Raw genomic sequence first — 227300 nt, forward strand, 5'->3', positions numbered from 1 at the left:
CACGGTCGGGTCCCGGGACGGGACTTCGCCCTGGAGCTGTCCCGCGACGACGGCCGGGGCGTGGTTCGGGTCGAGGTGTCCGACACCCACCCCGCCCTGCCCGTGCGCGGGGTCCCCGGGGCGGACGAGGAAGGGGGCCGCGGTCTGGTCCTCCTCGACGCACTCACCGCCGCCTGGGGCGTCCGCGACCGTCTCGGCCCCGGGAAGACGGTCTGGGCCGAGTGCGCGGCAGCGCCCCCGGCCTGACGGCTCCGGCCGCAGGCGTTCCAGCCCCGGCCGGAGGCGCTCCGGGGTCGGCTCGACGGGGCCGTACGGCGGTGGAGTCCGCCGCTCCGTACGGCCGGCACCGGCTCGTCCGCGCGGCCGCCGCCCCAGAGGCGCCGGTCGGAGCGGAGCGGGTTCGTCCGGACCTCCCGGCACCGGGCCGAGCACCCGGGCCGGATGTCCGGGGCGGGGTCCGTACACCGCTTCGCGGGACGCGGCCGGCTCGGACGCCCCTCGTCCGTGATCACTCCCGGTTACTATGCTCACTTCGCGCCGGGGCCGCGTCCGGCGGCGGGGCGCGCCGCCGCCGACGAACCGCCCGGGGGCCGGGGCGCCGGCGCCACCCGGACCCCCAGGCCCCGCCGACGGGTGACCGCCGCTGCCGCGCCCCCGCGAAGCCGACCGTTGACTGCGAGGTTCAAGAGATGGGCGACCTGCGAGAATGCTGAGAGAGGTCACGGCGACCCGCTACGTCACGCCCCTGCGTGAGGGCGGATCGCTCCCCGGGATCGTCGAGGCCGACGATCTCGGCACGTACGTCATGAAGTCCTCGCCCTCAGGGCGCTGACCTGCGTCGATTGCCCCAGAAGGCCGTCTGAGCTGCGACTTTGCATCTTTTCGGGGGTTTCACCGCGCGGCAGATTTGCGCGGTCGATTCTTCCCAGACGTTCCCCAGCAATGGTTATCCTCCCCAGATTCTGCCCGGAGATGGACTGCGCCACAGGGCAGCGGCATGGGGAGTCGCCCCTCTGGAGCGGTGTCACAGATACGCTGCGTGACCACTACAGAGCGAGGTTCTGCGAGCAGGTTCTTCGTCCGCTCTCGGATGGGAAGCGGTCGGTAAACGGTTCGCAGCCACGGTCCCCGTCCTAGCCGTCTCCTGTGGCTGCGAAGCACCCTTGTCTACGACGGGACCACCCCCGCGTGCGCGGGGACCACATCGTGAACTTCGCGCAGGGCGTGCTCGCCCTGGGACCACCCCCGCGTGCGCGGGGACCACCATTCCGTTTCCGCTCACGCCGACCGCTCCCGGGGACCACCCCCGCGTGCGCGGGGACCACGTCGGCCGGCTGGAGCAGGTGCGTACCGGTCTGGGACCACCCCCGCGTGCGCGGGGACCACTCACCTTTGCCCGTTCCAAGTCCCGCCGGGCGGGGACCACCCCCGCGTGCGCGGGGACCACCGCGTACTCAAGCCCGGCGGGCACCTCCTGGCGGGACCACCCCCCGCGTGCGCGGGGACCACGTGCGGCCTGGGCCGTGGCGCACCGCCGCGATGGGACCACCCCCGCGTGCGCGGGGACCACTCCCGCGACCCGGTCATCCCGACGATCAGCCCGGGACCATCCCCGCGTGCGCGGGGACCACCGGCCCGGAGCTGCGAACTCTGGGCCGTCGCTGGGACCACCCCCGCGTGCGCGGGGACCACGTGATGGAGGTGCCGTATCGGCGGATCACGGAGGGACCACCCCCGCGTGCGCGGGGACCACAAACCCTTCCGCGCGATGGCACCAGCACCCGCGGGACCACCCCCGCGTGCGCGGGGACCACGATTGATCATCTCGACGGCAAATCGACCACCCGGGACCACCCCCGCGTGCGCGGGGACCACGGCACGAAGCTCACCGAGGCCCAGCAGAAGGCGGGACCACCCCCGCGTGCGCGGGGACCACCGCGCCGCGCGGCCCGGTGGTCCGCCATGACCGGGACCACCCCCGCGTGCGCGGGGACCACCCGGCACCGGTCGGAGCAGTAGACGCGGGGCCGGGACCACCCCCGCGTGCGCGGGGACCACACATACGCCAGACCCGGCCGGGTGATCAGGTGGGGACCACCCCCGCGTGCGCGGGGGACCACTGGCTGGCCCGGTTCGACCCGGTCAAGCGGGAGGGACCACCCCCGCGTGCGCGGGGACCACGTGCAGGCCGGGCGGCACACGGTGCGCTGGACGGGACCACCCCCGCGTGCGCGGGGACCACGAAGGACGGCCCTGTCTTGAGCTGGGGGAGCGGGGACCACCCCCGCGTGCGCGGGGACCACGCAGGCGCCGCTGGACTGGTAACCCCCCGTACGGGACCACCCCCGCGTGCGCGGGGACCACAGGAACGTGAAGAAGTCGGCAAGCTCGTCGTCGGGACCACCCCCGCGTGCGCGGGGACCACAGGAACGTGAAGAAGTCGGCAAGCTCGTCGTCGGGACCACCCCCGCGTGCGCGGGGACCACCTGGCTCTTGCCGCGTCCGGTCGCCACCTGAAGGGACCACCCCCGCGTGCGCGGGGACCACAGCGCGACGGCGTCGCCGGGATCCGCGCCCTCGGGACCACCCCCGCGTGCGCGGGGACCACCGCGCCGCGCGGCCCGGTGGTCCGCCATGACCGGGACCACCCCCGCGTGCGCGGGGACCACCTTTTCAGGAGACCGGCGGCGCGCAGTGCGTCGGGACCACCCCCGCGTGCGCGGGGACCACATGGCACGGCCCCGGTGGATGAGACCGGGGCCGGGACCACCCCGCGTGCGCGGGGACCACGGACGGCTCCCCCGTTTGGACGGCAAGGGGACGGGACCACCCCCGCGTGCGCGGGGACCACTCGTCGGCCACCCACATCGAGACCCGGCCGGCGGGACCACCCCCGCGTGCGCGGGGACCACGGTCGGCAGCTCCCGCAGCAGCGCGAACCGGCGGGACCACCCCCGCGTGCGCGGGGACCACAGATCCAGTGCTCGCCCCGAGTCGTCTTCACGGGGACCACCCCCGCGTGCGCGGGGACCACGGGCCGGGGGCCTCTTGGGTGGTGCGCGTCGGGGGACCACCCCCGCGTGCGCGGGGACCACTCCGGCGGCAACGTGTCCTTCAACCGCGCGGCGGGACCACCCCCGCGTGCGCGGGGACCACAGTCCGACGAGGTGGACGACTTCCTCCGGGAGGGGACCACCCCCGCGTGCGCGGGGACCACAGATCCAGTGCTCGCCCCGAGTCGTCTTCACGGGGACCACCCCCGCGTGCGCGGGGACCACCCCTGATCGGAGCGGAGAAACACCTCAACCTCGGGACCACCCCCGCGTGCGCGGGGACCACGCCCCCGTCTCGCCAAAGCCGGGGCCGCCCTCGGGACCACCCCCGCGTGCGCGGGGACCACGTGGGGGGCGGGTCTTTGAAGAGGTGGACGACGGGACCACCCCCGCGTGCGCGGGGACCACTCCACCGCCCGCGATCGACCCTGCCGGGCGATGGGACCACCCCCGCGTGCGCGGGGACCACACCCGCCCCGACGCCGCCGACGACGAGCCGCTGGGACCACCCCCGCGTGCGCGGGGACCACGAAGGACGGCCCTGTCTTGAGCTGGGGAAGCAGGGACCACCCCCGCGTGCGCGGGGACCACGGCGACCTGAAGGGCGCCGGCGACTGGTCGATGGGACCACCCCCGCGTGCGCGGGGACCACAGGAGATGACCTGCATGTTTACCGGGGGCGCAGCCGGTTTTGACTCACTTCCTGAAAGATTCGCAAAAGGGCTATAAGGGATATCTCCTTTCTTGGTCTCATTTTCCAAACCTTCGCCGTTTTGCTGCCTTGCTCCATCCTTGGCACGGCGGCTCAGCCGTCGCGCGGGTCGGAGTCGGGGCAGCGGGGCGATGGAGGAGAGTGAGCCCTTCATGATCGGTGGGGTGCCAAGCATGCTCGTGAGTGCGGAAGGTGAAGCCCTGTTCGTTGTTGGTGTGGTACGCGAGCAGGGCGCGTCCCTGGCCGGAGTACTTGCGGACCTCGTCCCAGAGGACATCGCGAACGCGGGCGGATGGCGAGCCCAGGAAGACGCCGGGGGAGATCTCCAGGAGCCACCGAGTGAGGAACCCGCGCAAGCCCGCAGGGCAGTTCGTGAGGACGATGACGGTCACCAGATCGGCTCGTCCCCGTAGTTGCGTCCGCTGTCCAGCAGGCGTCCACCGTCGGACTGGAGCCCCATACGGTCCGCGTCGGTGGCCGTCTCGGCTTCCTCGTAACGGAGCAGCTTCTTGATGTCGTTCGCACAGCGCTCCAGGAGCCGTGTCTTGTTGATGCGGTCGCGCAGGGCCCGTCGCGTGCGCGTCGGGACGTCGTCCTCTCCCTCTGCCGCGGCGTCGAAGGCGGCGGGGATGGCGATCTCCGTCTTGTACAGGTCGGCGATGTCCAGGACGAAGGACCGTTCGTGACCGGAATGGACGAAGCCGAGCCCGGGGGAGCAGCCCAGCGCGGCCACTACGGAGTGGGCAACGCCGTACATGCACTGGGCCGCCGCGGTGACTCCCTGGTTGGGGGCATCGGCTGCCGAAAAGTCGTCCCGGTGGTATTCGCGGCGTTTCCAGGGCACGCCCGTACGGGTTGCTTCCCTGCGGTAGCACTCCTTCAGCCGGCGCCCTTCCATGCGCAGCAGGTCGTCGCGGGTGCGGCCTGAGGGGTCCTCGTCGGGGAAGCGCAGGCGGTACATGGCCCGTGCCACTTCGAGACGCGTGCGGCGGTTCGCCCACGCTGTGGCTTGTGCCTCGATCAGCCCTGAGGAGCGGGTCAGGGCGCGCCCGCCGGCGTAGTAGCGCACGCCGTGCTCGCCCACCCACACCACTGCGGCTCCGCTCTCACCGAGAAGGGCCATGGCTTGGTGGGTCACGCGGGTGCCGGGGCCGAGCAGCAGGGTGCCGATCGTGGCCGAGGGGATGTGGGTGACGCCGTCGGCGTCCGTGGCGGTGATGGCGTTGTCGTCGCGGTGGACAGTGCAGCGTTCCAGGTAGAGGAAGGAGACGCGGTCGCTGACGCGACTGAGTTCCCGGGGCGAGGAGAGGCTGCGCTTGCTGACGGTGCTCATGGCTTCACCGCACCGGGGCCAGTGTCATCAGACCGCAGCCGTACGCCTTCGCCTTGCCCAGCCCGTGGGTCAGCGTACGGCGGAAGGCCGCGAGGTCGGTGATCTGCAGCCTGCCGTCGAACGTCGCACGCGTGAAACGCACGTCCGGAGCGGCCGGAGTGTGCCTGCCCTGGCCTTGTTCCCCACGGGCCGTGACGGCCCCCGCCCCCGAGGGCTTGCCGAACCGCATCGGTGTCCGGTCGTGCACGATCACCTCGTAGTTCATGTCGGCCGTGGCGGAGTCACCCTCGGTCGGCTTCCTGACCACGGCGAACCCCCCATGCGCTTGGCGCTTCAGCAACCAGCCGATCTGATGGCCGGGTGTGACGTGGGCGGCGCGCTTGGTCGGTGCGCCCGGGGCGTCCACGTCCCTGCGGATGTGGTGTACCGGGTTGGCGGTGAGGCGGAACGCCCAGATGTCGCCCTGGCGGAGAGCGTCCAGGAACTCTCCGTAGGAGAAGGTGCTCCACCCTTTCTCCCCCAGGCTCGGCCAGCCGGCCTGTTCTGCGAGGTGGGTGAGGTCGGGTTGGCAGGGACTGGAGATGAAGAGGTCGACGCGGCCGGCCGGCGCGTGGTCGAGTCGCCACAGCACTCGGGGGCCGCCGCCCTCGCGTGCCGGAGGGTCGGGGAACGCCATGTTCACGGCGCCGTGCAGGCGGTGCGGGGAGCCGAGGAGCCGTCGTGTCTCGGGCCGGGCGGTGTTGAAACGGAAACGGGTCAGGTACATCGGGGGTCCTAGGAGACGTCCGTGGAGAGGGTCGGGCGGCCGGGTGGCGCAGCCCGGCGCAGGTGTGCGGTCGGATCGTGCGGGGGTGCGTCGACGTGTGAGGTCCGCACGCCTCGCACCGCGTACTGCCGGTGGCGCGGGTCGAAGGTGACGGGCGTGTCGCGCAGCGAGAAGTCGGGGGGCTCACCGGGAGGGCAGTCCACGAGGACGTCCAGTTCCTCCGGGGCGGCCCGCGTCCGGCCAGGGGGCCCGCTCCGGGCGAGTTGCCTGACGTACCACCGCGACGCCTGCCAGGGCGCGCCGCGCAGCGCGTTTTCCAGGGGCTGGTCGGTCAGGGAGCCTTCGAACAGCAGCGGGCGGCCCGGTGGACAGGAACGACGCCCCAGGTAGGGGAGGAACCGGGGTGCGTCCACGGCCGCGTGCAGTTGCAGCACCACCTCTTCCTCACCCTCCACTCCGACGACGAAGACCGCGTCGGCCAGGTAGTACCGCTCCGAGAGCGGCATCGCCCGGCCCGAGTCGGCGTGGTGCGCGGTGTGGAAGTCCCGCACCCGCGTTCCCGGCTGGTCGATGCGAACGCCGAAGCGCAGCGCGGCCAGGTCGGAGAGGTCCGCGCCCCGCGGACGCCCTTGGGCGGCGGCCAGCAGACCGAGCACGCCGCTCTTGGTCGGGGCGTTCTCCGTGGTGCGGCGCACGAACCGGGCCGCCGACCCCCAAGCCTGCAACGGTCCGGCCAGCCGCAGCAGCAGCACTGTCATGCTCCGGACTCCAGGCGTTCGGCCACCGCGCTTTTGACCTGGTCCAGCAGGGCGGGCAAGGTCACGTTGGTGCCCAGTCCCGCCAGCGCCCGCGTTTCCTCGCCGACGCGGAACACCCAGGTGGGCCGGCCCGCGATGCCGTACTGCCGCTCCAGGTCGGGTACGTACGCGGCGAGCCGGCGGCAGCTCTCCCGGAGGAACCCCCCTTCCGGGGACTTGGGGACCGGCTCCTCGAAGGCGCCGACGAAGCTGATCGGCCACCGGTCGCGGATCGTGACGATGACGGCGGAGGGCAGGGTGTGGTTGCCGAAGGAGTTGATCTTGCCGGTCGGCAGGGAGGTGACGAACGCCTCCAGGAAGGCGGCGACGGCCTTCGACGCGGGCGTGCCCGGGGGCTCGTCCTCCTTGAGGCCGACACCCAGGTTGCGCTGGAGCTCGTCGACGTCGACCGCCGCGTACCGGTACAGCGTCGCGGAGTGGAAGTCGACCGTGCCGATCATGCCCGCGCCCGACTCGGACTCCCCGCTGCGATCGTCCACCGCCGTGTAGTAGTCCGACTCGATGTCGGATCGGTGCACGCTCAGCGCGTGCGCGACCTGCGTCGCGGCCTCCACGTTGAGGTCGGCGGAGTCCGCCACCATCCGCCCGAAGAGCGCGATGTCCACCGAGTGGCGGGTGTCGACCGCGTTGCGTGCCCTCGACTTCTGCTCCTTGTCCTTCAAGGACTTCTTGAGCTGCTCCACGTCCCCGCCGCCGCTGGCGTCCACAGCCACTTCGGCGAGCGCGTCCAGTTGCCGCCTGCTGAGGAACATCAGGTACTTCGATTCCGAGACCGCTGCCTCGTCGCCGTCCTTGCTCTTCCGCTTCGGTACCTCGAACGACGAACCGGTGGCCGTCCGCAGGGTCTCCTCGGCGAGCTTCACGGCGGCTTCGGCCAGCGCCGGGTCGTGCGCGGTGATGCGTTCCGCCAGCGCTTCGACCACTTTCTTCGTCCGCACACCGAGGTCCTCCGGCGGCAGCAGCTCGTTGAACCGGCTCCGGGTGGCGCGCTTCCACGCCTGGCTCGACACCCGCGCCCGGCGTACACCGCCGTAGTAGGCGGACTTGGGTGTCCCGGTGTCGTCCCGGTTCATGTTGTTCGGCGGCACGTTCTGGAGGATGTGGATGTCGAGGATGGTGCGGGTCACGAGCGTTCCGTTCTCTTGTCTGACGACCGGAAAAGGGAAGGGGGAAAGGGGCGGGGCCGGTGGTTGAGGACGGCCGGGCAGCCGGGGTCAGGAGTCGAGGTCGGCCACATCGAGGTCCTCCGCCGATACGGCATCCGTGTCGGCCTCGTCGCTCCCGCCACCCGTACGGGCAGGGCCGGGGTGTTCGTGGCGCCGGTGGAAGTCGCGTCCCCAGGTCCGGCGCACGTCGTCCCGGCGGTTCTCGTCCTGCCACCGCAGGAGCCGGTCGGCGAGGAGCGCGTAGTCGAGGGGGATGCGCGCGGAGCGCAGCAGCAGCACCATCTCGCGCAGCCGGGTCGCCAGGACGTCCGTGTCCGATGCGGTCCCGATGCGGACGAACCGCCGACGTACGGTCTCGCTGGCATCTTCGACCTGCTTCGCCACCGGGTCCGCGCCGGCGCTGTCGACGGCCGCGCCGCTGTCACGGACGCCGGTCCTCCCGTGGGCCAGACGGCGCACGGCACGACCGAGCGACCACCCGGCCAGGTGCATGGGCTCGTCCCGCAGGGACTGCTGGTGCAGCGCCCACAGCGTCACGGCGATGTGGACGGCCGTGTCCTCACGCCGTTCTCGCTCCTCCTGCCCGACGCGAGCCGCGGAGGAGAAGTAGGCGGGCGCGACGCTCCCGCCATCGTGTCCCTCCCGCTCCGACATCCGCCGCTCTTCGCGGAGTTCGCTCAGGGTCTCCAGGTGGTCGAGACCCCAGGCGGTGGGGGAGGCGTGTGCGTCCCGTCCGGCTTCTCGGCGCAGCCGGGCGACGGCCGCGACCGCCCAGGGAACGTCCTGCCGGTAGCCGGTCTGCAGTCGGCCCAGGGTGCGCGAAACGGCCTCGTGAGGGAGCGAGGGGGATGGGGCGGTGGGGCCGCTTCCGTCCGCGCCCACCCTGTCCCGGAAGGCCGGAGGAGTCGGTGCCATGGGGTTTCTCCTGACGACGATGGTTCGAGGGAGGTGCTGCGGGTCAGGGCGTGGCCGGTGGTCCCAGGACCTGGTGCAGCCGTGCGCGGAACCAGAGTTCGGCACGCCCGGCGTCCATCAGGCGCTCGCCCCGGCCGGGAAGGTCGACCACTCTGCCGTCGCAGGCTGCCGGTCCGGCGGACCTGATCTCCTGCCGGGCCAGGCGGTGTACGTGGCGCCGGACCGTTTCCCGCCACTCCTGCCGGGCGGCTTGAAGGTCGGGTTGCCGGGCCAGATTCCGCAGCCATGCGCGGTAGGGGCCGTCCAGGGCCGCGTATCCGAGGTGTCGGGCGGCAGCATCCGCCGTGTCCGGGCGCCCGGTGCCGGCAGCGCGGGCGAGGTTGCCGGCGAGGTGCCCCAGTGCCTCGACAGCCGTTTCGGCGTCGCTGACGGCGTCCACGGCGGCGGGACCGTACACCGGGTTGGTCTCGTGCAGGGTGACGACCGGGAGCACGACGGAGTCGTCGACGATCTCGTCGATCACCGACTGCTGCGTGCCGTAGACCACGCCGACCAGGCGGAGCCGCACCAGTTTCCCGGGGTCGATCTCGCTTTCGGTGATGATCTGCGTGTACCAGCGGGTGATGCCCGCGCGAAGCCGTACGGGCGGCTCACCACGGCCGCCTGTCTCCCCCGCCTGAGCGCGGGAGGGGAGCAGGGCACCGAGGCCCCGCCACGCCGACTTCTCCGGGTCGTGCCGGGACGGGGTGTAGACGATCGCCCGCCCCTGCTTCTTCTCCTGCGCGGGGCTGCGGCGCCATCCGCTCATCGGCTCCAGCAGCCAGGGAGAGGACTGGACGAGAGGATCGCCGTAGCCCAGGACAACCCCCGTCACCACGCCTTGATCGGCGCACAGACGGATCCGGCGGGTCTGCCAGGTGTACAGGTCCCGGAGGCCGAGAGGCTCGGGGCCACCCGCGCGCTCACTGCGGGGGCCGGGCCCGTACGGCTCGTTCCGGCGCCAGGCCGGCCGGTCCTCGTCGATCCGCTCGGCCAGCTCGCTTCCCGCGTACGCTTCCTCGAACGCGATGAGGTTGAGCAGCAGCGTCTCGCGCAGAGTGGCCCCCCTCGGCGAAGACACCTCCCAGGTGCCCCAGCGCCCCGACACCCAAGGGGTACACCTTGCCCGCCTTGCTCCGCTCCTCGTCGCCCTTCATCGCGGGCTTGATGCCCGAGGTGTCGAAGGCATGGGCGTGGAGCAGCCACCGAGCGGCTTCCGCGAAGGACAGTTGATCTACATGCGGCCGCCGCATGGAGAACAGAGCGGAACCGGTCGGTACGTCGGCGACGATCCGACTGAGGGGGGCCACTTCGTCCTTCGCGGTCCGCAGACCGGCCACTTGGAAGAACGGACGGTCTTCATCGAAGAGTTCGAAGCACCGGACGTGGTGATCCAGGTAGTCGAGGGCCGCCGCGAACGGCGCGGGGCTCTCCCACAGCTCTTCCCAGTCCTCCAGGTCCGCCGGTCCTTCCAGAGCGTCGTGGAGGACTGCCAACAACAGCCGTAGCAGGGCCGGCTCCTGGGTGGGGACGTCACCGACGATCCCGCGCAAGGCGTCGGCGTCCGCGAAGACCTCCCGCAGGGACAGCTCCGCGACCGTGCCGTCGAGGCGCTGCACCGGCACCCACGGCTCATTCGCGAGATTGAACGCCGCCGGGATGTCGTCGGCGGTACCGACCTGGCCGGCCAGAGCGGCGGTGGACCGGCTCACCGGGCCGCGGTTCCGGCTCGTGCCGCTCGCAGGGGCACCTGACTGTGCCGCGGCGTCCACGTCGGCGCCGGACGCCTCCTGCGCCCCCTGCTCCTGTGCATCCTGTCCGTCCCCTTCGTCCCGTGCGCCGCCGTGTCCGTCCGGGCTGCTCTCGGGCATGCCGGGGGCAGCCACCCGCAGCCCCTCGGCGCGGCCGTAGCTCAACGTGAAGCCTGCCAGTCGGGTCTGACAACGCTCGTCCAGAACGAGCACCAACTCCCCTGCCAGCCACGGGCACTCCTTCACCTGCCAGGCCGGGACCAGGAACTTCTCCAGCTCCGCGATGGTGCGGTCGACCAACCACTGTCTGCTGAACCGCCCGGGAAGAGTGAGTGCGCTGGCGGCCACCGCCTCGGCCGCCCGCCGACTCGGGGGGAAGTCGGTGGGCAGTTCCAGGCCGCCTCGCCCGCCCTCCTCGCCTCCGTCCAGCCAGGGCACGGTGGTCAACCGGCCGTCGGCCCGTCGCTGGACGACCAGGACCTCCAGGGTCTCCTCGCTGTCCCGTACCTGCGCCCGCCCGGACCGGCTGTCGTCCGCGTCCCCCGCATGGGCCTCCAACCACCCGTACACGGGCCGCCCGGGACGCCGTACCGGCCCCAGGAGAAAGCTGTCCGCCCTGCGCCGCTTCTCCGCGAGCAACGCCCGGTGGCGCGCAGCGGCCTCAGCGATGGCCTCGCTCCACGCGGCCGGCCCGAACGGTTCGTCACCGTAGGCGCTCTGCACCAGCGGGCTGATGTCGTACGGCAGACGTAAGGGAACGCCGTCGAGATGGGGCGCGAGGACGGCGAGCGAGCGCAACAGGGTCCAGTCACCCGGGTACACGGCCCGGGAACCCGTGTCGGGAAGGGGCGGCGAGACCGTCCAGTCGACTCCGGTGACCAGGCACCGGGGGTGGACAGCCGGGCCGGCCGGAACGAAGGGTGCCGGTGCAACCGCCCCATCCGCTGCAGTACGAGGTCGACCGGGGCCAGGTCGGTCACCAGCAGGTCGAAACTGACGTCGAGGGACTGCTCCACCACCTGGCTGGCCACCACCACGTGCCGCGCGGGCCGGTCGCCGTCCGGACCGAACATCCGGAGCAGCGCGGCGTCGTTGGCGGCACGGTCGGCGGCCAGGAACCGCGAGTGAGTGACCGTCACGTGGCGGTCGTCGAACCGTTCCCGCAGCACCTCGGCCGCTTCCAGCACCCGCCCCACGGTGTTGCGTACGACCAGGGCGCAGCCGCCGTCGGCCAGCTCCGCCTCCAGCCGGTCGGCCAGCGTGGTGAGGTCGTCGTCCATGCGCTCGAGCACGACGGCCGTGCCGCGCCCGGAGGCCGCCGCGGGCTGTGCGGTCAGGGCGGTCCGGCCCGGCGACACAGCGGTCAGCAGGGGGTAGGCGTCGACGGCGGTCTCCACTGCCGCAGCGCCTTCGGCTCCCGCGTACGCGGCGGCGAGGGCCTTCCTGCGGGCGGCCGGGAGGGTGGCGGAGAGCAGCACCACCGGGACCCGGTAGGCGGCCAGCCACTCCAGCGTCCGGTCCAGATAGCGGTTCATGTAGGCGTCGTAGGCGTGCACTTCGTCGATCACCACCACCTTGCCCGCGACCGCCAGGTGCCGAAGGGCCAGGTGCCGGCTCTTGAGGGCGGCGAACAACACCTGGTCCACGGTTCCGACGGCGAACGACGCGAGGAGCTGCTTCTTCCGCCCGCGCAGCCACTGGTGGGCGTGGAGCCCGGCGGGATGCCGCGGTACGCTCCGTCCTCTCCCACCCGGCGCGGGCTCCTGCTCGTCCCCGTCCGGCTCGACGGCGGCGATGGCCCGGCTTCCCGCACGCAGCAGACCGGACCAGGTCTCGTTGAGCGCCGCCTTCGCGTGCGCCAGTACCACGGACCGCGACGGCGCCCCGTCGGCGGGCAGTGCGTCGAGCCACGACAGGAGCCGGCTGAACATGGCGTCCCCGGTCGCCCGGGTCGGAAGCGCCAGCAGCACCCCGCCGGCCCCCGAACGCGCCGCGAGGACCTCCGCCGCCGCCAGCGCGGCCTCCGTCTTTCCCTCTCCCATCGGCGCTTCGATGATGAGCAGTCCGGCCGGGTCCATGGCGCCCGCCATCCGGACCGCTTCCTGCTGGACCGGGCGCGGCGCGGCCCCCTGAAGCTCGGGGAAACGCTGTGAGAACAGCACCTGCGGCGATGCGGTGGGCAACTCCGGTTTCCAGGGCCCCGGGAGGTCCAGGCCCTCCCAGGCGGCCCGCAACCTGCGCCGTTCACCGGACGCACCCAGCGGATGCCACGACTCGGGCGCGTACGGGAACAGTTCGGGAGCGCTGGCGAGCCAGTCGGCGAGGATCACCACGGCCGTCAGCAGCACCTGAGCCGGCTGGGGCAACCGGACCCCGCGCCAGGACGGCCACAGGTCCGTCACACCGGTCAGTTCGACACACCAGTCCAACAGCTCGTACTGGGTCCGGCGCCACAGGGCCTCACTCGGTCCAGGGTGCCGCACGAGGTGCGGGCGCAGCTGCAGGTCATGGATCTCCTGGCTTCCCGGCGGCACTCCGTGGTGCCCTCCCGCCACCACCGCGAACTGCCCTGCCACGCGGGCTCCCAGGCCGAATCGCTCCCCCAGCCATTCCTGGAGCACCACCTGACCCGCCAGTCCGTGGGGCGCCAGCTTCCTGTCCTGGCCGTATTCCTTGGCGGTGGGCATGTCCAGACCGTGATCCCGCATGCGCCCGGCCAACTGCTCGACCTGGCAGGCGAAGGCGGGGGTGCACTTGCCGATGTCGTGAGAGGACGCCAGGAAGCGCACGAGCCGCGAGGCTTCCTCCTCCCCTCCGGGGAAGGGCTCCGACACGAGGCGCTTGACGGACGCGGGCAGCCATTCGTCCCACAGCTTCTCCGCCACAGCACCGCTGTCGGCCATGTGCCGCCAGAGCGGCAGCCAGCCATCGGTCTTGCGGTCGTGTTTGGCCCAGGCGGAACGGGCGGCGTCCGAGAGGCGTTGGGGAGAGAGCTGTGTCTTCTGAGGGGTCGGATCCTCGGAGGCGGGGAACACGCCAGAGTCCTCCCATACGGCGTTTGCGCTGTGTGACTCGCGGTCGGATGATCTCGCGGCAATGAGCCGCAGACCGGTGGCCGGGCGGGCGCCCAAGTGTTCGAAGCGCCCGCCGGGCTTCCTTCGTGATCAGTGCCGACGACTCAGCAACGCTCCCGCCACCACCAGCGCCACCCATACCCAGGGGCGGTAACCCGAGGCGGCGATCATGGCGATGACCAGGCCCCAGACGGGAGGCGCAAGCGACTGACCAGGGTCAATGGAGGCGCGCATTGCTAGAATCACCTTGTTCCTGTGGCTGATACGGGCTGACAGGGACGGGCCGGGCTCGACCTGCTCCGTTGCCGCGGAGCAGGCGTCGACGAGTCCGGCCCTCAGCATTCGAGGGCCGGACTGCGGCCTTGGCAAGAGCGTAGGGCGCGATGAGCGTGCCCGGGCGGTTTTCGTTGAATCACCTGTTGCCGAGTCAACTAGACAGATAGATGTACCCGGTTGGCTCTGCTTGGCGCGGAGGCCAGCATGCCTCAACCCGACAGGACACCGCCGGAGACTTCCTCAGCCCCGCGTACGCGGGGAGCGACGATCCCTGAACACTTACGGACACATGTACCCGGGGATCACCCCCGCGTGCGCGGGGACCAACACGAGCGGTACGCCTCACTACTCACCAGGGAGTGGGGACTACCACCGGCTGTACTGTGACAACAGTACGACCCGGTCGAGCAGGGTACGCGACACCGCGGACCGTCCCCCTGGGCGCAGGAGGGCGACGGAGGCACCACCGCCATCATGAAGGACCGAGTCGTCCTCGCGTCCGTAGGGAGAACGACTGCGGTGACAGGGCGAGCGACCAGGTGGGTTTCGGGGTTGCGGCTTCGAGGAGGTGGCTCTACTCACTCATCGCGCACTGCTCGTACGCGTGGCGGGACAGGCGCGCAGAGTTCTTTCGCTCGTCGCGTGATTGGCGCGTAGAGCGCGTGCTTGGAAGGCGCATGCTCTACCCGCTGAGCTGCAAGGGCTGTTCTAGGAAAACGTAGCCTTTCGGATGCCCGTCCCGCGAACCCGTGGGACGTGTGTGGGACCTGTCGATCCCTGGGAAGCGAGGGACGCTGGCGCAGCCCAGAGGTCCGGCCTGTAGCTTCTCCTATCGCTTCGCTTTCACAAGGTCGAAGCCCCTCGCGGAAACAATCTTGGCCCCGTTCGATGCTGATGATCTTCGAGTCGATGAGGGGAAGGCGTCAGGGCTGAGGCTGTTCCGCGAGAAGAATGGTGGGGTGACGGAGGCCGCGTCACGGATCGCTGATGTCGAGGCGGATCTGCAGGGCCTCGTCGAGGTCAACATGGAGGCGCTGCTCGAGGTCCGCTTCCTGGCGAGCGAGTACAGCACCGGTCCCGTCCACGGCGGGCGGATCGACTCGCTGGGACTGGACGAGAACGGTGCCCCGGTGATCGTCGAGTACAAGCGCGCGACCGACCCCGGTGTGATCAACCAGGGTCTGTTCTACCTGTCGTGGCCCATGGACCACGAGGCGGAGTTCCGGCACCTGGTCCGCGACCGTCTCGGGGGCGCGGTCGCGGACCAGGTGCTGTGGAGTGCCCCAGGATGATCTGCGTCGCCGGCGACTTCACCCGCTACGACGTCCACGCCGTGCGCGAGCACCGCCACAGCATCGACCTGGTCCGCTACCGCTTCTTCGGCCCGAGCCTGATCGGCCTTGAGACCGTCGCTTCCGGCATGGGACAGGACCCGGGGGCGAAGCGGGTGCAACGGAGTGCGGCCGGGGCGCCGGCTGTCCGCGGGCGGGGTGAGGCGCTGGTGGAGTTGGCGGCGGCGGTCGACGAGACGCTGCTGGGCCTGGGGGAGGGCGTCACCCGGGTGCAGCGCAAGGCGTACACGGTCTACCAGCGGCTGCGGAACTTCCCCTGCGTCTGCCCACCGCAGAAGACCAAGCTCCTCGTCTAAAGGCCGGCCCGAAGAAGGCCGACCTTGTCCCCGGCTTCACCCGGGACGTGACGGGGCTCGGCCACCACGGCACAGGAGACCTGGAGGTACGGCTGCGCACCGAGCGGGACCTGGAACGCGCCCAGCACCTCTTCCGCGCGAGCCGCGCGGCAGCGTGATCGCTCGACGGCGTGGCGGCCGTGGGCGCTTCGTGCTGGGCGGTGGTCCTCGGGAGGTTCCTTTCGATGTGCGGGCCGGTTGGGGCAGTGCTGCCGCAGGGGAGCCGGCTGCCGGTGGCCTGCTCCATCTCGCTCGGGCCCGGGCGTCGCGGTGGTCCGGGTGACGCCCCTGGGGCTTGCCGGTACGCCGTACGAGCCGTCCTGGGCGGCGTGCTGGCGTACGACCGTGTTCTGGACGTCCTCCAGCCGGTTGAGCAGGCCCGCGGCGACCGTGATGGTCGCCGTCAGGTCATCGGTGTTCGTCCCGCCGGCGTGCAGCTGCGCGAGGCCGCGCGTGACGGTGCCGAGCAGCACGGCGCGCTACCCGGCATCGTCGCCGAGCGCAGGCATCGCAGGGCGGTCAGGTGAGGATGGCGGCGAGGACGCCGGCCACGGCGACGGTGAGGGTGGGGACGGCGGCGAAGGCGGCGGCGCCACCTGCGGAAGGACCGTCTTCGCCTGGCCGACCCGCTACAACACCCGCCGTCGGCACTCCGCCAACGGCCACCTCAGCCCCAACGAATACGAACGACGACACCGCACCGCCAAACTCACGCTCGCTGCGTGATCAATGACCGCGTGTCCACCCTCACGGGGGAGGGGCCGTCACCCTGGCTCGGTGGCTCGGACACTCCTCGCCCGCGATCACTCTCGGTTACTATGCTCACTTCATGCCGGAGGCCGGCAGCAAGGGACGCGGCACCATCGACGGCCTGCTTGGGGAGCGCGGGGGATCAGCTTGCTAGCCGAAACTCCCCAGATTCTCCCCAGCGCCGTTGACCCGTGATTCCTGTCTCTACGCTCCGGAGAAGTCGTCCATGGAATATAAGGCTGAAGAGATGGGTGGCCTGGGAAAGTGTTGGAAGAGGTCGTAGTGACCCGCTACGTCACGCCCCTGCGTGAGGGTGGCTCGCTCCCGGGGATCGTCGAGGCCGACGATCTCGGCACGTACGTCATGAAGTTCACCGGTGCGGGCCAGGGCCGCAAGACGCTCGTCGCCGAGGTGATCTGCGGCCGGCTGGGCCACCGCCTCGGCCTGCGCGTGCCCGAGCTGGTCGCCATCCAACTGGATCCGGTCATCGGCCTGGGGGAGCCCGACCAGGAGGTGCAGGAGCTGCTCAAGGCCAGCGGCGGGCTGAACCTCGGCATGGACTACCTGCCGGGCTCCATCGGCTTCGATCCCCTCGCCTACGAGATGGACCCGGTGGAGGCGGGCCGGGTGGTCTGGTTCGACGCGCTGATCAACAACGTCGACCGCTCCTGGCGCAACCCCAACATGCTGGTCTGGCACGGCGACCCCTGGCTCATCGACCACGGCGCCACCATGATCTGGCAGCACAACTGGCCCGGCGCGTCGGCGTCCGCCGCCAAGCCGTACGACGCCTCCGACCACGTCCTGGCCGCGTACGGCCCCGACGTGGCCGCGGCGGCCGCCGAACTGGCGCCGCGGGTCACCGAGGAGCTGCTGCACGAGGTGGCCGCCGACGTGCCCGACGAGTGGCTGGTCGACGAGCCCGGCTTCGACACGCCCGACGCCGTGCGGCGCGCCTACGTCGAGGCGCTGCTCCCGAGGGCCGCGACGGTCCACGAGCGGATCACCGTGGGGGAGCGGACCGTGCGCAGGGCCTCGCGGGCGCCCGGCTGGCTGACCGACCGCCCCGCCCCCCGGCCCCGCGCCGCGGGGAGCGGCGCGGCCGGGTCCGGCGAGCGGAAGGACGGCGGCGAATGACCGGGCGGAAGGTCTTCGAGTACGCCCTGCTGCGCGTCGTGCCGCGCGTCGACCGCGGCGAGTGCTTCAACGCGGGCGTGGTGGTCTACTGCCGCGCCGAGGGCTTCGTGGCCGCGCGGACGCACCTGGACGAGCGGAAGCTGGCGGTGCTCGACCCGCGGGCCGACGTCGCCGGCGTGCGGGCCGCCCTGCGCGCCGTGGAGGACGTCTGCCGCGGCGGGGACGACGCCGGACAGGCGTGCCGCGAGGACGCCGGGCGCCGCTTCCGCTGGCTGGTCGCGCCCCGTTCCACCGTCGTCCAGCCCGGGCCCGTGCACACCGGGCTCACCGCGGATCCGGAGGCCGAGGTCGAACGGCTGCTGGACCTGCTCGTCCGCTGACGCCCCGCGGCGGCCCCGGCGTCCGGCCCACGAGTCGTTGACACCGGGGCCGCGGGCTTCTAGCGTCTCGTCCCGCGGAAGGTACTAAGCGGTTGCTCACCGGCCTGCCGGAATCCGGCGGGGTCCTCCGGGATGTTCCGGAACCCGGCAGGGCCCGTCGGAAGCGGGACGAGCGGCTCGCAGGGACTCGAAGGCGAGGAGAACCAGCATGCCCACCACCCAGCAGCGCGTGGCCGTCGTGACGGGAGGGGCGCGCGGCATCGGCGCGGCGACCGCCGTGCGGCTCGCGGCCGAGGGGCGCGCCGTGGCCGTCCTCGACCTCGACGAGGCCGCCTGCGGGGACACCGTCGCCACCGTCACCGCGGCCGGCGGCACCGCCCTCGCCGTCGGCTGCGACGTCTCCGACGCCACCCGGGTGGAGGCCGCGGTCGCCCGCGTCGCCGACGAGCTCGGACCCCCCGTCGTCCTCGTCAACAACGCGGGTGTGCTCCGTGACAACCTGCTGTTCAAGATGGCCGAGTCCGACTGGGACACGGTGATGGACGTCCACCTCAAGGGCGCGTTCCTGATGACCAGGGCGTGCCAGCGGCACATGGTCGACGCGGGGTTCGGGCGGATCGTCAGCCTCTCCTCGTCCTCCGCCCTCGGCAACCGCGGCCAGGCCAACTACTCCGCCGCCAAGGCCGGCCTCCAGGGCTTCACCAAGACCCTCGCCAAGGAGCTCGGCAGGTTCGGCGTCACCGCCAACGCCGTGGCGCCCGGCTTCATCGCCACCGACATGACCGCGCGGACCGCCGAGCGCGTGGGGATGGGCTTCGAGGAGTTCCAGGCGGCCGCCGCCGCCCAGATCCCCGTCGGACGCGTGGGCCGCCCCGAGGACGTCGCGAACGCGATCGCCTTCCTCACGGGCGACGACGCCGGCTTCGTCTCCGGCCAGGTCCTGTACGTGGCCGGTGGACCCCCTCCACTGAAGCACGGACGGAGGACGACGTGGAGAACAGCGAACTGCCCGAGCCGACCGGCCGGGTCGCCCTGGTCACCGGCGGCAGCCGGGGCATCGGCTACGGGATCGCCGAGGCGCTCGTCGCGCGCGGCGACCGCGTCTGCATCACCGGGCGGGGCGAGGAGGCGCTCGGGAAGGCCGTCGAACGGCTCGGTCCCGACCGCGCCGTCCACGTCGCGGGCAAGGCCCACGACGAGGCCCACCAGGCGGTCGCCGTCGAGCGGACCATGGAGGCCTTCGGCCGCGTGGACTACCTGGTCAACAACGCCGGGACCAACCCCGTCTTCGGCCCGATGGCCGACCTCGACCTCAACGTGGCCCGCAAGGTCTACGAGACCAACGTCATCTCGGCGCTCGGCTTCGCCCAGCAGACCTGGAGGGCCTGGCAGAGGGAGCACGGCGGCGCGATCGTGAACGTCGCGTCGATCGCCGGCGTCGCCGCCTCCCCGTTCGTGGGGGCGTACGGGATGAGCAAGGCGGCGATGATCAACCTCACGCTGCAGCTCGCCCACGAGTTCGCCCCGGCCGTCCGGGTCAACGCGATCGCCCCGGCCGTCGTGAAGACCAGGTTCGCGCAGGCCCTCTACGAGGGCCGCGAGGCGGAGGCGGCGGCCGCCTACCCGCTCGGCAGGCTCGGCACGCCCTCGGACATCAGCGGCGCCGCCGCGTTCCTCACCTCGGACCAGTCGGGTTGGATGACCGGGCAGACGCTGGTCGTGGACGGAGGTATCTTCCTCAATGCCGGAGTCGGCTGAGGGGGGCCGCCCTCGATCAGCCGCCTGACGCGTCGAGCACCCCGCCGGTTTCCCGACCGGCCCGGCGGGACGCTGCGGTATGGTCTGCCGACCATGGCTGAACGAGGAGCGTGTGCACGTGTTCAACCGGACCAGCCTGCAGGCGACTGCAGCCCTCGCGTCCATATCCCTGCTGGCGGGATGCGGTCTCCTCGCGGACGATGAGGCCGAGACGGAGAGCAGGATCGTCGTGGGGACGACGAGCTCTCCGACCACCCTCGACCCGGCGGCCGCGTGGGACAGCTCCTGGGAGTTGTACCGGAACGTCTTTCAGACATTGTTGAGCTTCCCCACGGGCAGTACGACCCCCCAGCCGGACGCGGCCGACTGCAGGTTCACCGACAGCGCCAGCAAGGTGTTCCAGTGCGACCTGCACGAAGGGCTGCGGTTCTCCTCCGGCACCGAGGTCGACGCCGGCGCCGTCAAGCACTCGATCGAGCGGATCCGCACGATCAACGCGGAGGGCGGGCCCAACGGCCTCCTCGGATCCCTCGACAGGATCGAGACGGACGGTGACAGGAGGGTCGTCTTCCGGCTCAAGGAGCCGGACGCCACCTTCCCCTTCGTCCTCGCCACGCCCGCCATGTCGATCGTCGACCCCGCCTCCTACCCGGCGGACAGGCTCCGCGAGGACGGCGAGCTGGTCGGCTCCGGCCCGTACCTGCTCGACGCGTACACCGAGGGAGTGAAGGCCGAGCTGGTGGGCAACCCCGCGTACAAGGGGTTCGCCGACCGCAAGAACACCGCCGTCACCATCCGCTACTTCGCCGACTCCGAGGCGTTGGTCGCCGCGCTGAAGAAGAAGAGGATCGACGCCACCTACCGCGGCCTGACCGCCGAGGAAGTCGTCGAGCTGAGCGAGAAGAAGCCCGAGAACGAGGGACTCCAGGTCGTCGAGTCGACCGGCGCGACCATCCACTACCTGGTCTTCAACCCGGAGGACCCGCAGGCCGGCAAGCCCGCGGTCCGCCAGGCCGTCGCACAGGTCATCGACCGCGGCGCCCTCGTCGGCAAGGCGTACAAGGGGACCGCCGAGCCGCTGTACTCGATGGTCCCGAAGGGCATCGCCGGGCACACCACCAAGTTCTTCGACCACTACGGCGACCCGGACGTGGCCAAGGCGAAGCGCATCCTGCGCAAGGCCGGCGTCGACGAGCCGGTGAAGCTGACCATCGGCTACACCACCGACCGGTACGGCTCCTCCACGGCGGCCGAGTTCGCCGAGATCAAACGGCAGCTGGAAGCCTCCGGGCTGTTCGAGGTGACCCTGGTCGGCAAGCCCTGGAAGGACTTCCAGACGGCCTACCAGAAGGGCGAGTACCCGGTCTTCGGCCGCGGCTGGTTCCCCGACTTCCCCGACCCGGACAACTTCATCGCGCCCTTCGTCGGCAAGAAGAACGTCCACGCCGCGCCGTACGAGCAGTCGGAGATCACCAGGGAGCTGCTGCCCGAGTCGCGCCGCAAGAGCGACCGCGCGGCGGTCACCGAGCAGTTCGAGCGGGCCCAGCAGATCCTCGTCGAGGACGTCCGCCTGCTGCCCCTGTGGCAGGGCAAGCTGTACATCGCGGCCAGCGAGGAGATCGGCGGCGGCGAGCGCGCCCTCGACCCGCAGACCGTCATGCAGCTCTGGGAACTGCACCGCAAGACCAGTTGGTGACGGCGACGCACCGGACGGAGGCGGTGGGGTCGGCTGTCGGTGGCCACAGGTAGGTTCTGTGACCGACAGGCGATCCCACACCGGAGGTTGTTGACGTGACCGACACCGCCATGCTGCCCGAGTCCTGGCGCGGCGTCCTCGGCGACGAGCTGCAGAAGCCGTACTTCGAGCTGCTCACCGAGTTCGTCGAGGAGGAGCGGGCCAAGGGGCCGGTCTACCCGCCGCGGGACGAGGTGTTCGCCGCGCTCGAGGCCACCCCCCTACGACAGGGTGAAGGTCCTCATCCTGGGTCAGGACCCGTACCACGGCGAGGGCCAGGGGCACGGCCTGTGCTTCTCCGTGCGGCCGGGCGTCAGGATCCCGCCGTCCCTGCGGAACATCTACAAGGAGATGCGGGACGACCTCGGCCACCCCGTCCCGGACAACGGCTACCTCATGCCGTGGGCCGAGCAGGGCGTGCTGCTGCTCAACGCCGTGCTCACCGTGCGCGCCGGCGAGGCCAACTCCCACAAGGGCAAGGGCTGGGAGAAGTTCACCGACGCCGTCATCGGCGCGGTCGCCTCCCGTCCCGACCCGGCCGTGTTCGTCCTGTGGGGCAACTACGCGCAGAAGAAGCTGCCGCTCATCGACGAGTCGCGGCACGCCGTGGTGAAGGGCGCCCACCCGTCGCCGCTCTCCGCGAGGAAGTTCTTCGGCTCCCGCCCCTTCACGCGGATCAACGAGGCCGTCGCCGCGCAGGGCCACGAGCCGATCGACTGGCGCATCCCCGACCTCGGCTGAGCGACGGGCCGTCCGCGGCCGCGCCGGGGCGGCGCGACCGCGGACGGCCCGTCACCCGGCGGGAGGAGGACCGGGCGGACCCGTGCGCCGTGTCGGCTGCGTCTGCCCCGGATCCGCCGCCCCGGCGGTTAGCGTCGGGAGACGACCAGGAGGGAGGCCGGCCCATGGCGGACGACGACGCGGTCGGGACCGGCGCCGCGGACGACGCGGTGATGACCGGCATCGGCCAGGCGACGATGCTGCTGCACGGGGGAGACCGCGAGGAGGCCCGCAACCGGTTCCACGCCCTGTGGGAGCGGATCGGGGCCGACGGCGACCCCCTGCACCGGTGCACCCTGGCCCACTACATGGCGGACGCCCAGGACGACCCCGACGCCGAGCTCGCCTGGGACCTGCGCGCGCTGACCGCCGCCGAGACGCTCGACGGGGAGCGGCCCGCCCGCCACGACACGGCCGCCGCCCTGCGCGCCCTGTACCCGTCGCTCCACCTGAGCCTCGCCGCCGACTACCTGGGGCTGCGCCGCCCCGACGACGCGCGCGTACACCTCGACCGGGCCCGCGCCGCCTCCGCCGTCCTCGCCGACGACGGGTACGGCGCGGGTGTCCGGGCCGCCATCGACCGGCTCGACCGCCGCCTGCGCACCGGCGGCGCCTGAATCGCGCCGACACCGGCGTGCCCCGCGTCAGCGGCGTGTCGCCTCCCGGCACGTACGGCTCCCCGCGCCGCCCAGGCGCCACGCGCCGTGCCGCTCCACCAGCCCGCACACGTCCGGCACGGCGCCCGCCGTCCGCACCGCGACCGGCACCCGCGCCGGCGCCGGCCTCGGCGGGCGTACCGTGGCGCGCGCCCGCGGCGGCGCCTCGGCGCCCTTCTCACGGGGCACGTCCGCCCGCTCCCGCGTCGGCGTCGGGCGGGATGCCGGCGCCGACGCGGGGGTGGCGCTCTCCAGCGCCTCGCGAGGCCGCCCCTCGACCACCAGCGGTTCCGGCTTCCGCGGCGACTCCGCCGACGTCGCCGGGGGTCTCACCGGCCCGGGGCCGGGCGCCACCGACACGCAGCCCGTCAGCGCCGCCGCCACCACGCCCACCAGGACGCACAGCGCCCCGCCGCTCCCGCCCAGCCTGCCTCTCGCTCTTTCTCGCACCGGCCCACTGTGCCGCCCGGGGCGTCCCGGATACCGCCCGTACCGGCGGTTACCGCACGCACGGGTGACGCGCGCCACACGGATGCTGCGGGGCGGGCGGCCCCGCCCGGGGACCCCGGGTTCCGGAGGCGGCCCCGGATCCCCGGGGCAGGGGACGCCGGCCCGTCGATCCGGTCGCCGGCGACCCGCGGGGACGGCCGGTCGCCGGGGACGGCCCGCGTGCGGGAGCGCGGCCCTCCACGGTGCCGTGCGGGCGGAGAGGACGCGCTCAGCGTCCGCGGCGTCCCACCGGCCCGCGCACCGTGCGGACGGGACGCGCGGTGCCCACGGCGACGGGCGGCGATCCGGCCGTCCGCACCCCGGCGCCCGCCGCGCCCGCGAGGACGGCGAGCGACGCCCACAGGGGCCAGTCCCCGAACCGCACGTACGGCGTCACCGCCGTGCCGGCGAGCGGCACGTCGTAGACGGCGGCGGCGGCGCGGTCCGTGTCGAGCGGGGCCCCGATCCGGGCGCCGTCCGGCCCGTGCACGGCGCTCACGCCGGTCAGCGTCGCGTGCACCACCGGCCGTCCGGTCTCGGCCGCGCGCAGCGCCGCCAGCGACGCGTGCTGCCCGGGCGCCCAGCTGTCCTGGAACGTCGACGTCGCCGACTGGGCGACCAGCACCTGCGCGCCCTCGCGCGCCAGGCGGCGACTCATGTCGGGGAAGGCCGACTCGAAGCACACCAGCGGACCCACCCGAAGCGGCCGCCCCCCGCCGCCCCCGACCGCCATCACGACCGGCCCGGTTCCGCGCCGCCGGTCCTCGTCCGCGGCCCGGCCCACCGACGTCGCCCACCCCAGTACGGACCGCGCCGGCACGTACTCGCCGAACGGCACCAGCCGCATCTTGTCGTACCGGTCCCCGGTCGGGCCGCCGGGGCCCACCAGGACGCTGCTCTTGTAGATGCCCGGCAGGTCCGAGCGGCGCGCGTCGACGTTCACCAGGACCTCGGCGCCGACGCGCCGCGACAGCTCCGCCAGCCGGTCGGCGAGGTCCGGCCTGGCCGCCAGGTCGGCGCCGACGCTGCTCTCGCCCCACACCACGAGGCGCACGCCCCGCCCCGCCAGCGGACGCGTCAGCTCCTCGCCGCGGGAGAACCGGGCCTCCGGCCCGCCGACCACCCCCGGCTGGACGACCGCGACCCGTACCGCGCCCACCGGCTCCGGCGGCGCCCACCACGTCCACACCGACGCCGTGGCGGAAGCGCACAGCGCGAGTACCGCGGCCGCGGCCGTACGCGCCCGGGGGACCGCCGCGAGCAGCGCCACCGCGGTGTTGACCGCCACCACCAGGAGTGTCACCAGCCACACCCCGCCCAGCGCCGCCATCCGCAGCGCGGGCGCGACCTGCCACTGGCTGGCGCCCAGCAGCCCCCACGGACCGCCCAGGCCCTCCCACGACCGGACGGCCTCGACCACCAGCCACCCCGACGGCACCACCGCGCACGCGGTGGCCGCCCGCCCGAGCGACGCCGTGGCCCCCCGCAGCGCCCACCGCACCAGCCACCCCCACGGCGCCCACAGCGCCCCCAGGAACGCGGCCAGCACCAGGAGGAAGACGTGCAGGCTCGGCGCCAGCCAGTGGTGCACGGCCAGGACGAACCCGGTCCCGCCCAGCCACCCGTCGAGCGCCGCGCGCCGGCCGGTCGGCGCGGTGCGGAGCAGCAGCAGCCACGGCACCAGCGCCACGTACGCCAGCCACCACAGGGACGGTGCCGGGAACGTCAGGGCGGGCGGAGCACCCGCCAGGACGGCGGCCGCGCCGCGTCGCCACCGCGGCGACCGGGGCCGCCCGGCCACCGCGCCCTGCTCGGTCGGCAACCGCATCCGCGCCTCCTCACCCGGGGCTCCGGGACTCCAGTGTGGCGGAGGGGCCGCTGCGCGGACAGGGGGCCGTGGCCGCCCCGCACGGGCAGGGCCGCCGGGTCCCGGCGCGGCGGGGTGCGCTCGCGGACGCGTCAGGGGCCGGGAGGGCCTTCGCGGACGGGGCGGGGGAACCGGCCGGGAGCAGGCCGCCCCGAGCACCCGCCCCCGCACGCGGCGGGGGAGGCGCTCGGGGCGGGCCGGGCCCGTGGGGCGCGGAGCCGGGGCAGCGGTCTTCCGGCGCGGAGCCGGGTCAGCGGACCCCGGGTGCCGGTGGCCGCCCCCGGGGTGCGGCTCTCCCCCGGCGAGGGGCCGGGCCGGTACGGGGCGGGTGCGGCCGGGCGGCGGGCGATGCTCTTATGGATGTCAAGCAGCGGTTGCGAGGTGACTCGGGGGCGCTGTGGTGGCGTTGGTGGTGGTCAGGACGTGGTAGATCTCGCGGGCGACGAACCGTTTGAGGCAGCGGATGATCTCCTTCTTCGACAGGCCCTGTGTGGTGCGTCGCTCCATGTACTGCTTGGTGCGCTGGTCCCAGCGCAGGCGGCAGAGCACGATCCGGTGGAGGGCCGCGTTCGCGGCCCGGTCACCACCCCGGTTGAGCCGGTGGCGGTGGGTCCGACCGGATGACGCGGGCAGCGGGGCGACGCCGCAGAGCATGGCGAACGCCGCTTCCGAGCGGAGCCGGTCGGGGTTGTCGCCCGCGGTGACCAGCAGCTGGCCGGCGACGTCCGGGCCGACGCCGTTCAGCTCGGTCAGGGCAGGGTTGATCTCCTGGGTGAGCGGGGCTATCAGCTCGTCCAGCTCGTCGGTCTCCTGGCCCAGGTCGCGGTGGCGGCGGGCGAGCGAAGGGCGATCTTCGTGGCGGTGGCTGGGTCGCCGGTCTGTTCCAGGCTCGGGCGGAAGCCCGCGCAGACGGTCAGCAGGTCCTTGTCCTTCAGGTGCCGCAGCATGGTGCGGACGCCTTCCGGCGCGGTGACGATCAGGTTTTTGATCTGCCGTGTGACGTCGGACCGCTGCCGGACCGCGCTGCGGCGGGCGACCCGCAGGGCCCGTAGGGCCTCGACCCGGCCGTCACGGAACTTCGGTGTTCCGGTGCGGCGTCCGGCGAGCGCGGCCCGGGCCGCGGCCTCGGCGTCGACCGGGTCGGGCTTGCCCTGCCAGCGGCGCGTCTTGCGGTCCGGACGGTCGATCTCCACAACCGTCACCTCATGGTCGCGCAGGTAGCGGGCCAGGCCCGCGTTGTAGGCGCCGGTGCCCTCGACCCCGACCATCAGCAGGGTCCCGAAGGACCTCAGCCAGGCCAGGAGCTTGCGGTAGCCGAACGCGGAGGCGGGGAACTGGGCCGAGCCCAGGACCCGGCCCGCCGAGTCGATCGCGGCCGCGGTGTGGGTGTCCTTGTGGGTGTCGACGCCGCCGGTGACCTCGACCTGGTGCTGTGCCGTCGTTGGATGTGCCGTCCTGTCCATTCGACCGGGTGGGATGGCACCCGTCGGCCCGGAGGGCGGACAAGACAGTGATGGGGCCTCCGGCCAGGCTCTTGTGAAGTCACGTCCCCCGGCCCGACGGATGCAGGCGAACGTCCCCCGGACAGAGCCGACAGATCCCGTTGAGGACCCTGAGTCAGTCAGGCGGTGGATCAGACCCCGTCGGGGAACACTCACGTACATCCTCACTGTCAGGCGGCGGTGCCGACGTCGCCCCGCTGCGCGGCGGCCCATTTCAGGACGAGGGCCTGGTAGATCCGCTGCTCGTCCGCCGACAGGCGTCCGTCCGCGCGCGCCCACAGTTCGCGGATGGCCCGGTTGAGGGCGTCGGCGTCGGGGACGGGCACGGCGGGGTCGAAGGGGTCGGACGCGGGCTTGGACATGCGACCAGACTAATGCGCACATCGGACGATCCGCTGTGACCCGCCACGCATCGTGACGCGTCCCACGGTGGCGTCAGTACGTCGGCCGGCCCGCGTCGGGGCTGAGGACACCCAGCCAGATCAGGGCGAACAGCACCGGTCCGAGAGCTATCCGGTATTGATCCGAAACGGTTTGGGTTCTGGGTCGTTGGTGGGGTGTGAGTGATCTGGTGGGGGACGCGCGGCGTCTGTCGCCGTCGGCGCAGGAGGCCCTGCGGCTGCGGGCGGTGGCTGCGTTGGTGGCGGGGCGGGGCCGTGAGGATGTGGCGGCGGTGTTCGGGGTGTCGCTGAAGGCGGTGGACGGCTGGTGGGTGAAGTGGCAGGCCGGCGGGCGGGAGGCGCTGGTCATGCGGCCGCGGGGCAAGCCGGTCGGGGTGCACCAGGTGCTCGGGGAGGCCGAGCAGGCCGCCGTGCGGCAGGCGGTGCTGGACCGTCGACCCTGCGATGTCGGCCTGAGCGGGCAGTTGTGGACGCGGCGGCTGGTCGGCGAGCTGATCGCGAAGCTGTACCGGGTGCGGCTGACCGATCCCGGGGTGGGCAAGTATCTGAGGCGGTGGGGGCTGTCCTTCCAGCGTCCGGACAAGCGGGCGGTGGAACAGGACCTGGAGTCCGTGCGCCGCTGGCACGAGGAGGCATGGCCGGCGATCCGGGCGAAGGCGAAGAGGGACGGCGGCGAGATCCTGTTCGCCGACCAGGTCGGTATCCGCTCCGACCAGGTCACCGGCCGCACCTGGGGCGAGAAGGGCAGGACACCCGTGGTGCGGCGGAGCGGGAACCGGTTCTCGGTGAACGCGATGTCGGCGATCAGCACCAAGGGCCGGACGCACTTCATGGTCTTCACCGAGAGCTTCACCGCCGAGGTGATGTGCCGCTTCCTTCACCGGCTGGCCGGCCACTTCGACCGCAAGGTCCATCTCGTGGTCGACGGGCACTCCGTCCACCGTTCGAAGAAGGTCCGCGACTGGCTCGCCGCCCACCCCGACGACGTCGAGCTGCACTTCCTCCCCGCCTACTCGCCCGAGCTGAACCCCGACGAGCTGGTCAACGCCGACCTCAAACACAGCCCGCCCAAACAGCACCGAGCACGGAACCAGGCCGAACTCGCCGCGGAGACCCGCCGCTTCTTCCGCAGACGCCAGCGTCAGCCGCACATCGTCCGCGGCTACTTCGGCGGCCCGCACGTCCGCTACGTCCTCGACGAGAACCCCATAAGTTTCTGATCAATAGAACGCACGATCGACCTCGACGGCTCCGGCGAAGTCGCGGAACGCGCGGTCCCGGGCGGCGGCGTCCCGGGTTGCCACGTCCGCGCGGTGGTCAAGGCCCCAGGTGGTGAGGAGGTGCTGTGCGAGGCGCTCGGGGTCCAGGTGCGCGGTGGTGTGCTGGGGGTTGTCGGCCGCGACTGCCGTGTCGATCCGGTACGCGGCGGCCACCTCCTCGCCCGTCTGGACAGATGTGTCGAGCAGTGTCTCGGCCTCCGCCAGGCTGGCCGGCCACACGTCCCACGCGCCGTCGAGGCGGGCCGAGCGGACCACGATGCGCAGCAGTGCCTCGCGCTGGGGCAAGACCTCGATCTCTTCGAGCGTGAGCCAGAAGGTTCGTTCCGGCGCTGGCGACCTCGTCATCCGCGTCCAGGCGGCCGGCGCCGAAGTCCTCGAAGATCCTGCCCACGCCGACCATCCCGTACGGGGCGAGCTCGGCGGTCCGGAGGGCTCCGACGACGGTGACGCCGTCGGCCAGGACGGCGAGGATCTCCTTGTGCCGGGTGGGGGCGCTCTGGTGCCATACGCCGTCGGTGATCAGCGCGACGTCGCCGGGACGGAGCGCGAGACGGAGCAGATCGCCGTGCTTGACCGGCGGGTGCGGGACCGCGTCGGGCACGAGTTCGCGGATGCGGTCGGCGCCGATGGTGGGGCCGGCGAAGACGCGGACGGTCATGCGGATGCCTCCAGGCGCGGACGGGGAATGGTGTGGCGGGAGCTGTAGCGCAGGTGCGGTGCGCAGACCTTGACCACGGAGAACTCCTCGCGCTCGTATGGTCCCGTGGTCAGATCCACCACGACCGGAGCGGCGCCGACCCTCGCGGTGATCACGGACGCCAGGTACGTGGCCTCGGCCTGGTGCGTCGGGGCATACGGGTGCCACAGCGTCATGCCACCACGTGTCCCGCGGCCGGCCGACGGGCCGTCGGCCGGCTCCGCCGGACGGTCCGCGAACCCTCTCTTCGGGGGGTGCGCGGGCGGCGTTACCAGGTCACCGGAAGGCGGAGGGGGAAGCGGCGGATGGTCTCGGTGTCCCAGCGCACCTCTTCCGGACAGACGCAGATCCCAGAACCGGGTGCGGTGGCAGCAGCCGCATCGTGCACGCGCGCAGGTCCTCGCGGTCCTCCGCCGGTACGGCGAGCAGTTCGCAGATCGTCAGATGGGGTAGCAGCACCGACAGGCGTGTCCGCCACATTGACCGCCTCTGGTGACACGATCGGTTCCGGTGCCATCCTCGGATGGTCCCGGCCGACGATCGCGGCCCGGCTCAGCCGCGGATCGCGCGTCACTGTGGTCGAAGGGGCGGGACACCACCCGGGCGCCGGTGGGCATGGGGTGACTCCCGCGGGTACGAGGGGAACGGGACGCGGGCGGCGGTGTGATCATTCCGCCCGCTCGATGACTTCCCGCCTGGCTCCGCGTCCGAATACCGCCGAAGAGCTGACCGACCACGACAGCCCACAGGGCTGTCGTGGTCGGTGCTGACCTGCAGCCGGGCGGAGAGTCGTCCAGGGCGCCTGAGTCCCCCTGGCGGTCCGACACGCGCGTCCCGACCGGCTGCTCCAGCGTGAGGCTCATGTGTGCGCGTGTGTGCTGTGGCAGGCAGCCGGTCTTCGTGGGCCGGAACATGGGCTGGAAGCAGAGCCTGGACACCAACCTGTGGGTGCTATCCCGCGGGGCGGAGCGGGCGGGCATGGGAGCGGACGACCCGCTGCCGCTGCGGTGGAGCGCGTTACGGCAGGGCGGTGGCCATCGCGTACGACTCCGCCACCACGGACGGGATCAACGAGGCGGGTCTTGGCGCGCATCTGCCGTGGCTGGCCGAACCGGACTATGGGGAGCGCGACCCGCGCCTGCCGGCCGTGAGCGCCGCACTGTGGACGCAGTACCTCCTGGACCGCTTCCCCACCGTCGCCGAGGCGGTCGACGCGCTGGAGGCCGAACTCTTCCAGGTGCGCCCACAGGGGGACGCCCACGCGGGCACGTGGAGCACGGTGCACCTGGCGCTTGACCACGCCACGGGAGACTCGGCGGTCGTCGAGTGCCGGCATGCTCGCGACGTCACCGGCCGGTACGAGCCCCGTGAACCGTTCACTTTCGCCCTCGCGGGGGCGTGAGGCGGCTTACGCTTCCAGCTCGCGAAGCCGTGGCCCGACGTCCGGGAGGGGCGGTCAGGGCACGAGGCTGTCGAGGTCGATGTCGAGGGGGATGGGGACAGAGACCTTCAACCGGTTGCGGTGGATGCCGGTGGCCACGTAGGTGCTGGTCATGGTGTCGAGTTCGTAGGTGTGGACGGTGGGGGCGCCGGTCTCGTCCTCGACGCGCCAGAAGTGGGGGATCCTGGCCTGTGCGTACTTGAAGGGCTTCAGGGAACGGTCGCGGTCCGCCGACTCCTCCGAGACGACCTCGATGACCAGGGCGACATCCTCGGGCGCGTACCACGTCCGGTCGGGGTCGTACGGGGCGGTCGTGACCAGGATGTCCGGCTCGGGGCGGCTCTTCTTGTCGAGCCTGACGGTCATCTCACGCTCGGCGTCGAACCCGACGGGGGCGGCCTGGCGCAGGGCGAAGGTCAGGTTCTCCACCAGCCGGGCGTGCCAGGACCGCTGCGGCGACATCATGAAGATCAGGGCTCCGTCGATGAGTTCGGTGTGCCGCGGTGCCTGGGCGAGACGGTCGAGGTCATCGGCTTCCCAGCCGCTGATCCTGGGCGGGATCATCCAGTCGGGGAGTTCGGCGGTCACGGCTTCCTCCAGGCGCCTCGAAGAGGTCAGGGGCCCTCATCCCGGATCGCGGACACGGGCGCAACGCTGGTGTCAGCATAGTCGAGCGACCGGACCTCTCACTCGGCCCGTGTGGGTCCGACGAGCCGGAGGCCGGTGATCATCTCGGTGTGGATCTGGACGACGTGGCCCATGGACGAGCTGCTTCGGAGGAGTGGTGCACGTCAGCCTGAGCGCCGGGTCGAGGTCGGCCGACACCAGGCTTGCGATGTTGGCGAGGTCGCAGTGGAAGCCCCCGTCCTTGTCCTCACAGGTCAGGGGGCCCCGCAAGTGGTGCCCTGGCGTACGGCGGTGCCGCGGCTGGTTCCCGGGTTCCGCCGAGCCGTGCGGAGCGTCAACTGGTGCTGGACGCGGCCTGCCACGTGCGGGCCGCCCGCGCCCTCGACCGGCTCGCTCGGGACCTGGTTGACAGCTCGGAGCTCACCCGGATCGCCCTGGACGCGGATGCCTGGCCCTACAGCCGGCCGACCTCACCGGCGATGCCTGGGACACGGTGGATGAGCGGCTGCGCTTCCTCGTGGCGAAGGTCCGGCACAGGCCGGACATGAACCTCAGCTGACCCGCTCCACCCTCTGCGCGGAAGGGCCCGCACGTCCGTGCGGGCCCTTCCGCGTCATCCCCTACTTTGCCGACGCACACGTCCTAGTGGGGCGTATCCCGGCCTCCCCGGTGGGAGACGAGTGGGAGGTAATAATGGCGTGGTGCTGCAGTCAGGCACGAGGAAATGCTGGATAGCGCTACCTGCGCAGCCCTGGTTCAGCCACCGGACTCGCCCGCGTGCGGGCTCAGCACACCCATGCTGACCAGCACGAGGAGCAGGATGCCGAGGACTATCCGGTAGATCACGAAGGGCATGAAGCTCTTGGTCGTGATGAACTTCATGAACCACGCGATGACCGCGTAGCCCACGCCGAACGCGATGACCGTCGCGAAGACGGTCGGTCCCCACGACACGTGGCCCTCGCCCACGGCCTTCAGCTCGAACACGCCCGAGGCCAGTACGGCGGGGATGGCCAGCAGGAAGGAGTAGCGGGCGGCCGCCTCACGCGTGTAGTTCATCAGCAGGCCGCCGCTGATGGTCGCACCCGACCGGGAGACGCCCGGGACCAGCGCCATCGCCTGGCACAGGCCGAAGACCAGACCGTCCCTGACGCCCAGGTCCCGCAGCGTCTTGCGCTCCTGCGCCGCCCGGTGGCGGCCGCCCTCCTGCGCGCGCGCCGCCATCCGGTCGGCCACGCCCAGCACGACGCCGAGCACGATCAGGGTCGTGGCGATCAGCCGCAGGTCGCGGAACGGGCCCTCGATGTGGTCCTTCAGGGTCACCCCCAGCACGCCGATCGGTATCGACCCGACGATCACCAGCCAGCCCGTCCGGGCGTCGTGGTCGGAGCGCATGGACCTGTCCGTCAGCGACCGGAACCAGGCCGACACGATGCGGCCGATGTCCTTGCGGAAGTAGATCAGGACCGCCGCCTCGGTACCGATCTGCGTGATCGCCGTGAAGGCGGCCCCCGGGTCCTGCCAGCCCGCGAACGCGGCGGTGAGGCGCAGGTGGGCGCTGGAGGAGATCGGAAGGAACTCCGTCAGCCCCTGGACGAGTCCGAGGATGAGCGATTCGAACCAATTCATGGGGCCAGGGCCGTCCCGGAATGTGCGTGTGCCGTCGGTGGAGTCGGTGCAGCGTACCGCTTCACGGTGAACGTGTGGTGATCTCCCCGCGACCTGAAGCGGCGTCAGGACGTGGCCGCCGGCCGCAGTCGGTGCCGCTTGCGCCAGGCGGTGAACGCCCCGGCGGCCACGCTGAGCGCGATGAACCCGGCCGACAGGAGGAAGGCCGGGGAGTCCGGTGCCGCGGCCCGGCTCCCGGCGACCACGTACGCCGCCGTGTTCGGCACGCAGCCCAGCGCCGTGCCCAGCAGGAACGGCGCGTACCCCACGCGCGAGATCGCCGCGCCGTAGTTGGCCGCGGCGAACGGCACCCCGGGGAACAGCCGGATCGCCAGCGTCGACCGGAACCCGTGCCGGCCGAACTGCCCGTCGGCCGCCTCCGCCCAGCGACCCCGCAGCAGCGGGCGCAGCGCGTCCCGGCCCAGGGCGCGGCCGAGCGCGAACGCGACGCCCGCACCGAGGACGGTCCCGGCGACGGCCGCGGCGAGCCCCGCCTGCGCGCCGAAGAGCGCGCCCGACGCCAGGTTCAGCACGGGACGCGGCACGAACGCGGCGGTGCACAGCCCGTACGCGATCCCGAACAGCACGACGGCGCCCGCGCCGCCCGCCTGCGGCGGCCAGCCCCCGTCCGTGAGGAGCCGGTGCGGCTCGTACGCCACGACCGCCGCCCCGGCGCCCGCGAGCAGGCAGACCAGCAGCGACAGCCGCGACCGGGGCGAGAGGAGGAGGCGGGGGAAGCGCGGGGCGGAACCGGCCTGGGGCCGGGGGGCGGGCTCGGGCACCCGGGGAGCCTAACCGACGCCGCCGCGCCCCCGCCGTGACCGGCGCCGCACCCCGCCTGCGCCCCGGCACGCGCCGGAGCCGCGGAAAACCGCTCGACGCGCGCGGTCCGCCGGGGCAGGATCGTCCGCATGTTCCGGTACGCCTTCCTCGCAGCGTCGTCCGCGGTCGCGGACGCGCCGAAGGCTGCCGCCCTCGTCCTGGACGGCGCCCGAAGCTGACCCTCCCCGGATCGTCCGGCGGGCCCCGCAGGGGGGAGGGTCGGCACGGCCGAGGGGTCCCCAGCCACACGCTTCGAGTTCCGGAGAGGAACCGCCCCGTCATGTCCAGGACGGCTTACGTGCGCACCAAACCGCACCTCAACATCGGCACCATGGGCCACGTCGACCACGGCAAGACCACTCTCACCGCGGCCATCACCAAGGTCCTCAGCGAGCGCTCCGGCAGCGGCACCTCCTACGTCGCGTCCGACCGGATCGACCGGGCGCCCGAGGAGGCGCGGCGCGGCATCACGATCAACCTCGCGCACGTCGAGTACGAGACCGACACCCGCCACTACGCCCACGTCGACATGCCCGGCCACGCCGACTACGTCAAGAACATGGTGACCGGCGCGGCCCAGCTCGACGGGGCCGTCCTCGTCGTCTCCGCTCTCGACGGCGTCATGCCGCAGACCGCCGAGCACCTCCTGCTCGCCCGCCAGGTCGGCGTCGACCACGTCGTCGTCGCCCTCAACAAGGCCGACGCGGGCGACGACGAGCTCACCGACCTCGTCGAACTGGAGGTGCGCGAACTGCTCACCGCGCACGGCTACGGCGGCGACTCCGTCCCGGTCGTGCGGGTCTCCGGGCTGAGGGCGCTGGAGGGCGACCCGCGCTGGACGGCCTCGATCGAGGCGCTGCTCGACGCGGTCGACACGTACGTGCCGACGCCGGTGCGGTACGTGGAGGCGCCGTTCCTGATGCCCGTCGAGAACGTCCTCACCGTCGCCGGGCGGGGCACGGTCGTCACCGGGGCCGTCGAGCGCGGCACCGTGCGGGTCGGCGACCGCGTGGAGGTGCTCGGCGCCGGGGTGGAGACCGTCGTCACCGGCGTGGAGACGTTCGGCAGGCCGATGGAGTTCGCGCAGGCCGGCGACAACGTCGCGCTGCTCCTGCGCGGGGTGCCGCGCGCCGCGGTCCGCCGCGGCCACGTGGCGGCCGAGCCGGGCAGCGTCGTGCCCGGGCGGCGCTTCACGGCGCGGGTGCACGTCCTGTCGGCCCGCGAGGGCGGCCGGTCGACCCCCGTGGCGACCGGGTACCGCCCGCAGTTCCACATCCGCACCGCGGACGTGGTCGGCGAGGTCGACCTGGGCGGGGCGGCCGTCGCCCGCCCCGGGGAGACGGTCACCATGACCGTCGAGCTGGGGCGCGCCGTGCCGCTGGAGCCGGGCCTCGGCTTCGCGATCCGCGAGGGCGGCCGCACGGTCGGCGCGGGCACCGTGGGCGAGCTGCTCTGACGCGCGGCGCGGCTGGGAGGATGGGGCGGTGAACGAGCCCGTACCCGTACTCCGCGCCGTCGACGGCGGCACCGCCAGGCTCCTGCCGGACATCGACCGGGAGCGGGCCTGGCTGCTGACCGTCGACGGCGCGCCGCAGTCGTACGTCGACCTCGACGACCCGACGCACCTGGAGTTCGAGTACGCCCGGCGCCTCGCCCTCGTCGTGGACGCCGCCGGCGGCGGGGGCGCCCCGCTCGACGCGGTCCACCTGGGGGGCGGCGCGCTGACCCTGCCCCGGTACGTCGCGGCGACCCGGCCCGGCTCCCGGCAGGAGGTTGTGGAGGCGGACCGGGGGCTGCTCGCGCTGGTCGCGGAGCACCTGCCCCTACCGGCGGGTTCGGGGATCACCGTGCACCGCGCGGATGCGCGGGCGTGGCTGGAGGCGGCGCCCGCGCGGTCGGCGGACCTGGTGGTGGGGGACGTGTTCGGCGGTTCGCGGGTGCCGGCGCACCTGACGTCCGTCGAGTACGCGCGCGAGGTGGAGCGGGTCCTGCGGCCGGACGGGTGTTACGCGGCGAACCTGGCGGACGGCGCGCCGCTCCGGTTCCTCCGCTCGCAGCTGGCCACCCTCGCGGCCGTGTTCGGGGAACTGGCGCTGATCGCCGAGCCGGCGGTGCTGCGGGGGCGGCGCTTCGGCAACGTGGTCCTGGTCGCCTCGCACGCGCCGGTCGACACGGTCCGGCTGGCCCGCCGGGCGGCCGCCGACGCGTTCCCCGCGCGGGTGGAGCACGGGCCGGCCCTGGCGCGGCTCACCGGCGGCGCGGCGGTGGTGCGGGACGCGGACGCGGTGCCCTCCCCCGAGCCGCCCGGCGGTGCGTTCGGCATCGGCTGACGGCGCCGGCCCCGGACAGCTCCCCGGTGCTGTGACCGCACGGGTTCGCCGGGCCGGCGGGCGGAACGGCTGGGTGGCGGCGAGCGTCCGTTCCGACCGCCGGAGGCGCGGTGCCCGAACCTGTACGGGTACGCGGACTGACCGACCGGGAAGGGCAAAGGCTCCAGCGCATCGTGCGTCGGGGCGGTGGCGGCCCGGCGCGCTACCGGTGGGCGACGGTGGCAACCGCGTCCCGGCGGCCGTCCGGCCGGCCCAGGCCGACGGGGGCACCGTGCGGGATGCGGTCCACCGTTTCGTCGAGATCGGCCCGGCCCGTCCGGACCCTCACCGGGCGGGCGGCCGCCCCCGCCGACCCGGCACCGGAGACGAGGACTCCGGCACCCGGACGGCCGCCACCCGCTCCACCGACCCCGGCCAGTCCTTCACGCGCCGGTCGACCCGTGAACCCGCCGCCCACCCGCGCCGCGTGCACGGACTCGTCATCCGGGCCGGCCGGGAATCCTTCGGCGCCCGCTGCCGTGCAACGGGACGGCGTTCCAACGCACCGGGGCACGGAGGGAGTCCCCAGGCCCCGAACGCGATGCCGAGCCCGCCCCACGCGTCCCGGGCCAACCCCGTCGGGGCGTACTTCGGCCCCCTGCGGCAGCTCACCCCGGCCGACTCCGACCATCCGAACCACACGGCGCGGACCCGGGTCCCGCGTCGCTGCCCGCGCCGGCGCAACGCGAACGCCCGCCACCCCGACGCGCGCGCCGCCCAGCGCGGGGGACGCGCCCGCACCGGCACGGAGAAGGGCGCCCGCTGGGGCGGGCGCCCCGCGTCCGACACGGCCCGACCAGGAACCGGGCCTACCTCCCCGGCACGTCGCTAGCCGACCCGCTGCATCGCTTTCCGGTGCCGTTCCGCCATCGCGGCTCCGGACTCGCGGCGGGCCATCCTGCGCAGGACGGGTGGCGCCAGGAGCAGTCCGGCGACCGCCCAGGCGCCCAGTACGCCCGCCGTCTCCAGGTGCCGCCAGGACGCGCCGATCTCGGCGGCGACCGCATCGGCCGGCAGCAGCGCCGAGCGGAGCCCGAGGCCGAGCCAGTACACGGGGAAGACCTGCCCGACGATCTGCAGCCACTCGGGCAGCTTCGACAGAGGGAAGTAGATGCCGGAGACCACCACGAGTCCCATCACCGGGAGCATCAGCAACCCGACGGTGCGCGGACTGTCGACGAGCGAGCCGATGACGGCGCCCACCGGCAGGGTCGCCAGGAGACCCAGCGGCACCACCCACACCAGCGTCGGCAGCGCTCCGCCGCCCTGCCGGGCGACCCCGTCCACCAGGAACACGCCAACGGCGAAGGGGAGCGCCATGGAGACGAGAGCCGTCCCCGAGACCATGACGATCTTGCCGACCAGGTGACCGACCATGCCGTGAGGCACGGCTTTGGCCCGCAGCAGGGTGCCGTCCTCGCGCTCGGCCGCCAGCAGCTGCGCCGTGGTCATCGTCCCGGTGAACGCGAGCGTCATCCCCAGCACGCTCGGCAGCATGAACGCGCCGGCCGAGATGCCGGCGCCCTTCAGCGGGTCGTCCCCGACCAGGAGCAGCGGCACGACGAGCAGAACCGTCCACAGCGCGTAACCGACAACGTCCTGGCCGGTGGTGAAGGTCTGCCGAAGTTCCGTCCAGCCGCGCCGCACCCCTACCACCGCCGCGTACCACACCGGACTCATCGCGCCTCCTCCCCGAAAGCGTGCACCGCTCGTTCCTCGGGGATCTTCCCCGCCTCCAGCTCCCGCACCATCGTCAGGTAGGTGTCCTCCAGGCTCGCCCGGCGCACCTCCAGCCCGCCGATCGCCTCGCCGTGCTCCTCGAACAGCCGGCGGACGAACCGGGTGGGTTCGGCCGTCGCCTCCTCGAAGGGCTGCCCGTCCCGCGTCCAGCGCACGGTGGCCTCGGCCGACGCCTGCCGCGACAGCTCCTCGGCCGAGCCGTCGGCCACGATCCGGCCACCGGCCAGGATGAGGATCCGGTCGGCGAGCCTCTCCGCCTCGGCGAGGTCGTGCGTGGTCAGCAGGATCGTGGTGTTCTCGTCCGCCAGCCCGCGTACCAGGCCGTGGAACTCGTTCCTCGCCTCCGGGTCCAGCCCCGCCGTCGGCTCGTCCAGGAACAGCACCTCAGGTCTGCCCACGATGCCGACGGCCACGTCGAAACGCCTGCGCTGCCCACCGGACAGGGTCCCGACCCGCTGGCCCGCCTGCCCGGTCAGCCCCACCGCGGCAAGGAGCTCGTCGACGTCCCAGGGCCGCCGCACGAGGGCGGTGGAGTACGGCGCGTAGTACGAGCCGAGGCAGGCCAGCAGTTCCCGCACCCGCCACTTGCCGTGGTCGCGCCAGGACTGCAGGACGATGCCCAGGCGCGCACGCCACGCCTCGTCCCCGCGGGCCGGGTCGACGCCGAGGACGGTCACGTCACCGGCCGAGCGCATCCGGAAGCCTTCCAGGACCTCGATCGTGGTCGTCTTGCCCGCGCCGTTCGGGCCGAGCAGCAGGACGACTTCGCCTCGCCGGGCCGTGAAGCCGACTCCCTTCAGCACGTCCTGGCTGCGATAGCGCATCCGCAGGTCCCGTACGTCGATGACCGTGTCGCCCTCCGGCGGTGGGCTGCTCCCGGTCCCGGACAAGGCGTGAGCGGTCGTCATCGGTGTCCCCCCCCGTTCGTCTCGTGGTCCGCCCCGTGGGATCAGGGGCCGGAGGCCGTGCCGACGTCCGTGGTCACGGGACGTGTCCACGACCCCGTGGCCGCCGTCGCCACCCGACGGCAGCCGTTCGCGCCCTCCCGGCGAACACGTTACCGAACGGTCCGGGCGTCCGGCCCTGTCCCACCGGCCCGGCGAGCGTCCTCGGACGGGTCCCGGACGGCCGCCGACGCCGGCGACGTCCCGGACGGTTCCTCCGGACGGCCCGCCGCGACCGGCTCCGCGCGGCGCGTGAGGTTGCGCACGTCCGGGACGAGCAGCACCAGTGCCGTCACCACCGTGACCAGCGCCGCGCACCCCCACAGGGCCGACGACCGCCCGACGAGGTCCGCCACCGGGCCCGCGACCGCCGTCGACAGGGGCAGCATCGCGGTCGAGCCGAACCAGTCGTACGCGGCGACCCGCGACAGCTTCTCCTCCGGGATCTCCTGGTGCAGCGAGGTCATCCAGGCCACCCCGAACACCTCGACCGCCACCCCGGACACGAACATCACCGCCACCAGGCCGCCCACCGGCAGCGGCACAGCCAGCGCCGCCGACGGCAGGGCCAGCGGGAACACGCACAGCGTGCCCGTCAGCAGCAGCCGGCGCGGCTTCCAGCGCGTCATCAGCAGCGCGCCGCCGAGCGTGCCCACGCCGAACGCGGCCAGGGCCAGGCCCCACGGCTGCGCGCCGCCCAGCGACTCCTGCGCGACCAGCGGCCCGTACACGGAGTCGGCGGCGCCGACGACGGCGACGACGACGGAGAACTGCGCGACGACCGCCCACAGCCAGGGCCGGCCGACGAACTCGTCCCACCCCTCGCGCAGGTCGGCGAGGAGCCCGCCCCCGGGGGCGCGCTCGGGTACGTGGCTCACGTCCAGGAACATCCGCAGCGCGCCCGCCACGGCGAACGCCGCCGCGTCGACGGCGAGCACCCAGCCCGGCCCGAACGCGGCGACCAGGGCGCCGCCGAGCGCCGCCCCGCCGATGGCCGCGCCGCTCATGGCCATGCGGAACAGCGCGAAGGCGCGACTCGCCTGCCCGCCGCCGACGCTGGACATCAGCATGCCCTCGGCGGCCGGGCTGAAGAACGCCTGGCCCGTGCCGCACAGCGCGGTCAGCAGCATCATCTGCCACAGCTGCGCCCGGTCGGTGAGCACGAGGACCGCGAAGACCGCCTGCGAGACGCAGTTCAGGGCGTTGGCGGCGACCATGACGCGGTGCCGCGGCAACCGGTCCGCGACGGCTCCGCCGACGAGAAGGAAGAGGACGAGCGGCAGCGTGCGGGCCGCGGCGACCAGGCCCACGTCGCCGCCGTCGCCGCCGGACTCCAGCACCGCGAACGCCGCCGCCACCAGGGCGCCGTGGGAGCCCAGGCCGGTGACGACGGCGGCGGCGGTCAGCAGGAGGTAGTTGTGCCCCGCCCACTCCGGGCGGCGGGGGCGGGAGGCGGCGGGGGACTTCACACCCGGACTATCCCCGGTGGAGGTCCTCGCCGACAAACGGATTGTCCGTCAGGTTCCGCCGGCCCCTACGAGACGGCCCCGGTCAGCCGGACGGTGCCGAGGATCTTCCGGATCGTCTCGTCCGGGACCTCGTCCTTGATCCCCGTGTTCGCGTACAGCACCCAGGAGACGAAGTCGCCCTTGGCGTTCTTGAAGGAGAACGCGATGGACTTGCCGTCCGTGTCGCACCTGTTCTCGTGCTTGGTGCCGAGGGCGGTCGCCGTGGCGACGTGGCCGCTCAGACCGGACTTCGTGGTGTACGGCACGGCCTTGGTGATCTTGACGGTGCCCTTGGGCTCGGTCTGCGCGTATCCCGCCCACACCCAGTTGCCGGCCTCGTTGTACGCCGCCTCGGCGGTGTTCTTCGCGCCCTGCCCGCCCTTCGTGCCGGCCGTGGCGAGGCTCCACTTGTCGGCGGTGCCGTCCTTGTCGTCGTCGTACGTGCACCACTCGCTCTTGTAGCGGCCGGGCGCCGACATGGTCACGACGGGCGAGCCGTCCCCGGCCTTCACGTCCTCGAAGCCGGTGGTCATGCCCGAGCCGAGCGCCTCCCAGTCCGGCGGGATGTCGAAGAGGGTGCCGCGCTTCGGGTTGTGGACGACCTTCCAGCCGGGAACGGACGGCGTGGGCGCCGCCGAGCCGTCACGCGGGTTGCCGGAGGGTGGCTGCGGGGCCTGCCCGACCGGCGCCGACGGCGCGGCCGCGCTCCCGGACGGCGCCGGGCCGCCCCGGGCGGTGGACTGCTCCCCGTCGTCGCCGAGGACCAGGTAGCCGGTCAGGACGGCGGTGGCCAGGACGACGAGGGCCGCGACGATCGCGACGACCGTCGTCCTCCTCCGGTCGCCGTCCGGGGGCACCGGCGGACCGGGCGGCTGCCCGGGGGCCGCGTGGTACGGCGCGGTGGGCTGCTGGTACGGGTTGTGCTGCGGGTACCCGGGCTGCTGGTACCCCGGCTGCTGGTACGGGTTCGGCTGCTGGTACCCCGGCTGCTGGTAGGGGTTGGGCGCCTTCTGGTCCTGCGGGTTCTGCTCGCCCCCGGGCGGCTGCTGTCCTGGCCACATGGGCTGTAACCATAGAGGGGAGGGGTGGCGGGTGCCACGCCCGGCCCCGGTCGCCGCCCGCGCCGGGACCACCGTCCGGCGGCCCGCCCGCCCGGCGCGGGCAACCCCGCCGGGCGCGCCGGCGTCCATCCCCCCGACCCGGTCCGCACCGGCCGGGGCCCGCCCCGCGACCGGGTAGGCTGCCTGCCCCCAGAGGTCACTCGTCGATACGGAGGAACCGGCCTTGCACGTCCAGGAGTGGCTCGAGACCGTCCCCGCGGTCAGCATCTACGTCCTGGTGGGTGTGGTGATCGGGCTGGAAAGCCTCGGCATCCCGCTGCCGGGCGAGATCGTCCTCGTCAGCTCCGCGCTCCTCGCCTCCCAGCACGGGGACATCAACCCGTACGTCCTGGGGGCCTGCGCCTCGGCGGGCGCGATCGTCGGCGACTCGATCGGCTACGCCATCGGCCGCAAGGGCGGCCGGCCCCTGCTGGCCTGGCTCGGCGGGAAGTTCCCGAAGCACTTCAGCGAGGCCAACATCGCGCTGGCCGAGCGGTCCTTCCGGAAGTGGGGCGTGTGGGCCGTCTTCTTCGGCCGGTTCGTCGCCCTGCTGCGGATCTTCGCCGGGCCGCTGGCGGGCGTGCTGCAGATGCCGTACTGGAAGTTCCTCCTCGCCAACGTGTTCGGCGGCATCCTCTGGGCGGGCGGCACCACGGCGGTGATCTACTCCGTGGGCGTCGTCGCCGAGGCGTGGCTGAAGCGGTTCTCCTGGCTGGGCCTCGTCCTCGCCGTGGCGGTGGGCCTCACCTCGATGCTCGTCCTCAGGCACCGTGCCAGGAAGGCGGCCGAGAAGTCCGAGGCCGAGCGCGCCGCCGGGCCGCACCAGGACCCCGTCCCCGCCGCGGCCGACTGACGGGGACGGGGCCGGGCGCGCGCCGCCGGGGCGCCGGTCAGCTCCCCGGCGCGTGGGCCTCGCGGTGCGCCCGGGCCAGGTCCCGGTAGACCGCGGCGTTCGCCCTGATGCCCTCGCGCTCCTCGTCCGTCAGCCGCCGCCTGACCTTCGCGGGGACGCCCGCGACGAGCGAGCCGGGCGGGACCCGCATCCCCTGCGGGACGAGGGCCTGCGCGGCGACCAGGGAGCCCGCGCCGATGTGCGCGCCGTTGAGGACGGTGGCGCCCATGCCGACCAGGACGTCGTCCTCCACCGTGCAGCCGTGCAGGACGGCGTTGTGGCCGACCGACACGCGCTCGCCGACCGTCACGGGGAAGCCGGGGTCGACGTGCACCGTGCAGTTGTCCTGGATGTTGCTGTCCGCGCCGAGGACGATCGGCCCGCAGTCCGCGCGCAGCACGGCGTGGTACCAGACGCTGGACCCCGGCCCCAGCGTGACCTCGCCGACCACGACGGAGGTGGGCGCGGCGAAGGCCGTACCGGCCACCTCCGGCTCCCTGCCGCCCACACCGGTGATCAACGGCCGTTCCGTCATTCCGCCGCTCCCTCGCGCTCCGGGCCCGTCGTCGCACCCAGGGGAACCGTAGGCCACGCCGCCCGCCACCGGGCCGGTGGGGTGAACGTCACAGCACCGTGCCCTGACCGCCGGTGACCCGGCCCACCACCGCGGCCGGGTGCCCGGGGACGGAAACGCGTTCCCCTCCCCGCCGTTCGCCGCCCGGGGCCGCCGCACGCTCTCCGCCGCCGTGCACCGCGGCTGGCGCCGGGTGCGGCAGACCGGTTCCGTCGCCGCCGAGCGCCCCGGCCTCCCGAGGTTCCGCCGGATCGGCGCCGGCACCCGGCTCGCCTTCCCGCAGGGCACGGTCTTCGGCGAGGAGCGGATCGAGCTGGGCGAGCGCTGCGTCATCGGCGAGCGGGCGACGCTCAGCGCCGGCACGGTGCCCGGTCCCCCGGTCCGGACCCGGTGGTGACCCTCGGTGACGGCGTCGTCCTCGGGCCCGGCAGCCACGTCGTGGCGGACGCGCCGGTGACCGTCGGCGCGAACACGTTCTGCGGGCCGTGCGTCCACAGCACCGCGACCAACCACGGCTACGACGACCCGTACGAGCCGATCGGCCGGCGGTGGCCGCGCTCCGCGCCCGTCGAGGTGGGCCCGGGCTGCCGGCTCGGCACCGGTGCGGTGGTCCTCCCCGGCGCCCGGACCGGGCGGAACGCCGTGGTCGCCGCCGGGGCGGTCGTCCGCGGCGAGGTGCCCGATCACTCGGTCGCCGCCGGGGCGCCGGCCCGCGTCGTACGCCGCTGGGGTCCGGACGGCGGCTGGCGACCCCCGCCCGTGCCGATCCCCGAGCACGTCACCGCCGCGCAGCCGGCCGCGCCGGCGCACCCGGGAGGGCGTGACCCGCCGCGCCGCCCGCCGCCCCGCCGGCCACGGGCGGCGCCGGGGCGCCGGCCCGCGCGGCACCACCCCGCCGGCCCGCCTGACTGGCCCCCGTCCTGCGGGGACGCCCAGTATGGAGGGTGAGGTGTGACGGGGAAGTGTCCAGCGAAGGCGGCGCCGCGGCTGGGGCTCCGGGACTGCGGGCCGACCCCGCGGACGGGGCCCCCGGCGCCGTGCGGCCGCGTGGCGCCGCCCGCCCGGCGGCCCGCGCGCCGATGTTCGCCGGGGCCGCCCTGGCCGCCGTGTACGTCGCCGGCGGGAGCGGCCGCGAACTGCGCCTCGCCGGGCCGGCCGGGGACCCCGGGGCGCCGCCTGGCTGGCCGCGCGGGTACGCCGTGTCGGGGTGTTCCGCCGTCGCCGAGGTCTTCCGCGGCGGCCGCCCCCTGTGGCTCACCGCCGCCGAGCTCGCCGCCCGCCGCGAGGCCGTGCCCGCGGGCCTCGCGCCCGGCGCGGCGCTGGGCGTGCTGCCCGTCGGCACGGACGACCGGCGGCTCGGTTGCCTGGTCGTCGTCGACGACACCGGCCGGGGCTTCGACGCCGACCGGCGCGGCTTCGTGGAGCTGTACGCCGAACAGGTCGCCGCCCGCCTGGAAGCGGGCGGCGAGCCGGGGGCGGCCCACGCGGTCGCGAGCGACGACGGCGGGCCCGTACCGGCGGGACCGGGGCCGCGCCGGGAGGGCTCGCAGGCCGCGTACCGGCTGACGCCCTGGCAGGCGCTGGGCGGGGAGCGGATCGGGGCGTTCACCCTCGAACTCCACACCGGGCGGATCAGCGCCGACACGCGGATGCTCGAACTCGTCGACATCGCCCCCGGCGGCTTCGACGGGCGGGTCGAGACGCTCCTGGCCCACGCCGTCCCCGACGACCTGCCGGCCCTCATGTCCCTGGTCGAACCGGGCAAGGTCACCTCGGCCGGCCGGGAGCTGGAGTTCCGCGTCCGCCGGCCCGCCGGCGACCTGCGCTGGCTGCGGCTGCGCTCCCGCGTCCTCGACGACCCCGCGGGACGCCCCGAGCGCGTCCTCGGCATCGTCGTCGACGCGTCGTCGCTGCGCCCCGAGACCGACGAGGTCTCCCTCGTCCAGCGGCTCTCCGCGTCCCTCGCCGCCACGACGACCGCCCGCGACGTCGCCCGCGCCGTCGTCGGCGCCCTGCGCGACCCGCTCGTCGGCGCCGACCGCGTCGCCGTCGCGAGCCTGGAGGCCGACAGGCTCGTCGTCACCGTCCTGGACCCGCCCGGGTCCGGCGCCTGGCCCGAGGTCTGGCGCTCCGAGTGGCGCTCCGAGTGGCCCGACACCCCCCTGCGCTCCCTGCCGACGCTCGCGGCGGCGCTCCGGGAGGTGCGCGTGGGCCTGGTCCCGGCCGGCGCCGAGCTGGAGCCGGCCCTCGCCGGGGTCGGGCCCGGCGGCCTGGCCCTCCTGCCGCTGCCCGCCGAGGGCCGCGTCATCGGCGCCTGCCTGGCCGGCTGGGACGAGCCGCACGAGTTCGGCGCCGAGGAGCGGTCCCTGCTGACCGCCACCGCCGGCCTGGCCGGGCAGGCGCTGCGCCGCGCCCGCGCCTTCGACGCCCAGCACGAACTGGCCACCACCCTCCAGCGCAGCCTGCTGCCGCGCAGGCTCCCCCGGCTGGCCGGGGAGTGGCCGTCGCCCGCTACCTGCCGGCGATGGTCGGCCTGGAGGTCGGCGGCGACTGGTACGACGTGATCCCTCTCTCCGACAGCCGCGTCGCCCTCGTCATCGGAGACGTCCAGGGGCACAGCGCCGGGGCGGCCACCATCATGGGCCAGATCCGCACCGCCATCAGGGCGTACGCGGTGGAGGGGCATCCGCCCGACGTCGTCGTCTCGCACGCCAACCGGCTCCTCGCCGGCATGGAGACCGACCTCTTCGCCACCTGCTGCTACGTCGAACTCGACATGGAGGAGGGCGAGGCCTGGATCGTCCGCGCCGGCCACCTCGCCCCGCTGCTGCGCCACCCGGACGGCGCGACGGAGGAGGTCGACGCCGAGGGCGGCCTCCCCCTCGGCGTCCTCGCGGACGCGGACTACCCCATCACCGCCGCCGGCCTCGCCCCCGGCGCGGTCCTCGCGCTGCTCACGGACGGGCTCGTCGAGTCCTCCAGCCTCCACCTGGAGGACGGGATGCGGCGGATGCGGGACCTGCTCTCCGGCGCCGACCCGGGCGACCCCGGACGCATGGCCGACCGGCTCCTGGGCGACGGCACCCGCCGCGACGACGACATCGCCCTGCTGCTGGTGCGCTACGACGGGACGGGGGTCCCGCCCATCCGCGCCGGGTGGACCGTGTGGCGGCTGCCCGACGCCGTCATGCACGCCCGCCGCTTCACCGCCCGCACCCTGCGCGGCTGGGGCGTCTCGGAGGAGGCGGACGCGGCCCTGCTCGTCGTCTCCGAACTCGTCACCAACGCCCTGGTGCACACGCAGGGCGCGGTGCGCCTCGACCTGACGCTCGCCGGGGACCGGATGCGCATCGCCGTCACCGACACCTCGCCGCGGGCCCCCGCCAAGCCCGTGACGGCCGACTGGGAGTCCACCGGGGGCCGCGGGCTGTTCCTGGTGGAGGCCGTGTCGGCGTCGTGGGGATCGGTGCCGGTCAGCGGCGGCAAGCAGGTGTGGAGCGAGTTCGCCGTCGCCCGCGGCCCGGACGCCGGCGCCGGTCCGCCGGCCGCCCCCGGCCCGGACGGCTCCCCACACGGAGGAAGGTGAACAGGGGTGTTCCGTGCGAAGGACCGCGGGCGCGGCCGCCCGCGCACCGCCCCCGCCGCGGTCGCGGCGGCACTCGCCGTCGCCCTCGCCGGCTGCGGCACCGCCGGGCAGGCGCACCTGGAGGACGGCCCGGACCCGACGCGCACCGATTTCACGCCCCGCGTCGGACTGCTCCTGCCCGACACCCACACCACCCGCTGGGAGACCTTCGACCGGCCGCTGATCGAGGCGAAGATCCGCCAGATCTGCCCGGGCTGCACCGTGGACCACGCCAACGCCCGGAGCGACGTCGCCGCCCAGAGGCAGCAACTCGACTCGATGATCACCGCGGGGGCCGACGTCCTGATCCTCGGCCCCGTGGACTCCCGGGCGCTCGGCCCCGCGGTGGCCAAGGCCGCCGACGCGGGCGTCCCCGTCGTCTCGTACGACCGCCTCGCCGACGGGCCGGTCTCCGGCTTCGTCTCCTTCGACGCCCGGCGGACCGGCCGCCTCCAGGCGGAGGCGCTGCTCGCGGCCATGGGCGCCGAGGCGGACGGCGGACGCGTCGTCATGGTGAACGGCGACCCGGCCGACCCGAACGCCGTCGCCCTGGAGCGGGGCGCGCGCGAGGTGCTGAACGGCAGGGCGCGGATCGTCAAGGCGTACGACACGGACCGCTGGCGTCCCGAGGCCGCCCGGGCCCACATGTCCGGCGCCGTCGCCGCGCTCGGGCCCGAGGGCATCGACGGCGTGTACGCCGCCAACGACGCGCTCGCCGGCGGCGTCGTCTCCGCGCTGAAGGCCGGCTTCGTCACGCCGCTGCCGCCGGTCACCGGGCAGGACGCCGACCTCGACGCCCTCCGGCGGATCATCGGCGGCGAGCAGTACATGACGGTGTACAAGCCGTTCGGGCCGATGGCCGCCGCCGCGGCGGAGATGGCCGTCGCACTCGGCCGCGGCGACCCGGCGGACGCCGTCGCCCCGCGGGGCGGCAGCGGGACCACCGTGCGCGGGGTTCCCGCCGTCCGCTTCGCCCCGGTGCCCGTCACCGCGGACACCGTGCGCGAGACCGTCGTCAGGGGCGGGATGTACACGATCGCGCAGATCTGCACTCCGAAGTACGCGTCGGCGTGCGCGAAGGCCGGACTCACCGTGTAATCGGGCGGGGAAGGAGGTGGTCGCCGGTGTCGGTCCCGCCGCTGCTCGCCCTGCGCGGCATCCGCAAGCGTTTCGGCGCCGTCGAGGCGCTGGCCGACGTGGAGCTGGAGGTCGACGCCGGGGAGGTCGTCGCCCTGATGGGCGACAACGGTGCCGGGAAGTCCACCCTCGTGAAGGTGATCGCCGGGGTCGTCCCCGCCGACGAGGGGGTCATCCGGTGGAAGGGGCGCACCGTGCGGGTGCGGCGCCCCCGGGACGCCCACGCCCTGGGCATCGCCGCGGTCTTCCAGGACCTGGCGCTCTGCGACAACCTCGACGTCGTCGGCAACCTCTTCCTCGGCCGGGAGCTGCGCCGGGCGGGCCTCCTCGACGAGGTCGAGATGGAACGCCGGACCCGCGACCTGCTGGGTTCGCTCGCCATGCACGTGCCCGACCCGCGGGCCCGGGTGGCGACCCTGTCGGGCGGGCAGCGGCAGACCGTCGCGATCTCCCGCTCGCTCGTCGGGGAGCCGCGGCTGCTCCTCCTCGACGAGCCCACCGCCGCCCTCGGCGTCCAGCAGACCAGCCGCTTCCTGGACCTCGTCGAGAAGCTCCGCGACCGGGGCGCCGGCGTGCTGCTGATCAGTCAGAACCTGGGCGACGTGAAGGCCGTCGCGGACCGCGTCGCCGTCCTCCACCTGGGGCGCAACAACGGCGTCTTCGACGTCGGCACCGCCTCGCAGGAGCAGATCGTCTCCTCCGTCACCGGGGTCACCAGCCACCCCGGCGCCGCCCGCCGCGCCCCGCACGCGCGGAGGGGGGAGCGGTGAACGGCCTCCGCCGGGTCCTGGGGGAGGGCGTCGAGGCGGCCGGCCGGCGGCTGGGCGCCGGGGAGCCGGGCGTGCTGCCCGTCGTCGTCGGCGTCCTCGTGATCTGGTCGGTCTTCCAGCTCCTCAACGGCAACTTCCTCGCACCGCGGAACCTCTCCAACCTCGGCGTGGACATCGTCGGCACCGGGATGATCGCCGTCGGCGTCGTCTTCGTCCTGCTGATCGGCGAGATCGACCTGTCGGTCGGGTCGGTCAGCGGCCTCGCCGCGGCCCTGTTCGCCGTGCTGCACGTGCGGCACGGCGTGGCGGAGTGGCCGGCCGTCGCGATCGCCGTGCTCTGCGGCACCGCGATCGGCTCCCTGCACGGCCTCCTCGTCGCCCTGGTGGGCGCGCCCGCCTTCGTCGTCACCCTCGCGGGGCTCCTCGGCTGGAACGGCCTGATGCTGTACGTCCTGGGCGCCGGCGGTACCGTCAACCTCGACGAGGACGGCCTGCTGGGCGGGCTGACCGGCCACCACTTCCACGAGGTCGCCGCCGCGTACGGGCTGGCGGCGGCCGGCACCGTCCTGTGCTTCCTGGTCTTCCACCGGGACCGGCGGCGGCGCAGGGCGGCCGGGATGCCGCACCGGCGGCTCGCGGAGATCGCGGTGCGGACCGGGGCGGTGGCGCTGGTCGCCTTCTCCGCCGCACACGTGCTCAACCGGTTCCAGGGGCTGCCGCTCGCCCTGCTCGCCTTCCTCCTCGTCGTCGCCGGCCTCGACCTGGTGCTGCGCCGCACCCGGTACGGACGGAAGGTCTACGCCCTCGGCGGCGGCGGCGAGCCCGCCCGGCGGGCCGGGATCGACGTCGTCCGCGTGCGGGTGTCCGTCTTCGCGCTGTCCGGGACCATGGCCGCGGTCGGCGGGCTCTTCCTCGCCTCGCGCATCACGTCGGTGAGCCAGACGTCCGGGTCGAGCCTGCTGCTGATGAACGCGATCGCCGCGGCCGTGATCGGCGGCACCAGCCTCTTCGGCGGCCGCGGCACCACCTGGTCCGCCCTGCTGGGGATGCTCGTCATCCAGTCGATCGCCTCCGGGATGTCCCTGCTGGGCATCGAGGCGGCCGTCCAGTTCATGGTCACCGGCGGGGTGCTGCTGGCGGCCGTCGTCGTCGACACCGTGGCGAGGCGCGTCCGCAGGGAGCACGGCCGGGCGTAGGGCCCGGCGGCTCAGTCGAGTCCGAGGGCGGGGATCTCGATCGCGGGGCACCGGTCCATGACCATGTCCAGCCCCGCCGCCCGGGTCCGCGCGTACGCCTCCTCGTCGACGACGCCGAGCTGGAACCAGACCGCCCTGGCGCCCTTCGCCACCGCCTGGTCCGCCACCTCCCCGGCCAGCTCGCTGCGGACGAAGACGTCCACCACGTCCACCGGGAAGGGGACGTCCGCCAGCGTGGCGTACCCCTGCTCGCCGTGCACGGCCTCCGCCTTCGGGTGCACCGGTACGACCCGCTTGCCGAACCGCCGCAGCACTTCCGCCACGCCGTACGCCGCCCGCGACCGGTTCGCGGACAGGCCGACCACGGCCCAGGTGTCGCCGGCCTCGGTGAGGATCTTGCGGATGGTCTCCGTGTCGCCGTGCACTGCCGTCTCCCGTCTGTCCGGGGGCCGTCCCCCCGCGGACGACCAGGCTACGGCGCCCCGCGCTCCGGAAGCCGCTTCACACGCAGGGTGGATAGTGGCACTATCTATTTATAGGTAGTGCCACTATCCGTTTGTGCCGGGGCCTCCACCCGCGGCCCGCCGAAAGGACCCCACCGTGCCCACCCTGCCCTGGACCAGCCCCGCCCCCGCCCCCGCCCACGCCCCCGCCCTCGTCATGGCCTCGCGCTTCGAGGTCCGCTCCCTCGCGGACGTGCCCCGCTTCCTCCTCGGATCCCTCGCCGCCTGGCGGCAGGTCACCACCGCGCCCGGCGCCTATGGAGCCTCGCTCGTCGCCCGGCCGCTCAAGCGGACCTTCTACACGCTCTCCGCCTGGCGGGGCCGCGACGCCCTGTACGCCTACGCCCGCGCCGAACCCCACCGCGGGATCATGGAGGGCCTCCGGCCGGTGATGCGCGGCTCCACGTTCGCCTTCTGGGAGACGACCACCGACGACCTCCCGCCCGCCTGGGACGACGCCCTGCGCCGCCTCGACGAGCAGGCGGCGAAGGACGCCGCGGGGGGAGGCCGCCCCGGGGCGCGGCTAGATCCACGACAGCAGGACCGTGCACGCGGTCGCGCAGGTGGCGGCCGTGGCCAGCAGCACTGTACGGGCGGCGGCTTCGGCGGCCGGGGCGTCGTGGCCGGTGACGGAGCCGGCGAGGGCGATGCCGAGGCCGGCGGCGACGGTGGTGACGGTCTTGGTGACGCCGGATGCCTCACCGGCGCGTTCGGGGCGGACGATGCCCTGAGTGGCGACGAGGGTGAGGGCGTTGGCGAGCCCGAGGGCGGCGCCGCAGAACGTGGCGGCGACCAGACAGGCGGAGAGACCGGGGGCGAGCCGCCCCGGGTTCCATAGAGATCTCAGACTGGGGTTGTGACCTGGAGTTAACGTGGCGGCGACCAGACAGGCGGAAAGACCGGGGGCGAGCCGCCCCGGGTTCCATAGAGATCTCAGACTGGGGTTGTGACCTGGAGTTTCGGGAGTTCGGTGTAGTAGTTGGCTTCGCACTCGACAAGCGGAACGTGGCCTGTCCCACCGTGGAGTCTTCGGTGGTTGTACCAGTCGGCCCACTCGGCGGTGGCCGGCTCGACCTGGGAGAGCGTCTTCCAGGGCCGTCGAGGCTCGATCAACTCGGTTTTGTGAAGGCCGATCGTGGACTCCATCAGGGCGTTGTCGTACGCGTCGCCGACCGAGCCGATGGACACGGCGATGCCGGCGGTCTCGAGGTGGTCGGCGAGCTTGAACGATGTGTACTGCGACCCGGCACCCGAGTGGTGAACCAACTCGCCTGGCTTCAGCGGCCGTTGGCCTCGGGCTTGTTGCCAGATCGCCGTCACCGGAGCGTCCAGGACGAAAACGGTCTCCTTCACGGTGGCCGCGGACCAGCCGACGATCCGGCGGGAGAAGGTGTCCACGACGAAGGCGACGAGGACGACTGCGGACCGCGTTTTCACGTGGGTGAAGCCCGCCACCCAGCAGCGGTCCGGGACGGCGGCGACGAAGTCACGGCCAACCAGGTCGAGCGCTCGCTCCGCCAGCCTCCTGTGCCACCGCGACGTCTGGGAATTCATCACCGCCCACGCCGGGCGCCACCCGCACTTTCCGGGTGCCGCCGCTGGTCGCCGACGAAGGATACGAGCGGATCCGCGCCGCCCTCCTGTCCGGGCGGTCCCTGATCGCCCTGCTGATCAGCCTGCGCTCCATCACGCACACCGTCGGCGACGGTGACGGCGACCAGGAGCTCGCCACCACCCTCTACGAGCGGATCGAGGAGAACCTGACCGCGCTGACCCCCACCGGCCAGCCGATCACCGTCACCCTCGACGACCGCTCCATCCCGACCCCGGACATCCCGACCCCGGACACCCCGGCCGCCGCGCAGGACACCCCGTCCGACGACGAGCCGGACGCGGAACCCGAGCAGGGAACCGGCCCGAGCAACCACTGAACAGCCAGGAGGCACCCGCCCCGCCCGGCCGGGCGGGGCCGTACGGGGCGTGGGCGACCGCCTGCGGGAGGGGCCGGCCGAACTCCTCGGGGACATGCGCAAGGCCGCCCGGTCGCGCCGGGCGGCCTTGCGCTGTCACCGTACGCGGCCGAGGTGGATGACGCTGACGCGGATGTGCCGGCCGTCGACCTCGTACCTGACCCGGTACCGGCCGACATGGATGCGCAGTACGCCGCCGGCTCCGAAGGCGCCGTCGGGCCGGGGGTCGTCGGCGAGGCGGTCGACGGCGGTGAACACCTGCCGGACCCCGGCGGGGTCGTCCTTGGCGAGCCGCTCCGCCTGGGTGAGGGCCTCGGGTTCCCAGATGACCTCGTACCTCACGCCTCGTCCTCGCCGAACACGCGCCGGTATGCCTCGTCGTGCGGGACGCCGGCGTCCTCGCCGCGGTCTTGGCGGTCGCGGTAGGCGACCAGGGCCCGCAGTTCTTGAAGTTCCAGGGCGTCGGCGGGGCTGACCAGTATCGCGACGGTCTGCCCGTGGTCGGTGATGGCGACCGGTTCGCGGGTGACGCTGACCTCGCGCGCGATGGCCCCCAGCCGGGCACGGGCTTCCACGATCGAGTAGGTCGTCTCCGTCATGCACACCACCTTACAAAGGTGTGCACCTTCCGACGGCGCGCCGGGGTCGGTGCCAGAGCGACGATGCGCAGGGCATGGCTCACCGGCCCCCTCCACGCAAGCCTGGGTACGGGGGCGTAGCCGTGCCGTTGGTCGTGCGGCGGCGGTCGGCCGCGGTCGGCGGTGCGCCAAGTCCGCTACTTCGCAGAATCCGTGTGCTTGGCGTCGATGAAGGCGTCGTCGACGACGACGCGCGGGGGCGGGTCCTTCGGGTCGGGACGTTTGGTGACGCCGTCGAGTACGCCGGCGATCTCGTCGTACATGCGGACGGACTCGGCGCTGCGGTGCCGGCCGAAGTTCTTCGAGTCCGTACCGCCGTGGGCCATGTAGTCCAGGATCCGCAGGTAGTTCGCCAGGGTCACCCCCGTGAGCTCGATTCGGACCAGGCCGTTGTCGAGCTTCTTGACCGTGGTCCTCAGCTCCAGGTCCGGGCCGCCCCTGCCTGTCTGGTCCGATGTCTTCTCCCACAGGTCCTCGGTGGTCTCGATGTGGAAGGTCTTCAGGCCGGCGGCTTTCTGCAGGCGCTCGGAGTGCTGCGGCGGGGAGTCGGTGGAGCAGCCGCTCACGAAGACGGTGGTCAGGAGGGCGAGGGCGCCGAGCAGGCGGGCCCGGCGCGGTGCGGAGGAAGAAGACACGGACCGCAGTGTCGTCGCGACGACCGGAGTCCGGGGCTTTTTGCTCTTCCACCATCCGCACGAGCGACGCGCCAGTCGGCCAGGACGGCCGAAAACCCGTTCCCGAGACGTCGGCTGAGGTGTGAACGGCGCCGGACCGCCCTGTCCAGCGCAATGGCAGACCAGCCCGCAGCGAGGAAGCTGGCGTGCTCTCCCGCAGCACGGGGCTTGTTACAGGCACGCTGACCGGCGTCCCGGTCGGGCTCGTGTTCGGACCCGCCGCCGGTCGGCGTGGAGGCGACCCCGGCCCCGCCCCGAGGAGCGCTGACGGCCGGCCGGGCGACGCAGGGCCGCCCCGCGGCAAGCCCACGCGGACCTCGACGCGACCGGCGAACCCGCGTGCGTCCACCGGCCGCGGACCGACGGCGAGGCCGGATACCTCGACCGCGCTCTGCTTCACGACCGGGCCTGCCCGCGGCCCCCTGCCGGCGACACCGGGCGAACCGCGGCCCGGCGGGCTTCCCGCACACCTGCGACCACCGCCGCCGCCGCGCCGCACTCGGCGGCCACCCACCAACCGCGTCGACAGCGCGCGGGCCGATGCGGTCGGCCCCGTCACTTCGGCACGCTCCCCGCCTGCCGGAGAGGCCCCTTGCCGGCGTCCCGTACTCCCGCGCGCCGGGCCCGGATGCGTACGGTGCGCATCCACGACAGCAGGACCGTGCACGCGGTCGCGCAGGTGGCGGCCGTGGCCAGCAGCACTGTACGGGCGGCGGCTTCGGCGGCCGGGGCGTCGTGGCCGGTGACGGAGCCGGCGAGGGCGATGCCGAGGCCGGCGGCGACGGTGGTGACGGTCTTGGTGACGCCGGATGCCTCACCGGCGCGTTCGGGGCGGACGATGCCCTGAGTGGCGACGAGGGTGAGGGCGTTGGCGAGCCCGAGGGCGGCGCCGCAGAACGTGGCGGCGACCAGATACGCGGGAAGACCGGGGGCGAGGGCCAACCCGAGCAGACCGAGGGCGCCGCCGCCGAGGCAGGCGGCCATCGCGGGCGCGGCGCCGCGGGTGGTGACGCGCCCTGCGAGGGGGCCGGCGACGGCCATGGCCAGGGCGGGCAGGAGGAAGGCCGTGCCGGCGGCCACGGCGGGAAGACCCCACGGGCCCTGCAGGGACAGCGGGACGACGAAGAGGAACATCACCGTCGCGGTGTTGGCCGCGGCGCCGGCGAGCGTCAGGGCGACGTAGGGGCCGTTGCGGAACAGGGCGAGCCCGACCAGCGGGTGCGGGGCGCGGCGTTCGACGTGGACGAACGCACCGAGGAGCGTCGCGCACAGCAGGGCCGTAAGGACCACCTCGTGGTGGGCCGCCCCGCGCTGGACACGGTCCAGGAGCACGGCGAGTACGGCGAGCGCGCCGGTGACGGTGGACAGGCCGCGCCAGTCGATGTGGCGCGGCGCTGTGCTGTCGAGGCTTTCGGCAGCGCGCGAGGCCCACAGGGCGCCGAGTACGGCGAGGGGGACGTTGAGCCAGAAGACGGCGCGCCAGGAGACGGTCTCGGTGAGGACGCCGCCGACGAAGGGGCCGCAGGCGGTGGCGACGCCGCCGACGCCGAGGGCGAGACCACTGGCCCGGCCGCGCAGGTGCTCGGGGTAGACGTTGGTGAGCAGGGACAGGCCCACCGGCATGATCATGGCGGCGCCGGCACCCTGGACGATGCGCGCGGCGACCAGCACGGGCAGGTTGCCGGCGAGCGCGCACACCACAGAGGCGGCACCGAAGAGGGACAGACCCCAGACGAGCAGTCTGCGGCGGCCGAGGAGATCGCCGAGTCGGCCGGCACCGAGCATGAGGGTGCCGGTGGACAGCAGGTAGGCACTGACCGTCCACCGCGCTCCGTCCCCCCGTGCGCCGAGGTCGGCCCCGATACGCGGCAGGGCGAGGTTGAGGGCGAAGGCGTCCAGCTGGATGCAGAACACCCCCGCCGACACGGCGAGCAGCACCCAGGTACGAGGGTGCGGTCGTGCGGTCATGTGCGTGTCCCCTGGTCGCGTGACGGTGGTCCCGAGCCGGAGCGCGGGTGCGGGTGAAGTGTGCGGCGGGGAACGGGGGCAGCGAAGGGGGCGGGAAGCCGAAGGACGGCGCAGGTGCTGCCGGGACGGACACCCGATGGGTGTCGGGAGAGCGGGGGCCGGTACGGGCCCGCATCGCCTGACCGCTCGGAACCGCCGTCCGGTCGACCGGGGACGGGAGCACTTCCACCCTAGACGGTGTGCCGGGACATACCCGTCCCGACCTGTCCGTGCCGCGGGGCCGCGGCGGTCCGACGAAGGCGGACGGACGAAGCGAAAGTTTTCCCGTCCTTCGGGGCGACTCCGATTCGGCCGTTGCCGTCGGAACCCACGGGCCTGACGGGCCGGAGCGGTCGCATCACCCCCGCGCTGCGGTTGGCGGCCGGTGTCGGTGCAGGTCGCGGCGGGGTGTGAAGCGGCGACGCGGAGCGCGCCGCCAGACGGGGCCGGGCGGGAGGGGACCCGCGGCCCCACGGGACGGACGGGGCCGCAGCGAGCGGACCGAAGGGGCGACGCGACGAGATGATCAATTCCAAGGGGTCGCTGGACGATCGTAGGAAGTTTCGCTCCGGCGGATCGGCCTGCGAGAGTGTGGCCATGAGTGATGTTGTCGTCCGTCGGGCTGAGGCCGGTGACGCCCGCAGCTGACCGCCTTCGATCACCGACCTCCTGGAATCGATCATCTAGGGTGGCGGGATGCAGGAGCAGTACCTGACGGTGGCCCGCGAGGGCGTCCACGAGACCGAGGTCAACCGGTCGCGCTTCCTCTGCGCGCTCGCCCCCGCCGCGACCGAGCGGGAAGCCCAGGACTTCGTCGCCCGCGTCCGCCGCGAACACCCCACCGCCACCCACAACTGCTTCGCGTACGTGATCGGCGCCGACGCCGCCGTCCAGAGGGCCGGCGACGACGGCGAACCGGGCGGCACCGCCGGCGTGCCGATGCTCCAGATGCTGCTGCGGCGCGAGGTGCGGTACGCCGTCGCCGTCGTCACCCGCTACTACGGAGGCGTGAAGCTCGGCGCCGGCGGCCTCATCCGCGCCTACGGCGGCGCCGTCGGCGAGGCCCTCGACGCCGTCGGCACCGTCACCCGCCGCCGCTTCCGGCTCGCCACCGTCACCGTCGACCACCAGCGGGCCGGCAGGCTCCAGAACGACCTGCGCGCCGCCGGCCGGTCCGTCCGCGACGTGCGGTACGCCGACGCCGTCCGCATCGAGGTCGGCCTGCCCGACGCCGACGTGGACGCCTTCCGCGGCTGGCTCGCCGACGCCACCGCGGGCACGGCCGCGCTGGAGCTCGGCGGCGAAGCGTACGGCGACGGCTGACCCCCGTCCTCCCCGCGCGCGGACGCCGGACGGCCGCCGCGCCCGTGAACGGGGAACCCCCCTACGGATGGCAGACTTGCCTACCGGCCGGGAGGCCGGGGAGCGGTACAGCGGCACAGGGGGGCGGAGCGGAACCGTGAGACTTCTGCACACATCGGACTGGCACCTGGGCCGGTCCTTCCACCGCGTCAGCCTCCTCGACGCCCAGGCCGCCTTCCTCGACCACCTCCTCGCCGCCGTCCGCGACCACGAGGTGGACGCCGTCCTCGTCGCCGGCGACGTGTACGACCGCGCCGTGCCGCCGCTCACCGCCGTGGAGTTGTTCGACACCGCCCTGCACCGGCTCGCCGAAGCAGGCGTGCCCACGGTGATGATCTCCGGCAACCACGACTCCGCCCGCCGCCTCGGCGTCGCCGCCCGTCTCATCGAACGCGCCGGCGTCCACCTGCGCACCGACCCCGACGGCATCGGCACCCCCGTCGTCCTGCCCGACCCGCCCCACGGCGACGTCGCCTTCTACGGGGTGCCCTACCTCGAACCCGCCCTCGTACGGCAGCGCCTCGGCGCCCCGAAGGCCGCCCACCGGGCCGTGCTGACCGCCGCCATGGACCGCGTCCGCGCCGACCTCGCGGCCCGCCCGGCCGGCACCCGCTCGGTCGTCCTCGCCCACGCCTTCGTCACCGGCGGCGAACCCAGCGACAGCGAACGGGACATCACCGTCGGCGGGGCCGCCTCCGTACCGGCCGGCGTCTTCGACGGCGTCGACTACGTCGCCCTCGGCCACCTGCACGGATCCCAGGCCCTCACCGACCGCGTCCGCTACTCCGGCTCCCCCCTCGCCTACTCGTTCTCCGAGTGGCGGCACCGCAAGACCATGTGGCTCGTCGACCTCGCACCCGACGGCCGCGTCGCCGCCGAGCGGATCGACTGCCCCGTCCCACGCCGCCTCGCCCGCCTCCGCGGCCGCCTCGACGACCTCCTCGCCGACCCGGCCCTCGACCACCACGAGGACGCCTGGGTCGAGGCCGTCCTCACCGACCCCGTACGCCCCGCCGAGCCCATGACCCGGCTCGCCCGGCGCTTCCCCCACACCCTCAGCCTCGTCTTCGACCCCGAGCGCCCCGACACGGCCGACGACCTCCTCTCCTACGCCCGCCGCCTGCGCGGGCGCACCGACCAGCAGATCGCGGAGGACTTCGTGACCCACGTCCGCGGCGGCGCCGGCCCCGACGCCCGGGAACGGGCCGTCCTGCGGGGCGCCTTCGCCGACGTCCGCGCCGACCTCGCCGTACGCGAGCGCGAGGTGGGCGGATGAGGCTCCACCGGCTCCGCGTCACCGGCTTCGGCCCCTTCGGAACCGCCCAGGAGATCGACTTCGACGCGCTCTGCGCCGCCGGCCTGTTCCTCCTCCACGGCCCCACCGGCGCCGGCAAGACCTCCGTGCTCGACGCCGTCTGCTTCGCCCTGTACGGATCGGTCCCCGGCGCCCGGCAGTCCCCCGGCGCCTCGCTGCGCAGCGACCACGCGCCCGCCGGCACCGCCACCGAGGTCGTCCTCGACCTGACCGTCGCGGGCCGCCGCCTGGAGATCACCCGGCGACCCGCCCAGCTCCGCCCCAAGAAGCGCGGCAGCGGTTTCACCACCGAGAAGGCCCAGTCCTGGCTGCGCGAGTACGACTCGTCCACCGGAGCCTGGAACGGACTGAGCCGTTCCCACCAGGAGATAGGCGAGGAGATCGCCCAGCTCCTCGGCATGAGCCGCGACCAGTTCTGCCAGGTGGTCCTGCTGCCCCAGGGCGACTTTTCCCGCTTCCTGCGCGCCGACGCCGAAGCGCGCGGCAGGCTCCTCGGCCGGCTGTTCGGCACCCGCCGCTTCGCCGCCGTCGAGGAGCGCCTCGCCGAGCTGCGCCGCGCCGCCGAGCGCCGGGTCCGCGACGGCGACCAGCGGCTGCTCGCCCTCGCCCACCGCATGGCGCAGGCCGCCGGCGGCGCCGCCGGCGACTGGCCCGCGCCCGGTGGCGAACCCGGCGCCCCCGGCCTCGCCGAAGCCGTCCTCGGCTGGGCCGCCGTCGCCCGCTCCGGCGCCCGCGAGACCCTCGACGCCGCCGGCCTCGCCCTGGCCGCCGCCGAGGACCGGCAGGCCGCCGCCCGCCGCACCCTCGACGAGCGGCGCGACCTCGCCGCCCTCCGCGAACGGTACGAGGACGCCCGTCGCCGCGCCGCCGCGCTGGAGGAGCGCAGGGCCGAGCACGACGCCCGGCAGGCCCGCCTCGACGCGTCCCGCACCGCCGAGCGGGTGGCCGGGCCGCTCGCCCTGCGCGACGAGGCGGAACGCGACCACCGCGCCGCGGCCGCCGCCCGCGACCGCGCCCTGGCCGCCCTGCCCGGCTCCCTGTCCGGTCTCCCGCCCGGCCCCCTCCCCGAGGGTCCCGCCGGCGGCCTCGCCGGCGCCGGGACCGAGGTGCTGGCCGGTCTCGCCCGCGACCGCCGCCGGGAGCTGGGCGGCCTGGACGCCGCCCGCCGCGCCGAACAGCGCCTCACCGACATCGCCCGCGAACGCGCCGACCTCGACCGGCAGGACCGCGCCGACGAACAGGCCCTGCGGGAGGCCGCCGCCTGGCTCGGCGGCTGGGAAGGCGCCCGGCGCGACCTTCTCGACCGGGTCGACGCCACCCGCGAGGCCGCCACCCGGGCCGAGCACCTGCTCGGACGGCTCGCCCCGGCCCGCCGCCGCTTGGACGCCGCCCGCCGCCGCGACGCCCTCGCCGCCGACGCGGCCGCCGCCCGCACCCGCCTGGCGGCTGCCCGCGACCAGGCCGCCACCGCCCACGAGACCTGGCTCGACCTGCGCGAACGCCGACTGCGCGGCATCGCCGCCGAACTGGCCGCCCGCCTGGAGGACGGCGCCCCCTGCGCGGTCTGCGGCTCCGCCGAGCACCCCGCACCCGCGCGGCCCACCGCCGACCACGTCGACCGCGCCGCCGAGGACGCCGCGTACGAGGCGCACACCCGCGCCGCCGAGGCCCGCACCCGCGCCGAACGGGACCTCGCCGCCGTACGGGAGGCCCTCTCGGCGGCCGCCGCGGAGGCCGCCGAACGGCCGTCGCCCGACCCCGGCGACGGCGGGGGGCGCGCCGCGGGCCGGGCCGGCGCCGGGGACCGCAGCCCGGACCGGGACGACGAAGGTGACCGCGACCCGGGCCGTGCCGATGCCGAGGGCCCGGCCGTCGCCGTGCTGGAGGACCTCGTCGCACGGCTGGAGCGCGAGTACGCCGGGGCACGCGACCTGGCCGCCGACGGCCATCCCGCGCGCGAAGCGCTGGAGCGGGCCGAGCGGGAGCACGCCCGGCGCGTCGAGGAGCGGCGGCGGCTGGAGGCGCTGGCCGCCGCCCGCGCCTCCCGGCGCGAGACGCTCGACCAGGAGCAGGCGGCACGCGAGGCCGACCTGGCCCGCGTCCTCGGCGACGGCGGCGGCACCGTCGCCCACCGGGCGGCCGTACTGGAGCGCGAGGCGGCCGCCCTCGACGCCGCCGCCGACGCCGTACGGGCCGCCGAGGCCGCCGCGCAGCGCCTCAAGGAGGCCGACGGCCGGCTCGCCGACGCCGCGTACCGCGCCGGGTTCGCCACGCCGGACGCCGCCGCGGCGGCCCTCCTCGACGACGCCGTGCGACGCGATCTCCAGCGACGCGCCGACGCCTGGCGGGCGGAGGCCGCCGCCGTCGCCGACCGGCTCGCCGAGCCCGCCGCCCGCGCCGCCGCCGGGGGACCGCCCGTCGACGTCGCCGCCGCGGCCGCCGCCCACGACGACGCCGAGCGGGCCGTGCGCGCCGCCGCCGCTGCGCTCGCCGCCCACCGCGACCGGTGCGCCGAACTCGACCGGCTCTCCGCGCGGTTGGCGGACGAGGTCCGCGCACTGGGTCCGCTGCGCGCCGAGTACGACCGGGTGGCCCGGCTCGCCGGGCTCACCGCGGGGACCTCCGCCGAGAACGAGCGGCGGATGCGCCTGGAGTCGTACGTCCTGGCCGCCCGCCTCGAACAGGTGGCCGCCGCGGCCACCGCCCGGTTGCAGCGGATGTCGTCCGGCCGCTACACCCTCGTCCACTCCGACGCCCGCAGCGGCGGCAGACGCGCCGGCCTCGGCCTGCACGTCGTCGACGCCTGGACCGGCGCCGAACGCGACACGGCGACCCTCTCGGGAGGCGAGACCTTCTTCGCCTCCCTCGCCCTGGCGCTGGGCCTCGCGGACGTCGTCACCGACGAGGCGGGCGGCGTCCGACTCGACACGCTCTTCATCGACGAGGGGTTCGGCAGCCTCGACGAACAGACCCTCGACGAGGTGCTGGACGTCCTGGACGGACTGCGCGAACGGGACCGCAGCGTCGGCATCGTCAGCCACGTCCCCGACCTGCGCCGCCGCATCCCCACGCAGTTGGAGCTCGTCAAGGGACGCGACGGCTCCCGCGTACGCCTCCGGACGGGCGGGGGGACCGATGGTTGACGGGCTCGGCGCGGGGGCCACTGGCCGACCGGGCGGTACGGGTGCGGGGCCGGTGGCCGACCGGACGGCGCGGGCGGGGCCGGCGGCTGACGGACGGTACGGGCGGCTGACGGACGGTACGGGCGAGGGGATCAGCGGCCGACCGGGCGGCGCGGCAGCGGCGACGAGTACACGACGCTCGTCGTCACCGGACCCAGCGCACCGATCCTCCCCGACACCTCCTCCAGGTGGCGCATCGACCGGGCGGCGACCTTCAGGACGAAGCAGTCGTCCCCGGTGACGTGGTGCGCCTCCAGGACCTCCGGCGTCGCCTCCAGCAGGTCGTGGAACGGCTCGTAGTCGCCGTGGGGGGAGCGCAACCGGACGAAGGCGAGGACCGGCAGGCCCAGGGCCTCCCGGTCGACGACCGCCGTGTACCCGGTGATCACACCCGCCTCCTCCAGCCGCCGTACCCGCTCGGTCACGGCGCTCGCCGACATCGACACCGCGCGGGCCAGGTCGGCGAAGCTCGCCCGGCCGTCGGCCTGCAGGGCCCGGAGGATGCGCCAGTCGGTGGCGTCCGGTGAGAATCCCGTCATGGACGAGGAATAGCAGGGGATTCCCCGGCGGAACAAGGCAACGGCCGGGAACCACGGTTCACCCCGGTGCCCGCGGCCCGTGGACCTCCCCGCGTGAACCCGCCACCGCGGACACCCCCGCCCCGTCCGCCTCCACCGCGAACCCGGTGCCGGACGCGCCGCCCGTCGCGGCCGCCCCACCCGCCCCGCCCGCCCCGGGTGCCCTCGCGACGGGCCCGTGCCGCACGCGCCGCCCGTCGCACCCGATCCCCGTCGCCGCCGGCACCTGCGGCCGCTGACCCACCGCGGGCGGGCGCGCGAAACCGGGGCGCCTCCTCGACAGCGCCCGCACCGGCGCACCCGGCCGCGACGCTTCGGTCCCGTCCCGCACAGCCGATGGACCCCGCCGGCCACCCGCCACGTTCCGAGGCCCCGTCACACGGGGGCTTCCCCTTTCCGACGCCGTGCCTCAGCGGCCGTGGAAGCGCGGCGGACGCTTCTCCACGAACGCGGACACGCCCTCCCGCACGTCGTCCCGCTCGTTGATCAGCTCGACGGCGAACTCCGCCTCCTGCAGGGCCTGATCGAGCGTCTGGTGCCCGGCGTGCCGGACGAGGCGCTTGACGACCTTCGTCGTCAGGGGGGCGGTCGCCGCGAACCGCCTGGCCAGGTGCAGCACGGCGTTCTCGAGTTCGCCCTCGTCCACGACCTCCGTGAGCAGCCCCAGCTCCCTGGCCCGTTCGGCGCCGTACATCTCCGCGCCCCACAGCATCTTCAGCGCGCGATCCGGCCCCATCGCCCGTGCGAAGAACCAGGCACCGCCCTCGTCCGGCAGCAGACCGACCCGCCCGGAGGTGTCACCGAGCCGTGCCGTCCGATCCGCGATCCGCACGTCGCAGGCCATCGCCAGACTCAGGCCGCCGGCGGCGGCGGCTCCGCTGATCATCGCGATCACCGGCTTGTCGCAGAGCTCCAACCGGCGCATGACCCGGTGCATCCCCTCCTGGATCACCTTCGCGTGGCCGAACTGCACCGCGTGCGCGTGCTCGACCTCGTAGCCGCTGGTGAGGTCGCCGCCGCTGCAGAAGGATCCGCCCGAACCGGTGATCACCAGGACCCGCTGCGCGTCGTCGGCGTGGAAGTCCGCTACGGCGTCCGCGATCTCCACCGCCGTCCGCGAGCGGTAGGCGTTGCGGACCGCGGGCCGGTTGATGGTGATCCGGCGGATTCCCCGCTCCCAGTCGTCCACCAGGATGTCCTCGTAGCTTTCGGTCATGGCCGACTCCTTCGTGTGCTCGTCCGCCGCCGGGGTCACGACGACGTGGTCGGGGTCCGCGGGCCGCGCGGGTGCGGTGGGTCGGCGGCGGCCGGTCCCGCCCGTCGCCGCCGCCGGCGGTGCCGTGACCCCGCGCTCCCACGGACCGGGCCGTCCGAGGCCCGGTCAGGAACGGGGGAGACGCTCCGGCCCGCAGCGGCAGGACGCGCCGAGGACTGCCGGTTGCCAGGGGGAGGCACGTCCCGGGTGCGGGCGCATCGGGCCGCACCCGCACGCCGGCGTCCGGGGTGGCCTCGGGACGGTCTCCCGGGCCGGGGCCGCGCCGCCGTCCGGGGATCCGCCGGCCCGGAGCACGGCGCGTCCGGGCGCCGCCGAGCGGACGCGGACGGACCCCGGGTGTCGCCCCGGATTCCGCCCGGCCGGCCGGGCGTCTCGTACGGCGTCGCCAGGGCGGCGTCCCGTCCGGCCGGTTCCGGCACCCCCGACGTCTCCGGCCGGGTCGTCCGCCTCGTGGGTGGCCGCACGGCCCGGACCGGGCGACCTGCACGACCGGTGGGCCGGGGAGGGGCGGGTCCCGGGCCCACCGGTGCCGGGTGTCAGGGCAGAGGCCGGAACACCGGGTCGCGGCGCTCCGTGAAACTGGCCACGCCCTCGGCGAAGTCCGCGCTGTCCATGCGGGCACGCATCAAGGAATCCGCCGCGTCGTAGGACGCCGAGAACGAGCGCTCCCAGTCGTCCCCGACCTGCTTCTTGATGTCGGCCAGCGACGACGGGGAGCACGCGGTGGCCAGCTCGGTGGCGTAGGCGACGGCGGCCCCGACCACTTCACCGTCGGTCACGAGCCGATCGAGCAGCCCGATCCGGAACGCCTCTTCGGCCCGTACCTTGCGGCTGGACAGCAGCAGGTCCATGGCGCGGGAGTGCCCGACGACGCGCGGCAGCAACCAGGAGATGCCGTACTCGGCCGCCAGTCCACGACGGGCGAACGCCGTCAGGAACGCGGCCCGCGGGCCACCGAACCGGATGTCGGCGTACAGCGCGTGGGCCATGCCGAGGCCCGCGGCGGCGCCGTCGACGGCCGCGACGAGCGGCTTGCGGAGGGCCAGCGGGAAGTCCCGGCGGCGCTTGTAGGGGTTGACGTCGAGACCACCCGCCGCTTCCACGAGTGCGGAGAGGTCGGCCATGTCCGCCCCGGCGCACCAGGCGCGCCCGACGGCGGCCACCACGACGGCCCGGACCGCCGGGTCGCGGTCGGCCTGCTCGAGGATGTCGCCGTAGGCGTGCTCGGACGCGACGGTGAAGGTGTTCATCGCCTCCGGGCGGTTGAAGGTGACGACGAGGACCGCTCCGCGGAGCTCGGTGACGATGTCGCCGGTGGTGGGATAGGGCGTGCCCATGTTCTCCTCCTGCGGGTGTGGTGGGTTGGGGGTTCGGCGCCGCGGACGTGGCGGAGCCCCTCGGCGGCGGCGGCGGCGGGACGGGACCGGGACGGTTCCGACGGGGTCCGGGGCTTCGACGGCGCTCACCGTGCGGGCACCGGTTTCCGGTGCCGCCGCAGGACGGCGCCCGCACGGTCCGCGGCCACGGTCACCCCCGTCCCCCGGAGGAGCGATGTCCACGAGACCGGCCAGGACCGAGCGGTGGTGACCCGGGGTGCCCAGGGCGACCTGGTCGGCCTTCGCCCGCTTGAGGTAGAGGTGCACCGGGTGCTCCCAGGTCATGCCGATGCCGCCGTGCAGCTGGAGGGCCTCCTCCGCGGCGTGCACGGCCGCGTCGCTGCAGTAGGCCTGCGCGACGGCGGTCGCCACCGAGGCGTCGGCGTCCCCTCCGGCGACCGCGACCGCGGCGTAACGCGCGGCGGCGACCGCGGACTCCACCTCGACGAAGAGGTCGGCCAGCCGGTGCTTGACGGCCTGGAAGCCGCCGACGACCCGGCCGAACTGGCGACGCTCCTTGAGGTAGGCGACCGTGGTCTCCAGGCACCACTGCGCGAGGCCCGCCTGTTCGGAGGCGAGCAGGGCGGCACCCGTGCCCAGCGCCGTGCGCAGCGCGTCCGCCCCCGCCGCACCGCCCACGACCAGCCGTCCGGCGACGCCGTCCAGGCCGACGTCGGCGACCTGCCGGCTCATGTCGAGCGACACCACGGGCGTGACCGACGCGTCCGCGGCCTCCACGGCGTACACCTCGACGCCGCCGGGCACCGCGACCGGCACCAGCAGCAGGCCGGCGTCGAGCGCCCCGGCCACGCTCCGGACCTCTCCCGTCAGTACGCCGCCCGCGGCGGACACCCCTTCGGGGGACCGGTCGGGCGCGGCGGAGAACGGCACGACCACGGCCGCCGTGAGCGACCCGTCGGCGAGGCCGGCCACCAGGTCGCTGCCGGCCTCGAGCAGCAGGGTCGTCGCGATGACGGAGCTGGTCAGGAACGGCACGGGCGCCACCGCCCGGCCGATCTCCTCCAGCACCACCGCCGCCTCGCGCGCGGAGGCACCGGCGCCGCCGAGTTCCTCGGGTACGAGCAGCGCGGCCAGCCCCAGGTCGGTGCCGAGCGCCTCCGCCAGTCCCTCCGGGCCCCGCCGGCCGTCGTAGAGCCCGGCCACCGCGGCGGGCTCGCAGCGGTGGCGGAGGAGACCGCGCACGGAGGACCGGAGCTCCTCCTCGACGTCGGTGTAGAGCAGGTCGAGGTCGCTCATCGGGCGAGCTCCTTCCACGGGACGTTCTTGTCGGCGCGAGCCTCGGCGGGCAGCCCGAGCACCCGCTCCGACACGATGTTCTTGAGGATCTCGGAGGTGCCTCCCTCGATCGAGTTGCCCTTCGCGCGCAGGTAGCGGAACGTCGCGTCCCGGCCGGTGAAGGAGAAGCTCTCGGGGCGCCGTTCGGTCCAGTCGTCGGCCCGCAGGCCGTCGGCGCCGTTGAGTTCGACTTCGAGGCCGCTCAGCGCCTGGTTGAGGCGTGCGAAGGTCAGCTTCATCGCGGAGCCCTCCGGGCCGGGCTGGCCGACGGCCAGCTTCTGGGCGAGCCGGATGCTGGTGACGCGCGCGACCTCGGCCTCGACCCAGAGTCCGAGCAACCGGTCGTGGAGCGCGTGCGTACGCCGCTCCGGGTGCTCGCGCCAGTTCCGGGCGACGACGCCGACCATGCCGTCCTCGCGGGGTGCCGGCCGGCCGCCGATGGCCACCCGCTCGTTGTTGAGCGTCGCGTTGGCGATCTTCCAGCCTTCGCCCTCGGCCCCCAGGCGGTGGTCGTCGGAGATCCGGACGTCGTCGAGGAAGACCTCGTTGAACTCCGCCTCGCCGGTGATCTGCCGCAGCGGCCGGACGTCGACGCCGGGGTCGGACATCGGGCACAGGAAGTAGGTGATGCCGCTGTGCTTGGGGACGTCCGGGTTCGTCCGGGCGAGCAGGATGGCCCACTGGGCGTTGTGCGCGCCGGAGGTCCACACCTTCTGGCCGTTGACCACCCAGGTGTCGCCGTCGCGCACCGCGCGGGTGCCCAGCGCCGCGAGGTCGGAACCCGCGCCGGGCTCGCTGAAGAGCTGGCACCAGATCTCCTCCCCGGTCCACATCGGGCGCAGGAAGCGCTTCTTCTGCTCCTCGGTGCCGAAGGCGAGGATCGTCGGGGCGGCCATGCCCAGGCCGACCCCGTTGACGGCGGACCGGTTGTCGTGGCCGCCGGCGGCGGCGAAGGCCGCGTCGACGTCGGCCTGCAGGGACCGGGGCAGGCCCAGGCCGCCGAGCCCCTCGGGGTACTGGACCCAGGCCAGCCCGGCGTCGAACCGGGCGCGGAGCCACTCCAGCCGTTCCGTGGTGGCGGGCGGGTACTCGGCGAGGAACCTCTCGATCCGGACGTTCAGATCGTTGCGGGGGTCGGTGCTCATCGTGCCTTCCTCGTCGAAGCCTGACGGCGCAGCTCGTCGCGGCCCAGGGCGTTGCGGTGCACCTCGTCCGGTCCGTCGGCGAAGCGCAGGGTCCGGATCGCGGCCTGCATGCCGGCCAGCGGGAAGTCCTGGCTGAGGCCGCCGGCGCCGTGCACCTGGATGGCCTTGTCGAGGATCCACTCCACGGTCGGCGGAGTGGCGATCTTGATCGCCTGGATGTCGGCGTGGGCGACCTTGTTGCCCTTGGTGTCCATCAGCCAGGCCGTCCGCAGCACCAGCAGGCGCAGTTGCTCGATCCGCACGCGGGCCTCGGCGATCCACTCGCGGATCACGCCCTGCTCGCTCAGCGGCCGGCCGAAGGCGACCCGCTCGGCTGCGCGCTCGCACATGAGCTCGACGGCCAGTTCGGCGACGCCGATCGACCGCATGCAGTGGTGGATGCGGCCCGGGCCCAGACGGGCCTGGGCGATCGCGAAGCCCTGGCCCTCCTCGCCGATCAGGTTGCCCACCGGGACGCGGACGTCGGTGAAGACCAGCTCCGCGTGGCCGCCGTGCTCGTGGTCGTCGTAGCCGAACACCGTCATCGGGCGGACGATTTCGACGCCGGGCGCGTCCCGGGGAACGAGGATCATCGACTGCTGACGGTGCCGGTCCGCCGCCGGATCGGTCTTGCCCATGACGATGAGGATCTTCGCCTCGGGGTTCATGGCGCCGGTGATCCACCACTTGCGGCCGTTGACGACGTACTCGTCTCCGTCCCGCTCGATCCGGGTGGCGATGTTGGTGGCGTCGGAGGAGGCCACGTCGGGCTCGGTCATCGCGAACGCCGAGCGGATCTCCGCCGCCAGCAGCGGCCGGAGCCACCGCTCCCGCTGCTCCGGGGAGCCGAACATGGAGAGGACCTCCATGTTGCCGGTGTCGGGGGCGGCGCAGTTGAGCGCCGCGGGGGCGAGGTGCGGGCTGCGGCCGGTGATCTCGGCCAGCGGCGCGTACTGCAGGTTGGTCAGCCCGCCGCCGTGCTCCCCGGGCAGGAAGAAGTTCCACAGCCCGCGCGAGCGCGCCTCGTGCTGGAGTTCCTTGACGATCGGGGCGGTGTTCCAGGCCCACCGGTTCCCGAGTCGGGCGAGTTGCTCCTCGAACACCGGCTCGGCGGGGTGGACGTGCGTGTCCATGAAGTCCAGCAGCCGCTCGCGCAACTCGTGCGTGCGTGCGTCGTACTCGAAGTCCATCAGTGCTTCTCCTTCAACGCGTCGAGCCCGATCGCGACCAGCGGCTCGACCATCCGGCCGATCTGGTCGAATCCGGTGCCCACCGTCTGCCCGTGGACATGGCGGTAGTGGATGCCCTCGAGGATCACCGCCAGCTTGAAGGCGGCGAGGGCGATGTGGAACCCGAGGTGGCTCAGGTCGCGGCCGCTGAGGTCGGCGTACCGCTGGAGCAGTTCGGCCTCCGAGGGCCAGCCCGGGGCCTCGGCGACGGTGGCCACGACGTCGCCGAGGCCGGCGCTGGAGCTGCGTTGGTACACGGCGAGCAGGGCGACGTCGGCGAGCGGGTCGCCGAGCGTCGCCATCTCCCAGTCGAGCACCGCGGCGATCCGGTCGCCGGAGTCCACGAGCACGTTGTCCAGCCGGTAGTCGCCGTGCACGATCGCCGGCTCGGACGTCTCCGGCGGATCCGCCGCCAGCCCCTCGTGCAGTCGCCCGATGCCCGGGATCTCACGGCTGTACGAGGCGTCGAGCTGCTTCTTCCACCGGTGCACCTGACGCGCCAGGAAGCCCTCGGGCCGGCCGAAGTCGGCCAGGTGGACGGAGGCGGGATCGACGGTGTGCAGCCTCGCCAACACGTCCACCAGCCGGTTTCCGATGGCCGCGGTCCGCTCGGGGCCGAGCTGCGCCAGCTCGTGCGCCCATCGGTACGGCGTGCCGTCCACGTGCTCCATGACGTAGAACGGGGCCCCGAGGACGTCGGCGTCCTCGCACAGGCCGTATGTCGCCGGCACGGGGACGTCCGTCGCCCGCAGGGCCGTGATCACGCGGTACTCGCGTGACATGTCGTGTGCCGTCGCCAGGACGTGGCCGAGCGGCGGACGGCGGACCACCCACCGCCGGGTCCCGTCGGTCACGAGGTAGGTGAGGTTGGAGCGGCCGCCCGGCACGACCGACGCGGTGAGGTCGGCGCTGCGTTCGCCGGGGTGCTCCTCGTCGAACCAGGAGACGAACCGCCTCAGGTCCAGTCCCGGGAGCCGCTCGCGGTCGGTCGTGGTCACGGCACCACCACGGCGAGTGATTCCGCGACGCACGCGGGCTTGTCGCCTCCCTCGATCTCGATCGAGACGCGCGCGGTCACCAGGCAGCCCCGGGCGTTCGGTTCGACGCCGACCAGCTCGACGCCGGCCCGGACCCTGGAGCCGACCGGCACCGGGGCCGGGAACCGCACCTTGTTGCAACCGTAGTTCACGCCCATCTTCACGCCCTCGACGGCGTACACCTCGCCCGCGAGCATGGGCAGCAGGGAAAGGGTGAGGAAACCGTGGGCGATGGTGGTGCCGAAGGGGCCCCGCGCGGCCCGTTCGCGGTCGAGGTGGATCCACTGGTGGTCACCGGTGGCGTCGGCGAACCGGTCGACCTGTTCCTGGGTGATCTCGTGCCACTCGCTGTGGCCGAGATGGGTGCCGACGGCGGCCCGGATCTCGTCGATGCCGTTGAAGATGCGCATACCTTCTCCTGCTCCTGTGTGATGCGGCGGGGGTCAGCCGAGCGGGCCGCCGGCGACGTACAGGACCTGGCCCGAGACGAAGCCGGCGTCCTCGCTGGCGAAGAACGACACCGCGTGGGCGATGTCGGCGGGCTTGCCGGTGCGGCCGACCGGGATCTGCCGGGCGGCGGCCGCCTTGAAGTCCTCGAACGGCATGCCGATCCGCTCGGCGGTGGCGGCGGTCATCTCGGTCTCGATGAAGCCGGGGGCGATCGCGTTCGCGGTGACGCCGAACCTGCCGAGTTCGAGTGCCAGGGTCTTGGTGAAGCCCTGCAGACCGGCCTTGGCCGCCGAGTAGTTGGCCTGGCCGCGGTTGCCGAGCGCCGAGCTGCTGGAGAGGTTGACGATGCGCCCCCAGCCGGCCTTGGTCATGTGCGCCTGCGCCGCGCGCGTCATGAGGAAGGACCCGCGCAGGTGGACGTCGATGACCGCGTCCCAGTCGGCGCTGGTCATCTTGAAGATGAGGTTGTCGCGGATGATGCCGGCGTTGTTGACGAGCACGACCGGCGCGCCCAGGTCGGCGGCGACCCGGTCGACGGCGGCGGTGACCGCCTGCTCGTCGGCGACGTCGGCGCCGATGCCCACGGCGCGGCCCCCGGCGTCCCCGATCTCCTTCGCCACCGCCTGCGAGGCGGTCTCGTCGAGGTCGACGACGGCGACGGCGAAGCCGTCCTGGGCGAGACGGCGGGCGACGGCCGCGCCGATGCCGCGGGCGGCGCCGGTGACGATGGCGACCTTCTGGTTGTCGGTCACGGAGTGACTCCTCGGGATTCGGTGGGACGGGTCACGGTCACGGGCGGACGGGGGCGGTCGCGGCCAGCCCCGGTACGAGTTCCGCCAGGGCGGCGCGGGTGGCGGCGGGGCCGGTGTGCAGGACGCCGCCGAGGCCGAGCGCCCGGGCGCCGTCGACGTTGGGAGCGGCGTCGTCGACGAAGACGGTGCGCTCCGCCGCGACACCCAGCCGCTCCAGCGACAGCCGGTAGATCTCGGCGTTCGGTTTGCGGAGCCCGACCTCGCCCGAGATGACGATGTCGTCGAAGAGCGCTTCGAGCTCCGCGCGGGGATAGGTGTTGCCCCAGCTGTTCGAGAGGAGGCCGACCCGGATGCCCAGGCCGCGGAGTTCCGCGACCAGCGCGGGCATCGCCGGGTCGACGCGCATGCCGGCGAAGAGCCTGTTCAGGATCCCTTCCGCCGGCAGCGGACGGGAGTCGACGGTCACCAGTTCGGCGGCCAGCAGCTCTTCGAAGTCCCGGACGGCGAGCTCGCCGGTTTCGAGGCGGTGGACGGGCGTGCCCTCGGCGGCCGTCCGGGACAGCCACGCCTTGAGGGTGCGCGAGAAGCCGGCCGGGTCGATGCCGTCGGCCGTCAGCCAGGCGTCGATGCTGTGCTTGACGGGCGTGGTCAGCACCCCGCCGTAGTCGAAGACGACGGCCTCGACCGGGGCGGTGGCCCGAGTGGCGGCGCCGGCGCTCACGCGGCGTACACCACCCGGCCGACGGTCGTCCCGTCGGCGAGGCGCTGGAGGCCCGCGGCCACGTCGGCCAGGGCGAGCCGCTCGCTGACGAGGGGCTTGACCAGCCCCTCCCCGGCCATGCGGGTCAGCTCGGCGTGGCACCGGAGGACGGACGCGGGGTCGTGCCGGTTGTAGAGGCCCCAGTGCAGTCCCATGATCGAGTAGTTCTTCACCAGAGCGTGGTTGAGCGCCGCCGACTGGATCTCGCCGCCGGCGAAGCCGACCACGACGATGCGGCCCTCGAAGGCGACGCACTTGGTGGAGCGGTGGTACGTGTCGCCGCCGACGGGGTCGTAGACGACGTCGGCGCCCCGGCCCTTCGTCTCCGCCTTGACCACCTCGACGAAGTCCTCCGCGTACCGGTCGACGACGACGTCCGCCCCCAGGCGGCTCGCGTATTCGGCCTTGGCGGCGCCGCCGACGACCCCGATCACCCGGGCGCCCGCGGCCTTGGCGAGCTGGATCGCGGCGCTGCCGACGCCGCCGGCGGCCGCGTGGACGAGCAGGGTCTCGCCCTCTCGCAGGTGCGCCCGGCGGTGCAGGCCGAACCAGCCGGTCTGGTAGCCGATGTGAAGCGAGGACGCCTCCGCGTGGTCGAGCGCCTCGGGGGCGGGGAACGTGGTCGCCCGGTCCAGCACGGCGTACTCGGCGAAGCCGCCGTTCGGCAGGACGGGCGACCCGAGCACGCGGTCGCCGACGGCCACGCCGGCGACACCCGCGCCGAGCGCGACGACCTCGCCGCACAGCTCCACGCCGGGGGTGAAGGGAAGCTCCGGCTTGATCTGGTAGAGGCCCCGGCACATGAGGACGTCCGGGAAGTTGGCCGCCGAGGCCAGCACCCGGACCAGCACCTGCCCGGCGGCGGGTTCGGGGACCTCGACCTCGACGAGGTCGAGGACGTCCGCGGGCTCGCCCAGCTCCGTCACGCGCCACGCCTTCATCTGCACTCCTCGTCTCTTACGTACTGCTTGTCCGTACCGGCCGGCCGGCGGTGGGTGTCGTGGGCGCGGTACCGGTGGCGACGGCGGCCCCGGCCGGACCCGCTCATTCGACGCCACCGCCCGCGACGGTGGCGCCGCCGTCGACGACGAGCTGCTGGCCCGTCACCCATCCCGCGTCGTCGGAGAGCAGGAAGGCGACGACCGACCCGACGTCCTCGGGCACGCCGAGCCGCTTGAGCGGGTAGGCCTGGGCCAGCTGCTGCTCACGCCCCTCGTAGAGCGCGCTCGCGAACCTGGTCTTGACCACGGCGGGCGCGACCGCGTTGACCCGGATGTCCGGCCCGAGCTCCAGCGCCATCTGCTGGGTCAGGTGCGCCAGCATCGCCTTGCTGGCGCCGTAGAAGCCGATGCCCGGCGGCGGGAGGATGCCGCCGACGGAGGAGACGTTGACGATCGCGCCGCCGTGCTCGCGCATCCACGCCCCGTACACCTGCTGGACCCATGCGACCGCGGCGAGGCAGTTGACCTCGAAGATCTTGCGCGCGGCGTCCAGCGGCAGGTCCATCAGGTCACCGTAGACGGGGTTGATCCCGGTGTTGTTGACGAAGAAGTCGACGCTGCCGAAGGTGTCCAGGGCCCGCTGGACCGTCTCCGCCCGGTGCTCGGCGTCGTCCGCGGCGCCGGCGACGGCGAGCGCCCGCCCGGGGCCGCCGAGGGAGGCCGCGGCCTCCTCCAACGGCCCGGCCTTGCGGGCGGTGATGACGACGTTGGCACCGTCGGCGACGAGGCGCTCGGAGATGGCGAGGCCGATGCCGCGGCTGGCGCCGGTGACGATCGCGGTCTTCCCGGAGAACCGGCCGCTCATGACAGACGCTCCAGCACCATCGCCATGCCCTGGCCACCGCCGACGCACATGGTCTCGAGGCCGAACTGCTTGTCGTGGAACTGCAGGGAGTTGATCAGCGTGCTCGTGATGCGGGCCCCGGTCATGCCGAACGGGTGCCCGACGGCGATCGCGCCCCCGTTGACGTTGAGCTTCTCGAAGTCGATGCCCAGCTCCCGCGCCGACGGGATGACCTGCGCCGCGAACGCCTCGTTGATCTCGACCAGGTCGATGTCGCCGATGGTGAGGCCGGCGCGGGCGAGGGCCTTGTTCGAGGCCTCGACCGGCCCCAGGCCCATGATCTCCGGTGAGAGGCCGGAGACGCCGGTGGAGACGATCCGGGCCAGCGGCGTGAGACCGAGCTCCCTGGCCCTGGTGTCGCTCATGACCACCAGGGCGGCGGCGCCGTCGTTGAGCGGACAGCAGTTGCCGGCGGTGACCGTCCCGTCCGGGCGGAACACCGGCTTCAGCTGGGACACCGCCGCAAGCGTGACGCCCGTGCGCGGGCCGTCGTCCCGGGACACGACCGTGCCGTCGGGCAGCGTCACCGGTGTGATGTCACGCTCCCAGAAGCCGTTGGCGTTCGCCTTCTCGGCGAGGTTCTGGCTGCGGACGCCGAACTCGTCCTGGTCCGCGCGGGTGACGCCCTTGAGCCGGGCGACGTTCTCGGCGGTCTGCCCCATGGCGATGTACAGGTCCGGAAGCGCACCGGTCCCTCGCGGGTCGTCCCAGGTCCGCCCGCCCTCGGCGAACGCGGCGGTGCGCCGCCGGGCGTCGTCGAAGGCCGGGTTCTCGCTGCCGGGGACGTCGGACACGCCGTGCCCGTAGCGGCTGACGGTCTCGACGCCCGCCGAGATGAACACGTCGCCCTCGCCCGCCTTGATCGCGTGCAGGGCCATGCGCGTCGTCTGCAGGCTGGAGGAGCAGTAGCGGTTGACGGTGGTGCCCGGCAGGTGGTCCATCCCGGCGAGTACGGCGACCGCACGGGCCAGGTTGTGGCCGGACTCCCCGGCCGGCTGGCCGACGCCGAGCATCAGGTCCTCGATCTCGGCGGGGGCGAGCGCGGGCACCTTCGCCAGCGCCGCCCGCACCATCTGGACGACGAGGTCGTCGGGCCGGGCATCGACCAGCGACCCCTTGCCCGCTCGCCCGATCGGCGAACGAGCGGTGGAGACGATCACAGCTTCGGGCACGGGCGCTTCCTTCCGGCATACTAAGCGGTTGCTTAGAGTCAAGTCCTCAATCGGGCTCCCGTCAATCCCCGTGCAAGGGTGTCCTGGGTCACTACGCTCGGCCGGGCCCGCTCCCGTCACCCCTCCGGGAGCGTGCGCCGCGCGCCCGGCATCGCTCCGTGCCGGGCTGCCGGTTCTTTCGAGGGCCGCCCGGGCGCGGAGTGTCGCCCGGGTCGGCGATCCGGTGCTCGACGAACCGCTCCCGCCGCCGGCCCACCGCGTGCGGTGTGCAACCCGACCGCGCGGCCACGCCCCTGTCCGACGCGCCGCTCGCGCGGCCGGGACGGACCGGCAGCGCAGCGCCCGCGCCTGCGACGTGGAACGGCGCCGCACCCGCCCCTTAGGCGCAGCCCGTTCCGCACCACGGAGAAGATCGCGTCCACGGCCCGCCGCCGGGGACGCCTCTTCCGCCGCCCGCCCTTCGCCCCCCCGCTTCGCCGTCGGCAACGGCTCCGCCGGCGCCGGCTGCTCGTCCGCCGGACCCGACGGCCGCCCGCCCCCGGAACCACTCACACGGGGGTCAGCCAACACCCCCGGCCCACGGCGACGCCAGGTCTCCCATACGGGCTCAGGCGGCCGGAGTGTCGCGGGACGCACCGCTCCGCGCACCGGCGGGATGCGTTTCGGGCACTCGCAAAGCACAGAACAGCGAGACCAGTCCGATCAGTGCCATGTAGGCGGAGACAGCCGCGGTGGTGTCGAACCGCACCAGCAGGGCGGTCATGATGAACGGCGTTCCGCCACTGACGAGAATGGCTGTGAGCTGGTAGGCGAGGGACATTCCCGAATAGCGGACCCGCGGCTCGAACAACTCGCCCAGGAAGGCCGCGTAGGGGCCGAACACCAGCGACGAGCCGATACCTCCCACCAGCGTGGCGATGAAGATGGCGAGCAGGGACGCGGAGTCCACGAGCCAGAAGTACGGGAACGCCCAGAGCACCAGGGAGGCCGCTCCGGCGACCATCAGCGGCTTGCGGCCGAAGCGGTCGGAGGCCGAGCCCGCCGCATAGACGACGAACACGCCGATCAGCGAGGACAGCAGCGACACCTGGAGCAACGAGTCCCGGCTCAACCCGAGTTCGCGAGTGCCGTAGTCGAGGATGCCCGCGACACCCACGTAGAAGACCGCGTTGCTGGAGAACAGGACCCCGGCGCCCAGGAGGACGCGACGCCACTCGGCGGCCACCACGTCCCGGACCGGTGTCCTGCCGGTCGCCGCCTTGTCCGCGGCCGCTTCGGCGGCCTCCTTCAACTCCCGGAAGGCGGGGGTCTCCTCGACCTTGGTGTGGATGAAGACGACGACCGGGAGGAGCAGGGCGCTCGCCAGGAACGGAATCCGCCAGCCCCACTCGACGAAGGCCGCGCCGGGGACCGCCTCGGCCACGATCAGGAAAGAGGCGGTACCCAGCAGCAGTCCGACGGGCACGCCCATCTGGCCGAACGAACCCGAACGGCCGCGCCGCCCCGGCATCGCGCTCTCGGTGAGCAGGAGGACGACGCCACCCCACTGGCCGCCCACCGCGATGCCCTGCACGAAACGGAGCACCACCAGCAGGATCGGCGCGGCCACGCCGATCGACGACGCCGAGGGCAGGCAGCCGATGAGGAACGTGCCCGCAGTAACCATGATCAAGCAGATCATCACCGCGGGTTTGCGGCCGATCCGGTCGCCGATGACACCGAACGCCACGCCGCCCAGCGGGCGAGCGACGAAGCCCGCCCAGAACGTGCTGAAGGCGAGCAGGGTGCCGATCAGCGGGGACGTGTCGGGAAAGAAGACGGTGCCGAAGACCAGTGCGGCAGCCGTGCCGTATATGAAGAAGTCGTACCACTCGATGGAGCTGCCCACCAAGCCGGCGAACATCAACTTCCGCATCAGTCTCGGATTCGGTGGAGCAGATGATTGGGATGCCGAAGACATGACCGTTCCTTTTCTGAGTCTCCCAGGGCAGTGAGTGGCCCGGCGTGTGGCCCGATCGGGCGGCCAGGGGTTCCGGCCGGTGATCCGCCCGGGTGGGGGCGTTGAAATAGTCAGATCGGGCGTGAGTTCCGGTGTGCTCACCGGCCCGAATCCGAGCGCGCCGCAATAGCTGTGCAAGGTGGAGTCGAACTCGCCCGCACGGGAGGGAAACCGTGCAGCTTGCGCTGTCTTTTCGACTCGTAAGCCAGATATGCCAGCCAGTGAGGTTTTCTCAGCGGAATGATCTCCGCGAAGCGGGCTGATCGATGCATGTCCGGGTGGATCGGGCCAGGCGGCCCCGGCTCTGGACAGACGTAAAGCCCCTGGTAGGAACAGGTCTGCCAAGATCATGTCCGCTGAACCAGAGGCTTTACGTTGGTCACCTATGTTGCCACGCTCGACGTCCCGCGCCCTGTCGTGGAGTATCTGTCCCGCTTGCTGGCCGCGCACCGGCGGCGCATCGGCACGCCGAAGGGCTCGCGGGCGCTGGGCCCGTTCCGCCAGGCCGTGCTGGTGCTGCGCTGGTTTCGCGAGCGGGGGTGTGTGCACTGTCTGGCCCGTGACGCCGCAATCTCCCAGGCCACCGGCTACCGCTACCTGCACGAAGGCATCGACGTCCTCGCCGAGAAGGCCCCGGACCTGCACGAGGTCCTCTCCCGCTGCCGACGCGCCGGCATGACACACGTGATCCTCGACGGGACGCTCATCCCCTGCGACCGCGTGGCCGGCGTCCGTGAGAACGGCAACGACCTGTGGTTCAGCCAGAAGCACAAGGCATTCGGTGGGAACGTCCAGTTCCTGTCCGCTCCGGACGGCACCCCGCTGTGGGTCTCCGACGTCGAACCCGGCTCGACCCCTGACATCACCGCCGCCCGCACCCACGCCCTGCCCGCCTTGTACAAAGCAGCGGCCAGCGGCCTGCCGACCCTGGCGGACAAGGGTTACACCGGCGCGGGTATCGGCATCCGCGTCCCCGTCCGTCGCCCGAAGGGCAAGTCGGAACAGGCACTCCACGCCGACACCCGCATGTTCAACGCCCTGGTACGGCACGTGAGGGCGCTGGGTGAGCGCACCGCCGCCGAACTCAAGCAGCGATGGCGCACCCTGCAGCACGTCACGCTCAGCCCCAACCGGATCGGCGACATCGCCCGAGCCGCCCTCGTCCTCAACGAAATCTGGAAGTGAACACCGCTGAGAAAACCTCAGTGGGTACGCACCGTACGCCCCGCGTGCCGCCGCCGTCGAGACCCGGAACACAAGAAAAGCCGGCACCGCTTCCAGTGCCTTTCCGTGACGCGATCGTAGACATACTGACCGGTTGGTCTGTACTGTGCGCGCCACATGCCACTGCCGTCGAGACCCGAGGGTGAGGCTCCTCCGTGGCCGCTTACCCGGTGGACAGTCCGTCCGTTCCAGCGCCCCAGCGGCCCGCCGCTTCCCCACCGCCTTCCCTCACGACACCTCCCGCGACGAGGAGGTGCCCGCCCCGGGGGTGCCCGCGGCCGTCCTCGGCGCCTCCCCGGCGGCCCGCCTGCGCGCCGCGAGGGCCCCGTGCGGCGGGAACGGCGGAAGCGGCCGCCCCGGTTGCCGCGGCCCGGCCCGGGGCCGTCCGCGCGATCCTCCCCGACGACCTCGCTGTCCGCCGGCGACCGGTACGGGAAACCGCGGGGCGCCCCACGCCGCCCTCACCACGCACGATCGACACGCGGAGGAGACACGCATCATGACCACCCAGGTGACCACCGCCACCTTGGCCACACTGCCGTTCGGCGGTGCGGAGCGGTTCGGCGACCGCCCGGCCCAGAGGTTCAAGCGCGACGGGAGCTGGCAGAGCCTGTCGTTCACCCAACTCGCCGACGCGAGCGATGACATCGCCTGTGGACTGATCGCCTTGGGTGTCGAACCCGGTTCGCGGGTGGCCGTCATCTCCGAGACCCGTGCGGAGTGGATGCAGGCCGCCTACGGCATCGCGGCCGCGGGCTGCACCATCGTCCCGGTCTACGCCACCAACAGCGCGGAGGAGTGCGAGTGGGTGCTGCGTGACTCCGGAGCCGTCGCGGTGTTCTGCGAGGACGCCGACCAGATCGCCAAGATCAACCGGATCAGGGACGACCTGCCCGAACTGGCGCACGTGTTGTCCATCGACCCCGCCGAGGGCTACCCGGACCTGGCCGCGTTGCGGGAACTCGGCCGCGGGCACGGCAACGGGGGGGAGCGGCGCCGTCGCACCGACTCGGTCACCGCGGACGATCCGGCGGTCATCATCTACACCTCCGGCACGACCGGGAAGCCCAAGGGCTGCACGATCTCCCACGGCAACCTGGCGGCCTGCGTACAGCAGAAGATCGACTTCGGCATCATCGGCTCCGAGGACAGCAGTTACCTCTTCCTGCCCCTGGCCCACGTCTTCGCCCAGACGGCCAACATCGCCTCGCACGCCGTCGGCTGCGTCGTGAACTACGCGTCCGCCGGGCCGGCCTCGATATTCAGCGACCTCGCCGAGGTCAAGCCGACCTACTTCCCCTCCGTGCCGCGCATCTACGAGAAGGTCTACGCCGCTTTCGCCGGGGCCCCTCGCACCGAAGAGGTCTTCGCCAAGGTCCGTGCCGCCTTCGGCGGCAGTCTCCGCATCGCCATCTCGGGTGCCGCGCCGATCGGGGCGGAGATCCTGGAGTTCTTCCACGAGGCCGGCGTTCCGGTCTTCGAGGGGTACGGGCTGACCGAGTCCACGTCGTACGGCACGGTCAACCTGCCGGACGCCGTCCGCCTGGGCTCCGTCGGCCGGCCGATGCCCTTCGGTGAGGTCCGGATCGCCGACGACGGTGAGATCCAGCTGCGTGGACCGCACGTCTTCACCGGTTACTGGAACGACCCCGCGGCCACCACGGCCACGACGACCGACGACGGCTGGCTGATGACCGGTGACCTCGGATCCGTCGACGAGGACGGATTCGTGTGGATCACGGGCCGCAAGAAGGAGATCATCATCACCGCGGGCGGCAAGAACCTCAGCCCCGGCGAGCTGGAGAACGACCTGCGCCGGTCTCCCTTCGTCTCCTACGCCGTCATGCACGGCGACCGCCGGCCCTACCCGGTGGCGCTGATCACCCTTGACATGGACTACGCCCGGCAGTGGGCGGCGTCCCAGGGGCTTCCGACCGACGCGCCGTCGCTCACGTCGCTGCCGGCCATTCGCGCCTCGATCCAGGCCACCCTCGACGAGGCCAACTCCCGGCACGCCCCGGTGGCGCAGATCAAGCGGTTCGCGATCCTCGACCGCGAGTTCTCCCAGGAGACCGGCGAACTGACCGCCACGATGAAGGTGAAGCGTGCGGTGATCGAAGAGAAGTACGCGAAGGTCCTGGACGAGCTCTACGGGCGGGAATGAGCCCGTCGGCCGGGCACCGAGCCGTTCCCATCCTGTCTCTGCGGGGTGAAGCGGCAGGTCGACGGCGGTGTGCGACGAGACGGGGCTCCCGGCCGCCGCGGTGGTGTCCTCCACGCCCCGCGCACGGACCCGGGAACCCCGCGGCCCGTGCCGTGGCCGACGTCCCGTACGAGCCGGTCGGGCACGGTCCCCGGCTCATCCGCGGACGGAGGCGCGAACGCCGTTCCGGACCGAGGCGACCGGCTTGGTCCCACCGGTCGGCCCGTACGGGCGGGTGACCTCGGGCCCGCGCCGACGGCTCCGGCGCGGCCGCCGGCCCGCCGGGGCGTGCCCTCAGAGCCGGGACAGCTCGTCGACGAGGTCGTCCAGGCCGAGGGGGCCCTGGGAGAGCGCCGCCATGTGCCACTTCTTCGCGTCGAACGCGGCCCCGTGCGCCCTGCGGGCGTTCTCCCGGCCCAGCAGCCAGGCCCGCTCGCCCAGCTTGTACCCGATGGCCTGCGCCGGCATCGACAGGTAGCGGACCATCTCGCTCTCCACGAAGGCCGGTGGACGGCTGCTGTGCCGCTGGAAGAAGTCCTGGGCCAGCTCCGGCGTCCACCGCTCGCCCGGCCGGAACGGCGAGTGCGCCGGGATCTCCAGGCCCAGGTGCATGCCGATGTCCACGATCACCCGGCACGCCCGCATCATCTGCGCGTCCAGGTAGCCCAGGCGCCGTTCCGCGTCCGGCAGGAAGCCCAGCTCGTCCATGAGCCGCTCCGCGTACAGCGCCCAGCCCTCCGCGTTGGCGCTCACCATGCCGACGGTCGCCTGGTACCGGGAGAGCCGGTCCGCGACGTGCGCCCACTGCGCCAGCTGGAGGTGGTGGCCCGGCACGCCCTCGTGGTACCAGGTCGACACCAGGTCGTACACCGGGAAGCGGCTCTCGCCGTTGACGGGCAGCCAGGTCCGGCCCGGGCGGGAGAAGTCCTCGGACGGGCCCGTGTAGTACGGGGCGGCGGCGCTGCCGGGGGGCGCGATGCGCGACTCGACGCGCCGTACCCGCTCGGCGAGTTCGAAGTGCGTCCCGTCGAGGGCGTCGATCGCCTCGTCCATCAGCTTCTGCAGCCAGACGCGGGCCTCCTCGACGCCCTCGATGTGCGTGCCGTGCTCGTCGAGGTGGGCCAGCGCTTCCCAGGGGCCGGCGCCGGGGAGGATCCGGGCGGCCTCCTGCCTCATCTCGCCGAGGATCCGGTGGTATTCGTCCCAGCCGTACGCGTACGCCTCGTCCAGGTCGAAGTCGGTGCCGTTGTGGTAGCGCGACCAGCGGGCGTACCGCTCGCGGCCCACCGTGTCCGGGGCGCTCTCGACGGCCGGCGCGTACACGTCGCGCATCCAGTCGCGCAGCTCCGCGACGGCGGCGGTCGCGCCGCGCGCCGCCGTGTCCAGCTCCGCTCGCAGGGCGGAGGGCCCGGCGGAGGCGAACTCCTCGAACCAGCCGCCCCGGCCGTCCTCGCCGCCCGCCCACCTGGTGAGCTGGTCGACGAAGGTCGCCGTCGCACGCGGGCCGCCCGGCAGACCCCGCTCCAGGCCGAGCGCCAGCGACTCGCGGTACCCGTCGAGCGAGGCCGGCACGGCCCGCAGCCGCTCGGCGACGGTCGCCCAGTCCTCCTCCGTCTCCGTCGGCATCACGGTGAACGCCATGCGCACGTTGTGCGCCGGGGACCGGAGGTTGCTGACGGTGCGCAGGCCCTCCTGGGCCTCGTGGACGGCCAGTTCGGCGGTGAGCCGCTCCCGCAGGAGGCGCCCGCAGCGGCGCTCGGCGTCGCTCTCGGCGCCTGGCGCCCGCTCGGCCTCGTCGAGCCGGGCGAGCGTGTCGCGTGCCAGGGCGGCGAGTTCCTCCTGGCCGGCGGGGGAGAAGTCGGGCAGAAGCGCGTGGCTCTCCGGCACACCCAGGTAGGTGCCGGTGACCGGGTCGAGTTCCACGAGGGCGTCCACGAACGCGTCCGCGACCTGGCGGGGAAGAGCGCTGCTGGGGATATCTGGCATGGCACCATCCTCGTACGCGGCCGATGCCCGCGTCATCTCGTTCGATCACACTCGGCTGACAAGTGAGCGGGCCGCGCCGCCGCCGCCGGTCCGCAGGCCGCCGCCGCCGGCGCGGGGACGCGCGCGGTGACGATCCGGGGCGGGGGAGGCGCCGGCGCCGGGCCACCGGTGCGACCTGTGGCGGAGCGCGCGGCCGGGCGGACCCGTCCGGGCCGGGGCGTGCCCGGACGGGTCCGCCCGCGGTGCGGGGAGCGCCTCGCGCGCACCCGCGGCGGCGCCGCGGCGCACCCGCGGCGGCCCCGGTCGGACGCCGCGGACTTTGGCTGGATCCCGTCGCCGGGGGTCGTCCCGGAAGCGGTCACGGGCGGCGGGGGAAGCCCTGGCCCGCCCCCTCGCCGCCGGTGGCCCGGTGGGTGTGCGGGAGGGGGAGCCCGTGCCCTCCGGCCGCCCTGCGCCGCTCGGCGCGCAGGGCGCCGAGCCGGGCGGTGACCACCAGCGTGCCCTCCTCGATCTGGTAGTCGAGGGGGAGCCGCAGGGCGCGCATGGCGGCGACCATGCCGGTGTTGGAGGCCTGCGTCACGGCGTAGACGCTGTCGCAGCCGGCGTCGGCGGCGAGGCCGACCAGGCGGCGCAGCAGCGCGGAGCCGATGCCGCGGCGCTGCCAGGCGTCCTCGACGAGCAGCGCCACCTCGGTCTCCTCGCCGTCCCACAGAAGGTGCCCGAGGGCGATCAGCCGACCGGAGGAGGACTCCACGGCGAGGGTCCGTCCGAAACGCGGGTTGAGCAGGTGGTTCAGGTACCGGTCGGCGTCGGCCGGGTGGTGGTAGCGCAGTCCCAGGGTGCGGTCGGAGCAACGGCGGTGCATGGCCCGCGCGGCCCCCGCGTCGTCCCGGTCGGCGCGGCGTACGGTGATCTCGTTGCCCTCGGGCAGCGTGAGGACGTCCTGGCTGCGCGGCACCCTCGGCCCGAGGCGCGCGTCCAGCTCGACCAGCGCCCGCGCCCGGGCGAACTCACCGGGCGTGAACGGCAGGTACGGGCGCTCGACCGTGAGCACCCCGCCGCGGGGGTCGCGCAGCCGCATCACCGTGTCGCCCTGCTCCAGGGCGCCCTCCACCGGGGCGGTGGGGTCGCCGTGGCGGTCGGGCGGGGAGGCGGCGGGGACGGAGCGGATGGTGCAGCGGCCGAGCAGCTGCCGCAGCGCCAGGGGGAGTTCGGCGCTGTCGAGGGCTGTGCGGGTGGCCATGCCGAGGACCCGCGTGGGGGTGTCGGCCAGGTCGTGGGCGTCGGCCCGCTCGATCCACGTGCGGCTGCCGCCCGCCGCGGCGACCCGCTGGGCCAGCGCGGCCGGCTGGAGCGGCGCGGGGGCGCGCAGCAGGAACTCGTCGACGGCCCCGTCGGCCAGCGGGTGGGTCTGCAGGGTCAGGATGTCCACCCGCAGCTCCGCGAGCGCCCCGCACAGGGCGGCCAGGCTGCCCGGCTCGTCGCGCACGGTGGTCCGCATCCGCCACAGCGCGGTCGAGGTCCGGGCGTGCTCCGCGTCGCCGGTCCCGCCGGCGGCCCGCGCGTGGTCGGGGGGGCCGGCGCCCGCGGGGGCGCCGGGACCGGCGGGACGGGGCGGCGCGCCCACCGGGTGTGGAAGACGGCGGTGGCCGCCAGGGCCGCCGCCGGGGCGACGAGCGGGTGGGGGCCGTCCGGACCGCGCACGAGGGCGCCCGCGACCGCGGTCACGACCGCGGCGGCGGCGAACAGGACCGCGAGCTCGACGAGGTGCCGCCGACGGCGGTACCGACGGCGGGTGCGCTTCACGGGGGTGACGGGCGCTTCGCTCCTGTGGGTCATGGCAGCACTCTGGCGCAGCGGTGTTGCGCGTCCGCGAACGACGTGTGACTGACTGGTTAAGTATCCATCTGGGTGTTTAAGGGGTGGTTTCTCCGTTTCGCGGCCCCGGGTGATTCCGTCCCGCGGGCGGCGCCCCGCCCGTCCGGGGCGTCCGGAGCCGGCCCCGGACGAGCGGGGTACGGGCGGCCGGTCGGCGCCTCGTCCGCGACGACCGGGCCCGCCCCGGCCGTGCCGGCGACCCGTAGCGAACGGGAGCTCGCCGCGCGCTTCGGCGTCGCGCGCGCCACGCTCCGCCAAGCCCTCGAACAACCGGGGCTGGAGGGACGCCTCCGGCGCCGCCGCGGCGTCGGCACGACCCTCGCCCCGCCCAGGGCCGGCGTGGACCCCTCCACCGCCCGGCACCGCCGGCCCGGAGGCGGCGACGGCGGCTGGCAGGCCGTCGACTGCGCCGCCGCGCCGCCGTCCCCCCGCCGCGCTCCGCCTCCTGGGGACCGGCCCCCGCCCCTCCGTGCACACGGTGCGCCGGCTGCACGCCGCGCACGGCCGGACCCTCGCCTCCGAGCAGGTGTACGTCCCCGCCCCCTCCGCCCCCGGCCTCGTCACCTCCCCCTCCGTGACCGGGGCCGCCCTCGCCCGAGGAGCCCTGCACGAGCTGGAGCGGCTGCCCCCGGAGGGTCGGGACCGTGCCGTCGGCCGGGCACCGCCGGGGATCCGCCGTGCGGCCGCTCCCGGCCGTCACCGGGAGGGAGGGTCCTCCCCGGCGGCCTCGCGCAGCCGGGCGAACTCCTCCGCCATGGTCCGCGCCGTCCAGTGCGCGTTCAGTCCGCTGGGGTTGGGAAGGACCCACACCCGCGCCCCGCCGACCGTCCGCTCCTGCGGTCCGACCGCGGCCTTCCTGTCGGCGAAGGCCACCCGGTACGCCGTCACGCCGGCGACCGCGAGCCAGCGCGGCCGCAGCCGCTCCACCTTCGCGGCGAGCAGCCGGCCGCCCTCCCGGAACTCCTCGTCGGTCAGCTCGTCCGCGCGGGCCGTCGCCCGCGCGACGACGTTGGTGATGCCGAGCCCGTACGACAGCAGTTCGCGCTGTTCGGACGGGGCCAGCCGGCGCGGGGTGAAGCCGGACAGGTGCAGCACGGGCCAGAAGCGGTTGCCGGGCCGGGCGAAGTGGTGGCCCGTCGCGGCCGACACGAGGCCCGGGTTGATGCCGCAGAAGAGCACGGACAGGCCGCTCGCGACCACGTCGGGGACGGTGGGGGCGTCCCCAGGCGAGCGGAGCCGGGCCTGGGGGAGGTCGCGAGCGGCCCGCAGCTCCTCGTCGGTGAACCGGCGCGGGGCCATGTCAGAGGATGGCGCCCGGCGCGTAGGCGGCGGCCTCCGGGTGCCGCCCGGCGATCTCCTCGATCCGCGCCACCACGGCGCCCACCTGGTCGGCGGCCGCGCCCGTGAAGGACAGCCTGTCGGCCATCAGCGCGTCCAGCTCCGCGCGGTCCAGCGGGATCCGCTCGTCCGCCGCGAGCCTGTCCAGCAGCTCGTTGCGCTCGGCACCCCGCTCGCGCATGGCCAGCGCGGACGCGACGGCGTTCTCCTTGATGGCCTCGTGGGCCACCTCGCGGCCCACGCCGGCCCGCACGGACGCCATCAGCACCTTGGTGGTCGCGAGGAACGGCAGGTACCGGTCGAGTTCGCGCGCGACGACCGCGGGAAACGCGCCGAACTCGTCCAGCACGGTGAGGAACGTCTCCAGCAGCCCGTCGAACGCGAAGAACGCGTCCGGCAGCGCCACCCGGCGCACCACCGAGCAGGAGACGTCGCCCTCGTTCCACTGGTCGCCGGCCAGCTCGCCCGCCATCGACGCGTAGCCGCGCAGGATCACCATCAGGCCGTTGACGCGCTCGCAGGAGCGGGTGTTCATCTTGTGGGGCATCGCGGACGACCCGACCTGGCCCGGCTTGAAGCCCTCGGTGACCAGCTCGTGGCCCGCCATCAGGCGGATCGTCTTCGCCAGCGAGGACGGGGCGCCGGCCAGCTGCACCAGCGTCGTCACGACCTCGTAGTCGAGGGACCGCGGGTAGACCTGCCCGACGGAGGTGAAGGAGTGCGCGAAGCCGAGGTGCGCGGCGATCCGCCGCTCCAGCTCGGCCAGCTTCGACGCGTCGCCGCCCAGCAGGTCCAGCATGTCCTGCGCCGTGCCGACCGGCCCCTTGACGCCGCGCAGCGGGTAGCGGCCCAGCAGCTCCTCCAGCCGCGCGTACGCGACGAGCAGCTCGTCCGCGGCGGTCGCGAAGCGCTTGCCGAGCGTCGTGGCCTGCGCGGCCACGTTGTGCGACCGGCCGGCCACGACCAGCTCGCCGTACTCGGCGGACAGCTTCCCGAGCCGCGCCAGCACCGCGACGGTGCGGTCCCGCATCAGTTCCAGGGACAGCCGGATCTGCAGCTGCTCGACGTTCTCCGTCAGGTCGCGGGAGGTCATGCCCTTGTGGACCTGCTCGTGTCCGGCGAGGGCGTTGAACTCCTCGATCCGGGCCTTCACGTCGTGCCGCGTGACCTTCTCGCGCTCGGCGATCGACGCCAGGTCGACCTGGTCGAGGACCCGCTCGTAGTCGGCGAGGGCGGCGTCCGGAACCTCGATCCCGAGGTCCTTCTGGGCGCGCAGCACGGCGAGCCACAGGCGGCGCTCCAGCCTCACCTTCTGCTCGGGGGACCAGAGGACGGCGAGCTCGACGGAGGCGTAGCGGCCGGCGAGGACATTGGGGATGCGGGGCTTGGCAGTCACGTGTACGGATTCTACTGGCGGTTCCCGCAGGCCAGCGCCCCGCCCCGGTTCGTGTGCTCCTACGAGGGGAGGGGCGCCGCGGGGCCGCGGTACGGCAGGAGCTCCGGGTGTTTCGCCGGGAGCCCGTCGCCGGACGAGCGGCCGGTCAGCCGCCGCCCTATCCACGGGGCCAGGTGCCGCCGGGCGAACCGCAGGTCGCTCAGCCGCCGCTCCGCCCACGGCCCCCGCACCTCCGGCGGCAGGGGGGCCCGCCAGTCCTCCAGGGGCTCCAGCCCGAGCGCCTGCCAGACCGCCTCGGCCACCCGCCGGTGCCCCTCCGCCGTCAGGTGGAGCCGGTCCACGTCCCACAGGCGCGGGTCGCCCAGCACGTGCGCCCCGTACAGGTCGACGACGATCGCGCCGTGCCGCGCGGCCAAGGCGTCGACGTGTGCGAACAGCTCCTCCATCCGCGGGCGGAAGCGTTCCATCACCGGGCCGCGGCGGCCGGGGCTGCGCATCAGCACGAGCCGCCCGCACGAGGGCGCCAGCCGTTCGACGGCCTCCTCCAGCCGAGCCCGTACACGCCCCATGTCGCACTTGGGGCGCAGTGTGTCGTTGAGCCCGCCGACCAGCGTGACCACGTCGGCACCCATCCCGGCCGCCGGGCCCACCTGCTCGTCGACGATCTGGGCGATGAGCTTGCCGCGCACGGCCAGGTTGGCGTAGCGGAAGCCGGGCGTCCGGGCCGCGAGGCGGCCCGCGAGGAGGTCGGCCCAGCCGCGGTAGGAGCCGTCGGGCAGCAGGTCCGACATGCCCTCGGTGAAGCTGTCGCCCACCGCGACCAGGCTCGTGTAGGTGGGATTCGTTTCCATGGCGGGGTGATCGTATCGCGCCGCCGGCCGCCTCCCGCCGCCGGGGCCGCCGCCGGCCGGGCCCCGGCACCCGGCCGGCGCGGCCGCCTCCGTACCGCGGCCCGGAGGCGGCCGCGGACGTCAGGAGGCCGGGCCGCCCACCAGCTCGCGCAGCACGTCCTCCATCGTGACCAGGCCGGCCAGCCGGCCGTCGTCGTCGAGGACGGCCGCCAGGTGCGTGCGGCTGCGGCGCATCGCCGTCAGCACGTCGTCCAGCGGGGTCGCGGCCCGCACCCGGGCGATCGGGCGCATCGCCGACACCGGGAACGGCCGGTCGCGCGGTATGAAGTCCAGCGCGTCCTTGACGTGCAGGTAGCCCAGGATGCGGCGGGAGGGGTCCACCACGGGGAAGCGGGAGAAGCCGGACCGCGCGGCGAGCCGTTCCACCTCGTCCGGCGTGGTGCCGGCCTGCACGTACACGACCCGTTCCAGCGGCATGACCACGTCCCGCACCGGGCGCCGGCCCAGCTCCAGCGCGTCGTGCAGCCGCTCGGCGGCACGGTCGTCGAGCAGGCCCGCGTCGCCGGCGTCGGTGACCATCCGGGCCAGCTCGTGGTCCGAGAACGTCGCCGCGACCTCGTTCCTCGCCTCCACGCGCAGCAGCCTCAGTAGCGCGTTGGCGAACGCGTTGATCGTGAAGATCACCGGGCGCAGCGCCCGCGCCAGGGCCACCAGCGGCGGGCCGAGCAGCAGCACCGTGCGGACCGGCTCCGCCAGGGCGATGTTCTTCGGGATCATCTCGCCCAGCAGCATGTGCAGGTAGGTGGCCGCCGTCAGGGCGATCACGAACGAGGCCGGGTGGACCAGGCCGTGGGGCACGCCGACCGCTCCGAACAGCGGCTCCAGCAGATGGGCGATGGCCGGCTCCGCGACGACGCCGAGGACCAGGGTGGCCAGCGTGATGCCGAGCTGGGCGGCGGCGAGGAGCGCCGAGACGTGCTCCAGGCCCCACAGGACGCTGCGCGCCCTGCGGTCGCCGGCCTCGGCCCGCGGCTCGACCTGGCTGCGGCGGACGGAGATGAAGGCGAACTCCGCGCCGACGAAGAACGCGTTGAGGACCAGCGTCAGGAAACCGATCAGCAACTGCACGGCGGTCATCGGCCGGCCCCCTCGCCCGGGACCTCCGGAGCCTCCGGGGCGCCGTCGCCCCCCGGCTCCTCCGGGGAGGGCGCGTGCAGGGTGACGCGCGCCGCCCGGTGCCCGGAGGCGTCGGTCACCTCCAGCAGCCAGCCGGACACCTCCACGGCGTCCCCGGTCTCGGGGATGCGGCCCAGCGTCGTCGCGACGAGCCCGGCGAGCGTCTCGTACGGGCCCTCCGGCACGTCCAGCCCGATCGACCGCAGCTGGTCGGTGCGGGCGGCCCCGTCGGCGGACCACAGGGCGCGCCCGTCGGCGCCCTCGCCCGCCCGCGCCAGGTCCGGCGTCTCGTGCGGGTCGTGCTCGTCGTGCACCTCGCCGACGACCTCCTCGACGATGTCCTCCATCGTCACGATCCCGGCCGTGCCGCCGTACTCGTCGATGACGACGGCCATGGTGGCCTTGCCGTACATCCGGTCGAGCAGACGGTCCACGGTGAGGCTCTCCGGCACCAGGACCGGCTCGCGCAGCAGCTCGACCACCGGGGTGCGGTGGCGCCGGTCGGCCGGTACGGCGAGGACGTCCTTGACGTGGGCGGTGCCGATGACCGTGTCCAGGCTGCCCCGGTAGACGGGGAAGCGGGACAGGCCGGTCGCCCGGGTGGCGTTGGCGACGTCCTCCGCGGTGGCCTGCGCCTCCAGGGCGGTGACCTGGACGCGCGGCGTCATCACGTTCTCGGCGGTGAGTTCGGCCAGGTTGAGCGTGCGGACGAACAGCTCGGCGGTGTCCGGTTCCAGTGCCCCCTCCTTCGCGGAGTGGCGCGCCAGCGCGACCAGCTCCTGCGGACCGCGCGCGGACGCCAGCTCCTCGGCGGGCTCCATGCCCAGGCGGCGCACCATGTGGTTGGCGGTGTTGTTGAGGTGGCTGATCAGCGGCTTGAAGGCGGCGCTGAAGACCCGCTGCGGGGTCGCCACGACCTTCGCCACCGCGAGCGGCGAGGAGATGGCCCAGTTCTTGGGCACCAGCTCGCCGACGACCATCAGGACCACCGTGGACAGGGCCGTGCCGATCACCAGGGCCAGCGACGAGGCGACGGACCGGGACGCGCCGAGGTCCCGGATCGGGCCGCTGATCAGCCGGGCGACCGAGGGTTCGGCGAGCATGCCGACGACCAGGTTGGTCACCGTGATGCCGAGCTGCGCGCCGGACAGCTGGAACGTGAGCGACCGCACGGCCTTCAGGGCGCCGGCGGCGCCGCGCTCGCCGCGTTCCACCGCCCGTTCCAGCACGCCGCGCTCGACCGTGGTCAGGGAGAACTCGGCCGCGACGAACGCGCCGCACGCGAGGGCGAGCAGCAGCGCCACGAGGAGCAGCAGCACTTCCGTCATCGGTTCACCTCCGTCCCATGGTCGGTCAGAGGCGGAGTGATCGCGCGGTGTCGATGGCCGGTCGTGCTACTGGGAGGCTCGCCCATGGGCGGACGCTCACGCACCTTTCGTATGCGGTCGGAATGACCCACCCATGGTAAAGGACCAGCAAAACGGCGGCGGGGCCGGTCCCTGCCCCGCCCCGGGCGGCCCGCTCCGGAGGCGGGGCCGGGCAGCCCGCCGCACCCGGCGGACCCTCCCGGGGCACGGGTGCGCGGCGGTACGGGTGCGTTGCGGGGCGGCGCGGGATGGCCGGGGCGGCCCGCACGTTCGCGGCGAGTACGCCCCGGAGGGGCCTGAGTACCCCGGCGGATGCCCGGCGCCCCGCCGCGCCGATTGGCTGGGCCCATGACCTGCGCACCGACCCGCCGCCGCACCGGACCGCAACGGATCGCCGTGTTCGGCACGGCCTTCGCCGGGGCCCTGCCGCCCCTCGCGCTCGGCGTCCTGTTCGCCAAGACGACGGCCGCCGACCCGATGGCCCCGGTCAACGCCTTCGTCACGGGCGGCGGCCGGGCCCGGCTCTCCCCGGCCCACCTGCGCGGCTGCGGGCGCCCGAGCCTCAGGCGGCACCGGAGGGGGGCCGCCGCGCGACGCCCAGGACGGTCGGCGACGAGGGCAGCGGCACCCCCCGCTCCGGAAGCCGCAGCCTCCGGTGGGTGACGACCTCGAAGCCGGCCGCCCCGATCTCGGCCAGCGGGTCCCGCGCCGTGTGGCAGCCGCCGAACAGCTGCGGCCACACGGTGGCGTCCATCCCCCGCTGCACCGCCGCCGCCACCCGTCCCCGCGCCAGGCCGTGCTCCAGGAACCGCAGCTCGCCGCCCGGCTTGAGGACCCGCAGCAGCTCCGCCAGCGACCCGCGCACGTCCCGGACGCTGCACAGCACCAGCGACACGACGGCGCCGTCGAACTCCCCGCTCCCCACAGGCAGCGCCTCCGCCGTCCCCGGCACCACGTCCACCGGCGTCGCCGCCCGCAGGCCCTCCTCCGCGGCGAGCCGCCGCAGCACCCGCTCCGGCTCGACCGCGACGACCTCGGACACGGCCGCCGGGTAGTGCGGGAAGTTCAGGCCGTTGCCCGCTCCCACCTCGACGACCCGCCCGGACAGCCCGTCCAGCAGCTCCCTCCGCAGCTCCCCGACCCCGCCCCGCGCGTCGGCCACCACGCTCACCCGGGCGTAGAGGCGGGCGAACAGGGGGTGGTCCACGGCGTCCGCGCCGGTCCCCGCGCGCTGCCGCGCCATCCCGCACCTCCTCCGGCGCCCGTCCGTCCGATCGGGGACGGAGCCGGGTGCGGGCACCCCACCCGGCTCCGCCCGCGGCCCCTCAGCCGCTCACGAAGCAGAACTCGTTGCCCTCCGGGTCGCGCATCACCTGGAACGCCCCGTACGCGTCCCGCACGAGCCCGCCGGCCCGCACGGCACCCAGGGCGGCCGCCCGCCCGGCGGCGGTCTCCACGTCCCCGCCCTCCAGGTCCAGGTGCAGGCGGTTCTTCACGGCCTTGCCCTCCGGCACCCGCTGGAACGCCACCCGCACGAAGCCGGGCGGGTCCACGTACGACCAGTCCGGCCCCCGGTCCACCGGCTCGCCGCCCAGCAGCCCGGCCCAGAACCGCGCCAGGGCGGCGGGGTCCGCGCAGTCGAACACGATCTCGCTGACGGTCGCTCGCACATCCGCCAGCGTAGGCGGTGGGGCCCCCGGTTCCCAGGACCGGGGCGCCCACCGCCCGCCGTTCAGGCGCCCGCCGCCCGCGTGAACCCCCGGGCGTCCCACGTCCCGCCCAGCTCCGGCGCCAGCCAGCCCGGCGCCGCCGCCCGGAAGGCCGCGGGGGACAACGCGCCGGCGCCCTCGGGGACCGCGCCCAGCAGCGGGGCGCCCGCCGAGGCCGGCAGGTCCGTCAGGTTGCACCGCTCGGCCGTTCCCGGCGCCTGCGGCCAGCTCCCCACGACCAGGCCCAGCTGCGTCAGCCCGCGGGCGCGCAGCGCCTCGCCGGTCAGCGCCGCCAGGTTGAGCGTGCCGAGCCCCGCCGCGGCGACCACCAGCACCGGCGCGTCCAGCAGCCGCGCCGCGTCCGCGAGCGTGCCGCCCCGCGCGTCGTACCGGACCAGCAGGCCGCCCGCGCCCTCGACCAGCACCAGGTCGTGCCCGGCGGCCAGCCGCTCCGCCGCCTCCGCCACGGCCTCCGGCCCCACCGGCTCCGTCCCGGCCCGCCGGGCGGCCGTCTCCGGGGCCAGGGGCTCGGGGAACCGGGCCAGCTCGCACCCGGTCACCCCGGGCCCGGCGAGCCGCAGGACCTCGTCCACGTCGCCCCGCTCGCCGGGCCCGACACCCGTCTGCGCGGGCTTCAGCACGGCCACCGCGCGGCCCGCGGCCCGCGCGGCCGCCGCGACGGCGGCCGTGACGACCGTCTTGCCGACTTCCGTACCGGTGCCGCTCACCACCACGACGGTCATGTCAGCCCTCCTTCGCGGCCGCGCACACCGCACGGCAGATCCGCGCCACGTCCCCGTCGTCCGCGACGTACGGCGGCATCACGTACACCAGGTCCCGGAACGGCCGCAGCCACACGCCCTCGCGCACCGCCGCGGCCGTGGCCGCCGCCATGTCGACCGGGTGGTCCAGCTGAACCACGCCGATCGCGCCGAGCACCCGCACGTCCTTCACCCCCGGCAGCGCGCGCGCCGGCTCCAGCCCCTCGCGCAGCCCGGCCTCGATCCGCTTCACCTCCCGCGCCCAGTCCTGCGACAGCAGCAGGTCGATCGAGGCGCACGCCACCGCGGAGGCCAGCGGGTTGCCCATGAACGTCGGCCCGTGGGCCAGCACCGGCACCTCGCCGCGCGAGATGCCCTCCGCGACCCGCGTCGTGCACAACGTCGCCGCCATCGACAGGTAGCCGCCGGTCAGCGCCTTGCCCAAGCACATCACGTCGGGCGCCACCCCCGCGTGGTCCGCCGCGAACAGCTCGCCCGTCCGGCCGAAGCCCGTCGCGATCTCGTCGAACACCAGCAGCACGCCGTGCTCGTCGCAGGCCTCCCGCAGCACCCGCAGGTAGGCGGGGGAGTGGAAGCGCATCCCGCCCGCGCCCTGCACCACCGGCTCGACGATCACGGCGGCCAGCTCGTCCGCGTGCCGGGCGACCAGCCCGCGCAGGGTGCGGGCGTACTCCTCCTCGTAGGCGGCCGGGGGCGCCGGGGCGAAGACCTGCCGCGGCAGCACCCCGGCCCACAGCCCGTGCATCCCGCCCTCGGGGTCGCACACCGCCATCGGCTGCCAGGTGTCCCCGTGGTAGCCGCCCCGCCAGGTCAGCAGCCGCCGCTTGGCCGGACGGCCGCCGGACCGCCAGTACTGGAGGCACATCTTCACGGCGACCTCGACCGACACCGACCCCGAGTCGCTGAGGAACACGTGCCGCAGCGGGGCCGGGGTGATCTCCACCAGCCGGGCCGCCAGGCGGACGGCCGGCTCGTGGGTGAGCCCGCCGAACATGACGTGGCTCATCCGCTCCAACTGGCCGCGCACGGCCTCGTCGAGCACCGGGTGGCCGTAGCCGTGCACGGCCGCCCACCAGGACGACATGCCGTCGACCAGCTCCGTCCGCCCCTCGGCCGGCTCGGCGAGGCGCAGCCGCACCCCGGAGGCGGACTCCACCAGGAGCGGGGCGGCCCCGCCGGGCATCGGCCCGTACGGGTGCCACACGTGCTCCCGGTCCAGCGCGAGCAGCTCGGCCGGGCCGTACGGCGCCTCAGGCATTGGGTGCGAGATCCGTCCCCGCGCCCCGGCGGCGCACCGCCACCAGGTCCGGCCGGCCCTCCGGAGCGGTCGCGTCCGCCTCCCCGTCCGCCCCGGTCTCCGGCGGCGCACCGCACACGCCGCCCGAGCCGCACACGCCGCCCGTCCCGCAGCCGTCCCCGGCGGCCGCCTCCACCCGGTGCTCCGGCAGCGTCGTCGTACCGGCGCCCTCCACCTCGAAGCCCGCGTCGGCGATCATCTCCAGGTCGGCCCTGCCGGCCTGGCCCTCGCTGGTCAGGTAGTCGCCCAGGAAGATGGAGTTGGCCAGGTGCAGCGCGAGCGGCTGGAGCGTGCGCAGGTGCACCTCGCGGCCGCCCGCGAGCCGGACCTCCACGTCGGGGCAGACGAACCGCACCATGGCCAGGATGCGCAGCGCCCGCTGCGGGGTGAGGTTCCACTCCTTGGCGAGCGGGGTGCCCTCGAACGGGATGAGGAAGTTCACCGGCACCGAGTCCGGGTCCAGCTCGCGCAGCGAGAACACCACGTCGACCAGGTCCTCGTCGCTCTCGCCCATGCCGGCGATCAGCCCCGAGCACGCCGACAGGCCCGCCCCGTGCGCCTTGCGCACGGTGTCGACGCGGTCCGCGTAGGTGTGGGTGGTCGTGATCTCCCCGTACGTCGACTCGGACGTGTTGAGGTTGTGGTTGTACGCGTCGGCGCCCGCCGAACGCAGCCGCTCGGCCTGCCCGTCGGAGAGGAGCCCGAGGCACGCGCACACCTCGACGCCCTCGTTGTCCTCCTTGATCGCCTCGATCGTCTTCGAGACCCGGTCCACGTCCCGGTCGGTCGGACCCCGGCCGCTGGCGACGAGGCAGACCCGCTTCGCACCGCCCGCGATGCCCGCGGCGGCGGCCTTCGACGCCTCCTCCGGCTTCAGCCAGGTGTACTTGAGGATGTCGGCCTTCGAGCCCAGCCGCTGGGAGCAGTACGAGCAGTCCTCCGGGCACAGCCCCGACTTCAGGTTGACCAGGTAGTTGAGCTTCACCCGCCGCCCGAACCAGTGGCGCCGCACCCTCCCCGCCGCGGCCACCACGTCCAGCAGTTCGTCGTCGGAGGTCGCCAGGACGGCGAGCGCCTCTTCGCGGGTCGGCGACTCACGCCGCAGCCCCTTGTCCACCAGCGTGTTCAACAGGTCCATGGCGCTGATCCTGACGTACGGCGCGTCCCGTGGCCAAGGAGGAACCCGACAACACGGCCGGCCGGGGGTGTGGGGATGGCCACACTCTGACCACGGCTCTTCTTCGTTAGGGTCTGTGCGCTGCCTACAAAGGGGACCAGACATGCCCAAGGACGTGCCCGGCGCCGCCGCGCCCGGGGCCCCGTTCGACTGGATCGACGCCGAGGCGCGCCGCCGGGCCGCCGCCGGGCTCGTCCGCACCCTGCGCCCCCGCCCCGCCGACGCGGGCCTGCTGGACCTGGCGGGCAACGACTACCTCGGTCTCACCCGCCACCCGGAGGTCACCGCCGCCGCCGCCGACGCCGCCCGCCGGTGGGGCGCCGGCTCCACCGGTTCGCGGCTCGTCACCGGCTCCACCGAGCTCCACGCGGAGCTGGAGCGGGAACTCGCCGCGTTCTGCGGCTTCGAGGCGGCGCTCGTCTTCTCGTCCGGGTACGCCGCCAACCTCGCCGTGCTCACCGCGCTCGGCGCCCCCGGCTCCCTCGTGGTGTCCGACGCCGACAACCACGCGTCGATCGTGGACGGTTGCCGGCTCTCCCGCGCCGAGACCGCCGTCGTCCCGCACGCCGACCCGGGAGCCGTGCGCAAGACCCTCGGCGCCCACCCCGGGCGGCGCGCCCTCGTCGTCAGCGACTCGGTGTTCTCCGTCGACGGCGACGCCGCCCCGCTCGGCGCCCTCGCCGACGCCTGCCGGGAGCACGGCGCCGCCCTCGTCGTCGACGACGCGCACGGCCTGGGCGTGCTGGGCGAGGGCGGTCGCGGCGCCCCGGCCGCGGCGGGCCTCGCCGGTGCGCCCGACGTGGTCGCCACGGCGACGCTCTCCAAGTCCCTGGGCAGCCAGGGCGGCGTCGTCCTCGGCCCGGCCCGGGTCGTCGAGCACCTGGTGAACGCCGCCCGGACCTTCATCTTCGACACGGGTCTCGCGCCGGCCGCGGTGGGCGCCGCCCTGGCCGCCCTGCGCCTGCTGCGCCGCGAACCGGGTCTGGCCGGACGCGCCCGTGCGGTGGCGGCCACCCTGCACGCGGAGCTGACCGCCGCGGGGCTCACCGCGGCCCGGCCGGACGCGGCGGTGGTGTCGGTGCGGGCGCCCTCGCCGGAGCGCGCCCTGCGCTGGGCGGCGGACTGCCGCGCCGAGGGGTGGCGGTCGGCTGCTTCCGGCCGCCGTCCGTGCCGGACGGGGTGTCGCGGCTCCGGCTCACCGCGCGCGCGGACCTCGACGGGGAGCGGACCGACCGGGCCGTGGCCGCGATCCTGCGCACCGCGCCGCCCGGCTGAACCCGCCCCACCCGTCGCGGGGTTCACCGCGGCGGGCGGCGGGCGGCGGGCGGGCACGCGTCCCGTCCGGCCCCCTCCGGGGAGGCCGCGGCGGCCCCGGCCCCCGCCGGCGCGGTCGGCGGGACCGTGCGCCCCGTCCCGCCCGTCCCGTCCCGCACGGGCCCGTGCCGGTCGGGACCCGGCCCGCCGTCTCCCGGCGCCGCGCCCGCCGTCAGCCCACGCGGCCGTAGGAGACGGACTGGGACCAGATGCGTTCGAGCTTCACCCACGAGCCGGTCTTCGGGGAGTGCCAGATCCTGTCGCTCCCGGCGTAGATCCCGACGTGGTACACGCCGCCGCCGCCGTGGAAGAAGACCAGGTCGCCCTTGCGCCGGTCCGCCTTCGCCACCCGGCGCGTCGTGTTGTACTGCGCCTGCGCGGTGCGCGGCAGCTTCTTCCCGGCCCGCTTGTACGAGTAGAGCGTCAGGCCCGAGCAGTCGAAGCGGTGCGGGCCGGCGGCCCCCCACTGGTACGGGGCGCCCTTCTTCGAGGCGGCGACCTTCAGCGCCTTGCCGGCGGCGGCCGGCGCGGCGTGCGCCGGCGGGGCCGCGCCGGGGGCGACGACGGAGCCGCCGACGGCGGCCAGGGTGAGGGCGGACACGATCCCGGCGAGCCGGGTCGGCAGCGGATGGGCGGGGGAGGAGCCCGGGGAGGCGTCCCCGGGCGGGAGGTGCGGGGCGGTGCGGGAGTGCGGTACCGGGACCTGATCCTGCGTCGCGGGCATGCAGTACCCTTCGTCAACCCGCCTGTGAAGGATTGCCTGTCGGGTTCGGACAGGACGAAGATGCCCGGCCGCTGACGCGGCTTCACCCCGAGGGGGGGCCGGTCCGCACGCGTGCGGTGGCCGCCCCGTACTGCTCGGGTCCTCCACTCCTGCCGATCCACAGGTGTCGACCAGTCGTCCGGACGGCGGCAGGACTCGGCGTCCGCCCGGACCGCCCCGCCGGGGTGGCGGGGGCTTGTCGTCGAGACGGATCTTTCCCGTCCGACCCCCGGATCCGGGGTTCCGACGGGGCGCTGTGAGCCTCGTCACGATTGGGCCGGACGGGTGGACGGCGGTGTTTCCCGGTCGGCCGGCGCCGTCCCGGCGCGTCCCTTACCTGCGGCGTCACGGCCGCGGACCGCCCGGGACCCGCACGGGGCCCGCAACTCGGCCCGTGCGAAGTTCGTCCCTTCCTCTCAGCCGAACGGTCCAGCCGGTGTCCCCCGGCCGGGTCTGCGGGACCGTCAGGCCGACGGCTCCTGAGGCACCGTCACCCGCCGGGTGCGCCGCTCGCCGTCCAGCGCGCGCAGCGCCCGCGCCAGGGTCTCCGCGTGGACCTCGTACTCGCCGCGCCGGTGCATCAGCGTCAGGGCGTCGCGCAGCGCGGCCGTCCGGCCGGCGAGCGCCTGCGCCGCCCGCAGCGCGCCGTAGGTGTGCGTGGCGCGGGCCGGGTTGAGACGCCCCATCAGGTCGACGGCGTCCAGGTACGCGTCGACGTAGGCGCCCTCCGCGCGCGTGAGGGCCGGCAGGGGCGGGGGTTCCGCGGGCCGCACGGTCAGCCCCTCCGGGTGCGGACCACGTGGTCCACGAGGCCGCGTTCCCGTGCGCCGGCCGCGTCGAGGACCAGGTCGCGGTCGAGGTCGGCGGCGACCCGGTCCCGCTCCCGCCCGGTGTGCCGGGCCAGCAGGTCGGTGAGCAGACCGTGCTGGCGCGCCAGTTCACGGGCGTGGACGTCCAGGTCGGAGGGGCGGCCGTGCAGCGGGTCGGCGATCTCGGGCTGCCGGAGCAGCACCCGGGCGCCGGGCAGGACGGCGCGCTTGCCGGGCGCGCCGGCGGCGAGCAGGACCGCGGCGGTGGACGCCGCCCGGCCGACGCAGGTGGTCGCCACGGCGCAGGTGACGGTCTGCATGGCGTCGTAGACCGCGGTCATCGCGTCGACCGGGCCGCCGGGCGAGTTGATGTAGAGGGAGACGTCCTGTTCCGGCGCGGCGTACTCGAGGTGGACGAGTCGGGCCACCACGTCGTTGGCGGCGGTGGCGTCGAGCGGGGTGCCGAGGAGGACGATCCGCCCTTCCAGGAGCCTGGAGTACGGGTCGAGGGTGCGGGTGCCCCGGGCGGTGCGTTCGGTGAACTCGGGCAGGACGTGGCGGGCGCTCGGGTCCATGGGGACCTCCATCCGTAAAAAATGTACAGGACGTACAGAAGGTTAGAATGGGAGCATGGCCTACGAGATTCCGGTGACGCAAGCCCGGGCGGAACTCGCCGATCTGATCAACCGCGTCGTCTACGGCGGTGAGCGGGTCGTCGTGACCCGGCACGGCAAGCCGCTGGCGGCGCTGGTCTCCGCCGCCGACCTGGAGCGACTCGAATCCGCGGCGGAGGCGGCCGGGGGACGCGCGATCGGCTCCGTCCCGGAACCGGGGGACACTCCGTCCGCCCCGCGCGAACACCGCAGGTTCGGCATCGCGGCCGAGCACCGCCCCCACGGCGGCTGACCGGCGCCGCGCCGCACGCGTGCGAAGGCCCCGTCCCGGCGGCGGTTCGAGCGGGGCGGGCCGTCCGGGAGGGGCGGGCCGCCGCGGCGAACCGCCGCCGGGACCGGCCCGACCGGAGGGGCCCGCCGGCGCCGCTCAGCCGCGCAGCCGCCTCGGCAGGGCGCACCGCGGGCCGGTCCCCGGGGCCGCCGCCTTCACGTCGGCCGCGTACTCGTCCACGTACTCCTGCCCCGACAGGGCGAGGATGCGGTACATGATCTCGTCCGTCACGGCGCGCACGACGGCCTTCTCGTCCTCCATGCCGGCGAAGCGGGAGAAGTCCAGAGGCTCGCCGAACCGGATCGTGACCCGCCCGACCCGCGGCAGGACCTTCCCGGGCGTCTGGAGCTCGAACGTGCCCACCATCGCGCACGGCACCACCGGGACACCGGCCCTCAACGCCATCACCGCGACCCCCACCTTGCCCTTGTAGAGCCGCCCGTCGTGCGAGCGGGTGCCCTCGGGGTAGATGCCGAGCAATTCGCCCCGCGACAGCACCCGCAGGCCCTCGCGGATGGCCGCCTGACCGGCCTCGCGGCCGGAGCGGTCCACCGGGATCTGCCCCGCGCCGCGGAAGAACGCGGCGGTCAGCCGCCCCTTGAGGCCCGGCCCGGTGAAGTACTCCTGCTTGGCCAGGAACGTGATGCGACGCTTCAGCACGGCCGGCATCAGGAAGTGGTCGGAGAACGACAGGTGGTTCCCCGCCACGATGGCCGCGCCCGACTCCGGGACGTGCTCCAGCCCCTCGATCCGCGGCCGGAACAGCAGCCGCAGCAGCGGCCCGAGGAGCACGTACTTGAGCAGGTGGTAGAACACGGGCTGGCTCCCTACGCTGCCGGGTCGGCCTGGGGGCGCTTCCACCGGGCCCGGGGCGCGCGGAGGGGGTCCGGGACGTGTGCGTCCGTCGCCACCCGCGGTCACCTCCGGTCGTGTACGCGCCGTCCTGGTCCCCGGCCCCCGGGGAGGGCCGGGTCATGGTGATCGTATGCCCGCTGCCGGGCACTCCTCCCAGGAAACCGGCGCCCGCCCGCGAGCGGACGCCGCCGCGGGGCCGGACGCCCCGTCAGGAGGGGGCGGGGGTCAGGGCGGCGGGGCCGGACGGGCCGCGAGGATGGCGATGTCGTCCTCGCTGTCGGCCCCCAGGCCGATCATCAGCTCGTCGCAGAACACGTTGAGCGGTTCGCGCGCCAGGGCGGCGGTGCGCCGGCCCAACCGCTCCAGGGCGCGGTCCAGCGACTCGCCGCGGCGTTCGACGAGCCCGTCCGTGTACAGCAGCACCGTCGCGCCGGCCGGGATCGCGTCCGTCGCGCGCGGGCGGGGCATGTCGGGGTCCAGGCCGAGCAGGACGCCCGAGCCGTCCTCGAGGAACCGGGTGCGGCCCTCCACCGTCGTGAGCAGCGGCGGCGGATGCCCGGCGGAGGAGTGCACCAGCTGCCACGGCCCTTCCCGCGGCCCCTTGACGAGACCGTAGACGCAGGTGGCGGTGGCCTCCCGGTGCAGGCTGTGGTTGGCCGCGTCCAGGCGGCGCAGGACCGTCTCGGGCGGCTCCTGGCGGTCGACGGCGATGCCGCGCAGCATGCTCCGCAGCTGGCTCATGGCGATCGCCGCGTCCAGGTCGTGGCCCGTCACGTCGCCGATGACCAGCGCGGTGTCGCCGCTCGGCAGGACGAACCCGTCGTACCAGTCGCCGCCGACCTGGGCGGTGGTGGACGAGGCGGCGTAGCGCGCCGCCAGCTCCAGGTGCCCCGCCTGCGGGAGCACGGGCAGCAGCGAGCGCTGCAGGCGCTCGGCGATGTTCCGGGTCTCCTGGTACAGGCGCGCGTTGTCCACCCCCAGGGCGAGCGCGCGGACCAGGTCGCCGACGAGCCGCGCGTCCTCCTCCGTGAACGGCCCGCCCGCATCCGTGCGGGCCACGGTGAGCGCGCCGATGATCTCCTGGCGGGCCCGCAGCGGGGCGACGACGGCGCTGCGCGCCCGCAGGCGGTGGAACAGCTCCCGGTAGTGGGCGTCCAGCGGACTCGGGGCCCGGTCGGGCCGGGGAGGGGCGCCGAGCAGCAGCGGGCCCGCGCCGCCCAGCACCCGGGCCAGCGGCCCCCGCGAGGCCTCCGACAGCGGCGGCAGCACCCCCTCGAACTCCTCCATGCGCAGTTCCCCGGGGGAGCGGTGGACCACGCACACCCGTTCCACCCGCGCGTCCTCGGTGAACAGGTCCACCGCGCACCAGTCGGCCAGCCGACCGGTCAGGACCCGGCCGACCCGCAGCAGGCCCTCGTCCAGGTCGACGGCGTCACTCAGCACGGCCCCGGTCTCCGCCAGCAGCGACAGCCGCTCCAGCGCCGACATGACCGTCCCGCCGCGCTGCCCGGCGGCGTGCCGGGAGGCGGCCTCGGGAAGCGGCGCGGCCCGTTCGCGCACCCTCGCGGACCGGCCGCCGGAGCGAGGCTTCGACGGGGACGGCGCGGCGGCGCGGGGGGAGAGCTGGGCGATGAACACCGTACGGCCGTCCGCGGCCTCCTGGCCCTGGATGAACAGCCGCACCGGCACCAGCCGCCCGTCCCGGTGGAGCGCGGGGAGCGGCACCGACCGGCCCAGGATGCGCGGACGGCCGCTGAGCAGCAGCGAGGTGAAGGCCGCGATGTGCCGCTCGCGCAGGTGCTCCGGGACGAGCGTGGTCAGCGGCCGGCCCACGAGGTCGTCGGCGCGCCAGCCGAGGAGGTCGGCGGCCGGGCCGTTCACCGCGATGATCCGGTTCCGCTCGTCGGTGGCGATCGTCGGGACCCTGCGGGTCTGGACGTGGCCGGCGTCCCACGGCACCGCCTCAGCCGGGCCGGAGCCCGGTTCGCGCGGCACCACCGTCCACGCGGTGGGGGGCGCGCCGGCGAGCTGCCCGGTGATCTGGCCGAACAGCCAGGTGTGGAAGACCCGGCTGCGCGGCAGCGACGGCAGGGTGAGCAGCCGCCCGTCCCGTGCCGCCTCCTCCGCGGCGTCGAGCACGCGGCTCAGCGTCTCCACCGCCGGCGCGGCGTCGGGCGGCACTCCCAGGGGTGCGGAACGCATCCCGCCCCCGGCGGGCCCGCCGCGCAGCGCGGTCGTGACGCACGCGCTGATCACGTCGTTGACCTCCTGGGCGGCGGCGAGGTCCGCCGCCGGGATCCCCAGGTCCTCCCCGCCGGCCGCGGCGAGCACCGCCTCCCTCAGCAGGGCGTGCCGGTGGTGCTGCGCGGCCGAGTACAGCGCGTCCGGCACGTCGACGAGCGTCACCGTCCGCCCGGAAGCGGGGGGAGGCGCGGGCGGCTCCCACGCGGAGGGCGGCGGCGTCCCCTCGGACCACAGCTCGAACCACACCGCCTTGGCGTCCCCGTCCGCCCGGACGCCGTACCGGGACGCCAGCAGCCCCACGAGCGCCAGCCCCTGGCCCGTGGCGGCGTACGGGGGCAGTGCCGCGGCACGGGCACCCGCGACGGCAGGCGGTCCCCGACCCGTACGCGGACCCTGCCGCCGGCGACCCCGGCCGACACCTCCACCTCGGTGCGCGCGCACAGCACCGCGTTGGTGACCAGCTCGCTGACCAGGAGCTCGGCGGTGTCCACCAGGTCCGGCGCGACGCCGTCCAGGGCGGCCCGCACGAACCGCCGGGCCCGCGCGGCGCTCTCCGGGGCCGGGGGGAACCGCCGTACCGGTGCCTCCGGGGCATCGAGGTCGCCCATGACCTCAGTCTGCACGAGCGGGCCCGGCCCCGCGGCCCGCCCGGCCGGCCCGGCGGCAGACGGGTGACCGCGCCGTCCCTAGCGGAGCCCCAGGCAGGGCAGCCACGCCCGGGACGCGCCGTGCGCGGCCGTGAGCAGGGCGGCCAGCGCCCCCGGCGCACCCGTCAGCAGTTCCGCCGGCCAGCCGGACGCCGCCGCCCGCGGCAGGCGCCGGCGCAGCAGCGAGGCGAGCCGCTCCCGCAGCCGGGCCGCGCCCGCGTGCCGGGCGTGCCGGGCGAACGCGTCGGCCACCGCCAGCACGCCCGCCGCACCGTGGCACAGCCCCAGCACGTCGGCGGGACCGTCGCCGGACAGGTGGAACCCCTCGTCGTACCGGTCGGCCAGCCGTGTGAACACCGCCGCCGCCCGGTCCGCCGCACCGGTGTCGCCCAGCGCGTCCGCCGCGTCCCACAGCGCCCACGCCACACCGGGCGCGCCGTAGCACCACGCCTGCCGGGGAACCGCGCCGCGCGGCGGCGCCCGCCCGTCGAGGCCGGCGCCCGGCCAGGTGCGCAGCCCCCGGTCGTCCTCGTACACCTGCCCCTCCAGCCACGCCGCGACCCGGCGCAGCGCGTCGCCGGCCCCGGGGCCGGTGTGCCGTACGGCGGCGGCGAGCGCGGCGGCGACCCCGGCCGCGCCGTGGCCCATGCCGGTGTTGACGCGGCCCTGGAGCCACGCCAGGTGCGGGTGGTCCGCGTACCCGTCGGCGCGCAGCCGCCACAGGTCGTCCGCGTCGCACAGGGCGGCGAGCCGGTCCCGGTGGGGCAGGAGGTGGCCCGGCTCGGGGCGGGCGCCGGCGCAGTGCGCGAGGAGGGTCCCCGCGGGGCCGAGGACCAGGTCGTAGTCGGCCAGCCGCACCCCCCGGCGGCGGCCGCCGCGCGTCGCCGCGGCGGCGGCCAGCCGGTCGCGGAGCCGGTCGGCGACGGGGTGGAGGCGGGGGTGGAGGGCGGCGCCGAGGCGCAGTCCGACGAGGGTGCCGGCCAGGCCCCCGTCGTACAGCCCGTGGTGGCCGGGGCCCCGGCCGGCGCCGCGCGCCCAGACCGCGACGGCACGGGCGGCCGCGCGCTCCGCCTCCGGCGTCCCGCTGCCGACGCTCGCCAGCGTGTGGGCGAGGACGGGGACGCCGGGATCGGAGGGGGACCGGGCGGCGCCGGGGCCGTCCGGCGCGGCGGTCCAGGCGGTCAGGTAGCCGGTGGCGAGGCCGACCGCGCCGGACGGATCGTGCGGGGGGAGGGGATCGGGCCGGTGCTGCACGGTGCTCCTCGGGTCGCGGCGGCCTGGGGCGCGGCGGAGCCGCCCGGTCCACCGGGCGGCTCCTGTCGTACGGCCGGCCGCTACATGCAGACGGCCGAGGCGCAGACGACGATCGTGCAGAGCAGGCTGCAGACCTCCGACGTGGCCTGGACATCGGGCAGTTCGGTCTCGGTGATGCGCTCGTCGAGGTCGTCGATCAGGGCGTCCAGGTCGGACAGCTCCAGGGTGTCGGGCACGGGTTCCACCTTTCGTGTCGTTGCTTCCCCGATCTCGTCACGGGGTGTTGACCGCCCCGGCGGTCCGCCGTCCGCGGGGGACGGCGGGGCCGGGAACGCCTGGGGGCGCCCCGCAGGGCAGCAGCGCGGCCGCGGCCCGCGCGGCCAGGTGCTCCGGACGGGCGCGGTGGGGAAGGCGCAGCAGGACCTGGGCGGCGACCGGCGCCCCGCCGTGCAGCGGGTCGCGCAGGACCAGGCCGTCCGGGCCGGGCAGCATCTCCTCGGCGAACAGGTCGCCGCCCGCCTGCCGGGCGCGGAGCCGCTCGACCAGCGGGACGGCGGTCACGGAGTCCAGATCGGCCGGGACGGGCTTCGCCCCCGGGGCGGTGCGCAGGAAGACGTGGCGGGGGAGGCCGGCGGAGCGCCGCAGCAGCGCCAGCGCGCGCACCTTCGCCAGGGCGGTGTCCCGCGGGTCCCACAACCGGGCGGGGTCCAGCCGCCAGGTCGCCGGGGCCACCACGAGCGTGCCGCCCGCCACCGTCAGCCGCGGCAGCCTGGCGTGCCCGGGCAGCGCCGCCTCCAGACCGTCCAGCCGCACCACCCGCCGGGTGACCGGGAGGCCCGCCGCGAGCAGCAGCCGCAGCAGATGGTCGTACGGGGGCACGGGGCCGCGCGTGGCGTGGTGGACCGGCACGATCCGCCTCCCGTCCGCCTCGGCGACCAGGCGCCCCTCCCGCGTCCGCACCGTGATCCGGTCCAGCGGCAGGTACCGCGCCCCGCCGCCGGCCGGGCCGTAGTACGGGGTCGGGTCCGGGTCGCCCGTCCACCACGACGTGACGACCGGGCGCCGCACGGCGTTGGCCGCCCGCTCCGCGAGCGGCGGCACCAGCACCTCCACGAACCGCACGCCGGTGCGCCGCTCCAGCTCCGCCAGGAACGCCCGGTACGCGTCGGCGGCCCCGTACCCGCCGTCCAGCGCCCGCATCCCGTCCGCGAACCGCGCGTCCAGCATCCCCGCGGGGGACGCCGTCTCCAGTACGGCGACCGGGGACCCCGGGCCGCCGGCCAGGGGCCGCAGCAGGCAGTCGAACGGCCAGGGCGGCAGGGCCTCGTCGGCGGGAGGCGCGCCGAGCGCGTCCAGCAGCGCGTCGTCCAGGTCGACCCGCTCCTCGCCGGCACGGGCCGCCAGATGACCGAGCAGCGCGGCGTAGCCGGGGTCCCCGCCCGGCGCGTCGGCCGCGGCCCAGCCCGTGTACCCGCGGCGCACGGCGTGGACGGCGTCCCCGCCGGGGGCGAGCAGCTCGGCGAGGACCTCGCCGACCGGCCGGGGCTCCGCTCCGACCGGCCAGTCCTCGGGCGCCCGGCGGGCCGCCCCGGCCTCGCGCAGCGCGGCGACCCGCGTGGCCACCCGCACCCCGTCGCGCACGCGGTCGGCGGCCCGCACGCCCACGACCGCGTCCGCCCGCCGGTACACGTCCGCGAACCACGCCCCGGCGTCCGCCGCCGGAAGCGGCGGGGGCGCGCCCGGCGGCGACCACGCCCCGTACCGCCGCCGGGGCGCCGCGCACACCTGGAGCACCCCCGTGCCGGCCAGGTGCCGGAGGAACCCGCGCAGCACCGCCGGGTCCGCGGACCGCCCGCCCGGCCCCGGGGCGAGCAGCGCCTCCTCCACGTCCCCGAGCGCCACCGGCCCGTCCGCGAGCAGCGCCAGGACCCGCTCCAGCGCCCCGGTGCGCCGCAGGACGACGTGGCGCAGCCGCTCCGGCGCGTGCGGCTCCACCACCCAGCAGCGCAGCACCGACGGGCCACCGCCCGGGCCGCCCTCCGTGAAGTGCAGCGGCGCGGGCGCGAGCAGCGTCGACGGCGGCGCGTCCAGCAGGTCGACCGGCCCGCTCCCGGCCCGTACGAGGTGGACGTTCTCCACCTCCCCGAGGGCCGCGCCGCCGAGCACGCCCCTCCCCGCGAGCAGCGCACCGGCGCCGTCCGCCTCCCCGACCGGGACCGCGGCGACGTGGCCGGCCCAGCCCCGGGGCGTGGTCTTCGCGGCCATCCGGCCCAGGACGCGCCACAGGTACCCGGTCCGCTTGCGCAGCCGTCCGCCCAGCCAGGACTCGCCCCGGGCCAGCCGGCGCTCCACGTCCTCGACGACCGCGGGCGCCGCCTCGGCCAGGAACGCCCGCAGCACCGCGTCGCCGCGGGCCGTCTCCCAGGCGCGGACCGCCACCCGCGCCCGCTCGGCCGCGACCGCCTCCTCCAGCAGCCGCTCCTCCTCCCGTGCGCGCCGCGCGTCCGCGAGCAGCGCCCCGGCCTCCGCGGCGGCGGCCGGTACGGCCTCCAGGAGCCGGAGGTCCTCCGGGCCGGGCACCTCCCCGGCGTGCAGGCGCCGCCGCAGCGCCAGCACGGCGCCCCGCTCGGCTCCGGAGAGCCGGGCGTCCGGCACGACCTCGGCGCCCACCCGTTCGGCCAGCGCCCGTGCCCGGGCGGCCCGCCGCCCGGCGGCGCCGGCGTGCCGGGCCACCCGGTCGAAGAGCGCGGGGGCGCCCGCCTCCGTCCACACGGTGCACGGCATGCCCGCGACGCGCAGCAGCGCGAGGGCGCCGATCGTCTCGGCGGTCATCTCAGGCCCTCCCGTCGTCGGCGAGCGCCTCGGTGAGCAGCCCCTGCCGGGCCGTGGAGAAGCGCCCCCGGTTCCAGTGGAAGACCACCCAGTGCGCGGCGGCCCTGCGCGGCCCGATCCGGGCCTCCCCGGACTCGAAGTAGCCGGTCCGCCACTGCTCGGCGGCGGCGCGCAGCGCGTCCCGGTGCGCGGCCGTCCGGGCCCGCCACGCCGTCGGCAGCGCCTCCAGCCGGGCCCGGTCCGACTGCTCCCAGTACGCCCGGATCCCCGCGGCGGCGCGCTCCCGTTCCGCTCCGCGCTCCCCGCCCGCCAGCCGGCGGCCGGCCTCTTCCCGTACCGCCCGCCACACCCCGCGGTGCTCCCAGCCGACGACGCCCAGCCCGTCCAGGACCGCGCGCAGCAGTGTCAGCGACACCCGCCAGTCCGCCGGCGGGCGCACCCCCGTGTGGTGGTCCAGCCACGCCCGCGAGTCCGCGGTGTGCAGCCGGTGCACGTGCTCCATCGACCGGTCCCCGCCGAAGAGGTACGTCTCCGGTTCGTACACGGCCGGCACCGGCGGCGCCCAGCCGTCACGCGCCCCGCCGAACAGCGGCACGAGCCGCTCGCGCAGCGCGGCGGCGCCGTCCGGACCCGGCGCGTGGAAGCGGACGCGCAGCCCCGGCGGCTTGTGGACGAAGAAGAAGTCGTCGGCCGCCCCCGCCCCGGTCAGCTCGCGGGCGGCGCCGGCGAGCCGCCGGTACAGGGCGGGCCAGGCACCCGCCCCGCCGGGGGCGACGTTGAGCTGCACCCAGCCGCCGTCCGGCCGCCGCCCTTCGCGCAGGGCGCGCAGCCCGGCGGCGAGGAAGGTGCGGCGGGCCGCCGCGTACGCGGCGTCGTCGGGCGGCGGGGGCAGGGGGCCGGGGGGATCGGTGCGGGCGTCGCGGAGGCAGTCCGCGAGCAGACGTTCCACCTGCAGCATGCGGCCTCCTCGCGGGACGGTCCGGTGGGCGGCCCCCGGTCGGTTCCGGGCCGCTCCTCACCTTTGTGTCCACCGCGGAGTCCGTCGAAAGCGCGAGAGGAATTACTCATACGATCAGCGGAAGTGCGCTGGCGTACCGGTGTCGTGCGTGTGTGCGCTTCCGTGCGCGGGCGCCGCCCGCTCCCGGCGGCCGCCCTCCCGCCGGACCTCAGCCGTCCCCCGCGGCCGCCGTCCCCAGCGTCACCAGGCCGAGCACGATCCACGCCAGCCACAGCCAGCCGTTGCTCCCCAGCGCCACCGTGTACGCCGTCGTCAGGACCAGCGCACCGAGCGTCAGGATCCCCATGGTCCTCGTGGCTCCGGACATCGCGCCCTCCTCCCGGCCGCGGCCCCGCCCTGCCATGGTCGCCCCGTCTCCGGGACGGCGCCAGCGGCGCGCGCTACCGGCCGCGCGCCTGGAGCGAGGCGAGGTAGGCGTTGTACGCCGCCAGCTCCTTGTCGCCGTCCCGGTCCGCCGCCCGGTCCGAGCGCCTCGCCACCCGCTGCTCGGAGCGGTACCACTGGTACAGCAGCGCGACCAGCACCACCACGGACGGGACCTCGCTGAAGGCCCAGGCGATGCCGCCGGCCGCGTTCTGGTCGGCCAGAGCGTCGACGCCGAGCGACGCCGGCGGGTTCGCGTACGTCCCGACCATCGGCTCCGACGCCATCATCAGCGCGATCCCGAAGAACGCGTGGAACGGCATGCCCGCGAACAGCTCCAGCATCCGCATCACGTAACCCGGCCGGTGGGGCCCCGGGTCGACGCCCATGATCGGCCAGAAGAAGACCAGGCCGACCGCGAGGAAGTGGACCATCATCGCGATGTGCCCCGCCGTGGAGCCCATGAGGAGGTCGAAGAGCGGGGTGAAGTACAGCGCGTACAGGCTCGCGATGAACATCGGGATGGTGAACGCCGGGTGCGTGACCACCCGCGTGTACCGGCTGTGCAGCAGCACCAGCAGGAGTTCGCGCGGCCCCCTGGCGCCCCGGCCCGCCACGGGCAGCGCCCGCAGGGCCAACGTCACCGGCGCGCCGAGCAGCAGCAGGATCGGCGACAGCATGCTGATCACCATGTGCTGCACCATGTGCACGCTGAACATGACCATGCCGTAGTCGTTCAGCCCCGTGCACATCACCAGCACCACGGAGAGCACGCCCAGCGCGAAGAACACCGTGCGGCCGACCGGCCAGGCGTCCCCGCGCCGACGCAGCCGCACGACGCCCCAGCCGTACAGCGCCAGCGCGAGCAGGGAGCCCACCAGGAAGAACGCGTCCGGCGAGTAGGCCAGCCCCCGCTCCAGCGTGAACGGCGGCAGGTCCATCGTCATGCCGTGACCGCTGTGGTCCATCAGGCGGCTCCTGGTTCGTGCTGGGTCGTCCGCTTGCCGCACCAGCCTAGGACCGCCTCCGGTCGCGCCGGCGGCCGGGGGAGGGTTCGGCCGCCGGCGCGGCGCCGCGCCCCGGTCCGCCCCGGAAGCGCCCGCGGCCGCGCACCGTCGGGGCACCCGGCCCCGGCGGGGCCTCGCGCGCCGGCCCGGGGCACCCCGGGCCCCGCGAACGGGGCGGGGTCCGTTCCCCCGCCGCCCGGGGCCCGGTCCCGCCGGCCCGGTCCCGCCGGCCCGCGGGCCCGGACTCAGGCCGGCTGGCTGGCCGCCGCGATCCGCTCGGCGCGCAGCGCCTCGTACCACCGGTCGTCCGTCGGCGGCAGCGCGTTCACGTCGAGGGCCAGCTTCAGCAGCAGGTCCGCGATCTGCGGGTTGCGCGCCATGACCGGGCCGTGCATGTACGTGCCGAAGACGGTGTCGTTGTACGCGCCCTCCGTGCCGTCCCCGGTGCCGTTGCCCCGCCCGAAGACGGTCCGGGCGAACGGGCGGGCCGTCGGGCCCAGGTGCGTGATGCCCTGGTGGTTCTCGAAACCCGTCAGCTGCGGCAGGCCGAGGCGCGGGTCGATGTCGGCGAGGACGTCGCCGACGCACCGCTCGCCCTCGCCGCGGGTGGAGACCACGTCGATCAGGCCGAGGCCGGGCTCCCGCTCGCCCAGGTCGTTGACGAACTCGTGGCCGAGGATCTGGTACCCGGCGCACACCGAGAAGATGATCGCGCCGTTCCCCGCGGCGCGGCTCAGGCCGCCGTCCCGCCTCAGCCGCTCGGCGGCCAGCCGCTGCGGCCGGTCCTCGCCGCCGCCGATGAGGTAGATGTCGCCGGAGGTCGGGATCGGCTGGTCGCTGCGCACGTCCACGCGCTGCACGCCCAGGCCGCGCTGGCGGGCGCGGCGCTCGACGACGAGGACGTTGCCCTGGTCTCCGTAGGTGCTGAGCAGGTCGGGGTAGACCCACACCACGCGCAGACTGCTCTCGCTCATGCTCTTTCGTCCTTAGGGCTCGTGGGTCAGTTGCCGACGCGGCGGCGGACGTCCTGGAACGCGGTGTAGTTGGCGATCAGTTCGATCCGTCCGGGCGGGGCCAGCCGCACGGCCTCGTCGACGGTGTCGCACACCCGGAACTCCAGGCCGGCGACCTCGAGCCGGACGGCGAGGTCCATCCTGCGGTCGCCGATCACGACGATCGGGTGGCCGGCGAGGCGCGTGTAGTCCACGTCCCACAGCCACGACGTGTCCGTGCCGTCCGCGCCGCGCGCGTTGACGGAGAGGACGACCGGCGTCGGCGGCCGGTCGATGAGCGAGAACGTCTCCAGCCAGCCGGCCGGGTTCTTCGCCAGCAGCAGCCGCACGTCGCGGCCCTGGAAGGAGACCACGTCGTACCGGCCGGCGACGGCCTGCACCTGGTACATCCGCTCCAGCGCGACCTGCGGCGGGACGCCGAACACGGCGGCGACCGCGGCGGAGGTCGCGGCGTTCGCCTTGTTGGCGCGGCCCGGCAGCTGGAGGCGGATCGGCCAGGCGGAGCCGTTCGGGTCCAGGACGTGGTCGCCGCTGAGCGCCCACGTGGGGGCGGGGCGGCGGAAACCGCACTCGCCGCAGAACCAGTCGTCGCCGGGGCGCTGCATCACGCCGCCGCACGCCGGGCAGGACCAGGCGTCGTCCTTCCACTCCTGGCCGGCCGCCACCCACACCACGTTGGGGGAGGAGGAGGCGGCCCACACGACGAGCGGGTCGTCGGCGTTGGCGACGACCACGGCCTTGGTGCCGGCGAGTCCCTCGCGCCACTTCTCGGCGAGCATCCGGGTCTCCGCGGCGCGGTCCAGCTGGTCGCGGGAGAGGTTGAGCAGCGCGATGACCTTGGGCTCGGTGTCCCGGGCCACGCCCGCCAGGTACTTCTCGTCCACCTCGATGACGCCGTACTTCGACTCCGTCCCGCCGGCCAGGGCGGAGGTGATGCCCGCGGGCATGTTCGCGCCGAGCGCGTTGGAGACGACCGGGCCGCCGGCACGCAGGGCCTCGGCGATGAGGCGGGTCGTGGTGGTCTTGCCGTTGGTCGCCGACACCAGGACGACGTCCAGGTGCTGCGCGAGCCGGCCCAGAAGGTCGGGGTCGAGCTTGAGCGCCACCCGGCCGCCGATCACCGATCCGCTGCCGCGCCCCGCCGCGCGAGACACCGCCGCTGCGGCCTTGCCCGCCGTCACGGCCAGCTTGGCGCGCGGCGACAGCGGCTCCGAGTTGCCTGCCATCGTCCTTGTTCCTCCTAGCGTGGGTCGCCTCAGCCTATCGAGATACGGTCGCCGCCCCGAACCCCGCCACCTGCCCTCCGGCAGGTGGCGGACCCGAACGTACCCTGAGCGCCATGCGAAACCGGCCTATCCCCGGCAGTTCCGGCGCCGTGCGGGCGATGAGCCTGCTCGGCTCGCCCGCCCTGCACGCCCCCTGCGACACCGTCACCGACTTCGGGCCGCCCCTGGCCCGCCTGGTGGAGGACCTGTTCGCCACGATGTACGCGGCGAACGGCGTCGGTCTCGCGGCGAACCAGATAGGGGTGGGCCTGCGCGTCTTCGTCTACGACTGCCCGGACGACGAGGACGTCCGGCACCTCGGGCACGTCGTCAACCCGCGTCTGGTGGAGGCCGGCGGGGTGACCGTGCGCGGCCCGGAGGGCTGCCTGTCGCTGCCTGGCCTGGAGGCCGGGACGGAGCGCTTCGACCGGGCCGTGGTCGAGGGCGTCGACGTGCGGGGCGGGCCGGTGCGGGTGGAGGGGACGGGGTTCTTCGCCCGCTGCCTCCAGCACGAGTGCGACCACCTGGAGGGTCTGGTCTACCCGGACCGTCTGGCCGGCTGGCGCCGCGCGAGGGTCCTGCGCGCGGCGCGGCGCGCCCCGTGGGGGAGCCGCCGGACCTGAGGGCGGGCCGGCGGGCGCGGGAGTCGGCACGGCCCGGGTGAGCGGTTCCGCTCCGCCGTCCGCACCGTCCGGGGGACCCCCGCCCCGCCGTCCGCGCCGTCCGGGGAATGGCTTCGCCCCGCCGTCCGTACGGCCTCGGGGCGCGGTCCCGCCCCGCCGCCCCTACGGCCCGGGGGGACGGTGGTCAGAACCGGGGACCGTCCGCACGGTCGGCCGCCTCGGCGAGACGGCCCCACAGGAGGTCGGCCAGGGCCGAGACCAGCGCGGCCCGGCTGCACGGCCGTTCGCCCAGCCACCAGTCGCCCGCCGCGTGCATCATGCCGACGATGCCGTGCCCCCACACCCGCGCCAGGGCCTCGCCGCCCCCGCCCGGGTCGATGCGCTCGGCGATGACCCCGGCGAGCTCCTCGCCCATCCGGCGCAGCAGCGGCGCCGAGTGCCGGCCCGCGTCGAACCCCGGCTCCGAGGGCTGGCCGGCCTCCTCGGCGGGGTGCATCAGGAACCGGTAGACCTGCGGGCGCGCCTCGATCGCGGCGAGGTACGTGTCGAGGGTCGCCTCGACGCGCCGCCGGCGGTCGGCCGGGGCGTCGAGCGCGGCGCGCAGCGCGGTCAGCAGGGCGTCGGTGTGCCGCTGGGCGAGCGCCCGGTACAGTCCGCCCTTGTCGCCGAAGTGGCGGTAGAGGATGGGCTTGGTGATGCCGGCCTCGGCGGCGATGGCGTTCATGGACGCCCGCGGCCCCTCGCGCAGGACCACGCGGTCCGCCGCATCGAGCAGTTCGCGCCGCCGCCGCTCGGCCGATCGCTGCTGCCCGGTCCGGTGTGTGGTCTCCATAGCGTCTCTCCCCGCCCGTCGATGCTCCTGAGGCCAGCGCAACGTAACACCGACCCGGCACCGGCTGCCGGTTGACAGATGCTACTCGTCGGTAACAGACTTCTGTTACTGCTAGTAACATGCATATGCCCGCCGGGAGGGAACCATGGCCGAGTTCACGCTCGAGCTGAACGACGACCAGAAGCAGGTCCGCGACTGGCTGCACGGGTTCGCCGAGGACGTGATCCGCCCGGCCGCCGCCGAGTGGGACGAGCGCGAGGAGACCCCCTGGCCGGTCATCCAGGAGGCCGCCAAGGTCGGCATCTACTCCCTCGACTTCTACGCCCAGCAGTTCTTCGACCCGACCGGCCTCGGCATCCCCGTGGCGATGGAGGAGCTGTTCTGGGGCGACGCGGGCATCGCCCTGTCCATCGTCGGCACCGGCCTCGCCGCGGTGGGCGTCCTCGCCAACGGCACCGAGGAGCAGATCGGCACCTGGATCCCCCAGATGTACGGCACCCCCGAGGACGTGAAGGTCGCCGCGTTCTGCTCCTCCGAGCCCGACGCCGGCTCGGACGTCGCCTCCATGCGGACCCGCGCCGTGTACGACGGGGCCAAGGACGAGTGGGTCCTCAACGGCACGAAGACCTGGGCCACCAACGGCGGCATCGCGAACGTCCACGTCGTCGTGGCCGTCGTCGACCCGGATCTCGGCTCCAAGGGCCACGCCTCCTTCATCGTCCCGCCGGGCACGCCCGGCCTGTCGCAGGGCCAGAAGTTCAGGAAGCACGGCATCCGGGCCTCGCACACGGCCGAGGTGGTCCTTCAGGACGTGCGCGTCCCCGGCTCCTGCCTGCTCGGCGGCAAGGAGAAGCTGGACGAGCGCCTGGCCCGAGCGCGGGAGAAGGCCCGGAAGGGCGGCGAGCGCGTGAAGAACGCGGCGATGGCCACCTTCGAGGCGTCCCGCCCGGCGGTCGGCGCGATGGCCGTCGGCACGGCCCGCGCCGCATACGAGGTCGCCCTCGACTACGCCACGACGCGTCACCAGTTCGGCCGGCCCATCATCGACAACCAGGGCGTCGCCTTCCAGCTCGCCGACATGCGCACCCGGATCGACGCGGCCCGCCTCCTGGTGTGGCGCGCCTCCTGGATGGCCACCGCGGGCAGGCCCTTCACCTCGGCGGAGGGCTCCATGTCGAAGCTCTACGCCAGCGAGGTCGCCAAGGAGGTCACGGCCCAGGCCGTCCAGATACTGGGCGGCAACGGCTACACCCGCGAGTACCCGGTCGAGCGCATGCACCGCGACGCGGCGATCTACACGATCTTCGAAGGAACCAGCGAGATCCAGCGCCTCGTCATCGCCCGCACCCTGTCGGGCGTCCCGATCCGCTGACGGGGCGGGACGGGGACGGACGCCCGCCGTACGGCTGCGGCCCACCGCCCCCGCCCCTCCCGGGCGCCGCGTCAGGCCGGGAGCCGCTCCTCGATCGCGGCGACCAGCTCCGGCGCGTCGGGCTCCGTGCGCGGCCGGAAGCGGAGGACCTCGCCCTCCGGGGAGATCAGGAACTTCTCGAAGTTCCACTGCACGTCGCCCGCCTCGCCGTCCGCGTCCGCGGCCCGCGTCAGTTCCGCGTACAGCGGGTGCCGGTCGGGCCCGTTCACGTCCGTCTTCTCCAGCAGCGGGAAGGCCACCCCGTACGTGGTGGAGCAGAACGTCCGGATCTCCTCCGGGCCGCCCGGCTCCTGCCCGCCGAACTGGTTGCACGGCACGCCGAGCACGGTCAGGCCGCGCCCGCCGTACTCCTGGTGGAGCTTCTCCAGCCCGGCGTACTGCGGGGTCAGACCGCACTGGGACGCCACGTTCACCACCAGCACCGCCCGGCCCCGGTACTCCGCGAGGCTCGTCGGCTCGCCGGACAGGGTGCGCAGCGGGATGTCGTACAGGCTCATGGGCCCTCCTCGTCGTCATCGGGACGGACGACAGGATAGACACGTACCGTGAACGACGAGCCACTTCCGTACCGCGCCCCCGAGCCGTCCGCCCCCGAGCCGTCCGCCGCCGAGGCGCCCGGTCGGCCGCCGGTGTGGTGCCGGCTGTGCGGCCGTCCGCTGACCGGCCGGGCCTCGCGCCGCACCGGCCTCGGACCGGCGTGCGACGCGAAGCTCCACCCGTCCCGCCCCGACGTCCGGGCCCGCCGCCACGAGGTGGAGCAGGAGGGGCTCTTCTAGCGCAGCCGCCGGAAGAGGCCCTCCTGGACGACGGAGACCAGCAGCCGGCCCTCGCGGTCGTAGATCCGGCCGCGGGCCAGCCCCCGGCCGCCCGTCGCGATCGGGGACTCCTGGTCGTACAGGAACCACTCGTCGGCCCGGAACGGCCGGTGGAACCACATCGCGTGGTCCAGCGACGCCATGTCGAACCCGCGCCGTCCCCACAGCGGTTCGATCGGGATGCGGACCGCGTCCAGCAGCGTCATGTCCGACGCGTACGTCAGCGCGCAGGTGTGGACCAGCGGGTCGTCGCCCAGCGGCCCCACCGCGCGCATCCACACGGCGCTGCGCGGGTCGGCGCCCTCGATCTCCTCGGCGGTCCAGCGCAGCCGGTCCGTGTACCGGATGTCGAACGGCTGGCGCCGCGCCATCCGCTCCAGCGGCTCCGGCGGCGCCCCCAGGTGCGCGCGGATCTCGTCCACGACCGGCGGCAGCGTCTCGGGGGCCGGGAAGTCCAGGCGGGGCGGGAGCTGGTGCTCGAAGGCGGCCTCCTCCGGCCGGTGGAACGACGCCGTCAGGTTGAAGATCGTCTTGCCGCACTGCACCGCCGTGACCCGCCGGGTGGTGAACGACCGGCCGTCGCGCACCCGCTCCACCTGGTACACGATCGGGACGCCCGGGACGCCCGGCCGCAGGAAGTACGCGTGCAGCGAGTGCACCGGGCGGTCGCCCCCGGTCGTGCGGCCCGCGGCGACCAGCGCCTGCCCGGCGACCTGCCCGCCGAAGACCCGCTGCAGCGACTCCTCGGGGCTGCGGCCGCGGAAGATGTCGACTTCGATCCGTTCCAGGTCGAGCAGGTCGACCAGCCTCTCGGCGGGGTTCGTCGTCATGGGTGTCCGGTGCTTCCTCTCGTACGTGAAGGGGGACGCGCGGCGGTCGGGGCCGGGTTCAGAACGGGCCGACGTGGGTGACCCGGACCACGGCCCGGCCCTCCTCGTCCGAGGCGGCCAGGTCGACCTCGGCGCTGACGCCCCAGTCGTGGTCGCCGTCGGGGTCGGCGAAGGTCTGCCGGACGCGCCACAGGCCGTGCTCCGGGTCCTCCTCGATGGACAGCAGCTTCGGGCCGCGCGCGTCCGGGCCCGTGCCCAGGTCGTCGTACTCGTCCCAGTACCCGTCCATCGCCGCGCCCCAGGCGTCGGCGTCCCAGCCGGACTCCCCGTCCAGCTCGCCGAGCTCCTCCACGTGGTCCAGCGCGGCCAGCTCCACCCGGCGGAACATCGCGTTGCGCACCAGGACCCGGAAGGCGCGGGCGTTGGCCGTGACCGGCTTGACCTGGTCGGCCTTCTCCTGCGCCTCCTCGGCCGTCTCCACCTCCGGGTTGGCCAGCTGCTCCCACTCGTCGAGCAGGCTGGAGTCGACCTGGCGGACCATCTCGCCCAGCCAGGCGATCAGGTCCTGGAGGTCCTCGGTCTTCAGGTCGTCGGGGATCGTGTGGTCCAGCGCCTTGTACGCGCTGGCCAGGTACCGCAGCACGATGCCCTCGGTGCGGGCCAGCTCGTAGAAGGAGGTGAACTCGGTGAAGGACAGGGCGCGTTCGTACATGTCGCGGACCACCGACTTCGGCGACACCGGATGGTCGCCGACCCACGGGTGGGACTTCCGGTAGAGGTTGTACGCGTGCCACAGCAGCTCCTCCAGCGGCTTCGGGTACTGCACCTCCTGGAGCCGCTCCATCCGCTCCTCGTACTCGACGCCGTCCGCCTTCATGGCCTGGACGGCCTCGCCGCGCGCCTTGTTCTGCTGGGCTGCGAGGATCTGCCGGGGGTCGTCCAGCGTCGACTCGACGACCGACACCATGTCGAGGGCGTACGACGGCGACTCCGGGTCGAGCAGCTCGAACGCGGCCAGCGCGAACGTCGACAGCGGCTGGTTCAGCGCGAAGTCCTGCTGGAGGTCGACGGTGAGCCGGATCGTGCGGCCCTCGGCGTCCGGCTCGTCCAGCTGCTCGACGACGCCGCCGGCCAGCAGCGAACGGTAGATCGCGATGGCGCGTCGGATGTGGCGCAGCTGGTTCCTGCGCGGCTCGTGGTTGTCCTCCAGCAGGCGGCGCATCGCCGCGAAGGCGTCGCCGGGCCGGGCGATCACCGACAGCAGCATCGTGTGCGTCACCCGGAACCGGGAGGTCAGCGGCTCCGGATCGGACGCGATGAGCTTCTCGTAGGTGTTCTGCGTCCAGTTGACGAAGCCCTCGGGAGCCTTCTTGCGGACGACCTTGCGGCGCTTCTTCGGGTCGTCGCCCGCCTTCGCCAAGGCCTTCTCGTTCTCGACGACGTGCTCGGGCGCCTGCGCCACCACGAATCCGGCCGTGTCGAACCCGGCCCGTCCGGCGCGACCGGCGATCTGGTGGAACTCGCGGGCGCGCAGGGTGCGCACCCGGTTCCCGTCGTACTTGGTCAGGGCGGTGAACAGCACCGTGCGGATCGGGACGTTGACGCCGACGCCGAGCGTGTCCGTGCCGCAGATGACCTTCAGCAGGCCGGCCTGGGCGAGCTTCTCCACCAGCCGCCGGTACTTCGGCAGCATGCCCGCGTGGTGCACGCCGATGCCGTGGCGGACGTACCGCGACAGGTTCCGGCCGAACGCGGTGGTGAAGCGGAAGTCGCCGATCAGCTCGGCGATCCGGTCCTTCTCCTCGCGGGAGCACATGTTGATGCTCATCAGCGACTGCGCCCGCTCGACGGCGGCCGCCTGCGTGAAGTGCACGATGTACACCGGCGCCTGCCGGGTCTCCAGCAGCTCGGTCAGCGTGTCCGTGATGGGCGTCGTCCGGTACTCGTACGACAGCGGCACCGGGCGGGTCGCCGAGCGCACCACGGCGGTGGGGCGGCCCGTGCGGCGCGTCAGGTCCTTCTCGAACATCGACACGTCGCCGAGCGTCGCCGACATGAGGACGAACTGCGCTTGCGGCAGCTCCAGCAGCGGGATCTGCCACGCCCAGCCCCGGTCCGGCTCCGCGTAGAAGTGGAACTCGTCCATCACGACCTGGCCGACGTCGGCGTCCCCGCCGTCGCGCAGCGCGATCGACGCCAGTACCTCCGCCGTGCAGCAGATCACCGGCGCGTCGGCGTTCACGGAGGCGTCGCCGGTGAGCATGCCGACGTTCTCCGTGCCGAACAGCTTGCACAGGTCGAAGAACTTCTCCGACACGAGCGCCTTGATCGGCGCCGTGTAGAACGTCACCTGGTCGTGGGCGAGCGCCGTGAAGTGCGCGCCCGCCGCGACCAGGCTCTTCCCCGAGCCGGTGGGGGTGGAGAGGATCACGTTGGCGCCGGAGACCACCTCGATCAGCGCCTCCTCCTGGGCCGGGTAGAGGGAGATGCCCCGGCCCTCCGCCCACGTCGAGAAGGCCTCGAAGAGGGCGTCGGGATCGGCGGTCTGCGGCAGCTGATCGATGAGGGTCACGCCTCCATCTTGCCTGGCCCCCTCCGGGAAACGGGAACCGGCCACCACCGGGAAGATCACGGGCGGTACCCTGTGCCGTCAACTCGGCCACAACCACACCACCACCGGGGCGGGGCACGCACATGATGGGACCGGCGCACTCACTCTCCGGGGCGGCGGCCTGGCTGGGGGTGGGCGCCGCGGCCACGGCCGCCGGGCACCCCATGCCGTGGCCGGTTCTCGTCGCCGGGGCGCTGATCTGCGCCGGCGCGGCGCTCGCTCCGGACCTCGACCACAGGTCGGCGACGATATCCCGGGCCTTCGGGCCGCTGTCCCGCTGGGTGTGCGAGGTCGTCGACAGGCTGTCGTACGCCGTGTACAAGGCGACCCGCACGCGTACCGACCCGCGCCGCAGCGGCGGCCACCGCACGCTGACCCACACGGCCCTCTGGGCGGTCGCGATCGGCGTCGGCGGTTCCGCGCTCGCCGTCGCCGGCGGCCGTTGGGCCGTCCTCGGCCTCCTCTTCGTCCACCTGGTCCTCGCCGTCGAGGGCCTGCTGTGGCGGGCGGCCCGGGTCTCCAGCGACGTGCTGGTGTGGCTGCTCGGCGCGGCCGGCGCCTGGATCCTCGCCGGAGTCCTGGACCGGCCCGGGGGCGGCGCGGGCTGGCTGTTCGAGGCCCCCGGCCAGGAGTACCTGTGGCTGGGGCTGCCCATCGTGCTCGGCGCGCTGGTGCACGACGTCGGCGACGCGCTGACCGTGTCGGGCTGCCCCGTGCTGTGGCCCCTGCCGATTGGGGGGAAGCGTTGGTACCCGGTCGGGCCGCCGAAGGCGCTGCGCTTCCGGGCGGGCGGCTGGGTGGAGGTCAGGGTGCTGATGCCGCTGTTCACGGTGCTCGGCGGATACGGCGGCCTGGTCGCGCTCCGCGTGATCTGACCCCCGGCCGGCGGGGCCGGTCGGGGGCCGGTCCTCCGCGCGGCTCCGGCGCGGCGTCCCCGCCGGGGCCCCTCGGCGACGCGCCGCGCACCGCCCGACGGCTGACGGGCGGGGGCTCTTCCCGGCCGGGCGGCCGGTCGGGAAGAGTCCCCGCCCGGGCGGCCCGGAGCGGTCCGGCCCGCCCGGGCGCAGGGCACCCTCGGGCACACCCGGTGGCGGCCCCGCACGCCCCCGGCGGCGTACGACGGCTCAGCGGCACCGCTCCGGCGCCCCGTCGACCAGGACGGACAGCAGACCGCCGAGCACCTCGCGCTGCTCGGCGGTCAGCGGGGCCAGGACGTCCTCCGCGGCGGTCCGGCGCGCGCTCCTCAGCAGCCCCAGCGTGGCGCGTCCCTCGTCCGTGAGCTCGATCCGGATGACGCGCCGGTTGGCCGGGTCGGGGACGCGGCGCACCCGGCCGCTCGCCTCCAGTGCGTCGACGAGGCTGGTCACCGCGCGGGGGACGACCTCCAGCCGCTCGGCGAGGTCGGCCATGCGGGGCGGCGCCTCGTAGTGCGCGACCGTGCGCAGGAGGCGCGACTGCGCGGGCGTGATGCTGATGTCCGCGGCCTCCAACTGCCGTTTCTGGCTGCGGTGGAGGCGGCGGGTCAACCGCAGCAGCCGCTCGGCGAGCAGGCCGTCGGCGTCGGATGCGTTCATAATCGGAAGAGTATCAGGACCATGCTCATTGTGAACATAGGTAACAATCGGCTAGGCTCTGCGGCGCAGGGCCGTGTCCCCCCCGCGGGGCGCACGACCGCGGAAGGAGCCCATGCGTATCCACGCCGAGTCCACCTGGACCCCGCCGCCCCCCGACCCGGACCAGCCGCCGGCCCCGATCGGCCGCATCCTGCGCCTCTTCCACCCCTACCGCGGGCGGCTCGCCCTCGTCGGCCTGCTCGTCGGCGCCTCCTCCCTGGTGGGGGTCGCCTCGCCGTTCCTCCTGCGCGAGATCCTGGACACGGCCATCCCGCAGGGGCGCACGGGGCTGCTCAGCCTGCTCGCGCTCGGCATGATCCTCACCGCGGTGGTGACCAGCGTCTTCGGCGTCCTGCAGACGCTGATCTCCACCACGGTCGGGCAGCGCGTCATGCACGACCTGCGCACGGCGGTCTACGCCCGGCTCCAGCGGATGCCCCTTGCCTTCTTCACCAGGACGCGCACGGGCGAGGTCCAGTCGCGCATCGCCAACGACATCGGCGGCATGCAGGCCACCGTCACGTCGACGGCCACCTCGCTCGTCTCCAACCTCACGGCCGTCGTCGCGACGGTCGTCGCGATGCTCGCGCTCGACTGGCGGCTCACCGCCGTGTCGCTCCTGCTGCTGCCCGTCTTCGTGTGGATCAGCCGCCGGGTCGGCAGGGAGCGCAAGGCGATCACCACCCAGCGGCAGAAGCAGATGGCCGCCATGGCGGCGACGGTCACCGAGTCCCTGTCCGTCAGCGGCGTCCTGCTGGGGCGCACCATGGGCCGCGCCGACTCGCTCACCGGCTCCTTCGCCGCCGAGTCCGAGCGCCTCGTCGACCTGGAGGTCCGCGCCTCCATGGCCGGGCGGTGGCGGATGGCGTCCGTCAGCATCGTCATGGCCGCCATGCCCGCGGCGCTCTACTGGGCGGCCGGGCTCGCCCTCCGGGCGGGCGGGCCGGCGATCTCCATCGGCACGCTCGTCGCCTTCGTCTCCCTCCAGCAGGGGCTGTTCCGCCCCGCCGTCGGCCTGCTCTCCACCGGGGTGCAGATCCAGACCTCGCTCGCGCTCTTCCAGCGGATCTTCGAGTACCTCGACCTGCCCGTCGACATCACCGAGCCCGAGCGGCCCGTGCGCCTGGGGAGGGCCCGCGGCGAGGTCCGCTTCGAGGGCGTCCGCTTCCACTACGACGAGGACGGCGGCGAGGGCGGCGGGAAGGGCGCCCCCGCGCTCGACGGCATCGACCTCGTCGTCCCGGCGGGCAGCCGCCTCGCCGTCGTCGGCGCCACCGGCTCCGGCAAGTCCACCCTCGGCTACCTGGTGCCCCGCCTCTACGATGTGACCGGGGGCCGGGTCACGCTCGACGGCGTCGACGTCCGCGACCTCGACTTCGACAGCCTCGCCCGCGCGGTGGGCGTCGTCTCCCAGGAGACGTACCTGTTCCACGCGTCGGTCGCCGACAACCTGCGCTTCGCCCGGCCCGACGCCACCGACGCCGAGATCGAGGCCGCCGCCAGGGCCGCCCAGATCCACGACCACGTCGCCTCGCTGCCCGACGGGTACGACACGCTGGTCGGCGAGCGCGGCTACCGGTTCTCGGGCGGGGAGAAGCAGCGCCTGGCCATCGCCCGGACCATCCTGCGCGATCCGCCCGTGCTCATCCTCGACGAGGCGACCAGCGCGCTGGACACCCGGACCGAGCACGCCGTCCAGCGGGCGATCGACGACCTGTCCGCCGGCCGGACGACCATCACCATCGCCCACCGGCTCTCCACCGTCCGCGACGCCGACCAGATCATCGTGCTGGACGCCGGGCGCATCGTCGAGCGCGGCACCCATGGGGAACTGCTCGCCCGGGACGGCCGGTACGCGGCCCTGGTCGACGGGGACGTGCCGGGGGGCGGGGACGTATCGGTGGGCGGGGAGGCGCCGCCGCTCCCGTGGGGCGCGGCGGCGCCGGACGGGGCGGGCGTCGGGCCCACCGGCCTGCGCGGCGGATGACACCGGCGGGGGCGGGGCGGCCCGCCGCGCGGCGCCCCGGCCGCCCCACCCCGCGGACGGGGCCGGGCGGCGGGGTCCCGCGTCCGCCCGGCCGGTCGTCCGCCGCGGCCGGGCGGTCCTGATCACCGGCGTGCTCGCCCCGCGTGACGACATGTCCGATATGCAGAATTTAAGGGTGTATGCGAGTTAGCGTTCCCGTATGAGGTATCAGGCCCCGCAGGCACCCCGTCGCAGGCACCGCAAACACCGCAGACACCGCAGGACGCGGCTGACCCGCCGCGGCCGGGTGGTCCTGACCACCGGCGTGCTCGCCCTCCTCACGGCGGGCGTCCTGGTTCCGCTCCTCCTCGTCCGCGAGCCCCCCGTGCCGCAGCCGCCGCCGTCGAGGAGCGGGACGCTGCTCATCCCGGAGGGCTGGCGCGCCGGCCAGGTCTACGACGCCGTGGACAAGGCCCTGGACCTGCCGCCCGGCACCACCCGCGTCGAGGCCGGCACCGCCGGGCTCGACCTGCCGGCCGCCGCGCGGGGCAACCCCGAGGGCTTCCTCTTCCCGGCGACCTACCCGATCGACGACACGACCACGCCGCGGAGCCTGCTGCGGTACATGGTCACCACGGCGGGGGAGCGGTTCGGGACGCCGGAGGTCACCCAGGGATCCCCGCGCACCAGCACCGGCCTCTACGAGACGATCACCGTCGCCAGCATCGTGCAGGCCGAGGCGGACACGGAGGACGACATGGGCAAGGTGGCCCGCGTCATCCGCAACCGGCTCGCCCGCGGCATGCCCCTCCAGATGGACTCGACGCTCAACTACGCCCTCGACCGCTCCACCCTCGACACCTCGCGCGCCGACACCCGCGTCAAGAGCCCGTACAACACCTACGCCGCCCCCGGACTGCCGCCGACGCCGATCGGCAACCCCGGCGAACAGGCCGTGCGCGCCGCCCTCGACCCGCCGCCCGGCGACTGGCTGTACTTCGTCACCGTCAGACCCGGCGACACCCGCTTCACCGCCGACTACACCGAACACCTGGCCAACGTCGAGGAGTTCAACCAGAACCGCCGCACCGCCGCCTCCTGACGCCCCGCGGCGCCCAGGCCGGCGCCGGCTCGCGCGCCAGGAGCCTCCGCACCTCCCGGACGGCGGCCCGCCCGGCCCGGTTCGCCCCCACGGTCGACGCGGACGGACCGTACCCGACGAGGTGGACCCGCTCGTCGCGCACGGCGCGGGTGCCGTCCATCCGCACCCCGCCGCCCGGTTCGCGCAGCCGCAGCGGAGCCAGGTGGCCGATCGCCGCCCGGAAGCCGGTCGCCCAGAGGATCACGTCCGCCTCCACGGTCCGCCCCTCCCCGCCCGCCGTGCCCGGGTCCCAGGCCACGCCGGTCGGGGTGATCCGGTCGAACATCGGCAGCCGGTCCAGGACGCCGCGCGCCCGTGCCTCCCGGACCGCGTCGTCCAGCGGCAGCCCCGTCACGCTCACCACGCTGCGCGGCGGCAGACCCCGGCGCACCCGCTCCTCCACCAGGGCGACCGCCGCCCGCCCCCGGGCCTCGCCGAAGCCCCCCTCGCGGTACACCGGCTCGCGCCGCGTCACCCACGTCGTCTCCGCCGCCACCCCGGCGATCTCCATCAGGTGCTGCGTACCGGAGGCCCCGCCGCCGACCACGACCACCCTCAGCCCGGCGAACGGCTCGGGCCCCGGGTAGTCCGCCGTGTGCAGCTGCCTCCCCCGGAACGTCCCCTGCCCCGGGTAGCGCGGCCAGAACGGCCGGTCCCAGGTGCCCGTCGCGTTGATCAGCGCCCGCGCCGCGTACACCCCCCCGGACGTCTCCACGCGCAGCCTCCGGCCCTCCCCGTCCCGCACCGCCTTCACGTGGACGGGCCGGCGCACCCGCAGGTCGAACGCCTCCTCGTACCGGGCGAAGTACTCCCCGACCACCTCGGCGGAGGGCCGGTCCGCGTCCGCCCCGGTCAGCTCCATCCCGGGCAGCGCGTGCATCCCGTGCACCCTGCCGTACGTCAGCGACGGCCACCGAAACCGCCAGGCGCCGCCGGGCCCCGGGGCGTGGTCCAGCACCACGAAGTCCCGGCCGGGCGCGCCCCCGGTACGCCGCAGGTGGTACGCGGCGGACAGCCCGGCCTGCCCGGCGCCCACGACGACCACGTCCACGTCCCGCACCTCGAACCCGTTCACGCCTCCACCAACCCCCCGGACGCCGGGGATCTTCCCGGGCCGCCGGGCGGGCACCATGGAGCCATGAGCGACGCATTCACCACCCGCATCCTGGACATCGCCACCGGACGCCGCGAGACCGTCCACGACCTGACGGAGGCGTGCGCCGCCTTCCTCGACGAGGTGACGGCCGGCCGCGACGGCCTGCTGAACGTCTTCACCCCGCACGCCACGGCCGGCGTCGCCCTGATCGAGACGGGCTCGGGCAGCGACGACGACCTGCTGGCCGCCCTGCACACCCTCCTCCCCGCCGACGAGCGCTGGCAGCACCGCCACGGCAGCCCCGGCCACGGCCGCGACCACGTCCTGCCGGCCCTGGTCCCGCCCCACGCGACCCTCCCGGTCGTCGACGGCCGCCTGGCGCTCGGCACCTGGCAGTCGGTCTGCCTGGTCGACACCAACAAGGACAACCCGGAGCGGCAGGTGCGGTTGTCGTTCCTCGGGTAGCAGCGGGTACTGCGGGACTGCCGGCGGGATGCCCGGCCGCACCGAGTGGTGGGTCAGCGCCGGTCCCCCGCGTGCGGGGGTGCGCTCTCGCCGACTTGCCGGGCGGCCCGGGCTGCCGTGGTTCACCGATCGCGACGGCGTGAACCAGCCGGGTGCTCCGGCCCCTGCCGGGGGGGAGGGGCGGCTGGGGGAGAATGGCGGGTGATGACCGCGCCCTCCGCCACCGCCTCGACCGGTCCGGATCCCGAACCGGACGGATTCGGCCCCTTCGCCCACCTCACCGTGAAGAACACCCCGCTCTACCGGCAGGTGATGCGGGTGTTTCTCGTGGCCAAGGAACGGTTTGCCGTTCATCTGCGTCCCGAGGACGTGCATGGGGCGCTGCCGGCGGACATCCGTCCCGCCGAACCCGAGGCCGTCGCCGCCGCGCTCGACAAACTCGTGGTCTGGGGCAACCTGCGGGCCGATCCGGACACCGCCCGGGTCACCGCCGTCGAGGACTTCTACCGGAAGCGGTTCGTCTACCAGCTCACGCGTGAGGGGGAGGCCGCCGAGGAGGCGCTGTCCGCCTACGACGAGGCACTCGGCCGCCGCGGCGCGCTCCAGGCCGTCGCCCTGCACGACATCGTCACCCACCTGCGCGCCCTGTTCGTCCTAGCCGCCGAGGAGGAACCCGACCCGGCCAAGGCGCACCTGGCGCTCGACGCGTTGGCCAGCCGCTTCGCGGCGCTCGCCGACAACGCCCGCGCCTTCATGGGGTCTCTCCAGCGGACCATCGACCTGCACGACGTCGAGGAGGAGGTCTTCCTCGCGTACAAGGATCGGCTCATCCAGTACCTGGAGCGATTCATCCAGGACCTGATCACGCTGGGCGGACGGATCGCCCGGCTGGTTCTGGAGCTGGAGGGGGACGGAAGGGTGGAGTCTCTGCTGAGGGCCGCCGCCGGGCGGGAGGCCGCCGACGCCTCGCCGGAGGAGTCCGACCAGGCCGAGGAGGAGGCGTTCCAGCGGTGGGCCGTGCGCTGGGCGGGGCTCGGCGCGTGGTTCGTCGGCAGGGACGGGCGCGAGTCGCAGGCCCGGCTTCTGCGTGGCCGGGCGCTCGGCGCGATCCCGCAGCTCCTGGCCATCGTACGGACACTGAACGAGCGCCGGGCGGGGCGCTCGGACCGGTCCGCCGACTTCCGGACCCTGGCCCGCTGGTTCGCCGAGGCGCCCGACGACGACGCCCGGCACCGGCTGTGGCGGGCCGCCTTCGGCCTCTATCCTGCCCGGCACCTCACCGTCGACGCCGACACACTCACCGTCCGCGCGGCACGTCCTGTCCCGGCTGCGACCCCGTGGGCCGAGGCGGAGCCGCTGCGGATCAGCCCACAGCTGCGACGGACCGGGAGTTACGAGCGGCGTGGCAAGCCCCGCAAGGTCGAGGACCGGGAGGAGCGGCGGCGGGCTCTCGCCGAGACGGCCGCCAAGCAGGCCGCGGAGACCGCGGCTGCCCGCGCCCGGCTCGTCACCGACGGCGTCACGCGCCTGTCGGGCCTCGGCGAGCTCGACCCGGCCTCCTTCGGACTGTTCCTCCAGCTGCTCGGAGACGCGCTGGCCACTTGGCGACCCGGGATGCGGCACACCGTGGCCACCAGCAACGACGGCTCCATGGAGATCAGGCTCACCGCGCTCACCGACGGCACCACCGCCGAGATCCGTACGCCCGGCGGAGTCTTCAGGGGCCCGGACCACCTCGTCGAGATCGTCGACCTGACGGACGGGGACGAGTTGACGGACGGAGACGCCGACCGATGACCACACCGCTCACCGAGGTGTTGGACGGCCAGCACGCCGCCGACCTGCGTAAAGCAGCGCGCGCCCTGCTGAAGCACCCCCTCCTCCTCGCACGCGGCCGACATACCGACGAGTTCCGTCTCGTCCGCCGGCACGCGTCCGAACTGAGGGAGTGGTTCGATCGCAACACGGGCTGGTCCCTCCAGGTGGACGCCGGGACAGCGCGGCTGCGCAAGATCCCCGGCGTCCTCACCGACCCCACGCACCCGGCCCGAGAGGCGAGCCGGGGCGCCGCCCCCTTCACACGTCGCCGCTACGTCCTGTTCTGCCTCGCACTCGCGGCGCTCGAACGGGGCGAGGCCCAGATCGCCCTCGGACGTCTCGCCGACCAGATCGTCCTCGACGCCGCCGACCCCCGACTCACCGCTGCGGGTGTCGAGTTCGTCCTGGAGCGTCGTGACGAGCGCCTCGACCTCGCCGCCGTCGTACGGCTCCTGCTCGATCTCGGCGTGCTGCGGCGGGTCGCGGGCGAGGAGGAGGCGTACGTCAGCGGGGTGGGCGACGTCCTGTACGACGTGGAACGCCGGGTCCTGGCCGGCCTTCTCGCCACCCGGCGCGGCCCCTCCACCGTGCGGGCGGACGACCTCGAGGACCGGCTCGCCGAGCTCGTCGCGGAAACCGCCCTGGACAGCGACGAACTGCGCTTCCGCGCCCTGCGCCGCTCGCTCACCCGGCGACTGCTCGACGACCCGGTGGTCTACTACGACGACCTGACCGACTCCGAACTCGGCTACCTCACCCGGCAGCGCGGCTTCCTCATCGCCCGGATCACCGAGCTGACCGGACTCGTCGCCGAGGTGCGGGCCGAGGGGATCGCCATGGTCGATCCCGACGACGACCTGACCGACCTCCGCATGCCCGAACAGGGCACCCACGGCCACATCACCCTGCTGCTCGCCGAGCATCTCGCCGGCGCCGACGGGCCCCTCACCCTCGGCGCTCTCGCCCTCCGCGTCCGCGAACTAGCGGCCGAACAAGGTGGCTTCTGGTCGAAGTCCGCCCGGGAGCCGGGCATGGAGACCGAACTCGTCGAACAGGCCGTCGCCCGGCTCACCGCGCTCGGCCTGGTCTCCCGCACCTCTCACGGGGTCGCGGCCCGCCCCGCCCTCGCCCGGTACGCGGTCGGCGAGACCGTCATCCGCGAGTCCGGCTCCGTGTCCCCGCAGCGAAAGGCCACCTCGTGACCCGCCTCCCCGCCCCGCGGCGTTCCCGCTGGCAGCCCCTGCGCGTCGGACTCGTCGACCTGTTCCACTACGACGTGGAGGAGTTCCACTTCCGGGACGGGCGCCTGCTGCTGCGCGGCAACAACGGCACCGGCAAGTCCAAGGTGCTCGCCCTGACCCTGCCGTTCCTGCTCGACGGCGACCTCAGCCCGCGCCGCGTCGAACCCGACGGCGACCCCGGCAAGCGGATGGAGTGGAACCTGCTCCTCGGAGGCGAGCACCCCCACTCAGAACGGCTCGGCTACACGTGGATCGAGTTCGGCAGGCTCGACGACACGACCGGCGAGCAGCACTTCCGTACGCTGCTGTGCGGGCTCAAGGCCGTCAGCGGGCGGGGCATCGCCCGCCACTGGTACGCCGTCACCCGCCAGCGCGTCGACCACGGCTCCACCGAGCGCACGGAGGAGACCTTCCGGCTGCTCGACGCCACCGGAACGGCCCTGTCCCGGGATCGGCTCGCCGAAGCGGTCGCCGGGCACGGCAGGGTGTACGACCAGGCCAAAGCGTACCGCCGAGCCGTCGACGAAGCACTCTTCGGCCTCGGAGAGCAGCGATACGCTGCCCTGGTCGACCTGCTCATCCAGCTACGCCAGCCCCAGCTGTCCAAGCGGCCCAACGAAGCGGCCCTCTCCCGCGCCCTCACCGAGGCCCTGCCCCCCGTGGACCAGGCCGTCATCGCCGACGTGGCCGAGGCATTCCGCTCCCTCGACGAGGAGAAGGACGAGCTGGCCGCCGCCTCCGCCGCCGAACGAGCCGCCTCCGCCTTCCTGGAGCACTACCGGCGCTACGCCCGCATCGCCACCCGCCGCCGGGCACGACTACCGCGTGCCGAACACTCCCGCTACGAGCGCGTGCAAAGGGATCTGGCCGAGGCGCAGGAGCGGCGCAGGCGCGCCGAGGAGGAGCGGGCGGCGGCCGGGGAGGAGATCAGCTCCCTGGCGCAGACCGCGGAGCGCCTGCGGGCCCAGGAAAAGGCCCTGCGCGAGGCGCCCGAGACGCGCGACGCACGGGAACTGGAGCACGCCGCGCTGGCCGTGACGCGAACGGCGCAGGCGGCGGACCGGGCACGGGGGGACCGGGAGCAGGCGACCGCCCTCCACACCAAGGCGCTCGGGCGGCTCGGCGCTGCCGAGAACCGGCTCCGTGCGGCGCGGCTCAGGGTCCGGGAAGCTTTCGCCCGGGTGCGGGAGCACGCCACCGCCGCGCACATCGTCGTGCCCGTGGACGACCGGCTGCCCGACCCCGAACTGCGGCGCGCCGCCGAGGACGCCGCGGGTCGCGCCCAGCGCTCCCTCGCCCACGTCGAAGGCCTCCTCGAAGCAGCTGAGCTGGCCGCCACCGCGCACCGTCGGGCGTCGGGCCGTCTCGACGAGGCGGAAACCGACCTCGCCCTGGCAGTGGAGTCGCATGGTGAGGCGGAGGAGCGTGCGGCGCGGGCCGGACAGGCCCTCTTGCACGGCGTACGGGAACGGGCCGGGGCCTGGACGGAGCTGGCCTTCCCCGACGAGATCGGCCTCCTCGACGAACTCCAGGAATGGACCCGCCACCTCGACGGCCCCTACCCGGCACGCGTCCACGCGGCCGGGGCGCACGCCGTCCGCTCGGCGGACCTCGCCGACCAGGCGGCGGAAGCCGCCCGCAGGGCCTCGGAGCTGGTGCGGCGCGCCGACGAGGCGCGACAGGAACTCGCCGCCGTGGAAGCCGGCCGCGGAAGCGAGCCCCAGCCCCCCGCTGCCCGCACCCCCGGCCTTCGCGACCGGCTTCCGGGCGCCCCGCTCTGGCGCCTGGTCGACTTCCGCGACGACCTGCCCGAACCCGAGCGCGCGGGTCTCGAAGCGGCGCTCGAAGCCTCCGGCCTCCTCGACGCCTGGGTGCTCCCCGACGGCTCCGCCCTCGCTGTGAACGGGCACGACGTCCTTCTCGCTCCGTCGAACGGACCGGTGACCGGCCCCTCGCTGGCCGACGCGCTGCGCCCGGCCACGGACCACGGCGACGGGCGGACCGCGGCCCCGGACGAAGCGACGGTGATCGGTCTGCTCGCAGCCATCGGCCTGGGCAGCGGGGGAGGAGCCGGGACGTGGGCGGCAGCGGACGGCCGCTTCCGTGTCGGTGCGCTCACCGGCACGTGGGCCAAGCCCGCTGCCGCGTACATCGGCGAAGGCGCGCGGGAGGCGGCGCGGAGGGCCCGCGTCGCCTCGCTCGGCGTCGAGCTCGCTTCTCTGCGCCGGGAATCGGAAGCCGCCGCGGCCCGCTGCGAGGCGATCGCAGGCCGCCGCCGCACGCTCGACACCGAACTCGCCTCCGTACCTGACGAGTCGCCGCTCGCCCGGGCACACGCGCTCGTGAGCGCCGCCGCCGACACCGTACGCAAGGCCCGCGTGCGGTGCGACGAGCGCGCCGCCGAGGTGGCCGAGGCGGCCGGGCGAGCCGAACGCGCCGCCACCGAACTCACCGAGGCCGCCACCGATCTGGGGCTGCCCGCAGACCGGACCGGACTCACAGCCGCACGTCACGCCCTCGGCGCCCTCGCCGCCGCGCTGGCCGCCCTGTGGCCCGCAGTGCGTGAACGAGGCGAGGCCGCACGCCAGGTGGACGACGAACGCGCCGAGGCGGCCGACGCGGAGCAGCGGGCCGCCGACCTCGCCCAGCGGGCCGAAGACGCGGAGCGCGAGGCGGCGGCGGCGGACGAGCGCCACCTGACCCTGCGCTCCACCGTCGGAGCGGCCGTCGCCGAACTCGAACGGCGACTCGCCGAGACTGCCGAGGCACAGCGGATCTGCGAGGCCGACCAGAAGACCGCCCAACGGCGTCACGCGGAGGCGGACCGGGAGGCAGGTCGTGCCGAGGGGCGGATCGAACAGCTGGAGGAGGACCTCACGGAAGTCGTCGGCGCACGCGCGGAGGCCATCGCCGCGCTGCGGCGTTTCACCGCCACGGGCCTGGGGGCGGTCGCGCTGCCCGAACTCGTGGTCCCCGCCCCGGGCGACGGCCCCTGGGCCGCCACCCCGGCCATCGCGTTCGCCCGCGCCATCGAGACCGGCCTGTCGTCGGTCAACGACACGGACGCCGCCTGGGAACGCGTCCAGCGTCGGCTCAGCGAAGAACTCAAGACCCTGCAGGACACCCTGTCCCGGCACGGGCACAGCGCCTCCGCGCGCATGGTCGAGGACGGCATGGTCGTCGACATCGTGTACCAGGGCCGCGAGCGGGCCGTACCCGAACTCGCCGAAGCGCTCGCCGCGGAGGTGGGCGAGCTGACCCGCATCCTGTCCGCGCACGAACGGGAGATCCTCGAAACCCACCTGATCACCGAGGTCGCCGGCACCCTCCAGGAACTGATCGGTGCGGCCGAGCGCCAGGTGCGCGACATGAACACCGAGCTGGAGGGCCGCCCCACCTCCACCGGTATGAGGCTGCGGCTGGTGTGGCGGCCCTCGCGCAAAGCTCCGCCCGGACTCGCCCAGGCCCGGGAGCGGCTGCGCCAGTCCGCCGACGCGTGGACCGCCGAGGACCGCACGGCGGTCGGCGAGTTCCTCCAGGCCCAGATCGCCCGCCAGCAGTCCGACGACGGTTCGGGCAGCTGGCTCGAACACCTCACCGCCGCGCTCGACTACCGTTCCTGGCACGAGTTCGGCGTCGAACGACATCAGCACGGGCGCTGGGTCCCGGCCGCGGGCCCCGCCTCCGGCGGCGAACGCGTCCTCGCCGTCTCCGTGCCCCTGTTCGCCGCCGCCTCCTCGCACTACGCCAGCGCGGGCAGCCCGCAGGCGCCCCGCCTGGTCACGCTGGACGAGGCGTTCGCGGGGGTGGACGACGACTCGCGCGCCAAGTGCCTCGGCCTGCTGAGCGCCTTCGACCTCGACGTGGTGATGACCAGCGAACGGGAATGGGCCTGTTACCCGCAGGTCCCCGGCATCGCCATCGCCCAGTTGTCCCGGATCGACGACGTGGCCGCGGTCCTCGTCACCCGCTGGGAATGGGACGGCACGCGGCGGCAGCGCCGCGAGGACCCCGTGCGGCACGCGGCACGGGGCGCGGCGGGCGTGCCGGAAGGGGAGCCGCAGTGGAGTTGACACGCGATGGGCACGCGGAACCCGACGCCGTAGCGGATCCGACCACGCCCGCCAGGATCGACATGCCACGACTGCGCCGCCTCCTGGGCGTGCCGGAACACGAATGGCTCGTCGAGCGGGTACGCGGCCGTCTCGCGGCCGGGCGACCCCTGACGGGTGCGGTCTCGCTGGCCACTCCCACTCCGGAGCAGCGATCCGCCGTCGAACGGCTGCTGGCCAGACCCCCGGGTGGCGGCCGTTCGCTCACCGTACGGCTGGAAGCGGTCGACGGCGTGCTGCGCCGGTCGGGCATCAGCCCCGACGGACTCGCCGCCGCCGTCACGGCGCTCACCGGCCCGGTCACCCCGCTCGCACAGGCCAGGGCGGAGGAGGACGCCGCCTGGGAACGGGCGTACGCACCCCTCGACGCACTCGTCGGGGACCGGCCCGAGCTCGCCGCCTGGGCCGCGAGGGTGCGGGGCGACGGCCTTCCCCGGCGGCTTGGCCGTACCCCCGACGCCGTGCACACCCTGCTCACGGGGGTCTGCGCCGCGCTTCGCGTGCTGCCCGTCGAGCCCGCCGTCTCGCTGGCCGCCTTCGCCGCCCGCGTCCTCGGCTCGGCCCACGCTCTGGACGACGGCACCCCGCAGGCCACTCTCACACTGTCCGGGATCCTTGCGCTGACCGGGTTCGCGGACGGAAGCGGCGCCGAATGGCGGCGGGACGCCTGGGCGTCGGCGGGCCTGGTGAAGGACGAGCTGTCATCGACGGTTCTCACCCTGAACCTGCGCGGCGCTCCCGCCCTCGACTGGATGGCCGGCGAGGGCGAACCCTCCGTCCTGACACTTCGCCAACTCATCCGACGGCCACCCTCCGTCGCCCCTCCCGTGGTACGGATCTGCGAGAACCCCGCCGTCCTCGCCGCGGCGGCGGACGCCCTCGGCCCCACCTGCCCGCCCTTGGTCTGTCTCCAGGGCCAGCCCTCGGCCGCCGCACTCGCCCTGCTGCGCCACCTGCACGGCAACGGCTCGACCCTCCGGTATCACGGCGACTTCGACTGGGGCGGGCTTCGGATCGCCGGCGCCCTGCTGCGCCGTGTCCCGTGGAGCCCCTGGCGGTACACCGCCGCCGACTACCGCTCGGCCCTGGCCGCGAGCGACCCGGAATTCCCGCCCGGACCCCTCACCGGCGTTCCGACCGGGACACCGTGGGATCCCGACCTCGCTGAAGCCCTCGCGGAAGCCGGCGTCCGGGTCGAGGAGGAGCGAGAACTGGGCCTCCTCTTGTCTGACCTGGGAGGACGGCCCTGAGCAGGGCGTCCACGACACACGTCTGGATGGCAGCGGCGAGAGGGACGCCGCCGTCGCCGTACGCCGGGCTGCGGTGACCGGTGCGTGCGGCGACCCCGACGATCCAGGGCCGGCCGACTGCGGACCTGCAGGCCCGCAGCCGGAGGTTCGGGTGGTCGCGGCCGTGGAACGTGTAGGTCCGAAGTTCAGCCGTAACCGCGTTTCCAGGCCGGGCCGGAGGAACAGCCAGGCTCGCGCCAGGTGTTTTGTCCGGGGAGGTCGTGGACGGTGAGCCGGGTCCCGGCTGAGGGATCTTGAACCAAACGAGGGCCTCCCGGTTCGGTGCGGATTGCGACGTCTGCACCAACAGAGAGGCCCTCGCGCCCCACCGTGACGCGCCCCTGACCGGGACCGGACGCCTGCGCCTGGCCCGCTTCCGCGAGTGCGAGCGCATCGTCAGCGAGTCGGATGACCGTGCCGGGCGCCGCGCCGCCGCGAGTGAGCTGGCTTCGGTCCCCGCCGGGGCTGTCGCCGCGTGAGTGACTGGACCCGGGAGTACGAACCGGACGCCGTGAACGTCGTCGGCGGCCTGGACATGGCTCAGCGACGGGAGGTCGAGGCGATCGCGCAGCGGATCGCCGATGCCGTGGGAGTCCGCCGCATCGGCGAGCCCTTCGACATCACCGAGTCGGCATCCGGCGTCAGGACGTTCGCCGAGGGCGCCGTGACGGGGCTGGTACCAGGAGGACTACCGCGACGACGTCGTCATCGTTCTCCGCGCACAGCACTTCGGAGCGAAGCACCCTGACTCCTGACCCCGCGCGGCGCGACGCTGCCGGACGGGGGGTCGCGTGCCTCCCCCGCGGGCGTATCCACCGGCGGTGGGCGAACGACCGGGACGGAAGCGATTTCACAGACCGGCGGGGAGCCGAACCCGTACCGACGCCCCGACGGGGGCCTCTCGTCGACCACGGTCTCGGGCTCGTCAGCGGACGGCCGGGGCCGAGCCGGCGCACGGCGGCGTACGCTCGGGGTTGTCCTGACGGAGGTTGGCGGACGCCGACGAGGACACCCCGGACCGCCGGCTGCGGCTGGGCTTCCTGGGCTGACATCCACAGGAGTCAGCCGTTCACCTGCGGATGACGCCTCGCGGGCGTGAAAATCGGTACGGGGCCGTCCGCCGACGCCGATCGATGTCTGGGCCGTGAGCCCGCATAGGAGTCTGGTGAGGGAGCCGTTCGAGGGGCCGCACACTGTCGCCTTGAGCACGCCGATCAGCCTCTCCGTTCCCCTCAGGTTCCCCGGGCAGCCCCGCCCGCATCACGGCAGCATTGGCTTTTCTCTTTAGGGCAAACCTCCGTAATCGGGCTCGCCTCCCACACTCCGCTGCGGCGACCTGCCACTTCCCGTCCCGTTGGGTGGCTGGTCGGGCGGACCGGGAAACGGTTCGTAGAGCTGTTGCCCGGTCCGCCGTCGGGTCATAGCTTGTACACCCCGCGCCAGGTCCATCCCGCCCCGAGGACCGTGTTACGCAGGGGGTCTTTCAGATCCTGCGAGTTGAAGCTGAACGTCTCGACTCTGCGCCGGCGGCCTCCGGGTCCCTTTTCCAAGACCCACTCCTTGTGGATTCCCCGGATCGGTCCACGGCCGTGCGCGCGCGCCACGATCCGGCCCGGCGGGGAGCCGGCTCGCGTCACCTCCCACTGCTCGTCCATGGCCCGCACCTCACGCTCGCCGGGGCACAGCCGCATCCAGATCTTGAGGGTCCGCTCCACCTGTCGACGGGTCGCACCGGAGCCATGGGCCGGCTCCAGGAACCGCCACTCCGCGAGCAGGTCCGCCTCGCCCGTGCCCGTCTCGCGGACGTCGAAGGGCACACCCGTTCCGTTCAACGCGAGCAGAGCGGTCCGCAGTTCCTGGGTCGGGATCGCCTTGGCGCCTTTCCCGGGGTAGCGGGTCCCCATCCATTTGTCCCACAGGCGGCCCATAGCTACGCGGCCTCCCCGGTGCCCGGACGCACGCTTCGCAGGAACTCCTGGAAGTCACCCGCCACGCCGTCGTACTGGCCGGCTGTGACCGTCAGGGCCAGCCGAATCACCGCGCGCTTACGGGGGTCCTTGACGTCAACGAGGGACAGATACACCTGGGTTTGAACGAGATCGCGGTACGCGTTGTCGCTGACGGCGGCCGAGAAGGTCAGCCGCTGGGTCAGACCGGGCGTGTCGGCGCCGCCGAACTCACGACGGTCGGTGACCGTCACCGGCCCGGCGATCTCGCACAGGCGTTCCGCGGACTCGGCGGCGAGTTCGGCCAGCGTTCGTGTCTCGGGCGAGAAGCCGCCCTCAATGGTGATATTGGCGGCGAACCCGGCATCCGGTTGTGGGTGCACGGCGGCGAAGGCAACACCCGGGTCGCCGTCCACCGGGCGGGCCGGGAGCCAGCCCTCGGGCAGGCGGAACTTGATCGGGATTGGTAGTGATGTTGGCATTCAGAACCCCCCTTCCATGGAGAAGTACATCAGTCCGTCAGCCGGCCTACGAAGTCGGCGGCGTCTTCCACGGCCTTGGAGAACTTGTTCGGATCGAAGGTGATCTCAAGGCCCACCGCGCCGCCGAGACCGGGAGAGATTCCAGCTTTGCCGCCGAGCTTGTACTGGCCAGTCTCTTCGTCCTTCTTGTAACCGAACCACGTCTCGGCGCCGGGGCCGACCCAACCCTCGCCGGTCAAGCCCACACCGATACCGGCTGCTTCTACACCTCCGGCGGCGGATGCCTTGCCGCCGGCGAACGCCTTTGCCTTGACGGTCACCTCCTCCTTGGTTGCCTTGGCGGTGACCCCTGCCTCGGCGCCGGCGAACCCTTCCAGCCGCCCGTAGCCGCCTACATGCCCGTATTCGGCTCGCCCTTCAACCAGGGACCGGGCACCCACCGAAGCCTCGCCCTTGGCGACGAAGCCCTCGTCGGTGAACCCCAGGTTTCCGGTGGCTCTGGCTCCCGCGTACATCTCATCGATTCCGGAAAGAGCCAGCCGCCCGTGGGTTCCCTCGCCCTTCGCTGTTGCATGGAAGAGGTCGGCGTACGCCTTGACCGAGCCTTCCTTGCCATACTTGACGCCGCTGACGGTGAAGCCGACGTCAGGTCCAGTCACCGTGGCGCCGCTGGTCTTCGTTCCGTCCTTCGCTTCCTCGGCCGGTAGGGTCTTCGGGGCTTTGTCCAGGTCGCCTTCGGCGTACGCGTTGAACCCGTTGAGGGTTGCGTCCTTGCCGCTGCCTCGGCCGAAGGCATCCTTGTTGCTATCGACGACGGCGGCGCTCAGGGTCGCCTTGACGTGCTGGTCGGTCTCGTCGACGGCCTTCACCCGGTCTTCGATGAGTTTCTGCCATTTGCCGACGGCTGCCTGGACTGAGGACTGGTATTCCGGATCGTGGTGGTAGGCGTTGCGCTCACCATCGGTGAGCTTGGAAGAGTCAAAGGCGATAAATCCCTGTTCCGAGACGGTCATGCCAGCGGCTATCGCGTCGTCGCGTATGCTCTCCAATTTCTTCTTGAGGTCGGTGAACTTCTCGTGGGCGTCCCGCAGTAGGCTCGCAATAGCCCTGGCTTGAGCCTGGGCAGCGGAGTACTCGTAACGGGTCGCCGAGAAGCTCGTCTGCGCGACTCCGGCGCTGAGACCGACCCAGCTCCGCCCCATGGCGACCTTCTGGACGCTCTCGCCGTACCTGGTCTCGACCTTCTTCAACTCAGCCGCCATGGATTCCCACTTGGCGGCTGCCCTTGTCAGGAGCTCTAGATCGGTGGTCATGACTTCGTGGTACGTCAGCACCGCAGCTCCTCAGAAGTCATTCAGCTTCGATGCCGAAGCGCTTACGTCGTCGCCCACTCCGATGTCGGTGCGCACGAAAATCCCCGAGGCTCCGCGCAGCGCGTTTTTCTCGCTTTCCAGACGAGCCATCAGGTTCTTCACTTGTTGCTCCCACCTCTCCTCGACCGTCTTCAATCCGGCGGCCGTCTCCCAGCCGTCAAAGCCCTTGCGGAGCAAGCGTGTGGCCTCGTCCGCGTGGTCCGAGGCTTTCTTCGTGTTTGGTTGGAGTTCAGTTTCGATCGTGATGGATGCGGCCTTCTTCTCCGCAGGTGAAGAGGCGAAGTCCTGATCTCCACCCGGGGTCGACGGTCCAAGACCGCCGTTCATCCGCGCGCCCACGTGAATATCCGTGACGTTCGCGTTCCCGTGTGCCAACCCCTGGGTGCCTCATCTGGCATGGCGTACTTCCCTGTTGTCAGACCTGATTACCCGTAAGTCAGATTGTATTGGTGATCCGGAGTGCATGTGGGGCCTCTGGCCAAGAATTGCGAGATGTCTGGTCTTCACAGTGACCTCGTGAGGGTCCGCTCGCTCGATGAGGCTGCGGATCGGCCGGCAGGGGCGCCTCACTTCCACGGGCGTCGGGGCCGTAAGCCCGATCGTAGTGCGGCTGCGGTCATCGATTGCCGTCGCAGGGGGGAGGGCCTACGTGTGGCCTGGCACCCGCCAAGAAACGGCCCAGGCCTTATCGTCGTAGCGTCGCATTCACGTCAGAGGAGATGCGAAACCGGTACTGCTCTACAGGAGTGGGCGGCCCTGCCGTAACGGATGACTGTGCCTCACCATTGCTTGAGGGAGGCGAAGCGCCGCTTGACGACGTTGCACCGCTTGCAGTTCTGCTTGTCAACGGTCGGCGGTGCCTCTCATGGTTGCTGCGCCAGAGTCAGTTGCACCTCCGGTCGGGCCGTTCGGGAACATTCCGCTAGGCGACCCCAGTACGGAACCTTCATGCGGCCCGGTTCGAAACCGTTCGGTTGTCTGTCCGGGGACGTTCCGGTGCGAGCTGTGGCGGCAAGGGGTGGGCCGGACCCTAGTCCACTTTGAACGGTTCGTGACGGTGTGTCACCCCATCATGATCCACAAGTCAGGAGCACCCCGGTGACAAGGTTCAGTGCCGCCGGCCGGTTCGGGCGGCCCGCGCGGTCGCCCACGCCGCCCGGAAGAAGAGGACGACGCCGCCGAGTCCGCAGAGTACGGCCACGATGGAACAGGCCGCGACGACGCCGGTTCCGGCGCCCAGGATCCGCGGCACCGCGTTGACCACCACGAGAAGCCAGAAACCGATCAGGGCCAGCGCCAGCGACCGCGGGTCGGCGACTCGGGTCCGCAGCCGGCCGGGCGTACGCCCGGTCAGGACGAGCAGGGGCAGCGGAAGCAGCACCAGTGTGCAGACGGCCAGCCCTATAACGTGGAACAGCGCGTTTCCGTTCATTGACGTTTTCTCAGCGGTTGTCACTTCCATGAGTTGTTGAGGACGAGTGCGGCTTGGGCGATGCGTCCGATCCGGCTGGGGCTGAGCGTGACGTGCTGCAGCGCGCGCCAGCGCTGCTTGAGTTCAGCGGCGGCCCGTTCGCCCAGGGCCCGGATGCCGCGCAGGAGCCGGTTGTGGGCGCGGTTGTCCGGCGCGAGCGGGGAAGCGATGTCGGGGTGCGGACGGAACGGGGTGTGGATGCCCTTGCCGGCGCCGGTGTAGCCGACGTCGGCCAGCGTCGGCAGACCGGCGCGGGCCGCCGCGTACAAGGCGGGCAGGGCATGGATGCGGGCGGCACGCAGGTCGTGGACGGATCCGGGTTCGACGTCGGAGACCCACAGCGGGGTGCCGTCGGGTGCGGCCACGAACTGGATGTTCCCGGCGAAGTGCCGAGCCTTGCCGGAGTACCACAGGTCGTTGCCCTTCTCGGTAGTCCCGGCGACACGGTCGCAGGAGATCAGGGTGCCGTCCAGCACCACGTGGCTCATCTGCCGCGCGCGGCAGCGGTCCAGCACCTCATGCAGCTCGGGGGCCTGGTCGGCCAGGACGTCGATCGCCTCGTGGAGGTAGCGGTAGCCGGTGGCCTGCGAGATTCCCGCATCGCGGGCCAGGCAGTGCACGCAGCCGGCCTCGCGGAACCAGCGCAGCACGAAGACGGCCTGCCGGAACGGGCTCAACGCCCGGGAGCCCTTCGGGGTGCCGATCCGGCGGCGGTGGCCGGCCAGCAGCCGGGCCACGTATTCCACCACGTGGCGCGGGACGTCGAGCATGGCAACATAGGTGACCAACGTGAAGCCTCTGGTGCAACGGACGATCTTGTGGTGAGAACTGTCCTACCAGAGGCTTCACGTCTGTCCGCACCCGGGCCACCGCTGTCCGACCCAACCCTTAACGCCCTGATCAACCCACTTCCCGAAGATTATTTCGCTGAGAAAACGTCATTGATCCTTTTTCGGTATGGAGGCTCGGAACTACTGGGGCTCTCGGCCCGCAGTGACGCCAGTCAGCGCGGCCGGCACGCCTCCGCGGGGGGCGCCCGTCCGGCGCGGTGCGGATGGGCGATGTCCTGAGCGGCCTCTTTCCGCAGCCTCAATTGCCGTCGTCCGCAGGAAGGATACGGCGTGCGAGCGGTCGGGCACCGATGCAGGGCGCTGCGCGCGGGCCGCGCGACCGGTCGTTCAGCACGAAGGGTTCGTGGAGCGCGCGCGACCTCGGCACGCCTTCGCCGGCCCGCCCGCCCGGCCGACTTCGAGGGCGCCCGCGCGGTGCTCGCAGACCCCGTACGCTTCCGGTCCGGCGGCTGAACCGGTTCGGCGGGCGGGTACGGCCCCGGCTCCCCGCCCGCGGCGCCCCACGGGCCGAAGGCGCGTGCCGCGGTCGCTTCGAGCAGCGCCCGAGGGGCGGTAGCATCGCGCCCGGACCGCGATCGTCTGCCGGGTACGGGGGGTTCATGGAACAGCGGTTGAGCCTGGTGACGCTGGGCGTCGAGGACGTGGGGGCGAGCCGCCGGTTCTACAGCCGCGGTCTGGGCTGGGAGCCCCTGCTCGACATGGAGGAGATCGTCTTCTACCAGGTCGGCAGCGGACTCGCCCTGGCGCTCTTCCCCCTGGCCGAGCTCGGCGCCGACACCGGGCATCCGGCGGTGGCCGGCACGCCCTTCACCCTCGCCCAGAACCTCGACTCGCCCGCCGAGGTCGACGCGGCCGTGCGGCGGGCCCGTGCGGCGGGCGCGACCGTCCTCAAGGAGCCGCAACGCGCGGCGTTCGGCGGCTACCACGGCTATTTCGCCGACCCCGACGGCCACCGCTGGGAGGTCTGCCACAACCCGGGCTGGTCGGTCGCGGACGACGGCACCGTGACACTGGCGCCCGTCGACGCCCCCGGCGGGGAGGGCTGACGGCGCTCCGGCCCGCCCGCCGCCCCTCGTCCCCGCCCCTCACCCGCCGCCCGCGCGGGGCGTGCGCGCCTCCCGCTCCAGGGACTCCACCAGCGGCAGCAGCCGGAACGGCACCCGTTCGCGCAGCGCCACCTCGGTCCGGGCCCGTACGACGCCCGGTATGCGGACGAGCTGCTGGACGACGTCCTCCAGGTGGGCGTTGTCCCGGGCCACCACCCGTGCCAGAAGATCCCCGCCCCCCGTGATCGAGAACGCCTCGACGATCTCCGGTACGGCGGCCAGCGCGTCGCCGACCTCGTCCAGGCGCCCCTGGGTCACCTCCACGTGGACGAAGGCGAGCACCGGGTGACCCAGTGCGGCGGGGGGAGAGGGACGGGCCCGTGCCCGTGATCACGCCCTCCCGCTCCAGGCGGCCGAGCCGCGCCTGGAGCGTGCCGCGCGCGACGCCGAGGATCCGAGCGTACTCCCGCACGCTCGTACGAGGCCGTTCGATGAGGAGCCGGAGGATCCGCGTGTCCAGTTCGTCGACCGGCATGGTCCGTCGCCCCTTCGTGGCCGGGCATTCCGTGGGTCGACTGTACCAACGGCGCCGTCTCCGCCGTCCGGGTGCGGCCGTCGGCCCGGTGGCGTCCGGATGGCCGAAGGGGCGCGCGGTCCGGTCGGCCGGGGAGTTGGCCGAAAAACGCCGGAACACCGGTGCGGGAGGCGCCGCACACCCCGTGACCACGGTGTCGCCCCTCCGGCTGACGTCTCGGAGACGGCCGTGTGTCGTATCAGAACACCGCAGGGGCGACGCGTACCGTTGACGGCCCATGAGCTGCGGCGTATCACTTTCGGCTAGTGCCGTAACTCTCTCCTTCCAGGGAGGTGTTCCGTCTGTGGCGACGCGACGCGCGTTCCTCGCCGGCTCGACCGCAGTTATCTCCGCCGCCCTCCTGCCCCCCTCTCCCGAAGCACACGCCGAGGCCGGGAGCCAGCTCATGCGTGAACCCCAGTTCATCGGAATCCCCCTCGCCGACGTCCTGCTGCTGGGCGGCACGGTCGCCCCGGGGCCCTCCGGGAGGCAGGCCCTGTGGAACGCCTCCACGGGCAAGCCCGCCCGCCTCAACGCGATGGACCCCATCACCGGGGACCTGCTGGTCAGCGCCCCGCTGACGGGCGGCGACGGCGCCTGGGCCGTCACCGCCGCCCCCAGCGGCGTGTACGCGGGCACCTACGGGAACGCGCATCTGTACCGCTGGACGCCGGGCTCCGGCGACACCGTGGAGGACCTGGGCCTGCCGGTGGCCGGGCAGACCTTCGTCTGGTGCCTCGCCACCGACGACGACGGCAGGGTGTGGGGCGGCACGTTCCCCGGCGGCAGGGTCTTCCGCTTCGACCCGGCCACCCGCGCCTTCACCGACTTCGGACAGGCCGTCCCGGGGCAGACGTACGTGCGCAGCATCGCCTGCCACGGCGACAGGGTGTACAGCGGCTCCTACGCGGCCGCCCACATCGCCGAGCTGGACCCGGCCACCGGCGTCTTCACCCAGCTGCCCACGCCGCCCGGCCTCGGCACGATCACCGGCAAGCCGGTCTACGACCTCAACGCGTACGACGGCCGGCTGTACGCCCGGATCGGCTCCGACGCCCCCAGCCCGCTCTACGTCTTCGACCTCGCCACCCGCACCTGGTCGGACCCCATCCCGGAGGTCCACGGCCTGAGCGTCTCCCCCGCCGGACGAGGACGGGGCGGTCTACTTCTTCCAGCGCAGCGAACTGCGCCGGTACGACCCGGTCACCGGGCAGAACACCGGCACGGGCCTGTTCCTCACCGGCAAGGTGCAGAACGCCCGCTCGTTCGGCTGGGCCGAGCTGGGCCTGCCCGACTACCCGGGCCGGAGCCTCGTCGGCACCCTGTGGCGCGGCGACATGTTCCGGTACAACCCGACCACGGGCGCGCACGCCGTGCTGGGGACGAAGGTCCGCAGGGAGCCGATCGACATCCAGGCCCTCGCCGCCGGGGGCCGCCGCACGGTCTACGCGGGCGGGTTCCTCAACGGCGGCCTGTCGTCCGTCGACACCGTGACGGGCGCGGCGTCCTTCCACCGCTTCGGCCAGATCGAGGCGATCCTGCGCGACTCCGAGGGCACGGTCTGGATCGGCCAGTACCCCGACGCGAAGCTCTTCCGCTACCGGCCGGACCGGCCGTGGAACAGCCCCGAGTACTCCCCGGAGGGCCCGCCCGGCACCCCGGCCAACCCCGAGGCCGTCCTCACCCTCAAGCCCGAGCTGCAGGCACGGGCCCGCAGCCTCGCCGAGGTCGACGGGAAGATCGCGGTCGGCACGGTCCCGGAGGGCAACCGCCTGGGCGGCGGGCTCGCCGTGTACGACAAGGACACCGGTGCGTGGACGTTCACCCGCAACGTCGTCCAGGACATGTCGATCGTCGCCCTCACCGCGGCCGACGGCGTGGTCTACGGCGGGGCGTCGATCTTCGGCGGCCTCGGCACCACCCCGCCCACCCGAACGGCGGGCGCCGCCTTCGCCTACCACGTGGAGCGCGCCGAGAAGCTGTGGGAGCGGGAACTCGTCCCGGGGATAGCGGCGGTGAGCGCCGTCGCGGTCGCCGGCGGCGCGGTCTGGGCGCTGGCCGGGCACTCGCTGTTCGCCCTCGACCCGGAGACGGGGGGCGTCCTGCGGCGCCTGGAACTCGGTACGCGCAGCAACGACGGGGCGATCGCGGTCGGCCGCCGCAAGCTGTACGTCTCCGTCGACGGCGCGCTGATCTTCCGGGTCGACCCCTTCTTCCCCCACCGCGACCCGCAGCTCCTGGTCAACTTCCCGCACCGGCGGCTGGCGGCGCACGAGGGGTGGTTGTACTTCAGCCGCGGTCCCGAGCTGTACAGGGTCGACGTACGCCGCTGAACCCGGTTCCGGTCCCATTGACAGCCGTTTTCTGCCCGGTTACTTTCGGCCCTGACCGAAAGTGACCGGGCTTGCCTCTCCTTCTCAGGCCTTGCGGAGGCCCACCATGACGACAGGCTCCAAGCGCGCCATCACTCCTCTGGCCCTCCTCGCCGCGGCGTCCCTGCTGGCCGGCTGCGGCGGCGACGGCGGCTCCGGATCGAACGACGTCACCGTCTGGATGTATCCCGTCATCGCGGACCCGAAGGCCAACTCCGCCTACTGGAAGCAGGTCGAGAAGGACTTCGAGGCGGCCAACCCCGGCACCCGGGTCACCGTCGAGGAGCAGCCCTGGGAGAACCGCGACGAGAAGCTCGCCACCGCCCTCGGCAGCGGCAAGGGCCCCGACGTGGTGCTGCTCAACCCCGACCAGGTCCCGCAGTACCTCGGCAACGGAGCCCTGCGCCCCGTGGACAAGGCGGTCGAGGGCATCGAGGAATCGTTCCTCCCCAACGCTGTGAAGGCCCTCAGCCACGACGGCAGGCTCTACGCGGTGCCGATCTACCACACCGTCACCACGACGCTGTACAACAAGCGGCTCCTCGACCGGGCCGGCGTCAAGGAGCCGCCCACCACCTGGGACGAGATCAGGGCCGCCGCACCCAAGCTGAAGCGGGCCGGCGTCGCCGTCCTCGACTACTCGGCGAGCAACGAGGCGACCCTCAACCTGAACTTCTACCCGCTGCTGTGGCAGGCCGGCGGCCGGGTCTTCTCCGAGGACGGCCGGAAGGCCGCCTTCAACGGCCCCGAGGGGGTCGCCGCCCTCACCTTCCTCACCGACCTCTACAAGGCGGGCGCCGTCCCCCGGACGGCCCTCACCAACACCAACATCTTCGCCGACCACCCCCTGGGCAAGCAGCAGGCCGCCATGGGCTTCTCCAACACCCTCGCCGACGCCGACCTGGCCCGCAGGACCTGGGGGGCGGAGAACGTCGTCGTCGGCAAGCCCCTCCGCGACGTCGAACAGGTCTCCTTCGGCGTCCCCGGGGGCCTCGGCCTCAACGCCGACTCGCGCAACGTCGCGGGCGCCGAGAAGTTCCTCGCCTTCATGGCGCAGCCGGAGCGCATCCGGAGCCTCGGGGAGGCCAGCGGCTTCCTCTCGCCGCGCACCGACGTGACGGTGGCCGGCGACGCCCCGTACGCCAAGCAGTTCCAGGAGGCCCTGCCGTTCGCCCACCCCGGCGAGCCCAGCCCCGTCGCCCGCCAGCTGATGTCCCTGATCGCCCCCGAGATCCAGGCCGCCCTCACCGGGCGCAAGAGCCCGAAGGAGGCCCTGGACGCGGCGGCCGCGCAGGCCGACGACCTGCTGGCACGGCAGCGTTGACGGCGGGCACGGCGGGCGAGCGGACCGCCCCGACCCCCGAGCCCGCCGCCGCGTCCGGCCCGCCCCGCCCGGCGGGCCGGGCGCCCCGGCCGGTCCGCCGCCGCGAGGCGCGCGTCGGGCTGCTGTTCGTCGCGCCGATGCTGCTGCTGTTCGCGGTCTTCCGGTTCGGCCCGACGCTCGGCGCCGCGTTCCTGTCCCTCACCGACTACCGGCTCAGCGGCGACTGGCGCTTCGTCGGCGCCGCGAACTACGCCCGGCTCCTGAAGGACGACCTGTTCTGGTCCAGCCTCGGCGTCACCGCCCTGTACACCCTGTTCTTCGTGCCGCTGACGGTCGGCCTCTCACTCGGCACGGCCCTGCTGCTGCACCGCGCGGTCTGGCTGCGCGGCTTCTTCCGCGGCGTGTTCTTCCTGCCGTACGTCACCAGCATCGTGCTCGCCGCCGTCGTCTGGAAGTGGATCTACGACGTCGAGGACGGCCTGCTCAACGCGGCGCTCGGCGTCCTCTCCCTGGGGCCCGTCGACTTCCTCGGCGACGAGGCCCTGGTCCTGCCCGCCATCGCGGCCGCGTCCGCCTGGAAGGGCTTCGGCTACTCGATGCTGATCCTCCTCGCCGGACTCCAGTCCGTCCCGCGCGAGGTCACCGAGGCCGCCGTCATCGACGGCGCCACCGGCTGGCGACGGCTGCGCTGGGTCACGCTGCCGCTGCTGCGCCCGGTGCTCTTCTTCGTCCTGGTCGTCGAGGCGATCGGGGCGTTCCAGGTGTTCGACGCGATGTACGTGATGACGGCGGGCGGCCCCGTGCGCGCCAGCTACTCCCTCGTGTACCTCCTGTACGACACCGGCTTCAAGTTCTTCGACTTCGGCTACGCGAGCGCGCTGGGGCTGGTCCTCTTCCTGGTGGTCCTGGTGTTCTCCCTGATCCAGCGCCGGCTGATCGGACGGGACGAGTGATGGCGAGGGTGCGGCTTCCGGTCCTGCTGGTCCTGGTGGCGCTGGTGACCGTGACGCCCTTCGCGGTGATGGTGCTGGTCGCGTTCGCGCCGCCGGGCGGGAAGACCCTGCCGGGCGCCTTCGACCTGACGCGGGCCACGTGGGAGAACTTCTCCGCCGTGTTCTCCGGCGCCGACGTCACCCGCTGGGCCGTCAACTCCCTGGTCTACTCGCTCGTGTCGGTCGTGCTGATCCTGCTGTTCTCGTCCATGGCCGGGTACGCCTTCGCCAAGAAGCGGTTCCCGGGGCGCGAGGTGCTGTTCTGGTCGTTCCTGGCGACGCTGATGGTGCCGTTCCAGGCGACGCTCGTCCCGTACTTCGTCCTCGTCTCCCGGCTCGGCGGCGTGGACACGTACTGGGGCCTGATCGTGCCGACGCTCGCCAACTCGCAGGCGGTCTTCCTGATGCGGCAGTTCATCGCGCAGCTCCCCGACGAGCTGTTCGAGGCCGCGAAGATCGACGGGGCGTCCGAGTGGCGGATCTACACCACCGTCGTCGTCCCGCTCGTCACCCCCGTCCTGGCCACCCTCGGCGTCTTCGTCTTCCTGTGGCACTGGAACGACTTCCTGTGGCCGCTGGTGATCGGCCAGTCCTCCGGGATGCGGACCCTCACCGTCGGCCTGGCCACCCTGGAGGGGGAGAACGTCGCCGTCAACCAGGTCATGGCCGGGGCGACCGTCACGGTCCTGCCGTGCCTGCTGGTCTTCGGCCTCCTCCAGCGCTACCTGACCGACTCCATCGCGACGACCGGCCTCAAGGGCTGAACCCTCACGCGGCCCCCAGCTTCGGCAGGACGTCCGTGCCGTACGCCTCGATGGCGCGCAGCGCGTCCGCCTGCGGCATCCCCGGCGGCTGGAGGCGCAGGACGACCCCGTCCGCGCCCATCGCCGCGTAGCGGCCGAGCCGGTCGGCGCACTCCTCGGGGGAGCCGATCACCGAGCGGGCCGCGATGTCGTCCCACTCCTGCGCGTACCGCGCCGCGTCCGCGGAGGTGCGCTTCCAGTCGCCGTAGGCGTCGTACAGGCCGCGCAGCGGGCCCTCCAGCGCGGCCCGCGCCAGCTGCGTCGTCGGCGCGCAGTAACCCTCGCGGCAGACGACGACCTCGGCGCCGAGGCTCGCCGCGCCCCGCGGATACGCCAGGTACTCGGCGATCTTGGCGGGCAGCTCCGCGTCCAGCTCGTTGAAGGACGTCGTCCAGCCGTCGCACATCCGGGCCGTCCGCTCCAGCGCGGCGGACACCCGCCCGCCGTTCCAGATCCGCGGACGCGGGGCCTGCACCGGACGGGGCGACAGGAACGCGCCGTCCAGGGAGGTGAAGCGGCCCTCGTGGGTGACCTCCCCCTCCGTCCACAGCCGCGTCACCAGCTCCAGGCACTCCTCGAACCGCGGCACCCGCTCGCGCGGCTCGGTGCCGTACAGTCGGAACTCCTCCGGCCGGTAGCCGAGGACGAAACCGGCCGTCAGCCGCCCGCCGGACAACACGTCGACGTGGGCGAGGGTCTCCGCCAGCCACACCGGGTGGTAGACGGGGGCGATCAGCCCGGCCGTGGCCAGCCCGATCCGCTCGGTGTGCGCGGCGAGGTACGCCAGCGTCGTGACGGCCTCGTGGTAGCCCGGGCGGTGCAGGTGCCGCTCGCCGAGGACCGCCCAGGCGAAGCCCGCCTGCTCCGCCAGCCGCACCTGCTCCACCGCGTCGGCGAGCCGCGGCCGGTCGGCCCCGTCGGCGTAGAGGTTGACGTAGAGGCCGAGGCGCATGGCACCGGCTCCTTCCTTTACGGTCCGGGCCGCAAAGGCTAGCGTGAACGCGCACCGCGGCGACAGACCGTCAGACAGGGGGCCGCCCATGTCCGCCACCGGGGAACTCGCAGGACGGCTGCGCGGCACCGTCCTGCCCGCCGTGCTCACCCCGATGGACGCCGCCGGCGCCGTCGACCGCGCCGCCCTGCACCGGTACGCCGAACGGATGGCCGCCGAACGGATCGGCGGCGTCGCGGTGTGGGCGCACACCGGCCGCGGGCTGCACCTGGCGGCGGCCGACCGGCGGCGGGTGCTGGCGCTGTGGCGGGAGGCCGTGGACGTGCCGGTCGTCGCCGGAGCGGGCGTGCCGCACGCGCTGCGCGGCGCCTCCCCGGAGGACGCCGAGGACGCCGCGGTCGCGATGGCGGTGGAGGCCGCGGAGCTGGGCGCCGACGCCGTGATGGTGTACCCGCTGGCCCGCCACCACGCCCTGCCCGACGGGACGGAGCGGGCCGTACGGCTCCACGAGCGGGCGGCGGAGGAGAGCGGGCTGCCCGTCTTCGGCTTCCTCCTCCACGCGGAGGCGGGCGGCTACCCCTACCCCCCGGAGCTGGTCCGCCGGCTGCTGGACCTGCCCGCCGCGGCCGGCATCAAGATCGCCACACTGGACCGGGCGGTGGACTGCCAGGACGCCGTCCGGGCCGCCGAGGGCACCGGCGCGCTGGTCGTGACCGGCGAGGACCGCATGTTCGGGCCGTCGCTGATGTGGGGCGCCGACACGGCGCTGGTCGGCATCGCCGCCGCCCGCGCGGATCTGACCACCGCCGTGCTCGACGCCTGGACCGCCGGGGACGCCGCCGGGTTCCTGCGGGCCTCGGGGCGGCTGGACCGGTTCGCCGAGGCCACCTTCCACGCGCCGATCGAGGGCTACGTGCAGCGGATGCTGTGGGCCGCCGTCTGGGAGGGCGCCATCCCCGAGGAGGCCGCCTTCGACCCGTACGGGCCGCCGCTGCCGGACGCCGAGCGGCGCGCCGTCGTCACCTGCCTGGAGCGCCTCGCCGCGGAGGACGACGCCGGCTGACGCCGGTTCACCCGGCACCCGCCCGCCGGTGGGCGAGGCGCAGGGCGCGGGCGATCCGGTCCACGTGCTCCTGCGTGTACGCCTCGTTCCACGGCAGCGCCAGCAGCGTCCGGCCGATCAGCCGCTCCGCGCGCGGGCACAGCCCCGCCCGGCCGCCCGGCACCGCCGGATTGGCGTACAACGGGCGCTCCAGGTAGCCGGGCAGCGCCGGCACGCCCCGCGCCGTGAGCTCCTCCGCCCAGCGGGCGTTGTTGTCGACCAGCAGCGGGAACATCCACCACGCGTGCCCCGCCGGCTCCCCGGCGAGCGCCACCCCGTCCAGCCCCTCCAGCGCGGCCAGCAGCAGCCCGGCCGCCTCCCGCCGCGCCCGCACGACGCCCCCGACCCTGCGGAGCTGGACCCGCGCCACGGCCGCGACCAGCTCCGGCATCCGGTAGTTGAGGCCCATCTCGCGGTGGACGCGCCCCTCCGAGCGGTCCCAGCCCTTGTCCATGAACAGCCGCATCCGGCGGGCCCGCTCCGGGTCCCCCGCCACGGCGAGGCCGCCGTCGCCCGCGGTGATGTGCTTGAACTGCTGGAGGCTGAAGCACGCGACGTCGCCGACCGTGCCGAGCAGCCGCCCCGACGCGTCCTCGCCGAGCCACGCCTGCGCGCAGTCCTCCACCAGCGGCAGCCCGTGCCGGTCGCACACCCCCCGCAGCCGCGCCGCGTCCGCCGCTCCGCCGAACAGGTGAACGGCGATCACCGCCTTCGTCCGCGGCGTGATCGCGGCCTCCACGGCGTCGGGGTCCAGGTTGCCGTCCTCGGCGCGCACGTCGGCGAAGACCGGCACCGCGCCCTGCGCCATGACCGGCGCGACCGTGCCGAAGTCCGAGATCGGCGTGGTCACCACCTCGTCGCCCGGCCCCACCCCGCACGCCGCGACCGCCAGGTGCAGCGCCGCCGTGCCGGACGAGCACGCCACGGCGTGCGGACGCCCGTACAGCGCGGCCATCTCCGCCTCCAGCGACCGCGCCTCGGAGCCGAACGCGCTGCACAGCACCGCCGAGTCGAGGACCCGCAGCACCGCGGCCCGCTCCTCCTCGCCGATCGTCCTGCCGCGCGGATCGAGGACCGTGGGCAGGGGGATTTCCCGTTCGGGCATCGGGTTACTATCCTTCCGCCAGACACGCGGTTACGGCCTGGGCCGAAACTAAGACCCCCGCAGGCGGGCGTCAACCGGCCCCACGGAAGCCCCCGCGGCACTTCGCCGAGACGAACGGAGACCGGCCGATGACGCTCACGGTCGGCGTGATAGGCCCCGAGGACCTGGTGGGGAAGGCGGTCGCGGTCGGGGACGGGACCGGAGCCGCCCGGCTGCGGGCCTTCCCCTACCGGCACGAGGACGAGACGCCCGACGTGGTCCGCGACGCGGGCCTCCGCGTCGACGCCCTGCTGTTCACCGGCGTCGTCCCGCACACCCTCGCCGCCGGCGCGGGCCTGCTCGACCGCCCCGCCATGTACGTCCCGTACAGCGGCGCCACCCTGCTGCGGGCCCTCGTCGAGCTGCTCCGCCTCGGCCACGACGTGTCCCGCCTCTCCATCGACACCCTCGGCCGCGCCGAGGTGACGGAGACCCTCCTCGAGGCCAAGCTGCCCACCGAACACGTCCGCGTCCTGCCCCACCGGCCCGGCCTCACCTCCCAGGACCTGGTCGACTTCCACCTCGCCGCGCACGACCGCCACGGCACCACCACCGCCCTCACCTGCCTGGGCTCGGCCCACCACCGGCTGGAGCACCGCCTGCCCGCCGTGCGGCTCGCCCCCTCCCGCCACTCCATACGCGCGACCCTGCGCGCACTGGTCCTCGCCACCGCCGGCGCGCACAGCGACGACGCCCGGATCGCCCTCGGCATCGTCGACCTGCCGGCCGCCGACGAGGACCTCGCCGCGGACCTCGCCGTCCTGGGCGGCAGCCTCGCCGGGCTGCCGGACGGCAGCCGCCTCGCGGTGACCACGCGCGGCGCGCTGGAGGAGGCCACCGACGGGTTCACCCGCCTGCCGTTCCTCGACGGCCTGGCCGCCCGGCACGGCTCCGCCCGCGTCGGCTTCGGCCTCGGCCGCACCGCCGCCGAGGCGGAGGCGCTGGCCCGGCGGGCGGTGAACCGGGCCCGCTCCGTCGGGCCGGTCGCCGGCGTCGTCTGCATGAAGGACGACGTCGACATCGTCATCGCCGACGGTGCGGACGGCGCCCGGCCCGACGGGGCGGAGGGCACCGGGCTGCTCGCCCGGCGGGCCGGCCTCAACCCGGGGACGCTGGAGCGGCTGCGGGAGCTGGTGGCCGCCGAGGAGGAGCCCGGCATCACCGCGCACCGCGTCGCCGAACACCTCGACGTCCAGCAGCGCACCGCCCGGCGCATCCTCAAGCGCCTGGAGCGCGCCGGCGTCGCCGTCCCCGTCGGCAGCCGGCAGGAAGGGCGCACCGGCCGGCCGCCCATCGTCTACCGAGTACGCCTCTAGGCACGGCGCCGCGACGGCGTCGGGCCGCGACCCGTCAGGAGCCGCGTGAAGATCGAATCGATCCGCAGCCACGTCGTCCGGGCCCCCTACCGACGCCCCTTCGCCATCAGCAGCGGGACCAGCCCCGACCTCGTCAGCCTCGTCGTCGAGGTGCGCACCGGCGACGGCGCCACCGGCTACGGCGAGGCGTCGCCCATGACCGCCTACACGGGGGAGACCCTCGACGGGCTGCGCGCCGCGCTCGCCGGCCACGCCGCCCCCGCCCTGGTCGGCCGCGACCCGCGCGACCTCGCCGGCGCGCACGCCGCGATGGACGCGGCGATCCGCGGTCAGCACCTGGCCAAGGCCGCCCTCGACCTGGCCCTGCACGACCTCGCCGGACGCGCCGCGGGCTGGCCCGTCCACCTGCTCCTCGGCGGGCGGCTGCGCACGCCGGTGCCCACCGCCTGGGTGGTCGGCCTCGGTACGCCGCGGCAGATGACCGAGGAGGCCGCCGAGTACGCCGCCCGGGGCTTCACCCACGTCAAGGTCAAGGGCGGCGAGGACCCGGACCGCGACGTCGCGCTGGTCCACGCCGTGCGCGCCGCCGTTCCGGACGGCGTCGAGCTCTCCCTCGACGCCAACGAGGGCTACGACCCGTCCACCGCCGCCCGCACCGTGGCGCGGCTCGGCGAGGAGGGCCTCGACCTCGTCGAGCAGCCGCTGCCCCGCTGGGACCTCGCCGGGATGGCCGCGCTGCGCGGCCGCGGCGGGCCGCGGGTGATGGCGGACGAGTCGCTGCAGTCGCTGCACGACGCCATGGAGATCGTCCGGCGCGGTGCCGCCGACGTGCTCAACATCAAGGTCCTCAAGGTGGGCGGGCTGCACCGCGCCCGCCAGATCGCCGCGCTCGCGGAAGCCGCCGGCCTCGCCGTGAAGATCGGCTCCATGCCGGAGCTGGGCGTCGCCACCCTCGCCGCCGCCCACCTCGCGGCCGCACTGCCCCACGCCACCGTCCCCGCCGACCTCGTCGGACCCCTGCTCGTCGCCGACGAGCCGCTCGCCCCCGGGGCGTTCACCGGGGCCGCGGACACCGGCAGGGTCGAGCTGCCCGGCACCCCGGGTCTCGGCCACGGGCTGTCCGAGCTGCCCGGCCGACCGTGACCGCCGCGAACCGGCCATGCCGCGAACCGGCCGAGCCGAGGGCCGGTTGCCCCGAGGACCGGCCCGTCGGCCCCGTACCGGCCGGTCAGGGACGGCTCCCACCGGGCCGATGGCCCAGTCGGTGGCGTTCGATTTGAGCCAATGCCACGACGAGTGGTTTGCTTGTCGCATCCACGTGTCAACGGCGCCGCAGCGCCGGACGGCGACGAAGCCGGATCCGGAGCGCGGTGCCTTCGCCGTGCCTCCGGCACGCCCACCACCCCGGGCGCCTCCGCGGCCGGCGGGAGCAGGACAAGGGGGCGGTACCACCGTCATGAAGAGGATCCTCGTGGCCCCGGACCCGGGGTACCTCCGGTTGAGGAACGCGACCCGCGCCGTCCTCGGCATCGGGCTCGCCGTCACGGCCACCGAACTGGCCGGACTGTCGCTGACCGCGTCCATCACCGGCGGCCTCGCCGCGCTGCTCGCCCTCTTCACCGTCGCCGACGGCACCCGCAGAGCCCAGCGGACCACCACCGCGCTGCTGCCCGCCGCCGGTTTCCCCGCCCTCGCGCTCGCCACCGCCCTGCACGACCTGCCCCTCGGCCGGGACGCCGCGTTCCTCGCCGTGGTCTTCTGCGGCGTCTACGCCCGGCGCTGGGGGCCGCGCGGCCACGCGCTCGGCATCTTCGCGTTCATGCAGTTCTTCGTGGTGCAGTTCCTCCACGCCACCCCGGCGCAGCTGCCCGGCCTGTACCTCGCCACGGCCGTCTCCCTGGCCGTGGCCGGCGCCGTGCGGTTCGCCCTGTGGCCGATCGAGCGCCGGACCCCGCCGGCCCCCGCGCCCGCGCCGCTGCCCGGGCGCGGCCTGGCCCGGCCGACCACCCGCCAGGCCTTCCAGACGACCGTCGCCTGCGCCTGCGCCCTCGCCGCCGGCCAGGTCCTCTCCGAGGAGCGCTGGTACTGGGCGGTGGGAACCACCTGGTGGATCTTCGTCAACACCGCGTCGCGCGGCGAGGCCCTGGTACGGGGCTTCCGGCGTGTCCTGGGAACCGCCCTCGGCATCCTCGCCGGCCTGGTGGTCGCCCTGCCCCTGCACGGGGCGCCCGCCCCGACGGCGGCCCTCGTCGCCGTGTGCGTCTTCGGCGTCTTCTACACGGCCCCCGTCTCGTACAGCTGGATGATGCTCGCCGTGACGCTGATGGCCGGGCTGCTGTACGGGCTGCTCGGCGTGCTCACCCCGGGCCTGCTCGTCCTGCGCGCCGCCGAGACCGGGGTCGGCGCGCTGTTCGCGGCGCTCGCCGTGACCTTCGTCCTGCCGGTCACCACCCACGCCACCAACGACGCCTGGATCCAGCGCGCCCTGCTCGCCGTGCGCCGCTGCACCGCCGAGGCCGCCGAACGGCTCGCCGGCTCGCCCACCGCCGACCCCGCCCCGCACGCCGCCGAGCTGGAGGTGCTGCTGGGGCGCGTACGGCTCGCCCTGGCGCCGCTCGTCCACCCGCTGAGCCCCTTCCGCGACCGCAAGGACCGCGCCCGCCGGGTGCTCGCCCTGCTCGACGACTGCGCGCGGGAGGTACGGGGCCTGGCCGCGGTGGTCGCCGACCCGGACGCCAGCCACGACGCCCGGCTCGCCGCGGCGTGCCGTCGGGTCGAGGCCGCCGTGGAGGCCCTACTCGAAGGACGCGCGCGGGCGCGCGGGTCCGCCGGCCGCGACGCCGAGGCGGCTCCCGCCCCCGCGGCGGCCGGGGCGCCCCGGCCGCGCCGGTGCTGGCGCACCTGCGCGACCTGGAACGGCTGCTGGCCGAGCTCGACGGGCCGCTGCGCACGGCGCCCCGCTCCCTCCCGGTGCGCTCCTGAGCCGCGCCGCCGCGCCCGCCGGGCGGCCCGGGGCGGCGGACGGTACGCCCCGCCCGGCGCCCGGCCCCGCGTGAACACGGGGAGGGCCCGCACCGGAGTGCGGGCCCTCCCCGTACGGGTCCCTCCCCGCCGCGGCCGGTCAGCGGGCGGGGGCCTCCTGCTGCTGCCGGGGGGAGATGCCCAGCAGCGTCATGTACCTCGACAGCGCCAGCCTGCCGATCGCCGGGTACGCGCCCAGCGGCCCGGCGGCCGGGCAGCCCGCCGCCTCGGCCGCGGCGTCCAGCAGCCCCGCGGCCAGCTCCGGGCCGACCAGGTACGGGGCGACCGCGAGCTGCACCGAACCGGATTCGCGCAGCTGCCCGGCGACCGCCGCCACCGACCCCTCCTCGTCCAGGGCCGCCGCCATCACCGGCACGGCCAGCCGCGCCGCCAGCAGCATGCCCGTGATCCCGGCCGCCTGCACGGCCTCGGTGCCGCCCGTCGTCGCCAGCACGATGCCGTCCGCCGCCGTCGCGACCGTGAACAGCCGCGCCCGGTCGGCGCGCGCCAGCCCGGCCTCGGAGAGGCGCACGTGCAGCGCCTCGGCCAGCAGCGGGTGCGGGCCCAGCACGTCGGCCAGCTCCGCCGGCACGCCGCTGTCGGCGACGGCCCGCCGTATCCGGTCCGTCAGCGCGGCGTCCGGGCCGACCAGCAGCGGTACGACGACGGCGGCCGGGCCCCGGGGCTCGGCGACCTCGCGGCCGGCCGCCCTGGCCAGCTCGTACCGGTCCGCGCGCAGCACCGAGGCGCGCCGCAGGACACCGGTCAGCGACGCGTACTCGGCGTCGTCCCCGTCCAGGAAGCCGACCGCGGCCTCCAGCCCCGGCAGTTCGGAGCGCGCGATGCTCACGAGTTCCTCCGCCAGGCCGCGCGCGGCGGCGGAAGGCTCGCCGGGGACGGCGAGGACGAGTGCGGGCGCGCCCTCGGGCGCCGCCAGGGGTTCGGGGCGACGGTGCCGCCCGGGCTGGCGGGGGCGCGGCATTCGTACAGGCAGGCCAGCGGGCCCAGTGGGGGAGCTCATGGCGCCGCATGCTACTGCTTCCGCCCGCAGCGCTGTTCGGGGAGGGGCGTTCCCGCCCTCAATGGGCAGTTTGTCGGAAGGGCCGGTCAGTCGCCGTACGTGTCCAGGAGGCCGGGCTCGCGGGGCAGCGCCGGCGCGTCCGCGGCGAGCGCGGCGGCGATCGCCAGCGCGCCGGACAGGGAATCGCCGGCCGCCGGCACCGGCCGCGCGCCGGGGAGCCGGCGCGCCAGTTCGTCCCGCAGGGGCGCGAGCAGGGGAGCGCCGATCCGGAACAGGCCGCCCGTCAGGGCCACGTCGCCGGCGCCCCCCGCCGGGTGCACGGCGGCCGCCGCCTCGGCGATGTGCCGGGCCGCGCGGGCGAGGACGTCCGCGGCGACCGGGTCGTCCGCCGCGTGGCGGGCCACCTCCGGGGCGAACGAGGCCAGGACGGCGGCCCGGTCCGGGCGCGGATACAGACGCCCCGGCAGTCCCCCGACGGGCCCGAACAGGGCCTCGGCGCGGGCCAGCAGGGCGGGGGAGCCGCCGGGCCGCCCGTCGTGGGCGCGCAGCGCCGCCTCCAGGCCGGCGCGGCCGATCCAGGCGCCGCCCCCGCAGTCGCCCAGCAGGTGCCCCCACCCGTCGGCGCGGCGCCAGCGCACCAGGTCGGTGCCGAGCGCGACGAGCCCGGTGCCCCCGGCGACCACCGTGCCGGGCACGCGGCCCAGGGCGCCCGCGTAGGCGGTCACCGCGTCGGAGGCCAGCGCGAGCCGCCGCACGCCCAGCGCGTCGCGCAGCGCACCGGGCAGCACGGCCCGCAGCGGGTCCCCGAGCCCGGCCATCCCGGCGGCCCCCACGGCGACGGCGACGGGCCGCCGCCCGCCCGCCCCCGCCTCCGCCAGCAGCGTCCGGGCGGCGGACGCCAGCCGCTCCAGCAGCCATCCGGCGTCGATGCCGCCGGGCCCGGTGGGCACCGGGACGCCGAAGGTCCGCGCGGCCGCGGCCCGGGGCGGAGGGCCCGCCGCCGGGGTGGCGCCGTCCACCGCCGCGAGGGCGACGCGCAGGCCCGAGCCGCCCGAGTCGACGCCCAGGATCCACGCGCCGCCCGGGGTCACGGCAGGCGCCAGTCGACCGGCTCCGCCCCCTGACGCAGCAGCAGGTCGTTCGTACGGCTGAACGGACGCGAGCCGAAGAAGCCGCGGTCCGCCGACATGGGGGAGGGGTGCGCCGACTCGAGGGCCGGGAGGTCGCCCAGGAGCGGCCGCAGGTTGCGGGCGTCGCGCCCCCACAGGACCGACACGAGCGGCTTGCCGCGCGCCGCCAGCGCCCTGATGGCCTGCTCGGTGACCTCCTCCCAGCCCTTGCCGCGGTGCGCGCCCGGTGTGCGCGGCGCCGTCGTCAGGGCCCGGTTGAGCAGCAGCACCCCCTGCCGCGTCCAGGGCGTCAGGTCGCCGGTGGACGGCCGGGGCAGGCCCAGGTCGGCGTGGAGTTCGCGGAAGATGTTCTCCAGGCTGCCCGGCAGCGGCCGCACGTCCGGCGCGACCGAGAAGCTCAGCCCCACCGCGTGCCCCGGCGTCGGATAGGGGTCCTGACCGACGATCAGGACCTTCACCTCGTCGAACGGCTGCCGGAACGCCCGCAGGACGTCCGGTCCGGCCGGAAGGTACGTGCGCCCCGCGGCGATCTCCGCGCGGAGGAAGTCCCCCATCGCCGCGACGCGTCCGGCCACGGGGGCGAGGGCTTCGGCCCAGCCGGGCTCGAGGATCTCTCTCAACGGTCTTGCTGCCACGGCCGTCACTCTACTGGCGTACCGCGGTCCTCACGTCACCCGACGACCGCCGCCCGCACGCACAGCACGTCCGGGAGGTGCGCGGCCAGTTGCCGCCAGCTGTCGCCGTCGTCGGCGCTCGCGAAGACCTCGCCGTTGCGGTTGCCGAAGTAGAGCCCCGCGGGGTCGGCGCCGTCCGTGCACATCGCGTCGCGCAGCACCGTGCCGTAGTGGTCGTCCTCCGGCAGGCCCCGCGACAGGGCCTCCCAGCCGCCGCCCGCGTCGCTCGTCCGGTACACCCGGCAGCGGCGGTCCGCCGGCACCCGGTCGGAGTCGGCGGCGATCGGGAAGACGTACGCCGTCCCCGCGTGCTTCGGGTGCGAGACGGCCGCGAAGCCGAAGTCGGACGGCAGCCCGGTCCCGATGTCGGTCCACGTGGCACCGGAGTCGTCGCTGCGGTAGACGCCCCAGTGGTTCTGGAGGTAGAGCCGGTCGGGGTCGCCCGCGTCCTGCGCGATCTTGTGCACGCACTGCCCGAACCTCGGGTGCGGGTCGGGCAGGAACACCGCCGAGACCCCCTCGTTCGAGGGTGCCCAGGTCTCGCCGCCGTCGCGCGTGCGGAAGACCCCGGCGGCCGACACCGCCACCGTCACCGCGTCGGGGTCGCGCGGGTCCGCCACCACCGTGTGCAGCGCCTCACCGCCGCCGCCCGGCTGCCACCGCGGCCGCGTCGGATGCTCCCACAACGGCCTGACCAGCTCGAACGTCTCGCCCTCGTCGACCGACCGGAAGAGCGCCGCCGGTTCCGCGCCCGCGTACACCACGCCGGGTGCCGCCGGGCCCGCCGGCTGCAGCTGCCAGACCCGCTCCAGCGAGGCGCCCGTGTCCCGGGGGAACCTCAGGGGCGGCTCCGCCGCCTCCGCCCAGGTGGCCCCCAGGTCGTCGGAGTGGAACACCGACGGCCCCCAGTGCGCGCTGTCCGCGCCCACCAGCACCCGGGGCACGGCCCGGCGCAGGTCGACACCGACCGCGTACACGGCCTGCGCCGGGAAGAGGGGGCCGCCGAAGTCCCACCGGCCGCCGCGCCGGAGGGCGGTGAACAGGCCCTTGCGGGTGCCCACGAGCAGCAGTACGTCGGTCATGGCCGGTACCTCCAGGACGTCTTCGCCGCAGATACGGGCCAGTGTGCACCCGCCCGCCGGAAACGGCCGCCCGAGCACCGTCCCCGCAGGCCGGCGGCGTGCGCTCGACACCTCCGCGCCGGGGCCGCCCCGCCCCGGGCCGCCTCCGCCCGGTCCCGGCCGGCCGGGAGCCCCACCGGCCCGCGCCCCGGCGCCCCGCCGGCCGCCGCCCCTACGGTCGTCCGCCCTCCGGCGGCGACCCCAGCTCCCAGTCGAGGCCGTACCGCTGGAACAGCTCCGCCCTGAGCCGGGCGGGGGACATCGGGGCGCCCGGCAGCAGTACGGCGAAGACGGCGCCCATCAGCAGCGCCCGCAGCAGCGGGTAGTCCGCGTCCAGGTCGCGCGCCCCGTACCGCGCGAGCGCGTCCCGCAGGAGCGCGGCGAGCCGCTGCTGCTCCGGGCAGCGTACGAATCCCTCCGCCTGGAGGATCCCGGCCATGTGCGTCCGCATGAGCAGCGGCCGCTCCACCGCCAGGCCGAGGATCGCGTCGATCGCCCGCGCCAGCAGCTCACGCCCGTCCTCGGCGCGCGGCTCGCGCTCCAGGGCCGCCGCCAGGGTCATGTGCATCAGGCGGTGGACGGCGGACTGCAGGAGCTGGCGCTTGCCCGGGAAGTAGTACGACACCAGGCCCCGTGCCGAACCGGCCCGGTCGGCGATGTCCGCGAGGGTCGTCGCCTCGTACCCCCGTTCGGCCACGAGGTCGACCGTCGCCTGCAGGAGCCGCTCACGGGACCGCCGGCGGAGCTCCGCGTTGACCGATGCGCTCCGCGGGGACATGATTAACTCCTGTATTGATTGGCTCCCAGCCAATATACTCGTACCGTCCTCGCCGGCACACAGCACTCCGCCGGTCGGGGCGGTGCGTCATGCGGACCGGGCGACACGGGGGATCGCCCGGTCCGCGATGACCTCCCGACGTTCCGGCGGGGTCGGCCCGACCGTTCCGGCGCGGGCCGCGCGCCCGCCGTCCAACCGTCCGCCGGCGGACGCTCCGCGCGGTCCCGTCCAGTCGTCCGCGTGCCGCGGGCCGGGTCCCGCCCGGCGCCGCCCGCGAGGGCCGCGCCCCGCCGCCCACCGCTCGTACGCCGCGACCGCGGCCGCCACCAGGCAGGCCCCCAGCAGCCAGCCGCCCAGCACGTCCGAGGGCCAGTGCACCCCCAGGTACACCCGCGTCAGCCCCACTCCGGCCGTCGACACCGCCCCCGCCACCGCCACCGGCCGCACCAGGGTCCACCGGGCCGCCCGCGCCGCCGCCCACCACAGCAGCCCGCACACGACCGCAGCGGTCATGGCGTGCCCGGACGGGAACGCCGCGAACTCCGCCGAGTCCACCGGGTCCGGCAACCGCGGCCGCTCCCGGCCCACCAGCGTCTTCATCCCCTGCTGCACCGCGGCCGCCACCGCGCACACCCCCGCCAGCAGCGCCGCGGGGCCGGGCTCGCCGGCCCGCCACAGCGCCAGCACCACCACCCCCAGCAGGACGCGCAGCGTCAGCGGGTCCCACACCCAGTCCGACAGCACCCGTACGCCCTCCGTCAGCGCCGGGCGGCGCACCGCCACCGGGTGCAGCCCCTCCACCACCACCCGGTCGAAGGCGAGCAGTGGCGCCCAGGCGACGGCCACGAGCAGCAGGAGGAGCACGGCCGCCGCGCCGCAGCCCACGGCCGCGGCACGGACGAGCGGAGGACGGGCGACGGGCGAGACGTGTGCGGAGGGAGGCATACCGGGATCCTGCCCGCGAATCGCCCGGGCAGACGACCGACGCGTCCGTCCGGGCCGGTCGCGCCGCCTGCGCCGTCCGCGCGGTTCGCTCCGGAGCGGGTCAGGACAGGGCGCTCAGTCCCGGGGCCAGCGCCACCAGCAGCGGCACCGCCGGCACGAGAGCGGCCGCCGCCGTCAGCCGCAGCCGCCGCCCCGGCGTGAGGCGCGGCTCCGCCGTCAGCAGCCGCGTCACCCGCCGCGGCACCTCGGCGTGGTGCGCCGGACACGGCCCGAAGGCGCCCCGGTCCTCGTTCAGCCCGACCAGCGCCAGCGCGATCGCCAGCCGCCCGAACCGCTTCGACGCCGAGTCGTCCGCGGCCAGCTCCACCAGCCGGTGCATCTCGGCGCGGAACGCCGCGAACACCGGGACGCGCGGGAACCCCGACGCCAGCGCCGCCGCGCAGTGCAGCAGCCAGTCGTGCCGCGCCCGCGCGTGCCCCTGCTCGTGGGCGAGCACGGCGTCGAGCTGGCGCCCCCTCAACCGCCGCAACGCCGCCGTGGTGATGACCAGCCGGGGCCGCGGACCCGGCAGCCACCGGGCGTCGGGCCGGTCGCCCTCCACCAGTACCAGAGGGCCCGAACCCGTCTCCTCGCCCGGCAGCAGGGGCGCCCGCACCAGCAGTTCGGCGCGCTGCCGCCTGCGCCGCGCCCGGGTGTCGCGCACCTCCCGGGTGAGCATCGCCCCGGTCCACAGCCCGCCGCACGCCAGCAGCACCGCGAGCGCCGCCGACCAGGGGCCGAGCGACCCCAGGGCGTACGCCTCCACGACCGCGGCCGGCGCCGTCGCGAACACCCGGCCGCGCACCGCCTGCCAGGAGGCCGCCGCACTGAACGTCATCGACAGCGCGAAGCTCAGCAGCACCGCCGCCACCACGCACTGCCACACCCACAGGGCGACGATCGGTTCGCGCTCCGTCCAGTCGGCCCGCGCGAGCAGGCGCGGGGCCACGGCGGCGACCAGGACGCCGAGCGCGAGCAGCGCGAGGGAGACCCACATGACGCCAGCCTATGAGCGCGGCGGCGCTCCCCGGCCGACGCGGTCGCGGAAGTGACGCACGCCACGCCGCAGCGGTCCGGGACCCGCCGGCCGGGCCCCGCCGCGGCCGGTGCCGTACGCCGCCGGAGTCCGCCCCGCACACCGCGCCCCGCCGGAGGCGCGCCCCGCCGGTGCCGGGGAGGGGGCCGGGACGGGAGGAGCGCCGCGTTAGTCTCGGTGGCCGAACGGCACGCCGAGGGGAGAACGACCAGGATGGACACCGCACCGCTCAGGGACGCCCGGGAGACCTGCCGTGACGCCGTGGAGGCGGACGTCCCCGCGATCGTCTCCCTCGTCGAGTCCGCCTACCGGGGCGACGCCAGCCGCGCCGGCTGGACCACGGAGGCCGACATCCTCGACGGGCAGCGCACCGACCCGGACGGCGTGCGCGCGGTCATCACCGCGCCCGGCTCCCGGCTCCTCGTCGTCGAGCGGGACGGCGCCCCCGTCGCCTGCTGCCAGCTGGAGCGCCGCGGTGACACCGCCTACTTCGGGATGTTCGCCGTCCGCCCCGGGCTGCAGGGCGGCGGGCTCGGCCGGCGCGTCCTCGCGGAGGCCGAGCGCCTGGCCCGGGAGGAGTGGGGCGCGCGGGAGATGCACATGACGGTGATCTCCGTACGGGACGAGCTGATCGCCTGGTACGAGCGGCGCGGCTACCGCCGTACCGGGCGGACGACGCCGTTCCCGTACGGCGACGAGCGCTTCGGCGTGCCGCGCCGCGACGACCTGGAGTTCGAACTGCTCGTCAAGCGGCTGGGCTGACCCCCTCGCCCGGTCCGGGCGCCGGCTCCGTGCGGAAGACCAGCCCCCCGTCCGCCGCGTCCACGCGGACCCGGCCGCCCGCGGCGAGCCGTCCGTCGAGCAGCAGCCGCGACAGGCGGTTGTCCACCTCCCGCTGGATCGTGCGGCGCAGCGGCCGGGCGCCGTACTCGGGCTCGTAGCCCCGGCGGGCCAGCCAGTCCACGGCCTCCGGGTCGAAGTCCACGGACACGTGCTGTGCCCGCATCCGGCGCCGGGTGTCCTCCAGCAGCAGGTCGGTGATCTGCCGCAGCCGGGCCTGGGTGAGCCGCCGGAAGACGACGATCTCGTCGATGCGGTTGAGGAACTCGGGCCGGAAGTGCTCGCGCAGCGGCCGCAGCACCCGGTCGCGGGCCGCCTCCTCGTCGTCCGCCGCGTCCGCCCCGAAGCCCAGCACGCCGCGTCCGGTGCCGATGGCCTCGGAGCCGAGGTTGCTGGTCATCACGATGACGGTGTTCTTGAAGTCGACGGTGCGGCCCTGCGCGTCGGTCAGCCGCCCGTCGTCGAGCACCTGGAGCAGGATGTTGAAGACGTCCGGGTGGGCCTTCTCCACCTCGTCGAGGAGGAGCAGCGAGTACGGGTGCCGGCGCACCGCCTCCGTCAGCTGCCCGGCCTCCTCGTGGCCGACGTACCCGGGCGGGGCTCCCACCAGCCGGCTGACGGTGTGCCGCTCCTGGAACTCGCTCATGTCGAGCCGCACCATGCGCTCCTCGCTCCCGAACAGCGCGTCCGAGAGCGCGCGGGCCAGCTCGGTCTTGCCGACGCCGGTCGGGCCGAGGAACAGGAAGCTGCCGATCGGGCGGCGCGGGTCGGCCAGGCCCGCCCGCGAGCGCAGCACCGCCTCGGAGACCACCGAGACCACCTCGTCCTGCCCGACGACCCGCTTGCGCAGGTGCTGCTCCAGGCCGAGCAGCCGCTCCTTCTCCTCCTGGGTGAGCCGGCTGACGGGGACGCCGGTCTGCCGGCTGACGACCTCCGCGACGTCCTCGGCGGTCACCTCCAGCACGCGGTCGTCCCGCATCACCGGCTCGCCCCGGCCCGCCTTGATGCGGTCCTGCAACTCCTGGACGCGGTCGCGCAGCTCGGTCGCCCGCTCGTACTGCTCGGCGGCGACGGCCTGGTCCTTGTCGCGGAGCAGCTGCTCGGCCTCCCGCTCCAGGGCCCGCACGTCGGCGTCCTGGGACCGGGAGCGCAGCCGGACCCGCGCGCCCGCCTGGTCGATCAGGTCGATGGCCTTGTCCGGCAGGAACCGCTCGGTGAGGTAGCGGTCCGACAACTCGACGGAGGCCCGCAGCGCCTCGTCGGTGTAGCGGACCTGGTGGTGGGCCTCGTACCGGTCCCGCAGCCCGCACAGGATCTCCAGGGCGTCCTCCGGGCTCGGCTCGGGGACGAGGATCGGCTGGAAGCGGCGGGCGAGGGCGGCGTCCTTCTCGACGTGGCGGCGGTACTCCTCCAGCGTGGTCGCGCCGATGACGTGCAGTTCGCCGCGGGCGAGCGCGGGCTTGAGGATGTTGCCGGCGTCCATGGAGCCGCCCTCCGAGCCACCGCCGCCCGCGCCGACGACCGTGTGGAGCTCGTCGATGAAGAGGAGGAGTTCCCCGGAATGGGTCCGCACCTCCTCGATGACGGCGTTCATCCGCTCCTCGAAGTCGCCGCGGTACCGGGTGCCGGCGACCAGGCCCGTCATGTCGAGGGAGACGAGGCGCCGGCCGAGGAGGGTGTCGGGCACGTCGCCGTCGGCGATCCGCTGTGCGAGGCCCTCGACGACGGCGGTCTTGCCGACCCCGGCGTCGCCGATGAGGACGGGGTTGTTCTTCCCGCGCCGCGACAGCACCTCGACGGTCTGCTCTATCTCCGCCTCCCGGCCTATCACCGGGTCGACGCGGCCGGCGCGGGCGAGGTCGGTGAGGTCGCGCCCGTACTTGTCCAGGGTCGGGGTGCCGTGCTGCGGGGCCGGGCGCTGGTCGGCCGCGGTGTTCTCCCACCCGCCGGACGGGCCGCCGCGCGGGGCGGGCCTGAGGGAGGACGGCCCGGGCACGGAGTCCGGGTCGAACCGGGCGGCGCGCAGGATGCGGCCGGCCGCCGAGTCCGGGTTGGCGGCCAGCGCGGCGAGGACGTGTTCAGGACCGATGTAGGACGCGCCGATGTTCCGCGCCAGGTCGTGGGCGTCGAGCAGGGCGCGCTTGACGGCGGGCGTGACGGCGATCCGGGCCTGCGGCGGTCCCTCGCCGGCCGTGCGGTCGATCTCCGCGGCCAGCTCGTCGGGGTCGGCCCCGGCCCGGACGACCAGGTCGCGCGTCGGCTCGGTGTCGAGCGCGGCGCGCAGCAGGTGCTCGGTCTCCAGGTCCGCGCTGCCGTGCTCGGCCGCGTACGTGGCGGCGTCGTCCACCATGCGGCGGGCGGGCTCGCTCATCATCCGCGCGATGTCGATGTACCGCGGTCCGCGCCGGGCCGCCGAGGAGGTGGGGGCGCCTCCGAACAGGCGGGCCAGGAACTCGCTGAACGGGTCGGGGCCGAAGCCCTCGGGTCCGAGGAATCCGTTGCTCATAGATGACCGCCCCAGTCGTCCCGGTTCGTAACTGTCCGTTCGAAGTCCGTGCCGGCCGCGGCACGGTTCCGGCCAGGCGGGTTCCCCGGGGGTGCCCGTTACACCCTCGGGCCGGTGTGACGGGCCCGGTGAAACGGTCGATGTGTCCGCTTCGGCCTTGCCGGACGGGAAAAACAGCGGTGAACACTGGGGTCGGGCAGGATAATTTCCGCCAAGCCCTCTTGTGGGGGAGAACCGTGGGCGGATACGGTTCCTTTACGCGAGGTTCTCCTGTGGAGGAAGTGAGATGACGGAAATTCTTGTGCAGGATGCTGTCGGCGGCGAGCTGTCCGCCGACGTCCGGGTGGTCGACCACCCCGCATGGCCGCAGCTCAAGAATGCCGTGGAGGAGATCCGGGTCTGGCAGTCCGCCGACGGGTCCATAGACCTCGGAGCCGAGGGCGCCCCGGCCCGCGCGGACGCCGACGCCGCGCTCGACCGGGTCGTCGCCGCCGTCGAGCGGCTCTCCCCGCTGCTGCCGCACGGCACCGCGTACCACCGCGCGCTCGTCGCCGACCTGCGCAAGTGGGCGGCCGGCGGCTACGCGGTGCCGGACTTCCTCGACTCGCTGACGGCCTTCCAGCCCGCCGCCGAGCGCGTCGACGGCCGCCAGCACCTCGTCGTGTTCCCGATGTACACGCAGAACGGCAACCCGGACCGCAACCTGGAGGCCGTCGTCCTGCGCATGGTGTGGCCGGAGTGGCTCGCGGAGCTGGAGGCCACCCGCTACGACAACCCGCTCTTCTGCGGCATCACCTTCGAGGACTTCACCTCGGGCTACGACACCAACTCCGCCGTCCTCTTCCCCGAGACCGTGGCCGTCCGCGAGGCCCCCGAGCGGTTCAGCTGGGGCGGCATCTTCTGCGACCGCGAGGCCGCCCGCTTCCGCCGCGTCACCGCGGCCGCCGTCGAGACCCTCGGTGTGGAACTGCCCGCCGACATCCAGGAGATGCTCGGCGACCAGCAGCGCTGCCAGGAGGCGTTCGTCCTGTGGGACATGGTCCACGACCGCACCCACAGCCACGGCGACCTGCCCTTCGACCCGTTCATGATCAAGCAGCGCCAGCCGTTCTGGATGTACGGCCTGGAGGAGCTGCGCTGCGACCTGACCGCCTTCAAGGAGGCCGTCCGCCTCGAGGCCGAGGGCAACCCGCACGGCCGCGACGTGCAGTACGCCGTGCTGTTCGACCGGATGTTCCGCTTCCCGCTCACCGGCGACCGCGTCCGCAACTACGACGGCCTCGGCGGCCAGCTGCTCTTCGCCTACCTCCACAAGCACGACGTGGTGCGCTGGACCGACAATACCCTGCACATCGACTGGCGGCGCGCCCCCGGGGTCACCAACCGGCTGTGCGCCGAGATCGAGAAGCTCTACCGGGACGGCATCGACCGCCCGAAGCTGGTCCACTGGTTCGCCGCGTACGACTTCGTCTCCGCCTACCTCGCCCCGCACCCCGGCTCCCGCTGGGCCAAGGGCCCGGACGCGCTGGACCTCTCCCAGCCGCCGCGCAGGCTCGTCGACGACGTGCTCCCGGACGAGTTCCCGCTGAGCATGTTCTACGAGGCCCTCTCCAGGAAGCTGAAGTCGGTGATCGCCTCCACCAAGGGCATCACCCCGGCCGACGTCGAGAAGGCCGCCGCGTGAGCGAGCGCACCACGGGTACGACCGGGACGTCCGGTACGCAGACGGAGGAGACGAACACCATGACCACCAACGGCAACGGCGGACCGCTGGACGGCGCCGTCATCGCGGTCGCCGGGGCCGCGGGCCCCGCGGGCCGCGCCGCCCTGCTGCGGCTCGCCGAGGCCGGCGCGACCGTCGTCGCCGCCGACGCCGACCCCGAGCGCCTCGCGGAGGCGGTCGACGCCGCCCGCTACGCCCACGGCGGCGCCACCGTCACCGGCGAGAAGGTGGACCTGCTCGACCTGGCCGCGACCCGCGGCTGGGCCGACAGGACCGAGAAGGAGTTCGGCCGCGTCGACGGCCTCGTCCACCTCGTCGGCGGCTGGCGCGGCGGCAAGAGCTTCGCCGACACCGACCTGGCCGACTGGGAGGTGCTGGAGAAGCTGCTCGTCCGCACCGTCCAGCACACCTCCCTCGCCTTCCACGGGGCGCTGGGGCGAAGCGACCGCGGCCGGTACGTCCTGGTCAGCCAGTCCGGCGCGAGCAACCCCACCGAGGGCAACGCCGCGTACGCCGCCGCGAAGTCCGCCGCCGAGGCGTGGACCCTCGCGCTCGGCCACTCCTTCCGCAAGGCGGGGGGCGAGGAGGGCCCGAAGGCCGCTGCTGTCATCCTGGTGATCAAGGCACTGGTGCACGACGCGATGCGCGCCGAGCGCCCGAATGCGAAGTTCGCGGGCCACACCGACGCCGAGGAGCTGGCCGAGGCCGTCGCCGGCGTCTGGGACCGGCCCGCCCAGGAAGTGAATGGACAGCGCCTGTGGCTGACCCCCAAGCCGTGACCCCGCCGTTCCCCACCCGCACCGACGCGCGCCGCCACCACGACCCGTCGGTACGGGGCTTCGCCAGCGACAACTACGCGGGAGCCCACCCGGAGGTCCTCGCCGCCCTGGCCGTCGCCAACGGCGGCCACCAGACCGCCTACGGCGAGGACGACTACACCGACCACCTCCAGCGGGTGATGCACAGCCACTTCGGCCCGACCGCCGAGGCGTTCCCGGTGTTCAACGGCACCGGTGCCAACGTCACCGCCCTGCAGGCGCTCGCCGACCGCTGGGGCGCGGTGATCTGCGCCGAGTCCGCGCACATCAACGTGGACGAGGGCGGCGCGCCCGAGCGCATGGCCGGTCTCAAGCTGCTCACCGTGCCCACCCCGGACGGCAAGCTCACGCCCGAACTGATCGACCGGCAGGCGTTCGGCTGGGACGACGAGCACCGCGCCATGCCGCAGGTCGTCTCCCTCGCCCAGAACACCGAGCTGGGCACGGTCTACACGCCGGACGAGATCCGGGCGATCGCCGACCACGCCCACGGCCTAGGGATGAAGGTCCACCTCGACGGCGCCCGGCTGGCCAACGCGGCCGCGTCGCTGGACGTTCCGATGCGCGCGTTCACCAACGCCGCGGGCGTGGACGTGCTGTCGCTGGGCGGCACCAAGAACGGCCTGCTCTTCGGCGAGGCGGTCGTGGTCCTCGACCCCGAGGCCGGCCGCCACATGAAGCACCTGCGCAAGATGTCCATGCAGCTCGCGTCCAAGATGCGGTTCGTCTCCGTGCAGTTCGAGGCGCTGCTCGCCAAGGATCTGTGGCTGCGCAGCGCCCGGCACGCCAACGCGATGGCGCGGCGCCTCGCCGAGGGCGTCCGGTCCGTCGACGGCGTGGAGATCCTCCACCCGGTGCAGGCCAACGCGGTCTTCGCGCGGCTTCCGCACGAGGTGGGCCTGCGGCTGCAGAAGCGGTTCCGGTTCTACTTCTGGGACGAGGCGGCCGGCGACGTCCGCTGGATGTGCTCCTTCGACACGACGGAGGACGACGTGGACGCGTTCCTCCTGGCGCTCAAGGAGGAGATGGCCCGCTAGCGCGCACGCGGGAGCGGCCGACCGGACCCGCGTCGAGGACCGGTCGGCCGCTCCCGCGCCGTCCGCGCCCCGGCCACCCGGGCGCGGGCCGCACGTGCCGGAGCGCCCCGGGCGGGCACGGGCCCGCGGCGGGGCGCCGCGCTCAGCGCAGCTCCGCCGGGGCCGGCGCGGTGCCGCCCAGGTGGGCCGGGACCCACCACGTGTCCTGCGCGTCCTTCGGGCGCACCGGGTACGCCCGCTGGGCGGCCTCCAGCAGCTCCTGGACCCGCTCGCGCAGCCGCCGCGTGATCGCGCCGGCGTACTGGTCCGCCGGGGCCTCCACGGGCTCGCCCACCCGCAGCGTCACCGGGATGTGGCTGCGCCTGAAGTTCCGGGGGCGGCCCTTCGTCCACAGCCGCTGCGTCCCCCACAGCGCCATCGGGACCAGCGGCACCCCGGCCTCCTGGGCCAGGCGCGCCGCGCCCGACTTGAAGCCCTTGAGGGTGAACGACTGGGAGATCGTCGCCTCCGGGAAGACGCCGACGATCTCGCCGGAGCGCAGGGAGTCCAGCGCGTGGCGGTAGGCCGCCTCACCCTGCCCGCGGTCCACCGGGATGTGCTTCATGCCCCGCATCAGCGGCCCGGAGATCCTGTGACGGAAGACCGAGTCCTTCGCCATGAACCGCACCAGACGCTTCTGCGGCAGGGCGGCGAGTCCGGTGAAGACGAAGTCCAGGTAGCTGATGTGATTGCTGACGAGCACCGCGCCGCCGGTGCGCGGGATGTTCTCCGAACCCTGAATGTCGATCTTGAGGTCGAGCGCCTTGAACATCGTGAGCGCGGCGCCGATGACCGGCCGATAGACGAGTTCTGCCATCTGGAGAACGCCCTTCTTTCCGTCTGCCTGGGGAGGGTGTCCCGGCGGAAGTTACGCAGCCGTAGGTGTCCGGCCCGCGCCCGATGCTGCCCCATGTACCGCGCCCAGGCCAGTCCGAACCCCCCTTCGCGGGCGGAACGAGGCGAGATACTCGTCACGTCGCCGCGTCCGGGCCGCCGCCGGGGAATCCCCGGGGCCGGCGCGGCGCTGCGCGGGGAGAGGGACCGGACGACGGGGAGCGGAGGCCGCGGTGGCGCGGGACGGTGCGGAGAAGCGGTGCGAACGGGTGCTCGGCCCCGGGGACCTGGGCGCCGAACCGGGGGAGCGGGCCACGCTCGTGCAGTTCTCCACCGCCTTCTGCCAGCCCTGCCGCGCCACCCGGCGGACGCTCGCCGACGTGGCGGACATGGTCCCCGGCGTCGTCCACGTGGAGATCGACGCCGAGCGGAACCTCCCCCTGGTCCGGCGCCTCGGCGTCACCTCGACCCCCACCGTGCTCGTCCTCGACGCGGCCGGCCGCGTCGTCCGCCGCGCCGCCGGGCAGCCCCGCAGGGCCGATGTGATCGCCGCGCTCGGCCGTGCCCTGGAAACCCCCGCTGACCGGCCGTGACGCTGATCGCATCTTCCCGTACGGCCTTGACGCGGGCGGCCGCGCGTCGACAGGGTGGCGCCCGTGCCGTACGAACCCCTTCTCCGCGGACCGGCCCGCCCCGGCCCCGTCCGCCACGGGAGCGCGCCCTGTCCGGATGCCTGAGCGACCGGGGACCGCGGCCCCGCGTACGCACCGCCCGCACGAGGACGACTCCGTGACGGCCGCCCGCCGGCCCGGCGCCGGAGGGCTCACGGCCCCGCCCGCCGGGGCCGAGCTGCTGCGCTCCGCCTTCCGGCGGCACGCCGCCGGCGTCGCCGTGATCACCGCCCCGGGGCCCGGCGGCCGCCCCGCGGGGTTCACCGCGGGCTCGCTCGCCTCGGTCTCCGCCGAGCCGCCGCTGGTCTCCTTCGGCATAGGCACGGGCTCGTCCAGCTGGCCCGCCGTCTTGGCCGCCACCCATGTGGGCGTGCACCTCCTGGGGGAGGACCAGCGGGAGCTGGCCGCGGTCTTCGCCCGCAGCGGCGCCGACCGCTTCGCCGCGCCGACCCGCTGGACCACCGGCCCCGAGGGGGTCCCGCTGCTCGACGGCGTCCTCGTCTGGCTGGTGTGCCGGGTCGCCGGCCGCGTACCGGCCGGAGACCACCGCATCGTCGTCGCCGAGATCGTCGCCGGGGACGCCGAGGCCCGGGAGGGCCGGCCGCTCCTCTACCACCAGGGCCGCTTCAACGCCTTGAGGCACTGAAGGGACCGGTCGCCCGGCGTCGGGAAGGTCACAGTTCCCAGCGCTTGCCGACCGGGAAGGCTCCGGCTGTACTGGCGAGTAATGTCCCGTCGCGGGGCGGCCGCCGCCCCGAGCGGAAACCGCCCCATCAGGCGCCTATGCTGCGTGCAACAGAGCAGCACCGTAATGACGATGCAGTAGGAGAGCCGGCGTGAGCTTGAGGATCGTTGTCTGTGTGAAGTACGTGCCCGACGCCACCGGCGACCGGCACTTCGCCGATGACCTGACCGTCGACCGCGACGACGTCGACGGCCTGCTGTCGGAGCTGGACGAGTACGCGGTCGAGCAGGCGCTGCGGATCGCCGGGGACGCGGACGACGCGGAGGTCACCGTACTCACCGTCGGTCCCGAGGACGCCAAGGACGCCCTGCGCAAGGCGCTGTCGATGGGCGCCGACAAGGCCGTCCACGTCGAGGACGACGACCTGCACGGCACCGACGTCATGGGCACCTCCCTGGTCCTCGCCAAGGCGATCGAGAAGACCGGCTACGACCTGGTCGTCTGCGGCATGGCGTCGACCGACGGCACCATGGGCGTCCTGCCGGCGATCCTCGCCGAGCGCCTCGGCGTCCCGCAGGTCACCCTGCTCTCCGAGGTCTCCGTCGAGGACGGCGTGGTCAAGGGCCGTCGCGACGGCGACGCCGCGACCGAGCGGCTGGAGGCCTCCCTCCCGGCCGTCGTCTCCGTGACGGACCAGTCCGGCGAGGCCCGCTACCCCTCCTTCAAGGGCATCATGGCCGCCAAGAAGAAGCCGGTGGAGTCCCTGGACCTCGACGACCTGGACGTCGACGCCGACGAGGTCGGCCTCGACGGCGCCTGGACGAAGGTCGACTCCGCGACGGAGCGCCCGGCCCGCACGGCCGGCACGGTCGTCAAGGACGAGGGCGAGGGCGGCAGGCAGCTGGCCGAGTTCCTCGCGGGCCGGAAGTTCATCTAGGGCTCGCGCAGCGCAGAGCCACCGACAGCCCCTCAGACCTCGCATCCGCAGGAGAGCATTCCCATGGCTGAAGTCCTCGTCCACGTCGACCACGCGGACGGCGCCGTCCGCAAGCCCACCCTGGAGCTGCTGACGCTGGCCCGCCGCCTCGGCGAGCCCGTCGCCGTCGCCCTCGGCCCCGGCGCCGAGGCCACCGCCGCCACGCTCGCCGAGCACGGCGCGACCCGCGTGCTCACGGCCGACGCCGCCGAGTTCGCCGAGTACCTCGTCGTCCCGAAGGTCGACGCCCTCCAGGCCGCGTACGAGGCGGTGTCCCCGGCCGCCGTACTCGTCCCGTCCTCCGCCGAGGGCAAGGAGATCGCCGCCCGCCTCGCGGTCCGCATCGGCTCCGGCCTCATCACCGACGCCATCGACCTGGAGGCCGGCGACGAGGGCCCGGTCGCGACGCAGTCCGCGTTCGCCGCCGCGTTCACCACCAGGTCCCGCGTCTCCAAGGGCACCCCGGTCATCACGGTCAAGCCGAACTCGGCGCCCGTCGAGGCCGCCCCCGCCGCCGGTGCCGTCGAGACCCTCGCGGTCTCCTTCTCCGAGAAGGCCACCGGCACCAGGGTTATCTCCCGCACGCCGCGCGAGTCGACCGGCCGTCCCGAGCTGACCGAGGCCGCGATCGTGGTCTCCGGCGGCCGCGGCGTCAACGGCGCCGAGAACTTCGCGCTCATCGAGGGCCTGGCCGACTCGCTCGGCGCCGCCGTCGGCGCCTCCCGCGCCGCCGTCGACGCCGGCTGGTACCCGCACACCAGCCAGGTCGGCCAGACCGGCAAGTCGGTCTCGCCGCAGCTGTACGTCGCCGCCGGCATCTCCGGCGCGATCCAGCACCGCGCCGGCATGCAGACCTCGAAGACCATCGTGGCCATCAACAAGGACCCCGAGGCCCCGATCTTCGACCTGGTCGACTACGGCGTGGTCGGCGACCTCTTCGAGGTCGTCCCGCAGCTGACCGAGGAGATCAAGTCCCGCAAGGGCTGATCCGCGACCTCACCCGGCCGGGGCCGCGCGGTGGAGCACCACCGCGCGGCCCCGGCCGTCCTCACACCCGGCTCCGCCGGCCTCAGCCCTCCCCGCCGTCGGCGGTGATCCTCCACCGGCCCACCTCGCGGCGGGCCGAGTCGTACACCGCCGAGCCGTCGCCGGGCCGCAGGGCGTAGTGGTGGAGGTTGCCGCCCCAGTAGCGCAGGACGCGGCCCAGCTCGCTCACCACCGCCTCCTTCGGCCGCGCGTCGTCCACGGTGACCTCGAGCACGAACTTCACTGCTTCTCCCTTCGGGAAACGGATCCACTCGGCCCCGGCGCCGGACCTGGTGTCAAGTGTTTCATTCAAGTACCACCAGGCACTTTCACCGCGGCGTGGCCGGTGGGCGCGGCAGAATGCCGGAGAAGTCCCAACCGGGTGCGAAACCGGAGGAGCGAAGTCATGGGCGATCGACTGAAGGCGGCGGACCTCGCGCGGTCGGCCGGGATCTCCGTGCAGCAGCTGCGCACCTACGCCGACACGGGGCTGCTCCCGCCCGTCGGACGCACCACCGCCGGCTACCGCGTCTTCACCCGCGCCCACGCCGACGCGCTCGCCGTGGCCCGCGAGCTCGCCGCCGGGCACGGCTGGGCCACCGCCCGCACCGTGATGGCGGCCGTCCACACGGGCGACCTGGAGACCGCGCTGGCCGCCCTGGACGCCGGCCACGCCCGGCTGGACCGGGAACGCGCGGAGCTCGCCGCCGTCCGCGAGGCCCTGGGGGCCGTCCTGAAGGGGCGCGCCCCGTCCGCGCGGCACGGGCTGCGCATCGGCGAGGCGGCCCGCACCGTGGGCGTGAAGCCGCCCGTGCTCCGGCTGTGGGAGGCGCACGGACTCGTGCGGCCCCTCCGTGAACCGTCCACCGGCTACCGCCTCTACGACCGCTCCGAGCTGCACATCGCCCAGGTGGTCGCGCTCCTGCGCAAGGGGCGCCACCCGCTCGCCGCCATCGGGGCCGTCCTGCGCGAGCTGCGCGCCGGCGGCGGCCCCGACCGCGTCCTGGCCGAACTGGACGCCCGCGCCCGCGACCTCCACCGGAGCAGCCTGCGCCGGCTCGGCGCCTCCGCCGCCCTCCACGGCTACCTGGGCCGTCTCGGCCACCGCTGACGGGGGCCGGGCGGCCGCGCGGGTCCGCCACCCCGGGGTCGTCGCCGTCCACGACATCGCCGACCACGAAGGACGCCCCGTCATCGTCATGGAGCTGGTCGACGGGCCGTCGCTCGCCGACGTGCTCGCCGAACACGGCGTCATGGACCCGCGCGAGGCCGCCCGGATCGGCGCCGAAGTCCTCGGCGCCCTGGCCGCCGCCCACGCGGTGGGCGTCCTCCACCGCGACGTGAAGCCCGGCAACATCCTGCTGGACCGCACCGGGCGGGTCGTCCTCACCGACTTCGGCATCGCCGCCGTGGAGGACCCGGGGGACGGCTCCGCCACCCACCTCACCCGCAGCGGCGAACTGGTCGGCTCCCTCGACTACCTGGCGCCCGAGCGCGCCCAGGGCCAGGACCCGGGACCGGCCTCCGATGTCTGGGCGCTCGGCGCCACCCTCTACGCGGCGGTCGAGGGCGCGTCGCCGTTCCGCCGCACCTCCACGTGGTCGACGCTCACCGCCATCGTCGCCGAACCGCTCCCCGAACCGCACGGCGCCGGCCCGCTCGCCCCGGTGCTCCGGCGGCTGATGGCCAAGGACCCGGCCCACCGCCCGGACGCCTCCACGGCGGCCGGCCTCCTGCGGCGGGTCGCGGACGGTACGGGGGCGGCGGAGACCGCGGGGGGCGAGGGGGCGCCCGCCCCGTACGTCCCGACCGAGCGCACGGCGCTGCCCCCGCAGGGCTTCGGCCCGCCCGTCGCGGACGCGCGCGGCTTCGGCCCGCCGCAGGGCCTTCCCGCCCGCGGCGCCCCGGTGCCGGGAGCGGTGTACCCGGCGCCCGGCGAGGGCTCCGGCGGCCCCGCGCACGAGGCCCCGGGGACCGCCGTACCCGGCGCTCCCGCCCCGGTCCCCGGCCACGGGCGGGGAGCCGGCGGCGCCGCGGCGGTCCCGGCCGGCGTGCCGGGGCAGGGGGGGCCGCGGGTCCCGCGCGGCGGCGCGCGCCCGGGGCCGCAGGGGGCGCTCGCGGTCGCTGGTCGCGGCCGGCGCGGCCGCCGTCCTCCTGGTCGGCGGCGGCGTGACGTACCTGCTCGTGGAACGGGAGGGGGCGCCCGCGGGCGGGCGGGCGCTCACCGGCGGCGAGGCGACGGCGGACACGGCCGCACCGGTCGACGACGACGGCATGCCCCTCGTCCCCGGCGCGGGCCCGACCGCCTCCGCGAACGGCCGGCCGAGCGCCGCACGCCGCCCCTCCGGGACGGACGGGCCCACCGCCTCCCCGTCGAGGGCGACCGCGGCGCCCGGCGCGCCCTCCGGCCCGGCCGGCGGTCCGGCCCCCGGCCCGGGCGGGAGCGACCGTACGGGCGGTGGTCCGGCGGGCGGCACCGGCGGCACGACGGGCGGCGGCTCGTCCTCCACCGGCGGGGTGGCGCGGGAGCCGGCGTGCCACCCCATCGGCGACGGCAAGTACAACTGCACGGTCTGGCGGACCGCCGACTCCCACCGGGGCGACGGCAGCCGGGCCGGGGTCCTGAACGCCGGCACCAACTACTTCTACTGCCAGTCCGACCTCGGCCGGCGCGAGACGCACGGCGAGTGGACCAACGTCTGGTGGGCGAAGACCGACGACGACAGCGGCAACACCGGCGTGTGGTTCAGCGACGTGTACATCCGGGGCGGCGACAACGACGCCCCGGTGCCGGGCCTGCCCCTCTGCTGAGCCGCGCGGCCGCGCGGGCGGCTCCCGCACGGCGGCCGCCGCCCGCCCCCGGCTTCATGGACGGGGTGCGGGCCTGAGGCCCGGGGCTGTCCGGCGGCCCGGTCCCGCGGGCCGCGGCCTAACCGGCGAAACGCCGTACGTAGCGCTTCTGCCAGGGCGTCTCCACCGCGCGGGGGTGGTAGGCGCGGCGGACCCACTCCACCGCGCGGTCCGGCGGCACGCCGTCCAGGACCGCCAGGCAGGCCAGTGCCGTGCCCGTCCGGCCCCGGCCGCCGCCGCAGGCGACCTCGACGCGCTCCGCCGCCGCCCGCTCCCACGCGCCGGCCAGGACGGCGCGGGCCTCCGCCTCGTCCGCGGGCAGCCGGAAGTCGGGCCAGCGCAGCGGGCGGGACTCCCACGGGACCTGTGGAGGACGCCCGCCCAGCAGGTGGACCGCGTACTGCGGGACCGGTCCGTCCGGCAGCGGGCGGCGCAGGCCGCGGCCCCGCACCGTGCGTCCGGACGGGAACCGCACCACGCCGGGGTCGCCGGGCCGCCACGCGGGGGGCGCCGAGTCGCCGGGGGAAGGGGGCACGGACCGACGGTAGCGGAACACGGGTGCCGCCCGCGGGGTTTCGTGGTGCACTGGAGTCGGGCAGGGAGACGGACCGTGGCCGCGTCGGGTTCGCGAGGACCGGTCGGTACCGCCATCGCCGCGGTGGCGGCCGCCGTGGTCGCCCTCGCGCTCCTGCTCTCCGGCTGCGGCCGGGGCGGCCCCGCACCGGCCGCCCCGACGGGGGTCCGCCGTCCGCCTCCCCGTCGGACCGGCCGGCCGGCCCCCGCCTCTCGCCGTTCACCGGACTGCCCGGCCGCACCGGCCCCGTCCTCGCCGTGAAGATCGACAACGCCCCGGCCGCCCGGCCGCACACCGGGCTCGGCGCGGCGGACATCGTGTACGTCGAGCAGGTCGAGGCGGGCCTCACCCGGTTCCTCGCCGTGTACGCCTCCCGGCGGCCGCCCCGCGTCGGCCCGGTCCGCAGCGCGCGCGAGTCCGACGTGGAGCTGCTCCGGCAGTTCGGGCGCCCGGCCCTCGCGTACTCCGGGGTGCGCAGCGACCTGAAGGGGTTCCTGCGGGACGCGCCGTTGCACGCGCTGCCACCCGAGCGCGCCCCCGACGCGTACGTGCGCGATCCCGGCCGCCCCGCCCCGCACAACCTGTACCTGCGCCCGGAGCGAGCCCTCGCCGCCGCCCCGGACGCCGGTCCCGCCCGGGACGTCGGCTTCCGCTTCGGCGCCGCCCCGCCCGGCGGGCGGCGGGCGGCCGAGCACACCGTCCGGTTCCCCGCCGCCCGCCACGCCTTCACCTGGTCCGCCCCGGACGCGCGCTGGCTGGTCACCCTGGACGGCGCCGCGGCCCGCACCACGGACGGCGGGCGCGTCGGCGCGGCCACGGTCGTCGTCCAGTACGTCACGGTCCGCCCGTCCGCGTTCGAGGACCGCGGCGGCAGCGTCACCCCGTACACCGAGACCGTCGGCTCCGGCACCGCGCTCGTCCTGCGCGACGGCAGGGCCCACGAGGCCCGCTGGAGCCGCCCCTCCGCCGCCGCGGGCACGTCCTTCACCACCCCGTCCGGCACGCCCCTGGCCTTCGCGCCCGGACCGGTCTGGGTGGTCCTCGCACCCCGCTGAACCGGGCCGAGCGGCCGGGCATCCTAACACCGGATCCGGCCAACCCGCCCGCCGTTCACGGGGCGTGCGGGTGCCCGTCTCCGGTGGGAAACCCCGCGGGCCCCGGAGCGTTACGGCCACCCGCCCGGAACGCGGGTTTCCGTGGCAAGGTGTTGCGGGCAGGCCACTGGGGGCCAACGGAGGAGGGGGGAACCGTGATCGTCTGGATCAACGGTGCGTTCGGCGCCGGCAAGACGAGTGCCGCACGCGAGCTGATCGACCTGATCCCCAACAGCACCTTGTACGACCCGGAACCGACCGGCGGTGCGCTGCCGTCGCTGCTGCCGCGGGGCCGCCTCCCGGGCACCGCCGACTTCCAGGACCTGCGGATCTGGCGGCGCCTGGTCGTCGACACGGCGGCGGCGCTCCTCGCCGAGGTGGGCGGGGTGCTGGTGGTGCCGATGACCGTCCTGCGCCAGGAGTACCGCGACGAGATCTTCGGCGGGCTGGCGTCCCGCCGGATCGCCGTGCGGCATGTCGTCCTCACCCCTGATGAAACGATCCTGCGCGCGCGGATCGCGGCGCGCGAGGAGCACCCCGGCGACCCGGCCGGGAACGAACGGGTCAGGAAGTGGTGCCTCGACCACATCGCGCCGTACCGGGCCGCGCTCGGCGGGTGGCTCGCCGCCGACGCGTACGCCGTCGACAACGGCCCGCTCACGCCGGAGGCGACGGCGAAGGCGATCGCGGACGCGGTGCGGACCGGCGCGGCGGGCGCCTGCGGGATCGTGCAGACCCCCGAGCCGACCGGCGAGACCGTCGCGGCGGGCGTGCTGCTCTTCGACGACCGGGACCGGGTGCTGCTCGTCGACCCGACGTACAAGCCCGGGTGGGAGTTCCCCGGCGGGGTCGTCGAGCGGGGCGAGGCGCCGGCGCGCGCGGCGATCCGGGAGGTGGCCGAGGAGACCGGGCTGGAACTGGCGGCCGTGCCGCGGCTGCTGGTCGTCGACTGGGAGCCGCCCAGGCCGCCCGGGTACGGCGGACTGCGCCTGCTCTTCGACGGCGGCCGGCTCACGGGCGCGCAGGCGGACCGGGTGCTGCTGCCGGGCTCCGAACTGCGCGGCTGGCGGTTCGCCACGGAGGCGGAGGCAGCGGACATGCTGCCCCCGGTCCGGTACGAGCGCCTCCGCTGGGCGCTGCGCGCCCGCGAACGCGGCACGGTGCTGAACCTGGAGGCCGGCGTCCCGGTGGGCTGACGGGCCCTCCGCCGGCCGCCGGCACCGGCTCGCCGGGCGGCCCTCCGCGTGGACCGCGTGCCCCGCCGGCCGGCGCCCGCTCCCGGGTGCCTGTCCGCCGGCGGGTCCCTCCGCAGGGCGCGCCCGCCCCGCGGGGCGGGCGCGGCGCCGCCACGGCAGCGGCCGGTCCACGGCGGACCGGCCGCGCCCCCGGCCGGCTCACGCCCCGGCCGCCTCCGCCGCCGCCCGCAGGACGGCGGACGCGTCCTCCGCCAGCGGATCGCCGTGCCCGAAGCACACCGTCCGCAGCGGCTCCAGGCGGGACAGGCGGCGCATCGACTCCACGGCCGCCGCCCGGTCCACGTGGAAGACGCCGAGTCCCACCCCGCCCACCGACGCCACGGTGTCCCCCGTCACCAGCACGCCGTGGCGCGGCAGGTGGACGGCGATCGAGCCGGGGGTGTGGCCGGGAGTGTGCACCACGCGGGCGCCGCCGCCGAAGTCCAGCACGTCGCCGTCCTCCAGTTCCCGGTCCACGCGCGTGGGCGGCGCCTCCGGCGTGGTGAGCCCGTGCGCGTACAGCGGGACCTCCCAGTCGAGCAGGTCCGGCTCGGGGACCGGCGCCTCCCCGCGCACCACGGGCGCGTCCAGCCGGTGCGCGAGGACCTCGGCGCCGTACCGCCCGGCCAGTGCCCCGGCGGCGCCCACGTGGTCGCGGTGGGCGTGGGTGAGGACGATCCGCCGCAGCCGGGCGTCCGGCCCGCCGACCTCGCGCAGCGCCCGCGCCACGGCCTCCTCGGAGCCGGCCCAGCCGGCGTCCAGCAGGGTCAGCGGGACGCCGTCGGCGGAGCCGTCGCGCCCGTCGTCGCGCCAGACGTACGCCAGGCCGACGGGGAAGCGGAGCATGTGCAGCCCGGGGACGACCGGGACCAGGTCGACGGCGGGCCCGCCGGGAGGACGCGTGTGCGGTTCGCAGGTCATGCCCCGACGCTAGGGGGCGACCCGCCCGGACCGCCCCCGCCTGCGCTCTGCGCGATTCCGCCGAGAGCTCAACCCTGCTTCGACAGCGCGTAGTTCCGCAGGAACAGCGCCTCCGCGACCGACATCCGCTCCAACTCCACCGGTGACACGCTCTCGTTCACCGCGTGGATCCGGGCCTCCGGCTCGCTCAGACCGATCAGCAGGATCTCCGCCCGCGGATACAGCGAGCCCAGGGTGTTGCACAGCGGGATCGACCCGCCCATGCCGGCGGTCTGCATCTCCTCGCCCGGGTACGCCTCGGCCAGCGCCTCCGCCATCGACCTGTACGCCGGGCTGGCCACGTCCGCCCGGAACGCCTGCCCCTGCCCGACCTGCTCCACCGTCACCCGCGCGCCCCACGGGGTGTGCGCCTGGAGGTGCGCGGTGAGCAGCTTCGTCGCCTCGGCGGCGTCCTGGCCGGGCGGCACCCGCAGGCTGATCTGGGCGCGGGCGGTGGCCTGCACGGACGGCGTGGCGCCGACGACCGGCGGGCAGTCGATGCCGACCACCGTGACGGCCGGGCGCGCCCACAGCCGGTCGGCGACGGTGCCGGAGCCGATCAGCTCCACCCCCTCCAGCACCCCGGCGTCCCGCCGGAACTCCTCCTCCGCGTACTGCAGGCCCTGCCACTCGCCGTCCGAGGCGAGCCCGTCGACCGTAGTCGAGCCGTCCTCGGCGCGCAGCGAGTCCAGTACGCGGACGAGGGCGGCCAGCGCGTCGGGGGCGGCCCCGCCGAACTGCCCCGAGTGCAGGTTCCCGGCGAGCGTGTCCACCTGGACCCGCAGCATCGTCATGCCGCGCAGCGACGCGGTGACGGTGGGCAGGCCGACGCGGAAGTTGCCGGTGTCGCCGATGACGACGGCGTCGGCGGCCAGCAGGTCGGGGTGGGCCTCCGCGTAGCGCTCCAGCCCGCCGGTGCCCTGCTCCTCGGAACCCTCGACGATCACCTTGACGCCGACCGGGACGCCGCCGTTCGCCTTCAGCGCGCGCAGCGCCAGCAGGTGCATGATGAACCCGCCCTTGCAGTCGGCGGTGCCGCGCCCGTACCAGCGGCCGCCCCGCTCGGTCAGCTCGAAGGGCGGGGTGTCCCAGCCGGCCGGGTCCAGCGGCGGCTGCACGTCGTAGTGGGCGTACAGCAGCACGGTGGGGGCGCCGGCCGGACCGGGCAGGTGGCCGTAGACGGACTGGCTGCCGTCCGGGGTGTCGAGGACCGACACGTCGGTGAAGCCCTCCGAGCGCAGCGCGTCCGCCACCCACACGGCGGCCGCCTCGCACTCGCTCTTCGGGAACTGGGCCGGATCCGCCACGGACCGGAACGCCACGAGCTCCGCGAGTTCCGTCCTGGCGCGCGGCATCAGCGAGGCGACGGTGGCGGCGATCGGCTGGGCGGTCATGGTCACGCTCCTGGTGGGTGCGACGGCGGTACGACGGGACGCCGCCGCGACACCGCGGCGAACGCGAGTCCGATCCTCGCACAGGATGCCCGGAGGCAAGCCCCGTAGGATGCGGACGAGAGCGTGGACCACGGGTCGGGACCGGGAGCGGAAGCACATCGTGAGCAGCGAGAACGTGTGGGATGTCGTCGTGGTCGGCGCGGGGCCGGCCGGAGCGTCCGCGGCCTACGCCGCGGCAGTCGCGGGCCGCCGCGTGCTGCTCCTGGAGAAGGCCGATCTGCCCCGCTACAAGACGTGCGGCGGCGGCATCATCGGCCCGTCGCGGGACGCGCTGCCGCCGGGCTTCGAACTGCCGCTGCGGGACCGGGTGCACGCCGTGACGTTCTCGCTGAACGGCCGCTTCACCCGGACCCGCCGCTCGAAGCGGATGCTGTTCGGCCTGGTCGACCGGTCCGAGTTCGACGCCAGGCTGGTGGAGCACGCCCGGAGGGCCGGTGCCGAGGTGCGCACCGGTGCGGCCGTGGTGCGGGTCGAGCAGCACGGCGCCGCGGTGCCGGACCGCCGCACCGTCGCTGTCGTCCTCTCCGACGGAGGGACGGTGCTGGCGCGGGCGGTGGTGGGCGCGGACGGCAGCGCCAGCCGGATAGGCGCCCACGTGGGGGTCAGGACCGACCAGGTGGACCTCGGCCTGGAGGCGGAGATCCCGGTCCCGCCGGCCGTGGCGGAGGACTGGGCGGGACGGGTCCTCATCGACTGGGGGCCCATGCCGGGCAGTTACGGATGGGTGTTCCCCAAGGGCGACACGCTGACGGTCGGCGTCATCTCGGCGCGCGGCGAGGGCGCCGCGACCAAGCGGTACCTGGACGACTTCGTGGCCCGTCTCGGTCTCGCCGGGTTCGAACCGGCCCTCTCCTCCGGCCACCTGACGCGCTGTCGCAGCGAGGACTCGCCGCTCTCCCGCGGCCGGGTCGTCGTCTGCGGGGACGCGGCCGGGCTGCTGGAGCCGTGGACGCGCGAGGGGATCTCCTTCGCCCTGCGGTCCGGTCGGCTCGCGGGGGAGTGGGCGGTGCGGATCGCCGAGGCGCACGACGCGGTCGAGGCGCGCCGTCAGGCGCTGAACTACGCCTTCGCCGTCAAGTCCGGGCTGGGGGTCGAGATGGCGGTGGGACGGCGGATGCTCGCCGTCTTCGCGCGGCGCCCCGCGCTGCTCCACGCCGCGATCACCGGATTGCGCCCCGTGTGGCGGGCGTTCACGGACGTCACGCGCGGCGCGACGACGCTGGCCGGCATCGTCAGGACCAACGCCGTCGCGCGCCGCGCCCTGGAGTCGCTTGACCGCCGCGAGCAGGCGGAGCCGCAGGAGCGGGCGCCGGAACCGGAGCCGGAGCCGGCGGCTCGGGAGCGGTAGGCGGCGGGGCGGGAGGCGGACGCGCCGGAGGGCCCCGGTTCGCCCCGCGGGCCCCGTGCGCCGGTCCGGCGGCCCTCAGCCCGCCGGCGGCCGGACCGGCGCGCCCCGGAGGCCGGCGGGGCCGGTCCGCGCGCCGGCCCCGCGACCGGCCCTCCCCGCGACCGACCGGTCCGCCCGCTTCACCACGTCACCGCCGAGGTCTCCCGCCACAGGCGGGCCAGCCGGTCGTCGCCCGCGACCCCGACGGCCGGGGAGCCGGCCGGCAGGCGGTTCCACAGGGAGAGGTACAGGGCCTCGGCCGGGCCGGTCAGCTCGCAGTCGGCCGGGCCGTCGGCCGTACGGGTGGTGCGGGGCGCGTCGGCGGACAGCGCCACCGTCCACACGTCACCGGTGTCCGTCGTGCGGACCCGCAGGACGCCGGGCCGGTCCGTGCGGACCCGGCTGCCGTCCCGGCCGTGGAAGCCGCACAGGAGCTCGTCGATCCCGTCGGCCGCCAGGTCCGGCTCGACCGGCGACCGGCCGGCCACCAGACCGAGGGCCGACTCCGCGTCCACCCGGTGCACGGTCGTCTCGTGGGCCTGGCGCCGCGCCCAGAACGCCAGCGGGGACGGGGCGGACAGGAAGGACCAGCACTCCAGGGCGTCCGGCGCTCCCGCCAGGGCGGCGACCAGCCGGTCGTGGCCCTCCCGGTACCAGTCCAGCAGCGGGGCGCCGTCGAGGGCGGGCCCACCGCCCCCGGGCGGTACGACGTGTGCCCCTCGGCGACGAACGAGGTCGCCCAGCGGTGCACCATGCCGGTGTGCCGCAGCAGGTGCCGCACCTCCCAGCCGGGGCAGGTGCGCACCTCCGCGTCGGAACCGGCCAGTTCGGCGGCGTCGGCCAGCAACCGGCCCTCCCGGGCGAGGTGCTTGATGTGCTCGGCAGTGTCCATGGCGGGATTCTGCCACCGCGCCCCGCACGCCGGCCGCCGTACGCGTGGCGGCCGCGGTGCCGAACACCGCCGGCCCCCGCACCCCGTCCGGGGCCGGGCCGGTACAGACCCCCGGGGACCGGTCGCCCCGCTCTCCCCTCGGGTCAGCCCTGCTGCTCCGGCGTGCCGTGCGACGGCGGGCTCGACGGTTCGGGCGAGGTGGCCGGCGACACCCGCGAACCGCCCGCCGGGCGCCCGGCCTGCTCGGGGCGGAACGCCGACGGGTCGCCGCCGGTCGGTTCGGCCCCCGCGTCCAGTTGGCGCTTGCGGGACGCGAGCAACCGGACCACCTGCGGACGGTCGGCGTGCTCGTGCTCGTACCGCAGCAGCCGGTCGAGCTCCTCCGGCTGGAGCGACCTGATGCGCGACTCCAGCGCCCCGGTCGGCAGATGGTCGAAATCGGGCAGCGGCAGTCCGCCGCGGTCGTGGGTGGTCATCCGGGTCCTCCCTGGAACGTGGCCGGCCACACCCGGGCGGCGTGGCACGTGCGGACTTCCCCGGCGTCCTCCGCCGCGGGGCGGCCGGAGGCGGTACGGGCCCGGCGCGGCCACCGCACCGGTCCGGGCGCCCGGCGCGGGGGCGGGTGCCGTCGGCCCGTACGGCGGGCGCGGCGCATCCCCTGCCGGGCGTCCGCCGCCCCGGCCCGGATCCGGCCGGGCCCGGCGAGGGGGCCTCCCGCGGCCGCCCGTTCCGCACCGGAGGGTGCCATGGGCGCCTCCTCCTCCCGGTTCCGCCTGTTCGCGCACGGTCGCGGCTTTCCGCCACCGCTGCCCGCAGTACCCGTGGGGGGACGGCCGAAACAGCCCGCCGGGGCGGCCGGGGCGCGGGATCCCGCGGGCGTCGGGCGCGGCGTGGCGGGGCGGCCCGGACCGGGCCGTCGGAGGCCGGGTCCGGGCCGTGCCCGGGACGGCGCCGGGACCGGTGCGCACGGGCCGGACGTCACCCCGTGCCGCCTCCCCGCCGGCCCGGGCGCCACCCGGGCCGGCGGGGGCGCCGCGGCCACCGGGCCGATCGGGTGCCGGCGCGGCGCCGGCACCCCCGGGGGGCGTCCCCGCTCCGGTCCGGCGACCGTCCGGGGCGGCCCCCGGGGGGCCGTTCCCGCCGGGAAATCCCGTGTCCCCGGGACGCCCCCGCGTAGGGTCCCGGGCCATGACCGGAAACGACCTCCCGCCCCGCCTCACCCGCCTCGACTTCCACGGGCCGCTGTCCGAGGCCCGCGCCCGGCGGCTCGTCGCCGACCTGTCCGCCGCCCGGCCCGCCACGGTCCTGGACATCGGCTGCGGCTGGGGCGGGTTCCTGCTGCGGATCCTGGACGCCGTGCCCGGGGCGACGGGCACGGGCCTCGACGTCGACGGCGAGGACCTGGCCCGCGGCCGGGCCCTCGCCGAGGAGCGCGGCCTCGCCGGGCGCGTCGGGTTCGTGGAGGAGTCCGCCCTCAGGACGGCGCGGGGCCCGGCCGACCTCGTCCTGTGCCTGGGCGCCGGCCAGGCGCTCTGCGACCCGGGGGGCCCGTACGACGTGGCGGCCGTCCTGCGCGAACTGCGGCGCCTGGTGGCCCCGGGCGGCCGGGTCCTCCTCGGCGAGGGCTTCTGGGAGCGCGTCCCCGCTCCGGAGGAGCTGGCCCGGATGTGGCCGGGCGCCAGGGAGGACGACCACCTGCCGCTCGCCGCGCTCGTCGACGAGGCCGTCGGGGCGGGCTTCCGCCCCGCCCGGATCGAGACGGCGGACCGGGACGAGTGGGAGCGGTTCGAGTCGGGCTACCGCCACGACGCGGAGCTGTGGCTCGCGGCCCACCCCGGCCACCCGGCCGCCGCCGCGACCCGCGCCCGCGTCGACCGGCAGCGCTCCTCCTGGCTCGGCGGCTACCGGGGCGTCCTCGGCATGGCGTACCTGACCCTCGTCCCGGTCGGCTGACCCCCGCTCAGTCCCAGTGCCGACCGCGCCGCAGCGCCGCGCGGCCGGGCTGGGACAGGTGCAGCACCCGGAACACGTCCCCCGCCCCCTCCGGCGCCGGGCCGGCCCACAGGCTGAACGCCAGCACCTCCCAGTGGTGCGGGTCGACCGCCACCGCGGCCGCCACGAGCCCGTCCTCCCGCACGAGCCTCCCGTGCGCCTCGACCTCCCGCGCCACCGCGTCGGCGGGCCGCTCGCCCTCGCCGACCGGCAGGCGCCGCCGCACCGCGTGCCGGGGCTCCGAACCGGCCGCCGGCCCCTCCCCGTACGCCGCGCCCGCCCAGTGCCGCACCTCGGGCCGCCCGAAGTCGTCGACGATCCCCTGGAAGCCGGGCCCCCACAGGAAGGCGTTCATGCCCTCCGGCGCGGCCCACAGGTAGAACGGGGCGTACTGGTTCACCGGCGCGCCCGCCGACCTCTCCCGCACCAGGTACGCCTTGAGGCCGAGCCCCGCGAAGCCGTCCAGCAGGTGGCCGCGGGTCGCCACCCGGCGGTGGATGATCCCCATGTCGTAGTCGGCGGGGAGGGTGATCTCGTACTGCATGGCGTGCATCAGGCCGTCCTCCGCCCCGCCAGCAGGGCCAGCAGCCCGTCGACCGCCGCGTCGAACGCGGCCGCCGACCCGGACGCGCGGGCCAGGACGTACCCACCCTGCACCGTCGCCAGGACCGCCGCGGCCGTGCGCTCCGGATCCAGCGCCCGGTCGAACTCGCCGCCGACCACGCCCTCCCGCAGGATCCCCGCGAGCCGCCCGCGCAGCCAGTCCAGGGTCTCGTCGACCGGCGCGCGCAGCGCCTCGTCCGCGATGACGTCCGGGTCCATGGTCAGCCGTCCCACCGGGCAGCCCCGCAGCACGTCGCGTTCGCGGCGCAGGTACGCCTCCACGCGCGCGTACGCGGTACCGCCGCCGCCCAGGGCCCGCTCGGCGGCGGCGCGCATCTCCTCGGCGGTGCGCCGGATCGCGGCCAGCGCCAGGCCGGGCTTCCCGGAGAAGTGGTGGTACATGCTGCCCTGGCCGGCACCGGCCCGCTGCTGGATGGCCCTCGGGCTGGCGCCCACGTACCCGCGTTCCCACAGCAGTTCGCGGGCGGCGTCGACGAGTCGTTCGGAAGCGGTCACGGGGAGATTGTACATACCGGTAGGTACAGACATGTGTCCCGTGGCCGCCGCCGTCCGCGCGGCCCCGGCCCCGGTCAGCCCGCCACGGCCGAGCGGGCGGCGGCGGGCCCGCGCACCGCCTCCGCGGCCTCCGCGCCGTCGAAGGGCACGGGATCCCTGAACGCGGCGCCCGCCGCCCCGTACGCCGGGACCGCCGGGATGCCGGCGGGCGCGGCCGGGAGGGCGGGGAGCGTGAACCACACGACCTTTCCCGCGTCGCCCTGCGGGCGGGCGCCCCAGCTCTCGCTCACCGCCTCTATCAGCGCGAGGCCGCGTCCCGACGTGGCGAGCCGGTCCGGCCCGTCCTGCAGGTGCACGAGGGCGGGGAGGCGCGGGTCGTGGTCGTGGACGGAGACCGTGAGCCGGTCGAGGAGGAACTCGATCTCGACCGTGCAGGTCTTGTCCGGCTCGACGTGCCGGTGCACGTTGGTGAGGAGTTCGGTGACGCCGAGCGCCGCCATCTCGATGAGGGGGTCGAGGTTCCAGTAGCGCAGTTGCGCCGACACGATTCTGCGGACCTGACCGATCCGCGGCGGCAGGGCTTGGAGCTCTACCGCGCACTGCCTGCTGCTTGCCTGGCTGATCACGGCTGCGACTCCCCGAAGTAGGTCCGGAAGAAGACGAGGATCGGATCCGGTGGACGGCCGGCCCGCGGCCCGACGGGCCGGATCACAGCGTCACCGTCGATTCACCCTGAGTGATGTCCATCCAGCGTGGACCCGCCGTGACCGCTTCGCAACTCGCGGCAGCGCAGGCCCCGTCAGCCGCGCCGCCCGCCCGCCCTGCGCACGGCCTCCAGGAAGCGGCCGGACAGCGTCTGCCCGGTCCCCGGCCGACGGTCGCGCTGCGCCATGGTCAGCCGGTAGCGGGCGCCGTTGAGCGTCGCGACGGCCGCGTCGCGCGCCGCGAACCACGGCCGGCCCGCCCGCACGGTGCGCACCGGGGCGCTGTCGATCTCCCGGCCGTAACTGGTCAGCAGCGCCAGCCGGCCGCCCTCGATGCGGACCTCGCCGGCCGTCGTCAGCGAGCGGGGCCACCGCTCGATGCGCACTCCCGTGGCACTGAACTCGGGTTCGCTCATGGTTCCGCCACCCCTTCGCAACGGCTTCGGCAGGCCCAGTCTGCACGGACGGCCCGCGTCCGCGCCAGTGTGCCCGCCGGACCGCCCTGCAAGCGTTTCCTATGGAGGGTCAAAGTCATCGTTCGCCCAGGTGAGGGGGGTATGTTCGGGTGGCGGAACCCAGGGGGGACCCTGGCGCGCAGGACACGGACGACGAGGAGTGGGACATGACGAGGGTCGAGCAGCCCGAGCCGGCCGGACCCGGCAGCGCGGCGGTCGCGAAGGGTCCGGCGCCCGCCGGGACCATCGACGTCGACCGCAGCGATCCGGCCTACCGGACCTGGCTGAAGGACGCCGTGCGGAAGGTGCAGGCGGACGCGAACAGGACGGCGGACACGCACCTGCTGCGCTTCCCGCTGCCCGAGCGGTGGGGGATCGACCTCTACCTGAAGGACGAGTCGACCCACCCCACCGGCAGCCTCAAGCACCGGCTCGCCCGCTCGCTCTTCCTCTACGGCCTGTGCAACGGCTGGATCCGCCCCGACAAGCCCGTCATCGAGGCGTCCAGCGGCTCCACCGCGGTCTCCGAGGCGTACTTCGCGAACCTGATCGGCGTCCCCTTCATCGCCGTCATGCCGCGCACCACCAGCCCGGAGAAGATCCGCCTCATCGAGTTCCACGGCGGCCGCTGCCACTTCGTCGACGACCCGCGCCGCCTGTACGGGGAGTCCGTGGCCCTCGCCGCGGAGACCGGCGGACACTACATGGACCAGTTCACGTACGCCGAGCGCGCCACCGACTGGCGCGGCAACAACAACATCGCCGAGTCGATCTACCAGCAACTGCGCCTGGAACGGTACCCGGAACCCGCGTGGATCGTCGCCACGGCCGGCACCGGCGGCACGTCCGCGACCATCGCCCGCTACGTCCACTACATGCAGTACGACACCCGCGTCTGCGTCCCCGACCCCGAGAACTCCTGCTTCTTCGACGGCTGGACGCGCAACGACCCGCACGCCTCCAGCACCTGCGGCTCCCGCATCGAGGGCATCGGCCGGCCCCGCATGGAACCCAGCTTCGTGCCGGGCGCCATCGACCGGATGATGAAGGTGCCCGACGCCGCGAGCATCGCCGCCGTCCGCGCCCTGGAGAACGCCATCGGCCGCAAGGCGGGCGGCTCCACCGGGACCGGCCTGTGGAGCGCCCTGAGGATCGTCGCGGAGATGGTGGCCGAGGGCCGCACCGGCAGCGTCGTCACCCTGATCTGCGACCCCGGGGAGCGCTACCTGGACAAGTACTACTCCGACGAGTGGCTGGCGGAGCAGGGCCTCGTCATCGGCCCGTACGCGGCGGCGCTCGACGAGTTCCTCGCCACCGGCGTCTGGCCGGACTGAGCACCGGGCGGCGGCCCGTCACCGCACCTGACGGGCCGCCACCCGCCCGCGGCCTTCCGGGAGGTCCGCGCCGGAGCCGGAGCCGGGCCGGAGCCGCTACCGGCGTCGGACCGGTGCCGGCACCGGCGTCAGGGCCGAGGCCGGGGGCCGGTGCCGGGGCCGTCCGGGCCGCGCCCGCCCAGCAGCCGATCCAGCTCCCGGCCGAACACCCACCGGCCCGCCCGGGCCAGCAGGGGGCCGCACCACCGGGGCAGCCCGCGCACCCGCACCTCCTCCACCCAGGTCACCCGCGCCCCCGGACCCTCCGCGCGGACCGTGATCTCGGCCCAACCGCGCACCACCCGCCCGTACTTCTCCAACCGGCACACACCCCGACCCCGTACCCCCGGTGCCCGGCGGCTCCCAGCGGACCACCGCCATCGGGTCGTCGAACCCCAGCGGTCCGATCGCCGTACGCGCCGTGAACCGCGTGCCCGCACCCGGCGGGCCGGGCGTCAGCACCCTCACCCGGGTCAGCGGGACCCCCGCGCCGTGCGCCGGCCAGTCGGTTACCCGCCGCCACGCCTCGGCCGCCGGCAGCCCCGTACGCCGCTCCAGGCGGAAGACGCTCACGCCCCGCCCCGCCGCCCGCGCCCCGCCCCGACCGCCTCCCGCGCGCCGGCCTCCCGGTCCGCGACGACCAGCCCCGGCAGGTGCTCCGCCATCGCGGCCCGCACCTCCTTTGGCACCCCGGCGTCCGTCACCAGCGTGTCGACCTCCTCCAGCCGGGCGAACGAACCCAGGCCGACCCTGCCCCACTTGGTGTGGTCCGCCACGACGACCACCCGCCGCGCCGACCGGATCAGCCGCCGGTTCGTCTCCGCCTCCGCCAGGTTCGGCGTGGACAGGCCCGCCTCCGCCGACACCCCGTGCACCCCGAGGAAGAGCACGTCGAAGCGGAGCGCCCCGATCGCCCGGTCCGCCACCGGGCCGACCAGCGCGTCCGACGGCGTCCGCACCCCGCCCGTCAGCACCACCGTCGCCGCCCCCGGCCGCGCCCCGCCGCCCGGCTCCGGGGCCGGCGCGGAGTGGAACGCGTCCGCGATCCGCACGGAGTTCGTCACCACCGTCAGCCCCGCCAGGCCCAACAGCCGCCGCGCCACCGCGTACGCCGTCGTGCCGCCCGAGAAGGCGACCGCGCTGCCCGGCGCCACCATCGCCGACGCCACCCGGGCGATCTCCTCCTTCGCGTCGGGCCCCGGCTCCCGGCCGGGACCGGGCCCGTGCGTCCGCGCCTCCGCGACCGGCACCGCCCCGCCGTGCACCTTCTCGACCACGCCCCGCCGGGCCAGCGCGTCCAGGTCACGACGCACCGTCATGTCGGAGACGTTGAGCCGGCGGGTGAGTTCGTTGACCCGTACCCCGCCCCGCCGCCTGACCTCGTCGAGGATGAAGGCGCGCCGCTGCTCCGCGAGGAGGTTCTGGTTGCCGTTCACCGCAGGGCCCGGTCCTTCCGTGGTGGTGGGGCGTACGCCGTGGGTCCGCCGTTCGCGCGGGTGTGAGCAGGCACATCCTGCCACGCGCTTCACACCGGGGAACGGCGGGGAGATTACGGGGGAGCCGTGCGGGGCCCCGCCCCGGCCGGCCGGGGCGGCCGTCCCGTCCCGTCGCACGTCCCCGGCGCAGAGAGCGAGCACCCAAGTGCCCCCAGCCACACCGGAACCCGTCCCGGTCGCCGAACCGGAGCCGCGCGACACCGGCGCCGCGCTCGAACTCCTCGTGCACGGCGTCGGCGGCACCACCCCCGGCGAGATGCTCGACGACCCCCGCACCGTCCGCGTCACCGGCGACGGCACCGCCGCCGTGTACCGGCGGGCCGCCGACCTGCGGGCGGAGGACGAACCCGGCCGGTTCCGCGACGGCCCCGTCCCGGAGGCGTACTGCTGGTGCAACCTCACCTCCGGCAACGGCACCCGCGCCCTGTGGCTGCTCCTCCTGCCGTTCATGGTGGCCAACCTGGCCCACTGGATGCGCCCGCCCGCCACCGGGCGCGGCCGCTCCGTGCGCCTGTACGGCGTCCTGGTCCGGCTGGTGGCGCTCAGCCTCACCGTGCTCCTCACCGCCGCCGCCTGCGAGGTCGCCCTCGACCTGGCGGCGTGGCAGTGCGCGGGCGCCGCCGCCTGCACCGAGGGACGCCCCTGGCTGGGCTTCCTCGCCGCCTCGGAGGGCGGCTGGTGGTCCCAGCCGGGCCGCCGCCTCACCGCGGCCGCCGCCGTCCCCACCGCGCTCGTCGCCCTGCTGTGGTACCTGTCCCGCCGCACCTGGACCGCGTACGAGGCGCAGCGCCCGCCGCGCGGCGAGGACGAGGGCGGCGGCCGCCCCGCCCTCGGCCGCCCCGGCTTCTGGTACGGCCGCCGCCTCGTCGCCCGGCTCCGCGCGGCGCACACCGCCGCCGGTCTCCTCACCGTCGCGGCCGCCGTCGCGGGCGCCGCCGCCCGCCACGACCGGGGGGCCGACGACCCGCTCCGCGCCGCCTTCGGCTGGTGCGTCGAGGGCGCCCTCGCGGCCTCGGCCGCCGTCGTGGTCGCCGTCGTCTGCCGGCGGGGCCGCAGCGAGCACCGCCTCGACGCCCGCCTCGACCGGGTCCTGGTGGCCTGGCTGCCCGGCTCCGCCGCCGTCCTGCTCCTCCTCGCCGCCCTGTACGCCTCCTGGTCCCGGCCCGGCTGGCGGTCCTCCGACGCACTTCCCGGCGACGCCGCGTTCAGCGTGCTCACCGTCGGCCAGGGCGCCCTCATCGTGCTCCTCGCCGCCGTCACGGTGCGCCTGCACCGCCGCGCACCCGACCCGCGCACCGCGCTGCACGGCCTCGCCGGGCCCGCCGTCGCCGTGCTGGCCTGCGCCCTCGGCGGGGTGATGACGGGCGGGGTCGCCCAGCGCGTCGCCGACTGGCTCGACGGCCCCGGCACCCCCGGCACGGGGGGCGGCCCGCTCGCCGGGCCGCCCCTGCTGCTGAGCTGGCAGGCCTCCGCCATCCCCCCGCTGCTGCTCCTGCTGCTCGTCCCGGCGGTCTTCCTCCTGGCCCGTACCGCGCTCGCCGCACGGCGCCTGGGCCCCGCCGTCGAGGCCGAGTACCCGGGGGAGGCGCCCGACTCGGTGCGCACCCGCCGGATCGCCCGCATCCGCGCCGCCGCCGGGCTCACCGACGCCGCCCCGGTCCTCGTCGGGCTGCTCGCCGCGGCGACCCTGCTGCTCGGCGCGGGCGGCGTCGCCGGCACCTGGGGGACCGGAACGGTGCCGGGGGAGGCGTTCGACGGGGCGCCCGCCTTCCTCGACGCCGCCGCCGAGGGCTGCCAGGCACTCGGCTCCTGGCTGGTGGGCTTCGGCTTCATCCTGTTCGTCACCTGGGGCCGCCGCGCCTACCGGGACGCCTCCGCCCGCCGCACCATCGGCATCCTGTGGGACGTCGGCACGTTCTGGCCGCGCGCCGCCCACCCGTTCGCCCCGCCCTGCTACGCCGAGCGCGCCGTGCCCGACCTCGCCTGGCGCATGGCGTCCTGGACCGGCCGCACCGGCGGGCGCCTGGTCATCTCCGGCCACTCGCAGGGCAGCGTCCTCGCGGCCGCCGCGGTCTGGCAGCTGCCGCACGCCACCCGCCGCCGCGTCGCGCTCCTCACGTACGGATCACCGCTGGAGCGGCTGTACGGGCGGTGGTTCCCCGCCTACTTCGGCCGCGAACCGCTCGCCCACCTCCACCGCGAGGTGCACTGCTGGCGCAACCTGTGGCGGCGCACCGACCCGATCGGCGGCCCCGTCCGGCTGCCCGCCGAGGACGGCAGGCCGGAGGTCGACCACCCGCCCCTGCGCGACCCCCTCGTCTACGGCCGCACGCAGGACCACCCGCTGCCCGAGCCGATCCTCGGCCACGGCGACTACCAGGCCGACCCCGCCTTCGCCCGCGAACGGGCCGCGCTCCTCGACCGGTTGCCGCCCCCCGTGCCCCGGCAGCGCGCCACCGGTCCCGACGGCGACGCGGACGCCCCTCACGGCGGTTCGGGGAGGTCCTCCGGGTAGAGCAGGCTCAGGTCGTCCGTGCTCGCGCTGGCGAGCGCGGCGACCCGGCCCGCGTGCCGCTCCACCATCGACTCGAACACCTGCCGCGCGGTGCGCCCGTTGCCGAAGGCGGGACCCTTGGGGAGCGCCTCGAAGTACTCCAGCAGCGCCCGGGCCGTGCCGTCGGCGAGCCGGTACTCGTGGTCCTCGGCCTGCTGCTCCACGATCCGCAGCAGTTCGTCGGGCGTGTAGTCGGGGAAACTGATCGTCCGCGAGAAGCGGGACGCCACACCGGGGTTGACGGTGAGGAACCGCTCCATCTCCGCCGTGTAGCCGGCGACGATCACCACCACCGCGTCCCGGTGGTCCTCCATCAGCTTCACCAGCGTGTCGATCGCCTCGCGGCCGAAGTCCCGTCCCGAGTCCTCCGGCGACAACGCGTACGCCTCGTCGATGAACAGCACCCCGCCGCGCGCCCGGTCGAACGCCTCCTGCGTGCGGATCGCCGTGGACCCGATGTGCTCCCCGACCAGGTCCACCCGCGACACCTCGACGAGGTGGCCGCGCTCCAGGACGCCGAGGGACGCGAGGATCTCGCCGTACAGCCTCGCCACCGTCGTCTTGCCCGTGCCGGGGTTGCCGGTGAACGCCAGGTGGCGGCGGACGGACGCCGCCTTCAGCCCGGCCTCCCGCCGCCTGCGCCCCACCTCGATCATGTTGGTGAGCGTGCGGACCTCCCGCTTCACGCTCTCCAGCCCGACCAGCGCGTCCAGTTCGCCCAGCACGTCCTGCGAGTCCCGCACCGGCTCCGGGGCGGGCGCCGCGACCGACGGCTGCGCCGGCACCGCGCCCAGCAGCCCGACGGGAGCGGGCGCCGTCGCGGCCGCCACCGCCGTCGCACCGGCCCCGGTGCCGGCCGGGGCCGCGGCGGGGCCGGGGACCGCGCGGCCGGCGACGCCGCTCTCGTCGCTGGTGCACCCGTCGGCGACCGGCCCGTCCTCGCCGAACTCGTAACCCCCGCGCGCGCAGCGCTCCGTGCGGCACCGCCGCAGCGTCGTCCGGCACCCGTCCATCACGTGGAAGCCGTAGCCGCCGCTGCCGGTGACCCGGCAGCCGGTGAACGTGCCGCGGCCCTCCGCCGACACGTAGAACCCGGCCTCCGCGGGCGAGGCGACCGTGCACCGCTCCACGGCCGGGTCGGCGCCCTTGGTGACGATGACCCCCGTCTGCACCCCGTCGAACGCGCAGCCGGCGAGCGTGCCGCCGCTGCCGTGGTCGCGGAACCAGGCGCCGGTCGCCGCGTCCCGGACCCGGCAGTCGTCGAGCTGGGCGGTCGCCCCGTCGCTGACGGACACGGCCGTGTTGCGCACCTGCGACAGGTCGCTGTCGACCACGTCGACCCGCGACCCCCGGTCGAGGACGAACAGCGCGTCCGGCACGTCGTGCACACGGCACGCCTCCAGCACCGCCGTCGCCCCGTCGCTCACCCACACGGCCGGGTAGTCGCCCGTGCTGTCGTGGATCTCGCACCGGTTGGCGTCGACGCGGGTGCCCGGGTCCCACACGGACAGGCCGTTGCGCCCGAACCGCCGCACCTTCGACCGCGTCATCGTCAGCACCGACCGGGACCGCAGGTCGACCGCGTTCTCCGGCACGTCGTGGATGTCGCAGTCGGAGAGCGTCAGCACCGCGTCCGTGTCCAGGGTCACCCCGTCCGCCGACGTGCGGTGCACCACCGAGTCGGCCAGGTGCGCCACGGCCCGCCCGCCGACGCGCACGCCGCTGCCGCGGATCTCGTACACCTCGCAGCCGACCGCCTCCAGGGAGCTGTCCTCCCCGGTCACCGAGAGGCCCGCGCCCGACGCGTGGTGGACGCGGCACCGCTCGATCCGCGGACGCGCCCCGCCGGTCACCGACACCCCGGCCTGGCCCGCGGAGACGACCTCGCACTCCTCGAACACGCCGCCGGCGCCGTCCAGTACGGCGATGCCGACGCCCGCCGGGTTGTCGACCGTGCACCGCCGCACCGTGGGCCGGGCCGCGCCGCGCACCTCCACGCCGGCCGCCGAGCGGGTCACGATCCGCAGGTCCAGCAGCTCCGGCGCGCCCTCCTCGACGAGCAGCGCGGGCGCCGCCGCGTCCTGCCCCTCCAGGTGCAGGTCCCGTACGGTCGCGGAGGCGCGCACGGTCAGCGGCACCCCGTCGGCCGGGGCGATGCGCACCGAGCCGACGGCGCCGTCCGCGCCGCGCAGCGTCACGGCGTGCCGCAGCACCAGGTTCTCCCGGTAGGTGCCGGGGGCGACGGTGAGGACGTCGCCGTCCGCCGCGGCCTCCAGGGCCGCCGCGAGGGAGGCGTACTCACCCGTGCGGCGCCGCCACCGCGACGCACCGCCGTGCGTGACCTGGACCGTGCCCTGTGCCATGGTGCTGCTCTGCCCCCGCCTCGTGCGCTCGCGGCCGTCCGCTCACCGACCCGTCGCCCCACCGTAGCGCGCACGGCGGAGCCGGGTCGCCCGCCCGGCCCACGTACCGGCGCCCCCCGCGTGCGCGCCGCCGCCCGGCGGGCCGTCCGGGCGGGGCGGGCGTCACGCGTCGCGGGTGGCGAGGACGCGCACCGGGTCGCCGAGGCGCAGCGTCCCCGTCGACTCGGGGACGAGGTTCTGGCCGAAGACCACCTTGCCGCCGGACCCGCGGTACCGCGACAGCGTGCGCAGCGGCTCCCTGCCCCGGACGCCGGTGCGCTGGTCGACGGTGGTCACGACGCAGCGGCCGCACGGCTTGGCGACGCGGAGGACGACCTCGCCGACGGCGATCCGCGCCCACCGGTCCTCCTCCCAGGCGACCGTGCCGTCGACGACGGCGCTCGGCCGGAACCGCTCCATGGGCAGCGGCCCCTCGTCGGCGTGGTCGCCCGCCGCGACGAGGGCGTTGAGGGCGTCGAGGGACGCGGTGGTGGTGACCAGCAGCGGGAAGCCGTCGGCGAAGCTGACCGTCTCGCCCGCGCGCGCGTGGTCGGGGGCGAGGGGGGCGGCGCCGCGCCGGGTCGTCCATGTGCACCAGCCGCACTTCGGCGCCCAGGTGGTCGCTGAACCACGCGTCCGGTTCCGGCCCGGCCGGCACGGCGTCGACCTTCGTGCCGAACACGTCCACGACGACCGTGCCGCCCGCGGGGTCGGGCACGGGGACGTCCAGCGGCGTGCGGCCGGGCGCGGACACCCGCACCCCGCCGCCGGGCAGCGGTTCGGCGGAGGCGGGCGCCAGTACGGGGTGCTGACGCTGCGTCACCGCCTTGCCGTCCCGGTCGGCGATCATCCAGCGGCGGTCCCCGGCCAGGCCCCACGGCTCCACGACCGCCTGCGCGGGCGCGAAACCGCCCAGGGCCTTCACGGGGTGGACGTGCAGGGAGCTCAGGACGGGCTGGGAGGCGACCTCATCACTCGGCATGGCCCCATCCTGCCAGTGGACCCCGGCCGGAATCCGGCCCGGTGCCGGACTCCGGGCGCCCGGGGCCGAGGTGCCGGGCCCGTCAGTAACCGCCCTGGTACGGCCGCCGGTAGGGATCGTCGTACGCCGCCGCCGGCGCGGGCCGCGGCGCGGCGGGGCGCATCGCCTCGTACCCGGCGGCCACCGGGGCGACGGGGCGCATCGGCTGGGGGCCCTGCGGGCCGGGGTAGCCGCGCGGGGCCGTGGCCTGCTGCGGGACGTACGGGGCCGGCGCGTACTGCACCGGGGCGGGCTGCGGCGCGGGCGCCTGCTGGGGATAGCCGTAGCCGCCGCCGTAGGACGGGGCCGCGGGCTGCGGGGAGGGGAGGGCGGGGAGGGCCGCGGGCAGCGCCGGCAGGTACGAGCTGCCGGTGTCGTACGCGGCGGGCACTCGGATCGGGGCGATCTGAGGCGTGCCCCGCTCCGCGACCAGGGAGTCGTAGATCGGGGTGTCCGGGAACGACGGCGCGTAGGGGTACGCACCGCCGTAGGAGGCACGAGGGGAGGTCATGGCCCTAAGTTAAGCCCACGGTGTGCCGGGTGGAAGGCTGGTAGGCGGGTTGTTTGGCGCATCTTCCGCGGCCGTCGAACGTCAATGTGGCGAACACGGGGAAATCGGTCGCCGCGATGAGCGATGATCGCGCAAAAGCCGAGATGGCAGGGGGTTACCGGCGGGTCGCACCACTGCGGTCGAACCGGCGGGACCGGTGTGGCCGCCCGCCGGGCCGCCGGGGGCCGGAGCGCGAAGGGGGCTTCATGTCCATGCTTAAAGGAGCCAATGTTCCAGTACCGACCCGAAGTCTTCGCGTCGAATTGGGCTGGCGTTCGGGCCCGGAGGTGCCGGACGTCGACGCGTCGGCCCTCCTGCTCGTCTCGGGGAGGGTCCGCTCCGACGCGGACTTCGTCTTCTACAACCAGGCGGCGCACCCCTCGGGGTCGGTGCGCCACGACGGGAAGCGGGCCTCGGGCGCGGCCGTGACGGACACGCTCACGGTGGACCTCCCGCGCGTGGAGGCCGCGGTGGAGCGCGTCGTCCTGGCCGCGTCGGCGGACGGCGGCACGTTCCGCCGGGTGCCGGGGCTGTACGTCAGGGTGCTGGACGCGGCGGACGGCGCGGAGGTCGCCCGGTTCGACAGCCGGGACGCGACGGTGGAGAGCGCCCTCGTCGTGGGCGAGTTGTACCGGCGTCGGGGCGCCTGGAGGTTCCGTGCGGTGGGGCAGGGGTACGACACCGGGCTGGAGGGACTGGCCACGGACTTCGGCGTCACGGTCGACGAGCCGCAGCGGCCGGGACCCCCGGCGCGCCCGGAGCCCCTCTCCGCCCGGGTGCCGGGGGCGTCCTCCGCGCGGGCCGCCGCGCCCGCGCCCCCGCCCGTCCCCGCGCCGGTACCGGCCCCGGCCCCCGTCCCCGCGCCGGTGCGGCTGACGAAGGCGACCCTGACGGAGGACGCCCCGTCCGTGTCGCTCACCGAGCAGGGCGGGACCTCCGGCGCCCTGCGCGTCCACCTCGACTGGGACGTCCGCGGGCGGGCGCGGGGCCGGGGCGCCGGGCACGGCGGCCCGGGTCCCGACCTCGACCTGTGCGCCCTCTTCGAGCTCACGGACGGGAGGAAGGGCGTCGTCCAGGCGCTCGGCGGCACCTTCGGCGCCCTGCACCACCCGCCCTACATCCACCTCGACGGGGACGACCGCACGGGCGCCGTGGCCACCGGCGAGAACCTCACCGTCAACCTCGACCACAGGGACGCCTTCCGCCGCATCCTCGTCTTCGTCACCCTCTACGAGGGCGCCCGCAGCTTCGCCGGCCTGCACGCCACCGTCACGCTCACCCCGCTCCGCGGCGCACCCGTCGAGTTCTCCCTCGACGAGTGCACCGTCCCCTCCACGGTCTGCGCCCTCGCCCTGATCACCCGCGAGGGCGACGACCTCGTCGTCCGGCGCGAGGCGCGCTACCTGGTCCCCGCACGCGGGGTCAGCCCCCAGCGGACCGTGGACCGCGCGTACGGCTGGGGCATGGAGTGGACGCCCGGCCGCAGGTGACCGCGTCCGTCACCGGTCCGCCGCCCGCGGAGCGGGGTACGTGCGGCCCTTCCAGGACGCCCCCGCCCCCGGTGGTGCCGGACCGCCGAGTCGACCGTCATCAGCAGGTACAGGGCGGCCGTCAGCGGCAGGAGCACGGCGAGCCACGCCGGCTGCCGGTAGTAGCGCAGCATCGGCGCGTACGTGCCCGCCATCACCGCCCACGCCACGCCCCCCGCCCAGGCCGCCGCCGCGTCCCCGCCGCCCGCCCCGGCCGCCAGGCACAGCGGCGGCGCCAGGTACACCAGCGCCAGTCCCGCCACCGCCACGGCCAGCAGCGCACCGCTGTACCGGAGCTGGGCGTACGCGCTGCGCGCCACCATCCGCCAGAGGTCCGCGAGGCGCGGATAGGGCCGCACGCTCTCGGCGTGCCCCGCGAGCCCCAGCCAGAGCCGCCCGCCCGCGCGGCGCACCGCCCGCGCCAGGGCCACGTCGTCGATCACCGCACCCCGGACCGCGTCCGGCACCCCGGCCCGCCCGGCCGCCTCCGTGCGCAGGAGCACGCATCCGCCCGCCGCGGCCGCCGTCCGCGAGCCGTCCCGGTTGACCCGGCGGAACGGGTACAGCTGGCAGAAGAAGTAGACGAAGGCCGGCACGAGAAGCCGCTCCCACACGCCGGCCACCCGCAGCCGCGCCATCTGCGACACGAGGTCCAGGCGGTGCGAGACCGCCGCGGCCACCAGCCGGCGCAGGCCGTCCGGGGCGTGCGCGATGTCGGCGTCCGTGAGGAGCAGGAACTCCGGGGCGCCCCCCGCCCGCGCGCGGACCACCCCGACGCCGTGCCGCACCGCCCACAGCTTGCCCGTCCACCCGGGCTCCGGCGGCCCCGGCGACACGACCGTCAGCGGCAGGCCGCCGGCCCGCCCGGCCAGCACGCGGGCCAGGTCCCCGGTGCCGTCCCCGCTGCCGTCGTCGACGAGGACGACTTCCGCCCGGCCCGGGTAGTCCTGGCCCAGCAGCGACGGCAGGCTCGCCGGCAGGACCTCCGCCTCGTCCCGCGCCGGGACCACGATCGCGACGGAGGGCCACCGCGCCGGTTCCGCGCAGCCCCGCGGCAGCCGCCGGCCGGTGCGCCAGAACATGCCGTGCCCCAGCAGCAGCCACGCCCACGCGGCGCAGGAGACCAGGGCGATCCACGCGATCACGCTCATTCACGGCAGTCTGCACCACAACGGGCCGGGAGGAGGGCGGTCGGCTAGGGTGACCGGGTGAAGATCGCGCTCATGGACTCCGGAATCGGCCTGCTGGCGGCGGCCGCCGCGGTGCGCCGGCTGCGGCCGGACGCCCGACTCGTGCTCTCCTCCGACCCCGACGGCGTGCCCTGGGGGCCCCGCACGCCGGACGACCTGACGACGCGCGCGCTGGCCGTGGCCCGCGCCGCCGCCGCGTACGCGCCCGACGCGCTCGTCGTCGCCTGCAACACGGCCTCCGTCCACGCCCTGCCCGCGCTGCGCGCCGAACTGGAGCCGGACATCCCCGTCGTCGGCACCGTACCGGCGATCAAGCCGGCCGCCGCGGGAGGCGGCCCCCTCGCCATCTGGGCGACGCCCGCCACCACCGGCAGCGCCTACCAGCGGCGGCTGATCGCCGAGTTCGCGGCCGGGACGGACGTCACCGAGGTGCCCTGCCCCGGCCTCGCGGACGCCGTGCAGGAGACCGACGAGGAGCGGATCGGCGCCGCGATCGCCACCGCCGCCGCGCTCACCCCGCCCGCCGTGGCGGCCGTCGTCCTCGGCTGCACCCACTACGAACTGGTCGGGGAGCGCATCCGCGAGGCCCTGCGGACCGCCACCGGCCGGGACGTCTCGCTCTACGGCTCCGCGGACGCCGTCGCCGCCCAGGCGCTGCGCCGCATCGGCGCGACCCCCTGCCGGACGCCCCCCGGCGGCGGACGCCGACCTGACCGTGCTCCTCGGCGGCCGCCCGTCCCCCCTCCCCGCCGCCGCCCTCGCCTACCCGGAGGGCAGGCTGCTGCACGGCTCCGTCGCCGCCTGCTGACGCGGCGCGCCGGACGGCCGCCCTCCCCGCGGCCGGACCCCGGGCCGGCGTCCGGCCCGGGGCGGCGGACCCGCGCGGTCGGCCGCCCCGCGCGTGCGCCGGGGGCGGAGCGGTCCGGCTCTCCGCCCGGCCGCGACACGCCGTAGACTCCGCCTGGTGAGCGCCACCATGACCCCCCTCGCCGTACCCGGACCCGCCGGACCGGAGGGGGCGCGCGGACGGCGGGCGCTCCACCGGGCGGCGAGGCCCGCCGCGGCCGCGCTCTCCGGGGCCGTCCTCTACCTGAGCTTCCCGCCCCGCCCCCTGTGGTGGCTCGCGCTCCCCGCGTTCGCCCTGCTCGGCTGGGCGCTGCGCGGACGCCGCCCGCGGGCCGGCTTCGGCCTCGGCCTCCTCACCGGCCTCGGGTTCCTGCTGCCGCTGCTGGTGTGGACCGGGGAGGAGGTCGGCCCGGTGCCGTGGCTGGCGCTGGCCGCCCTCGAGTCGCTCTTCGTCGCCGCCGCCTGCCTCGGCGTCGCCGCCGTGTCGCGGCTGCCCGCCTGGCCGCTGTTCGCCGCCGCCGTGTGGGTCCTCGGCGAGGCGGTGCGCGCGCGGGTCCCGTTCGGCGGCTTCCCCTGGGGCAAGGTCGCCTTCGGGCAGGCGGACGGGGTGTTCCTGCCGCTGGCCGCCGTGGGCGGCACCCCCGTCCTCGGCTTCGCCGTCGTCCTGTGCGGCTTCGGTCTGTACGAGGCGGTGCGGCTCGGCCCGGCGCGCCGCGCGACCGGCACCCCGCGGCGCGGGCCGCTCGCCGCCGCCGTCCTCTCCGTCCTGGCACCCGTCGCCGGTGCGGCCGCCGCCCTGCCGCTGGTCTCCACCGACGCCGAGGACGGCACCGCCACGGTCGCCGCGATCCAGGGCAACGTGCCGCGCCTCGGCCTGGACTTCAACGCCCAGCGCCGAGCCGTCCTCGACAACCACGCGCGCCGCACCGAGCGACTCGCCGCCGACGTCGCCGCGGGCCGGGCACCGAAGCCCGACTTCGTCCTGTGGCCGGAGAACTCCTCCGACCTCGACCCGTACCGCAACCCCGACGCACGCGCCGTCATCGACCGCGCCGTCCGCGCCGTCGGCGTCCCGACGGTCGTGGGCACCGTCCTCACCCCGGAGACCGGCCCCCTGCGCAACACGCTCGTGCAGTGGGAGCCGGACCGGGGCCCCGTCGCCACGTACGACAAGCGGCACCTCCAGCCGTTCGGCGAGTACATCCCGATGCGGTCCGTCGTGCGGCTCTTCGACAAGGACGCCGACCGGGTCAGCCGGGACTTCGGGCCCGGCGACGCCGTCGGCGTCTTCGACCTGGCCGGAACCCGCGTCGGCCTGGCGACCTGCTACGAGGCGGCGTTCGACCGGGAGGTCCGCGACACCGTCGCGCACGGGGCCCGGCTGATCTCCGTGCCCAGCAACAACGCCACCTTCGGGCGCAGCGAGATGACCTACCAGCAGCTCGCCATGGACCGCGTGCGGGCCGTCGAGCACAGCCGCACCGTCGTCGTGCCGGTCACCAGCGGCGTCAGCGCGATCATCCTCCCGGACGGGCGGATCGTCCGGGAGTCGAGGCCGTTCACCCCGGACGCCCTGGTCGCGGAGGTGCCGCTGCGCTCCTCGCTCACCCCGGCGACCCGCGCGGGCGTCCTGCCCGAGGCCGGGCTCGCCGCCGTCGCGCTCGGCGGCCTCGGCCGGGCGGCGGCCCTCGCCGTGCGCGCGCGGCGGGGCGGGAACGCCGCGGCGGTGCGCGGCCGCCGGTAGGGGCGGTGCCGCACGCGCCCCGCCGGACCCGCCCTCCCCACCGCGGCGCCGGCGCGACCCGGCGCCGCCGTGGGTGACAACCGGCCGGATCCGTGCGGCGGGCCGTCCGGCCGCCACCGGCCGGACCGAACGGCGTCCGCGGCGGCACGAGAGCCCCGGGCACACCCGTCCGGCCCCGGCCGGGGCACGCGGCCCGCGCGCCGCGGCCCGCACCGGACGGGCGGTCCGGCGGAGGCGTCCGTACGCGCGGGGTGCGGCGGTCCGGCCGGTGGCGGGCACAGGGGTCCTCGCCCCGTACCGGGGAGCGCGCGGACCGGCAGGGGCGCCTCGGCGGGGCGGAGCGGCGGCCGCGGGCCCACACGTTCGGACAGGCCGCGGAGGGTCTTGGAGGGACGCCGGAGGACGTCCTGGCCGGGAGGGGAGGGCGCCCCCGCCCGATCACCGGGCCGCCCAACCGGCCGATAGGCTGGGGGAGTAGAGCAGGTGATCGACGGAGGAGTACCACGTGGGCGTGGGGGAGCCGCTGTCGCGGATGCCTCAGATGCGGCTCGACGAGCTGCTGGAGGAACTCGAGTCGCGCATCAACGCGGTCCGAGGCACCCGGGACCGCGTGCACAGCCTCCTGGAGGCCGTCGTCTCGGTGGGCCGCGAGCTGGACCTCTCCCAGGTGCTGCGGCGGATCGTCGAGGCCGCCGCGTTCCTGGTCGACGCGGAGTACGCGGCCCTGGGCGTGATCGGCCCCGACGGGCGGACCCTCTCGCAGTTCCTCACCGTCGGGCTGGCGGAGGAGGAGATCGCCAGGATCGGCCCCCTGCCCGCCGGGCACGGCCTCCTGGGCGAGCTCATCCACAACCCCGAGCCGCTGCGGCTCACCGACCTCGGCGCGCACCGGGCCTCGTACGGCTTCCCCGCCCACCACCCGCCGATGCGCACGTTCCTGGGCGTCCCCATCCGGGTGCGCGACGAGGTTTTCGGCAACCTCTACCTGACCGACAAGCGCGGCGAGCAGGAGTTCGACGCCGAGGACGAGTCGGTGATCTCCACCCTGTCCGTCGCCGCCGGCGTCGCCATCGACAACGCGCGGCTGTACGAGGCGTCGCAGCGCCAGCAGCGGTGGCTGCAGGCGAACGCGGAGATCACCCACAGCCTCCTCTCCGGCAGCCCGCGCCTGGAGGTCCTGGAGCTCATCGCCCGCCGCGCCCGGGAGATCACCGGGGCGGCGCTCGCCGACGTCTCCGTACCCGTCGCCGGGACGGACGACCTCGTCGTCGAGCTGGCCACCGGCGCGGACGACGACACCCGCTGCGGCCTGGTGGTCCCGGTCGAGGGCACCCTGTCCGGCGGCGCCTACCAGGCGGGTGCGCCGGTGACGACGGCCGGCCTCGGGCAGGACGACCGCTACACCGCCGGCCCCCGCCGCTTCGACGGCCTGGGCCCGGCGGTCGCCGTCCCCCTGGGCACCGCCGCCAAGGACACCCGGGGCGTCCTGCTGCTGGCCCGGCAGCAGGGCGAGGCCGTCTTCACCGAGGGGGAGCTGGAACCGCTCCTGGCCTTCGCCGGGCAGGCCGCCCTCGCCCTGGAGCTGGCCGAGCGCCGCAGCGACGCCGAGCAGCTCGCGCTCCTGGAGGACCGCGACCGCATCGCCAGGGACCTGCACGACCTCGCCATCCAGCGGCTCTTCGCGACCGGCATGACCCTGCAGAGCGCCGCCCGGCTCGTCCGGCACGAGGGCGCCGCCGAACGCGTGTCCCGCGCCGTGGGGGACCTCGACGAGACCATCAAGATCATCCGCTCCACGATCTTCGGCCTGCGCGCCCGGGAGGAGGAGACGGGGCCGAGCCTGCGGGCGCGGGCGGCCCGCACGGTGGGCGAGACGGCGGCGATGCTCGGGTTCCCGCCCCGCCTGAGCATGGAGGGCTTGCTCGACACGGACGTACCGCCGCAGGTGGCCGATCACGTCATGGCGGCCCTCACGGAGGCCCTGAGCAACGCCGCCCGCCACGCGCACGCCACCCGGGTCGAGGTCGCCCTGCAGGCCACCTTCGACGAGGTCGTCCTCACCGTGACGGACGACGGCAGGGGGATCCCCGCCGACGGCAGGCGCAGCGGCCTGGGCAACCTCGAGGAGCGGGCCCGCGACGTGGGCGGAACCCTGAGCATCGAGCGCCCGGACGGGGGCGGCAGCCGGCTCGTGTGGCGGGCGCCGCTCGCCCCCGGCCGCGACGGGTGACCGCGGGCGGCGCCGCCCCGGCGCCCGGCCCGGGAGGCGGGGTGCCCGGTTCGGGGAACGGCGCGGTCGGACCGCGTCGGGGCGCGTGCCCGGGCCTCCCGCGCCACCGGCACCGGGGCGCCCGGGCGACCGCGGTGGGAGGGGCTCCCGACGCGGCGTGGGCCCGGGGACCGGGCGCCCGCCGGCCACTACGCGGTGAGCCGCAGGCCCGTCACCAGGTCCGGCCGGATGCGCAGCGCGGCGTTCACCGCCGGATGTTCCGTCCAGGGGCGCAGGCGGGCGGTGAAGCGCGCGAGTTCACGTTCGTCGGTGACCCGGTGGGCGTAACCGGTGACCATCACGCTCCAGCCGGTGTGGGTCTCGGGATCGATGGCGTCCGCCTCGTAGGCCACGACGACACCCGCCGTGTTCGCGGGCGTCACGAGGGACGCGAGCGTCGCACCGTCGTGCAGTTGGACGATGACGTCCTCCCCGTCTATGAGGTGGTTGACCGGGCGGACGGCGGGCAGGGCCTGCTGCGTGAAGACGATGCGCCCCAGCGAGACGGTGCCGAGCAGCCGCAGGGCCTCCGCACGGCCGAAGCGTGCCGTACGGCGGGGCGCCACCGCCTCACGGCGGCCGTCCGCCGCCCCGTGCGTGGTCCGGTCCTTCATCACGCCCACCTTCCGCTCCATTCCGGCCCGGGTCCCGGGCCGCCCGGTGCCCCGCCAGCGTCCCCCGGCGCCCACCGCCGCGGTAGGGCCGAACGGACCTGTGAGCCATGGCCGGAATCCGGCCCGCGGCGGTCAGGCGAACGAGTACGGCACGGCACGGTCCACGCCCAGGGCGCGGAACACGCGGGCGGGGAGCGGCTGGACGCGGCACAGCCTCATGCGCGCCCCGGCCGCCGCGCAGCGCCGGTGCACGCGGAGCAGGAGGGCGACGCCGGAGCTGTCGCAGAAGGTGACATCGGCGAGGTCGAGCAGCAGTTCGCGCTCCGCGTCGCCGGTGAGGCGGGCCAACGCCGGCTCGATGCGCTCGGCGGCGTGGAGGTCGAGTTCCCCGGCCAGGGCGACGGCCACCGTCCCCGGGCCCAGGGCGGTCGCGGTCAGGCTGATCGGAGGCGTCGTCATGACGGCGGCCTTTCTCCGTACGAGGGTGCCCGGGGTGGTCGGCCCCGGCCGTGCCGGCGGGTGAAGTCCACCGCGGAACGCCGGGGGGCGGTAGGTCCGGCGGGCCCCGCCGGCAGGGCCGAAGGTCCCTCCCCGACGGGGCCCTGCGCCGCGCGGGCGCGGGGGCCGGGCGCCGCGCGGCGTTTCCCCCGCCCGCGGGTCCCAGGCCACACCGACCGCATGGCGCCCGCCGCGCCGGGCACCGGCATGCCGCGGCGCGACGGCCGGCGAGGGCCGTCCGGCCCTGGTCGGGGAAGCGCCCGCACGGCACGATGCAGGCGGATCCGCCTGCGGCGGAGAACACGGCGAACACGGAGTGTGCGATGACGGACGGCAGCGGCGGCCTCACGGGAAAGGAACCGATCGGGGTCTTCCTCCTCGACGACCACGAGGTGGTGCGCCGCGGCGTGCACGACCTGCTGGACGCCGAACCCGACCTGACCGTGGTGGGCGAGGCCGGCACGGCCGAGCAGGCGCTCGTGCGGATCCCCGCCCTGCGCCCCCGGGTCGCCGTCCTCGACGTGCGCCTGCCGGACGGGGACGGCGTGAGCGTGTGCCGGGAGCTGCGCTCCCGCATGCCCGACCTGGCGTGCCTGATGCTGACCTCGTTCGACGACGAGGAGGCCCTGCTCGACGCGATCATGGCCGGCGCTTCCGGCTACGTGCTCAAGCAGATCACCGGGACCGACCTGGTCAACGCCGTGCGCACGGTCGCCTCCGGCCGGTCCATGCTGGACCCCGGCGCCACGGCGCGGGTGATGGCCCGGCTGCGCGGCGAGGCTCCCCGGCGGGAGGAGCCGCAGGGCCTGCCCGGCCTGACGGAGCGGGAGCGGGAGATCCTCGCCCTGGTGGGGGAGGGGCTGACCAACCGGGAGATCGGCAGGCGGCTCTACCTGGCGGAGAAGACGGTGAAGAACAACATCTCCCGGCTGCTGGCCAAGCTGGGCGTGGAGCGCCGCGTACAGGCCGCCGTCATCGCCACCCGGGCCCTGGCCGCCCGGGACGACCGGGGCGGCCCGCGCGGCTGAGCGGGGCCGGCGCGTACGCGTCGACAGACGGGCCCGCACCGGTGCGGCGGCTCCCGTACGGCGTCCCCGAGGAGATCGGACGGGAGCCGCCGTCCGTCCAGGTCCCGCACGGGACGTTCCGGCGACGGCCGAAGCGGCCCCTGCCGGCCGTCGCGCCGTCCGCACCCCGTACGGGACGTCCCCCCGGCGGTCGACGCGGCCCCTGTGACGGCTGCCGTCCATCCGCCCCCTGCGGGGTGCCCTTCCGGCGGATGTCGTGCTCTCTGACGGCCGCCGCCGGTCCGTCCCACGAGGGGGTGCCCTTCCGGCGGCCGTCGCGCCCCCCGACGGTCGCGGTCCGTCCGCGTCCCGTACGGGGCCGCGCCGCATCCGGTATCGGGCGCCGGTGCCGTACGGGCCCGCACCCCGTACGGGAGCGCTGTCCCCTGACGGGAGGCCGCCCCCTTACGGGCTCGGCGCCCCGGGGGCGGACCCCGGGCCGGGTCCGGGGGCGGACCCCGGGCCCGTCCGCTCGGGGTGTCCCCGGCCCTCGGGTCGGCCGCGTCCCCGAGCCGCTTCCGCTCCCCGGCCGTCCCCGCCCCGCCGGGCTCCGCCCGTTCCCGCGGGTCCACCGCGCACGGGGCCCGGCCCGTGCCGGGTGCGGCCCGTCCGGTCCGCGCCGCGCGTCAGTCGTGCGGCACGACCGCGACGGGGCAGTCCGCGTGGTGCAGCGCGGCGTGGGCGACCGACCCGATACGGGTGCCCACGGGTCCCCGCCGCGCCCTGCGGCCGACCACGAGCAGCCGGGCGTCCGACAGGGCCGACAGCAGCACCTGTCCCGCACTGCCGGCCTCGACGTGCTCGACCACCGGCACCTCGGGAAACCGCTCGCGCCACGGCGCGAGCGCCTCGTGCAGCGCCTTCCTCTCGAACGGCTCCAGCCCTCCCGCCGCGGTGGCGAGGTACGCCGAGCCGGGGCTGTAGGCGTAGAGCGCCGGCAGGGTCCAGGCCCGTACCGCCCGCACGGCCGCGCCGCGCGCGGCGGCCGCCTCGAAGGCGAAGCCGAGCACCGCGTCGCTCTCCTCCACAGTGCCCTGCTGGCCCACGACGACCTCGCCGCCCGGCGCCCGGCCGTCCCGGTCGCGCACCGACACCACCGGCCGGGTCGCGGCGGCGATCACCTGCTGCCCGTACGAGCCGAGGAGGAAGCCGGCGAGCGCCCCGTACCCTCGCGAACCGAGCACCAGCATCTCCGCGCCCTCGGCCTCCGCCAGCAGGGCGGCGACCGCCGTGTCCTGCACCACCTCGGAGGTGAGGGGGAGGTCCGGGTACTCGCCGGCGACGCGCGTCCGGGCCTCCTGCGCCACGGCCTCGGCCGAGCGGGACCGCGTCTCCCTCTCCTGCACCAGGGGCACGTCCAGCGGCTGCCAGAGCCAGGCGTGCACGATGCGCAGCGGCAGCCCGCGCAGTGCGGCCTCGCCCGCCGCCCAGTCGGCCGCGGCCAGGCTCTCCGCGGATCCGTCCACTCCTACGGTGATGGCGCGGGTCATGGGGGTGCCTCCGTACGGTTCGACGGGGACGGCCGCTCCGGCCGCCTCTCTCCTCCCCTCCAGCATGGGCGGTCCCCGGGGCACCCGCCGAGGGCCGGTCGGCCCCGTTTCCCGGCCGTTCGGCCGCGAGGCGGTCCCGTGCGCCGCGCGGGCCGCCCGTCCCCCCGGCAGGGACCTGTGGCCCCCTGCGCGCGCCGTACCGGCCGGGCACTGTGGGAGGCGAACCCCGTCCCCGTCTCCCGAGGAGCCCCGCCATGTCCCAGACCGTCACCGCCGGCCTCGACGGATCCCGCGAGAGCCTCGCCGCCGTCGACTGGGCCGCCGAGGAGGCGCTGCGCCGCGCGGTGCCGCTGCGACTGCTCCAGGTGTGGAACGGCGACGACGACCCGCGCACGCGTTTCGTCGACCCGGCGACGGCACGTGGCTGGGGCGAGCGGACGCTCGGTACGGCGGAGAGGCGGCTGCGCCGGCGCCACCCGGACCTCGCCGTCGAGCCGGAATGGGTCTGCGGCGACCCGGTCGAGGTGCTGGGCACCGCCGGCGACGAGTCGGAACCGCTGGTGCTGGGCTCCCGGGGCCTGGGCACCCTGGCCGGTTTCCTGGCCGGGTCCGTCTCGCTGGCCGTCGTCGCCCGCGCGCGGCGCCCCGTCGTCCTCGTCCGCCCGCACGACCACCCGGAGCCCGGGGCGGACGGCCCGGCCGGGGAGGTCGTGGTCGGCCTGGACGTCTCCCGGCCGGCCGGCGAGGTGCTCGCCTTCGGCTTCGCCGCGGCCGACCGGTACGGCTGCGGACTGCGGGTCCTGCACAGCTGGGCCGTTCCGACGGCCTACGGACCCGACATGGGCGGCGCCCTGCCGCTGTTCACGGAGGAGGTCGCGCGGGACTCTCGCCGGGCGCTCGACGAGGCGCTGGCCCCCTGGAGGGAGAAGTACCCGGACGTCCCCGCCGTCCCCGAGTGCCGCCGGGGCCGGCCGGCGCAGGACCTCGTGGAGGCCTCGCACGACGCCCGGCTGGTCGTGGTGGGCCGCAGGAACCGGCGCGGGCGGATCGGCGCCCACATCGGGGCCGTCACCCACGGCGTCCTGCACCACTGCCTGGCGCCCGTCGCGGTCGTGCCGCACGACTGACCGTCCGCCGGCGCCCCGCGCCGCGCGCACCCTCCCGCGGGTCCTTCGGCGCTGCCCGGACGGCCCGGCGACCGAGGCCCGGCGGCCGGGGCACCGGCGAGCACGCCGCGGTGGACGGCTCGTCGCGGATCCGCCGGGGAGGGAGGAGGGACGGGCGTGTACGGGGCCGGGGCCGCGTGCACGCCCTGTCCGCTCCGACGGGTCCCGGCGGACACTGCCGGGCGCCCGCCGGGACCGGCCGGACGCCCGGGAGCCGCTGGTAGCATGGGGGCGCGCTTCGACACCGCCGGGGCCCGTACCGATCGGTACGGGCCCCGGCGCGTTCCGGGCGCCAGACCGAGAAGGGTTCCCCATGAACGCGAAGCCGCCGGCCCCCGTACCCTCCCGCGCGAGCGGCCCGCGGCGGGCGGGAGCGCCGCTCGGCCAGCCCCCGGCGCCGGCAGCGGCGCCCCCGGGCCGCCCCCCGGCCGAGACCTTCGAGGCGCTCGGGCTGCCGCCGGAGCTGACGCACAGGATGGCCGAGCTCGGGGTGAGGGAGCCCTTCCCGATCCAGGCGGCGGCCCTGCCCGGCGCGCTGGCCGGGCGCGACGTCCTCGGCCGCGCGCGGACCGGCTCCGGCAAGACGCTCGCCTTCGGACTCGCGCTGCTCGTCCGGACGGCCGGTGCGCGGGCGGAGCCGAAGCGGCCGCTCGCCCTGGTGCTGGTGCCGACCCGGGAACTCGCGCAGCAGGTGACCGAGGCGCTGGAGCCGTACGCGCGGGTACTGGGCGTACGGCTGGCGACGGTGGTCGGCGGTCTGCCGGTCGGCCGGCAGGCCGCGTCGCTGCGGGCCGGCGCCGACGTGGTCGTCGCGACGCCGGGCCGGCTGACCGACCTCGTGTCGCGTCGGGACTGCCACCTGGACCGGGTGCGGATCACCGTGCTGGACGAGGCGGACCGGATGTGCGACCTGGGATTCCTGCCGCAGGTCTCGGAGGTCCTGGGCCGGGTCCGCCCCGACGGGCAGCGGCTGCTGTTCTCGGCCACGCTCGACGGCGCCGTCGACGGGCTGGTGCGGGACTGGCTGCACGACCCGCTGTCCGTCTCGGTGGACCGGGAGGCGGGCCCGGCGGCCGCGGTGGAGCACCACGTGCTGAACGTCCACGCCGCCGACAAGTACGCGACCGCGACCGAGATCGCCGCGCGGGACGGCAGGGTGCTGATGTTCCTGGACACCAGGGCGGGCGTGGACCGGTTCACCCGCCACCTGCGGGCCTGCGGCGTGTCGGCCGCCGCCCTGCACAGCGGCAAGTCGCAGCCGCAGCGCGCCCACGCGCTCGCCCGGTTCAAGGAGGGCGCGACCACGGTGCTGGTGGCCACCGACGTGGCGGCGCGGGGCGTCCACGTCGACGCGCTCGACCTCGTCGTCAACGTCGACCCGCCGGCCGACGCCAAGGACTACCTGCACCGCGGCGGGCGCACGGGGCGCGCGGGCGGGTCCGGGAAGGTGGTCACCCTGGTCACCCCCGGCCAGCGGCGCGACGTGAACCGGATGATCGCCGACGCCGGGATCCGGCCGGCCGTCACCCGGGTGCGTTCCGGCGAGGAGGGGCTGACCGCCGTCACCGGGGCGAAGCGCCCGCCCGCCGGGACGGGGACCGCAGCCGGCAACGCCCCCTTCCGCGGCCTCGGCACCCGCCCGGGCTGCCCCGCGAAGGAGTCCCGCAGGACCGCCGAGGCCCGCAGGACGGCGGAGGCCCGCGCGGCGGCCCGGGTGCGCAGGGGCCGCTGACGCCGGACGGCGCCGAACGCCGGGACCCGCCTTCCCGCCGTCCGGTACACCGCGCCCGCCGCCGGGTCCGGAACCGCGCCGCGGGGCGGGCCCGACGGCCCCGCGGCGGTGGGCCGCCCCCCGGCCTCGGGGCCGGGGGGCCGCATGCCGCGGCGCCGCGGGTCCGTCGCCGGAGACGTGTTCACGCCCCGAGGGCGTGACGGGCGGTGAGGGCCGGGAGCCGCCCTCCCCACGGCCGACCTCGCCCTGTGACCGCGGGCTTCTGCCTACGCCGGGTGGAGGGCCGCCGAGCCGGGCAGCCGGCGGGCCGTTTCGCCGCGGTCGTCGAAGTCGAGGTCCCGGGTCGGGTCCAGCTTCGGACACCGGATGGTGAACGCGTGGTCGGGGAGCTGCCGGCCGGCCGCCGTGAGGTGCGCGTCCCAGACGGTGCCCAGCGTCCCCTCGCGCTCGAGGTCGACTCCGTCGGCCGCTGACGCGCGTACGACGGGCAGTTCCGCCGGGGCGTCGGGGCCGGCGACCGCCCGCTCGGAGGCTCGCGTCCCCGCGCGATCGACCAGCCGCGGAAGCAGCCGAAGCCGTCGTCGGCCCCCCGCCGACCACGTGGGCAGCGGCCCACAGGGGAGCGGTGCAGGGGTTCGTCCTCGGGTCCCACGGCACCTGCCGGGCGGCGACGACCTCCTCGGCCTGGTACGTGGCCGGCCGGGAGGCCGCCCGGCGGGCGGCCCCCTCGCCGTCGTCCGGGCCGGGAGCCTGATCGCGGGCCGCCTCGACGAACTGCCGGGACCGCCGTCCGTCCACGGCGGCGGAGCACGCCGCCCGGTAACGGCACCGGGCCGGTCACCGCGGTTCGGCCCACCGGAGCGGTCGCGCGGCCCCCGTCGGCGTGGGCGGCCGCCGGGGGTGCGGGACCCGCCCCCGAGTGGTGGACGGCTCCCGCGCGCCCCGTTCACCCCATGGTCTTGGCGCCGTCCAGGGACTCGCGGATGATGTCGGCGTGCCCGGCGTGCTGCGCGGTCTCGGCGATGACGTGCAGCAGCACCCGGCGGGCCGACCAGCGCGTGCCGGGTGCGAACCACGGCGCCTCCGGCAGCGGCCGGGCCGCGTCCAGGTCGGGCAGGGCGGCGATCAGCTCGTCGGTCCGCCGGGCCACCGCCGCGTAATCGGCCAGCACGCCGGCCAGCGTCTCGCCGGGCAGCAACCGGAACTCCTCGGCCCGCTCGGCGAGGTCGGTCTCGGCCATGGCGGTGAAGTCGGGCATGACCGACGGGCCGTCCACGATGAAGTCCACCCAGAGCCGCTCCATCGCGGCCACGTGCTTGATCAGGCCGCCCAGGCACAGCGCGCTGACGGTGGTCCGCAACCCGGCCTGCTCGTCGGTGAGGCCCTGGGTGGTGAAGCGCAGGAACCCCCGGTGCAGGTCCAGCGTCTGCAGCAGGTCGGCGCGCTCGCCGGTGAGGGCCGCCGACTCGCCCGGGTTCAGGGTCTCGGTCATGGTCTTCCGCCTCCGGTTGTTTCCGTGTTCCTCGGTCTACGACGACGGTAGGGTCCATAGCGGTCAGTTCCCGTCCTGAATTCCGGGAGGATCGGAGCCATGGCGAACACCGGCACCCGGACGCTGCGACTGCTGTCCCTCCTGCAGACCCATCGCTACTGGCCCGGCGCCGAACTGGCCGACCGGCTCGGTGTCTCGGTCCGCACCCTGCGCCGGGACGTCGACCGGCTGCGCGAGCTCGGCTACCCGGTGGAGGCGCAGCGCGGCGTCGACGGCGGCTACCAGCTCGCCGCGGGCGCCGCGCTGCCGCCGCTGGTGATCGACGACGACGAGGCGGTCGCCCTGGCCGTCGGGTTGCACACCGCCGCGGAGGGCGCGGTGGAGGGCATCGCCGAGTCCTCGATACGGGTACTGGCCAAGGTGGTGCAGGTGATGCCCACCCGGCTGCGCCGCCGGGTCGAGGCGCTGCGCGCGATGACCGTACCCGCCGGCTGGGGCAGCCCGGCCCGGGCGGGCGTCGACCCGGGCGTGCTCACCGCACTCGCACTGGCCTGCCGGGACAGCGAACAGCTGCGCTTCGGCTACACCGCCGCCGACGGCCGCCGCACCGACCGGTGGGTCGAGCCGCACCGGCTGGTCCGCCTCGCGCACCGCTGGTACCTGGTCGCGTACGACCTCGCCCGGCACGACTGGCGCAGCTTCCGGGTCGACCGGCTCACCGTCCCGGAGGGCACCGGCACTCCGTTCCGCCCGCGCGCCCTGCCCGCCGCCGACGCCGCCGCGTTCGTCCGCGCCGGGATCGGCGGCCTGCCCCGCCCGTACCGGGTGACGGCCCTGGTGTACGCCCCGGCCGCGACCGTACGGCAACGGATCGGGCGGTGGGGCACGGTCGAGGAGGTGGACGCCGAACACTGCCGGGTCGGCATGACCACCGACTCCCTGGACTGGCCGATCCTGGCCCTGGGCTCCCTCGGGGCCGAGTTCCGCGTGCTCGAACCGGCCGAACTGGTCGACCGGCTCCGCGACTGGGCGGCCCGGTTCGACCGGGCGGTACGGGGCTGACGGCCCGGCCGCCGTGCCGCTCCTGCTGCCGGAGGCGGGCGGCGCGGACGGTCCCGTCGCCGGCGGGTCCGGGGAACCGGGCCGCACCGGGCTCCTCGAACCGCCCGCGGCAGCACCGCGGGTCCGGGGTGGACCCGCGGGTGGATCCCCCGCGGGCACGGCATCCGGCCCGCGGGTCCCCGCCGGAGCGCCTCCGGCCCGCACGACTCCGCGGGCCTCCCGCCACCCGGGCGGCCACCCGGGCGGCGGTGGCCCCGCCGGGGCGGCGCCGCCGACCCGCGCCCGGAGCTTCCCGCGGGCGGGGGCGGGAGGTTCGGGGGCGGGATGCGGGGCAGACGGGCGGTGGTGTGCGCCGGTGGAGGGGGTCGTACGTGGCGGTGACGGGACGGGTGGACGGAAGGCGCGGGGGCGCCGGGTGGCGGGACGTGGTACTCGCCGTGGGACTGGTCGGGGCCGTCGCGGGCGGCCTGGTGCTGCTGGTGCGGACGGCGTGGGGCGGCCCGCACGGGGCCTTCGGCCCGGTGGCGCTGGTCCTCGCCGTCGCGGCCCTCGCCGCGGTGGCACGCCGCGCGGGCACCCGGGGAACGCGACGGGCGGAGCCCCCGGGCGGCGGCGCACCCGGAACCGCCCCACCGCTCGGCATCCCGCCCGGAGCCGGCGGCGCCGCGCCCGTACCCGTGCTGGACGGCGACGCCGTCGACCACGGGCAGGTGGACCCGCAGGGCTTCGAGCACACGGTCGCAGCCCTCTGCGTACGCGACGGCTGCACCCGCACCGAGGTCTCCGGCGGCCCCGGCGACCTCGGCGCCGACGTGGTGGCGACCACCCCGGACGGGCGGAGGCTGGTCGTGCAGTGCAAGCAGTACGCCGCCGACCACCTCGTGGGCTCCCAGGACCTCCAGCGCTTCGGCGGCACCTGCTTCGCCGTCCACGGGGCGGAGATCGCCGTCGTGGTGACGACCAGCGGTTTCACCGCGCCGGCCGCCGAGTACGCCGCCGCACTCGGCATCGTCTGCGTCGACGGCGACGCGCTCGCGGCCTGGACGGACGGCCGCACGCCCCCGCCCTGGGAGCCCGCCCCGCCCGCCGCCCCCTGACCCGGGTGCGGAGGGCTCGCGGGGGGCCGTGCGGGCGGCGGCCGGGCCGGGCGGGCGGCATGGCAGGATCGGGACAATGACGGAACGGATCATCGCCGCGTGTGACGGGGCGTGCAAGGGCAATCCCGGGCCGGCGGCCTGGGCGTGGGTCATCGCCGGCACGGACGGCGGGGTGGCCTCCTGGGAGGCCGGCCCGCTGGGCCGGGCCACCAACAACGTCGCCGAACTGACCGCCCTGCTGCGGCTGCTGGAGGCCACCGACCCGGCGGTCCCGCTGGAGGTGCGCATGGACTCCCAGTACGCGATGAAGGCCGTCACGACCTGGCTGCCGGGCTGGCGCCGCAAGGGCTGGAAGACCGCGTCCGGCTCGCCGGTGGCCAACCGGGACCTGGTCGTGGCCATCGACACCCTGCTGACCGGCCGGGACGTGCGGTTCGTCCACACCCCGGCCCACCGGGTCGACGGCGACCCCCTGAACGCCGCCGCCGACGCGGCCGCCGGCCGGGCGGCCGTCACCCAGCGTCCCGCGGGCTCGGCCGCCGGCTCGGAACCGCCGGCCCCCGACACCCGCGAACGCCCGCGGACCCCCCGCCGGCCCCGCGCCGCGACCGCCTCCCGGGGCACGGTGCGGGCCAAGTTCCCCGGCCGGTGCCGCTGCGGAAACCCGTACGCGAAGGGCGAGACGATCGCGAGGAACGACACCGGCTGGGGCCACCCGGCGTGCGCGACGGCGTCCTGAGACGCCGTGCCCCGGCCGGAGGACGGGCGGGCCCGCACGGCCCCGCGACGGCGGGGACCGCACCGCGGGGCCGCCACGGGAAACCGTTTGCGGGCGGCGCCGACGGGGCCGAAGGTGGCCTGATGCACTCCGAGACCACCTTCACCGTACGCCCGGCCACCACCGGTGACGCGCCGCTGATATGCGCGCTGCTCAACGAGATCGACACCGTCGAGACCGGTCGGCCCGACACCGAGCCGCACGAGGTGGAGACCTCCCTCGCCCACCCCGAGGTGGACCTCCGGCAGGACTCCTGGCTCGCCTTCCAGGGCGGCCGGCTCGTCGCGTACGCCCTCGTGTGGGACGAGTCCGGCGGCGAGCGCGTGGACGCCGACCACTACGTCCTGCCCGGCCACGGGGCCGCCGGGGAGCGCCTGTTCGAGCTGGCCGAGCGGCGGGCGGCCGAGCGGGCGCGGGCCAACGGCGCCTCCCGCGCCGTCGTCCACCTGCACCTCCACGCCACGCCCACCACCGACCTCGGCATGCTGGCCCGGCGCGGCTGGAAGCGGGTGCGGCGGTACCACGTGATGTCCCGGGCCCTGTCCGACGCCGACCGGTCGGTCCCGGAACCGCCCGCCGGCCTGGTGCTGCGCGACTGCGCCGACGAGGCGGACCGGCGGCGCGCCCACGCCCTGATCCAGGAGACCTTCGCCGAGCACTTCGACCACGTGCCGCGCACCTACGGGCAGTGGCTCGACGACGTCGGCGGCGACCGCGTCGACTGGTCGCTCGTGTGGATCGCCTCCTTCGGCACCGACGACGCGGCCGTGCTGTACTCGCGCAACGACCGGCGGAGCACGGCGTGGATCGGCCGTGTCGGGGTCCGCCGGGAGTACCGGGGCCGGGGCGTCGCCGGGCACCTGCTGCGGCACGCCTTCGCGACGTACGCCGTCCTCGGCCGCGACACGATCGGGCTGGGCGTCGACACGCTCAACGGGTCCGGTGCGCCGCGCCTCTACGAGGCGCACGGGATGGGCGTCCGGTACGCCGTGGACACCTGGGAGGCGGTGCTCGCCGCGGCGCCCGCCGGGGTGTGAGGAGCGGTGGCCCGCCCGCGCTCCCGGAAGGAGGCGCGACGACCCCGTCCCACCCGCCCGCGGGAGGGAGCCCCGCGGCGCGGCCCGGCCGGGCGTCCGCGCCGCGGGGCCTTCGGGGCGACCGTGCCCACGGGGTTGCCGACCGGCCGTGCGTGCGGGGTCACCGGGTCGGTGGTGCCGCGGGGCCGTCGGGGTGCCGTGCCCACGGGGTTGCCGACCGGTCGTGTGCGCGGGGTCACCGGGTCGGCCGTGCCACGGAGCCGTCCGGCCGGTCGTGCCGTCCGGAGGCCCGGCAGGTCCGAGGTCGCCGGGGCCGTGCGCGTGGGCCCTCCCCGTGCCGTACCGTCGCGCCGCGCCGTTGTACCGCTGCGGCCTGCGCCTCCCGCGGACCGGCCGGGAACGGGGTACTCCGCCCGGTCCTCCGCGGAGGACCGGGGAGGGAGCCGCGTCAGAACGCCCCGACGGCCCGCGTCAGCTCCGCGACCGCCGCCGCCACGGGCGCCGCCGGTTCGGCGAACTGCGCCAGCCGGTTCAACGCCCGCCGCACCACGCCCGGTTCGGGTCCGCCCTCGTCCAGTTCCTCCCGCAGCCGGCGCAGCTCCACCCGCGGCGCCTCCTGGTCCGGCAGCGCCGCCCGGTGCTCCTCCAACAGGCGCTCCACCAGCCGGATCAGCTCGTCGACCCGGACGCGCTGCTCCGTGCCGGGGGCGTGGACGGTGATGTCGCCCGCCACGGCCCGCGCGTTCTGCCCGACGGCCTGGTTGACGACGCTGCTGTGCCCGCCGTACTGCTGCACGCCGTGGTTGCCGGCCGGGGACGGCTCGTGGGGAGGCCGTCGGGTCTGCTCGGACATGTTCGTTCCCCTCCTATCGTCCGGACGCGCCGCCGGACGGCCTTCCGCCGCCGGCGGTGGCCGTCGCGGTCGCTGTGGTCGCCCGGGCGCCCGTGCCGACCGCCTGGTTCCCGACGACGCTCACGCCACCCGTCTGCAGGACGCCGTGGTTGAGGATCGTCTGCGACTGCGTGCGGAAGTCGGCCGTGTCCACGCCGTGCTCCTCCAGGAAGCCGCGGACCGCGGCCAGGGCGTGCCGGTCGAGCGCGTCCAACGTGTGCCGCGCGTCCACCGGCTGGAAGTGATGGAAGTACTCGGGCCCCTGGACGGCCTCGCGGACGCTCAGCCGGGCGCCCCGGTCGAACGCGGAGTCCTCGCGGGCGGCCCGCATCTCACTGCGCAGCCGGCGCGGCCTGCGGTACTCGGCGAGGACGTCCCCCAGGCACGCCCACGGAGCCCGCCACAGGGCGCCGCCCGTACGGCGCAGCGCTCCGGGCAGCAGGGTGCGGCGGCCCGGCGCGGCGAGGGACACCGGGGGCAGCAGGTCGACCGCGTGCAGGGCGCGTCGCACCGGGCCCAGCACGTACCGCTCGCACCGCAGGTGCAGCGTCCCGTCCGCCACCGCGACGTGCAGCAGGTGGCTGGGCACCACCTCACCGCCCCACAGCGGCACATGGCTGGCCAGATAGTGCCGGGCCACCCCGTCCGGGCGCAGCGCGATCCGCCGCACGGCCTCCTCCGGCAGGCGGGTGACGGGCGGGCGCAGCGGGTCGGGCAGGAGCCGGTCGTCGCCGGCCAGTTCCCTGCCGCTGACGAACACCCGGTCCTCCACGGTCAGTTCGGCCCCGCCCCGGGCCCCGGGCCCCGTGGGCGCGGGGAGCCCCCGGCCGCCTGCGCCAGCCGGTGGCGCAGCCGGGCGATGACGTCCCAGGCGTCGAAGTCCGTGACGGCCCGCTCCGACTCGGCGGGCAGCAGCGGCACGGACAGCGTCCATTCCGACTCCCGCCTGCCGTAGCCGACGAACGGCGAGAAACCGCTGTGGCAGCGGACGTTGCCCCGCTGGGCGTCGGCCACCGCCGCGATCCTGGCGGCCGCCCAGGGCTCCACCGCACCCGGCCGGGGCAGCCCGTCCGGGGCGAAGGCACCGCGCCGCAACGCACCCCGCATCCGCGCGTCGACGTCCACCTCCTCGTCGAGCACCGTCCGCACCGCCAGCCCGACGCCCACCGCCACGGCCAGCAGCGGCGGCACGCCGTACCAGTAGCCGCCGGTCAGCCAGCGGACGACGCCCGGCAGCGGCACGGCCGACAGCACCGCTCCCGCCGCCGCGCCCGTCACGAGCAGACCGGCGCCCGCGGCCGCCAGGCGCCACGCGGAGGGGCGCGGCAGGTGCCTGCCCCGCACGGCCGGGTATGCGACGGGGGCCGTGGACACGGCGGCCAGGAGGGACAGCGCCAGCCGGGCGAACAACAGCCACGCCGGGCCGAACAGGGCGATCACGACGTACGCCACCGTCAGCCGCCGGTCCCGCTCGCGGCGCAGCCGGCGGGCCGTCAGGCTGTGCCGCGCCACGGGGACCAGGTCGACGCCGGGCGACACGGCGACCGCCCCGAGCCGGTCCCCGAGCACCCCGTCGACCACGCTCCGGGCGAACGCCGGATCGGTGTAGGCGGCGGCGCACAGGTAGCGTGTGGCGTCCCCCGGCTCGCGGCCGGTCGCGACCGGTGCGGCCACGTCCCCGGCGGCCGGTGCGTCGTCGGCGACGGCGGTGCCGCCCCCACGGGTGCGGGCCGCCCGGCGTCCGGGGCTCGGGGCCGTGCCCGCCCCGGCGTGGACGACGGCGGTCAGAAGGCCCAGCAGGGTGCCGAAGACGAGGCCGTCGACGGCGAACAGGGCGAACGCGTCCCCGGTGTCCCGGCCGAACACGAGGACGGCCGCCGGATCGGTGAAGACCACGACCGCCCACGACACGACCGCGCCGACCAGGGACACGAGCACGCCGGTCCCGACGGCTGCGGCGGTGCGGACCCCGCGCGCGGCGGGCGCCCGGCCCACCAGCCGGGGCACGAGCAGCACGACCCCGGCCAGCAGTACGAGGAAGGCGGTGTTGCCCCGCAGGTCGAAGACGCGCGTGGAGGGGTCGGATCCCGGCGAGGGCTCCCAGCCCTGGGCGAACAGCGCCCGGTACACCATCGCCATGCCGCCGTCGCCCCGGCCCGCCCAGGCGTCGAGCAGGGCGTCGCGCGCCCAGGGACTTCCCGCCGCCACCAGGCACGCGCACAGTAACGCGACCCTCGATCCGCCCGTCCGTCCCATGGGACCCCCCGCAGAAGTCGTGGATCCGTACTCTAGGAAGCCCGGAACGGCGTGTCAGCAGAACGGACGACACCGATCGCACGGAAGTGCCCGCCACCGCCCCCGCCGGGGCGGTTCAGCCGCCCGCCGCCCCACCCGGACGCAACTCCGGGTGCCGTTCGGCGAGCCGGTCCGGGGCCGCCTGCCGCCAGGAGTCGACCAGGATGTCCCGCAGCTCGTCCATGCCCTCCAGGGCGGCGAGCCGCACCCGCACCCACGCCGAACCGGCCTCGTGCGGCGGGACCCAGAACTTCTCCGGCTCGGCCGCGATGAGCTCGGTGCGCTCATGCCGGGGACAGCGCACGGCGAACGACGTCCGGTCGTCGGGGACCGTCACGTACATCTTCCCCGCCACGCGGAACGTGGGCATGCTCCACGCCTCCTTCTCCACCGTCTCGGGGAGGGAGAGGGCGATGCGGCGGACGTCCTCGTCGTCGATCATGCCCGCCACGGTAGACGGCACCACTGACATCGACGCCGGCCGGCCCCCCGGCCCCCGGGTGGCCGCGGCCCCGCCGCTGACCGGCGTCCCGCGGGGTGCCCCGTGCCGCCCCGTCCGGCCGCCGGGACCCGCTCGGCGCCCGCGGCGCCCCTGGCCGGGCGCCCCTCCGCACCGGTACGGTCTGGCCCACCCGATCAGGGGCCCGCCGCGCCGGCGCGGGCCCGGCCGACAGGGAGGTGGTGCGGTGAGCCGGGTACCACGGGAGGGCGGCGGGTCCGCCGCGGAGGTCTTCGACGAGGTGGGCGCGCGCTACGAGGAGGTCTTCGCCGACGTGCCGGGCCAACTGGCCGCGCTGGACTGGCTCGTCGGCCTCCTGCCGCCCGGGGCGCGCGTGCTGGACGTGGGCAGCGGCACCGGACGCCCCGCGGCCGAGCGGCTGGTGCGGGCCGGGTGCGACGTCACCGGGATCGACGTGTCGGCCGAGATGGTGCGGGTCGCGCGGGAGCGGGTGCCCGGCGCCCGTTTCGAACAGGCCGACGTGCGGACCTTCGAGGCGCCCGGGGACGGGTACGACGCGGTGTGCGCCTTCTTCCCGCTGCTGGTCATGGATCAGCCCGAGGTGGCGCGGTCCCTGGCGCGGACGGCGTCCTGGGTGGCGCCGGGCGGGGCGCTCGCACTGGCCACGGTGCCCGGTGACATCCGCGGTCTGGACATCGTGTGGATGGGCCACCGGGTCACGGTCAGCAGCCTGTCCGTGGAGGACCACCTGCGGCTGCTGGCGGACGCGGGGCTCGACGTCGTCCACCACCACACGGCGGTGTACCGCCCGCACGGGCCGGACGCGGAACCGGAGGAACACCTGTACGTCCACGCCCGGCGCCCGGCCTGACGGACGGGCCCCGCCCCGCCGTCCGGAGGACCGGGTGGCGGGGCGGGGGGCGCGGGCGGGCGGGTGGCCGACGGTCGTGGACCGGTCAGACCGCCGGGGCCGGGTAGGTCGGGTACTCCACGCCGGAGACGTGCTGGACGACGCGGATGACCTGGCAGGAGTAGCCGAACTCGTTGTCGTACCAGAGGTAGAGGATGGCGCTGTCGCCGTCGACCTTGGTGGCGCCGGCGTCGACGATCGACGCGTGGCGCGAGCCGATGAAGTCGCTCGACACCGCGTCGGGGGCGGTGATGAAGTCGATCTGGCGCTTCAGCGGCGAGGTCAGCGACACGTTGCGGAGGTAGTCGAGGACCTCCTCGCGGGTGGCCTCGCGGCCGAGGCGCAGGGAGAGGATCGCGATCGAGACGTCCGGGACGGGGACGCGGATCGAACTGCCGGTGATGGGCGCCTTGAGGTCCGGCAGCGCCTTCGCGACGGCGGAGGCGGCGCCGGTCTCGGTGATGACCATGTTGAGCGGCGCGGAGCGGCCGCGGCGGTCGGCCTTGTGGTAGTTGTCCAGCAGGTTCTGGTCGTTGGTGAACGAGTGGACGGTCTCCACGTGGCCGCGCAGGACGCCGTACTCGTCCGCCATCGCCTTCAGCGGCGGGACGATCGCGTTGGTGGTGCACGACGCGCAGGACAGGATCTTCTCGTCCGGCTTGATGGTGTCGTGGTTCACACCGTGGACGATGTTCGGGACGTCGCCCTTGCCCGGCGCGGTCAGGACGACCTTGGCGACGCCCGGGCGCAGGTGCTTGGACAGGCCCTCGCGGTCGCGCCACTTGCCGGTGTTGTCGATGAGGATGGCGTCCTTGATGCCGTACGCCGTGTAGTCGACCTCCGACGGGTCGCCGGCGTAGATCACCTTGATCTCGTTGCCGTTGGCGACGATCGTGCTGTTCGCCTCGTCGACGGTGATCGTGCCCTGGAACTGGCCGTGGATGGAGTCCCGGCGCAGCAGCGAGGCGCGCTTGACGATGTCCATGTCACCGCCGCGGCGGACCACGATGGCCCGCAGCCGCAGTCCGTTGCCCGAGCCGGTCTTCTCGATGAGCAGGCGGGCGACGAGGCGGCCTATGCGGCCGAAGCCGTACAGGACGACGTCGCGGGGCTCGCGGCGCTCGACCTTGTCGGCACCGGTCGCGCCCGCGACGGCCTCGGCGGTGAACTCCTCGATCGACAGGCCGCGGCTGTCGGCCCTGTACGTCGCGGCGAGCATGCCGATGTCGATCTGCGAGGGGCCCAGGTCGAGCGTGGTGAGGGCCTGCAGGAACGGGAGCGTCTCGGTGACCGACAGCTCCTCGCCGGCGATCTGCCGGGCGAATCGGTGGGTCTTGAGGATGCTGACCACCGACTTGTTCACCAAGGAGCGGCTGTGCAGCAGGACGGTGACGTCCCGTTCCCGATACAGCTTCCCGATCATCGGGATCATCGACTCCGCGATCTCCTCGCGGTTCTTCCAGTTAGTGAACGAGTCGTCTTTGACAGTCACAGGCTTATCTTTCGAGCTAGGCGGTGCTCATATGCTAACCACATGCCGGTTTGATCATTCAATCGGCTGGTTGGAGGAGTCCTCGGAGGAGGCGAAAAGGGCCGGAAGTCGTCCTCGGCCCCGCGCGCCCGGCCGCACGGAGCCCCCCACCCTGAATGCGTACATCACATGCGTGTTTGCTAGCGTCGCGGGACGTGAGGCTGACGAAGTTCACCGACCTGGCGCTGCGCGCCGTCATGTGGCTCGCCGTCTTCGAGGGGGACGGAGCGCCGACCACCCGCGAGGTGGCCGAAGCGGTGGGCGTGCCCGCCGCCCACATGGCGAAGGCGGTCACCCGGCTCAGGCGCCTGGGCGTGCTGGAGGGCCCGCCGGGGGCGCGGCGGCGGCCTGGCGCTGACCGCCCTCGGGCGGGGAGCGTCGATCGGCTGGCTGGTCAGGGAGTTGGAGGGGGACCGGGAAGTCGTCGCCTGTGAAGGCGGGGAGCCCTGCCCGCTCCGCGCCGCGTGTCGGCTGCGCTCCGCGCTGCGCGAGGCGCGGGAGGCCTTCTACGCCGCGCTCGGCCCGCTGACCGCGGCCGATCTGGTGTCCCCGCCCACCGGGCCGGTCCTCGTCGGCCTCGTCGGCCGCCGCCCCGCGTGACCCGCTCCGGCGCTCTTCCCGCGGAACCCGGGCAGGCCCCTCGCCCTCTCCCTGGATGCGAAGATCCTTTACCTGTTCGAGGAGTCACCCATGCTGTCCGAGCAGTCCGCCCCGGTCGTCCGCGCCACCCTGCCCGCAGTCGGTGCCGCCATCGGCGAGATCGCCGAACTGTTCTACAAGAAGCTGTTCGCCGACCGGCCCGAGCTGCTGCGGGACCTGTTCAACCGCGGCAACCAGGCCAACGGCGAGCAGCGGAAGGCACTCGCCGGTTCCATCGCCGCCTTCGCCGGCCTGCTCCTCGAACGCCCCGGTGACCGCCCCGACGCGATGCTCGCCCGCATCGCCCACAAGCACGCCTCGCTCGGCGTCACCCCCGAGCAGTACCACCTCGTCCACCGGCACCTCTTCTCCGCCATCGCCGACGTCCTCGGCGACGCCGTCACCGAGGAGGTGGCCGCCGCCTGGGACGAGGTCTACTGGCTGATGGCCAACGCGCTCATCGCCCTGGAGACCGGGCTCCACCGGGAGGCCGGCGCCCCCGACGGCCGGACCTGGCGGCCGATGGAGGTCGTCGGCCGGTCCGAGGAGACCGCCGACGCGGCGTCCTTCACCCTGCGCCCCGCCGACGGCGCCCCCGCCGGCCCCTTCCGCCCGGGCCAGTACGTCAGCGTCCGCGTCGAACTCCCCGACGGCGCCCGCCAGATACGCCAGTACAGCCTCTCCCGGGCCCCCGGCGCCGCCGACTGGCGGATCACCGTCAAGCGGGTCCGCGGCGGCGCCGGACCCGAAGGGGAGGTCTCCTCGCGGCTGCACGGGCACGTCCGCCCCGGTGACGTCCTCGACGTCTCCGCGGCGTTCGGCGACCTCGTACTGCCGGAGGGCGACGGGCCGCTGCTGCTCGTGTCCGCCGGCATCGGCTGCACGCCGATGCTGTCCCTGCTCCACCACCTCGCCGCCGAGCGGGCCGCCCGCCCGGTGATCGCGGTCCACGCCGACCGCACGCCCGCCGACCACGTCCACCGGGAGGAGCACCGCCGCCTCGTCCGGGAGTTGCCCGACGGTCGGATGCACCTGTGGTACGAGGAGCCGGGCGACGACGCGGAGGCGTCCCGCGGCCTGGTCGACGTGGACGCGCTCGACCTGCCGGAGGGCCTCACCGCCTACCTGTGCGGCTCGCTGCCGTTCATGCGCGCCGTGCGCGGCGGGCTCCTGCGCCGCGGCGTGCCCGCCCGGGCCGTCCACTACGAGGTGTTCGGCCCCGACCTGTGGCTCGGCCGGGACTGAACCGCCCCGCCCCGGGTGCCCGGCCCGGCGGTCCGCCCCGCGGCGGGCCGCCGGAGCGGACGGTTCAGGCGCGGCCCGCCGTGCCGTCCTCGACCGGGTCGAGCGTCTCCTCGCACGGCGGCACGGCCGCCGCCTCCGGCGCGGCGCGGCGCCGGCGCGCGCCCAGCCTGGCGGCGAGCGGCTCGGTGTAGCGGGCCGTCAGCGGGCCCAGGACGACCAGGATCAGCACGTACGCGGTGGCCAGCGGCCCGAGCGACGGCTCGATCCCGGCCGTGACGGCCAGTCCCGCGATGACGATGGAGAACTCCCCGCGCGCCACCAGCGTCCCGCCGGCCCGCCAGCGGCCCCTGACGGAGACGCCGGCGCGCTTCGCCGCCCAGTACCCGGTCGCGATCTTCGTGCCGGCGGTCACCACGGCCAGCGCGAGGGCCGGCAGGAGGACCGGCGGGATGCTCGCGGGGTCGGTGTGCAGGCCGAAGAAGACGAAGAACACCGCGGCGAACAGGTCCCGCAGCGGGCTCAGTAGGTGGTGCGCGCCCTCCGCGGCCTCGCCGGACAGAGCGATGCCGACCAGGAACGCGCCGACCGCGGCGGAGACCTGGAGCTGCTGGGCGATCCCCGCCACCAGCAGCGTCAGGCCGAGGACGACCAGCAGCAGCTTCTCGGGGTCGTCGCTGGAGACGAAGCGGGAGATCAGCCGCCCGAAGCGCAGCGCGAGGAACAGGACCAGGCCGGCGACGCCGAGCGCTATGGCGAGCGTGACGCTCCCCGCGGCCAGCCCGACACCGGCCAGCAGGGCGGTGACGATCGGCAGGTAGACGGCCATCGCCAGGTCCTCCAGGACCAGGATGCTCAGCACGACCGGGGTCTCCCGGTTGCCGAGCCGGCCCAGGTCGCCGAGGACCTTCGCGATGACGCCCGACGAGGAGATCCAGGTGACGCCGGCCAGGACGACCGCGGCGACCGGGCCCCAGCCCAGCAGCAGGGCCATGGCGGCGCCCGGCAGGGCGTTCAGCGCCGCGTCCACCAGGCCGGCCGGGTACTGGGTCCTGAGGTTGGTGACGAGGTCGGTGGCCGTGTACTCCAGACCCAGCATCAGCAGCAGGAGGATGACGCCGATCTCGGCGCCGATCGCCACGAACTCCTCGCTCGCGCCCAGCGGCAGCAGGCCGCCCGTGCCGAACGCCAGCCCGGCGAGCAGGTAGAGCGGGATGGGGGAGAACTTCAGCCGCCCGGCGAGGCGCCCCAGCAGGCCGAGGCCCAGGATGATCGCGCCGAACTCGATCAGGAAGACAGCGGACGAGTGCACGTATCACTCCCTTCCGAGTATCGCGGCGGCGGCGTCGACGCCTTCGCGGGTGCCGATGACGATGAGGGTGTCCCCGCCGGCGAGCCGGAACTCCGGCCCCGGCGAGGGGATGGCGTCGGCCCTGCGCAGTACGGCGACGATCGACGCGCCCGTCTCGGTCCGCACCCGCGTGTCCCCGAGGTGCCGTCCGCCCCAGTACGACGTCGAGGGCAGTTCGATGCGCTCGGCCACCAGGCCGAGGTCGGTCGTCGACAGGAGGCTGGGGCTGTGGTGCGAGGGCATCAGGGCGTCGATCAGCGCCTCCGACTCGGGAGCCGTCAGCCTCACGGACAGGGCGCATTCGTCGGGATCGTCCCGGCGGTAGGCGTTCAGCACGCGTGTCCCGTCGCGTTGGGCGACCACCGACAGGCGCCGGTCCTCGCGGGTCGTGAGGTCGTAGCGGACCCCGATGCCGGGCAGTGGCGTACTGCTCATCCGTGGAGCGTGCACGAGGAGTCTCTCCCTGGGCGTGGCTGGGCCGGGTCTGGAGGCGGGCGGACGACTTGACGATTACTTTACCCGGGCAACCAGCAGGGGCGGCCCCTCCCGGGAGCGGGACCCCGGCGTACCGGTCCCGCCGCGCCGGCCGGGGCGCGCGGCCCGCACGTTCCCGGCCGGTCCCGCGACGGCCCTCCCGCCCGCCGCGGGGATCCGGCGGTTACGATCCGAGGGGTCACGGCCCCGGGCGCCCCGGCGCACGGCCCGATCGGAAGGTAGGGAACATGGGAACGCTCAGCGTGTGGCACCTCGCCATCGTGGTCGGAGTGGTCGTCCTCCTCTTCGGCAGCAAGAAGCTGCCCGAGGCGGCGCGCTCCCTCGGCAAGTCCGCCCGGATCCTCAAGAGCGAGGCCGCCGCGATGAAGGCCGAGAACGACAAGGCGGAGGAGACGCCCCCGCCCTCCCGCCCGGCCCCCTGAAACCCGCGCCCCGGTCCGCCGCCGGACCAGGGGGCTCCTCGCGACCGTCGCGGGCCGGGCGCCGCGCCGACCCGCGCCCGTCCGTACGGGTCCGCCGACGGGGCGGGGCCGGTCGTCCGTACGGGTCCGCCGACGGGGCGGGGCCGGTCGTCCGTACGGGCCCGCCGACGGGGCGGGGCCGGACGGCGCCCCGTACCGGAGGACGCCGTCCGGCCCCGCCCCGACCGGTCTCAGGCCAGGGTGCGGCGGACGCACTCGGCCACCACGGCCCGCAGGTTGCCCGTGCGGTGGAAGAGCCGCCGCTGGACGCGGGCGCCGTTGCCGTCCTCCAGGAGGCCGGAGAGGGCCGTCTGGGCGGACAGGGTGTCGCCGTTCTCCTCCAGCGCGTCCCGCACGTGGTCGAAGAGGGCGCGCACCACCGCCTCCGCCGGGGCGGGGCGCATCGTCTCCGGGTGCACCAGCTCGCCCTCCAGGCCCGACCGGGCCGCCCGCCAGCCCGCCAGCCGCAGCAGGGCCACGCCGTGCCGCGGCGGCGGCATCCCGTCGCGCCACTCCCGCGCGGCCGTGTCCACCAGGCCCCGGACCAGCGTGGCCAGCAGGACCGTCGTCGACGGGTCCAGGCACACGTCCGCGACGCGGACCTCGACGGTCGGATACGCCTTCGACAGGCGGGCGTCGAAGTACACCATGCCCTCGTCCAGCAGCGCTCCGCTGGCGATCATGTCGGCGACCTGCTCGTGGTACCGGTCCGCCGACCCGAACACCTCGACGGGCCCGGCCGAGGGCCAGCGCCCCCACACCCGGTTGCGGTAACTGCTGTACCCGCTGTCCTCGCCCTGCCAGAACGGCGAGTTCGCGCTGAGCGCCAGCAGGACGGGCAGCCACGGGCGGATCCGGTCCAGGACGCCCACGCCCTCCTCGTCGGACTCCACCGACACGTGGACGTGGCAGCCGCACGTCAACTGCTCCAGCGCGGTGAGGCCGAAGTGCTCCTTCAGCCACTGGTGGCGCTTGTCGGAGCCGAGGGCGGGGCTCGCACCCAGCGGCGACGTGGCCAGGGCCGCGACGGACGCGTCGACGCCCTCGGCGTGCCGTGCCGCCTCCGCCCTCCAACGGCGGACCTCCTCCTCCAGCTCCCGCATGTCCGTCCGCGGGCTGGTCGCGAACTCCAGCTGCTGGCGCTGGAGTTCGCTCTCGAAGACCTCCTCGTTGCCCAACGGGTCGCGTGAGGCCGCCGCCAGGACCGCCGCGGACAGGGCGCGCGGCTCTCCGTTCTGCCGGTCGACCAGCAGCAGTTCCTCCTCGACACCCACACTTCGCACACGAACCACCTTTCTCAACTCGGGGTGGAACGCCGCGCGAGCCGCCGGGCGGATCGGCGGCGCAGCCACAGGGGGAGTGCGTACCAGCACAGCGCGAACCAGAGCATCACCGCGCCCACCAGCAGGTCGGCGAGGAGCCCGGGCACCACGACGTGGAGGATGAGCAGCAGGGTGCAGCCGATCGTCAGGGCGAGCAGCACCATGCCGCACATCATCAGCCGGTGCGCGATGTCGGCCATCTCGTCCTTCATCCGCTGCCCCGACAGGAACCGGTGCAGCGACACCGGCGCTATGAGGGAGGCGGTCGCGGACGCGCCCAGCACCACCGTGACCACGTAGATCACCCGGTCGGCCACGGCGAGTTCCCGGAAGACGGGGGTGAACGCGACGCTCAGCAGGAAGCCGAAGAGGATCTGGACGCCGGTCTGCGCCACCCGGGTCTCCTGCAGGATCTCGTTCCACCTGCGGTTGACCCGGTCGCGCGCGGCCTCCGGCGGATCGGGCTCCAGGGCGTGCGCCGAGGCCGTCCCCGCCGTCGAGGGCGGGAGGACCAGGGCGGTCGGCGGGGCGGTCCCGGCGGGGCGGGCGCCGGGGGTTCCGGCGCCCTCCGCGCAGGAAGGGCACGCGCCTCTCGGGGGGCGGCCTCCTGCGGGCCACCCGGCCGGCTGCTCCGTCATGGCCATGGGACGTCCTCCGTGCTCGGGGCCGTCCGT

General features: G+C 75.0%; 185 protein-coding genes, 21 pseudogenes and 1 CRISPR repeat array (1 of these 207 only partly in view). Of the genes and pseudogenes, 82 read left to right on the forward strand and 124 right to left on the reverse strand.

Features of this window, described 5'->3' with window-relative positions; all coding sequences use genetic code 11:
- Both LUW75_RS21840 and LUW75_RS24410 read left to right on the forward strand, forming a co-directional pair.
- Window positions 1-246: the 3' portion of an ATP-binding protein gene (locus LUW75_RS21840; RefSeq protein WP_250337127.1), read on the forward strand. Its footprint begins 195 nt before the window's first position; only the last 246 of its 441 coding nucleotides appear in the window; its start codon lies beyond the left edge, outside the window; its stop codon occupies window positions 244-246.
- Between the two features lie 460 nt (window positions 247-706).
- Window positions 707-829: pseudogene (locus LUW75_RS24410) on the forward strand (HipA family kinase); the annotation flags it as partial.
- 345 nt (window positions 830-1174) lie between these two features.
- Window positions 1175-3705: a CRISPR direct-repeat array (repeat unit 29 nt; unit sequence GGGACCACCCCCGCGTGCGCGGGGACCAC).
- Between the two features lie 98 nt (window positions 3706-3803).
- Here LUW75_RS24410 and cas2e read toward each other — a convergent pair.
- The 9 genes from cas2e to cas3 form a co-directional block, all read right to left on the reverse strand.
- Window positions 3804-4157 carry a type I-E CRISPR-associated endoribonuclease Cas2e gene (cas2e, locus tag LUW75_RS21845; protein WP_250337128.1) on the reverse strand — a complete coding sequence of 118 codons (354 nt, stop codon included), beginning with the start codon at window positions 4155-4157 and terminating at the stop codon, window positions 3804-3806.
- The gene (cas1e, locus tag LUW75_RS21850) at window positions 4154-5098 is read right to left on the reverse strand and encodes a type I-E CRISPR-associated endonuclease Cas1e (RefSeq protein WP_250337129.1); all 945 of its coding nucleotides are present in this window, start codon (window positions 5096-5098) and stop codon (window positions 4154-4156) included. The genes cas2e and cas1e overlap by 4 nt, the downstream gene beginning before the upstream one ends.
- Before the next feature lie 4 nt (window positions 5099-5102).
- Entirely contained in the window at window positions 5103-5864 is a 762-nt protein-coding gene (gene cas6e, locus LUW75_RS21855; RefSeq protein WP_250337130.1) for a type I-E CRISPR-associated protein Cas6/Cse3/CasE, read from the reverse strand.
- A gap of 8 nt (window positions 5865-5872) precedes the next feature.
- Window positions 5873-6622: a type I-E CRISPR-associated protein Cas5/CasD gene (gene cas5e, locus LUW75_RS21860; RefSeq protein WP_250337131.1), complete on the reverse strand. Its 750-nt coding sequence runs from the start codon at window positions 6620-6622 to the stop codon at window positions 5873-5875.
- Window positions 6619-7809: a type I-E CRISPR-associated protein Cas7/Cse4/CasC gene (gene cas7e / locus LUW75_RS21865; RefSeq protein ID WP_250337132.1), complete on the reverse strand. Its 1191-nt coding sequence runs from the start codon at window positions 7807-7809 to the stop codon at window positions 6619-6621. The genes cas5e and cas7e overlap by 4 nt, the downstream gene beginning before the upstream one ends.
- Window positions 7810-7896: 87 nt before the next feature.
- The gene (gene casB, locus LUW75_RS21870) at window positions 7897-8763 is read right to left on the reverse strand and encodes a type I-E CRISPR-associated protein Cse2/CasB (RefSeq protein ID WP_250337133.1); all 867 of its coding nucleotides are present in this window, start codon (window positions 8761-8763) and stop codon (window positions 7897-7899) included.
- A 43-nt stretch (window positions 8764-8806) separates the two neighbouring features.
- Complete coding sequence (locus LUW75_RS25030; protein ID WP_462933805.1) at window positions 8807-9844, reverse strand: type I-E CRISPR-associated protein Cse1/CasA; 1038 nt, start codon at window positions 9842-9844, stop codon at window positions 8807-8809.
- Window positions 9726-11111 carry a type I-E CRISPR-associated protein Cse1/CasA gene (casA, locus tag LUW75_RS25035; RefSeq protein ID WP_462933765.1) on the reverse strand — a complete coding sequence of 462 codons (1386 nt, stop codon included), beginning with the start codon at window positions 11109-11111 and terminating at the stop codon, window positions 9726-9728. Before casA ends, LUW75_RS25030 begins: the two co-directional genes overlap by 119 nt.
- Complete coding sequence (cas3, locus tag LUW75_RS25040; RefSeq protein ID WP_462933766.1) at window positions 10997-13588, reverse strand: CRISPR-associated helicase Cas3'; 2592 nt, start codon at window positions 13586-13588, stop codon at window positions 10997-10999. Before cas3 ends, casA begins: the two co-directional genes overlap by 115 nt.
- Window positions 13589-14928: 1340 nt before the next feature.
- Between cas3 and LUW75_RS21885 the strand changes: the two are divergent.
- From LUW75_RS21885 to LUW75_RS21920, 8 genes and pseudogenes are all read left to right on the forward strand, one after another.
- A pseudogene (locus LUW75_RS21885) lies at window positions 14929-15709 on the forward strand (transporter).
- Window positions 15710-16604: 895 nt separating this feature from the next.
- Window positions 16605-17477 (forward strand): DUF4996 domain-containing protein, encoded by an 873-nt coding sequence (locus LUW75_RS21890; protein WP_250337134.1) that lies wholly within the window; start codon window positions 16605-16607, stop codon window positions 17475-17477.
- On the forward strand, window positions 17474-17857 hold the full coding sequence (locus LUW75_RS21895; protein ID WP_250337135.1) for a DUF3037 domain-containing protein: 384 nt from the start codon (window positions 17474-17476) through the stop codon (window positions 17855-17857). Before LUW75_RS21890 ends, LUW75_RS21895 begins: the two co-directional genes overlap by 4 nt.
- A gap of 208 nt (window positions 17858-18065) precedes the next feature.
- A pseudogene (gene fabG, locus LUW75_RS21900) lies at window positions 18066-18818 on the forward strand (3-oxoacyl-ACP reductase FabG); the annotation flags it as partial.
- A 29-nt stretch (window positions 18819-18847) separates the two neighbouring features.
- On the forward strand, window positions 18848-19615 hold the full coding sequence (locus tag LUW75_RS21905; RefSeq protein WP_250337136.1) for an SDR family oxidoreductase: 768 nt from the start codon (window positions 18848-18850) through the stop codon (window positions 19613-19615).
- A 118-nt stretch (window positions 19616-19733) separates the two neighbouring features.
- Window positions 19734-21311 (forward strand): ABC transporter substrate-binding protein, encoded by a 1578-nt coding sequence (locus tag LUW75_RS21910; RefSeq protein ID WP_250337760.1) that lies wholly within the window; start codon window positions 19734-19736, stop codon window positions 21309-21311.
- A gap of 95 nt (window positions 21312-21406) precedes the next feature.
- A pseudogene (ung, locus tag LUW75_RS21915) lies at window positions 21407-22091 on the forward strand (uracil-DNA glycosylase).
- A gap of 164 nt (window positions 22092-22255) precedes the next feature.
- Window positions 22256-22747, forward strand: a complete 492-nt coding sequence (locus LUW75_RS21920) for a hypothetical protein (protein WP_250337137.1) — start codon at window positions 22256-22258, stop codon at window positions 22745-22747.
- Between the two features lie 27 nt (window positions 22748-22774).
- Here the strand turns inward: LUW75_RS21920 and LUW75_RS21925 are convergent, their stop codons facing one another.
- The 4 genes and pseudogenes from LUW75_RS21925 to LUW75_RS21945 all read right to left on the reverse strand — a co-directional run bounded on the left by LUW75_RS21925 (window position 22775) and on the right by LUW75_RS21945 (window position 27006).
- A complete protein-coding gene (locus LUW75_RS21925) occupies window positions 22775-23236 on the reverse strand; it encodes a hypothetical protein (RefSeq protein WP_250337138.1) in 462 nt (153 codons plus the stop codon).
- Between the two features lie 268 nt (window positions 23237-23504).
- The gene (lnt, locus tag LUW75_RS21930; RefSeq protein WP_250337139.1) at window positions 23505-25103 is read right to left on the reverse strand and encodes an apolipoprotein N-acyltransferase; all 1599 of its coding nucleotides are present in this window, start codon (window positions 25101-25103) and stop codon (window positions 23505-23507) included.
- A 402-nt stretch (window positions 25104-25505) separates the two neighbouring features.
- Window positions 25506-26605, reverse strand: a pseudogene (locus LUW75_RS21940) (IS110 family RNA-guided transposase).
- A gap of 209 nt (window positions 26606-26814) precedes the next feature.
- The gene (locus LUW75_RS21945) at window positions 26815-27006 is read right to left on the reverse strand and encodes a hypothetical protein (RefSeq protein WP_250337140.1); all 192 of its coding nucleotides are present in this window, start codon (window positions 27004-27006) and stop codon (window positions 26815-26817) included.
- Window positions 27007-27203: 197 nt separating this feature from the next.
- Between LUW75_RS21945 and LUW75_RS21950 the strand changes: the two genes are divergently transcribed.
- Complete coding sequence (locus LUW75_RS21950) at window positions 27204-28265, forward strand: IS630 family transposase (protein WP_462933767.1); 1062 nt, start codon at window positions 27204-27206, stop codon at window positions 28263-28265.
- On the opposite strand, the gene LUW75_RS21955 is transcribed toward LUW75_RS21950, so the two are convergent.
- The 3 genes and pseudogenes from LUW75_RS21955 to LUW75_RS21965 all read right to left on the reverse strand — a co-directional run bounded on the left by LUW75_RS21955 (window position 28266) and on the right by LUW75_RS21965 (window position 29198).
- Window positions 28266-28610, reverse strand: coding sequence for a hypothetical protein (locus LUW75_RS21955; protein WP_250337802.1), 345 nt, complete (start codon window positions 28608-28610; stop codon window positions 28266-28268).
- 103 nt (window positions 28611-28713) lie between these two features.
- Window positions 28714-28983: pseudogene (locus tag LUW75_RS21960) on the reverse strand (TfuA-like protein); the annotation flags it as partial.
- Window positions 28980-29198, reverse strand: a complete 219-nt coding sequence (locus LUW75_RS21965) for a hypothetical protein (RefSeq protein ID WP_250337141.1) — start codon at window positions 29196-29198, stop codon at window positions 28980-28982. The pseudogene LUW75_RS21960 and the gene LUW75_RS21965, both read right to left, overlap by 4 nt.
- An 854-nt stretch (window positions 29199-30052) precedes the next feature.
- Between LUW75_RS21965 and LUW75_RS21970 the strand changes: the two genes are divergently transcribed.
- On the forward strand, window positions 30053-30424 hold the full coding sequence (locus LUW75_RS21970) for a linear amide C-N hydrolase (protein WP_250337142.1): 372 nt from the start codon (window positions 30053-30055) through the stop codon (window positions 30422-30424).
- Window positions 30425-30478: 54 nt separating this feature from the next.
- Here the strand turns inward: LUW75_RS21970 and LUW75_RS21975 are convergent, their stop codons facing one another.
- From LUW75_RS21975 to LUW75_RS21985, 3 genes are all read right to left on the reverse strand, one after another.
- Window positions 30479-31027, reverse strand: a complete 549-nt coding sequence (locus LUW75_RS21975; protein WP_462933806.1) for a Uma2 family endonuclease — start codon at window positions 31025-31027, stop codon at window positions 30479-30481.
- An 819-nt stretch (window positions 31028-31846) separates the two neighbouring features.
- Window positions 31847-32719 carry an undecaprenyl-diphosphate phosphatase gene (locus tag LUW75_RS21980; protein ID WP_250337144.1) on the reverse strand — a complete coding sequence of 291 codons (873 nt, stop codon included), beginning with the start codon at window positions 32717-32719 and terminating at the stop codon, window positions 31847-31849.
- 104 nt (window positions 32720-32823) lie between these two features.
- The gene (locus LUW75_RS21985) at window positions 32824-33540 is read right to left on the reverse strand and encodes a TVP38/TMEM64 family protein (RefSeq protein WP_250337145.1); all 717 of its coding nucleotides are present in this window, start codon (window positions 33538-33540) and stop codon (window positions 32824-32826) included.
- A gap of 320 nt (window positions 33541-33860) precedes the next feature.
- Between LUW75_RS21985 and tuf the strand changes: the two genes are divergently transcribed.
- On the forward strand, window positions 33861-35036 hold the full coding sequence (gene tuf / locus LUW75_RS21990; protein ID WP_250337146.1) for an elongation factor Tu: 1176 nt from the start codon (window positions 33861-33863) through the stop codon (window positions 35034-35036).
- Window positions 35037-35064: 28 nt separating this feature from the next.
- Window positions 35065-35910, forward strand: a complete 846-nt coding sequence (locus LUW75_RS21995; protein WP_250337147.1) for a spermidine synthase — start codon at window positions 35065-35067, stop codon at window positions 35908-35910.
- 867 nt (window positions 35911-36777) lie between these two features.
- Here the strand turns inward: LUW75_RS21995 and LUW75_RS22005 are convergent.
- The 4 genes from LUW75_RS22005 to LUW75_RS22020 form a co-directional block, all read right to left on the reverse strand.
- The gene (locus tag LUW75_RS22005) at window positions 36778-37629 is read right to left on the reverse strand and encodes an ABC transporter permease (protein WP_250337148.1); all 852 of its coding nucleotides are present in this window, start codon (window positions 37627-37629) and stop codon (window positions 36778-36780) included.
- Window positions 37626-38597 carry an ABC transporter ATP-binding protein gene (locus LUW75_RS22010; RefSeq protein WP_250337149.1) on the reverse strand — a complete coding sequence of 324 codons (972 nt, stop codon included), beginning with the start codon at window positions 38595-38597 and terminating at the stop codon, window positions 37626-37628. Before LUW75_RS22010 ends, LUW75_RS22005 begins: the two co-directional genes overlap by 4 nt.
- Window positions 38598-38746: 149 nt before the next feature.
- Window positions 38747-40102 (reverse strand): MFS transporter, encoded by a 1356-nt coding sequence (locus LUW75_RS22015; RefSeq protein ID WP_250337150.1) that lies wholly within the window; start codon window positions 40100-40102, stop codon window positions 38747-38749.
- A 65-nt stretch (window positions 40103-40167) separates the two neighbouring features.
- On the reverse strand, window positions 40168-41202 hold the full coding sequence (locus tag LUW75_RS22020; RefSeq protein WP_250337151.1) for a DUF2076 domain-containing protein: 1035 nt from the start codon (window positions 41200-41202) through the stop codon (window positions 40168-40170).
- A 223-nt stretch (window positions 41203-41425) separates the two neighbouring features.
- Here LUW75_RS22020 and LUW75_RS22025 point away from each other — a divergent pair, with 223 nt between their 5' ends.
- The gene (locus LUW75_RS22025) at window positions 41426-42094 is read left to right on the forward strand and encodes a DedA family protein (protein ID WP_250337152.1); all 669 of its coding nucleotides are present in this window, start codon (window positions 41426-41428) and stop codon (window positions 42092-42094) included.
- Between the two features lie 37 nt (window positions 42095-42131).
- Here the strand turns inward: LUW75_RS22025 and LUW75_RS22030 are convergent, their stop codons facing one another.
- The gene (locus tag LUW75_RS22030; RefSeq protein WP_250337153.1) at window positions 42132-42668 is read right to left on the reverse strand and encodes a gamma carbonic anhydrase family protein; all 537 of its coding nucleotides are present in this window, start codon (window positions 42666-42668) and stop codon (window positions 42132-42134) included.
- 139 nt (window positions 42669-42807) lie between these two features.
- Here LUW75_RS22030 and LUW75_RS22035 point away from each other — a divergent pair.
- The 5 genes and pseudogenes from LUW75_RS22035 to LUW75_RS22055 all read left to right on the forward strand — a co-directional run bounded on the left by LUW75_RS22035 (window position 42808) and on the right by LUW75_RS22055 (window position 49435).
- A pseudogene (locus tag LUW75_RS22035) lies at window positions 42808-43655 on the forward strand (acyltransferase).
- A 131-nt stretch (window positions 43656-43786) separates the two neighbouring features.
- Window positions 43787-46293: pseudogene (locus LUW75_RS22040) on the forward strand (SpoIIE family protein phosphatase).
- A 6-nt stretch (window positions 46294-46299) separates the two neighbouring features.
- On the forward strand, window positions 46300-47430 hold the full coding sequence (locus LUW75_RS22045; RefSeq protein ID WP_250337154.1) for a sugar ABC transporter substrate-binding protein: 1131 nt from the start codon (window positions 46300-46302) through the stop codon (window positions 47428-47430).
- A 26-nt stretch (window positions 47431-47456) separates the two neighbouring features.
- Window positions 47457-48239 carry an ATP-binding cassette domain-containing protein gene (locus LUW75_RS22050; protein ID WP_250337155.1) on the forward strand — a complete coding sequence of 261 codons (783 nt, stop codon included), beginning with the start codon at window positions 47457-47459 and terminating at the stop codon, window positions 48237-48239.
- Window positions 48236-49435 carry a sugar ABC transporter permease gene (locus LUW75_RS22055; protein WP_250337156.1) on the forward strand — a complete coding sequence of 400 codons (1200 nt, stop codon included), beginning with the start codon at window positions 48236-48238 and terminating at the stop codon, window positions 49433-49435. Before LUW75_RS22050 ends, LUW75_RS22055 begins: the two co-directional genes overlap by 4 nt.
- Window positions 49436-49446: 11 nt before the next feature.
- On the opposite strand, the gene LUW75_RS22060 is transcribed toward LUW75_RS22055, so the two are convergent.
- Window positions 49447-49860, reverse strand: a complete 414-nt coding sequence (locus tag LUW75_RS22060; RefSeq protein ID WP_250337157.1) for a CoA-binding protein — start codon at window positions 49858-49860, stop codon at window positions 49447-49449.
- A gap of 175 nt (window positions 49861-50035) precedes the next feature.
- On the opposite strand from LUW75_RS22060, the gene LUW75_RS25045 reads away from it, so the two are divergent.
- Window positions 50036-50776, forward strand: a complete 741-nt coding sequence (locus tag LUW75_RS25045; protein WP_462933769.1) for a hypothetical protein — start codon at window positions 50036-50038, stop codon at window positions 50774-50776.
- Window positions 50777-50871: 95 nt separating this feature from the next.
- On the opposite strand, the gene LUW75_RS22070 is transcribed toward LUW75_RS25045, so the two are convergent.
- A complete protein-coding gene (locus LUW75_RS22070) occupies window positions 50872-51492 on the reverse strand; it encodes an integrase core domain-containing protein (RefSeq protein ID WP_250337158.1) in 621 nt (206 codons plus the stop codon).
- A 35-nt stretch (window positions 51493-51527) separates the two neighbouring features.
- Here LUW75_RS22070 and LUW75_RS22075 point away from each other — a divergent pair, with 35 nt between their 5' ends.
- The gene (locus tag LUW75_RS22075; protein WP_250337159.1) at window positions 51528-51869 is read left to right on the forward strand and encodes a hypothetical protein; all 342 of its coding nucleotides are present in this window, start codon (window positions 51528-51530) and stop codon (window positions 51867-51869) included.
- A gap of 135 nt (window positions 51870-52004) precedes the next feature.
- Here LUW75_RS22075 and LUW75_RS22080 read toward each other — a convergent pair whose 3' ends face one another.
- From LUW75_RS22080 to LUW75_RS22095, 4 genes are all read right to left on the reverse strand, one after another.
- Entirely contained in the window at window positions 52005-52250 is a 246-nt protein-coding gene (locus LUW75_RS22080; protein ID WP_250337160.1) for a type II toxin-antitoxin system RelE family toxin, read from the reverse strand.
- Window positions 52247-52507, reverse strand: coding sequence for a type II toxin-antitoxin system Phd/YefM family antitoxin (locus tag LUW75_RS22085; RefSeq protein WP_250337161.1), 261 nt, complete (start codon window positions 52505-52507; stop codon window positions 52247-52249). Before LUW75_RS22085 ends, LUW75_RS22080 begins: the two co-directional genes overlap by 4 nt.
- Before the next feature lie 176 nt (window positions 52508-52683).
- Complete coding sequence (locus LUW75_RS22090) at window positions 52684-53181, reverse strand: hypothetical protein (protein WP_250337162.1); 498 nt, start codon at window positions 53179-53181, stop codon at window positions 52684-52686.
- A 594-nt stretch (window positions 53182-53775) separates the two neighbouring features.
- Entirely contained in the window at window positions 53776-55188 is a 1413-nt protein-coding gene (locus LUW75_RS22095; protein ID WP_250337163.1) for an MFS transporter, read from the reverse strand.
- 735 nt (window positions 55189-55923) lie between these two features.
- Between LUW75_RS22095 and LUW75_RS22100 the strand changes: the two genes are divergently transcribed.
- The 3 genes from LUW75_RS22100 (at window position 55924) to LUW75_RS22110 (ending at window position 61047) form a co-directional block, all read left to right on the forward strand.
- On the forward strand, window positions 55924-56550 hold the full coding sequence (locus tag LUW75_RS22100; RefSeq protein ID WP_250337164.1) for a YigZ family protein: 627 nt from the start codon (window positions 55924-55926) through the stop codon (window positions 56548-56550).
- Between the two features lie 136 nt (window positions 56551-56686).
- Entirely contained in the window at window positions 56687-57865 is a 1179-nt protein-coding gene (locus LUW75_RS22105) for an exonuclease SbcCD subunit D (protein ID WP_250337165.1), read from the forward strand.
- Window positions 57862-61047 (forward strand): AAA family ATPase, encoded by a 3186-nt coding sequence (locus LUW75_RS22110; RefSeq protein ID WP_250337166.1) that lies wholly within the window; start codon window positions 57862-57864, stop codon window positions 61045-61047. The genes LUW75_RS22105 and LUW75_RS22110 overlap by 4 nt, the downstream gene beginning before the upstream one ends.
- Window positions 61048-61178: 131 nt before the next feature.
- Here LUW75_RS22110 and LUW75_RS22115 read toward each other — a convergent pair whose 3' ends face one another.
- The 13 genes from LUW75_RS22115 to LUW75_RS22185 form a co-directional block, all read right to left on the reverse strand.
- Window positions 61179-61625, reverse strand: coding sequence for an Lrp/AsnC family transcriptional regulator (locus LUW75_RS22115; RefSeq protein ID WP_250337167.1), 447 nt, complete (start codon window positions 61623-61625; stop codon window positions 61179-61181).
- Between the two features lie 448 nt (window positions 61626-62073).
- Window positions 62074-62880, reverse strand: a complete 807-nt coding sequence (locus LUW75_RS22125) for an enoyl-CoA hydratase/isomerase family protein (RefSeq protein ID WP_250337168.1) — start codon at window positions 62878-62880, stop codon at window positions 62074-62076.
- 596 nt (window positions 62881-63476) lie between these two features.
- Complete coding sequence (locus LUW75_RS24770; RefSeq protein WP_349816449.1) at window positions 63477-65573, reverse strand: enoyl-CoA hydratase-related protein; 2097 nt, start codon at window positions 65571-65573, stop codon at window positions 63477-63479.
- Complete coding sequence (locus tag LUW75_RS22140) at window positions 65570-66757, reverse strand: acyl-CoA dehydrogenase family protein (RefSeq protein ID WP_250337169.1); 1188 nt, start codon at window positions 66755-66757, stop codon at window positions 65570-65572. The genes LUW75_RS24770 and LUW75_RS22140 overlap by 4 nt, the downstream gene beginning before the upstream one ends.
- Window positions 66754-67986: an acyl-CoA dehydrogenase family protein gene (locus LUW75_RS22145; protein ID WP_250337170.1), complete on the reverse strand. Its 1233-nt coding sequence runs from the start codon at window positions 67984-67986 to the stop codon at window positions 66754-66756. The genes LUW75_RS22140 and LUW75_RS22145 overlap by 4 nt, the downstream gene beginning before the upstream one ends.
- Window positions 67986-69023: a phosphotransferase family protein gene (locus LUW75_RS22150; protein ID WP_462933770.1), complete on the reverse strand. Its 1038-nt coding sequence runs from the start codon at window positions 69021-69023 to the stop codon at window positions 67986-67988. The genes LUW75_RS22145 and LUW75_RS22150 overlap by 1 nt, the downstream gene beginning before the upstream one ends.
- Window positions 69020-69472 carry a MaoC family dehydratase gene (locus LUW75_RS22155; RefSeq protein WP_250337171.1) on the reverse strand — a complete coding sequence of 151 codons (453 nt, stop codon included), beginning with the start codon at window positions 69470-69472 and terminating at the stop codon, window positions 69020-69022. The genes LUW75_RS22150 and LUW75_RS22155 overlap by 4 nt, the downstream gene beginning before the upstream one ends.
- 33 nt (window positions 69473-69505) lie before the next feature.
- Complete coding sequence (fabG, locus tag LUW75_RS22160) at window positions 69506-70264, reverse strand: 3-oxoacyl-ACP reductase FabG (RefSeq protein WP_250337172.1); 759 nt, start codon at window positions 70262-70264, stop codon at window positions 69506-69508.
- Between the two features lie 37 nt (window positions 70265-70301).
- Window positions 70302-70985, reverse strand: coding sequence for an HAD family hydrolase (locus LUW75_RS22165; RefSeq protein ID WP_250337173.1), 684 nt, complete (start codon window positions 70983-70985; stop codon window positions 70302-70304).
- Window positions 70982-71965 carry an NADPH:quinone oxidoreductase family protein gene (locus LUW75_RS22170; protein ID WP_250337174.1) on the reverse strand — a complete coding sequence of 328 codons (984 nt, stop codon included), beginning with the start codon at window positions 71963-71965 and terminating at the stop codon, window positions 70982-70984. The genes LUW75_RS22165 and LUW75_RS22170 overlap by 4 nt, the downstream gene beginning before the upstream one ends.
- Window positions 71966-72068: 103 nt before the next feature.
- Window positions 72069-72830: an SDR family oxidoreductase gene (locus LUW75_RS22175; protein WP_250337175.1), complete on the reverse strand. Its 762-nt coding sequence runs from the start codon at window positions 72828-72830 to the stop codon at window positions 72069-72071.
- Entirely contained in the window at window positions 72827-74041 is a 1215-nt protein-coding gene (locus LUW75_RS22180) for an acetyl-CoA C-acetyltransferase (RefSeq protein WP_250337176.1), read from the reverse strand. Before LUW75_RS22180 ends, LUW75_RS22175 begins: the two co-directional genes overlap by 4 nt.
- A 607-nt stretch (window positions 74042-74648) precedes the next feature.
- Window positions 74649-75956 (reverse strand): MFS transporter, encoded by a 1308-nt coding sequence (locus LUW75_RS22185; protein ID WP_250337177.1) that lies wholly within the window; start codon window positions 75954-75956, stop codon window positions 74649-74651.
- Window positions 75957-76415: 459 nt separating this feature from the next.
- Between LUW75_RS22185 and LUW75_RS22190 the strand changes: the two genes are divergently transcribed.
- Together LUW75_RS22190 and LUW75_RS22195 are read left to right on the forward strand one after the other, a co-directional pair.
- Entirely contained in the window at window positions 76416-77225 is an 810-nt protein-coding gene (locus tag LUW75_RS22190) for a transposase family protein (RefSeq protein ID WP_250333783.1), read from the forward strand.
- A gap of 538 nt (window positions 77226-77763) precedes the next feature.
- Window positions 77764-79428 (forward strand): AMP-dependent synthetase/ligase, encoded by a 1665-nt coding sequence (locus tag LUW75_RS22195; protein WP_250337178.1) that lies wholly within the window; start codon window positions 77764-77766, stop codon window positions 79426-79428.
- A 333-nt stretch (window positions 79429-79761) separates the two neighbouring features.
- Here the strand turns inward: LUW75_RS22195 and LUW75_RS22200 are convergent, their stop codons facing one another.
- From LUW75_RS22200 to bioB, 12 genes and pseudogenes are all read right to left on the reverse strand, one after another.
- Complete coding sequence (locus tag LUW75_RS22200; RefSeq protein ID WP_250337179.1) at window positions 79762-81453, reverse strand: DUF885 domain-containing protein; 1692 nt, start codon at window positions 81451-81453, stop codon at window positions 79762-79764.
- 358 nt (window positions 81454-81811) lie between these two features.
- Window positions 81812-83292, reverse strand: a pseudogene (locus LUW75_RS22205) (GNAT family N-acetyltransferase).
- 735 nt (window positions 83293-84027) lie between these two features.
- Window positions 84028-84630: a G/U mismatch-specific DNA glycosylase gene (mug, locus tag LUW75_RS22215; protein ID WP_462933771.1), complete on the reverse strand. Its 603-nt coding sequence runs from the start codon at window positions 84628-84630 to the stop codon at window positions 84028-84030.
- A 1-nt stretch (window position 84631) separates the two neighbouring features.
- Window positions 84632-86065 (reverse strand): adenylosuccinate lyase, encoded by a 1434-nt coding sequence (gene purB, locus LUW75_RS22220; protein WP_250337180.1) that lies wholly within the window; start codon window positions 86063-86065, stop codon window positions 84632-84634.
- A 59-nt stretch (window positions 86066-86124) separates the two neighbouring features.
- Entirely contained in the window at window positions 86125-86916 is a 792-nt protein-coding gene (locus tag LUW75_RS22225) for an SGNH/GDSL hydrolase family protein (protein ID WP_250337181.1), read from the reverse strand.
- Between the two features lie 120 nt (window positions 86917-87036).
- On the reverse strand, window positions 87037-88053 hold the full coding sequence (locus tag LUW75_RS22230) for a hemolysin family protein (protein WP_250337182.1): 1017 nt from the start codon (window positions 88051-88053) through the stop codon (window positions 87037-87039).
- Entirely contained in the window at window positions 88050-89420 is a 1371-nt protein-coding gene (locus tag LUW75_RS22235) for a hemolysin family protein (RefSeq protein ID WP_250337183.1), read from the reverse strand. Before LUW75_RS22235 ends, LUW75_RS22230 begins: the two co-directional genes overlap by 4 nt.
- A gap of 601 nt (window positions 89421-90021) precedes the next feature.
- Window positions 90022-90702 (reverse strand): class I SAM-dependent methyltransferase, encoded by a 681-nt coding sequence (locus LUW75_RS22240; protein WP_250337184.1) that lies wholly within the window; start codon window positions 90700-90702, stop codon window positions 90022-90024.
- Window positions 90703-90784: 82 nt separating this feature from the next.
- Window positions 90785-91129: a VOC family protein gene (locus LUW75_RS22245; protein WP_250337185.1), complete on the reverse strand. Its 345-nt coding sequence runs from the start codon at window positions 91127-91129 to the stop codon at window positions 90785-90787.
- A gap of 62 nt (window positions 91130-91191) precedes the next feature.
- Window positions 91192-91911 carry a dethiobiotin synthase gene (gene bioD / locus LUW75_RS22250; protein ID WP_250337186.1) on the reverse strand — a complete coding sequence of 240 codons (720 nt, stop codon included), beginning with the start codon at window positions 91909-91911 and terminating at the stop codon, window positions 91192-91194.
- Window position 91912: 1 nt separating this feature from the next.
- On the reverse strand, window positions 91913-93208 hold the full coding sequence (locus LUW75_RS22255) for an adenosylmethionine--8-amino-7-oxononanoate transaminase (RefSeq protein WP_250337187.1): 1296 nt from the start codon (window positions 93206-93208) through the stop codon (window positions 91913-91915).
- Window positions 93201-94385: a biotin synthase BioB gene (gene bioB, locus LUW75_RS22260; protein ID WP_250337188.1), complete on the reverse strand. Its 1185-nt coding sequence runs from the start codon at window positions 94383-94385 to the stop codon at window positions 93201-93203. Before bioB ends, LUW75_RS22255 begins: the two co-directional genes overlap by 8 nt.
- A 142-nt stretch (window positions 94386-94527) precedes the next feature.
- On the opposite strand from bioB, the pseudogene LUW75_RS22265 reads away from it, so the two are divergent.
- Window positions 94528-95699, forward strand: a pseudogene (locus LUW75_RS22265) (8-amino-7-oxononanoate synthase).
- Between the two features lie 211 nt (window positions 95700-95910).
- On the opposite strand, the gene LUW75_RS22270 reads toward LUW75_RS22265, so the two are convergent.
- The 3 genes from LUW75_RS22270 to LUW75_RS22280 all read right to left on the reverse strand — a co-directional run bounded on the left by LUW75_RS22270 (window position 95911) and on the right by LUW75_RS22280 (window position 97897).
- Window positions 95911-96462 (reverse strand): C40 family peptidase, encoded by a 552-nt coding sequence (locus LUW75_RS22270; protein ID WP_250337189.1) that lies wholly within the window; start codon window positions 96460-96462, stop codon window positions 95911-95913.
- A 503-nt stretch (window positions 96463-96965) separates the two neighbouring features.
- Complete coding sequence (locus LUW75_RS22275; RefSeq protein ID WP_250337190.1) at window positions 96966-97274, reverse strand: hypothetical protein; 309 nt, start codon at window positions 97272-97274, stop codon at window positions 96966-96968.
- Between the two features lie 2 nt (window positions 97275-97276).
- Window positions 97277-97897, reverse strand: a complete 621-nt coding sequence (locus tag LUW75_RS22280; protein WP_462933772.1) for an ATP-dependent Clp protease proteolytic subunit — start codon at window positions 97895-97897, stop codon at window positions 97277-97279.
- Window positions 97898-97940: 43 nt separating this feature from the next.
- Between LUW75_RS22280 and LUW75_RS22285 the strand changes: the two genes are divergently transcribed.
- The gene (locus LUW75_RS22285) at window positions 97941-98216 is read left to right on the forward strand and encodes a type II toxin-antitoxin system Phd/YefM family antitoxin (protein WP_250337191.1); all 276 of its coding nucleotides are present in this window, start codon (window positions 97941-97943) and stop codon (window positions 98214-98216) included.
- A gap of 135 nt (window positions 98217-98351) precedes the next feature.
- Here LUW75_RS22285 and LUW75_RS22290 read toward each other — a convergent pair whose 3' ends face one another.
- The 11 genes and pseudogenes from LUW75_RS22290 to LUW75_RS22335 form a co-directional block, all read right to left on the reverse strand.
- The gene (locus tag LUW75_RS22290; protein WP_250337192.1) at window positions 98352-99071 is read right to left on the reverse strand and encodes a lysophospholipid acyltransferase family protein; all 720 of its coding nucleotides are present in this window, start codon (window positions 99069-99071) and stop codon (window positions 98352-98354) included.
- A gap of 264 nt (window positions 99072-99335) precedes the next feature.
- Window positions 99336-101654, reverse strand: coding sequence for a SpoIIE family protein phosphatase (locus LUW75_RS22295; protein ID WP_349816450.1), 2319 nt, complete (start codon window positions 101652-101654; stop codon window positions 99336-99338).
- Window positions 101655-101743: 89 nt separating this feature from the next.
- Window positions 101744-101962: pseudogene (locus LUW75_RS24775) on the reverse strand (hypothetical protein); the annotation flags it as partial.
- A 78-nt stretch (window positions 101963-102040) separates the two neighbouring features.
- Window positions 102041-103255, reverse strand: a complete 1215-nt coding sequence (locus LUW75_RS22300) for a lanthionine synthetase LanC family protein (protein WP_250337193.1) — start codon at window positions 103253-103255, stop codon at window positions 102041-102043.
- Window positions 103256-103335: 80 nt separating this feature from the next.
- A complete protein-coding gene (locus LUW75_RS22305; protein ID WP_250337194.1) occupies window positions 103336-103491 on the reverse strand; it encodes a hypothetical protein in 156 nt (51 codons plus the stop codon).
- 37 nt (window positions 103492-103528) lie between these two features.
- The gene (locus tag LUW75_RS22310; protein WP_250337195.1) at window positions 103529-106087 is read right to left on the reverse strand and encodes a lantibiotic dehydratase; all 2559 of its coding nucleotides are present in this window, start codon (window positions 106085-106087) and stop codon (window positions 103529-103531) included.
- Between the two features lies 1 nt (window position 106088).
- A complete protein-coding gene (locus tag LUW75_RS22315) occupies window positions 106089-107045 on the reverse strand; it encodes a thiopeptide-type bacteriocin biosynthesis protein (RefSeq protein ID WP_250337196.1) in 957 nt (318 codons plus the stop codon).
- A gap of 208 nt (window positions 107046-107253) precedes the next feature.
- On the reverse strand, window positions 107254-107412 hold the full coding sequence (locus LUW75_RS22320) for a hypothetical protein (protein WP_250337197.1): 159 nt from the start codon (window positions 107410-107412) through the stop codon (window positions 107254-107256).
- Between the two features lie 73 nt (window positions 107413-107485).
- Window positions 107486-108436, reverse strand: a complete 951-nt coding sequence (locus tag LUW75_RS22325) for a cytochrome c oxidase assembly protein (RefSeq protein WP_250337198.1) — start codon at window positions 108434-108436, stop codon at window positions 107486-107488.
- Window positions 108437-108720: 284 nt separating this feature from the next.
- On the reverse strand, window positions 108721-109449 hold the full coding sequence (locus tag LUW75_RS22330) for a type 1 glutamine amidotransferase (RefSeq protein ID WP_250337199.1): 729 nt from the start codon (window positions 109447-109449) through the stop codon (window positions 108721-108723).
- Window positions 109450-109475: 26 nt separating this feature from the next.
- Window positions 109476-110714: a MurT ligase domain-containing protein gene (locus LUW75_RS22335; protein ID WP_250337200.1), complete on the reverse strand. Its 1239-nt coding sequence runs from the start codon at window positions 110712-110714 to the stop codon at window positions 109476-109478.
- 113 nt (window positions 110715-110827) lie between these two features.
- Between LUW75_RS22335 and def the strand changes: the two genes are divergently transcribed.
- Window positions 110828-111376 carry a peptide deformylase gene (gene def / locus LUW75_RS22340; protein WP_250337201.1) on the forward strand — a complete coding sequence of 183 codons (549 nt, stop codon included), beginning with the start codon at window positions 110828-110830 and terminating at the stop codon, window positions 111374-111376.
- A gap of 184 nt (window positions 111377-111560) precedes the next feature.
- Here the strand turns inward: def and LUW75_RS22345 are convergent, their stop codons facing one another.
- Window positions 111561-112208 (reverse strand): TetR/AcrR family transcriptional regulator, encoded by a 648-nt coding sequence (locus LUW75_RS22345; RefSeq protein WP_250337202.1) that lies wholly within the window; start codon window positions 112206-112208, stop codon window positions 111561-111563.
- A gap of 145 nt (window positions 112209-112353) precedes the next feature.
- Here LUW75_RS22345 and LUW75_RS22350 point away from each other — a divergent pair, with 145 nt between their 5' ends.
- Entirely contained in the window at window positions 112354-113580 is a 1227-nt protein-coding gene (locus tag LUW75_RS22350; protein WP_250337203.1) for an acyl-CoA dehydrogenase family protein, read from the forward strand.
- A 71-nt stretch (window positions 113581-113651) separates the two neighbouring features.
- On the opposite strand, the gene LUW75_RS22355 is transcribed toward LUW75_RS22350, so the two are convergent.
- Window positions 113652-114137: a glutathione peroxidase gene (locus LUW75_RS22355; protein WP_250337204.1), complete on the reverse strand. Its 486-nt coding sequence runs from the start codon at window positions 114135-114137 to the stop codon at window positions 113652-113654.
- Window positions 114138-114185: 48 nt separating this feature from the next.
- Here LUW75_RS22355 and LUW75_RS22360 point away from each other — a divergent pair, with 48 nt between their 5' ends.
- On the forward strand, window positions 114186-114416 hold the full coding sequence (locus tag LUW75_RS22360; protein WP_250337205.1) for a DUF6011 domain-containing protein: 231 nt from the start codon (window positions 114186-114188) through the stop codon (window positions 114414-114416).
- On the opposite strand, the gene LUW75_RS22365 is transcribed toward LUW75_RS22360, so the two are convergent.
- Window positions 114413-115285, reverse strand: a complete 873-nt coding sequence (locus LUW75_RS22365; RefSeq protein WP_250337206.1) for an acyl-CoA thioesterase — start codon at window positions 115283-115285, stop codon at window positions 114413-114415. The two genes, LUW75_RS22360 and LUW75_RS22365, sit on opposite strands and share 4 nt — an antisense overlap.
- A 58-nt stretch (window positions 115286-115343) precedes the next feature.
- Window positions 115344-117857 (reverse strand): DEAD/DEAH box helicase, encoded by a 2514-nt coding sequence (locus LUW75_RS22370; protein ID WP_250337207.1) that lies wholly within the window; start codon window positions 117855-117857, stop codon window positions 115344-115346.
- A gap of 122 nt (window positions 117858-117979) precedes the next feature.
- Here LUW75_RS22370 and LUW75_RS22375 point away from each other — a divergent pair, with 122 nt between their 5' ends.
- A complete protein-coding gene (locus LUW75_RS22375; RefSeq protein ID WP_250337208.1) occupies window positions 117980-118771 on the forward strand; it encodes a metal-dependent hydrolase in 792 nt (263 codons plus the stop codon).
- Between the two features lie 249 nt (window positions 118772-119020).
- Here the strand turns inward: LUW75_RS22375 and LUW75_RS22380 are convergent, their stop codons facing one another.
- Window positions 119021-119470 (reverse strand): MarR family winged helix-turn-helix transcriptional regulator, encoded by a 450-nt coding sequence (locus LUW75_RS22380; protein WP_250337209.1) that lies wholly within the window; start codon window positions 119468-119470, stop codon window positions 119021-119023.
- Between the two features lie 112 nt (window positions 119471-119582).
- Here LUW75_RS22380 and LUW75_RS22385 point away from each other — a divergent pair, with 112 nt between their 5' ends.
- A complete protein-coding gene (locus LUW75_RS22385) occupies window positions 119583-121496 on the forward strand; it encodes an ABC transporter ATP-binding protein (RefSeq protein WP_250337210.1) in 1914 nt (637 codons plus the stop codon).
- Between the two features lie 199 nt (window positions 121497-121695).
- Window positions 121696-122577, forward strand: coding sequence for an endolytic transglycosylase MltG (mltG, locus tag LUW75_RS22390; protein ID WP_250337211.1), 882 nt, complete (start codon window positions 121696-121698; stop codon window positions 122575-122577).
- Here mltG and LUW75_RS22395 read toward each other — a convergent pair.
- Window positions 122546-123691 carry an NAD(P)-binding domain-containing protein gene (locus LUW75_RS22395; protein WP_250337212.1) on the reverse strand — a complete coding sequence of 382 codons (1146 nt, stop codon included), beginning with the start codon at window positions 123689-123691 and terminating at the stop codon, window positions 122546-122548. The two genes, mltG and LUW75_RS22395, sit on opposite strands and share 32 nt — an antisense overlap.
- A gap of 63 nt (window positions 123692-123754) precedes the next feature.
- Between LUW75_RS22395 and LUW75_RS22400 the strand changes: the two genes are divergently transcribed.
- From LUW75_RS22400 to LUW75_RS22425, 6 genes are all read left to right on the forward strand, one after another.
- The gene (locus LUW75_RS22400) at window positions 123755-124177 is read left to right on the forward strand and encodes a secondary thiamine-phosphate synthase enzyme YjbQ (protein WP_250337213.1); all 423 of its coding nucleotides are present in this window, start codon (window positions 123755-123757) and stop codon (window positions 124175-124177) included.
- A gap of 204 nt (window positions 124178-124381) precedes the next feature.
- Window positions 124382-125974, forward strand: a complete 1593-nt coding sequence (locus tag LUW75_RS22405) for a TIGR02677 family protein (protein WP_250337214.1) — start codon at window positions 124382-124384, stop codon at window positions 125972-125974.
- Entirely contained in the window at window positions 125971-127197 is a 1227-nt protein-coding gene (locus LUW75_RS22410; RefSeq protein ID WP_250337215.1) for a TIGR02678 family protein, read from the forward strand. The genes LUW75_RS22405 and LUW75_RS22410 overlap by 4 nt, the downstream gene beginning before the upstream one ends.
- Complete coding sequence (locus tag LUW75_RS22415; protein WP_250337216.1) at window positions 127194-131309, forward strand: TIGR02680 family protein; 4116 nt, start codon at window positions 127194-127196, stop codon at window positions 131307-131309. Before LUW75_RS22410 ends, LUW75_RS22415 begins: the two co-directional genes overlap by 4 nt.
- Window positions 131310-131371: 62 nt before the next feature.
- Complete coding sequence (locus LUW75_RS22420; protein WP_250337217.1) at window positions 131372-132598, forward strand: TIGR02679 family protein; 1227 nt, start codon at window positions 131372-131374, stop codon at window positions 132596-132598.
- Between the two features lie 514 nt (window positions 132599-133112).
- Window positions 133113-133385 (forward strand): hypothetical protein, encoded by a 273-nt coding sequence (locus LUW75_RS22425; protein WP_250337218.1) that lies wholly within the window; start codon window positions 133113-133115, stop codon window positions 133383-133385.
- Window positions 133386-134055: 670 nt separating this feature from the next.
- On the opposite strand, the gene LUW75_RS22430 is transcribed toward LUW75_RS22425, so the two are convergent.
- The 6 genes from LUW75_RS22430 to LUW75_RS22455 all read right to left on the reverse strand — a co-directional run bounded on the left by LUW75_RS22430 (window position 134056) and on the right by LUW75_RS22455 (window position 138697).
- Window positions 134056-134541 (reverse strand): hypothetical protein, encoded by a 486-nt coding sequence (locus LUW75_RS22430; protein WP_250337219.1) that lies wholly within the window; start codon window positions 134539-134541, stop codon window positions 134056-134058.
- A gap of 26 nt (window positions 134542-134567) precedes the next feature.
- Window positions 134568-135065 carry a hypothetical protein gene (locus LUW75_RS22435; RefSeq protein WP_250337220.1) on the reverse strand — a complete coding sequence of 166 codons (498 nt, stop codon included), beginning with the start codon at window positions 135063-135065 and terminating at the stop codon, window positions 134568-134570.
- A gap of 29 nt (window positions 135066-135094) precedes the next feature.
- A complete protein-coding gene (locus LUW75_RS22440; protein ID WP_250337221.1) occupies window positions 135095-136399 on the reverse strand; it encodes a hypothetical protein in 1305 nt (434 codons plus the stop codon).
- A 9-nt stretch (window positions 136400-136408) separates the two neighbouring features.
- Entirely contained in the window at window positions 136409-136777 is a 369-nt protein-coding gene (locus LUW75_RS22445) for a hypothetical protein (protein ID WP_349816451.1), read from the reverse strand.
- 769 nt (window positions 136778-137546) lie between these two features.
- A complete protein-coding gene (locus LUW75_RS22450; RefSeq protein WP_250337222.1) occupies window positions 137547-137870 on the reverse strand; it encodes a hypothetical protein in 324 nt (107 codons plus the stop codon).
- A gap of 20 nt (window positions 137871-137890) precedes the next feature.
- Window positions 137891-138697 (reverse strand): transposase family protein, encoded by an 807-nt coding sequence (locus tag LUW75_RS22455; RefSeq protein ID WP_250333784.1) that lies wholly within the window; start codon window positions 138695-138697, stop codon window positions 137891-137893.
- A 662-nt stretch (window positions 138698-139359) separates the two neighbouring features.
- On the opposite strand from LUW75_RS22455, the gene LUW75_RS22460 reads away from it, so the two are divergent.
- On the forward strand, window positions 139360-139806 hold the full coding sequence (locus LUW75_RS22460) for a VOC family protein (protein ID WP_250337223.1): 447 nt from the start codon (window positions 139360-139362) through the stop codon (window positions 139804-139806).
- A gap of 39 nt (window positions 139807-139845) precedes the next feature.
- Here LUW75_RS22460 and LUW75_RS22465 read toward each other — a convergent pair.
- Together LUW75_RS22465 and LUW75_RS22470 are read right to left on the reverse strand one after the other, a co-directional pair.
- Window positions 139846-140341 (reverse strand): annotated as a pseudogene (locus LUW75_RS22465) (Lrp/AsnC family transcriptional regulator).
- A 678-nt stretch (window positions 140342-141019) separates the two neighbouring features.
- On the reverse strand, window positions 141020-141250 hold the full coding sequence (locus LUW75_RS22470) for a hypothetical protein (RefSeq protein ID WP_250337224.1): 231 nt from the start codon (window positions 141248-141250) through the stop codon (window positions 141020-141022).
- Window positions 141251-141627: 377 nt separating this feature from the next.
- Here LUW75_RS22470 and LUW75_RS22475 point away from each other — a divergent pair, with 377 nt between their 5' ends.
- From LUW75_RS22475 to LUW75_RS22490, 4 genes are all read left to right on the forward strand, one after another.
- Window positions 141628-142713, forward strand: coding sequence for a hypothetical protein (locus tag LUW75_RS22475; protein WP_250337225.1), 1086 nt, complete (start codon window positions 141628-141630; stop codon window positions 142711-142713).
- A 106-nt stretch (window positions 142714-142819) separates the two neighbouring features.
- Window positions 142820-144076 carry an ABC transporter substrate-binding protein gene (locus LUW75_RS22480; RefSeq protein ID WP_250337226.1) on the forward strand — a complete coding sequence of 419 codons (1257 nt, stop codon included), beginning with the start codon at window positions 142820-142822 and terminating at the stop codon, window positions 144074-144076.
- Window positions 144073-145029, forward strand: coding sequence for a carbohydrate ABC transporter permease (locus LUW75_RS22485; RefSeq protein WP_250337227.1), 957 nt, complete (start codon window positions 144073-144075; stop codon window positions 145027-145029). Before LUW75_RS22480 ends, LUW75_RS22485 begins: the two co-directional genes overlap by 4 nt.
- A complete protein-coding gene (locus tag LUW75_RS22490; RefSeq protein ID WP_250337228.1) occupies window positions 145029-145832 on the forward strand; it encodes a carbohydrate ABC transporter permease in 804 nt (267 codons plus the stop codon). Before LUW75_RS22485 ends, LUW75_RS22490 begins: the two co-directional genes overlap by 1 nt.
- A gap of 4 nt (window positions 145833-145836) precedes the next feature.
- On the opposite strand, the gene LUW75_RS22495 is transcribed toward LUW75_RS22490, so the two are convergent.
- Window positions 145837-146823 (reverse strand): LLM class flavin-dependent oxidoreductase, encoded by a 987-nt coding sequence (locus LUW75_RS22495; RefSeq protein ID WP_250337229.1) that lies wholly within the window; start codon window positions 146821-146823, stop codon window positions 145837-145839.
- An 88-nt stretch (window positions 146824-146911) separates the two neighbouring features.
- Between LUW75_RS22495 and LUW75_RS22500 the strand changes: the two genes are divergently transcribed.
- Window positions 146912-147886 carry a dihydrodipicolinate synthase family protein gene (locus LUW75_RS22500; protein ID WP_250337230.1) on the forward strand — a complete coding sequence of 325 codons (975 nt, stop codon included), beginning with the start codon at window positions 146912-146914 and terminating at the stop codon, window positions 147884-147886.
- A 7-nt stretch (window positions 147887-147893) separates the two neighbouring features.
- Here LUW75_RS22500 and LUW75_RS22505 read toward each other — a convergent pair whose 3' ends face one another.
- The gene (locus LUW75_RS22505) at window positions 147894-149030 is read right to left on the reverse strand and encodes a DegT/DnrJ/EryC1/StrS family aminotransferase (protein ID WP_250337231.1); all 1137 of its coding nucleotides are present in this window, start codon (window positions 149028-149030) and stop codon (window positions 147894-147896) included.
- Window positions 149031-149158: 128 nt separating this feature from the next.
- On the opposite strand from LUW75_RS22505, the gene LUW75_RS22510 reads away from it, so the two are divergent.
- From LUW75_RS22510 to LUW75_RS22520, 3 genes and pseudogenes are all read left to right on the forward strand, one after another.
- Window positions 149159-150385 (forward strand): helix-turn-helix domain-containing protein, encoded by a 1227-nt coding sequence (locus LUW75_RS22510; protein ID WP_250337232.1) that lies wholly within the window; start codon window positions 149159-149161, stop codon window positions 150383-150385.
- 45 nt (window positions 150386-150430) lie between these two features.
- Window positions 150431-151528, forward strand: coding sequence for a mandelate racemase/muconate lactonizing enzyme family protein (locus tag LUW75_RS22515; protein ID WP_250337233.1), 1098 nt, complete (start codon window positions 150431-150433; stop codon window positions 151526-151528).
- Window positions 151529-151841: 313 nt separating this feature from the next.
- Window positions 151842-153367 (forward strand): annotated as a pseudogene (locus LUW75_RS22520) (FUSC family protein).
- 139 nt (window positions 153368-153506) lie between these two features.
- On the opposite strand, the gene LUW75_RS22525 reads toward LUW75_RS22520, so the two are convergent.
- The 7 genes from LUW75_RS22525 to LUW75_RS22555 form a co-directional block, all read right to left on the reverse strand.
- Window positions 153507-154427, reverse strand: a complete 921-nt coding sequence (locus tag LUW75_RS22525) for a sirohydrochlorin chelatase (protein WP_250337234.1) — start codon at window positions 154425-154427, stop codon at window positions 153507-153509.
- 86 nt (window positions 154428-154513) lie between these two features.
- A complete protein-coding gene (locus LUW75_RS22530; RefSeq protein WP_250337235.1) occupies window positions 154514-155518 on the reverse strand; it encodes an N-acetylglucosamine kinase in 1005 nt (334 codons plus the stop codon).
- Window positions 155515-156192 (reverse strand): uracil-DNA glycosylase, encoded by a 678-nt coding sequence (locus LUW75_RS22535; RefSeq protein WP_250337236.1) that lies wholly within the window; start codon window positions 156190-156192, stop codon window positions 155515-155517. Before LUW75_RS22535 ends, LUW75_RS22530 begins: the two co-directional genes overlap by 4 nt.
- Before the next feature lie 35 nt (window positions 156193-156227).
- Window positions 156228-157313, reverse strand: coding sequence for a WD40/YVTN/BNR-like repeat-containing protein (locus LUW75_RS22540; protein ID WP_250337237.1), 1086 nt, complete (start codon window positions 157311-157313; stop codon window positions 156228-156230).
- Between the two features lie 211 nt (window positions 157314-157524).
- Window positions 157525-158130 (reverse strand): TetR/AcrR family transcriptional regulator, encoded by a 606-nt coding sequence (locus LUW75_RS22545; protein WP_250337238.1) that lies wholly within the window; start codon window positions 158128-158130, stop codon window positions 157525-157527.
- Window positions 158131-158217: 87 nt separating this feature from the next.
- The gene (locus LUW75_RS24420; protein WP_284453860.1) at window positions 158218-159075 is read right to left on the reverse strand and encodes a phosphatase PAP2 family protein; all 858 of its coding nucleotides are present in this window, start codon (window positions 159073-159075) and stop codon (window positions 158218-158220) included.
- A 100-nt stretch (window positions 159076-159175) separates the two neighbouring features.
- A complete protein-coding gene (locus LUW75_RS22555; RefSeq protein ID WP_250337239.1) occupies window positions 159176-160111 on the reverse strand; it encodes a M56 family metallopeptidase in 936 nt (311 codons plus the stop codon).
- A 252-nt stretch (window positions 160112-160363) separates the two neighbouring features.
- Between LUW75_RS22555 and LUW75_RS22560 the strand changes: the two genes are divergently transcribed.
- On the forward strand, window positions 160364-160912 hold the full coding sequence (locus LUW75_RS22560; protein ID WP_250337240.1) for a GNAT family N-acetyltransferase: 549 nt from the start codon (window positions 160364-160366) through the stop codon (window positions 160910-160912).
- Here the strand turns inward: LUW75_RS22560 and LUW75_RS22565 are convergent.
- The gene (locus LUW75_RS22565) at window positions 160896-163496 is read right to left on the reverse strand and encodes an ATP-dependent Clp protease ATP-binding subunit (RefSeq protein ID WP_250337241.1); all 2601 of its coding nucleotides are present in this window, start codon (window positions 163494-163496) and stop codon (window positions 160896-160898) included. The genes LUW75_RS22560 and LUW75_RS22565 overlap by 17 nt on opposite strands.
- A gap of 286 nt (window positions 163497-163782) precedes the next feature.
- Between LUW75_RS22565 and LUW75_RS22570 the strand changes: the two genes are divergently transcribed.
- Genes LUW75_RS22570 through LUW75_RS22580 form a run of 3 tightly spaced genes read left to right on the forward strand, consistent with a single transcriptional unit; the run spans window position 163783 to window position 167074 of the window.
- Entirely contained in the window at window positions 163783-165180 is a 1398-nt protein-coding gene (locus tag LUW75_RS22570; RefSeq protein WP_250337242.1) for a DUF6421 family protein, read from the forward strand.
- A 59-nt stretch (window positions 165181-165239) separates the two neighbouring features.
- Window positions 165240-165998 (forward strand): SDR family NAD(P)-dependent oxidoreductase, encoded by a 759-nt coding sequence (locus tag LUW75_RS22575; RefSeq protein ID WP_250337768.1) that lies wholly within the window; start codon window positions 165240-165242, stop codon window positions 165996-165998.
- Window positions 165995-167074 carry a threonine aldolase family protein gene (locus LUW75_RS22580; RefSeq protein WP_250337769.1) on the forward strand — a complete coding sequence of 360 codons (1080 nt, stop codon included), beginning with the start codon at window positions 165995-165997 and terminating at the stop codon, window positions 167072-167074. The genes LUW75_RS22575 and LUW75_RS22580 overlap by 4 nt, the downstream gene beginning before the upstream one ends.
- Window positions 167075-167216: 142 nt before the next feature.
- On the opposite strand, the gene LUW75_RS22585 is transcribed toward LUW75_RS22580, so the two are convergent.
- On the reverse strand, window positions 167217-167930 hold the full coding sequence (locus LUW75_RS22585; protein WP_250337243.1) for a lysophospholipid acyltransferase family protein: 714 nt from the start codon (window positions 167928-167930) through the stop codon (window positions 167217-167219).
- Between the two features lie 250 nt (window positions 167931-168180).
- On the opposite strand from LUW75_RS22585, the gene LUW75_RS22590 reads away from it, so the two are divergent.
- The 4 genes from LUW75_RS22590 to LUW75_RS22605 all read left to right on the forward strand — a co-directional run bounded on the left by LUW75_RS22590 (window position 168181) and on the right by LUW75_RS22605 (window position 171266).
- Entirely contained in the window at window positions 168181-168540 is a 360-nt protein-coding gene (locus LUW75_RS22590) for a TlpA family protein disulfide reductase (RefSeq protein ID WP_250337244.1), read from the forward strand.
- A 196-nt stretch (window positions 168541-168736) separates the two neighbouring features.
- The gene (locus tag LUW75_RS22595; protein ID WP_250337245.1) at window positions 168737-169264 is read left to right on the forward strand and encodes a flavin reductase family protein; all 528 of its coding nucleotides are present in this window, start codon (window positions 168737-168739) and stop codon (window positions 169262-169264) included.
- Between the two features lie 190 nt (window positions 169265-169454).
- Window positions 169455-170240, forward strand: a complete 786-nt coding sequence (locus LUW75_RS22600) for an electron transfer flavoprotein subunit beta/FixA family protein (RefSeq protein WP_250337246.1) — start codon at window positions 169455-169457, stop codon at window positions 170238-170240.
- 63 nt (window positions 170241-170303) lie between these two features.
- Window positions 170304-171266 carry an electron transfer flavoprotein subunit alpha/FixB family protein gene (locus LUW75_RS22605; RefSeq protein WP_250337247.1) on the forward strand — a complete coding sequence of 321 codons (963 nt, stop codon included), beginning with the start codon at window positions 170304-170306 and terminating at the stop codon, window positions 171264-171266.
- An 82-nt stretch (window positions 171267-171348) separates the two neighbouring features.
- Here the strand turns inward: LUW75_RS22605 and LUW75_RS22610 are convergent, their stop codons facing one another.
- Complete coding sequence (locus tag LUW75_RS22610) at window positions 171349-171549, reverse strand: hypothetical protein (RefSeq protein WP_250337248.1); 201 nt, start codon at window positions 171547-171549, stop codon at window positions 171349-171351.
- A 162-nt stretch (window positions 171550-171711) separates the two neighbouring features.
- Between LUW75_RS22610 and LUW75_RS22615 the strand changes: the two genes are divergently transcribed.
- The 3 genes and pseudogenes from LUW75_RS22615 to LUW75_RS24785 all read left to right on the forward strand — a co-directional run bounded on the left by LUW75_RS22615 (window position 171712) and on the right by LUW75_RS24785 (window position 174116).
- The gene (locus LUW75_RS22615) at window positions 171712-172416 is read left to right on the forward strand and encodes a MerR family transcriptional regulator (protein ID WP_250337249.1); all 705 of its coding nucleotides are present in this window, start codon (window positions 171712-171714) and stop codon (window positions 172414-172416) included.
- A gap of 55 nt (window positions 172417-172471) precedes the next feature.
- Window positions 172472-172963, forward strand: a pseudogene (locus LUW75_RS24780) (serine/threonine-protein kinase); the annotation flags it as partial.
- A 511-nt stretch (window positions 172964-173474) separates the two neighbouring features.
- A complete protein-coding gene (locus LUW75_RS24785) occupies window positions 173475-174116 on the forward strand; it encodes a hypothetical protein (RefSeq protein ID WP_349816476.1) in 642 nt (213 codons plus the stop codon).
- 118 nt (window positions 174117-174234) lie between these two features.
- Here the strand turns inward: LUW75_RS24785 and LUW75_RS22625 are convergent, their stop codons facing one another.
- The gene (locus LUW75_RS22625) at window positions 174235-174690 is read right to left on the reverse strand and encodes a protein-tyrosine phosphatase family protein (RefSeq protein WP_250337250.1); all 456 of its coding nucleotides are present in this window, start codon (window positions 174688-174690) and stop codon (window positions 174235-174237) included.
- Window positions 174691-174986: 296 nt separating this feature from the next.
- Here LUW75_RS22625 and LUW75_RS22630 point away from each other — a divergent pair, with 296 nt between their 5' ends.
- Window positions 174987-175784: a DUF3048 domain-containing protein gene (locus tag LUW75_RS22630; RefSeq protein WP_462933773.1), complete on the forward strand. Its 798-nt coding sequence runs from the start codon at window positions 174987-174989 to the stop codon at window positions 175782-175784.
- A gap of 194 nt (window positions 175785-175978) precedes the next feature.
- On the forward strand, window positions 175979-177019 hold the full coding sequence (locus LUW75_RS24425) for an NUDIX hydrolase (RefSeq protein ID WP_284453861.1): 1041 nt from the start codon (window positions 175979-175981) through the stop codon (window positions 177017-177019).
- A gap of 198 nt (window positions 177020-177217) precedes the next feature.
- On the opposite strand, the gene LUW75_RS22645 is transcribed toward LUW75_RS24425, so the two are convergent.
- Window positions 177218-177979 carry an MBL fold metallo-hydrolase gene (locus LUW75_RS22645; protein ID WP_250337251.1) on the reverse strand — a complete coding sequence of 254 codons (762 nt, stop codon included), beginning with the start codon at window positions 177977-177979 and terminating at the stop codon, window positions 177218-177220.
- A gap of 68 nt (window positions 177980-178047) precedes the next feature.
- Entirely contained in the window at window positions 178048-179412 is a 1365-nt protein-coding gene (locus LUW75_RS22650) for a dipeptidase (protein ID WP_250337252.1), read from the reverse strand.
- Between the two features lie 109 nt (window positions 179413-179521).
- Here LUW75_RS22650 and LUW75_RS22655 point away from each other — a divergent pair, with 109 nt between their 5' ends.
- Entirely contained in the window at window positions 179522-180820 is a 1299-nt protein-coding gene (locus LUW75_RS22655) for a geranylgeranyl reductase family protein (protein ID WP_250337253.1), read from the forward strand.
- Window positions 180821-180999: 179 nt separating this feature from the next.
- Here the strand turns inward: LUW75_RS22655 and LUW75_RS22660 are convergent.
- The 3 genes and pseudogenes from LUW75_RS22660 to LUW75_RS22665 all read right to left on the reverse strand — a co-directional run.
- Window positions 181000-181572 (reverse strand): annotated as a pseudogene (locus tag LUW75_RS22660) (maleylpyruvate isomerase family mycothiol-dependent enzyme); the annotation flags it as partial.
- Window positions 181479-181751 (reverse strand): annotated as a pseudogene (locus LUW75_RS25050) (maleylpyruvate isomerase N-terminal domain-containing protein); the annotation flags it as partial. The pseudogenes LUW75_RS25050 and LUW75_RS22660, both read right to left, overlap by 94 nt.
- A 143-nt stretch (window positions 181752-181894) precedes the next feature.
- Entirely contained in the window at window positions 181895-182227 is a 333-nt protein-coding gene (locus LUW75_RS22665; protein ID WP_250337255.1) for a hypothetical protein, read from the reverse strand.
- Window positions 182228-182939: 712 nt separating this feature from the next.
- Here LUW75_RS22665 and LUW75_RS22670 point away from each other — a divergent pair.
- Entirely contained in the window at window positions 182940-183704 is a 765-nt protein-coding gene (locus LUW75_RS22670; RefSeq protein ID WP_250337256.1) for an SAM-dependent methyltransferase, read from the forward strand.
- Window positions 183705-183711: 7 nt separating this feature from the next.
- Here LUW75_RS22670 and LUW75_RS22675 read toward each other — a convergent pair whose 3' ends face one another.
- From LUW75_RS22675 to LUW75_RS22690, 4 genes are all read right to left on the reverse strand, one after another.
- Window positions 183712-184296 (reverse strand): DUF4865 family protein, encoded by a 585-nt coding sequence (locus tag LUW75_RS22675; protein WP_250337257.1) that lies wholly within the window; start codon window positions 184294-184296, stop codon window positions 183712-183714.
- Window positions 184296-184877: a TetR/AcrR family transcriptional regulator gene (locus LUW75_RS22680; RefSeq protein ID WP_250337258.1), complete on the reverse strand. Its 582-nt coding sequence runs from the start codon at window positions 184875-184877 to the stop codon at window positions 184296-184298. Before LUW75_RS22680 ends, LUW75_RS22675 begins: the two co-directional genes overlap by 1 nt.
- Window positions 184878-184936: 59 nt before the next feature.
- Entirely contained in the window at window positions 184937-185488 is a 552-nt protein-coding gene (locus LUW75_RS22685) for an ATP-binding protein (RefSeq protein WP_250337259.1), read from the reverse strand.
- 173 nt (window positions 185489-185661) lie between these two features.
- Window positions 185662-185982 (reverse strand): hypothetical protein, encoded by a 321-nt coding sequence (locus LUW75_RS22690; RefSeq protein ID WP_250337260.1) that lies wholly within the window; start codon window positions 185980-185982, stop codon window positions 185662-185664.
- 206 nt (window positions 185983-186188) lie between these two features.
- Between LUW75_RS22690 and LUW75_RS22695 the strand changes: the two genes are divergently transcribed.
- A complete protein-coding gene (locus tag LUW75_RS22695; RefSeq protein WP_250337261.1) occupies window positions 186189-187355 on the forward strand; it encodes a PLP-dependent cysteine synthase family protein in 1167 nt (388 codons plus the stop codon).
- A gap of 128 nt (window positions 187356-187483) precedes the next feature.
- Here the strand turns inward: LUW75_RS22695 and LUW75_RS22700 are convergent.
- A pseudogene (locus tag LUW75_RS22700) lies at window positions 187484-187967 on the reverse strand (SRPBCC family protein).
- On the reverse strand, window positions 187964-188830 hold the full coding sequence (locus LUW75_RS22705; protein WP_250337262.1) for a DeoR/GlpR family DNA-binding transcription regulator: 867 nt from the start codon (window positions 188828-188830) through the stop codon (window positions 187964-187966). The pseudogene LUW75_RS22700 and the gene LUW75_RS22705 overlap by 4 nt, the downstream one beginning before the upstream one ends.
- Window positions 188831-189035: 205 nt before the next feature.
- On the opposite strand from LUW75_RS22705, the gene LUW75_RS22710 reads away from it, so the two are divergent.
- A complete protein-coding gene (locus LUW75_RS22710; RefSeq protein WP_250337263.1) occupies window positions 189036-191405 on the forward strand; it encodes a hypothetical protein in 2370 nt (789 codons plus the stop codon).
- Here LUW75_RS22710 and LUW75_RS22715 read toward each other — a convergent pair.
- From LUW75_RS22715 to LUW75_RS22725, 3 genes and pseudogenes are all read right to left on the reverse strand, one after another.
- Window positions 191375-193807: a right-handed parallel beta-helix repeat-containing protein gene (locus tag LUW75_RS22715; RefSeq protein ID WP_250337264.1), complete on the reverse strand. Its 2433-nt coding sequence runs from the start codon at window positions 193805-193807 to the stop codon at window positions 191375-191377. The two genes, LUW75_RS22710 and LUW75_RS22715, sit on opposite strands and share 31 nt — an antisense overlap.
- A 162-nt stretch (window positions 193808-193969) precedes the next feature.
- Window positions 193970-194828, reverse strand: a pseudogene (locus tag LUW75_RS22720) (MOSC domain-containing protein).
- An 82-nt stretch (window positions 194829-194910) separates the two neighbouring features.
- Window positions 194911-195378, reverse strand: coding sequence for a DUF6643 family protein (locus LUW75_RS22725; protein ID WP_250337265.1), 468 nt, complete (start codon window positions 195376-195378; stop codon window positions 194911-194913).
- A 251-nt stretch (window positions 195379-195629) separates the two neighbouring features.
- Between LUW75_RS22725 and LUW75_RS22730 the strand changes: the two genes are divergently transcribed.
- Window positions 195630-196907 (forward strand): TerD family protein, encoded by a 1278-nt coding sequence (locus LUW75_RS22730; protein WP_250337266.1) that lies wholly within the window; start codon window positions 195630-195632, stop codon window positions 196905-196907.
- Window positions 196908-196916: 9 nt separating this feature from the next.
- On the opposite strand, the pseudogene LUW75_RS22735 reads toward LUW75_RS22730, so the two are convergent.
- Window positions 196917-198097, reverse strand: a pseudogene (locus LUW75_RS22735) (glycosyltransferase).
- 57 nt (window positions 198098-198154) lie between these two features.
- Between LUW75_RS22735 and LUW75_RS22740 the strand changes: the two are divergent.
- The 3 genes and pseudogenes from LUW75_RS22740 to LUW75_RS22750 all read left to right on the forward strand — a co-directional run bounded on the left by LUW75_RS22740 (window position 198155) and on the right by LUW75_RS22750 (window position 202956).
- Window positions 198155-198944 (forward strand): annotated as a pseudogene (locus tag LUW75_RS22740) (glutamate racemase).
- Between the two features lie 156 nt (window positions 198945-199100).
- A complete protein-coding gene (gene lnt, locus LUW75_RS22745) occupies window positions 199101-200726 on the forward strand; it encodes an apolipoprotein N-acyltransferase (RefSeq protein ID WP_250337268.1) in 1626 nt (541 codons plus the stop codon).
- A gap of 505 nt (window positions 200727-201231) precedes the next feature.
- Window positions 201232-202956, forward strand: coding sequence for a sensor histidine kinase (locus LUW75_RS22750; protein WP_462933774.1), 1725 nt, complete (start codon window positions 201232-201234; stop codon window positions 202954-202956).
- Window positions 202957-203144: 188 nt separating this feature from the next.
- Here the strand turns inward: LUW75_RS22750 and LUW75_RS22755 are convergent, their stop codons facing one another.
- A complete protein-coding gene (locus tag LUW75_RS22755; RefSeq protein ID WP_250337269.1) occupies window positions 203145-203609 on the reverse strand; it encodes a pyridoxamine 5'-phosphate oxidase family protein in 465 nt (154 codons plus the stop codon).
- 132 nt (window positions 203610-203741) lie between these two features.
- Window positions 203742-204068, reverse strand: a complete 327-nt coding sequence (locus LUW75_RS22760; protein WP_250337270.1) for an STAS domain-containing protein — start codon at window positions 204066-204068, stop codon at window positions 203742-203744.
- Between the two features lie 362 nt (window positions 204069-204430).
- On the opposite strand from LUW75_RS22760, the gene LUW75_RS22765 reads away from it, so the two are divergent.
- On the forward strand, window positions 204431-205135 hold the full coding sequence (locus LUW75_RS22765) for a response regulator (RefSeq protein ID WP_250337271.1): 705 nt from the start codon (window positions 204431-204433) through the stop codon (window positions 205133-205135).
- 665 nt (window positions 205136-205800) lie between these two features.
- Here LUW75_RS22765 and LUW75_RS22770 read toward each other — a convergent pair.
- On the reverse strand, window positions 205801-206664 hold the full coding sequence (locus LUW75_RS22770; protein ID WP_250337272.1) for a universal stress protein: 864 nt from the start codon (window positions 206662-206664) through the stop codon (window positions 205801-205803).
- 254 nt (window positions 206665-206918) lie between these two features.
- On the opposite strand from LUW75_RS22770, the gene LUW75_RS22775 reads away from it, so the two are divergent.
- Together LUW75_RS22775 and LUW75_RS22780 are read left to right on the forward strand one after the other, a co-directional pair.
- Window positions 206919-207791: a universal stress protein gene (locus LUW75_RS22775; protein ID WP_250337273.1), complete on the forward strand. Its 873-nt coding sequence runs from the start codon at window positions 206919-206921 to the stop codon at window positions 207789-207791.
- Window positions 207792-208143: 352 nt separating this feature from the next.
- A complete protein-coding gene (locus LUW75_RS22780) occupies window positions 208144-209562 on the forward strand; it encodes a DEAD/DEAH box helicase (RefSeq protein WP_250337274.1) in 1419 nt (472 codons plus the stop codon).
- 946 nt (window positions 209563-210508) lie between these two features.
- Here the strand turns inward: LUW75_RS22780 and LUW75_RS22785 are convergent.
- On the reverse strand, window positions 210509-211054 hold the full coding sequence (locus LUW75_RS22785) for a DinB family protein (RefSeq protein WP_250337275.1): 546 nt from the start codon (window positions 211052-211054) through the stop codon (window positions 210509-210511).
- Between the two features lie 99 nt (window positions 211055-211153).
- On the opposite strand from LUW75_RS22785, the gene LUW75_RS22790 reads away from it, so the two are divergent.
- The 4 genes from LUW75_RS22790 to LUW75_RS22805 all read left to right on the forward strand — a co-directional run bounded on the left by LUW75_RS22790 (window position 211154) and on the right by LUW75_RS22805 (window position 215028).
- Window positions 211154-212116 (forward strand): helix-turn-helix transcriptional regulator, encoded by a 963-nt coding sequence (locus tag LUW75_RS22790; protein ID WP_250337276.1) that lies wholly within the window; start codon window positions 211154-211156, stop codon window positions 212114-212116.
- Window positions 212117-212553: 437 nt separating this feature from the next.
- Window positions 212554-213213 carry a restriction endonuclease gene (locus LUW75_RS22795; protein ID WP_250337277.1) on the forward strand — a complete coding sequence of 220 codons (660 nt, stop codon included), beginning with the start codon at window positions 212554-212556 and terminating at the stop codon, window positions 213211-213213.
- A gap of 76 nt (window positions 213214-213289) precedes the next feature.
- Window positions 213290-213952: a ribonuclease H family protein gene (locus LUW75_RS22800; RefSeq protein ID WP_250337278.1), complete on the forward strand. Its 663-nt coding sequence runs from the start codon at window positions 213290-213292 to the stop codon at window positions 213950-213952.
- Window positions 213953-214074: 122 nt separating this feature from the next.
- Entirely contained in the window at window positions 214075-215028 is a 954-nt protein-coding gene (locus LUW75_RS22805; RefSeq protein ID WP_250337279.1) for a GNAT family N-acetyltransferase, read from the forward strand.
- Window positions 215029-215476: 448 nt separating this feature from the next.
- On the opposite strand, the gene LUW75_RS22810 is transcribed toward LUW75_RS22805, so the two are convergent.
- From LUW75_RS22810 to LUW75_RS22825, 4 genes are all read right to left on the reverse strand, one after another.
- The gene (locus LUW75_RS22810) at window positions 215477-215881 is read right to left on the reverse strand and encodes a DUF5955 family protein (RefSeq protein WP_250337280.1); all 405 of its coding nucleotides are present in this window, start codon (window positions 215879-215881) and stop codon (window positions 215477-215479) included.
- Between the two features lie 13 nt (window positions 215882-215894).
- Window positions 215895-216680, reverse strand: a complete 786-nt coding sequence (locus LUW75_RS22815) for a hypothetical protein (protein WP_250337281.1) — start codon at window positions 216678-216680, stop codon at window positions 215895-215897.
- Between the two features lie 14 nt (window positions 216681-216694).
- The gene (locus LUW75_RS22820) at window positions 216695-218128 is read right to left on the reverse strand and encodes a hypothetical protein (RefSeq protein WP_250337282.1); all 1434 of its coding nucleotides are present in this window, start codon (window positions 218126-218128) and stop codon (window positions 216695-216697) included.
- Window positions 218129-218291: 163 nt separating this feature from the next.
- The gene (locus LUW75_RS22825; RefSeq protein WP_250337283.1) at window positions 218292-218657 is read right to left on the reverse strand and encodes an MmcQ/YjbR family DNA-binding protein; all 366 of its coding nucleotides are present in this window, start codon (window positions 218655-218657) and stop codon (window positions 218292-218294) included.
- Between the two features lie 244 nt (window positions 218658-218901).
- On the opposite strand from LUW75_RS22825, the gene LUW75_RS22830 reads away from it, so the two are divergent.
- The gene (locus LUW75_RS22830; RefSeq protein ID WP_250337284.1) at window positions 218902-219546 is read left to right on the forward strand and encodes a class I SAM-dependent methyltransferase; all 645 of its coding nucleotides are present in this window, start codon (window positions 218902-218904) and stop codon (window positions 219544-219546) included.
- Between the two features lie 85 nt (window positions 219547-219631).
- On the opposite strand, the gene LUW75_RS22835 is transcribed toward LUW75_RS22830, so the two are convergent.
- The gene (locus tag LUW75_RS22835) at window positions 219632-221077 is read right to left on the reverse strand and encodes a glyceraldehyde-3-phosphate dehydrogenase (protein ID WP_250337285.1); all 1446 of its coding nucleotides are present in this window, start codon (window positions 221075-221077) and stop codon (window positions 219632-219634) included.
- Between the two features lie 194 nt (window positions 221078-221271).
- Here LUW75_RS22835 and LUW75_RS22840 point away from each other — a divergent pair.
- Both LUW75_RS22840 and LUW75_RS22845 read left to right on the forward strand, forming a co-directional pair.
- Window positions 221272-221716 (forward strand): annotated as a pseudogene (locus LUW75_RS22840) (RrF2 family transcriptional regulator).
- A gap of 90 nt (window positions 221717-221806) precedes the next feature.
- A complete protein-coding gene (locus LUW75_RS22845) occupies window positions 221807-223000 on the forward strand; it encodes a globin domain-containing protein (protein WP_250337286.1) in 1194 nt (397 codons plus the stop codon).
- A 64-nt stretch (window positions 223001-223064) separates the two neighbouring features.
- On the opposite strand, the gene LUW75_RS22850 is transcribed toward LUW75_RS22845, so the two are convergent.
- Window positions 223065-224309, reverse strand: coding sequence for a cation:proton antiporter (locus LUW75_RS22850; protein ID WP_250337287.1), 1245 nt, complete (start codon window positions 224307-224309; stop codon window positions 223065-223067).
- Between the two features lie 3 nt (window positions 224310-224312).
- Entirely contained in the window at window positions 224313-224783 is a 471-nt protein-coding gene (locus tag LUW75_RS22855; RefSeq protein WP_250337288.1) for a cation:proton antiporter regulatory subunit, read from the reverse strand.
- 287 nt (window positions 224784-225070) lie between these two features.
- Between LUW75_RS22855 and tatA the strand changes: the two genes are divergently transcribed.
- Complete coding sequence (gene tatA, locus LUW75_RS22860) at window positions 225071-225265, forward strand: Sec-independent protein translocase subunit TatA (RefSeq protein ID WP_250337289.1); 195 nt, start codon at window positions 225071-225073, stop codon at window positions 225263-225265.
- Between the two features lie 230 nt (window positions 225266-225495).
- Here the strand turns inward: tatA and LUW75_RS22865 are convergent, their stop codons facing one another.
- A complete protein-coding gene (locus tag LUW75_RS22865; RefSeq protein ID WP_250337290.1) occupies window positions 225496-226587 on the reverse strand; it encodes a glutamate--cysteine ligase 2 in 1092 nt (363 codons plus the stop codon).
- Window positions 226588-226601: 14 nt separating this feature from the next.
- The gene (locus LUW75_RS22870) at window positions 226602-227264 is read right to left on the reverse strand and encodes a DUF6328 family protein (RefSeq protein ID WP_462933807.1); all 663 of its coding nucleotides are present in this window, start codon (window positions 227262-227264) and stop codon (window positions 226602-226604) included.
- Window positions 227265-227300 lie beyond the last annotated feature (36 nt).

Source organism: Streptomyces sp. MRC013 (assembly GCF_023614235.1).
In the GTDB taxonomy this organism is placed as follows: Bacteria; Actinomycetota; Actinomycetes; order Streptomycetales; family Streptomycetaceae; genus Streptomyces.

What these genes read in the sequence shown, in the direction of transcription:
- cas1e (WP_250337129.1), bottom strand. Translation starts at nt 5,098, where the DNA reads ATGAGCACCGTCAGCAAGCGCAGCCTCTCCTCGCCCCGGGAACTCAGT.
- cas6e (WP_250337130.1), bottom strand. Translation starts at nt 5,864, where the DNA reads ATGTACCTGACCCGTTTCCGTTTCAACACCGCCCGGCCCGAGACACGA.
- cas5e (WP_250337131.1), bottom strand. Translation starts at nt 6,622, where the DNA reads ATGACAGTGCTGCTGCTGCGGCTGGCCGGACCGTTGCAGGCTTGGGGG.
- casB (WP_250337133.1), bottom strand. Translation starts at nt 8,763, where the DNA reads ATGGCACCGACTCCTCCGGCCTTCCGGGACAGGGTGGGCGCGGACGGA.
- LUW75_RS21895 (WP_250337135.1), top strand. Translation starts at nt 17,474, where the DNA reads ATGACCGGGCGGAAGGTCTTCGAGTACGCCCTGCTGCGCGTCGTGCCG.
- LUW75_RS21920 (WP_250337137.1), top strand. Translation starts at nt 22,256, where the DNA reads ATGGCGGACGACGACGCGGTCGGGACCGGCGCCGCGGACGACGCGGTG.
- lnt (WP_250337139.1), bottom strand. Translation starts at nt 25,103, where the DNA reads ATGCGGTTGCCGACCGAGCAGGGCGCGGTGGCCGGGCGGCCCCGGTCG.
- LUW75_RS21945 (WP_250337140.1), bottom strand. Translation starts at nt 27,006, where the DNA reads ATGTCCAAGCCCGCGTCCGACCCCTTCGACCCCGCCGTGCCCGTCCCC.
- LUW75_RS21965 (WP_250337141.1), bottom strand. Translation starts at nt 29,198, where the DNA reads ATGACGCTGTGGCACCCGTATGCCCCGACGCACCAGGCCGAGGCCACG.
- LUW75_RS21975 (WP_462933806.1), bottom strand. Translation starts at nt 31,027, where the DNA reads ATGATCCCGCCCAGGATCAGCGGCTGGGAAGCCGATGACCTCGACCGT.
- LUW75_RS21980 (WP_250337144.1), bottom strand. Translation starts at nt 32,719, where the DNA reads ATGAATTGGTTCGAATCGCTCATCCTCGGACTCGTCCAGGGGCTGACG.
- tuf (WP_250337146.1), top strand. Translation starts at nt 33,861, where the DNA reads ATGTCCAGGACGGCTTACGTGCGCACCAAACCGCACCTCAACATCGGC.
- LUW75_RS22005 (WP_250337148.1), bottom strand. Translation starts at nt 37,629, where the DNA reads ATGAGTCCGGTGTGGTACGCGGCGGTGGTAGGGGTGCGGCGCGGCTGG.
- LUW75_RS22010 (WP_250337149.1), bottom strand. Translation starts at nt 38,597, where the DNA reads ATGACGACCGCTCACGCCTTGTCCGGGACCGGGAGCAGCCCACCGCCG.
- LUW75_RS22020 (WP_250337151.1), bottom strand. Translation starts at nt 41,202, where the DNA reads ATGTGGCCAGGACAGCAGCCGCCCGGGGGCGAGCAGAACCCGCAGGAC.
- LUW75_RS22030 (WP_250337153.1), bottom strand. Translation starts at nt 42,668, where the DNA reads ATGACGGAACGGCCGTTGATCACCGGTGTGGGCGGCAGGGAGCCGGAG.
- LUW75_RS22070 (WP_250337158.1), bottom strand. Translation starts at nt 51,492, where the DNA reads ATGAATTCCCAGACGTCGCGGTGGCACAGGAGGCTGGCGGAGCGAGCG.
- LUW75_RS22085 (WP_250337161.1), bottom strand. Translation starts at nt 52,507, where the DNA reads ATGACGGAGACGACCTACTCGATCGTGGAAGCCCGTGCCCGGCTGGGG.
- LUW75_RS22095 (WP_250337163.1), bottom strand. Translation starts at nt 55,188, where the DNA reads ATGACCGCACGACCGCACCCTCGTACCTGGGTGCTGCTCGCCGTGTCG.
- LUW75_RS22100 (WP_250337164.1), top strand. Translation starts at nt 55,924, where the DNA reads ATGCAGGAGCAGTACCTGACGGTGGCCCGCGAGGGCGTCCACGAGACC.
- LUW75_RS22110 (WP_250337166.1), top strand. Translation starts at nt 57,862, where the DNA reads ATGAGGCTCCACCGGCTCCGCGTCACCGGCTTCGGCCCCTTCGGAACC.
- LUW75_RS22115 (WP_250337167.1), bottom strand. Translation starts at nt 61,625, where the DNA reads ATGACGGGATTCTCACCGGACGCCACCGACTGGCGCATCCTCCGGGCC.
- LUW75_RS22125 (WP_250337168.1), bottom strand. Translation starts at nt 62,880, where the DNA reads ATGACCGAAAGCTACGAGGACATCCTGGTGGACGACTGGGAGCGGGGA.
- LUW75_RS24770 (WP_349816449.1), bottom strand. Translation starts at nt 65,573, where the DNA reads ATGAGCGACCTCGACCTGCTCTACACCGACGTCGAGGAGGAGCTCCGG.
- LUW75_RS22140 (WP_250337169.1), bottom strand. Translation starts at nt 66,757, where the DNA reads ATGAGCACCGACCCCCGCAACGATCTGAACGTCCGGATCGAGAGGTTC.
- LUW75_RS22145 (WP_250337170.1), bottom strand. Translation starts at nt 67,986, where the DNA reads ATGGACTTCGAGTACGACGCACGCACGCACGAGTTGCGCGAGCGGCTG.
- LUW75_RS22155 (WP_250337171.1), bottom strand. Translation starts at nt 69,472, where the DNA reads ATGCGCATCTTCAACGGCATCGACGAGATCCGGGCCGCCGTCGGCACC.
- LUW75_RS22170 (WP_250337174.1), bottom strand. Translation starts at nt 71,965, where the DNA reads ATGAAGGCGTGGCGCGTGACGGAGCTGGGCGAGCCCGCGGACGTCCTC.
- LUW75_RS22175 (WP_250337175.1), bottom strand. Translation starts at nt 72,830, where the DNA reads ATGAGCGGCCGGTTCTCCGGGAAGACCGCGATCGTCACCGGCGCCAGC.
- LUW75_RS22185 (WP_250337177.1), bottom strand. Translation starts at nt 75,956, where the DNA reads ATGCGGAAGTTGATGTTCGCCGGCTTGGTGGGCAGCTCCATCGAGTGG.
- LUW75_RS22195 (WP_250337178.1), top strand. Translation starts at nt 77,764, where the DNA reads ATGACCACCCAGGTGACCACCGCCACCTTGGCCACACTGCCGTTCGGC.
- LUW75_RS22200 (WP_250337179.1), bottom strand. Translation starts at nt 81,453, where the DNA reads ATGCCAGATATCCCCAGCAGCGCTCTTCCCCGCCAGGTCGCGGACGCG.
- mug (WP_462933771.1), bottom strand. Translation starts at nt 84,630, where the DNA reads ATGGCCCCGCGCCGGTTCACCGACGAGGAGCTGCGGGCCGCTCGCGAC.
- LUW75_RS22225 (WP_250337181.1), bottom strand. Translation starts at nt 86,916, where the DNA reads ATGGAAACGAATCCCACCTACACGAGCCTGGTCGCGGTGGGCGACAGC.
- LUW75_RS22230 (WP_250337182.1), bottom strand. Translation starts at nt 88,053, where the DNA reads ATGACCGCCGTGCAGTTGCTGATCGGTTTCCTGACGCTGGTCCTCAAC.
- LUW75_RS22235 (WP_250337183.1), bottom strand. Translation starts at nt 89,420, where the DNA reads ATGACGGAAGTGCTGCTGCTCCTCGTGGCGCTGCTGCTCGCCCTCGCG.
- LUW75_RS22240 (WP_250337184.1), bottom strand. Translation starts at nt 90,702, where the DNA reads ATGGCGCGGCAGCGCGCGGGGACCGGCGCGGACGCCGTGGACCACCCC.
- bioD (WP_250337186.1), bottom strand. Translation starts at nt 91,911, where the DNA reads ATGACCGTCGTGGTGGTGAGCGGCACCGGTACGGAAGTCGGCAAGACG.
- LUW75_RS22255 (WP_250337187.1), bottom strand. Translation starts at nt 93,208, where the DNA reads ATGCCTGAGGCGCCGTACGGCCCGGCCGAGCTGCTCGCGCTGGACCGG.
- bioB (WP_250337188.1), bottom strand. Translation starts at nt 94,385, where the DNA reads ATGGACCTGTTGAACACGCTGGTGGACAAGGGGCTGCGGCGTGAGTCG.
- LUW75_RS22270 (WP_250337189.1), bottom strand. Translation starts at nt 96,462, where the DNA reads ATGCCCGCGACGCAGGATCAGGTCCCGGTACCGCACTCCCGCACCGCC.
- LUW75_RS22280 (WP_462933772.1), bottom strand. Translation starts at nt 97,897, where the DNA reads ATGGAGGTCCCCATGGACCCGAGCGCCCGCCACGTCCTGCCCGAGTTC.
- LUW75_RS22285 (WP_250337191.1), top strand. Translation starts at nt 97,941, where the DNA reads ATGGCCTACGAGATTCCGGTGACGCAAGCCCGGGCGGAACTCGCCGAT.
- LUW75_RS22310 (WP_250337195.1), bottom strand. Translation starts at nt 106,087, where the DNA reads ATGACCGCCGAGACGATCGGCGCCCTCGCGCTGCTGCGCGTCGCGGGC.
- LUW75_RS22315 (WP_250337196.1), bottom strand. Translation starts at nt 107,045, where the DNA reads ATGCTGCAGGTGGAACGTCTGCTCGCGGACTGCCTCCGCGACGCCCGC.
- LUW75_RS22320 (WP_250337197.1), bottom strand. Translation starts at nt 107,412, where the DNA reads ATGTCCGGAGCCACGAGGACCATGGGGATCCTGACGCTCGGTGCGCTG.
- LUW75_RS22325 (WP_250337198.1), bottom strand. Translation starts at nt 108,436, where the DNA reads ATGGACCACAGCGGTCACGGCATGACGATGGACCTGCCGCCGTTCACG.
- LUW75_RS22330 (WP_250337199.1), bottom strand. Translation starts at nt 109,449, where the DNA reads ATGAGCGAGAGCAGTCTGCGCGTGGTGTGGGTCTACCCCGACCTGCTC.
- LUW75_RS22335 (WP_250337200.1), bottom strand. Translation starts at nt 110,714, where the DNA reads ATGGCAGGCAACTCGGAGCCGCTGTCGCCGCGCGCCAAGCTGGCCGTG.
- def (WP_250337201.1), top strand. Translation starts at nt 110,828, where the DNA reads ATGCGAAACCGGCCTATCCCCGGCAGTTCCGGCGCCGTGCGGGCGATG.
- LUW75_RS22345 (WP_250337202.1), bottom strand. Translation starts at nt 112,208, where the DNA reads ATGGAGACCACACACCGGACCGGGCAGCAGCGATCGGCCGAGCGGCGG.
- LUW75_RS22350 (WP_250337203.1), top strand. Translation starts at nt 112,354, where the DNA reads ATGGCCGAGTTCACGCTCGAGCTGAACGACGACCAGAAGCAGGTCCGC.
- LUW75_RS22355 (WP_250337204.1), bottom strand. Translation starts at nt 114,137, where the DNA reads ATGAGCCTGTACGACATCCCGCTGCGCACCCTGTCCGGCGAGCCGACG.
- LUW75_RS22365 (WP_250337206.1), bottom strand. Translation starts at nt 115,285, where the DNA reads ATGACGACGAACCCCGCCGAGAGGCTGGTCGACCTGCTCGACCTGGAA.
- LUW75_RS22375 (WP_250337208.1), top strand. Translation starts at nt 117,980, where the DNA reads ATGATGGGACCGGCGCACTCACTCTCCGGGGCGGCGGCCTGGCTGGGG.
- LUW75_RS22380 (WP_250337209.1), bottom strand. Translation starts at nt 119,470, where the DNA reads ATGAACGCATCCGACGCCGACGGCCTGCTCGCCGAGCGGCTGCTGCGG.
- LUW75_RS22385 (WP_250337210.1), top strand. Translation starts at nt 119,583, where the DNA reads ATGCGTATCCACGCCGAGTCCACCTGGACCCCGCCGCCCCCCGACCCG.
- mltG (WP_250337211.1), top strand. Translation starts at nt 121,696, where the DNA reads ATGAGGTATCAGGCCCCGCAGGCACCCCGTCGCAGGCACCGCAAACAC.
- LUW75_RS22400 (WP_250337213.1), top strand. Translation starts at nt 123,755, where the DNA reads ATGAGCGACGCATTCACCACCCGCATCCTGGACATCGCCACCGGACGC.
- LUW75_RS22405 (WP_250337214.1), top strand. Translation starts at nt 124,382, where the DNA reads ATGACCGCGCCCTCCGCCACCGCCTCGACCGGTCCGGATCCCGAACCG.
- LUW75_RS22410 (WP_250337215.1), top strand. Translation starts at nt 125,971, where the DNA reads ATGACCACACCGCTCACCGAGGTGTTGGACGGCCAGCACGCCGCCGAC.
- LUW75_RS22420 (WP_250337217.1), top strand. Translation starts at nt 131,372, where the DNA reads ATGCCACGACTGCGCCGCCTCCTGGGCGTGCCGGAACACGAATGGCTC.
- LUW75_RS22430 (WP_250337219.1), bottom strand. Translation starts at nt 134,541, where the DNA reads ATGGGGACCCGCTACCCCGGGAAAGGCGCCAAGGCGATCCCGACCCAG.
- LUW75_RS22435 (WP_250337220.1), bottom strand. Translation starts at nt 135,065, where the DNA reads ATGCCAACATCACTACCAATCCCGATCAAGTTCCGCCTGCCCGAGGGC.
- LUW75_RS22450 (WP_250337222.1), bottom strand. Translation starts at nt 137,870, where the DNA reads ATGAACGGAAACGCGCTGTTCCACGTTATAGGGCTGGCCGTCTGCACA.
- LUW75_RS22460 (WP_250337223.1), top strand. Translation starts at nt 139,360, where the DNA reads ATGGAACAGCGGTTGAGCCTGGTGACGCTGGGCGTCGAGGACGTGGGG.
- LUW75_RS22470 (WP_250337224.1), bottom strand. Translation starts at nt 141,250, where the DNA reads ATGCTGCGCACGTACGTCTGCCCCGGGACGGCCTGTCCGAAGTCGGTG.
- LUW75_RS22480 (WP_250337226.1), top strand. Translation starts at nt 142,820, where the DNA reads ATGACGACAGGCTCCAAGCGCGCCATCACTCCTCTGGCCCTCCTCGCC.
- LUW75_RS22490 (WP_250337228.1), top strand. Translation starts at nt 145,029, where the DNA reads ATGGCGAGGGTGCGGCTTCCGGTCCTGCTGGTCCTGGTGGCGCTGGTG.
- LUW75_RS22495 (WP_250337229.1), bottom strand. Translation starts at nt 146,823, where the DNA reads ATGCGCCTCGGCCTCTACGTCAACCTCTACGCCGACGGGGCCGACCGG.
- LUW75_RS22500 (WP_250337230.1), top strand. Translation starts at nt 146,912, where the DNA reads ATGTCCGCCACCGGGGAACTCGCAGGACGGCTGCGCGGCACCGTCCTG.
- LUW75_RS22505 (WP_250337231.1), bottom strand. Translation starts at nt 149,030, where the DNA reads ATGCCCGAACGGGAAATCCCCCTGCCCACGGTCCTCGATCCGCGCGGC.
- LUW75_RS22510 (WP_250337232.1), top strand. Translation starts at nt 149,159, where the DNA reads ATGACGCTCACGGTCGGCGTGATAGGCCCCGAGGACCTGGTGGGGAAG.
- LUW75_RS22525 (WP_250337234.1), bottom strand. Translation starts at nt 154,427, where the DNA reads ATGAGCTCCCCCACTGGGCCCGCTGGCCTGCCTGTACGAATGCCGCGC.
- LUW75_RS22540 (WP_250337237.1), bottom strand. Translation starts at nt 157,313, where the DNA reads ATGACCGACGTACTGCTGCTCGTGGGCACCCGCAAGGGCCTGTTCACC.
- LUW75_RS22545 (WP_250337238.1), bottom strand. Translation starts at nt 158,130, where the DNA reads ATGTCCCCGCGGAGCGCATCGGTCAACGCGGAGCTCCGCCGGCGGTCC.
- LUW75_RS24420 (WP_284453860.1), bottom strand. Translation starts at nt 159,075, where the DNA reads ATGCCTCCCTCCGCACACGTCTCGCCCGTCGCCCGTCCTCCGCTCGTC.
- LUW75_RS22555 (WP_250337239.1), bottom strand. Translation starts at nt 160,111, where the DNA reads ATGTGGGTCTCCCTCGCGCTGCTCGCGCTCGGCGTCCTGGTCGCCGCC.
- LUW75_RS22560 (WP_250337240.1), top strand. Translation starts at nt 160,364, where the DNA reads ATGGACACCGCACCGCTCAGGGACGCCCGGGAGACCTGCCGTGACGCC.
- LUW75_RS22565 (WP_250337241.1), bottom strand. Translation starts at nt 163,496, where the DNA reads ATGAGCAACGGATTCCTCGGACCCGAGGGCTTCGGCCCCGACCCGTTC.
- LUW75_RS22570 (WP_250337242.1), top strand. Translation starts at nt 163,783, where the DNA reads ATGACGGAAATTCTTGTGCAGGATGCTGTCGGCGGCGAGCTGTCCGCC.
- LUW75_RS22575 (WP_250337768.1), top strand. Translation starts at nt 165,240, where the DNA reads ATGACCACCAACGGCAACGGCGGACCGCTGGACGGCGCCGTCATCGCG.
- LUW75_RS22585 (WP_250337243.1), bottom strand. Translation starts at nt 167,930, where the DNA reads ATGGCAGAACTCGTCTATCGGCCGGTCATCGGCGCCGCGCTCACGATG.
- LUW75_RS22605 (WP_250337247.1), top strand. Translation starts at nt 170,304, where the DNA reads ATGGCTGAAGTCCTCGTCCACGTCGACCACGCGGACGGCGCCGTCCGC.
- LUW75_RS22615 (WP_250337249.1), top strand. Translation starts at nt 171,712, where the DNA reads ATGGGCGATCGACTGAAGGCGGCGGACCTCGCGCGGTCGGCCGGGATC.
- LUW75_RS22645 (WP_250337251.1), bottom strand. Translation starts at nt 177,979, where the DNA reads ATGACCTGCGAACCGCACACGCGTCCTCCCGGCGGGCCCGCCGTCGAC.
- LUW75_RS22650 (WP_250337252.1), bottom strand. Translation starts at nt 179,412, where the DNA reads ATGACCGCCCAGCCGATCGCCGCCACCGTCGCCTCGCTGATGCCGCGC.
- LUW75_RS22655 (WP_250337253.1), top strand. Translation starts at nt 179,522, where the DNA reads ATGCGGACGAGAGCGTGGACCACGGGTCGGGACCGGGAGCGGAAGCAC.
- LUW75_RS22665 (WP_250337255.1), bottom strand. Translation starts at nt 182,227, where the DNA reads ATGACCACCCACGACCGCGGCGGACTGCCGCTGCCCGATTTCGACCAT.
- LUW75_RS22670 (WP_250337256.1), top strand. Translation starts at nt 182,940, where the DNA reads ATGACCGGAAACGACCTCCCGCCCCGCCTCACCCGCCTCGACTTCCAC.
- LUW75_RS22675 (WP_250337257.1), bottom strand. Translation starts at nt 184,296, where the DNA reads ATGCACGCCATGCAGTACGAGATCACCCTCCCCGCCGACTACGACATG.
- LUW75_RS22680 (WP_250337258.1), bottom strand. Translation starts at nt 184,877, where the DNA reads ATGTACAATCTCCCCGTGACCGCTTCCGAACGACTCGTCGACGCCGCC.
- LUW75_RS22690 (WP_250337260.1), bottom strand. Translation starts at nt 185,982, where the DNA reads ATGAGCGAACCCGAGTTCAGTGCCACGGGAGTGCGCATCGAGCGGTGG.
- LUW75_RS22695 (WP_250337261.1), top strand. Translation starts at nt 186,189, where the DNA reads ATGACGAGGGTCGAGCAGCCCGAGCCGGCCGGACCCGGCAGCGCGGCG.
- LUW75_RS22715 (WP_250337264.1), bottom strand. Translation starts at nt 193,807, where the DNA reads ATGGCACAGGGCACGGTCCAGGTCACGCACGGCGGTGCGTCGCGGTGG.
- LUW75_RS22725 (WP_250337265.1), bottom strand. Translation starts at nt 195,378, where the DNA reads ATGACCTCCCCTCGTGCCTCCTACGGCGGTGCGTACCCCTACGCGCCG.
- LUW75_RS22730 (WP_250337266.1), top strand. Translation starts at nt 195,630, where the DNA reads ATGCTTAAAGGAGCCAATGTTCCAGTACCGACCCGAAGTCTTCGCGTC.
- LUW75_RS22755 (WP_250337269.1), bottom strand. Translation starts at nt 203,609, where the DNA reads ATGAAGGACCGGACCACGCACGGGGCGGCGGACGGCCGCCGTGAGGCG.
- LUW75_RS22760 (WP_250337270.1), bottom strand. Translation starts at nt 204,068, where the DNA reads ATGACGACGCCTCCGATCAGCCTGACCGCGACCGCCCTGGGCCCGGGG.
- LUW75_RS22765 (WP_250337271.1), top strand. Translation starts at nt 204,431, where the DNA reads ATGACGGACGGCAGCGGCGGCCTCACGGGAAAGGAACCGATCGGGGTC.
- LUW75_RS22770 (WP_250337272.1), bottom strand. Translation starts at nt 206,664, where the DNA reads ATGACCCGCGCCATCACCGTAGGAGTGGACGGATCCGCGGAGAGCCTG.
- LUW75_RS22775 (WP_250337273.1), top strand. Translation starts at nt 206,919, where the DNA reads ATGTCCCAGACCGTCACCGCCGGCCTCGACGGATCCCGCGAGAGCCTC.
- LUW75_RS22780 (WP_250337274.1), top strand. Translation starts at nt 208,144, where the DNA reads ATGAACGCGAAGCCGCCGGCCCCCGTACCCTCCCGCGCGAGCGGCCCG.
- LUW75_RS22785 (WP_250337275.1), bottom strand. Translation starts at nt 211,054, where the DNA reads ATGACCGAGACCCTGAACCCGGGCGAGTCGGCGGCCCTCACCGGCGAG.
- LUW75_RS22790 (WP_250337276.1), top strand. Translation starts at nt 211,154, where the DNA reads ATGGCGAACACCGGCACCCGGACGCTGCGACTGCTGTCCCTCCTGCAG.
- LUW75_RS22800 (WP_250337278.1), top strand. Translation starts at nt 213,290, where the DNA reads ATGACGGAACGGATCATCGCCGCGTGTGACGGGGCGTGCAAGGGCAAT.
- LUW75_RS22805 (WP_250337279.1), top strand. Translation starts at nt 214,075, where the DNA reads ATGCACTCCGAGACCACCTTCACCGTACGCCCGGCCACCACCGGTGAC.
- LUW75_RS22810 (WP_250337280.1), bottom strand. Translation starts at nt 215,881, where the DNA reads ATGTCCGAGCAGACCCGACGGCCTCCCCACGAGCCGTCCCCGGCCGGC.
- LUW75_RS22825 (WP_250337283.1), bottom strand. Translation starts at nt 218,657, where the DNA reads ATGATCGACGACGAGGACGTCCGCCGCATCGCCCTCTCCCTCCCCGAG.
- LUW75_RS22845 (WP_250337286.1), top strand. Translation starts at nt 221,807, where the DNA reads ATGCTGTCCGAGCAGTCCGCCCCGGTCGTCCGCGCCACCCTGCCCGCA.
- LUW75_RS22855 (WP_250337288.1), bottom strand. Translation starts at nt 224,783, where the DNA reads ATGAGCAGTACGCCACTGCCCGGCATCGGGGTCCGCTACGACCTCACG.
- tatA (WP_250337289.1), top strand. Translation starts at nt 225,071, where the DNA reads ATGGGAACGCTCAGCGTGTGGCACCTCGCCATCGTGGTCGGAGTGGTC.
- LUW75_RS22870 (WP_462933807.1), bottom strand. Translation starts at nt 227,264, where the DNA reads ATGACGGAGCAGCCGGCCGGGTGGCCCGCAGGAGGCCGCCCCCCGAGA.